200 protein-coding genes and 6 pseudogenes (1 of these 206 only partly in view) are annotated in these 229668 nt (G+C 70.0%); 91 read left to right on the top strand and 115 right to left on the bottom strand.

From position 1 onward, the window contains the following. The 5 genes from PV396_RS08975 to PV396_RS08950 form a co-directional block, all read left to right on the top strand. Positions 1 to 553: the 3' end of a glycoside hydrolase family 3 protein gene (locus PV396_RS08975; protein WP_319202182.1), read on the top strand. The gene continues 1280 nt to the left of window position 1, outside the view; the window shows 553 of its 1833 coding nt (coding positions 1281–1833); the start codon falls outside the window, past its left edge; its stop codon occupies positions 551 to 553. A 26-nt stretch (positions 554 to 579) separates the two neighbouring features. Next, on the top strand, positions 580 to 3021 hold the full coding sequence (locus tag PV396_RS08970) for a glycoside hydrolase family 3 N-terminal domain-containing protein (RefSeq protein ID WP_319202181.1): 2442 nt from the start codon (positions 580 to 582) through the stop codon (positions 3019 to 3021). Between the two features lie 114 nt (positions 3022 to 3135). Next, on the top strand, positions 3136 to 4737 hold the full coding sequence (locus PV396_RS08965; protein WP_319202180.1) for a DUF5597 domain-containing protein: 1602 nt from the start codon (positions 3136 to 3138) through the stop codon (positions 4735 to 4737). 470 nt (positions 4738 to 5207) lie between these two features. Next, positions 5208 to 5600: a VOC family protein gene (locus tag PV396_RS08955; protein WP_319202178.1), complete on the top strand. Its 393-nt coding sequence runs from the start codon at positions 5208 to 5210 to the stop codon at positions 5598 to 5600. Between the two features lie 55 nt (positions 5601 to 5655). Next, positions 5656 to 6405, top strand: a complete 750-nt coding sequence (locus tag PV396_RS08950; protein WP_319202176.1) for an SDR family NAD(P)-dependent oxidoreductase — start codon at positions 5656 to 5658, stop codon at positions 6403 to 6405. Here PV396_RS08950 and PV396_RS08945 read toward each other — a convergent pair. Beyond that, positions 6395 to 6568: a hypothetical protein gene (locus tag PV396_RS08945; protein ID WP_319202173.1), complete on the bottom strand. Its 174-nt coding sequence runs from the start codon at positions 6566 to 6568 to the stop codon at positions 6395 to 6397. The two genes, PV396_RS08950 and PV396_RS08945, sit on opposite strands and share 11 nt — an antisense overlap. Positions 6569 to 6581: 13 nt before the next feature. On the opposite strand from PV396_RS08945, the gene PV396_RS08940 reads away from it, so the two are divergent. The 4 genes from PV396_RS08940 to PV396_RS08925 all read left to right on the top strand — a co-directional run bounded on the left by PV396_RS08940 (position 6582) and on the right by PV396_RS08925 (position 10719). After that, a complete protein-coding gene (locus PV396_RS08940; RefSeq protein ID WP_319202171.1) occupies positions 6582 to 7193 on the top strand; it encodes a GntR family transcriptional regulator in 612 nt (203 codons plus the stop codon). Positions 7194 to 7289: 96 nt separating this feature from the next. Continuing rightward, positions 7290 to 8444 carry an acyl-CoA dehydrogenase family protein gene (locus PV396_RS08935; RefSeq protein WP_319202169.1) on the top strand — a complete coding sequence of 385 codons (1155 nt, stop codon included), beginning with the start codon at positions 7290 to 7292 and terminating at the stop codon, positions 8442 to 8444. Beyond that, on the top strand, positions 8441 to 9505 hold the full coding sequence (locus tag PV396_RS08930; RefSeq protein WP_319202167.1) for an acyl-CoA dehydrogenase family protein: 1065 nt from the start codon (positions 8441 to 8443) through the stop codon (positions 9503 to 9505). Before PV396_RS08935 ends, PV396_RS08930 begins: the two co-directional genes overlap by 4 nt. Beyond that, a complete protein-coding gene (locus tag PV396_RS08925) occupies positions 9505 to 10719 on the top strand; it encodes a CaiB/BaiF CoA-transferase family protein (RefSeq protein ID WP_319202165.1) in 1215 nt (404 codons plus the stop codon). The genes PV396_RS08930 and PV396_RS08925 overlap by 1 nt, the downstream gene beginning before the upstream one ends. A gap of 66 nt (positions 10720 to 10785) precedes the next feature. Here the strand turns inward: PV396_RS08925 and PV396_RS08920 are convergent, their stop codons facing one another. Then, on the bottom strand, positions 10786 to 11412 hold the full coding sequence (locus PV396_RS08920) for a TetR/AcrR family transcriptional regulator (protein ID WP_319202164.1): 627 nt from the start codon (positions 11410 to 11412) through the stop codon (positions 10786 to 10788). A 186-nt stretch (positions 11413 to 11598) separates the two neighbouring features. Between PV396_RS08920 and PV396_RS08915 the strand changes: the two genes are divergently transcribed. From PV396_RS08915 to PV396_RS08905, 3 genes are all read left to right on the top strand, one after another. After that, positions 11599 to 12429 (top strand): IclR family transcriptional regulator, encoded by an 831-nt coding sequence (locus PV396_RS08915; RefSeq protein ID WP_319202162.1) that lies wholly within the window; start codon positions 11599 to 11601, stop codon positions 12427 to 12429. Positions 12430 to 12509: 80 nt separating this feature from the next. Then, positions 12510 to 14483, top strand: coding sequence for an NAD(P)/FAD-dependent oxidoreductase (locus tag PV396_RS08910; RefSeq protein WP_319202161.1), 1974 nt, complete (start codon positions 12510 to 12512; stop codon positions 14481 to 14483). Between the two features lie 84 nt (positions 14484 to 14567). Continuing rightward, on the top strand, positions 14568 to 14831 hold the full coding sequence (locus PV396_RS08905) for an ATP-binding protein (RefSeq protein ID WP_319202160.1): 264 nt from the start codon (positions 14568 to 14570) through the stop codon (positions 14829 to 14831). Between the two features lie 295 nt (positions 14832 to 15126). On the opposite strand, the gene PV396_RS08900 is transcribed toward PV396_RS08905, so the two are convergent. Next, on the bottom strand, positions 15127 to 15306 hold the full coding sequence (locus PV396_RS08900) for a hypothetical protein (RefSeq protein WP_319202159.1): 180 nt from the start codon (positions 15304 to 15306) through the stop codon (positions 15127 to 15129). A 364-nt stretch (positions 15307 to 15670) separates the two neighbouring features. On the opposite strand from PV396_RS08900, the gene PV396_RS08895 reads away from it, so the two are divergent. Both PV396_RS08895 and PV396_RS08890 read left to right on the top strand, forming a co-directional pair. After that, on the top strand, positions 15671 to 16507 hold the full coding sequence (locus PV396_RS08895) for an IS5 family transposase (protein WP_319202158.1): 837 nt from the start codon (positions 15671 to 15673) through the stop codon (positions 16505 to 16507). A gap of 374 nt (positions 16508 to 16881) precedes the next feature. Beyond that, positions 16882 to 17217: pseudogene (locus tag PV396_RS08890) on the top strand (transposase); the annotation flags it as partial. 18 nt (positions 17218 to 17235) lie between these two features. On the opposite strand, the gene PV396_RS08885 reads toward PV396_RS08890, so the two are convergent. Further along, complete coding sequence (locus PV396_RS08885) at positions 17236 to 18288, bottom strand: AraC family transcriptional regulator (RefSeq protein ID WP_319202156.1); 1053 nt, start codon at positions 18286 to 18288, stop codon at positions 17236 to 17238. Positions 18289 to 18392: 104 nt separating this feature from the next. Here PV396_RS08885 and PV396_RS08880 point away from each other — a divergent pair, with 104 nt between their 5' ends. The 7 genes from PV396_RS08880 (at position 18393) to PV396_RS08850 (ending at position 24814) form a co-directional block, all read left to right on the top strand. Continuing rightward, positions 18393 to 19346, top strand: a complete 954-nt coding sequence (locus PV396_RS08880; RefSeq protein ID WP_319202154.1) for a helix-turn-helix domain-containing protein — start codon at positions 18393 to 18395, stop codon at positions 19344 to 19346. A gap of 172 nt (positions 19347 to 19518) precedes the next feature. After that, positions 19519 to 20424 carry an alpha/beta hydrolase gene (locus tag PV396_RS08875; RefSeq protein WP_319202152.1) on the top strand — a complete coding sequence of 302 codons (906 nt, stop codon included), beginning with the start codon at positions 19519 to 19521 and terminating at the stop codon, positions 20422 to 20424. Between the two features lie 51 nt (positions 20425 to 20475). Next, positions 20476 to 20913 (top strand): tautomerase family protein, encoded by a 438-nt coding sequence (locus PV396_RS08870; protein ID WP_319202150.1) that lies wholly within the window; start codon positions 20476 to 20478, stop codon positions 20911 to 20913. 363 nt (positions 20914 to 21276) lie between these two features. Continuing rightward, positions 21277 to 22158, top strand: a complete 882-nt coding sequence (locus PV396_RS08865) for an MBL fold metallo-hydrolase (protein ID WP_319202148.1) — start codon at positions 21277 to 21279, stop codon at positions 22156 to 22158. Positions 22159 to 22233: 75 nt separating this feature from the next. Continuing rightward, a complete protein-coding gene (locus PV396_RS08860; RefSeq protein ID WP_319202146.1) occupies positions 22234 to 22611 on the top strand; it encodes a nuclear transport factor 2 family protein in 378 nt (125 codons plus the stop codon). A 150-nt stretch (positions 22612 to 22761) separates the two neighbouring features. Continuing rightward, the gene (locus tag PV396_RS08855; RefSeq protein WP_319202335.1) at positions 22762 to 23232 is read left to right on the top strand and encodes an AMP-binding enzyme; all 471 of its coding nucleotides are present in this window, start codon (positions 22762 to 22764) and stop codon (positions 23230 to 23232) included. Positions 23233 to 23263: 31 nt separating this feature from the next. Continuing rightward, the gene (locus PV396_RS08850) at positions 23264 to 24814 is read left to right on the top strand and encodes a class I adenylate-forming enzyme family protein (RefSeq protein ID WP_319202144.1); all 1551 of its coding nucleotides are present in this window, start codon (positions 23264 to 23266) and stop codon (positions 24812 to 24814) included. 21 nt (positions 24815 to 24835) lie between these two features. Here the strand turns inward: PV396_RS08850 and PV396_RS08845 are convergent, their stop codons facing one another. Then, a complete protein-coding gene (locus PV396_RS08845; RefSeq protein WP_319202142.1) occupies positions 24836 to 25453 on the bottom strand; it encodes a TetR/AcrR family transcriptional regulator in 618 nt (205 codons plus the stop codon). Between the two features lie 120 nt (positions 25454 to 25573). Here PV396_RS08845 and PV396_RS08840 point away from each other — a divergent pair, with 120 nt between their 5' ends. Next, positions 25574 to 26983, top strand: a complete 1410-nt coding sequence (locus PV396_RS08840; protein ID WP_319202140.1) for an aldehyde dehydrogenase family protein — start codon at positions 25574 to 25576, stop codon at positions 26981 to 26983. Positions 26984 to 27048: 65 nt separating this feature from the next. On the opposite strand, the gene PV396_RS08835 is transcribed toward PV396_RS08840, so the two are convergent. Beyond that, positions 27049 to 28296, bottom strand: coding sequence for a tyrosine-type recombinase/integrase (locus PV396_RS08835; RefSeq protein WP_319202138.1), 1248 nt, complete (start codon positions 28294 to 28296; stop codon positions 27049 to 27051). Positions 28297 to 28483: 187 nt separating this feature from the next. Here PV396_RS08835 and PV396_RS08830 point away from each other — a divergent pair. Continuing rightward, positions 28484 to 28648: pseudogene (locus tag PV396_RS08830) on the top strand (pirin family protein); the annotation flags it as partial. Between the two features lie 263 nt (positions 28649 to 28911). On the opposite strand, the pseudogene PV396_RS08825 reads toward PV396_RS08830, so the two are convergent. Continuing rightward, a pseudogene (locus PV396_RS08825) lies at positions 28912 to 29094 on the bottom strand (IS256 family transposase); the annotation flags it as partial. A 270-nt stretch (positions 29095 to 29364) separates the two neighbouring features. Here PV396_RS08825 and PV396_RS08820 point away from each other — a divergent pair. Both PV396_RS08820 and PV396_RS08815 read left to right on the top strand, forming a co-directional pair. Beyond that, positions 29365 to 30534, top strand: coding sequence for a PP2C family protein-serine/threonine phosphatase (locus PV396_RS08820; protein WP_319202136.1), 1170 nt, complete (start codon positions 29365 to 29367; stop codon positions 30532 to 30534). Positions 30535 to 30723: 189 nt separating this feature from the next. Then, entirely contained in the window at positions 30724 to 31026 is a 303-nt protein-coding gene (locus PV396_RS08815; RefSeq protein ID WP_319202133.1) for a hypothetical protein, read from the top strand. A 755-nt stretch (positions 31027 to 31781) separates the two neighbouring features. Here PV396_RS08815 and PV396_RS08810 read toward each other — a convergent pair. The 5 genes from PV396_RS08810 to PV396_RS08790 form a co-directional block, all read right to left on the bottom strand. Continuing rightward, positions 31782 to 32624 (bottom strand): RNA polymerase sigma factor SigF, encoded by an 843-nt coding sequence (locus tag PV396_RS08810; protein ID WP_319202131.1) that lies wholly within the window; start codon positions 32622 to 32624, stop codon positions 31782 to 31784. Positions 32625 to 32719: 95 nt separating this feature from the next. Continuing rightward, on the bottom strand, positions 32720 to 34492 hold the full coding sequence (locus PV396_RS08805; protein WP_319202129.1) for a thiamine pyrophosphate-dependent enzyme: 1773 nt from the start codon (positions 34490 to 34492) through the stop codon (positions 32720 to 32722). A 15-nt stretch (positions 34493 to 34507) separates the two neighbouring features. Next, positions 34508 to 36091 carry an FMN-binding glutamate synthase family protein gene (locus PV396_RS08800; protein ID WP_319202126.1) on the bottom strand — a complete coding sequence of 528 codons (1584 nt, stop codon included), beginning with the start codon at positions 36089 to 36091 and terminating at the stop codon, positions 34508 to 34510. 475 nt (positions 36092 to 36566) lie between these two features. After that, on the bottom strand, positions 36567 to 37181 hold the full coding sequence (locus PV396_RS08795; RefSeq protein WP_319202124.1) for a hypothetical protein: 615 nt from the start codon (positions 37179 to 37181) through the stop codon (positions 36567 to 36569). A gap of 196 nt (positions 37182 to 37377) precedes the next feature. Beyond that, a complete protein-coding gene (locus tag PV396_RS08790; protein ID WP_319202122.1) occupies positions 37378 to 37800 on the bottom strand; it encodes an ATP-binding protein in 423 nt (140 codons plus the stop codon). A 147-nt stretch (positions 37801 to 37947) separates the two neighbouring features. On the opposite strand from PV396_RS08790, the gene PV396_RS08785 reads away from it, so the two are divergent. Continuing rightward, complete coding sequence (locus PV396_RS08785; protein ID WP_416071357.1) at positions 37948 to 38388, top strand: STAS domain-containing protein; 441 nt, start codon at positions 37948 to 37950, stop codon at positions 38386 to 38388. Here the strand turns inward: PV396_RS08785 and PV396_RS08780 are convergent. Beyond that, positions 38345 to 38743, bottom strand: a complete 399-nt coding sequence (locus PV396_RS08780) for an ANTAR domain-containing protein (protein ID WP_319202120.1) — start codon at positions 38741 to 38743, stop codon at positions 38345 to 38347. The two genes, PV396_RS08785 and PV396_RS08780, sit on opposite strands and share 44 nt — an antisense overlap. 447 nt (positions 38744 to 39190) lie before the next feature. Here PV396_RS08780 and PV396_RS08775 point away from each other — a divergent pair, with 447 nt between their 5' ends. From PV396_RS08775 to PV396_RS08765, 3 genes are all read left to right on the top strand, one after another. Continuing rightward, positions 39191 to 39544: an STAS domain-containing protein gene (locus PV396_RS08775; RefSeq protein ID WP_319202118.1), complete on the top strand. Its 354-nt coding sequence runs from the start codon at positions 39191 to 39193 to the stop codon at positions 39542 to 39544. Further along, a complete protein-coding gene (locus tag PV396_RS08770) occupies positions 39544 to 40476 on the top strand; it encodes an anti-sigma factor RsbA family regulatory protein (RefSeq protein WP_319202115.1) in 933 nt (310 codons plus the stop codon). Before PV396_RS08775 ends, PV396_RS08770 begins: the two co-directional genes overlap by 1 nt. Before the next feature lie 376 nt (positions 40477 to 40852). Then, a complete protein-coding gene (locus PV396_RS08765) occupies positions 40853 to 41614 on the top strand; it encodes a ZIP family zinc transporter (RefSeq protein WP_319202113.1) in 762 nt (253 codons plus the stop codon). 115 nt (positions 41615 to 41729) lie between these two features. On the opposite strand, the gene PV396_RS08760 is transcribed toward PV396_RS08765, so the two are convergent. Next, positions 41730 to 42218 carry an NUDIX hydrolase gene (locus PV396_RS08760; protein WP_319202331.1) on the bottom strand — a complete coding sequence of 163 codons (489 nt, stop codon included), beginning with the start codon at positions 42216 to 42218 and terminating at the stop codon, positions 41730 to 41732. A gap of 850 nt (positions 42219 to 43068) precedes the next feature. Further along, positions 43069 to 43977: a magnesium and cobalt transport protein CorA gene (locus PV396_RS08755; RefSeq protein ID WP_319202111.1), complete on the bottom strand. Its 909-nt coding sequence runs from the start codon at positions 43975 to 43977 to the stop codon at positions 43069 to 43071. 499 nt (positions 43978 to 44476) lie between these two features. On the opposite strand from PV396_RS08755, the gene PV396_RS08750 reads away from it, so the two are divergent. Further along, positions 44477 to 45247 (top strand): flavin reductase family protein, encoded by a 771-nt coding sequence (locus PV396_RS08750; RefSeq protein ID WP_319202109.1) that lies wholly within the window; start codon positions 44477 to 44479, stop codon positions 45245 to 45247. A 16-nt stretch (positions 45248 to 45263) separates the two neighbouring features. On the opposite strand, the gene PV396_RS08745 is transcribed toward PV396_RS08750, so the two are convergent. The 10 genes from PV396_RS08745 to PV396_RS08700 all read right to left on the bottom strand — a co-directional run bounded on the left by PV396_RS08745 (position 45264) and on the right by PV396_RS08700 (position 51800). Then, positions 45264 to 46103, bottom strand: coding sequence for a class III extradiol dioxygenase subunit beta (locus PV396_RS08745; protein WP_319202329.1), 840 nt, complete (start codon positions 46101 to 46103; stop codon positions 45264 to 45266). 1 nt (position 46104) lies between these two features. Beyond that, positions 46105 to 46464: a protocatechuate 3,4-dioxygenase gene (locus PV396_RS08740; RefSeq protein ID WP_319202107.1), complete on the bottom strand. Its 360-nt coding sequence runs from the start codon at positions 46462 to 46464 to the stop codon at positions 46105 to 46107. 29 nt (positions 46465 to 46493) lie between these two features. Further along, positions 46494 to 47228 carry an SDR family NAD(P)-dependent oxidoreductase gene (locus PV396_RS08735; protein WP_319202105.1) on the bottom strand — a complete coding sequence of 245 codons (735 nt, stop codon included), beginning with the start codon at positions 47226 to 47228 and terminating at the stop codon, positions 46494 to 46496. Beyond that, complete coding sequence (locus PV396_RS08730; protein WP_319202103.1) at positions 47225 to 47506, bottom strand: muconolactone Delta-isomerase family protein; 282 nt, start codon at positions 47504 to 47506, stop codon at positions 47225 to 47227. Before PV396_RS08730 ends, PV396_RS08735 begins: the two co-directional genes overlap by 4 nt. Positions 47507 to 47528: 22 nt before the next feature. Then, positions 47529 to 48230, bottom strand: coding sequence for an alpha/beta hydrolase (locus PV396_RS08725; protein WP_319202101.1), 702 nt, complete (start codon positions 48228 to 48230; stop codon positions 47529 to 47531). Then, positions 48227 to 49255: an aromatic ring-hydroxylating dioxygenase subunit alpha gene (locus tag PV396_RS08720; protein ID WP_319202099.1), complete on the bottom strand. Its 1029-nt coding sequence runs from the start codon at positions 49253 to 49255 to the stop codon at positions 48227 to 48229. The genes PV396_RS08725 and PV396_RS08720 overlap by 4 nt, the downstream gene beginning before the upstream one ends. Positions 49256 to 49273: 18 nt before the next feature. Next, positions 49274 to 50308, bottom strand: coding sequence for a PDR/VanB family oxidoreductase (locus PV396_RS08715; protein WP_319202097.1), 1035 nt, complete (start codon positions 50306 to 50308; stop codon positions 49274 to 49276). A gap of 127 nt (positions 50309 to 50435) precedes the next feature. Beyond that, complete coding sequence (locus PV396_RS08710) at positions 50436 to 50738, bottom strand: hypothetical protein (protein WP_319202095.1); 303 nt, start codon at positions 50736 to 50738, stop codon at positions 50436 to 50438. Next, positions 50735 to 51484, bottom strand: coding sequence for a PIG-L deacetylase family protein (locus tag PV396_RS08705; protein ID WP_319202094.1), 750 nt, complete (start codon positions 51482 to 51484; stop codon positions 50735 to 50737). The genes PV396_RS08710 and PV396_RS08705 overlap by 4 nt, the downstream gene beginning before the upstream one ends. A 175-nt stretch (positions 51485 to 51659) precedes the next feature. Beyond that, a complete protein-coding gene (locus PV396_RS08700) occupies positions 51660 to 51800 on the bottom strand; it encodes a hypothetical protein (RefSeq protein ID WP_319202092.1) in 141 nt (46 codons plus the stop codon). A 37-nt stretch (positions 51801 to 51837) separates the two neighbouring features. On the opposite strand from PV396_RS08700, the gene PV396_RS08695 reads away from it, so the two are divergent. Continuing rightward, positions 51838 to 52521 (top strand): 4-carboxy-4-hydroxy-2-oxoadipate aldolase/oxaloacetate decarboxylase, encoded by a 684-nt coding sequence (locus PV396_RS08695; protein WP_319202089.1) that lies wholly within the window; start codon positions 51838 to 51840, stop codon positions 52519 to 52521. 7 nt (positions 52522 to 52528) lie between these two features. Continuing rightward, positions 52529 to 53221 carry a GntR family transcriptional regulator gene (locus PV396_RS08690; protein ID WP_319202087.1) on the top strand — a complete coding sequence of 231 codons (693 nt, stop codon included), beginning with the start codon at positions 52529 to 52531 and terminating at the stop codon, positions 53219 to 53221. A gap of 169 nt (positions 53222 to 53390) precedes the next feature. On the opposite strand, the gene PV396_RS08685 is transcribed toward PV396_RS08690, so the two are convergent. Then, the gene (locus PV396_RS08685) at positions 53391 to 55025 is read right to left on the bottom strand and encodes an AMP-binding protein (protein ID WP_319202085.1); all 1635 of its coding nucleotides are present in this window, start codon (positions 55023 to 55025) and stop codon (positions 53391 to 53393) included. Positions 55026 to 55351: 326 nt separating this feature from the next. On the opposite strand from PV396_RS08685, the gene PV396_RS08680 reads away from it, so the two are divergent. The 4 genes from PV396_RS08680 (at position 55352) to PV396_RS08665 (ending at position 60325) form a co-directional block, all read left to right on the top strand. Then, positions 55352 to 56968, top strand: a complete 1617-nt coding sequence (locus tag PV396_RS08680; protein ID WP_319202083.1) for a GAF domain-containing sensor histidine kinase — start codon at positions 55352 to 55354, stop codon at positions 56966 to 56968. 26 nt (positions 56969 to 56994) lie between these two features. Then, positions 56995 to 57636, top strand: a complete 642-nt coding sequence (locus tag PV396_RS08675; protein WP_319202081.1) for a response regulator transcription factor — start codon at positions 56995 to 56997, stop codon at positions 57634 to 57636. A 145-nt stretch (positions 57637 to 57781) separates the two neighbouring features. Then, positions 57782 to 58774 (top strand): SDR family NAD(P)-dependent oxidoreductase, encoded by a 993-nt coding sequence (locus PV396_RS08670; protein WP_319202079.1) that lies wholly within the window; start codon positions 57782 to 57784, stop codon positions 58772 to 58774. A 66-nt stretch (positions 58775 to 58840) separates the two neighbouring features. After that, positions 58841 to 60325 (top strand): aldehyde dehydrogenase family protein, encoded by a 1485-nt coding sequence (locus PV396_RS08665; protein ID WP_319202077.1) that lies wholly within the window; start codon positions 58841 to 58843, stop codon positions 60323 to 60325. A gap of 98 nt (positions 60326 to 60423) precedes the next feature. Here the strand turns inward: PV396_RS08665 and PV396_RS08660 are convergent, their stop codons facing one another. Further along, complete coding sequence (locus tag PV396_RS08660) at positions 60424 to 61386, bottom strand: superoxide dismutase (protein ID WP_319202075.1); 963 nt, start codon at positions 61384 to 61386, stop codon at positions 60424 to 60426. A gap of 298 nt (positions 61387 to 61684) precedes the next feature. On the opposite strand from PV396_RS08660, the gene PV396_RS08655 reads away from it, so the two are divergent. The 3 genes and pseudogenes from PV396_RS08655 (at position 61685) to PV396_RS08645 (ending at position 65243) form a co-directional block, all read left to right on the top strand. Beyond that, a complete protein-coding gene (locus PV396_RS08655) occupies positions 61685 to 63142 on the top strand; it encodes an aldehyde dehydrogenase family protein (RefSeq protein WP_319202073.1) in 1458 nt (485 codons plus the stop codon). Between the two features lie 96 nt (positions 63143 to 63238). Then, positions 63239 to 63727: pseudogene (locus PV396_RS08650) on the top strand (aldo/keto reductase); the annotation flags it as partial. A 16-nt stretch (positions 63728 to 63743) separates the two neighbouring features. Continuing rightward, entirely contained in the window at positions 63744 to 65243 is a 1500-nt protein-coding gene (locus PV396_RS08645) for a WD40/YVTN/BNR-like repeat-containing protein (protein WP_319202071.1), read from the top strand. Positions 65244 to 65351: 108 nt separating this feature from the next. Here PV396_RS08645 and PV396_RS08640 read toward each other — a convergent pair whose 3' ends face one another. The 5 genes from PV396_RS08640 to PV396_RS08620 form a co-directional block, all read right to left on the bottom strand. Further along, positions 65352 to 65927, bottom strand: coding sequence for a hypothetical protein (locus tag PV396_RS08640; protein ID WP_319202327.1), 576 nt, complete (start codon positions 65925 to 65927; stop codon positions 65352 to 65354). 124 nt (positions 65928 to 66051) lie between these two features. Further along, positions 66052 to 66282, bottom strand: a complete 231-nt coding sequence (locus tag PV396_RS08635; RefSeq protein ID WP_319202069.1) for a hypothetical protein — start codon at positions 66280 to 66282, stop codon at positions 66052 to 66054. A gap of 55 nt (positions 66283 to 66337) precedes the next feature. Next, positions 66338 to 67018 carry an HAD-IA family hydrolase gene (locus PV396_RS08630; protein WP_319202067.1) on the bottom strand — a complete coding sequence of 227 codons (681 nt, stop codon included), beginning with the start codon at positions 67016 to 67018 and terminating at the stop codon, positions 66338 to 66340. A gap of 153 nt (positions 67019 to 67171) precedes the next feature. Then, a complete protein-coding gene (locus PV396_RS08625) occupies positions 67172 to 68221 on the bottom strand; it encodes an NAD(P)-dependent oxidoreductase (protein WP_319202065.1) in 1050 nt (349 codons plus the stop codon). Positions 68222 to 68358: 137 nt separating this feature from the next. Continuing rightward, positions 68359 to 68682: a short-chain dehydrogenase/reductase SDR gene (locus PV396_RS08620; protein ID WP_319202063.1), complete on the bottom strand. Its 324-nt coding sequence runs from the start codon at positions 68680 to 68682 to the stop codon at positions 68359 to 68361. Between the two features lie 183 nt (positions 68683 to 68865). Here PV396_RS08620 and PV396_RS08615 point away from each other — a divergent pair, with 183 nt between their 5' ends. Continuing rightward, positions 68866 to 69741, top strand: coding sequence for a helix-turn-helix transcriptional regulator (locus PV396_RS08615; RefSeq protein ID WP_319202061.1), 876 nt, complete (start codon positions 68866 to 68868; stop codon positions 69739 to 69741). Positions 69742 to 69749: 8 nt separating this feature from the next. Here PV396_RS08615 and PV396_RS08610 read toward each other — a convergent pair whose 3' ends face one another. Next, positions 69750 to 70634 (bottom strand): hypothetical protein, encoded by an 885-nt coding sequence (locus tag PV396_RS08610; RefSeq protein WP_319202059.1) that lies wholly within the window; start codon positions 70632 to 70634, stop codon positions 69750 to 69752. Positions 70635 to 70976: 342 nt separating this feature from the next. Continuing rightward, positions 70977 to 73208 (bottom strand): alpha-L-fucosidase, encoded by a 2232-nt coding sequence (locus PV396_RS08605; RefSeq protein WP_319202057.1) that lies wholly within the window; start codon positions 73206 to 73208, stop codon positions 70977 to 70979. Between the two features lie 391 nt (positions 73209 to 73599). Between PV396_RS08605 and PV396_RS08600 the strand changes: the two genes are divergently transcribed. The 13 genes from PV396_RS08600 (at position 73600) to PV396_RS08540 (ending at position 85832) form a co-directional block, all read left to right on the top strand. Continuing rightward, entirely contained in the window at positions 73600 to 74664 is a 1065-nt protein-coding gene (locus PV396_RS08600; RefSeq protein WP_319202055.1) for a sugar ABC transporter substrate-binding protein, read from the top strand. A 44-nt stretch (positions 74665 to 74708) separates the two neighbouring features. Then, the gene (locus PV396_RS08595) at positions 74709 to 76271 is read left to right on the top strand and encodes a sugar ABC transporter ATP-binding protein (RefSeq protein ID WP_319202053.1); all 1563 of its coding nucleotides are present in this window, start codon (positions 74709 to 74711) and stop codon (positions 76269 to 76271) included. Further along, positions 76264 to 77304, top strand: coding sequence for an ABC transporter permease (locus PV396_RS08590; protein ID WP_319202050.1), 1041 nt, complete (start codon positions 76264 to 76266; stop codon positions 77302 to 77304). The genes PV396_RS08595 and PV396_RS08590 overlap by 8 nt, the downstream gene beginning before the upstream one ends. Before the next feature lie 108 nt (positions 77305 to 77412). Further along, positions 77413 to 78774, top strand: coding sequence for an L-fuconate dehydratase (locus tag PV396_RS08585; protein WP_319202048.1), 1362 nt, complete (start codon positions 77413 to 77415; stop codon positions 78772 to 78774). Continuing rightward, entirely contained in the window at positions 78767 to 79657 is an 891-nt protein-coding gene (locus tag PV396_RS08580) for an amidohydrolase family protein (RefSeq protein WP_319202046.1), read from the top strand. The genes PV396_RS08585 and PV396_RS08580 overlap by 8 nt, the downstream gene beginning before the upstream one ends. A 35-nt stretch (positions 79658 to 79692) precedes the next feature. Then, a complete protein-coding gene (locus tag PV396_RS08575; RefSeq protein ID WP_319202044.1) occupies positions 79693 to 80130 on the top strand; it encodes an RbsD/FucU domain-containing protein in 438 nt (145 codons plus the stop codon). Then, positions 80127 to 81170 carry a zinc-dependent alcohol dehydrogenase gene (locus PV396_RS08570; RefSeq protein WP_319202041.1) on the top strand — a complete coding sequence of 348 codons (1044 nt, stop codon included), beginning with the start codon at positions 80127 to 80129 and terminating at the stop codon, positions 81168 to 81170. Before PV396_RS08575 ends, PV396_RS08570 begins: the two co-directional genes overlap by 4 nt. Continuing rightward, positions 81167 to 81928: an SDR family oxidoreductase gene (locus tag PV396_RS08565; protein ID WP_319202039.1), complete on the top strand. Its 762-nt coding sequence runs from the start codon at positions 81167 to 81169 to the stop codon at positions 81926 to 81928. The genes PV396_RS08570 and PV396_RS08565 overlap by 4 nt, the downstream gene beginning before the upstream one ends. Next, positions 81925 to 82554, top strand: a complete 630-nt coding sequence (locus PV396_RS08560) for a bifunctional 4-hydroxy-2-oxoglutarate aldolase/2-dehydro-3-deoxy-phosphogluconate aldolase (RefSeq protein WP_319202037.1) — start codon at positions 81925 to 81927, stop codon at positions 82552 to 82554. Before PV396_RS08565 ends, PV396_RS08560 begins: the two co-directional genes overlap by 4 nt. Further along, positions 82551 to 83621, top strand: coding sequence for a sugar kinase (locus PV396_RS08555; RefSeq protein ID WP_319202035.1), 1071 nt, complete (start codon positions 82551 to 82553; stop codon positions 83619 to 83621). Before PV396_RS08560 ends, PV396_RS08555 begins: the two co-directional genes overlap by 4 nt. 49 nt (positions 83622 to 83670) lie before the next feature. Then, the gene (locus tag PV396_RS08550; RefSeq protein ID WP_319202033.1) at positions 83671 to 84684 is read left to right on the top strand and encodes an aldo/keto reductase; all 1014 of its coding nucleotides are present in this window, start codon (positions 83671 to 83673) and stop codon (positions 84682 to 84684) included. Continuing rightward, the gene (locus PV396_RS08545) at positions 84675 to 85409 is read left to right on the top strand and encodes a FadR/GntR family transcriptional regulator (protein WP_319202031.1); all 735 of its coding nucleotides are present in this window, start codon (positions 84675 to 84677) and stop codon (positions 85407 to 85409) included. Before PV396_RS08550 ends, PV396_RS08545 begins: the two co-directional genes overlap by 10 nt. 72 nt (positions 85410 to 85481) lie before the next feature. Continuing rightward, on the top strand, positions 85482 to 85832 hold the full coding sequence (locus tag PV396_RS08540; RefSeq protein ID WP_319202030.1) for a tetratricopeptide repeat protein: 351 nt from the start codon (positions 85482 to 85484) through the stop codon (positions 85830 to 85832). Between the two features lie 91 nt (positions 85833 to 85923). Here the strand turns inward: PV396_RS08540 and PV396_RS08535 are convergent, their stop codons facing one another. Beyond that, on the bottom strand, positions 85924 to 87360 hold the full coding sequence (locus tag PV396_RS08535) for a PepSY domain-containing protein (RefSeq protein WP_319202028.1): 1437 nt from the start codon (positions 87358 to 87360) through the stop codon (positions 85924 to 85926). Positions 87361 to 87572: 212 nt separating this feature from the next. Here PV396_RS08535 and PV396_RS08530 point away from each other — a divergent pair, with 212 nt between their 5' ends. Further along, on the top strand, positions 87573 to 88214 hold the full coding sequence (locus PV396_RS08530; protein WP_319202026.1) for a peptide deformylase: 642 nt from the start codon (positions 87573 to 87575) through the stop codon (positions 88212 to 88214). A 30-nt stretch (positions 88215 to 88244) separates the two neighbouring features. On the opposite strand, the gene PV396_RS08525 is transcribed toward PV396_RS08530, so the two are convergent. Further along, a complete protein-coding gene (locus tag PV396_RS08525) occupies positions 88245 to 89681 on the bottom strand; it encodes an NAD(P)/FAD-dependent oxidoreductase (RefSeq protein WP_319202025.1) in 1437 nt (478 codons plus the stop codon). A gap of 125 nt (positions 89682 to 89806) precedes the next feature. Here PV396_RS08525 and trxA point away from each other — a divergent pair, with 125 nt between their 5' ends. After that, positions 89807 to 90184 (top strand): thioredoxin, encoded by a 378-nt coding sequence (trxA, locus tag PV396_RS08520; RefSeq protein ID WP_319202023.1) that lies wholly within the window; start codon positions 89807 to 89809, stop codon positions 90182 to 90184. 108 nt (positions 90185 to 90292) lie between these two features. On the opposite strand, the gene PV396_RS08515 is transcribed toward trxA, so the two are convergent. The 3 genes from PV396_RS08515 to PV396_RS08505 form a co-directional block, all read right to left on the bottom strand. Further along, the gene (locus PV396_RS08515; RefSeq protein ID WP_319202022.1) at positions 90293 to 91738 is read right to left on the bottom strand and encodes a benzaldehyde dehydrogenase; all 1446 of its coding nucleotides are present in this window, start codon (positions 91736 to 91738) and stop codon (positions 90293 to 90295) included. Positions 91739 to 92086: 348 nt separating this feature from the next. Then, complete coding sequence (locus tag PV396_RS08510) at positions 92087 to 93133, bottom strand: LacI family DNA-binding transcriptional regulator (protein WP_319202325.1); 1047 nt, start codon at positions 93131 to 93133, stop codon at positions 92087 to 92089. Between the two features lie 288 nt (positions 93134 to 93421). Further along, positions 93422 to 94102: a helix-turn-helix domain-containing protein gene (locus PV396_RS08505; protein WP_319202021.1), complete on the bottom strand. Its 681-nt coding sequence runs from the start codon at positions 94100 to 94102 to the stop codon at positions 93422 to 93424. Between the two features lie 118 nt (positions 94103 to 94220). Here PV396_RS08505 and PV396_RS08500 point away from each other — a divergent pair, with 118 nt between their 5' ends. Further along, positions 94221 to 94781: an NAD(P)H-dependent oxidoreductase gene (locus PV396_RS08500; protein ID WP_319202018.1), complete on the top strand. Its 561-nt coding sequence runs from the start codon at positions 94221 to 94223 to the stop codon at positions 94779 to 94781. A gap of 100 nt (positions 94782 to 94881) precedes the next feature. Here PV396_RS08500 and PV396_RS08495 read toward each other — a convergent pair whose 3' ends face one another. Together PV396_RS08495 and PV396_RS08490 are read right to left on the bottom strand one after the other, a co-directional pair. After that, entirely contained in the window at positions 94882 to 95763 is an 882-nt protein-coding gene (locus PV396_RS08495; RefSeq protein WP_319202016.1) for an LLM class F420-dependent oxidoreductase, read from the bottom strand. 67 nt (positions 95764 to 95830) lie between these two features. Next, a complete protein-coding gene (locus PV396_RS08490) occupies positions 95831 to 96808 on the bottom strand; it encodes a TerC family protein (RefSeq protein ID WP_319202014.1) in 978 nt (325 codons plus the stop codon). A gap of 261 nt (positions 96809 to 97069) precedes the next feature. Here PV396_RS08490 and PV396_RS08485 point away from each other — a divergent pair, with 261 nt between their 5' ends. Together PV396_RS08485 and PV396_RS08480 are read left to right on the top strand one after the other, a co-directional pair. Continuing rightward, the gene (locus PV396_RS08485) at positions 97070 to 98044 is read left to right on the top strand and encodes an alpha/beta hydrolase (protein WP_319202012.1); all 975 of its coding nucleotides are present in this window, start codon (positions 97070 to 97072) and stop codon (positions 98042 to 98044) included. A gap of 339 nt (positions 98045 to 98383) precedes the next feature. Further along, positions 98384 to 99472 carry a helix-turn-helix domain-containing protein gene (locus tag PV396_RS08480; protein WP_319202010.1) on the top strand — a complete coding sequence of 363 codons (1089 nt, stop codon included), beginning with the start codon at positions 98384 to 98386 and terminating at the stop codon, positions 99470 to 99472. Positions 99473 to 99478: 6 nt separating this feature from the next. Here PV396_RS08480 and PV396_RS08475 read toward each other — a convergent pair whose 3' ends face one another. Beyond that, positions 99479 to 100867: a glycoside hydrolase family 43 protein gene (locus PV396_RS08475; protein ID WP_319202009.1), complete on the bottom strand. Its 1389-nt coding sequence runs from the start codon at positions 100865 to 100867 to the stop codon at positions 99479 to 99481. A 253-nt stretch (positions 100868 to 101120) separates the two neighbouring features. Here PV396_RS08475 and PV396_RS08470 point away from each other — a divergent pair, with 253 nt between their 5' ends. From PV396_RS08470 to PV396_RS08460, 3 genes are all read left to right on the top strand, one after another. Then, complete coding sequence (locus tag PV396_RS08470; RefSeq protein WP_319202007.1) at positions 101121 to 101339, top strand: hypothetical protein; 219 nt, start codon at positions 101121 to 101123, stop codon at positions 101337 to 101339. A 156-nt stretch (positions 101340 to 101495) separates the two neighbouring features. Further along, positions 101496 to 102983 carry a flotillin family protein gene (locus PV396_RS08465; protein WP_319202005.1) on the top strand — a complete coding sequence of 496 codons (1488 nt, stop codon included), beginning with the start codon at positions 101496 to 101498 and terminating at the stop codon, positions 102981 to 102983. 39 nt (positions 102984 to 103022) lie between these two features. After that, entirely contained in the window at positions 103023 to 103469 is a 447-nt protein-coding gene (locus PV396_RS08460; protein WP_319202003.1) for a type II toxin-antitoxin system PemK/MazF family toxin, read from the top strand. 54 nt (positions 103470 to 103523) lie between these two features. Here the strand turns inward: PV396_RS08460 and PV396_RS08455 are convergent, their stop codons facing one another. Then, positions 103524 to 104333, bottom strand: a complete 810-nt coding sequence (locus PV396_RS08455; RefSeq protein WP_319202000.1) for a TIGR02452 family protein — start codon at positions 104331 to 104333, stop codon at positions 103524 to 103526. Between the two features lie 278 nt (positions 104334 to 104611). Between PV396_RS08455 and egtA the strand changes: the two genes are divergently transcribed. The 4 genes from egtA to egtD are packed head-to-tail and all read left to right on the top strand — an operon-like array spanning position 104612 to position 109009. Then, the gene (gene egtA / locus PV396_RS08450) at positions 104612 to 105928 is read left to right on the top strand and encodes an ergothioneine biosynthesis glutamate--cysteine ligase EgtA (RefSeq protein ID WP_319201998.1); all 1317 of its coding nucleotides are present in this window, start codon (positions 104612 to 104614) and stop codon (positions 105926 to 105928) included. Continuing rightward, entirely contained in the window at positions 105925 to 107247 is a 1323-nt protein-coding gene (egtB, locus tag PV396_RS08445; protein WP_319201996.1) for an ergothioneine biosynthesis protein EgtB, read from the top strand. Before egtA ends, egtB begins: the two co-directional genes overlap by 4 nt. Then, positions 107247 to 108032 carry an ergothioneine biosynthesis protein EgtC gene (gene egtC, locus PV396_RS08440; protein ID WP_319201994.1) on the top strand — a complete coding sequence of 262 codons (786 nt, stop codon included), beginning with the start codon at positions 107247 to 107249 and terminating at the stop codon, positions 108030 to 108032. Before egtB ends, egtC begins: the two co-directional genes overlap by 1 nt. After that, on the top strand, positions 108029 to 109009 hold the full coding sequence (gene egtD / locus PV396_RS08435; RefSeq protein ID WP_319201992.1) for an L-histidine N(alpha)-methyltransferase: 981 nt from the start codon (positions 108029 to 108031) through the stop codon (positions 109007 to 109009). The genes egtC and egtD overlap by 4 nt, the downstream gene beginning before the upstream one ends. A gap of 68 nt (positions 109010 to 109077) precedes the next feature. On the opposite strand, the gene PV396_RS08430 is transcribed toward egtD, so the two are convergent. Next, the gene (locus PV396_RS08430) at positions 109078 to 109596 is read right to left on the bottom strand and encodes a hypothetical protein (protein ID WP_319201990.1); all 519 of its coding nucleotides are present in this window, start codon (positions 109594 to 109596) and stop codon (positions 109078 to 109080) included. A 219-nt stretch (positions 109597 to 109815) separates the two neighbouring features. Here PV396_RS08430 and PV396_RS08425 point away from each other — a divergent pair, with 219 nt between their 5' ends. Further along, complete coding sequence (locus tag PV396_RS08425; RefSeq protein ID WP_319201988.1) at positions 109816 to 110193, top strand: hypothetical protein; 378 nt, start codon at positions 109816 to 109818, stop codon at positions 110191 to 110193. 94 nt (positions 110194 to 110287) lie between these two features. Here PV396_RS08425 and hypE read toward each other — a convergent pair whose 3' ends face one another. From hypE to PV396_RS08345, 17 genes are all read right to left on the bottom strand, one after another. Continuing rightward, positions 110288 to 111376 carry a hydrogenase expression/formation protein HypE gene (gene hypE / locus PV396_RS08420; RefSeq protein ID WP_319201986.1) on the bottom strand — a complete coding sequence of 363 codons (1089 nt, stop codon included), beginning with the start codon at positions 111374 to 111376 and terminating at the stop codon, positions 110288 to 110290. Next, positions 111369 to 112499 (bottom strand): hydrogenase formation protein HypD, encoded by a 1131-nt coding sequence (hypD, locus tag PV396_RS08415; protein ID WP_319201984.1) that lies wholly within the window; start codon positions 112497 to 112499, stop codon positions 111369 to 111371. Before hypD ends, hypE begins: the two co-directional genes overlap by 8 nt. After that, entirely contained in the window at positions 112496 to 112801 is a 306-nt protein-coding gene (locus PV396_RS08410; protein WP_319201982.1) for a HypC/HybG/HupF family hydrogenase formation chaperone, read from the bottom strand. The genes hypD and PV396_RS08410 overlap by 4 nt, the downstream gene beginning before the upstream one ends. Before the next feature lie 31 nt (positions 112802 to 112832). Then, positions 112833 to 115223: a carbamoyltransferase HypF gene (gene hypF, locus PV396_RS08405; protein WP_319201980.1), complete on the bottom strand. Its 2391-nt coding sequence runs from the start codon at positions 115221 to 115223 to the stop codon at positions 112833 to 112835. After that, the gene (hypB, locus tag PV396_RS08400) at positions 115220 to 115999 is read right to left on the bottom strand and encodes a hydrogenase nickel incorporation protein HypB (protein ID WP_319201978.1); all 780 of its coding nucleotides are present in this window, start codon (positions 115997 to 115999) and stop codon (positions 115220 to 115222) included. The genes hypF and hypB overlap by 4 nt, the downstream gene beginning before the upstream one ends. A 3-nt stretch (positions 116000 to 116002) precedes the next feature. Next, complete coding sequence (locus tag PV396_RS08395; protein ID WP_319201975.1) at positions 116003 to 116401, bottom strand: hydrogenase maturation nickel metallochaperone HypA; 399 nt, start codon at positions 116399 to 116401, stop codon at positions 116003 to 116005. Positions 116402 to 116545: 144 nt separating this feature from the next. Beyond that, the gene (locus PV396_RS45050; protein ID WP_416071356.1) at positions 116546 to 116650 is read right to left on the bottom strand and encodes a DUF6893 family small protein; all 105 of its coding nucleotides are present in this window, start codon (positions 116648 to 116650) and stop codon (positions 116546 to 116548) included. Between the two features lie 11 nt (positions 116651 to 116661). Then, positions 116662 to 117210, bottom strand: coding sequence for a hydrogenase maturation protease (locus PV396_RS08390; protein WP_319201973.1), 549 nt, complete (start codon positions 117208 to 117210; stop codon positions 116662 to 116664). Beyond that, a complete protein-coding gene (locus tag PV396_RS08385) occupies positions 117207 to 118643 on the bottom strand; it encodes a hypothetical protein (protein ID WP_319201971.1) in 1437 nt (478 codons plus the stop codon). The genes PV396_RS08390 and PV396_RS08385 overlap by 4 nt, the downstream gene beginning before the upstream one ends. Continuing rightward, positions 118640 to 119332, bottom strand: a complete 693-nt coding sequence (locus PV396_RS08380; protein ID WP_319201968.1) for a DUF6084 family protein — start codon at positions 119330 to 119332, stop codon at positions 118640 to 118642. The genes PV396_RS08385 and PV396_RS08380 overlap by 4 nt, the downstream gene beginning before the upstream one ends. Then, positions 119329 to 119970, bottom strand: a complete 642-nt coding sequence (locus PV396_RS08375) for a DUF5947 family protein (RefSeq protein WP_319201966.1) — start codon at positions 119968 to 119970, stop codon at positions 119329 to 119331. Before PV396_RS08375 ends, PV396_RS08380 begins: the two co-directional genes overlap by 4 nt. Next, positions 119967 to 120500, bottom strand: a complete 534-nt coding sequence (locus tag PV396_RS08370; protein ID WP_319201964.1) for a hypothetical protein — start codon at positions 120498 to 120500, stop codon at positions 119967 to 119969. Before PV396_RS08370 ends, PV396_RS08375 begins: the two co-directional genes overlap by 4 nt. Beyond that, positions 120497 to 122281: a nickel-dependent hydrogenase large subunit gene (locus tag PV396_RS08365; protein ID WP_319201962.1), complete on the bottom strand. Its 1785-nt coding sequence runs from the start codon at positions 122279 to 122281 to the stop codon at positions 120497 to 120499. Before PV396_RS08365 ends, PV396_RS08370 begins: the two co-directional genes overlap by 4 nt. 81 nt (positions 122282 to 122362) lie before the next feature. Continuing rightward, a complete protein-coding gene (locus PV396_RS08360) occupies positions 122363 to 123451 on the bottom strand; it encodes a hydrogenase expression protein HypE (protein ID WP_319201960.1) in 1089 nt (362 codons plus the stop codon). Positions 123452 to 123514: 63 nt separating this feature from the next. Beyond that, complete coding sequence (locus PV396_RS08355) at positions 123515 to 125314, bottom strand: enoyl-CoA hydratase-related protein (RefSeq protein WP_319202323.1); 1800 nt, start codon at positions 125312 to 125314, stop codon at positions 123515 to 123517. Positions 125315 to 125513: 199 nt separating this feature from the next. Then, entirely contained in the window at positions 125514 to 125771 is a 258-nt protein-coding gene (locus PV396_RS08350) for a hypothetical protein (protein WP_319201958.1), read from the bottom strand. Next, positions 125758 to 126024: a DUF6400 family protein gene (locus PV396_RS08345; RefSeq protein ID WP_319201956.1), complete on the bottom strand. Its 267-nt coding sequence runs from the start codon at positions 126022 to 126024 to the stop codon at positions 125758 to 125760. The genes PV396_RS08350 and PV396_RS08345 overlap by 14 nt, the downstream gene beginning before the upstream one ends. A 211-nt stretch (positions 126025 to 126235) precedes the next feature. Here PV396_RS08345 and PV396_RS08340 point away from each other — a divergent pair, with 211 nt between their 5' ends. After that, positions 126236 to 126451, top strand: a complete 216-nt coding sequence (locus PV396_RS08340) for a dodecin (protein WP_053744108.1) — start codon at positions 126236 to 126238, stop codon at positions 126449 to 126451. Between the two features lie 18 nt (positions 126452 to 126469). On the opposite strand, the gene PV396_RS08335 is transcribed toward PV396_RS08340, so the two are convergent. Then, complete coding sequence (locus PV396_RS08335; protein ID WP_319201953.1) at positions 126470 to 126973, bottom strand: hypothetical protein; 504 nt, start codon at positions 126971 to 126973, stop codon at positions 126470 to 126472. 94 nt (positions 126974 to 127067) lie between these two features. Here PV396_RS08335 and PV396_RS08330 point away from each other — a divergent pair, with 94 nt between their 5' ends. The 6 genes from PV396_RS08330 (at position 127068) to PV396_RS08305 (ending at position 137247) form a co-directional block, all read left to right on the top strand. Further along, on the top strand, positions 127068 to 128282 hold the full coding sequence (locus PV396_RS08330; protein ID WP_319201951.1) for a right-handed parallel beta-helix repeat-containing protein: 1215 nt from the start codon (positions 127068 to 127070) through the stop codon (positions 128280 to 128282). A 241-nt stretch (positions 128283 to 128523) separates the two neighbouring features. Then, positions 128524 to 129936 (top strand): family 43 glycosylhydrolase, encoded by a 1413-nt coding sequence (locus PV396_RS08325; RefSeq protein WP_319202321.1) that lies wholly within the window; start codon positions 128524 to 128526, stop codon positions 129934 to 129936. A 65-nt stretch (positions 129937 to 130001) separates the two neighbouring features. Next, positions 130002 to 132806, top strand: coding sequence for a beta-L-arabinofuranosidase domain-containing protein (locus PV396_RS08320; protein ID WP_319201949.1), 2805 nt, complete (start codon positions 130002 to 130004; stop codon positions 132804 to 132806). 201 nt (positions 132807 to 133007) lie between these two features. Further along, positions 133008 to 135221 (top strand): MMPL family transporter, encoded by a 2214-nt coding sequence (locus PV396_RS08315; RefSeq protein ID WP_319201948.1) that lies wholly within the window; start codon positions 133008 to 133010, stop codon positions 135219 to 135221. A 125-nt stretch (positions 135222 to 135346) separates the two neighbouring features. Continuing rightward, positions 135347 to 136567 (top strand): sensor histidine kinase, encoded by a 1221-nt coding sequence (locus tag PV396_RS08310; RefSeq protein ID WP_319201946.1) that lies wholly within the window; start codon positions 135347 to 135349, stop codon positions 136565 to 136567. Then, positions 136564 to 137247, top strand: coding sequence for a response regulator transcription factor (locus tag PV396_RS08305; protein ID WP_319201944.1), 684 nt, complete (start codon positions 136564 to 136566; stop codon positions 137245 to 137247). The genes PV396_RS08310 and PV396_RS08305 overlap by 4 nt, the downstream gene beginning before the upstream one ends. Positions 137248 to 137710: 463 nt before the next feature. Here PV396_RS08305 and PV396_RS08300 read toward each other — a convergent pair whose 3' ends face one another. The 3 genes from PV396_RS08300 to PV396_RS08290 all read right to left on the bottom strand — a co-directional run bounded on the left by PV396_RS08300 (position 137711) and on the right by PV396_RS08290 (position 140049). Next, positions 137711 to 138940, bottom strand: coding sequence for a cation:proton antiporter (locus tag PV396_RS08300; protein ID WP_319201942.1), 1230 nt, complete (start codon positions 138938 to 138940; stop codon positions 137711 to 137713). 7 nt (positions 138941 to 138947) lie between these two features. Beyond that, positions 138948 to 139433: a cation:proton antiporter regulatory subunit gene (locus PV396_RS08295; RefSeq protein WP_319201940.1), complete on the bottom strand. Its 486-nt coding sequence runs from the start codon at positions 139431 to 139433 to the stop codon at positions 138948 to 138950. Positions 139434 to 139518: 85 nt separating this feature from the next. Beyond that, on the bottom strand, positions 139519 to 140049 hold the full coding sequence (locus PV396_RS08290; RefSeq protein WP_319201938.1) for a DinB family protein: 531 nt from the start codon (positions 140047 to 140049) through the stop codon (positions 139519 to 139521). A gap of 97 nt (positions 140050 to 140146) precedes the next feature. Here PV396_RS08290 and PV396_RS08285 point away from each other — a divergent pair, with 97 nt between their 5' ends. Then, on the top strand, positions 140147 to 141208 hold the full coding sequence (locus PV396_RS08285; RefSeq protein ID WP_416071355.1) for an LLM class flavin-dependent oxidoreductase: 1062 nt from the start codon (positions 140147 to 140149) through the stop codon (positions 141206 to 141208). Positions 141209 to 141309: 101 nt separating this feature from the next. Here the strand turns inward: PV396_RS08285 and PV396_RS08280 are convergent, their stop codons facing one another. The 7 genes from PV396_RS08280 to PV396_RS08250 all read right to left on the bottom strand — a co-directional run bounded on the left by PV396_RS08280 (position 141310) and on the right by PV396_RS08250 (position 147700). Beyond that, a complete protein-coding gene (locus PV396_RS08280; RefSeq protein WP_319201934.1) occupies positions 141310 to 142101 on the bottom strand; it encodes a lysophospholipid acyltransferase family protein in 792 nt (263 codons plus the stop codon). Beyond that, positions 142101 to 142874, bottom strand: coding sequence for a GNAT family N-acetyltransferase (locus tag PV396_RS08275; protein WP_319201933.1), 774 nt, complete (start codon positions 142872 to 142874; stop codon positions 142101 to 142103). The genes PV396_RS08280 and PV396_RS08275 overlap by 1 nt, the downstream gene beginning before the upstream one ends. Before the next feature lie 175 nt (positions 142875 to 143049). Continuing rightward, positions 143050 to 143592 (bottom strand): hypothetical protein, encoded by a 543-nt coding sequence (locus PV396_RS08270; RefSeq protein WP_319201931.1) that lies wholly within the window; start codon positions 143590 to 143592, stop codon positions 143050 to 143052. 96 nt (positions 143593 to 143688) lie between these two features. Further along, on the bottom strand, positions 143689 to 144249 hold the full coding sequence (locus PV396_RS08265; protein ID WP_319201929.1) for a glycosyltransferase family 39 protein: 561 nt from the start codon (positions 144247 to 144249) through the stop codon (positions 143689 to 143691). Between the two features lie 82 nt (positions 144250 to 144331). Further along, on the bottom strand, positions 144332 to 145078 hold the full coding sequence (locus tag PV396_RS08260; RefSeq protein ID WP_319201927.1) for a succinate dehydrogenase/fumarate reductase iron-sulfur subunit: 747 nt from the start codon (positions 145076 to 145078) through the stop codon (positions 144332 to 144334). After that, positions 145075 to 147027: a fumarate reductase/succinate dehydrogenase flavoprotein subunit gene (locus PV396_RS08255; protein WP_319201925.1), complete on the bottom strand. Its 1953-nt coding sequence runs from the start codon at positions 147025 to 147027 to the stop codon at positions 145075 to 145077. Before PV396_RS08255 ends, PV396_RS08260 begins: the two co-directional genes overlap by 4 nt. Before the next feature lies 1 nt (position 147028). After that, entirely contained in the window at positions 147029 to 147700 is a 672-nt protein-coding gene (locus PV396_RS08250) for a succinate dehydrogenase (RefSeq protein WP_319202319.1), read from the bottom strand. 129 nt (positions 147701 to 147829) lie between these two features. Here PV396_RS08250 and PV396_RS08245 point away from each other — a divergent pair, with 129 nt between their 5' ends. Next, positions 147830 to 148714, top strand: coding sequence for a LysR family transcriptional regulator (locus PV396_RS08245; protein WP_319201923.1), 885 nt, complete (start codon positions 147830 to 147832; stop codon positions 148712 to 148714). 103 nt (positions 148715 to 148817) lie between these two features. Here PV396_RS08245 and PV396_RS08240 read toward each other — a convergent pair whose 3' ends face one another. The 3 genes from PV396_RS08240 to PV396_RS08230 all read right to left on the bottom strand — a co-directional run bounded on the left by PV396_RS08240 (position 148818) and on the right by PV396_RS08230 (position 153161). Next, a complete protein-coding gene (locus tag PV396_RS08240; RefSeq protein WP_319201921.1) occupies positions 148818 to 150962 on the bottom strand; it encodes a putative bifunctional diguanylate cyclase/phosphodiesterase in 2145 nt (714 codons plus the stop codon). Next, positions 150959 to 151771 carry an SAM-dependent methyltransferase gene (locus PV396_RS08235; protein ID WP_319201919.1) on the bottom strand — a complete coding sequence of 271 codons (813 nt, stop codon included), beginning with the start codon at positions 151769 to 151771 and terminating at the stop codon, positions 150959 to 150961. The genes PV396_RS08240 and PV396_RS08235 overlap by 4 nt, the downstream gene beginning before the upstream one ends. A gap of 394 nt (positions 151772 to 152165) precedes the next feature. Continuing rightward, on the bottom strand, positions 152166 to 153161 hold the full coding sequence (locus PV396_RS08230; RefSeq protein WP_319201917.1) for an SCO0930 family lipoprotein: 996 nt from the start codon (positions 153159 to 153161) through the stop codon (positions 152166 to 152168). Positions 153162 to 153435: 274 nt separating this feature from the next. On the opposite strand from PV396_RS08230, the gene PV396_RS08225 reads away from it, so the two are divergent. The 3 genes from PV396_RS08225 (at position 153436) to PV396_RS08215 (ending at position 155775) form a co-directional block, all read left to right on the top strand. After that, on the top strand, positions 153436 to 154206 hold the full coding sequence (locus tag PV396_RS08225) for a hypothetical protein (protein ID WP_319201915.1): 771 nt from the start codon (positions 153436 to 153438) through the stop codon (positions 154204 to 154206). A gap of 18 nt (positions 154207 to 154224) precedes the next feature. Continuing rightward, positions 154225 to 154989, top strand: coding sequence for a hypothetical protein (locus PV396_RS08220; RefSeq protein WP_319201913.1), 765 nt, complete (start codon positions 154225 to 154227; stop codon positions 154987 to 154989). 261 nt (positions 154990 to 155250) lie between these two features. Next, positions 155251 to 155775 carry a hypothetical protein gene (locus PV396_RS08215; RefSeq protein ID WP_319201910.1) on the top strand — a complete coding sequence of 175 codons (525 nt, stop codon included), beginning with the start codon at positions 155251 to 155253 and terminating at the stop codon, positions 155773 to 155775. A 98-nt stretch (positions 155776 to 155873) separates the two neighbouring features. Here the strand turns inward: PV396_RS08215 and PV396_RS08210 are convergent, their stop codons facing one another. Continuing rightward, the gene (locus PV396_RS08210) at positions 155874 to 156362 is read right to left on the bottom strand and encodes a hypothetical protein (protein WP_319201908.1); all 489 of its coding nucleotides are present in this window, start codon (positions 156360 to 156362) and stop codon (positions 155874 to 155876) included. Positions 156363 to 156704: 342 nt separating this feature from the next. Between PV396_RS08210 and PV396_RS08205 the strand changes: the two genes are divergently transcribed. Continuing rightward, entirely contained in the window at positions 156705 to 157367 is a 663-nt protein-coding gene (locus PV396_RS08205) for a class F sortase (RefSeq protein WP_319201906.1), read from the top strand. A 55-nt stretch (positions 157368 to 157422) separates the two neighbouring features. Here the strand turns inward: PV396_RS08205 and PV396_RS08200 are convergent, their stop codons facing one another. Further along, positions 157423 to 158262, bottom strand: coding sequence for a polysaccharide deacetylase family protein (locus PV396_RS08200; RefSeq protein WP_319201904.1), 840 nt, complete (start codon positions 158260 to 158262; stop codon positions 157423 to 157425). A gap of 160 nt (positions 158263 to 158422) precedes the next feature. Between PV396_RS08200 and PV396_RS08195 the strand changes: the two genes are divergently transcribed. The 4 genes from PV396_RS08195 (at position 158423) to PV396_RS08180 (ending at position 161493) form a co-directional block, all read left to right on the top strand. Continuing rightward, positions 158423 to 158899 carry a universal stress protein gene (locus tag PV396_RS08195; protein ID WP_319201902.1) on the top strand — a complete coding sequence of 159 codons (477 nt, stop codon included), beginning with the start codon at positions 158423 to 158425 and terminating at the stop codon, positions 158897 to 158899. Positions 158900 to 159482: 583 nt separating this feature from the next. Further along, positions 159483 to 160031: a sigma-70 family RNA polymerase sigma factor gene (locus PV396_RS08190; RefSeq protein ID WP_319201900.1), complete on the top strand. Its 549-nt coding sequence runs from the start codon at positions 159483 to 159485 to the stop codon at positions 160029 to 160031. 147 nt (positions 160032 to 160178) lie between these two features. Continuing rightward, on the top strand, positions 160179 to 160694 hold the full coding sequence (locus tag PV396_RS08185; RefSeq protein WP_319201898.1) for a hypothetical protein: 516 nt from the start codon (positions 160179 to 160181) through the stop codon (positions 160692 to 160694). A 139-nt stretch (positions 160695 to 160833) separates the two neighbouring features. Next, positions 160834 to 161493, top strand: a complete 660-nt coding sequence (locus tag PV396_RS08180) for a zf-HC2 domain-containing protein (RefSeq protein WP_319201896.1) — start codon at positions 160834 to 160836, stop codon at positions 161491 to 161493. Positions 161494 to 161525: 32 nt separating this feature from the next. Here PV396_RS08180 and PV396_RS08175 read toward each other — a convergent pair whose 3' ends face one another. The 3 genes from PV396_RS08175 to PV396_RS08165 form a co-directional block, all read right to left on the bottom strand. After that, entirely contained in the window at positions 161526 to 162389 is an 864-nt protein-coding gene (locus tag PV396_RS08175) for an Fpg/Nei family DNA glycosylase (protein ID WP_319201894.1), read from the bottom strand. A gap of 31 nt (positions 162390 to 162420) precedes the next feature. Continuing rightward, positions 162421 to 164508: a SpoIIE family protein phosphatase gene (locus PV396_RS08170; RefSeq protein ID WP_319201892.1), complete on the bottom strand. Its 2088-nt coding sequence runs from the start codon at positions 164506 to 164508 to the stop codon at positions 162421 to 162423. Between the two features lie 64 nt (positions 164509 to 164572). After that, positions 164573 to 164845, bottom strand: a complete 273-nt coding sequence (locus PV396_RS08165; protein WP_319201890.1) for a hypothetical protein — start codon at positions 164843 to 164845, stop codon at positions 164573 to 164575. Positions 164846 to 164932: 87 nt separating this feature from the next. Between PV396_RS08165 and PV396_RS08160 the strand changes: the two genes are divergently transcribed. Beyond that, positions 164933 to 166360, top strand: coding sequence for a lipase maturation factor family protein (locus tag PV396_RS08160; protein WP_319201888.1), 1428 nt, complete (start codon positions 164933 to 164935; stop codon positions 166358 to 166360). On the opposite strand, the gene PV396_RS08155 is transcribed toward PV396_RS08160, so the two are convergent. The 8 genes from PV396_RS08155 to PV396_RS08120 form a co-directional block, all read right to left on the bottom strand. Then, positions 166348 to 167184, bottom strand: coding sequence for an amidohydrolase family protein (locus PV396_RS08155; protein WP_319201886.1), 837 nt, complete (start codon positions 167182 to 167184; stop codon positions 166348 to 166350). The genes PV396_RS08160 and PV396_RS08155 overlap by 13 nt on opposite strands. Beyond that, entirely contained in the window at positions 167181 to 167495 is a 315-nt protein-coding gene (locus PV396_RS08150; RefSeq protein WP_319201884.1) for an L-rhamnose mutarotase, read from the bottom strand. The genes PV396_RS08155 and PV396_RS08150 overlap by 4 nt, the downstream gene beginning before the upstream one ends. Further along, entirely contained in the window at positions 167492 to 168463 is a 972-nt protein-coding gene (locus PV396_RS08145) for an aldo/keto reductase (protein WP_319202317.1), read from the bottom strand. Before PV396_RS08145 ends, PV396_RS08150 begins: the two co-directional genes overlap by 4 nt. A gap of 56 nt (positions 168464 to 168519) precedes the next feature. Continuing rightward, complete coding sequence (locus PV396_RS08140; RefSeq protein ID WP_319201882.1) at positions 168520 to 169275, bottom strand: SDR family oxidoreductase; 756 nt, start codon at positions 169273 to 169275, stop codon at positions 168520 to 168522. Next, a complete protein-coding gene (locus PV396_RS08135; RefSeq protein ID WP_319201880.1) occupies positions 169272 to 170612 on the bottom strand; it encodes an L-fuconate dehydratase in 1341 nt (446 codons plus the stop codon). The genes PV396_RS08140 and PV396_RS08135 overlap by 4 nt, the downstream gene beginning before the upstream one ends. A gap of 70 nt (positions 170613 to 170682) precedes the next feature. After that, positions 170683 to 171708 carry an ABC transporter permease gene (locus PV396_RS08130; protein WP_319201878.1) on the bottom strand — a complete coding sequence of 342 codons (1026 nt, stop codon included), beginning with the start codon at positions 171706 to 171708 and terminating at the stop codon, positions 170683 to 170685. Further along, positions 171701 to 173227: a sugar ABC transporter ATP-binding protein gene (locus tag PV396_RS08125; protein WP_319201876.1), complete on the bottom strand. Its 1527-nt coding sequence runs from the start codon at positions 173225 to 173227 to the stop codon at positions 171701 to 171703. The genes PV396_RS08130 and PV396_RS08125 overlap by 8 nt, the downstream gene beginning before the upstream one ends. Beyond that, a complete protein-coding gene (locus PV396_RS08120) occupies positions 173224 to 174306 on the bottom strand; it encodes a sugar ABC transporter substrate-binding protein (protein ID WP_319201874.1) in 1083 nt (360 codons plus the stop codon). The genes PV396_RS08125 and PV396_RS08120 overlap by 4 nt, the downstream gene beginning before the upstream one ends. Positions 174307 to 174473: 167 nt before the next feature. Between PV396_RS08120 and PV396_RS08115 the strand changes: the two genes are divergently transcribed. Continuing rightward, the gene (locus PV396_RS08115) at positions 174474 to 175211 is read left to right on the top strand and encodes a FadR/GntR family transcriptional regulator (protein ID WP_319201872.1); all 738 of its coding nucleotides are present in this window, start codon (positions 174474 to 174476) and stop codon (positions 175209 to 175211) included. A 93-nt stretch (positions 175212 to 175304) separates the two neighbouring features. Here PV396_RS08115 and PV396_RS08110 read toward each other — a convergent pair whose 3' ends face one another. Next, positions 175305 to 176852, bottom strand: a complete 1548-nt coding sequence (locus PV396_RS08110) for an alpha-L-fucosidase (protein WP_319201870.1) — start codon at positions 176850 to 176852, stop codon at positions 175305 to 175307. A 19-nt stretch (positions 176853 to 176871) separates the two neighbouring features. Beyond that, positions 176872 to 178773: a beta-N-acetylhexosaminidase gene (locus PV396_RS08105; protein WP_319201868.1), complete on the bottom strand. Its 1902-nt coding sequence runs from the start codon at positions 178771 to 178773 to the stop codon at positions 176872 to 176874. A 261-nt stretch (positions 178774 to 179034) separates the two neighbouring features. Here PV396_RS08105 and PV396_RS08100 point away from each other — a divergent pair, with 261 nt between their 5' ends. Next, positions 179035 to 180378, top strand: a complete 1344-nt coding sequence (locus PV396_RS08100) for an amidase (RefSeq protein ID WP_319201866.1) — start codon at positions 179035 to 179037, stop codon at positions 180376 to 180378. 16 nt (positions 180379 to 180394) lie between these two features. On the opposite strand, the gene PV396_RS08095 is transcribed toward PV396_RS08100, so the two are convergent. Both PV396_RS08095 and PV396_RS08090 read right to left on the bottom strand, forming a co-directional pair. Beyond that, positions 180395 to 180883 carry an N-acetyltransferase gene (locus PV396_RS08095; protein ID WP_319202314.1) on the bottom strand — a complete coding sequence of 163 codons (489 nt, stop codon included), beginning with the start codon at positions 180881 to 180883 and terminating at the stop codon, positions 180395 to 180397. A 60-nt stretch (positions 180884 to 180943) separates the two neighbouring features. Then, on the bottom strand, positions 180944 to 181117 hold the full coding sequence (locus PV396_RS08090; RefSeq protein WP_319201864.1) for a hypothetical protein: 174 nt from the start codon (positions 181115 to 181117) through the stop codon (positions 180944 to 180946). A 376-nt stretch (positions 181118 to 181493) separates the two neighbouring features. Here PV396_RS08090 and PV396_RS08085 point away from each other — a divergent pair, with 376 nt between their 5' ends. Next, entirely contained in the window at positions 181494 to 182369 is an 876-nt protein-coding gene (locus PV396_RS08085; RefSeq protein ID WP_319201862.1) for an SDR family oxidoreductase, read from the top strand. Here the strand turns inward: PV396_RS08085 and PV396_RS08080 are convergent. From PV396_RS08080 to PV396_RS08055, 6 genes are all read right to left on the bottom strand, one after another. Then, the gene (locus PV396_RS08080) at positions 182348 to 183859 is read right to left on the bottom strand and encodes an SDR family NAD(P)-dependent oxidoreductase (protein ID WP_319201860.1); all 1512 of its coding nucleotides are present in this window, start codon (positions 183857 to 183859) and stop codon (positions 182348 to 182350) included. The two genes, PV396_RS08085 and PV396_RS08080, sit on opposite strands and share 22 nt — an antisense overlap. A gap of 115 nt (positions 183860 to 183974) precedes the next feature. Beyond that, complete coding sequence (locus PV396_RS08075; RefSeq protein ID WP_319201858.1) at positions 183975 to 185321, bottom strand: wax ester/triacylglycerol synthase family O-acyltransferase; 1347 nt, start codon at positions 185319 to 185321, stop codon at positions 183975 to 183977. A gap of 152 nt (positions 185322 to 185473) precedes the next feature. After that, on the bottom strand, positions 185474 to 187792 hold the full coding sequence (locus PV396_RS08070) for a GH92 family glycosyl hydrolase (protein ID WP_319201856.1): 2319 nt from the start codon (positions 187790 to 187792) through the stop codon (positions 185474 to 185476). Between the two features lie 213 nt (positions 187793 to 188005). Continuing rightward, on the bottom strand, positions 188006 to 189226 hold the full coding sequence (glgC, locus tag PV396_RS08065; protein ID WP_319201854.1) for a glucose-1-phosphate adenylyltransferase: 1221 nt from the start codon (positions 189224 to 189226) through the stop codon (positions 188006 to 188008). 53 nt (positions 189227 to 189279) lie between these two features. Then, entirely contained in the window at positions 189280 to 190449 is a 1170-nt protein-coding gene (gene glgA / locus PV396_RS08060) for a glycogen synthase (protein ID WP_319201852.1), read from the bottom strand. 37 nt (positions 190450 to 190486) lie between these two features. Beyond that, positions 190487 to 191221 (bottom strand): (2Fe-2S)-binding protein, encoded by a 735-nt coding sequence (locus PV396_RS08055; RefSeq protein WP_319201850.1) that lies wholly within the window; start codon positions 191219 to 191221, stop codon positions 190487 to 190489. Positions 191222 to 191448: 227 nt separating this feature from the next. Between PV396_RS08055 and PV396_RS08050 the strand changes: the two genes are divergently transcribed. After that, entirely contained in the window at positions 191449 to 192585 is a 1137-nt protein-coding gene (locus PV396_RS08050; protein WP_319201848.1) for a DMT family transporter, read from the top strand. Here PV396_RS08050 and PV396_RS08045 read toward each other — a convergent pair. Next, a complete protein-coding gene (locus PV396_RS08045; RefSeq protein WP_319201846.1) occupies positions 192575 to 193771 on the bottom strand; it encodes a transglycosylase family protein in 1197 nt (398 codons plus the stop codon). The genes PV396_RS08050 and PV396_RS08045 overlap by 11 nt on opposite strands. A gap of 328 nt (positions 193772 to 194099) precedes the next feature. Here PV396_RS08045 and gndA point away from each other — a divergent pair, with 328 nt between their 5' ends. Beyond that, positions 194100 to 195539: an NADP-dependent phosphogluconate dehydrogenase gene (gndA, locus tag PV396_RS08040; protein WP_319201844.1), complete on the top strand. Its 1440-nt coding sequence runs from the start codon at positions 194100 to 194102 to the stop codon at positions 195537 to 195539. Positions 195540 to 196014: 475 nt separating this feature from the next. On the opposite strand, the gene PV396_RS08035 is transcribed toward gndA, so the two are convergent. The 9 genes from PV396_RS08035 to PV396_RS07995 all read right to left on the bottom strand — a co-directional run bounded on the left by PV396_RS08035 (position 196015) and on the right by PV396_RS07995 (position 211575). Beyond that, positions 196015 to 196662, bottom strand: coding sequence for an aspartate/glutamate racemase family protein (locus tag PV396_RS08035; RefSeq protein ID WP_319201842.1), 648 nt, complete (start codon positions 196660 to 196662; stop codon positions 196015 to 196017). Between the two features lie 28 nt (positions 196663 to 196690). Further along, the gene (locus PV396_RS08030; protein WP_319201840.1) at positions 196691 to 197035 is read right to left on the bottom strand and encodes a GNAT family N-acetyltransferase; all 345 of its coding nucleotides are present in this window, start codon (positions 197033 to 197035) and stop codon (positions 196691 to 196693) included. Between the two features lie 74 nt (positions 197036 to 197109). Then, a complete protein-coding gene (gene panD / locus PV396_RS08025; protein ID WP_319202312.1) occupies positions 197110 to 197529 on the bottom strand; it encodes an aspartate 1-decarboxylase in 420 nt (139 codons plus the stop codon). A 456-nt stretch (positions 197530 to 197985) separates the two neighbouring features. After that, complete coding sequence (locus PV396_RS08020) at positions 197986 to 199758, bottom strand: hypothetical protein (RefSeq protein ID WP_319201838.1); 1773 nt, start codon at positions 199756 to 199758, stop codon at positions 197986 to 197988. Continuing rightward, complete coding sequence (locus PV396_RS08015) at positions 199751 to 204115, bottom strand: DUF6603 domain-containing protein (protein WP_319201836.1); 4365 nt, start codon at positions 204113 to 204115, stop codon at positions 199751 to 199753. Before PV396_RS08015 ends, PV396_RS08020 begins: the two co-directional genes overlap by 8 nt. Next, positions 204112 to 205368, bottom strand: a complete 1257-nt coding sequence (locus tag PV396_RS08010; RefSeq protein WP_319201834.1) for a hypothetical protein — start codon at positions 205366 to 205368, stop codon at positions 204112 to 204114. Before PV396_RS08010 ends, PV396_RS08015 begins: the two co-directional genes overlap by 4 nt. A 41-nt stretch (positions 205369 to 205409) precedes the next feature. After that, positions 205410 to 207899 (bottom strand): LamG domain-containing protein, encoded by a 2490-nt coding sequence (locus PV396_RS08005; protein ID WP_319201832.1) that lies wholly within the window; start codon positions 207897 to 207899, stop codon positions 205410 to 205412. Continuing rightward, positions 207896 to 208045, bottom strand: a complete 150-nt coding sequence (locus tag PV396_RS08000) for a hypothetical protein (protein WP_319201830.1) — start codon at positions 208043 to 208045, stop codon at positions 207896 to 207898. The genes PV396_RS08005 and PV396_RS08000 overlap by 4 nt, the downstream gene beginning before the upstream one ends. After that, entirely contained in the window at positions 208042 to 211575 is a 3534-nt protein-coding gene (locus PV396_RS07995) for a hypothetical protein (RefSeq protein WP_319201828.1), read from the bottom strand. Before PV396_RS07995 ends, PV396_RS08000 begins: the two co-directional genes overlap by 4 nt. A 967-nt stretch (positions 211576 to 212542) precedes the next feature. Between PV396_RS07995 and PV396_RS07990 the strand changes: the two genes are divergently transcribed. Next, positions 212543 to 215596 (top strand): ATP-binding protein, encoded by a 3054-nt coding sequence (locus PV396_RS07990; RefSeq protein ID WP_319201826.1) that lies wholly within the window; start codon positions 212543 to 212545, stop codon positions 215594 to 215596. 289 nt (positions 215597 to 215885) lie between these two features. Here the strand turns inward: PV396_RS07990 and PV396_RS07985 are convergent, their stop codons facing one another. Further along, positions 215886 to 217160, bottom strand: a complete 1275-nt coding sequence (locus PV396_RS07985) for an ArgE/DapE family deacylase (RefSeq protein WP_319201824.1) — start codon at positions 217158 to 217160, stop codon at positions 215886 to 215888. A gap of 169 nt (positions 217161 to 217329) precedes the next feature. Here PV396_RS07985 and PV396_RS07980 point away from each other — a divergent pair, with 169 nt between their 5' ends. Next, positions 217330 to 217767, top strand: a complete 438-nt coding sequence (locus tag PV396_RS07980; protein WP_319201822.1) for an Lrp/AsnC family transcriptional regulator — start codon at positions 217330 to 217332, stop codon at positions 217765 to 217767. 4 nt (positions 217768 to 217771) lie between these two features. Here PV396_RS07980 and PV396_RS07975 read toward each other — a convergent pair whose 3' ends face one another. The 6 genes and pseudogenes from PV396_RS07975 to PV396_RS07950 all read right to left on the bottom strand — a co-directional run. Beyond that, positions 217772 to 221164 (bottom strand): S8 family serine peptidase, encoded by a 3393-nt coding sequence (locus tag PV396_RS07975; RefSeq protein WP_319201820.1) that lies wholly within the window; start codon positions 221162 to 221164, stop codon positions 217772 to 217774. 96 nt (positions 221165 to 221260) lie between these two features. After that, on the bottom strand, positions 221261 to 222685 hold the full coding sequence (locus PV396_RS07970) for a polysaccharide deacetylase family protein (RefSeq protein ID WP_319201818.1): 1425 nt from the start codon (positions 222683 to 222685) through the stop codon (positions 221261 to 221263). Positions 222686 to 222829: 144 nt separating this feature from the next. Next, positions 222830 to 226549, bottom strand: coding sequence for a hypothetical protein (locus PV396_RS07965; protein WP_319201816.1), 3720 nt, complete (start codon positions 226547 to 226549; stop codon positions 222830 to 222832). Between the two features lie 160 nt (positions 226550 to 226709). Continuing rightward, a complete protein-coding gene (locus tag PV396_RS07960; RefSeq protein ID WP_319202310.1) occupies positions 226710 to 227912 on the bottom strand; it encodes a sensor histidine kinase in 1203 nt (400 codons plus the stop codon). An 84-nt stretch (positions 227913 to 227996) separates the two neighbouring features. Next, positions 227997 to 228436: pseudogene (locus PV396_RS07955) on the bottom strand (transposase); the annotation flags it as partial. 521 nt (positions 228437 to 228957) lie between these two features. Next, positions 228958 to 229668: pseudogene (locus PV396_RS07950) on the bottom strand (hypothetical protein); the annotation flags it as partial.

Below are 229668 nucleotides of genomic sequence, written 5' to 3'. Positions count from 1 at the left end.
CGCTCTGGAGACGCAGACCCGGTCGGTCACCGTGCTCAAGAACTCCGTCGTCGGTGGTGCGCCACTCCTCCCCCTCAGCCGGAGTGCACGCGTGTACGCGGAAGGCATCGATCCGGACACCCTTGCCCGGGCCGTCACTCCCGCAGCCACACCGCTGGATGCGGACCTGGCCATCGTGCGCATCGAGGCTCCCTTCGAGCCACGGGACGACCTGTTCCTGGAGTCGTACTTCCATCAGGGGTCCCTCGAACTGTCGCCCGGCCTGGTGCACCGCCTGCGCATGATCGCCCAACAGGCCCCGCTCATCGTGGACGTGGCCCTGGACCGCCCGGCAATCCTCACCCCGCTCATCGACGCGCTGGCCGGCCTCACCGTCACCTTCGGCGTCTCGGACGACGCCCTGCTCGCCGCCCTCACCGGCCGCATCGCCCCCGAGGGCAGGCTCCCCGTCGAGCTGCCTCGTTCGATGCAGGCCGTACGCGAGTCCGCGCCCGACGCGCCGGCGAGCACCCTGGCCCCGCTGTTCCCCCTGGGTTCGGGACTGGACATCTGATGCCTTTCACACATAAGGATCACGCCATGAATGACGCGCGTTCCCGCGCCGCCGCGCTGCTCGGTCGGATGACCATGCACGAAAAGGTCGCGCAGCTGACGTCACTCATCCCGACGATGCTCTTCGACGCCAAGGGCATCCGCCCGGACGTCGCCGCGGCCAAGCTTGCACACGGCATCGGCTACGTCGAACCTCACATGGGCGGCTTCCCGGCGAGCGCGGCCGAACTCGCACGCCTCAACAACGCCGTGCAACGGCATCTGGTCGAGAACACCCGCCTGGGCGTTCCGGCGATCATGCACATCGAGGCGCTCAACGGCGTGAACGCGCCAACCTTCACGGCATTTCCCACGGCGATCGCTCTGGCCGCCACCTGGGACACCGCCGCGGTGGGCGAGATGGCCGCGCTCACGCGCCGGCAGATGCGATCCGTGGGACTGCACCACGCCCTGTCGCCGCTGCTCGACGTCGCCCGTGACGCGCGTTGGGGCCGGGTGCACGAGACCTACGGCGAGGATCCGTACCTGGTCAGCGCGCTCGGGGTGTCTTTCGTACGGAATCTCCAGGGCGAGTCGTTCGCGGACGGCGTCGTCGCCACCGGCAAGCACTTCCTCGGGTACGCCATGAGCGAGGCCGGTCTCAACACGGCGACCGTGCAGATGGGAGCACGGGAGCTGCGTGAGGTGTACGCGCGCCCCTTCGCCGCCGCCATCCAGCTCGCAGGGCTCGGCTCGATCATGACCTCGCTCGCCGGCTGGGACGGAGTGCCCGCGGCCGCCGACCCCCGCGTGTTCCGCGAGCTGCTGCGCGAGCAGCTCGGCTTCGACGGGACCGTGGTGTCGGACTGGGGCTCGATCGAGGGCCTCGTGAACCACCAGCGCGCGGCGCGCGACGCACGCGAGGCCGGCGAGCTGGCTCTGCGGGCGGGTATCGACGTGGAGCTGCCCGGGCCGTTCGGCTATGGGGACAGTCTGATCGAGGCCGTCCGCGTCGGCGGCATCCCCGAGACGATGGTCGACGAGTCGGTGCTGCGTGTACTGACGCACAAGTTCCAACTGGGCCTGTTCGAGAACCCGTACGTCGAGGCCGACCCGGTGGAGATCATGTCCGTGGCGCAGGAAGGACACGACCTCTCCCTGCGCCTGGCGCGCGAGTCCGTCACCCTGCTCAAGAACGCCGACGGGGTGCTTCCCCTCAGCGGAGCCCCGCGCATCGCCCTCGTCGGCCCGCACGCCGACCGGGTCGGCGCAGCGTTCGCCCCGTACACCTTCCCCTCCTTCATCGAACTCACCCGAGCCATGCTGAGAGGCAAGACGAGTTCCATGGTCGGCGTCGAGGACCTCGACACCTTCGGCCCTGACGACGCTTACGTGCACCAGGAGATCGGCGACCTCCTCGCCATGGACGAGGACGAGTTCGCCCGCACGCAGTACGGAGCGGTCTCCCTCGCGGACGCGTTGCGGGCCGCGCTGCCCGACGCGCAGATCACCGTCGCCGCGGGATGTGGGATCACCGATGGCGCCGAGGAGATCAATGCCGCTGTTGAGGCCGCGCGTGACGCCGATATCGTCGTCCTGGCACTCGGCGGTCTGGCCCGGTGGTTCTTCGGCGAACGCACAGAGGGCGAGGCCGCGGACACCGTCGATGTGCGACTCCCGGATGTGCAGCGTCGGCTCGTGCACGAGATCGCCGCGCTCGACAAGGCGACCGTCGGCCTGATCTTCTCCGGCCGCCCTCTCGCCCTTGGTGACGTGGAGTCCTCACTGGACGCCATCGTGCTCGGGTACTACGGCGCGCAGTTCGGCGCCCAGGCCGTCGCGGACATCCTGGCCGGCGCGGCCGAGCCGCAAGGACGCCTGCCCTACACGATCCCACGCGCCGGCGGACAGGTCCCGATCCACGCCGGCCAGCGATTCGGCAGCGGCTACCGCCATCGTGAGGGCGACCCGCACGGCGGATACGTGGACGAGACGGCGGCACCGCTCTATCCGTTCGGCCACGGCCTGACGTATACACGCTTCGTCCACTCCGACCTCAAACTGAGCAGCACGTCGGTGGCAACCGACGGCACAGTCGACATCACTGTCACCGTCAAGAACACCGGCGACCGCTCGGGCGTGGAACTCGTCCAGCTCTACGTCGAGGACGATGCCCCCGGCATCTCGCGGCCGGCGCTCCAACTCGCAGGGTTCCATCGTCTCGAACTCCAGCCAGGAGATCAGGCGATGGTGAAGTTCACCTTGGAACTTCCCCTCTTGGCCTACCTCTCTCTTGACGACAGGTGGGTAGTGGACCCGGGACCGATGTGGATCTCGATCGGCTCGTCGTCGGGCGACCTCCCCATGCGCAGCCGCCTGGATGTCGTCGGCGACACCGCAGACGTCACAGACCGGAGGGTCTACCTGACCCATGCCATGCGGAACGTGCCGCACGACGGGGATGAGACGCGGCCCATGACTGCCACGTAGCCGCACTCCAGCAGCCCGTGGAGAGCGGACCTGACACCGCTCCCCACGGGCCCTCGTGCGCAAGGGCAAGCACACCGCTCACACCATGGGAACGCAATGCCGCATTCACGATCCTTGAAAGACCACTTCATCGACCCGGCCACGGGCCAACTGGTCGTCAACGGTCAGCCCTACCTGATCCGCGGCATCGAGGTGCACAACTCCACCTCGTCCGACGCCGACTACCTGCGACCGCTCTGGAAGCGGTGCGCCGACGCGGGCGTCAACACCGTGCTCGCCCCGGTCAGTTGGGAACTCGTGGAGCCGCAAGAGGGAGGGTTCGACTTCCACCTGGTCGACGCCATGCTCGACGGCGCCCGCGAGCACGCGCTCAAGCTGGTGCTTCTCTGGTTCGGCAGCTGGAAGAACGGCTCTTCGAGCTACACGCCGACCTGGGTGAAGCTCGACCCGGTTCGTTTTCCGATACAGATCACCGAGGCCGGCGATCCGGTGGACAACCTCAGCCCGTTCTCCACAGCCAACCGCGACGCCGACGCGGCCGCTTTCGCCGCGCTCATGGAGCACCTCGCGCGGGTCGACAGCCGCGAGAAGACCGTGATCATGGTGCAGGTGGAGAACGAGGTCGGGCTTCTCGGCGCGCCACGCTCCTACGGAGCGGACGCGGTATCCGCCTGGGCGGACCCCGTACCAGCCTCCCTTGCCGAAGCCCTGCGCGGCGGAGCGTCCCCGTACGTGCAAGCCCCGGACGAGGCCCCCGCCCCGACATGGGACCGCTTGACGGGCGAGGCCGACCGCACGGCCGAGTTGTTCATGGCCTGGCACTACGCGTCCTACATCCAGCACGTCGCCGCCGCGGGCCAGGCCCGATACGACATCCCGCTGTTCGCCAACGCGTGGCTGGACTCGATCGTGCCGAGTGAGGCGGAGTCCGCGGACGTGGCTCTCGCCGGCGGCGGCGCGCCCGGGGTGTTCCCCAGTGGCGGGCCGCTTCCGCACGTCAGCGCTGCCTGGAAGCTGGCGGCCCCCTCGATCGCCTTCCTCGCACCGGACGTGTACTTCGGTGACTTCGAGGTGCCGTTCAAGGGCTACGCGGACACCAACACCACCTTGTTCGTGCCCGAGATGCGCGCCGACGGGCACGGGATCTCGCACAGCTTTCTCGCCATCGGAAAGTACGGTGCCATCGGGGTCTCGCCATTCGGCTTCGACTCACTCGACGATGACGCCAGTGTGGATCTGCGCCGCACCTACGCTCAGCTCACGGCACTGGAGAAGGACATCCTCGCCGCCCAGCCCCAGGGTCGCGTGCGCGGCTTCCGGGTGTCGGCCTCCCAGGAGGTGACGCTCACCCTCGGCCGGTACGAGTTCGTCGTCAGGGCCCATTCGGAACGCGGCGACGGAGAGAAGTTCGGCTACGGCCTCTTGCTGCAGAGCGACGGGGACACGTACATCGCGGCCGGAGACAACTTCACGCTCGGATGGCGCTCGCAAGACGGCCAGCCGGTGGCCGTCCTGAAGGCGGACGAGCTCGTGGACAGCAAGGGCGAACTCCGGCCGCGCAGGCGCCTCAACGGCGACGAGACCTTCTCCGGGACTGGCATCAGGATCGCGCAGAACCCGGCTCCGATGCACGGCTTCATGCACACCAGCGGGATCCCGTCCGGTGTGGTGCGCTTTTCGTTGTACTCCCTCGGAAACGGACCAGAACCTTGGTGATGCGGAGAATCCCCGCGACGGAAGAACAACCGTTTCACTGTGATCCCGCAGCCGAGCGCCGGACTGCTGGTGGGCGCCGCCGTCAATGCGGATCTCGGTGCCGGAGATGAAGACGCCGTCGTCGGAGGTGAGCGTCGCCACGACTCCGGCCACTGTCTCCGGCGCCCCGTGGCCCCGCTGAACATGGGGGTGAGCGTGACGAACAGGCTCCAGTCGGTGTTCCCCGGGTACCAGCGAGGGGAAGTTCTCGGGCATACCGCCGGGGCAGATGTTCACCGCGCGACCAACGACCTCAGTGCCTACTCCTGAGTGTGCCCGCCAAGAGGCGGCGAAATTCGGAGCAGTTCCAGTCAGCGGAAGCTTGCGCTCCAGGCGGGTCACCGAGCGGTTGTACTGCGGATGCCGGCGTCGAGCCGCGAGCCGGACGGCCCCAGGCAGGGTCGCCGCAACACTTCACGCTTGGAGAAGCTGTGACCGACGGGCAGCGTTTCGCCTTCACCAAGATCATGGTGGACGATCTTGACGCCGAGTCCGCGTTCTACTCCGCCGTTCTCGGTCTGGTCGAGAAGCAGCGGACGACGGCCGGTAAGGGCGATGCGGCGTACGCGGAAGCCGTCCTGTCCTTCCCCCACGGCGACGAACCCTCACTGCTGCTACTCAAGCGCCTTGGCCACGAGGCCCCCGCGCCCGGCGAAGCGGTGCTCGGATTCGCCGTCGCCGACGTGGACTCGGTGGTACGAGCCGCGAAAACCGCGGGGGGCACGGTCCGCGTCGAGCCCAGATCCATTCCGCAGCACGGTCTACGTGTCGCCCAACTCGCGGATCCCGAGGGGCACTTGCTGGAGCTTGTCCAACAGCTGTAAGCGCGCCGCGTTTCAGCTCCACGCTCTCGATCACCACTGTCCAAGGGAAAGGAACATGATGTTCGATCTGTCGGGCCGCACTGCGCTGGTGACCGGAGCCGGTCAGAACGCCGGAGCGGGAATCGCCCGTGCCCTGGCCGCCCAGGGCGCCGCCGTCGCGGTCAATGATCTGGTCGCCGAGCGAGCCGGAGTCGTCGTCAAGGAGATCACGGCCGCAGGTGGAACGGCCGTCCCGGTCGCCTTCGACGTCACAGACCTGGACGGGGTGCGGGACGGTGTCGCGAGAGCCCGTGCCGGGTTGGGGCGCCATGTGGACATCCTGGTGCACAACGCGGGCATCGCGGCCGACTTCGGTCAGGGACAGTTCCGATCCCTCGATCCGAGCCGGTGGCGGGCGCCCGTCGAGATCAATCTCTTCGGCGCGATGAACTGCGTGTCGACGGTCGCCAACGACATGTGCGAGGCGGGATGGGGCCGGATCGTGCAGATCTCCTCAGGATCCGCGCGTGCTGGATCCGCGCACGGGCTTTCGCTGTACGGGGCGGCCAAGAGCGGTGTCGAGGGCTTTGTCCGGCACATCTCCCAGGAGGTCGCGCCCTTCGGCGTCACGGTCAACACACTGGCGCTCGGGCTGCAGACGAACGCCGCCGGCGACAGCACCGCGGACATCGCCGCGCGTATTCCCACCCGCCGGCTCGGCACCCCCGAGGACGTCGGAGCGGCCGTCGTCTACCTGGTCTCCCCGGAAGCGTCCTGGATGACCGGACAGACCATCAACCTCAACGGAGGCAGCATCACCTGCTGAGGCCGTCGGCGGCACGGTCACAGGTGCGGCCGGTGGCCTCGACCTCGTACGGTGATGCGGACCGTGAGGAGTGCATGCCCATGCCGCCCAGACAGCCGTCCGCTTCCGCGAGCAGCAGCAACCCGCCCGCCAGCCAGGCGGTGACGCGCGTGGCCAACGGCATCAAACAAATGATCATGTCGGGTGATCTGCTGCCGGGCCGGCAGATCCGTCAGGAGCACATGGCAGCCGCCTTCGGCGTGAGCCGTCTGCCGGTGCGCGAGGCGCTGCGTCAACTGGTGGCGGACGGACTCGTCGTCCACGAACACCATGTCGGCTTTGCCGTCGTGCGACTGAGCCGGGCGGAGTTCGATCAGGTGTACCTGATGCGGAGGCTGCTGGAGACGGAGGTGCTCCGCAGCCTGCCGCGGCCCGCAGCTCGCCGGCTGGCGGAGATCGAGGCCCTGGCCGAGAAGATCGAACATGCCGCCACCGCAATCGATCTGCCCCGGATGCGCGCACTCAACAGCCAGTTCCACTTCGCCGTCTTCGACCTGAGCGATCTGAAACTCGTAGTCGGCGAGATCAGGAGGATCTGGACCTGGGCGCTGCCCTACCACTCCGTCTCCCTCTACGACGACGCCGGGCGGGCGCGCATCCTCGAGGAGCACAGGGAGATGGTCACGGCGCTCCGCACCGGCGACACGGAGCGGCTTGTCGATCTCATGGACGCCCATCGCGCGGGCTCAGAGGCGCAGTTGAACCTCCTGCTGGAAGCAGGAGCGGTGGCACACCCGTCCGCGAGCTGACTCGGGCTGACGGTGTTCCGTCCACTGGGCGGAACACCGTCAGCAGTTCTGGATCCCATCTCGTTAGCGTGAGCCGGACACGAAGGAGGAGTCCGGTTGACCGCGACGATCCATCTCTCCCCCACACGTCTCGGCCCCGCTGCGCGGGAACTGCGCGACAAGGTCCGGGACTTTGTCGGCGCCGAGCGGGAAGCAGGCACCTTCACCCCGCGTTGCGACGCGTGGATGTCCGCCCCCGACCCGGCGTTCAGCCGCCGTCTCGGGGCACGCGGCTGGATCGGGATGATGCTCCCGACCTCGTACGGCGGCCACGGCCGGTCAGCGCTCGACCGGTTCATCGTCACGGAGGAACTCCTGGCCGCGGGCGCCCCCGTCGCCGCCCACTGGATCGCCGACCGGCAGATGGCGCCCTCCCTCCTTCGTCACGGCACCGAGGCCCAGAAGCGGCTCTACCTCCCGGCGATCGCCCGCGGCGAGTGCTACTTCGCCATCGGCATGAGCGAACCCGACGCGGGATCCGACCTCGCATCGGTGCGTACCCGGGCGCGGGAAGTCGCCGACGGCTGGGAGATCACCGGGACGAAGATCTGGACCACCGGTGCGCACTACGCCCATGCGATGGTCGTCCTCGCCCGCACGGACGGTTCACCGTCTGACCGGCATTCGGGCCTGTCGCAGTTTCTCGTGGACCTCCCGGCGCCGGGGGTGGAGATCCGCCCTGTGCGCACCATCGACGGAGGGCACCATCTCAATGAGGTCGTCTTCGACTCGGTGGTGGTTCCGCAGGACAGTCTGCTGGGCGAACGCGGGGCCGGCTGGCGTCAGGTGACGGCCGAGCTTGCGCACGAACGGTCCGGGCCCGAGCGCCTTATGAGTACGGTGCCGTTGCTGCGGGCCTGGGCGGACCAGGTGCACGACCGCCCTGGCAACGCCGTCTCGGTGCGCGCGCTGGGCAGGCTCACGGCGCGCGCCTGGACGCTGCGCCAGATGTCGCTGTCGGTGGCGGCCGCTCTGGCCGACGGCCGGCCGACCGAGATCGCCGCCGCGCTGGTCAAGGATCTGGGGTCTCGGTTCGAGGGGGACGTGGTGGAGGCTGTACGGCAGGTCACGGGTTCCGAGCCGCGCCGGGGCGCGGCCGGGCTGGAGGGGCTGCTCGCCGAAGCCGTCCTGCACACCCCGGCGTTCACCCTGCGGGGCGGCACAAACGAGATCCTGCGCTCGGTGGTGGCACGCGGGCTGGGGGTTCGATGACCGACGATGTGCGTGAGGAGATCCGCTCCGCCGTCTCCGCGATCCTGCGCGGCCGGACCACGGGGCGCGGCAAGCCCTCGGACGACTTCGACCATCCGGTGTGGAAGGACCTGAGCGCGGGCGGCTTTCACCTGCTGGGCGTGCCGGAGGGCGCCGGCGGCAGCGGGGGCAGGCTGAGCGATCTCGCCGTGGTCGTCGACCTGATGGCTTTTCACGCCGTGCGTGTACCGGTGGCCGAGGCTGCCGTCCTGGCGGGCTGGATGGCGGCACGTGCGGGGCTCTCCCTGCCCGAGGGGGTCGTGGTCGCGTCCCTTGACGAGGCTCGGGGTCGGCAGCGAAACGGCGCTCTCCGCCTGTCGGGGACCCTGCGGGTGCCGTGGGGACGTCATGCCGACCACGTCGTGACAACCGTTCGGTGCGGCGACGAGACCCTGGTCGCCCTCCTGCCCATGGCGACGCGGGGATCAACGGCCGTGTGTCTCACGACGGCCGAGAACCTCGCCGGTGAACCTCGTGACACCTTGGTCCTCGAGGACATGGAGTTGGTGGATCCTGTGGCCGCCGCAGCGCCGCCCGGCCTCGACTCGTCCGCGATACTGCAGCGGGGCGCGTTGGCACGATGTGTTCAACTCGCTGGCGCCGCCCGCGCCGTGCTCATGTCGGCCCTCCAATACGCCACCGAGCGGGAGCAGTTCGGTCGACCACTGGCCCGTTTTCAGGCAGTACAGCAGCATCTGGCAGCGCTCGCCGCCGAGGTCACGGCTCTTCAGGTGAGTGCGGACGCCGCGCTGCTCGCGACCGAGGCGGAGGACACCGACGCGGGCGTGGCCGTGGCCGCGGCGAAGGCCACCACCTCGGCGGGCGCGCACGTCGTCGCCGCCCTCGGTCACCAACTGCACGGCGCGATCGGGTACTCGCAGGAGCATCACCTCGGCGCCGCGACGACCCGGCTGTGGGCTTGGCGCGAGGAATTCGGCAGTGAAAGCCACTGGCACGACCGGCTCGCCGCCCTGGTGCGCCAGGAAGACTCGTGGTGGCACCTGGTAACAGGGGGTGAGTGATGAGCCGAGCCGGCGCAATCCAAGGGATACAAGTTCTCGATCTGAGCAGGGTCCTCGCCGGGCCGTTCTGCACGCAGATGCTCGCCGACCACGGCGCAGAAGTGATCAAGGTCGAGTCCCCCTCGGGTGACGAGACACGGCGTTGGGGGCCGCCGTTCGTCGACGAGGCCGGGACGATGAGCGCCTACTATCAGGGCCTCAACCGCAGCAAGGCCAACATCGCCCTCGATCTGCGTGTGCAGCGGGCCAGGGACGTGCTGTACGACCTCATCGCCCGAGCAGACGTGGTCGTGGAGAACTTCAAGGCCGGCACGATGGAACGCTGGGGGCTCGGCTACGAGTCCCGCCTGGCGGAGGAGTTCCCCCGGCTCGTCTACTGCCGGATCACCGGCTACGGCGTCGACGGCCCCCTCGGCGGCCTGCCGGGGTACGACGCCCTACTGCAGGCCTACGGCGGGCTCATGAGTGTCAACGGTGAAGCCGACGGTGGACCACTGCGCGTGGGGGTGCCCATCGTGGACATCACCGCCGCGCACCAGGCGTTCGCCGGGGTGCTGCTCGCGCTGCTGGAGCGGACGGTCAGCGGGCACGGTCAGCTCGTCGACGTGACCCTGTTCGACGCGGTCCTGTCCCTCATGCACCCGCACTCAGCGATCCACCTGCAGTCGGGCGAGATCCCCCGGCGCACCGGAGCAGCTCATCCGACCGTGGCTCCCTACCAGGTGTTCCGCACGGCGAGCGGGGGATGCCTGTTCGTCGCCGCCGCCAGTGATGCGCACTTCACGGCGCTCGCGGATGTACTCGGCATCCCTCACCTCTCCCAAGACCCGCGCTTCCTGCGCAATCGGGACCGGATCGTCAACCTTCCCTCTCTGCGGACAGAGTTGGAGCCGGCCTTCCTGACGTGGGAGGCAGAGGATCTCGCGGAGGCCCTGGCGGCGCGGGGAGTTCCCGCCGGCCCGGTCCACAATGTCGCCCGAGCCCTCTCAGCTCCCCATACACGGCACCGTTCGATGGTCGTCGGTGACGGCGGCTACCGCAGCATCGGCGTACCCATCAAGTTGGGCCGGTCCGCACCGACGCCGCCTCGTGCCCCGGCGTCAACGGGGGCCGACACCGTCCGCGTCCTCGCCGAACTCGGCTACAACGCGGACGAGCTCACCAGATTGCGCCGGTCCGGCGCTCTGGGACCTGCGGGCGCCCAGGCCGACTGATCCGTGCGGAGCATCTCGCGGAGCCCGTACGGAACGGCTGCTACGCCGTCCGGTTCACTTCGACGTTCACTTCGACGACGAGTGGGCGGGCCGTGCGGTCCGGATGCCGTCGAAGACCATGTGGAAGGCCTCGCGCAGCAGGCCCGCGATGTCCTCACCCGTCTCCGACGCGATCCAGTGCATGAAGACGTGGCGGGTCGCCTGCACGATGAGGAAGCCCGGCAGAACCGAGTCGAGAGGCCTCTCGCCCACGCCGATGCGGTCCCGGAGAAACCCGCCCATCGCCTCGCACAGTTCGTCGTCGACCTCCATCCACCGCAGGCGGTACTGCGGGCTGGCAGCCATCAGGGTGAGGAAATCGCGGCCGAAGGGACTGAGGTCCGGTCCTGAATCCAGTGGTGACGTCCATGCCGTGACGAGCACCTCCACCACGTCGCCGTCCTCGGGTGTGTTCTCGAGCGCTTCGACGACCTGCTGCGAACTGCGCCGGAACAGCGGCCGCACCACATCCTCCTTGACGGGGAAGTGACGGTAGAACGTGCGCGTCGACATGCCGACCGCGTCGGCAATGCGCTCGACGGTCGCAGAGGTGTCGCCGTCGGCGACGAAGATCTCGGCCGCCTTCTGCGCGATCGTCATGTGCAGTTCTTCTGCCCGCCGCTCGGTGAGCGTCGGACGGCTGCGTCTCACCATGGCTGCACCCTGGCTCTCTTCCCGGCTCTCGAAACTCCGGCCAGCCCTGGGGCAGCCGATGCGTGACCGTATGCGGAATTGGATCCAATCCGTTTACACCGGCACAACCCAGCAGTACGCTCACACCTGTCAGTTTGCGACATGCTGGCGCAATGTGCAATCGGCGAGTGACGCCGGGAGGCGATCATGACCACGGCAATAAGTGACAGCGCCCCGATCACGATGATTGACAGAGTGGCCTCTCTCCTCAAGGTCTTCGACGGCCGCTGCGGACTCACACTGACTGAGATCTCACGCCAGGCCGACCTGCCGCGCTCGTCTACGCACCGGATTCTGCAGCGCCTGGTCGAACTGGGCTGGGTCGAGCGCGAGGGCTACCACTACAGCCTCGGGATCCGGATGTTCGAACTCGGCTCCCAGGTGGTAAGGCGTGACCGGATCCACCAGGCCTCTCTTCCTGTCGTACACACGCTGCACCGCTCGACCGGACTGACCGTGTTCCTGAGCGCGATGGTCTCCTCGGAGGTGCTGCATCTGGAACGCATCGGCCACTGGCCAGAGAAGGGGGACAGCTGGCGCCTGGGCGCGCGGCAGCCCGCCGTGCACTCGGCCGCCGGCCGCGCTCTCCTCGCCCAACTCACCGAGGCGGACTGGCCCGCCCTTGACTTCTCGCCCCCGGCCACCGCGTACGGGATCCGTACGCTGCGGGAGCTGCGGCGTGACCTCGACCGTGTCCGCGACCGAGGCGGCGTCGCCGTCGATGTGCAGGGCTGTTGTGCCGGTGTCACCGTCGTGGCCGCACCGGTCGGTCCGCCCGGCAGCAGCACCCGGGCGGCCCTGTCGCTGTGCGGGCCCGCGGACTCGATGCCCACGCAGGAGGCGGGCGACACCGTACGCATGGCCGCGATGGACATCTGGTACGCCGCCTCCGGTATGCCCCGCCAGTCCCGACGCGCCCGCCCGGTGCTCCCCTCTCTGGCGCGCTCCGGCAGGACGCCCGTGTTGTCCCACGGCTGAGTTGGGCACGGCTGGCCCTTGCCACCTCCCACAGACGCCGTGCGCGTGCGTCCTCAACTCGCCGAGGAACCGGTATACCAATGACCTTGATATCCCCCGACCAGCCCACCTACGTCCTCTCCCCCGTCACCGATGTCGACCGGGAGGCGCTTGACGCCGCCATCGAGGTCGCCGAGCCGGGCGCCCTGCTGATGTCGCTGGTTCATCTGACTGGAGACACGAGCCTCGTCGACGAGTTCCGGAAGAGGCTCGCGGACGAACGCCGCCTCGCCGAGACGGAGGGTCGTCCACCGATGCTGATGGGCCACTACCCGTCGCCGGTTGCGGCGGAGGTCCGCGCCCGCGCTCGGCAACTCCTCGACGGCCGCCCGCTGGCACCGCGCATCGGGGTCCCGGGCGACGCGCTCTTCCGGCGGATGGCCGAAGTCTGTGTCGACGACGAGGTCGGGGAGGAGTACGTCGCGCACCTGCGGGAGCAGGGCGGCTTCGCGGCGGCACGGCGGAGTGTCGCCCGGACCCGCACCCCTCCCGAGGATTTCAGCGTCGCGATCATAGGTTCCGGGATGATCGGCCTGAACGCCGCGATCAAGCTCGGCCAGGCGGGCTTCCGTTACCAGGTCTTCGAGGAACGCGACGGCCTCGGCGGCACGTGGTCGCGCAACACCTATCCTGGAGCCGCGGTCGACACCCCGAGTCACTTCTACTCGTACTCCTTCGAACTCAATCCCCGGTGGTCGAAGTACTATCCGACGGGACCTGAGTACCTCGAGTACCTGCGAGGCGTGGCCGCCAAGTACGGCCTCTACCCGCACATCACCTTCTCCGCCAAGGTCCTTGGCTGCACCTGGCACGAGAACGATCAAACCTGGGAGGTCTCCGTCCGGCACAAGGACGGCACCGTCCGGACGCACCGTGCCAACGCGGTAGTCACCGCCACAGGTGTGCTCAACGGGCCGTCGACCCCCGACGTCGAAGGCGCGAGTTCGTTCGCCGGCACGATGATGCACACCGCCAAGTGGCGCTCCGATGTCGACCTGCGGGGCAAGAGAGTGGTCGTCCTCGGTGCGGGCTGCACGTCCGTACAAGTCGTCGCCGCCGTCGCCGACCAGGTGGAGTGCCTGGACATAGTGGCGCGCCAGCCGCACTGGGTCATTCCTGAAGGGCAAGTCTCCGCCAACGTGCCCGACGGCGTGCGGTGGGCGCTGGAGAACATCCCGTACTTCCACCAGTGGTTCCGGACGAAGACGTACTGGTGGGCCGCGGACAAGGGCTGGCCCGTGCCCCGTATCGACGCGGACTGGTATGCAGCGCACATGTCGGCGTCGCCGGCCAACGACGCGGTGATGCAGATCTGTCTTCGCTATCTCGAGGAGGCGTTCGCCGACCGCCCGGACCTGAAGGAGAAACTGACACCCGACTTCCCGCCGTTCGCCAAGCGAATCGTGAAGGACCCCGGCTTCTTCGAGGCCGTCAAGCGCGACAACGTTACGGTGCACCGGGCCTCCTTCCAGGAGATCCGCCCCGACGGGGTCGTCACGACGGAGGGCAAGTTCCTCGCAGCCGACGTCATCATCTGGGCCACCGGCTTCAAGCTCGAATACCTCGGTTTCCTGGACGTGGTGGGCCGCGGCGGCGTCAGGCTGGCCGACGAGTGGGCGGAGCAGAACCCGCGGGCGTATCTGGGCATCACCGTTCCCGGCTTCCCCAACTTCTTCGTCACGGCGGGTCCGAACGCGGCTCCCAACCATGGCGGAGGCCACAACGTGACCAGTGAGGAGCACGTCCACTACATCGTCGAAAGCCTCCAGTACTTGATCGAGAACGGCCACTCCTCGATGGAGCCGACCTGGGAGGCGACCGATGCCTACAACCAGCGGGTCGACGAGGAACTGGACAAGACCGTCTGGAAGCACGGTGGTTCAGCGGGCGGCTACTACCGCAACAAAGCCGGCCGAGCCTGGGTAAGTTGCCCCTGGCGTCTGGTCGACTACTGGGCCATGCTGCGCGCACCCCGGCCGGAAGACCAGACGTTCACCACACGCCGTACGCACTGACCGACGACAGGGGCCGCCGGGCAGACCGGCGGACCCTGTCGTAGGTCCCCTCGGACTGCACACCCCGTCGGCGCCGTCTGCATCGTGGAACTTCGTCACGCCGACGGCCGCGGCTCGCTCACGATCCAGGACGGCGGACCGGACAATCCACAGCACGCTGTCAATCACGTCTTCGACCGGTTCTACCGGGCCGACGAGGGCCGCAGCCGCGCCCATGGCGGCAGCGGTCTGGGCCTGTCGATCGTCGCGGCGATCGCCGAACTCCATCAGGCCCGCATTCACTTACGGAATCACCGCCGCCACCGACGCCAAGCCCGCGTTTCGGGCACGACTCCCTCAGCGTCCTGAGCAATGCGGCCACCAGCGGACAACTGGTGGAACTGAGGATGCCTCGCGAAGAGCTGACCACCACGACAGCCATGCGCCGGTCATCCGCGCTTACGGCCGTGGGCGAGCTTCAACAGCCGGTATCCGCAACTCGGCGGCGGGCACCTGGCCATCACGGTACGGGGGTCTTGAGAGCGCAGGGAACCGTAGACGTAGTCGCCCAAGCCGAAGGCGGTGGCCACACCATGCGCAGCGGGCCGGCGACCTCGGTGACGTCCGGCCCGCGTCCAGGTGTGGCTCCGCCGTTGGTACGACGTCAGTCCGCCGTCTGAGCCGGGCCTGACGTCACCTTCCGCAGCAGCGGCCTGCTGGCCGCGATCGCGGCCAGCATGGCCAGCGCGCCGACGGCCAGGCAGATCACCAGTTGTACGACACCGGAAGTGTTGACTGTGGTACCGGCCGCCTTGTTGAGCTGCATGGCGCCGCAGGCGCCCATGCCGAGCGAGTTTAACCGACCTGCGTTCCCCTGATTTGGCCTTGAGTCGGTCGAGGTTATCTGGTCGCTGCTGCGACGTGGTTGGTATCCCACGCGGCCTTCATTACATATAAGAATAGAGTAGGCGCTTAGAGGACGTTCGCGTCACTTATGGGCCACTATGCCCCGGTTCGCTGCCTGTCAGCGGTACCTCGGTACAGGGCATTTGCCGAAATCGCCCAGCTTTCAAGAGGGTTCACGTGCCCGCTTCAGCACTGACATACCCGACACCTTCTGTCCGGTTCGAAGATGACCCGGTAGCAACCGCTTTGCCTCGCCCGTTCGAGCGATAGCGGCCGTGCGGACCGCGTGAGTCAGTATCTTCATGGCCCCGCGACTGCCCTATCTCAGTGATCTGTCCGATGCCCGCTGGGCGTTGATGGAACCGATCTTGACCGCCTGGCGGACCGAGCGGCAGAAGAACTCCCTCAACCTCGGCGGCAAGGTCGCCGACCTGCGCGAAGTCATGAACGCGATCCTCTTCCTCAACCGGACCGGCATCCCATGGCGCTACCTGCCCCACGACTTCCCGCCGCACACCACGGTCTTCGGATACTTCAGTGCCTGGACCGCCGACGGCACGATCGAGAAGCTGGGCGTCCACCTGCACGGGATCGTCCGCCAGCAGGAAGGGCGCGCCGCTGAGCCCACCGCGTGCGTCATCGACGCCCAGAGCGTCAAGACAGCACCCAGCGTGCCCGTCGACACCCAGGGCACCGACGCCGGCAAGAAAATCGTGGGCCGAAAACGCAGTATCGTCGTCGACACCCTCGGCCTGTTACTGCTGGTCACGGTGACCGCCGCCAGCGTCTCCGACAACGAGGCCGGCATCCAGCTCCTCAGCCGGATCGCCGCCGACCGCCCCACCATCAGCAAGGCATGGGTCGACACCGGCTACAAGAAGAAGGCGATCGAACACGGCGCCACCCTCGGCATCGACGTCGACGTCGTCCCGCGAAACACCCAGGTCAAAGGATTCTCCGTGACACCGAGAAGGTGGGAGGTGGAGCGGAGTTTCGGTTGGATCATGATGCACCGCCGCCTCGCCCGGGACTACGAGACCAAACCCGCCCATTCCGAGAGCATGATCCGCCTCGCGATGATCTCCAACCTCGCCAAACGAGCCACTGGAGAAACAGTCATAACCTGGCACAAACCATGAACTATCGCTTCTTCAAGCGGAACGTCCTCTTAGAAGGCGCCTGTTGTGTCCACGGTCCACTTGCTTTGACCTGCGGTTTTCTACGTCCCTGACGTGGTGTCAGCCATTTTGTGGGACGTATGTGGGATCAGGCAACCCGTGGGGCTCGTGGGGCGCCTTCGCGTCCCAGTGGCTCGGGCGCAGCCTCTCACACCATCTTCACGTACTCGAAGGCGATCGCGGAAACAATCGCGCCCCTCCCCGGTGTTCTCCATCTTCGAGCCGAGGATCGACGACGAGACCACTACAGACGAAGGCAGCCCCGAATAAGTTCCTGGGTCGGAAGTCGTGGTGCTCTCTGTTGGGTGACTCGCTGATCGTTCCGCTGGGGGGCCATGTGCCACTTCCTCGACCGGCTCGCAGGCCACTTCGACCAGAAGGTGCACCTCGTCGTGGATGGCCACTCCGCCCACCGTTCCCGCAAGGTCCGCGCCTGGTCGCCGGTCACCCCGACCGCGTCGAGTTGCACTTCCTGCCCTCGTACTCACCGGAGTTGAACCCCGACGAGGTCAACGCCGACCTCAAACGGAGCCTACCCATGCACAGCCGGGCCCCGGGACCAGGCCCAACTCGCCGCCGAGACCCGCCGGTTCTTCCACCGCCGCCAACGTCAGCCACACATCGTCCGCGGCTGCTTCGGCGGCCCACACGTCCGCTACACCCTCGAATAGAACCCATTGAGTTTCGGATCAATATGAGTCGATCGAAGCGGAGTGCTTCTTCGGCTCCTGCCCTGCATGCCGTAGTCCGGAAGGCGACGTGTCGAACCACCGACGTACCGCACGCGTGAGACTGGATTGTTCGTGCATTCCCAGTCTGGCCGCGATTTGCGAGAACGACAGGTTGGTCGTCGTGATCAAGTCAAGGGCTTGACTCCTGCGAACGCGATCGACGACGCCGGTGAAGGTCGTGCCCTCCTCGGACAGGGATCGCTGGAGCGAACGTGGGTGGAGACTCAGCAGGCGTGCGACTTTCGAGAGGTCCGGATAGTCGGATCCGTGCTGCTCGCTGAGGATCGCTGCCACCAGGTCCGAGATCGGCAGGTCCTTGTGGCCGAAATGCGTGTCGAGATAGCCGATCGCGATGTCACGAAGCAGGGCGTTGCCGCCACTGACCGGCATCGAGAGCAGTCCGCTCGTGACCCGCAGAACCGCACTCGGACAGTCGAACCGCACCTCCGCTCCGAAGTGCTCCCGGTAGGCGCTCTCGGGGGCCAGACGAGCGTGCGGAAGCTGAACCGAACGGAGTCCGTAGGGCGCGTCGCCGTTGATCAGCGTCAGAAATCGGTGCACGATCGCTATGCCGTAGTCGATCGACTGCGGCGACGTGTCCATCGTCTTGCTCGCGTAACGAAGCCCAATCACCCCGGGACTTCCCAGCGGATCCTTGGTCTCCTCGAGTGAGATAGCCGGGCTGTAGACGAACAGGTACCGGCTCGCACAGCCGAGGGCCTCGCCGATCGTGCCTGAGTTCTCCATGGCGATCGCCAGCGGACCCAGCATGTGCAGATCCTGCTGCGCAGCCATCCTCAGCCCGAGGTCGGGCAGCTCGAACTGGCTTGCCGCTTGCTCAAGAACGCGCTCGACCAGTCGGAGGCTGACAAAAGAGTTGCCCTCGACAATCTCCGCCTCGTCGAAGCCGTACGCCGCGAGAAGTTCGGGTCCCGGGCCGCCGACCGCGCTGACGAGCGTCGTCAACCCCCGCAAGGCAGAGGCCCGAACGGGCAGATCGCTGTCACGCAAGGACAAATCCTTGTCGCTTGAAGACAAGTAGGGGGACGCCCGACGGAGCACACTGCATATTCACGACCACGCCGAGCCGCCGTCGATGAAGCCGGAGCAGACCCGTGCCACTCTCCCGATCAATTCTAAGCCCCACTGACCCACTGACAGCCGAAGAAGTCGACTTCCGCTGGAGACTCGCAGTCCGTGACCGTCTTGCCGGCATGGACCTGCAGCCAAAAGGGCCGGTGGAGGGCTTCGGATCGGTTCGGGAGCTGGACCTCGGAGACCTCCTCATCACCGACTGGGTGTGCCCGCAGGCCGAAGGAATCCGCGGCAGCAATTTCGTGCGGCACGACGATGACGCGCTGGTCCTCCTCACCGCTCACACCGGCCGGCAGATCATCGAAACTTCTGACGAGACCGTCGTCCTCCGGCCAGGGACGCTTCTCCTCATGAGCACCCGCGCCACCGGACGGTTCGTTATCCCGGAGCACCTGACCAAGCGAACGGTCAGGATGCCCATGACCGCCATGTCCGCGTTCGACACGGGGGGCGGTGTGCCCGGCTGCCTGCTCCTGGAGACATCTCAAAGCCCGTTGGCCAGCCTCCTCCAAGACTTCCTCATGAGCATGGACCGTCACGTCGGGCGGATGTCCGCCGCGGAGATCGAGGGCACACGCAACGCCCTCCTCGTCCTCATCGCCGGCGCGATCCGTGGCAGTCGGCCCGACAAGCTTGACAGCGGATTCCTGCAACTGCTCCGACGGCAGATGGAGGCCTGGATCCTCGACCATCTCACCGGTGGAGCGATCAGGGTCGCCGACCTCGCTGCCGCGTACAACGTTGCTCCGAGGACCGTCCACCGGGCTTTCGCATCGACCGGAGACACCGTCCAATCGGTCGTCCGAACACATCGCCTGGCAGCGGCCAGAGGTGACCTGGTGAACACGAACCTCTCCATCGCCGCGATTGCATACCGGTGGGGCTTCTGCGACGCGAGCCACCTCGGACGGGAGTTCCGTCGCGAGTTCTCGTTGTCGCCCAGCGACTACCGCGAAGCCCACGGCTTCGCCTGACCTGCGTGATCACAAGCCGAGGCGCAGCCATACCAGCACGCGGCGCAATCGTTCTATCTGCCGCCAAGCGGCATTCATAGATTGCCTGTGGCCGAAACACAGCTCGAGAGACAGATCACTCCAAGTGAACCACAGCTCGAGAGACGGACCACTCCCAGAATCGGAACATCACATGAATCGCGAAGACATCGAGTTCAAGGGTGAGGGTGGCGTCACCCTCCGCGGCTGGTTCTACCCGGCCAAGAACACCAGTGGCCCCGCACCAGTCGTCGTCCTGGCGCACGGGCTGTCAGCCGTTAAGGAGATGCACCTCGACGACTATGCCGTGGTCTTCGCCGAAGCCGGCCTCAACGCGCTTGTTTACGATCACCAGAACTTCGGGGACAGCGATGGAACTCCCCGCCAAGAGGTTGACCCGGTCCTGCAGTACCGGGACTTCCGGAACGCGATCACCTACGCCACCACCCGCCCGGAGGCCGACGCGTCGAACGTCGGCATCTGGGGCTCCAGCTTCTCTGGCGGACACGTCCTCATGGTCGCGTCGATCGACAAGAGAGTGAAGGCCGTCGTCTCTCAGGTGCCCTTCATCTCTGGATCGCGCATGCTCAGCCGGTCGATCCGGCCGGACTTCATCCCGCACTCCCGTGCGGCACTGCAGGGTGACCGACTCAACCAGTTCACGGGCGGAGAGCCTGCGATGCTCCCGGTCGTCACACCCGACCCGATGGCGCAGGCGGTGATGCCCGCGACCGAGGCCTACGAATGGTTCAGCAAGACATCGGCGGACCGGGCCCCCAACTGGAAGAACGAGATGACGGCTCGGAGCCTTGAGCTGGCGAGCGAATACGAGCCGGGCAGCTACATCAGCCGGATCGCCCCGACCCCACTCCTGATGATCGTGGCCGCCAGCGACACGGTGACACCGTTCGAGCTCGCCCTCGACGCGTACGAGGAGGCCCGAGAGCCGAAGCAGATCATCGTCATCCAGGGCGGCCACTTCGACGCCTACACCGGATCCGGGTTCGACGAGTGCTCCGCAGCCGCACGTGACCACTTCGTCAAGCACCTACACGTCTGAGACGCCCGAACCAAAGCCACATCCACCCGCCGTACATCCAGAGGAGCCGCAATGCCGTACTGGGAAATCTTCGCCCCCGAGAACGCCTACACGCCGGAGGACAGGGAACAGCTGTCCGAGCGCATCACCTCGCTCTACGTGGACTACGCCAACCTGCCCAAGTTCTACGTCGTGATCCTGTTCCAGGACGTTCCGGAGAACACCATGTACGTCGGTGGCAAGGCGGCCACCAACTTCGTGCGGATCCGGGTGAACCACGTCGCCCGGCAGATGGTTGACCCCGAGTTGCGATTCACCTGCATGGAGGTGATCGGGGAGAAGCTCGCGCCGTTCGTGAAGGATCGCGGCTACGACTGGGAGATCCACATCGACGAATCCCCCATGGACCTGTGGCGCACGCAGGGCCTCGTTCCGCCTCCCCCCGAGTCCGACGTGGAGAAGCTCTGGGCAAAGGAGAACAGGGCCATCCCTCACGAGGTAGCGAGCTGACCTGCTGACCGAGGACCCGGCGCACGGTCGGGCGCTGACGGCCAATGCGCCCGGGCCCTCTTCTTCCATCTCTGGCGTCTGAGGTGTGTGCCGTGACCACCCCGCCGGGCCCCGCTCCGGCCATTGCGATCACCCTCGCGTTATGCGCTGCCGCTGCCTCCGGAGTGTTGCTGGTCCTGCGGTGAGAAGGATCAAGGGCTCCGGCGGTCGCGGGGCTGCTCCGGAGGGCCGGGGCGCTCTCGTACCAGCGCTGGGCGCGCTCGTCCTATGAGTCACCGATCGTGCGTTCAAAACTTGACTTCGCCCGCCGCCGACAATTGCCATGCGGCGCCGGCCGGACCACACCGCTACCGGAGATACCTCATGAACTCTGAGAACCGTTCGCCAGCCGCACCCATCCGCGCGACGGTCTTTGTCGGTCGCTGGCCGAACATCCCCGCCGAGGAGGTGCCCGGCGTACCGTCCGGCACCTTCTCGCCGACCACGGCCACCCTCGTGAGCGGAGCCACAGAGGTGGTCCTGATCGACGCGCTCTACCTCAAGAAGGACGTCCAGGACCTCGGTGATCTGATCGAGCGCACCGGCAAGAAGCTCACGACGATCTACATCACCCACGATCACGCTGATCACTACTTGGGCTTCGGACCGTTGCTGGAGCGGTTCCCGGAGGCGAAGTGCGTGGCGATGCCCCACGTCATCGAGTCCATGAAGGCCACCATGCAGACGCAGGCCGACCAGTGGAAGTTGCTGTTCGGCGACACCTGCGTCATGGCGGGGCCGGTTCCGGACCCGCTGGAAGGTAACACCCTGTATGTCGACGGATCTCCCCTGCACATCATCGAGGTGAAGCAGGCCGACATCCATCCCACGTCCATCGTGCATATCCCCGATATCGACGTCGTCGTGGCCGGTGACTCCATCTACAACGAGATCCACCCGATGCTCGGCCTGTCGACGCCCGCGGAGTGGCAGGACTGGCTCGAGACCGTCAATGTCGTGGAGACGCTCCGACCGCGAATGATCGTCGCCGGACACCGCAGGCCCGACGGCGACGATCATGCGGTCGACACCATGATCGCCCAAACCCGCGCCTACATCCAGGACTTCGCAGCCGCCTACGAGGTTGCAAAGGACGCCGAAGAACTGGTGGCCACCATGACGGCTAAGTACCCCCACCACGGCAACCTCTGGACGCTCGAGTTCTCCGCCGTCTTCGCGATCGCGGGACGCGATGCCGCGCAGTGACCGAGCCTTTCACTCGGAGCCAGTACCAGTTGCCATCTACCCCTATTCATCTTGTTGATTATGAGAGGCGGGTTCATGCACCCCTTCTGCAAGGCCGTCGAGAGCGGTGACATGGATGCCGTGACCGCGCTACTGGCCGACGACGTCATCTTCACCAGCCCGGCCGCCTTCAAGCCGTACCCGGGCAAGGCGATCACTGATCAGATCCTGCGCAGCGTGGCCGACGTCTTTAAGGACTTCACCTACACTCGCGAGATCACCAATCCTGACGGCCGTGACCACGCCTTCGTCTTCACCGCCACCGTCTCGGGCAAGAAGGTCCAGGGCTGCGACTTCATTCACTTCGACGAGAACGGCAAGATTGACGACATCACGGTGATGGTGCGCCCTCTTTCCGCCCTTCAGGCCCTGGCCGAGGCAATGGGTCCCCACTTCGAGCAGATCGCCCGGTAGGCCGCGAAGAAGTGAGCGTGGCAATCAACTTCGGGCGCCACCCAGCCCCACCCTCCTCGCTGCCGCGGAGGCACTGCGTATCGACGTCACCCACCTGTACGGACTGACCGAGACATTCGGGCCGGCGGTGCTGTGCGACTGGCACCCCGAATGGAACGGCCTCGATGCCGCGGAACGGTCCAGACTCCGCGCACGCCAGGGCGTATCCAACGTCATCGGCCTCACCGCCCGTGTGGTCGACCGAGGAGGGGGGACGTCCCCGCGGACGGCACCACGGTCGGTGAGATCCGGCGCAAGGACGTCATCATCTCCGGCGGAGAGAACATCACCCCCATCGAGGTCGAGCAGGCTATCGCCTGCCACCCAGCCGTCCTAGAGGTCGCCGTCGTCGGCGCCCCGGACGAGCGTTGGGGTGAGGTGCCGGTCGCGTACGTCGTGCTGTGGCCGGATGCGATCACCACCGAGCGCGACATCGTCGACCACGTCAAATCCCGCATCGCACGCTTTAAGGCGCCCAAGCGGGTCGTCTTCGGGGAACTGCCGCGCACCTCCACCGGGAAGATCCAGAAGTACCTGCTCCGCGAGGGCGAGCGGGTCGTCTCTGGCGATCGATGTTCCTGAAGCAGACCGCACGGGACGGCTGTTTCCGTCCATGCACGCCCCAGCCACGTACGACGCCGACCACTTCGGCTCTTTGACCGAATTGCACTTCACACAGGACAGGTACCTCGTCATGGATTTCGCCTCGCTGCCCGACCGCCGTGCCGAACGCGACCCACAGGGACCCTCGGTCTCCGACGGGCGCCGGTCGCTGACCAACGCTCAGTTCCTGCACCGTGTCCGGGCGGCAGCGCGCCACCTTGAGGACCTCGGGGTCGAGTCCGGTGACGTCGTGGCCCTCAAGCTGACGAACCGTGCCGAGTTCGTCCTGCTGCTGTTCGCGTCCTGGCGGCTCGGCGCCACCGTCACCCCGGTCAACCCGAAGCTGACCGACGTCGAGGTCGCGCGCCAACTGGCAGACTCGGGCGCACGCCTGGTCGTGGTCGAGGACAGTACGAGGGCTGAGGACGGCGTCGTCACGCTCGCCGTCGACGACCTGTACGAAGTCACGGCAGGGGAAGACCGCGCATCGGATCCGGACCCCACCGCGCTGGCCCTGCTCATCTACACCAGCGGCACGACGGGTGTCCCGAAGGGTGTGATGCTCGATCACGCCAACATCGACGCCATGACGGAGATGGCGAGCAAGGCGCTCGAATTGGGGCCGGCCGACCGGAGCCTGCTGATCCTGCCGCTCTTCCACGTCTTCGGCGTGGTGGTCAGTGTGCTCACGCCGCTGGTCGTGGGCGCCTGCGTCGTCATCGCCGACCGGTTCGATCCCCACACCTTCTTCGACATCATCGAGCGCGAACGCCCCACCTTCTTCAGCGCCGTTCCCACGATCTACAACATGCTGGCGGCCCTGCCGGATGCGGTGCGGCCCGACACGTCGTCCGTGCGCTACGGCATCTGTGGCTCGGCACCGGCCCCTGCCGAATTGCTGACCCGCTTCGAGGCCCGCTATGGGTTCCCGCTTCTCGAGGGGTACGGGCTGTCCGAGACTTCCTGTGCCTGCACCGTCAACCCCCTCGCCGGCCCCCGACGTGCGGGGACGGTAGGGCTTCCCTTTCCCGGGCAGGAGATTCGCATCGTCGACGAGAGCGGCAGAGCGCTGGCCCCGGGGGAGAACGGCGAGGTCCTCGTGCGGGGTGCCAACGTCATGCGCGGCTACCTCGGCCGGGCGGACGAAACAGCCACGACCATTGTCGACGGCTGGTTGCACACCGGCGATGTCGGACACCTCGACGCGGACGGCTACCTGACCTTGGCCGGGCGCTCGAAGGACGTGATCATCCGTGGCGGGGAGAACATCTACCCGAAGGAGATCGAGGACGTCCTGGCCGGCGATCCGTCCGTCCTCGAGGTGGCGGTGATCGGCGAACCCAACGAGAAGTGGGGAGAGGTCGTCGTCGCCTACGTACAGCCGGTGTCGGGACGGAGCGTCGATCCGACCGAGCTGGAAGCACTCTGTGCACGCAGCCTCAGCGGCTACAAGCGTCCAACCGCTTACTTTGTCGTGGAGGCCATTCCCACGAACGCGGTCGGCAAGATCGACAAGATCTCCTTGCATGCAGCGCACGCCGCGGCGTCTGCCGGTGCTTGACGGCGCCCCGAGGGGCGGCGCTCATCCGTGTCCTTGCACCCCGACGGCTCGCAGGAGGAAGGGCAGCAGGCGGTCGGCTGTCTCCGCTGCGGACGCCTCGTCGACGTCGTCCGGCATGAGCGGGGTGAGAAAGAACCTGCTCATCATGGGGCCGATCACCAGGTCGCCGAGAAGACCTGCGTCTTCGACCGCCGAGATCTCGCCCCGCGCCGCCGCACTGTGCACGATGTGCTCCATACGTTCGCGTATGGGGAGCACAAAAGTGTTGGTGAGCGCCTCGGCCAGAGCGGCGTGGTGCGCGGCCTCGGCGATCAAGGACCGCAGAACGCCTCCCTCCCTCCCGGTCATGGACGCCGCCTTGGCCCGGAGGAGGGCACGCAGGTCCCCCTCAAGGGTGCCGGTGTCCGCGGGCTCCGTGAGGTCGTGGGCGTAGGCCGCGGCGGCGGCGACGACCATGACCTCTTTGGACGGCCAGCGACGGTACAGGGTGGCGGTGGACACTCCGGCGCGGGCGGCTACGGCGGCGGTGGTGAGTCCGCCGTATCCGCTTTCGCTCAGGACGGCCAGGGTCGCGTCCAGCAACGCTCGGTCCCGGGCGGCATCGCGAGGACGCCCCCGGCGGGCCGCTGACTTGGTCATGCGCCGACTCCGGAGGATGCGCGGAGCTGTTCGCAGAGTTCGGAATGAGTGGGAGGCGTCACACCCAACAGCATACGCTCATGCGAAACGAAATGACTTCGTTTCGTATATGCTCTGGATATGACGCCGAATACTCACGTGGACATCGCCTCCACGGCAGATCACGCGACGGAAACCGTCACCCGGCTGCGTGCCACCTTCCAGACCGGCCGGACCAAGCCTCTGATCTGGCGGAAACAGCAACTGCGAGCGCTCCGCGCCCTGTTGACCGAGCATCAGGACGCCTTCGAGGAGGCGCTGCACACCGACCTCGGCAAGGGCGCGACTGAGTCGCACGTCATGGAGATCGGCTTCCTCGTGCGGGAGATCGACCACACCCTGCGCCATCTCGACCGGTGGGTGCGCCCGAGCCGGGTGTCCGTGCCCCTGTCACTCGTGCCGGCCCGGGCTTGGACCGTGCGGGAGCCGCTGGGCACGGTGCTGATCATCAGCCCCTGGAACTACCCGCTGAATTTGGCGCTGGCGCCCCTCATCGGTGCCCTGGCCGCCGGCAACTGTGTTGTCCTCAAGCCCAGCGAGGTAGCACCCGCGACCTCGTCCGTGCTGGCTCACTGGCTGCCCCGTGTCTTGGACCCGCAGGCCGTGGCCGTCGTCGAGGGAGGCGTTCCCGAGACGACAGCCCTGCTGGAGCAGAGGTTCGACCACATCTTCTATACCGGAAACGGCACGGTCGGACGCATCGTCATGGCCGCCGCGGCCCGTCATCTCACCCCGGTCACCCTGGAGTTGGGCGGGAAGAGCCCCGCTGTGGTCGAACCCGGCACCGACCTCGCGACGGCCGCCCGCCGCATCGCCTGGGGCAAGTTCATGAACGCGGGCCAGACCTGCGTCGCACCCGACTACGTGCTCGCGGTCGGCCGGGCGGGCACCGAGATCGAGGCACACCTCATCGAGGCGATCCGTGAGATGTACGGCCACGATCCGGCCTGCAGCGACGACTACGGCAGCATCGTCAACGAACGCCACTTCGACCGGCTGGCCGGCCTGCTGGCCGACGGCCGGACCGTTGTCGGCGGCGGCCACGACCGCCCCACCCGCTATATCGCCCCGACCGTGCTCGCCGACATGGACCCCGAGTCACCCGTGATGCGCGAGGAGATCTTCGGCCCCATCCTGCCCATCGTCAGCGTCCCCGACCTGGACGCGGCCATCTCCTTCATCACCGGGCGGGACAAGCCGTTGGCCCTGTACGCCTTCACCGCCTCCAATCGCACCAAGCGGCGCCTGATCGCCGAGACCTCCTCCGGTGGCCTGACCTTCGGCGTCCCGACCGCTCAACTCGCTGTGTCCGGCCTCCCTTTCGGCGGCGTCGGCGAGAGCGGTATGGGCCGCTACCACGGCTCCTATTCCCTGGACACCTTCAGCCACACCAAGTCCGTACTCGACAAGCCACTCCAGCCCGACACGCTGCGCGTCACCTACCCGCCCTACACCCGCCGCAAGGACCGCATACTGCGACGGATCACGTGAGCCGGGTGGACAACGAGTCACGACGCAGCCGAGGGCCGCTCGAGGCCCAGAGCCTCACATCCACGTCAACGAACAACCGCCGACCGATGCCGCGGAACACGACGGGCTCCCTCTCGCGTGAGCGGGCCCCGAGGGCCAGCGAAAGGACCATCGATGAAACCTGACCGTGCGGAAGGCTTCCGCGTGGAGCGCTCGGAGTTGCTGCGCTTCTGCGGGGAACTGGACGAGAAGGAATGGGGGCCTTGACCCCTTCGTTCCGCAAGGTTGAGGTTGAGGACTTTGGCCGCCGAGCTGATCGAGCCGGGCATGAGGTGGCGATACACCTTGAAGGTGACGTCGAGGCTCTTGTGGCCCATCCACTCAGCAACATCCGTGATCGGAATTCCGCTGCTCAGGCAGTTCGACGCGAAGAAATGGCGGTTCCCGTAGAGCACCATCCCTTCTGGAATGTGCACGATGCCCGCGGCCTTGATCCGCCGCCACTGATTGTCCATCCCATGATGCGGATACGGCTTGCTGGCATCGGTGGGCTGACGCAGCAGGTAGCCGTCAGTCGTCCCATATTGATGGACATACCACTCGATCGTCTCCCGCACCCGGGCAGGGAGAGGAACGTCACGGTATTCTCCCGGTTTCCGGTGCTTGAGCGGACCGTACTTGCGGGTGGACATGATGGTCTGCTCTGAAACCCGATACACGTCGTCAGCCACGACGCACTTGAGGTTGACGGCCGCCGCCTCGCCGTTCCTCAGGCCGCAGCCGCTCATCAAATCGACGATCAAGGTGAACGCGTCATCACCTGCCACCCGTATCCCCCGCAACTGTTCCGGGGACGGAATTACTGCTTGCGCAGGGTTGTACTGCGGCGGCTTGACGCCGGCCACGGGGTTGTCGGGAAATATTCCGAGCCGATGCGCGTCGAGGAGAACCGCTCGCAGCTTGTCGAAGGCGTTGGACTGGGTTGCCAGGCCAGCGCCCTTGCGCTCCATGGATCGAATGAAGCCGTCAACGACCTTGTGGTCGAAGGAGTTCATCCGCCGACTGCCGAGTGCCGGATAAAGGTGGTGTTTGAGGAGCGAGTCGAGGTGTCCTACCGAGGCGACAGCCAAATGCCTCTGGCCAGCCTTCCACTCCTCCACGTACTCCTGGAACGGCATCGCCCCATACTTACGGATGCGCTCCGCCTTCGACTGAGGCTGTCGGCTCGCCTTCTTCTCGTTGTAGATCTCCACCAAGCGCTCGACAGCCTTGTCCTGGGTCTCGAATCCAGACTCCTCCGCCTGACTACCGGTCGTCGACCGGTAGCGGATCATGTACGGGTGAGGGCACTTCGACCACCTCGACCGCGCATGCCCGCACTCCTTGAAGAAGGATCCCATCCCACGAGCCAATGAATCCCGGGCCACGGTCAACCAGCTCCTCGCGACTGATGCTGACAGTTTGCTGACCGATGACCGTCCACAAGGTCGCTGACCTGCGGAAACAGGGGCGAGGTTCGATATGTGGTGGAACTTCATCGGCCGGTCCCAGGACGAGATCGTGCAGGCCCGCGACGACTGGGCGAAGGGAACCCGCTTCGGCGAGGTGAAGGGCTACGACGGCGCCCCGCTGCACGCACCGGAGCTTCCGGCGACGCCGCTGAAACCAAGGGGAAGGGTGCGCTGACCTGCGAAATTCCGGGTCGCTGGCCCCAGGAATGCGAGGTCATCGATCCGCTCGTCCGCAACGGTGGCGGGGAGGGATCGATCGCACGATGATGGCGACCAGCGCTGATCCCTGAGTCGACTGGCCCACGGACGGGGGCGCAGGGACAGTCACTCCGGCGGTTGTTGGAACCCACAAGCCTGGATGCATTCAGGGGTGGACGCGCACCCCCTTGCGGGTGGGAGTGTCGCGCCGAGGCAGCATCATCAACACCTCGGACATATCGGCGACTTGCGGCACCACGGCGCCAGGATCTTCGAGGAGAACCGCTTGCGCTCGCCGGTGTCGTCGTCGACGCGGCGGTCGTTCACCCGCGGAGCTCTGACCTCGACCGGTCCGGCGGCAGTGACCACGGCCGTCGCCTTGTGGTGGCCGTTGCGGACCACCAGACGCCGCCCGTGCTCGTCAGCACGGGCGCACCTTCCCGGCCATCGCTGTAACGCGAGCCTATTCGGAGACCATCAAAGGATCATTCTCGCCGGCCCCACAAAATGGCCGGGCCGGGCTGGTGCCGGGGGCGACGGCGAAGCCGCGCGTCGATGGTCTGCGGGCGCGACCTTCGCGCCGCGCCGAGGGGCCAGCCCTGAAGGGAGGACGCCGTGGCGGGCGTGATGGACGTCCCAGGTGAGGTCGGCGAAACCCGGGGAATCAGTTGCGACATCGGATGGGAGGTTGTCATGGGTGGCAGGGATCTGGAACTGGGCGAGCTTCTCGCCGCTGCGGAGGCCGCGCCGCCCGGGGAATCCGTCGGCGTCATCGCGCACGACCTGCGCAAGCGTTTCGGGGCGGAGCGTGTGTCGTTCCTGTTCGCCGATCTTGTGGGGCAGCGGTTGCTGCGTCTGACCGCGCCCGCCGAGGGTGACACGGCGGACGATGCCGAGCGGATCGATTTGCGAGGCAGCGTCTACGACACGGTTCTTCGCGGCCAGCGCCAGCATGTGGAACCGGACGGCCAGGGCGGCAGACGCGTGATCTCGCCGGTGACCAACCGCGGCGACTGCATCGGGCTGCTGGAGGTGACGCTGCAGCACACCGACGACACCGTGCTCGGACAGATCAGCGACGCGGCCCACGCGCTTGCCTACATCATCGTCACGGACCGGCGCTTCACCGATCTGTACCACGCGGGCCGACGCACCACCCGGACCAGCCTGGCCGCCGAGATCCAGCACCAGTTGCTTCCTTCGTCCTCCTGCTGTGAGGCCCCCCAGTTCACCCTCGCCGCAGGACTGGTGCCGGCCGACGACATCGGCGGCGACACGTACGACTACACCCTCGATCGGGACACCCTGCACCTGTCCATCACTGATGCCATGGGGCACGACACCGACTCCGCCCTGCTGGCCACATTGCTCATGGGTGCGTTGCGCGGCGCCCGCCGCAGTGGCTGCGACGCGCTCCAGCAGGCCCGGCGTGCCCACGAGGCCCTGCTGGCCCACAGTCGCGGATTGGCCACCGGACAACTGCTGTGCGTCCGCCTCGAGACGGGTATCTGCGAACTGGTCAACGCGGGACATCCCTGGCCTCTGCGTCTGCGCGAGGGCGCCGCCGAGGTCGAGGAGGTAAAGCTCGCCGTCAACCTGCCGTTCGGCGTGGCAGCGCCCACCTCCTACCGGCTCCAGGAGCTTCAGTTGCGCCCCGGTGACCGCCTGATCCTGCTCACTGACGGCATGCAGGAACGCGGTGCCGCGGCTGTCGACCTGGCCTCTCTCGTGCGCGACACTCGCGTCTCACATCCCAGGGAGGCCGTCCGCACCCTGACCACCGCGGTTCTGGACGCCTGCCGGGGCAACCTGAAGGACGACGCCACTGTCCTCGTCCTGGACTGGCACGGTCCCCGGCGATGACCGGCCGGCCATACCGACCCGCCCCGTGAACCTTGCTCTGGATCTGCGGCCTGCCGCCACCGTCTTGCTCCGGCATGGTCGAGTGGCCCGACTCGGTCATCGATGTCGGGCGTTGGCGACTCCTGAGTCGAACAACGTTTCGACCCCTCGGCGGTCAGAGTGCGGGGAGGTCCCGGACGTCGGCGAGGCGTGCCGCGCTTCAGCGAGATCTCCCGCCGCCCGCGCGGGTTGTTCCCGTCGTACGAGGACGAGGAGTTGTTGGCCGATCCGCACTACCTGGGCCGCCGGAAGCGCCTCGTCACGGACGTCGCGTACGAGGAGTTGGTGGAGTCGCTGGTGTCTGCGGTGGAGGCCGAACTGCCCGGCACGCTGCTGCATTGGGAGAACTTCGCGACCGCCCACGCCCGCCCGTTCCTCACCCGCTACCAGGCCCGGCTGCTGCTTCAACGACGACGTCCAGGGCACGGCCGCCGTTCGTTCTCGGGGCGCTGACCACGGCCGCCACGGTTGCGGGTTTTCAACCAGGGGCGCCGGTCCGCTCACAGGAAGCGCCGGACCGGGCAAGTAGATGCCGATGCCTGCTGGGCCCGTCATCCACCCACGAGCGTCTGCGGGCAAGGCAAGAGCGTTGAAGTCCACGTCACTCAGCACGATCAGGCTCTTCACAGCGTCCACGCGGCGAGTCGGAACACGACGACACCGAGGCCGTCGAAGCCCGCATGGGGCCGCCGACCTCGCTGGTCTTGCCACGTCGGTGCTGGGCCTCGCCCAGATCACACGCGCCGACGGCATGATCGCCCAACGCACTCCTCGAGGCCCGGCGCCGGTACGGCACACCCCACCGCGGTCTCCTCCTGCTCCGCCCGCTGCACCCCGGTCGGTCGGCTTCTATGTCGGTGCACAGCAGGCGGGTGCTGCCCGGGGGCAGGGGCCTGCCGGGCGCTGGAGCGTCGGAGTGCGGGTCGGCGCGCGGCGGCAAGCTTGTGCTTCCTGGGTAGTGGTGTCGCCGTCCGCGGTGACCAGCTGCGGCGGCGGACGCCCGGCGCTCACCCGTTCCAGGTGGTGGATTCGACGGCGACGCAGCCCTGCGGTGACGACCTGCGGTGACGACGCACAATGGTGCAGAGCCGGGAGTCCCAGCCCCGACCGACCGACAGGACCTCGCGAAGTGAGGCACTACGCCCGACGTCTCTCCCCCCGCTCTTCGAGGACACCGGGTCGCCGTCCGATGGTCGGGCCGTCGGCCGTCAGGCGGTGCTGAGCATGCCTTCGCGCAGGCGGGCCAGGAGACGGGAGATCAGCCGGGAGACGTGCATCTGGGAGACGCCGAGACGTTCCGCGATCTGGGCTTGGGTGAGTTCCTCCACGAACCGCCAGTGGATGATCTTGCGGTCGCGTTCGCCCAGTTCGGCGATCATGGGTCCAAGGGCGTGAAAGTCCTCGACCAGGCCGAGGGCCGCGTCCTCGTCGCCGATGAAGTCCGCCAGCGCGGCCTCGCCGTCCTCGCTCCCGTTGATCGCCGCGTCCAGGGAGGCCGACTTGTAGCCGTTGGAGGCCAGCTGGGCCTCGACGACCTCGCCCTCCGACAGGCTCATCAGCTCGGAAAGCTCCCTGGTCGTCGGTGTCCGGCCCAGTCGGCTGCGCAGTTCCTCGTTGGCACGGGCGAGTTGGACGCGGGCTTCCTGGAGCCGGCGCGGGACGTGGACGGCCCAGGACGTATCCCGGAAGAACCGCTTGATCTCGCCGACGATGTACGGCACGGCGAAGGAGGTGAACTCGACCTCGCGGGACAGCTCGAACCGGTCGATCGCCTTGATGAGGCCGATCATGCCGACCTGGACGATGTCCTCCATCTCCTCCGGACCGCGACTGCGGAACCGACCGGCCGCGTAGCGGACCAGGGACATGTTCATCTCGATCAGCGTGTTCCGGGCGTACTGGTACTCGGGTGTGCCCTCCTCCACCACCGCCAACTGGTCGAAGAACAGCTTCGACAACTTCCGCGCGTCCTTCGGTGCCACCTTGGCGGGGTCCGCGATCTCCGGAACGTCGACCGTCTGCCCAGCGGTCTGCACGGTCGTCGTCATCATGTGCCCCTCCCCTTCGATCGGCCTTGTCCTGCCGGCCCGTGGTCCGGCAAGCACGCGCATACCCCGGCCGCCGGTCAGCATTCCTCGAACCGCTGTCAGTCCCCGCTCGGCTCACCGTGGCTACGTACGACTTCCTTCATCTTGGCCACCGCGAACCCCCACCCCTGTTCGACGGTCGGCTTGGCCGGCACGGCGATCTCGTCGGGATTGGTGAGGACGTCGAGCAGGACCGGGCCCGGACTGCGCAAAGCGCGTCGCACGGCGCTCTCCACGTCGGCCGGCTCGGTCACGCGGATGCCGGTGATGCCCATGGCTTCGGCTACGGCGGCGAAGTCGGGGTTGTCGAGCACGGTGCCGAACTCGGGCAGCCCGGACTGCTCCTGTTCGAGTTTCACCATGCCCAGCCGTCGGTTGTCGAAGACGACGAGCTTGACGGGAAGGCGGTACGTCTTCAGGGTCATGAGGTCGCCGAGGAGCATGCTCAGTCCGCCGTCGCCGCAGAAGGCCACGACCTGGCGCTCGCGGTCCAGGAACTGGGCGCCCAGAGCCTGAGGCATGGCGTTGGCCATCGAGCCGAGGTTGTAGGAGCCGATGAGGCGTCGCTCGCCACGCATCTCGACGAAGCGCGAAAGCCACACCGTGGCCATGCCCGTGTCGGAGGTGAAGACGGCGTCGTCGGCCGCGATCCGGTCGACGGCCGCGGCCAGCGCTTCGGGGCGGATGTCGTGGGCACGGTTGTCCAGCGCGGAGCGGACACGGCCCACGACGCCCTTGTCGTGCGACGGGTCGGCGAGCCGGGCCTGACCCGTGCGCCACTTGTCGAAGCGTGCACGCGCCTTCTCCAGGTGAGAGCGGTCCCGTGCGCCTCCGGACCCGGCGGGCGCGGCGGGCGCGGCGGCGAGATTGCCCAGGAGGTCGCGTACGGTGGCGCCGGTGTCCCCCACGAGCCCGGCGTCGACCGGAACCCGGCGTCCGATGTGGGTGGCCTCGGTGTCCACCTGGATCACGGTCCGGCCCTCGGGATACCAGTCCCTGTAGGGGAAGTCCGTACCGAGCAGCACAAGGGTGTCCGCGTCCTGGAGGGCCGCCGCGGCGGCGGGGTTGCCGATCAGCCCCGTCTGGCCGACCTGGAAGGGGTTGTCGTCGCCCTCGAAGCCCGCCTTGGCCTTCAGCGTGAGCACCATCGGCGCGGCCAGGCGGTCGGCGAGGGTGAGGACGTCCTCGCGTGCGGTGCGGGCGCCCTCACCCACGAGCAGGGTGACCCGTTCGGAGCGGGCGAGGAGTTCTGCGGCGCGGCGAACGGCCGACTCGTCGGGCCGGCTCACCGGAGGGTTCAGGGAGAACCGGGCCGGCCGGTCGGCGGTCAGTTCCCGTTCGCCCAGGTCGCCCGGCACGGTGAGGACGGCGACGCCCTTGCGACCCAAGGCATGGCGCACCGCCGTTTCCAGCATCCGCGGAAGCTGGTCGGGAGAGGTGAGGGTCGCGCGGAAGACGGCCACGTCGCTGAAGAGGGCGTCGTTGTCGACTTCTTGGAAGTAGTCGCTGCCGAGTTCGGCGAGCGGCACCTGACCGGCGATGACCAGGACCGGGGCGTGACTCTTGGCAGCGTCGTAGAGCCCGTTGAGGAGGTGGACGGAACCGGGTCCGACCGTGCCCATGCACACGCCGAGGGTCTGGGTGAGCTGGGACTGGGCGCTCGCGGCGAACGCCGCCGCCTCCTCGTGCCGGCAGCCCACCCACTCGATGCCCTCGGTGGTGCGGATGACGTCGGTCAGGGGATTGAGGGCGTCTCCCACGACGCCGAACACCTGGCGCACGCCGAGTTCGCTCAGCGCGTCCACGATGACGCGGGCAACAGTACGGGTCATGTCAGTCCTCCGGGGTCACACCGTGAAACGGTCGGGGTCGGCGGCCTGCCAGTCGGCCGCCCAGGAGGCAGGCGGCTCGGCGAGCAACTGCCCCGGCGCAAGCCACTCGTAGAGTTCCTCGTATGAGCGCTCGCTGCTGTGGTCGACGCGCCGACGAAGCATGTGCGGACGCAGCTGGGCGGGATCGGTGACACCCATGGACGCCATGATCTGCAAAGCGCCGGCCACAGTCGCTTCCTGGAAACGCTGGACGCGCGCCGTCTTGTCACGGACGTCGAGGGCGCGGGCACGACGCGGGTCCTGGGTCGTGACACCGGTGGGGCAGGTGTTCGTATGGCACCTCTGTGCCTGGATGCAGCCGACGGCGAACATCATCGCCCGTGCGGCGTTGCCGTAGTCGGCGCCCTGCACCAGGCGTTTGACCAGGTCGGTGCCGGTGGCGATCTTGCCGCTCGCCCCGATCTTGATCCGGTCGCGGAGGCCCGCTCCCACGAGGGCGTTGTGCACGGTGTGCAACCCCTCGGTGAGCGGGGTGCCCACATGGTCGGCGAACTCCAGCGGCGCCGCACCGGTCCCGCCCTCGGCGCCGTCCACCACGATGAAATCAGGTGCCGTGCCCTCCTCAAGCATGGCCTTGCACACGGCCAGGAACTGCCGGCGCGAACCCACACACAGTTTGAACCCGGCAGGCTTGCCACCGGACAACTCGCGCATGCGGGCGATGAAGCGCACAAGTTCACGCGGGGTGGAGAACACCCGGTGGTACGGCGGGGAGACGACCGTCCGCCCCTCGGGCACGTCCCGGACCCGGGCGATCTCGGCGTTCACCTTGGTGCCCGGCAGAACACCGCCGATGCCGGGCTTCGCCCCCTGCGACAGCTTCAGGGACACGCACTTGACGTGATCGTTTGCGGCCTTGTCGGCGAACTCGGCGGCGTCGAAATCGCCTTCCTCGGTGCGGCAGCCGAAGTACCCGGTGCCGATCTCCCACACGAGGTCACCTCCCGGACGGAGGTGATATTCGGACAGCCCGCCCTCACCGGTGTCCTGGGCGAACCCCCCGGCCGCCGCACCTCCGTTGAGCGCGAGGACGGCGTTGGCCGACAGCGAGCCGAAGCTCATCGCCGACACGTTCAGCAGCGCCATGTCGTAAGGACGGCTGCACTCGGGGCCGCCGATCCGCACGCGCGGCGGGTTCTTGGGCACTGGGCACGGTGCCATCGACGGGACCAGGGACTCGTAGCCGGGTTGGTACACGTCCCGTTCGGTGCCGTACGGCTCCTCCGCGTCGGTGCCCTTGGCCCGCTCGTAGACGATGCTGCGCACGTTCCGGTCGAAGGGGCGCCCGTCGTAGTTCCGCTCGATGAAGTACTGCTGCAACTCCGGGCGTATGCGCTCCATGAGGAAGCGGACATGGCCGAGGACGGGATAGTTGCGCAGCACCGAATGCCGACGCTGCGCCAGGTCCCAGGCGCCCAGCACGCCCACGCACGTGAGCGGAAGGGCCGCGAACCACCAGTAGGGCGAGATCCCGACCGCCGCAACCAAGGCACCGAGAGCGGTCACCAGAATCAGGACGACTATTCCAACGCGTGTCACACCTGGCGCATTGCCCGGTTGTCGATTGCCATGCACGACAATCGGTCACGGAACGCTCTGATTCTCCGGGCCCGCCCGGGCGGGGCCCCCGGCCGCGAACGAGGGCGGTTGCCCGGTTCAGCCGCCGCGCCTCGGCGTCGGTGTCGGCGACCACGGCGCTGACGGAGAGAATGCCGGACCTCCGGTCGGCCCGTCGGCCAGGGGTGCGGAGAACGCGCCGTGGCGCAGCAGAGCGCGAGGGGCACCGTCCGGGTTGACGAAACCCGCGAAGGCTTAGCCGAGGCCGAGTTGGCCTGCCATCCGGGCGCTGTTGCCCGAGGAACCGAGAATCCACACGCCGGCTCGCGAGGCGACACCCGCGGCAGGGCTCAGGCGCGCGAAGGGGTGGTCGGCGGGGAAGTGGCCGTTGACGTGGGCGAGTAATTCCTGGACCTGCTCGGCGAAGTCGTCGGCGGGCGGTACGTGCGGGCGCCTGTCATCGAGAGACGCCTGGGTCGAGGCCGTACGGCTCGTGGGCTCCTAGGTTCTCGCGCAGGGTGGGACCTTCGTAGTCGACGTGGAACAGGCCGCGTTCCTGACGGATCGGGACGAACTCGTCGGCGAAGGCGTCGACGCCGTCGTGGTAGCCGTCGATGGCCAGGGAGGAGCCGTCGCAGGCTCCGGCATCGAACCACTGCTGCATATGGTCGGCCACCTCGGTGGCGGGGCCAGCCACGACCGGGTGGTAGTCGATGACTCCGTGCGCGAGCACGTCGCGCAGACTCCACCCTTCCCGGGCCACTTCCAGGGCGCGGGCGGAGCGCGGGTCGTGCGGGCTGGGTGTGGCGTCGGCCAACTGGCTTGTACTCAGCGGTTCGTCGATCTGCCCGTAGTCGAGCGGCAGGCCGATCATGGCGCCGAGGTTGCGCACCCGCTGACGCTGGTCGACGGACTCGTCAGGGAAGGGCCGCCGCTGAAGGGCGGCCTGACGGGAGGCGGCGACGGTCGGCATGAACCCGGCGAACATCTTCACCTCGTCCGGGTCGCGCCCGGCACGCTTGGCGGCATCCCTCAGGGCGTGCCGTTGGGCAACGCCGTCTCCGATCGTCATCGGGTTGGCGTGGCAGGCCGGCCGCCCCGTGGGCATCCAAACCAGCCGGCCCAGGCCAGCGCCTCGGCTGGAGCGGACGGGACGTGCCGTACGTCGGGGTGACGAGTGTGGATGCCACAGGCAGGCATGGACGTCGGGATCCCTGTTCAAGCCCTCTTTGCGGCGGCCGAGAGCCTGCCGTCGCCCCTGGCGGCGGTCACCCCTGGCGGCGGTCAGCAGTGCCAGGCGGGTCGGACAAGGCGATGCGGGCCGTGATGCGTTTGCCGACCGGCTGCTGCTCGATCAACAATTCCGCGGTGATGGCCTTCACGATCTCCAGGCCGTGCTGGCCGATCCGGTCGGGATCGGCGGCCCGGGCCGTCGGCACCACGGGGTCGCTGTCCCACACGACGACGTCCACGACGTGGGCGGTGAGGCGCAGTTCCATCAGAGCCGGGCCGGGAGCGTACTTGAGGGCGTTGGTTATCAGTTCGCTGACGACCAACTGGGTCAGGTCCCGCGCGCGAGCCGACACCATCAGGTGATGGTCCGCGTGGGCCTGCTCGAGGAACGCGACGGCGTGGTGGCGGGCCTCGGCGATGCAGCCGCCGTCGCCGTCGAGGGCGTAGCCGGCGTGCATCAGGTGCTCTTCCGGTTCGGTACAGCCGTCACCGTTGTCATGGGATTCCTCGGGCGTCGACCTCATTCCTGGTTCACGATTGCGCCACTACCCCCGGTTCCCTCATACATGTCAGAGGCATGTGGTTCGGCAGCATCTCCTGGATGTATGGCGTCCGGGCGGTGGGGCAGAATCGTCGTGCACGCCCAGCCCCATGCGGGCCCGAACACAGTCGAGGAGGCGGTGAGCGACATCGGGGACACGGACGGCCCGGACCGGTTCTCCGCCGTCCACCGCATGGTCGACGGCGTGCGGGTCGTGACTGTAGAGGGCGAGATCGACCACCACGTCAGGGAGCTGCTCAGCGCAGTCCTGCTGTCCGGGTACGGTGCGGCGCCTCCGTCGCGGATCGTGGTGGACCTCGGCGGCGTGACCTTCATGGACTCCACCGGCATCAACATCTTCATCACCACTTATCAGGCCGTCAGTGCCAACGGGTGGCTGCGTATCGCCGCCGCGCAACAACCCGTCCTGCACGTCATGCAACTGGTGGGCATCGACACCCTCATCGCCTGCTACCCCAGCGTCGAGCAGGCCCTGACCTCCTGATCCCTCGCTGGTGCGGCTGGTCCGGGTTGTCCCCCTTCCAGGACTGCCGCTGCACGGCCTCGCCCAACTTCTGCTCCACGGGCGCCGGCAGCGGCTGGCCCAGCGCCCAGCCGATCAGTGCCTCGGCAACCGTGTGCAGTTTGATGTTGGTGTGCTGGGAGACCTCGCGCAGCACGTCGAACCCGGCGTCCGGTGGGATCCGGTGGACCGCGATGAGGACACCGAGGGCCTGGTCGACCACCGCGTGGGACTCGATCGCGTGCCGCAGCTGGGTGTTCTCCTGCTCCAGACGGGCCGCCGTGGCATTGTGCGAGCCGTCGGGAAGGGGCCGTGGTACGCGGGAGGAGCTCGTCATCACCAGTCTCCATAAAGGAACGGATGTTTCCAGTTCACCTGCCCTCAACCGCTGCTGCAAGACATCCCACCCCGCCTGGTGGCACGCACCACCACCCTCACCCCGCTTCGCACGGCAGCCGGGCCGGGGTCTGCATCGTCGGCGACCCGGCAGATCCGCTCCACGACCACATGATTTTCACCGGCCCCCACCATCAGCCTCCCGGTTGCAGCACCCGACCTTGCGCCATTCCCATCATGAGATGTTCGAGTCATTGCGCCGTTGGACCGGCCGCGGCCTGCTGGAGAAGCAGTCGCCCGTTGCCCTCAGTGGGGACGAGTCACCACCTGCTTACGGAACAAGGGCGTGGCTGCCCCCTGGATACACTGCGCCGTCGGGAGGAGCTTTTCCCTGCCTCTACCTCTGCCAGGACGGTCGGCAGGCGGCATGATGTGAAGGAGCCCGAGAGTGGAAGCCCCACATGCGGTGGGCGGGCCCGCCCCCGCGGAGCCCGGGAGGGCCGCGTTGGAGTTGAGCCTGTTGCCCGGTCGTTCCGGGATACGAGCCCGCGGTGAGATCAGCGCCCTCACCCGCCCGTGTTGGGAGCAGGCCCTGTCCGAGCTGGCCCGGCGGCACGCGGGCGTGTCGTACGTAGAGCTGTCGGATGTGGTGTTCGTCGACGTGGCCGGGGTGACGGCACTGGCGGTCACCGCCATGAACCTGCCCGACGGGAGGGTCGTGGTCGAAAATCCCCCGCCGCAGCTGCCACGGGTTCTGGCGATGTTCTGGCCGGGCCTGGACCGGATCGAGGTGGCTCTGTGATGAGCACGGTGACCACCCACGAGGCGTTCGTGCACCCTGCCCTTTTCTACCGCAGTGAGCAGGAGTACACGCGACAGACTGTGGCCTTCCTGCGCGAGGGTCTGACCGACGGTGAGCCGATGGCGGTGGCGGTGCCCGGCCCCAACTTGCAGTTGGTCAGGGCAGCTCTGGGCGGGGACGCCGAGGGCATCCTGTTCCTGGACATGACCGAGGCAGGCCGTAACCCGGGGCGGATCATCCCCAAGGTGCTGCGCGGATTCGCCGACGCCCATCCGGAGGGGCGTGTGCGGATCATCGGCGAGCCGATCTGGGCCGGACGCAGCGCGCTGGAGTACCCGGCGTGCGCGCAGCACGAGGCGCTGATCAACGCCGCGTTCGAAGGCCGGGCGGTGACGATCCTGTGCCCCTACGACGAGGTGCGGCTGGACCCGGTGGTGATCGCCGATGCGCGGGTTACCCACCCGACCCTCATCAGCGGGGAGGGCCATGAGTCGGTCAGCGACGTCTACGACTGGCAGGCGGTCGTCGATCGATACAACCAGGAGCTTTCGCCTGCACCGGACGCCGCGGCCTTCTCCTACGGAGGTGAGGACCTTCCGGCGGTCCGCCGGTTCGCTGTCGCTCAGGCGATGCGGCTGGGGATGGCCGGGGAGCGGCTGATGGATGTGGAGCTGGCCGTCGCGGAACTCACGACCAACAGCGTGGTCCACGGCGGAGGCCGCGGGACACTCGCGGTCTGGGCCGAGCAGGGGCAACTGGTGTGCGAGGTCCGCGACGCGGGCAGGCTGACCGATCCGCTGGCCGGCCGGCGCCCGCCGGAGCGCGGCCAGTTGGGCGGCCGGGGCCTGATGCTGGTCCACTACGTGGCCGACCTGGTGCGTGTCCACACCGGCGACGACGGCACGACCTTGCGCTTCTACCTCAGCTTGTGACAGCACGCGGGCGGCCACCTGTCCTGTCCGGGTGACCGCCCGCCCCGCTTCTCTCGCGGGCCCAGAACTTCTGCCAGCCCCGTACCGAGGCCGGTAGGCATCGTCCAGACGCCCCCGATGCCGACCGCCGGCCACGTCAGCCACTCGCACACCATGTCGGCGAAGTGGGCCGGCCATTCGTCTGCGGCCCCACGTGGGTCCCCCAGACCCAGCTCGCCGTTCAGTGCCGGGAGTGCCTGACCCGTGGGCCTGCCGGATCAGTGTCAGTCGCCCGCCCTGTGTCGTTTGCCCTGTACGCGGGTGCTGGCTCATTCCTGTCCGCACGGCCGCGCCAGTAGTCAGTTGATCCACATCGATGGCGGGTAGACGGGACGGCATGGCTGAAGTAGTAGAGGCTGGGCTGTGGGGGTTGGTGGCGGGTTCGGCACTGCTGCTCGGTGCTGCGCTGGGGTACGGGCTGCGCGTGCCGCAGAAGGTGATCGCGACCGTGATGGCCTTCGGGGCCGGGGTGCTGATCTCAGCGGTCTCCTTCGAGCTGATCGGGAAGGCGTACGACCAGGCAGGGCTCGCTCCCGCAGCCGTCGGCACCCTCATCGGCGCCCTGGCCTACACCGCCGGGAACGTGTGGCTGGCCCGCCGGGGCGCCCGGCACCGCAAGCGCTCCGGTCACGAGCAGGCAGAAGCGCAGCCCTCGGAGGCCCAGCAGGGCGGGTCCGGGACGGCGCTCGCGCTCGGCGCGTTGCTCGACGGCGTGCCGGAGTCCGCGGTTATCGGCGTCAGCCTGCTCGACGGGGGCGCGGTCAGCCTGGTGACCGTGGCCGCGGTGTTCATCAGCAACGTGCCTGAGGGGCTGTCCAGTTCGGCAGGGATGAAGAAAGCCGGCCGTACCAAGGGGTATGTCTTCGGTGTCTGGGCGGCGATCGCCGCCGCGAGTACCGTATCGGCTGTCCTTGGCTACACGGTGGTCGGTTCCTTCTCCCCGGCCGTGATCGCCGCAGTGACCGCGGTCGCGGCGGGGGCGATCCTCGCCATGATCGCCGACACGATGATTCCCGAGGCATTCGAGGACACTCACCTGGCCATGGGACTGATCACCGTGTGCGGCTTCCTGGTCTCCTTCGCCCTCTCCCACACCTGACCTCTGAGGTCGGACGCCGGTAAACCATGCGTGGAGCTGGGTGTGGCAGCTGGTACCCGAGTCCCGACCGAAGCTCGGGCCAGGTGTCGACCGGGCCCTGAGACAGTCTTGAGTTTCAACCTCGCCGTGGGTGGTGGGAGTGGTCAGAGCCCGACTCGCGCGTGAGGCCGGCGAGGTAGGCGTCCAAGGGTTGAATGCGTTCCGGGAGGGCTTCTCGGAGGTCCCACCAGCGGATGGCCGCGATCTCTTCGTTGGGCTGGAAGTCCCGGATATCGGGGGTGTGGCCCGCAAACAGGGCCGCGTATTCGGCTCGTTGGTCGGGCGCGAGGGCGAAGCCCGCGTAGCCGACGAACCGTAGCGGCCCGTCGGACTCCTGACCGCTCTCCTCCCACAGCTCGCGTGCGGCTGCCTGGCGAGGAGATTCACCGGCCTCCACGCGACCACCAGGAAGTTCCCAGCCCTGGCGGAATCGGTCGAAGACCATGAGGACACGGTCGGCGTTCCAGATGGCGACCAGGGCCGCTGGCAGTGGCGCGTCACTTGGTGGCGCCCGCTCTGTCCCACGGGTGAACGCAACCAAGGCGTTGCCTCGATCGTCGACCACAAGCGGCAGGACCGTGGAGTCAGGCACCTCGCCATGATTCCCAGTCCGTCGCCGGAAATATCCGATGCAAGCAAGGCGGTGACAACCCGCAACGCGCGCAGGTGGTTGGGGAGCGCCGCTCCTGCAGGGGTCTCATAGCCCGTCGCACCAGCACGGCCGCGTCGGCATTGTCACCCCGGACCGCGATCTGGTCCTGTTGCGGGCTCGGCCTCGCCACCGCCAGAGCCGTGGGGACGGGCGTCGTTGTGGTGCTGGACAGAGTGACGCTCACGATGGTTGTGGTGCTTCCGGCGGTGTTGTTGCATCTACGCCGCCACCGGCGCGCTGTTCGTGCCGGCCAACGAGCAGGTCTCCCCCCACGTAACCCCGGGCGCGGTAGGGGGCCGTCTCGCAGCCCGGCAAGACGTACAACGACGCGCCGGCCGTGCTGGACCGTGTCGCCGTGCACACCGCAGGCGTGACCCGCACCGTGCTGGAGACCGCGAGCCACAACGGGAAAGCAGACCGCCCCAGCCCGCAGATCACCGGCCCCTACGCCGACTTCCTGCGCCACGCCGCGCATGCCATCGGTCTCTACGGCCAGACCAGGCTCAGCGACCGGTACGGGGCAGTCCGCCGACGGAGCGCTGCACGAAGCTGTCGAAGAGCTCAGCCGGAGCCTCGACGAACTCCACTGAAGGCTGCCCGGCTCCGTGAAGGACGATCCCGATGCGTTGGCGACCCACGGCACGCTGCTGGCCCAGGCCCGTCGGCCGGCCAGCCGATCGGCTCGTCCAGGACTGACCCTTTGGAGGGCGGCGCCGGAAGTGGTGTCGCCGCACCGCCGTCGGCCGACAGCGGTGCCTGGGGCTTACAACCAGCCGTTGCGGCGGAAGGTCCGGTGCAGCAGGGCAGCGGCGCCGACCATCACGGTAATGGCGAGCGGGTACCCGTAGGTCCAGGTCAGTTCCGGCATGTGGGCGAAATTCATGCCGTAGATCCCGGCGACGAGGGTCGGGGTGGCCAGGATGGCTGCCCAGGCGGAGATACGGCGCATGTCGTCGTTCTGCCAGGTCCCCACCCGCGCGAGGTGGGCGTCAAGGGCGGAGTTGAGCAGCTCGTCCAGGGAGCGCACCTCGGTGTCGGTGCGGTGCAGGTGGTCGGCGACGTCACGGAAATACGGCAGCATCTCCTCAGGCCACCCGTCATGTGAGCCGGCGAACTCCTGCACCACCGGAACCAGGGGCTGCACGGCGTCGCGGAATTCCAGGACCTCCCGTTTGAGGGAGTAGATCTCCTCGGTCAAATCGTCACGGTCCGACGAGAACACGCGCCGCTCCAGCGCGGTCAGGTCGGTGCGGACCTGGAGAGCGGCCTCGGTGTAGGAGTCGACCACCGTGTCCAGGACGGCGTGCAGCACGGCGACGGGCCCGAACCGCAGCCTTGACGGGTCCTTGTCGAGCCGCTGGGCCGCCTCGACGGTGGGATCGGCCGGGCCATGGCGCACGGTCAGGGCGAAACGCGGGCCCGTGAAGACCATCACCTCACCGGTCTCCACCTCGCAGCCGTCCTTGACGTACCACAGCGTCTTCAGCGCCACCGCGAGAACGTCCCCGTACCGCTCCCGTTTGGGCCGCTGGTGCGCCTCGCCGGCGTCCTCGGCCGCCAGCGGATGCAGTCCCAGCGGCTCCGCCAGTTCTTCCAGATCCCCCGGACCAGGGTCGTCCAGATGCACCCAGCAGAACTCGCCTTCCCTCACCCGCTTCAGACCGTCCAGCATCCCCGCACGGCCACCATCGGCCTGTCGGCAGTCCACTTGCTCCGGCTCGTCCGCTGACTCACGGTAGATGACGCACCTCATAGGTCACGCCTGCACCGCTGCGGCGAATCCATGCCTGCCGGCCATCGACAGCCAGCCGCCCTAAATGCCGTCCACACGTAATGGTCACGCTTCCTCCACGCCGTCCGGTTTTCCGTCCGGCCGGGCGGGGCTACTCGGACGGAAAACCATCTCCGAGAGGAGTTGTCATGATCTTCGCCGCCTTCCTGCTGCCCCCTGGGCTGCTGTGCCTTGTCCTGGCACTGGGCCGCTACGAGGAATGGCTTTCGGGGCGGACCGCGCCCCCGCAGCCGGCGCCGCGGCATGCCAGGGCCAGGGTCAGGCGCCATTTGTCCCTCGTTCCGCGCACGGGCTCCAGGGTGCGTTCAGGCAAGAGCAAGTCTGGGTATCGGGGGGTCGCAGGCGCGGCATAACCGGGTGCTGTGGTGGTTGTGGGGCGATGGCTTTCCACGCCTTCGGCTGCCCGACAGGAGCCCCACAGCGCACCTGGATTGCTGCGCGAGGGGTGACGCTCCTGGACGCGAAGTCCGCCTACAAGCTGCTCATCGGCAGCGTCATCCCCCGCCCCATCGCCTGGGTGAGCACCCTGCCCACCGAAGGCGTGGGCAACCTGGCCCCCATCTCCTTCTTCACCGTCGTCGGGCGCAAGCCGCCCCGGATCTCGCTGTCGATCCAGCCGCGCTCGGACGGCGCCACGCTCAAGGACAGCTTCGTCAACATCCGGGACACCGGCGAGTTCGTCACCAACACGGCCACCCTGCCGCAGATCAACGGGCTCAACCGCAGCGCCTTCGAGTTCGAGCCCGACGTCGACGAGTTCGACGCGGTCGGGCTGGAGAAGGTGCCGTCCGAAGCCATTCGCCCGCCGCGTATCAAGGGGGCGCCCATCGCCTTCGAGTGCACCGTCGAACACATCTTCTCGGCACCCGACGGGCTCAACAACGTCGTCTGGGGCAACGTGGAGCGCTTCTACATCCGAGACGACCTCTATGTGGGCGGCCGGATCGACTTCGGTGCCATCGCTCCGGTGGGACGACTCGCCGCCGAATACACCGTCGTGGACAACGCGTTCGAGACACCGCTCGACGCCGAAGTGGTCCGGGAGCTCGCCGGTCGCCGTATGGTGCGCCTGGACGGCAAGGGCACGTACTACTCGCCGATCGACACGCAGGCCTGGTCGCCGTCGGGCTCCACGACGACACTCGACTGACGTCAGGACGTGACGCTCACTCACTCAGGTTCTCGAACAGCACCATCCCGGCCGCCGTGTTGGACGCGGGTACGTGGTAGGCGTCGTACACGCGGCGGATCCGTGGTCCCAGGGCGCCGCGCATGATCAGCCACATGATGAGCTCGATGCCTTCGGAGCCGGCCTCGCGGATGTACTCCTCACGGGTCAGCGCCGCCAGCTTCTCCGGGTCGTGCTCGATGGCGTCGAGGTACATCCGGTCGAAGTCCTGGTTGATCAGTCCCGCGCGGGCGCCCGCGAGTTGGTGGGACATGCCGCCGGTACCGAAGACAGCGACCTTGAGATCCTCGGGGAAGGAACGGATCGCCTCGCCGAGGGCCCTGCCCAGGGCCAGGCACCGTGCCGCCGTGGGCTGCGGGTACTGGATGACGTTGACCAGAAGGGGGACGACAGCGCACGGCCAGCTCTCCCCGGGGTCGGGGCAGTACACCGACAGCGGCACGGTCAGGCCGTGGTCGACGGCCAGGTCCTGGAACACCGTGATGTCGAAGGAGGAGTCGACCAGGCTTTCGACAAGATGATCGGAGAACTCGGGGGCGCCGGTGACGGCCGGGACCGGGCGGCTGCCCCATCCCTCGTCCGCCACCTCGTACGAGGCCGCCGCGCCGATCGCGAAGGTCGGTGTGACGGACATGTCGACGGCGTTCGCGTGGTCGTTGTAGACGACCACCGCCACGTCCGGCGTGTGCCGGGCCATCCACTCCCGGGCCGGGGTGTACCCGTCGAACAGCGGCTTCCAGTACGGGTCCTGGGTCTTCCCGTGGTCCATCGCCGCGCCGATCGACGGCACGTGCGAGGTGGCCAGTCCCCATATCACCTCAGCCAAAGCTCCGCCCTCCCGCCTTGAGTGCCTGCGTGAACTCCTCGGTGGTCATGCCGGTGAACACACCTCCGAGGTACTGCATCGACTTCTGGTCCAGCACCGCGAGCTTGAAGACGTAGAAGATGGAGCCGCCCAGCTCCAGCATCCGCGTCCAGTCCCGCGTCAGGACGGCCTCCCGCTGCTCGGCCGTGAGCCCGTACTCCTCGCAGTACGCGCCTTCGTCGTCGCTGAACCTCACCCGGTTTCCGGCGTCCTTCAATGATCCGCAGAGCCGGTTCAGCGCCCGGCCCCGACGGCTGTCGGCGGTGTCGAAGACGTAGGTGCCCGTGATGTGGGGTGTGCGGGTGGTGGACATGACTCCTCCTCTCCCTTGTTCTGGTCCGGTCAGTGCAGCAGGCCGCCGCCGTCGCAGACGAGTGTCTGACCGGTGACCATGGCCGCGTCCGGGGAGGCGAGATACGAGACGAGTCCCGCGAAGTGCTCCGGGGTGACGTACTCCTGGATCGCCTGCTGCCGCATGGTCGCGGCGAAGACCTCGTCGCCGGAGTGGGCCCGGGTGCCGGGGGTGGCGACCTGGGCCGGTGCCACCGCGTTGACGGTGATCCGGTGCTCGCCCAGTTCTCGCGCCATCACCCGGGTCATGCCGATCAGCGCGCCCTTGCTCGCGACGTACGCGAGTTGGCCCGGGGCGCCGGTGAAGAAGGTGCGGGAGGCGACATTGACCACCCGTCCGTGGTGGGCGCTCCTGGCCAGCCACGCCACGCACGCCTGCACCATCAGCAGCGGGCCGACGGCGTTGACGTCGAAGAAGCGGTGCAGCTCCTGCGGGGTGGTGTCCAGCAGACTGCTCCGGCCGGACAACAGGCCCGCGTTGTTGACCAGGACGTCCACGCCACCGTAGGTCGCCGCGATCTCCTCGACCGTACGGCGTGTGGCGTCCGGGTCGCTGACGTCACAACGCCAGGTACGTACGCCGGTGTTCTCGTCCCTGTCGCTCGGTTCGGTGATGTCCAGGGCTGCGACGGTGAACCCGTCGGCGGTCAGTCGGCGGACGATGGGCCCGCCGAGTCCACCCACCGCGCCCGTGACCACGGCGACGCGCGCGCCCTGCGCGGTCACGGTGCCTTCTCCTGCGGATGGGTGGCCAGGGCCTCCACGGTGATGTCCATCCACTTCCACATCGGCAGGGACACCAGGGCGTCGTGCAGTTCCGCCGGGTCGGCCGCCTCGTACAGGCCGATGGTCGCGTTGCGGCCGGGCACCCGCCACAGCCGTTTCAGGATCCCGGCCTCGCGGAGTTCCGTCGCCCGTGCCCGCTCCCCCTTGCGCAGGCTGTCGCGGACGTCGCCAGGGGTGTCGGGGGGCAGGGTGTTCTCGGTACGGACGAGGAATTCCATGCGGGTCCTCCCTTTCGAGGCCTCAGGCCAGTTCCAGCAGCAGGTCCGCCAGTTCACCGGGGGCGGTGACCATGGCCTCGTGGCCGGTGGCGATCTCGTGGACCGGCCAGCCGCGGGCGGCGGCGCGCTCGGCGTGCGGGGTGAACACCCGCATCCAGTCCGTGCATTCGACGAAGACCCCGGGAACCTTGTCGCCCTTGCCGGTCAGCCGGAGCGGCTCGGTGTACGTCAGCCAGGGGTGCGGGGTGAGGCGTGCGCCGAGCCAGTCCAGGTCGGCCTGTTCCGTCACGCCCAGGACGCTCAGCGAGCGCACCGGGATGAGCCAGCCGAAGCCGGGGCCGGCCACGGACTCACGGTAGTGCCCGGCGATGGTGTCGGGCAGCAGGTCGATCGCGGCATCGCCGTCGCCGCCGACGAAGGCATCGAGATGGACCCTTGCCGCCAGCCGCTCCGGGACGCGGTCCGCGACCCCGGTGACGACCTGACCGGCGTAGCTGTGCCCGACGAGCACCACCTCCCGCAGGTCGTGAGCCTCGATCAGGGCCACGACGTCCTGGACGTGCGTCGTCAGACCCACGTGGGGACCGAGCAGGTGGGCGCGGTCGCTCACTCCGGTGAGCGTGGGGGCGTACACCTCGTGTCCGGCGGCGCGCAGCCTCGGTGCCACGCGCTGCCACACCCAGCCGCCGTGCCAGGCCCCGTGCAGGAGGACGAAGACGCTCATGCCGGTACGTTCCCTCGCTGTTCGCGGGCCAGCATCTTCGCCAGGGCCCGGCGTCCGCGCAGGGCGGCCAGGTCGGAGCGGATGCTGGACTCGGCGGTGCCGCCCGGATCGGTGGCGTACATCAACTCCTGGGCCTCCAGGGCGTCCACGTCCTCCTGCATCACCGCCAGCTGCTGCTTGTGCTGGAACTCGGTGAGGTCCTCGTCGTCGATGAGGTAGTCGCGGCCCAGGGCGTAGAAGTCGTGGGTCTCGTTGCCGAGCCCGGGTGTCATGCCGTACAGCACCTTCATGTGGAAACCCTCCGGTTCCTCGGTGCCGGTGGCCGCGACGCGGATGTGGAGGACGAAGATGCCGGGCGGGTGGAACTCGCCGTCCTGCCAGCGGTCCACCGGGGTGGTCAGTCCCATGGACTTCTCGTAGAAGGGCGGGGCGTCGATGCCGGTCATGCGCCGGCTGAAGCCGACCCGGTCGCCGTCGACGGTGACATCGATCGGGGTGGCGGCGACGGCGGCGTTGCCGATGCTCGTCGGGTGCAGGAACGTCTCGTGGGTGAGGTCGAGCAGGTTCTCCACGAGCAGCAGATGCCGTGCCTTCAGCGGTACGACGCCGTGTACGTGGGTCCACCGGGGGTCGGTGAGCCACGAGGTGTCGGGCAGGAGGCTCGCGTCGGCCAGGTCGGGCTCGCCGGGCCAGATCCAGATGGCGCCGTCCTTCTCGACCAGGGGAAAGCGGCGCAGGGCGGCCTTGGGACGGTCGGCCTGCTCGGCGACGCCGACGCACACGCCCTGGCGGTCGAAGCGGTAACCGTGGTAGTCGCACTGGAGGGTGCCGTCCTCGTCCAAGTGCCCCAGGGAGAGCGGGTACTTGCGGTGGGGGCAGCGGTCCTCGACGGCGGTGACCGTACCGTCGGGCAGCCGGTAGAAGCAGACCGGGAGGTCCGTGATCCAGCGCCGGGTGAGGCTCCGGCCGATCTCGTCGGACCAGGCTCCCAGGTACCAGCCGTTGCGCACGTGTGCGGAGAGCATGACGGCAACGCCTTTCAGTCAGAGGTCGAGTACGAGGCGGCCGCCGCGGGCGCGGGCGCGGGAGACGCAGATCAGCATGGTGTCGTTGGCGGCCCGCTCGTCGTCGGTGAGCAGGGAGTCCCGGTGGTCGATCTCGCCCGCCAGGACGGCGGTCTCGCAGGAGCCGCAGATGCCCTCCTCGCAGGAGGACAGGACCGGTACGCCCGCCTCCTCCACCGCCCTGAGCACCGACTGTCCGGGCGGCACGGTGAGCGTCACCCCGGACGAGCGCAGCTCCACCTCGAACGGCCCGTCGCCCTCACCGGGCTCCTGTCCCGGGGCCGCGGCGAACCGCTCCACGTTGAGCGATCCCTTCGGCCAGCCGGCGCAGTGGGCCTCGACCGCGTCGATCAGCCCGGCCGGGCCGCAGCAGTACACCAGGGCGGAGGGGTCGGGTTCGCCGAGGTGGCCGGGAAGGTCGAGCAGGCCGTACTCGTCCTGCGGCCGTACGGTCACGTGGTCGCCGTAGTGCTCCAGCTCGGACAGGAACGCCATGGACTCACGGGTCCTGCCGCCGTAGAGCAGGGACCAGTCGGCGTCGGCGGCCTCCGCCTCGGCGATCATCGGCAGCAGCGGGGTGATGCCGATGCCGCCGGCGACGAACAGGTACCGCGCGGCCGGCCGGAGGGGGAAGTTGTTGCGCGGGCCGCGTACCCGCAGTTCGCTTCCGTCACGGATGTTGTCGTGGATCCACTGCGATCCGCCGCGTCCGTCGGGCTCCCGGAGCACCGCGACGCGCCAGCAGTCGGTGACGGTCGTCGGGCCGCACAACGAGTACTGACGGACGGTGCCCGTCGGGAGGACCACGTCGATGTGCGCCCCCGGCTGCCAGGGCGGCAGGGGGACGCCGTCTCGCGGTGCGAGCACCAGGGACGCGACGCCGTCCGCAGCCGTCTGCCGGGAGAGTACGGCGACTGTGCCGTCGTACTCGGCGTCGCGTGGCGCCGGGGCGGTCGCGGCAAGGGCCGTCCTGAGCGGGAGCACCTCCGGGGCGGCGGTCGACGGGCTCGTCATGTGCGTCATCTCCTCGGCGCGGTCGGGGGTGGGGTGGGGTGGCACCTTCGACGCTAGTCGCGGGGAACGCGCAGGTCGTCGCGCTAATGACCGGACCCGGACGGCGGAAGGTCCGGGTCCGGCTACGTCATCCGTCGCGTTCGCCGGTGTCCCGGCCGGGTTCCGGGGCCTGGTCGAGGTGGATGTGCAGCGGTTGGTCCGTGCTCCACAGGGCCTCGACCACGGCGTGCAGATGCTCGGCGTCGACCCGCCACAGGGGTTCGCCGTAACGGTCGTCCCGGGTGACGCCGTCCGAGGGGACGGCGTCGGCCAGCAGTTCGCGTTGACCGAGTTGACCGTGAGCGCTGTTCGCGGCGTCCGTTCCCGGCGGGAACTCCACGAACAGGGCCGTCTCGCGGAAGGGGACCCAGATGTGTGTGGTCGCCGTCATGCCAGCGTCCCGGTCGTCTCGGGGTAGAGCCGCACGTACGCCTCGCCCATGGTCGTGTGCGGAAGGCCCAGGTTGGGACCGGCGTTGCGCTTCAGCTGGACGCCGCGGCGCTTGGCGAGGTCGGTGTAGTAGTCCCACATGTGCTGTTGGGCGGCGAGGCATTCCATGGCCTTGCGCTTCTTGTCGAAGACGGGCGTGATGTCGAGCAGGACGTTCGGTTTGAAGTCGCACTGCTCCGGCTGGTGCGGTTCGAAGAAGAACACCGGGGGCGCGCCGAGCGGTTCACCGGGTGCGTCGTAGCCGGACGCCTGGGCGAGTACCCGGGCCTGGAGCGCCATGCGTGCGGCGGCAGGGTGGTCGCCGTTGTAGGGATCGGTGAGGGTGTGGGTGAGGACGACCGAGGGGTTCACCTCCCGGTACACGTGCACGATGCGGTCCACCAGCTCGGGGGTCTCCGTCAGGGGGTAGTCCCCGGCGTCCAGGAACTCGATCTCCGCGCCCAGTGCGGCGGCGGCGCCGGTGGCCTCCGTACGGCGGAGTTCCTTGATCTCGTCGAGGCGGAGGCCCTCCCGCCAGGCGCGGGCGGACTCGCCGCGTTCGCCGAAGCTCAGGCACAGCACCTTGGCACGCTGACCGCGTTCGGCGGCCAGGGCTATGGCGCCGCCGGCCCGCCAGACGAAGTCGCCGGCGTGCGCGCTGACGACCAGCAGGGCGCCGCCGGAAGGTTGGGAGGACGTGACGGTCATCTGGACTCCTTGGGGTCGGACGGGAGCGGGGTGTGCGCCGGGCGAACTGACGGGCGGCGAGGCGGTGGCGGTCTCGCGGTGCCGGAGGCGGGCCACCGGGTCGCGTGCGCTGCGAACCTGCGGAGAAGGCGGGTTCGGCAGGGGGGTTCGGCAAGAGGTTCGGCTGCGGAAGAGATCACATGCGCGAGGGCGAGCGCCTTACGAAGTCCGGCGCGGCGGCGCGGTGTTGACGCGAGGCGAGCGGGTCGGATCCGACCGGCACGTCGTTCACCATATCGCGAAAGTTTTTGTTGACAATAATGTTGACTTCGAGCAATCTCCTGACACCATTCCTGGAGCAACCCGGAGGAGACATGCCCCACCGCCATGTCGTCGTCAGGAACATCGACCGACCGGCCCCGGACGTCGTCGCCCGGCTCGCCGAGGCCGGGGTGTCCACGGTCCACGAGGCCATCGGCCGTCGTGGTTTCGCGGGGACCGGCTTGCGGCCGAACCAGCGGAACGTGCGGGTGGCGGGCCCGGCGGTGACGGTCAGTTCGCACCCCGGGGACAATTTGATGATCCACGCGGCGGTCGAGGTGTGCCGCCCCGGGGACGTCCTCGTGGTGACCACCACCTCCCCGTCCACGGACGGCATGTTCGGCGAACTGCTGGCGACGTCCCTCGCCGCCCGCGGTGTCATCGGCCTGGTCACGGCGGCCGGAGTGCGCGACACCGCCGAACTTCGGGAGATGGGCTTCCATGTCTGGGCCCGGGCCGTGTCCGCGCAGGGCACGGTGAAGGCGTCCCCCGGCTCGGTCAACGTGCCCGTGACGCTCGGCGGGGTGTCCGTCCGGCCCGGGGACGTGGTGGTCGCCGATGACGACGGTGTGGTCGTCGTGCCCCTCGATGAGGCGGAGGAGGCGGCCGAGTCGGCGGAGAAGCGGATCGCCAAGGAAGCCGTGAACCGGGAGGTGCTGCGTTCGGGGACACTGGGCGTCGACCACTACGGACTGCGCGCCCGGCTCGCCGAACTCGGCGTCACCTACCAGGACTGACTTCACGATGAGCACACCCAGCACCACTTCCGGTACTCCCGTCGGATTCGACGTCACCGGTGCGATCCGGGACGCACTGCTGCGCGGCGAGTACGTGCCACGACAGCGCCTGGTGGAAGCGGACCTCTGCGAACAGTTCGGGGTCAGCCGCGCCAACGTGCGGTCGGCGTTCCAGCAGCTGGCGGCGGAGGGGCTGGTGGAGATCCAGCGCAACCGCGGCGCCCGCGTCCGGGAGATCACCTTCGCCGAGGCCGTCCAGATCACGGAGGCCCGCATGGTCCTGGAAGGGCTGATCGCCGCGCGAGCGGCCGAGCGGATCGGCCCGGACCAGGCCGAGACGTTGCGCGGCATCTGCGCGGACATGGCGAAGGCGGTGGCCGACGGCGAGCTCGCGGAGTACAGCGACCTCAACGCCCGCCTGCACTCCCGCATCCGCGACATCGCGGGCCACGAGACCGCCGACCGGCTCATCGAACAACTGCGGGCCCAGGTGGTCCGGCACCGGTTCATGCTCTCGCGGGTGCCCGGCCGGGCCCGTGCGTCGCTGCCCCAGCATCAGCGGATCGTCGAGGCCATCGCCTCCGGCGATCCGGTGGAGGCCGAAGCCGCCATGAGAGACCACATCGCCAGCGTGGTCGAGGCGCTGAGGGCCCTGGAAGCGAGCGGCACGCGGAGGGTCGAGACCTCCCCGAACCTCTGACGGCACCACGGATCGAGCCGCCGACCGGACCGTGGGGCCGCGAACCGCGCGCCTGTCGGTGGACGACGGACGCGCGGTCGGCACAACGATCGGCAGCCGGTCGAGGCGGCGGTTTCCCGTCATGGGGTCGCAGGTCGGCCCCGGGTCGGCCGTCGTCCTGGGAACGGCGTCAGCCTCCCGCCGCCGCACCGGCGTTCTGGGCCGTTTTCCGGGCCCAGGCGATTTCGAGCTTGCCCGTCGGCGTACGGGGCAGGGCCTCCGTCAGTACGACGGACCGCGGGACCTTGTAACCGGCGAGGCCGCGCCGGACCCAGTCGCGTAGTTCCTCACCGGTGACAGTTGCGGCCGGTCCGACCGCGACGACAGCCGCGACCCGCTCGCCCCACGTCTCGTCGGGGACTCCGACGACCACGCAGTCCGTCACCTCGGGGTGCGTCAGCAGCACGTCCTCCACCTCCTGCGGGTGCACCTTCTCCCCGCCGGTGTTGATCACGCCCGAGCCGCGCCCCAGGAACCTGATCGCGCCGTCGGCCTCGATCTGGGCGAGATCGCCGGGGATGGCGTACCGCACGCCCTCGATGGTGCGGAACGTCCGGGCGCTCTTGCCGGTGTCCTTGTAGTAGCCGAGCGGCATGGGCCCGCAGTAGGCGAGGTTCCCGGTCTCACCACTGCCGGGTTCGACGAAGCGGTCACCCTCGCCGATCACCCTGGCCGCGGGCACCGGACGGAACCGGGTCGGCAACTCCCGTACCGACGAGGTGATCCCCAGGGCGAAGGGACCGCCCTCGCTGGAGGCGATGGCGTCGACGACCGTGACATCGGCGCGTTCGTGCAGCGCCTTCTTCAGCCGGTCGTCGAGCGCGGTGCCGGAGCTGATGACCGTACGCAGGGAGCGCAGGTCGTACGGCTCGCCGCCGCCTTCCGCGCGCATCAGTTCGTCGACGAGCGGACGGCAGACGGCGTTGCCCGCGACGAGCAGGGTGTCGATCGCGCGCTCGGCGAGCGACTGCCAGACGTGGGCCGGATCCAGTCCGCCCTGCCGTGCCATGACCGCCCGGCCGCCCACCAGCAGGGTGCCCATCGTGTTGAACAGACCGGTGGCGTGCATCAGGGGGACGACCGGCATGGTGGTCGGCGCCCTGCCCTCGTGGTGCGCGGCGACCGCGGCCTCCGCGAACTCGTCGAGCGTTTTCGGCAGTTCGGTGACGCCGGCCTGCCGGAGGATCGGGATGGAGTGGAGCAGGTCGCCGAGCTGCCACATCACGCCCTTCGGCTTGCCCGTGGTGCCTCCGGTGTACATGAAGAGCCGGTCCGAGCCGGGCCGGGGCCTGGCCTCGCGGGGCGCGTGCGTCGCGAGCAGCTCCTCCAACTCGGGCACGGCGGGCCCGGTCGGGCCTTCGGCGGGCAGGTCCCCGGCCCTGACGAGCAGTTTCAACGTCCGTACGTGTCCTGCGGCGTGCGTGACCCGGTCCGCCAGGGCGCCGCTGAAGACGACCGCCGCCGCGTCCGCGTCCGTGAGCAGTTCGGACAACTCTTCGCCGGTGTAACGGTAGTTGGCGTTCGCCGGCACGGCCCCGAGCTTGAACGCCGCGAAGACCGTCTCCAGGTACGCGGCGCCGTTGTACAGGTAGCAGGCCACCGTGTCGCCGGCTCGCACCCCGGCGTCCTCCAGCGCGGCGGCCAGCCGCGACGCACGGTCGTCGAACTCCCGGTAGGTCAGCTCGCGACCGGGCTCGACGATGGCGACGGCATCGGGCAGGGCGCGGCAGACCGCCTCCCAGATCGTGCCGATGGACACGTCCATTCCTCAGACCTCCTCGTCCTCGGGCCTCGCCGGATCCCATCCGGGGGAGATCGGGAATCCGGCGAGGTGGATGCCCAGGCTAGGCGTGTGCCGTCGGAGGGGGAACGCGAGCAATGACTGAACCCACCCGGCGCTTTCGACAGGCGATGAACAGGTCAAATGACGTAGCACCGCGGTCGGCGCCCCGGGCTACGATGCTGCCGTCGGTCCTACCCAGCCCCCTGCTCCCGCCCGTACCCGACCCCTCCACCGGTCCCTTCCGCGAGTCCGTGCGCCTACCCCTGTCTCCCGGGGGCCGTCTGGCGCAGCTGATGAGGAGAAAGGCCATGTCCGCTGCACGGCCCGTCGAGTGGGGCGATGTCGCCGCCGCGACCATGGACGGCCTCGCCGTGGTCGACCGCGCGGGCCGCTTCGTCCAGCTGAACCCGGCGGCGGTCGCGCTGTGTGACGCGCGCGCGGAGGCCGATCTCGTAGGGGTCGCCGCTCCGTTCGCTCTCACCAAGGAAGCCCCTGCCTGCCCGGGGCTGCTGGAGGACCAGCCGGACGAGCAGGTGGTCTACTGGGTGACCGGCTCCGGGGCGCGCCGCGAGTTCGCCTACCGGGCCCGCAACCTGCCGGCCGACCCGAGTCTGAAGGTCGTGTCGTTCCGTGACGTGACGGACGAGGGGCACCGCCACCGCAGGGTCGCGGCCATCGCCCGGACCTCCGTCTCCCTGGCCTCCGAGGGATCACTGGGCTCGACCCTGGACGCCGTGGCCCGGCAGATCGTCCGGACCGACGGGCTGGCCGGGGTGCAGATCCTGATCCTGGACAGCACGGGCCGGGAACTGCGGCTGATGGGCTCGGCGGGGCTGCGGCGCTCGGACACGTTCCTCGACCGTCTGCTGGAGTGCCGCGACCGGGGCGCCCGGCTGGTCATGCTGGACACCCTGAGGGAACGCAGACCGATCGTCCTCCCCCACCGATGGGACGAGATCCGCTCGGACCCGGCCTGGGAACCCCTGCACGACTACCTCGGCGAACTGGCCTGGGACTCCTTCGTCAGCGTGCCGTTGACGGTGCGCGGCCGTGCCGAGGGCGTGCTGAACGCGTACTTCGCACCGGGCCAGGAGGTCGGCACACGCACCCTGGAGTTCCTCGTCGCCATGGCCGAACAGGCCGCCCTCGCCGTCGACCACGCCACGCTGCTGCAGCGCGAACGCGACGGGGCCCGGCAGGACGAGCGCCAGCGTCTGGCCCGGGATCTGCACGACTCGATCGTCCAGCACGTGTTCTCGATCGGCATGCAGGCCAACGCGGTGGGAGTACTCGGGACGCGCGGCGTACCGGTGCCCGCCGAGGCCGTCCGGCACTTCGCGGACGAGATCGGGACGCTCGCGCGGACCGTCCTCGCCGACCTGCGGGCGATGGTGCACGAACTGCGCCCCTCCTCCACCGCCGACCTCGGTCTGGAGGAGACGGTGCACACGCTCGTCAGGAGCACCGAGAACCGGACCGGTCTGGACTTCCGGCTGCGGTTCGGGCGGGGGCTGGACTCGATCGACCCCGAACTCGCCGAGGACGCCTACCGGATCATCGCGGAGGCCATCCACAACGTGGTCAAGCACGCGGAGGCCACCTTCGCCACCGTCCGCCTCGGCGTCCACGGCCACACCCTGGCCGCGACGGTGTCCGACAACGGCCGCGGACTGCGGGACGCGATCGGGCGCTCGGTTCCTCCGGAAGGTGACCGGGGCCTCGGTGCGGGGGGAAGCGCGGAGGGTTACGGACTGACGACCATGCGGGAAAGGGCGGAACGATGGGGCGGCACCATGAGGATCAGGTCGCGCGCGCAGACGGGTACGACCGTGCGCGTGGTCATACCCCTGCCGGTACAGGTGCCGGACTCCTCCCCCGAGGGTCCGGACAGCTCCGCGAACACCCCGCTGACGGTGCGGCTCTGAGCGGCGGGGAGCCCCGGCGGACCCGGGTGCTGATCGTGGACGACCACGCCGTCGTACGCCGTGGCATCCGCGCCTACCTGGAAGTCATGGACGACATGGAAGTCGCCGCGGAGGCGGCGGACGGGCAGGAGGCGCTCGCCCGGCTGGACGCGATGGCGGCCCATGGCGAGCTGCCCGACGTGGTGCTGATCGACCTGCTCATGCCCAGGATGGACGGCCCGACCGCGATCGGGCTGATCAGGGAACACCACCCCGGGGTACGGGTCGTGGTGCTCACGAGTTTCGGTGAGATGGAGCGCGTCCACGCCGCCCTCGCACAGGGGGCCGCGGGTTATCTGCTCAAGGACGCGGAGGCCGGCGAGGTGGTCTCCGCGATCCGCGCGGCGGCACGGGGAGAGGTCTTCCTCGACCCCGCGGTGGCCCGGGGGCTCACCCAGGAGATCGTGGCGCCGCCGACCGGCCTCGGTGCGCTCACCGGCCGCGAGCGTGACGTCCTCGTCCTCGTCGCCGAGGGACGGTCCAACCAGCAGATCGCCGACGAACTGGTGATCAGCGAGCGCACGGCCCGCACGCATGTGAGCAATGTGCTGCGCAAGCTGCGCCTCACGTCACGGACCCAGGCGGCGCTGTTCGCCGTACGTCAGGGACTGGTACCGCCACGCAGCTGAGCGATGCCTCCGACCGCGACACATGTCCCGGTCCCGCCGGGACACAGGACGTCCGCGGAAACCGTCATCGGGCAGATCCTTCGAGGCTGGGAGCGTACCTACGCTCGCAGCAACGCCATACCGACTCCCTGCTCAGGAGGACACGATGCTCGACGGCCGAGTCGCGATCGTCACGGGTGCGGGGCGCGGCCTGGGGCGGGCCTACGCCCGCGCTCTGGCGGCAGCGGATGCCGCTGTCGTCGTCAACGACCTCGACGCCGACGTGGCCGCCGAAACCGTCGACGCGATCACCACGGCGGGGGGCGCGGCCGTCGCCCAGGTCGGCGCCGTTGGCAGCTCCGAGTTCGCCGACGCTCTGGTCGAGCGTGCCGTCACCGAGTTCGGCCACCTCGACGTGATGATCACCAACGCCGGAGCGCTGCGGGACAAGACCCTGCGCAATGTCACCGACGAGGACTTCGACGTCGTCGTCACCAGCCATCTGAGGGGCACGTTCACCTGCGGTCGCGCCGCGGCGGCCTGCTTCCGTGAGCAGGGCGGCGGCGGTCGGCTCATTCTCGTGGGCTCGCCGGCGGGCCGGCGGGCCACCTTCGGCCAGACCGCCTATTCGGCCGCCAAGGGCGCGATCGTCGCGCTGACCCGTACCTGGGCTGTCGAGCTCGGGAAGATCGACGTCACCGTCAACGCCGTCGTACCGACCGCCCTGACCCGAATGGTCGCGACCATGCCCCGCATCGGCGACGTCGGGGCGAAGGTGGACGCGGGCGAGCCGGTTCCCGAGGGAGCCCGCCGCCAGGGGCTGGGCTCGCCGGACGATGTCGCCCCGGTGATCGTGTACCTGGCGTCGAAGGAGTCGGGCCATGTCACCGGGCAGGTCATCGCCGCCGGAGGCGACCGGATCGCCCTGTGGACCGCATCCCGGCGAGGTGTCCGAACAGCTCCGCCCCGGCGGCTGGAGCGCCGAGTCGGTGAGCGAACTGTTCGCCGGCGCGTACGCGCAGCAGTTGCAGGACTTCAGGCCCGCCCTGCTCGACCTCGATGCCATCGACGGCATCCGACCTGTGCGCCGCACGGTGCAGTGCCTCGAACTCCCGTCTGCTCGCGCCACGACCGGACCGTGGCCGGGCTGACGGCCTGATCGGATCCCTCCGGGGTCGCGGCTTGCCAGTCGGCCGCGCCTCCATACAACCGCCAGGAGAGCCGCATGTCCCAAGAGGTTGGTACCAGACCAGCGGAACCGCAGACCGCCGCAGTGCGGACCGGGCTGCTCATCGACGGCAAGACCGTCGAGACCGACAGCCACACCGCCGTACACGATCCCGCCGCCCCGGACCGGATCGTCGGGTACGCCGCCTCGGCGACCCGGGAGCAGGCCCGCGCGGCGGTCGCCGCCGCCGACGCCGCCTTCCCCGGCTGGGCCGCCACGCCCGCCCGGCGGCGGGCGGAGATCCTCGAGGAGGCGCTCGGCCTGCTCGACGACAGTGCGGCCGAGCGGGCGGCCCTGATGACCCGCGAGAACGGCAAGATCTCCTTCGAGAGCCAGGTGGAGATGGGGGTCTTCGTCGCGCGCACGCGGGCGGCGATCGAACTGGTCGACACCCTGGACAAGGTGCGGCACCTCGACGGCCCGCCGCTGGACTCGCGGATCCACCGGCTGTCCATGGGCGTGGTCACCGTCATCGTGCCGTTCAACTGGCCGATCGCGATCCTCGGAGCGAGCCTGCCCTACGCGCTGCTCGCCGGGAACACGGCAGTGGTCAAGCCCCCGCCCACCGTGCCGCTGGCGATGGTGCGCACCCTGGAGCTCTTCGCCGCGGGACTTCCGGCCGGCGTGCTCAATGTCGTCACCGGCAGCAACGAAGCCGTGGAGCCGGTGCTCACGGATCCGCGGGTGCGGAAAATAGTGTTCACGGGCAGCACCGCGGCCGGCAGGCACATCATGGCCGCCGCCTCGCAGAGCCTCGCCTCGGTCACCCTGGAACTCGGCGGCAACGACCCCGCGATCGTCCTGGCCGACGCCACGCTGGACGAAGAACACGTCGGCCGCCTGACGCAGGGCGCGTTCCTTACGAGTGGTCAGGTGTGCATGGCGGTCAAACGGGTGTACGTCCACCGGTCGCGCTACGACGAACTCGTCGACAAGCTCACCTCCGCCCTCGCCGCCCACCGTGTGGGCCCGGGCTCCGACTTCGCCTCCACCCTGGGCCCGCTCAACAGCGCGGGCCAGCGCGAGAAGGTGGTCGCCATGCTGGCCGAGGCGGCCGACGCAGGCACCGAGATCCGCGAACTGGGCACGCTGGACGCGGGTGTCGCGTCCTCCGGTGGCCACTTCCTGCGCCCGTCGCTCGTCCTCGACCCCGACCCCGGTCTGCGGATCGTCACCGACGAACAGTTCGGGCCGGCGTTGCCCATCCTGCCGTTCGACGACCTCGATCCCGTGGTGGATCACCTCAACAACGACTGGTCGGGGCTGTGTTCATCGGTGTGGAGCGCCGACCCCGCCCGGGCTTCCGCACTCGCGGAGCGGTTGCGCACCGGCACCACCTGGATCAACCACGCCAACGCGGTCGTGTGCGACGACCGGGCCCCGTTCGGCGGCTTGCGGCAGAGCGGCATCGGACGTGAGATGGGCCCGGACGGCCTGCTCAGCTTCACCGAGGCGCACACCGTCACAGTGCCTCGCGGCTGAGCACTCCTTCCTGTCCGCCACCGACTGTGCCCCGGACCGCTTCGGCGGCCGGGGCACGGTCAGCTCACAGTCGGCGGTGACCAACCGGTGGTCGACCGTCAGGTGGCGGTCGACCGTCGCACGAGCGGCACCGAGACGGCGTCGTACGGGGTGTCGGCGTCCCGGACCGGCGCGGTGAAACGTGAGTTGGGAAGGTACAGACGATCCCGGTACACGGCAGCCGTGGTGGGCAGGTCGAAACGGTCGTCCTTGATCACACGGATCGCGGTGCCATGCGTTCCCGACCGGTTCAGCCGGATCACGTCCACCTGGTTGGGCGTCGGCTGGACCACGTAGAGGGTGCGGCCGACGAGCAACAGCCCGTCGCCGCCGGGCAGGGTCGTCGTACCCAGGTCGACCTGCCGCGCGACCCCGGTACGGGGATCGACGCGCATCAGCGAACCGCCGCCCACGGCCGCGTTGGTGACGAGCAGGGCGCTGCCGTCGGGGGTGCGGGTGATGCCGTTGGCGGTGAAGCCGGACTGCGCCCAGTCACCGCCGAGTTCGAGGGTCTCGGGCTCGCCGGTACGGCCGTGCCGCCCGAGCGGCAGGCGGTAGAGCCGTGCGCCGAGCGACTCGGTGAACCAGGCGGCGTCCTCGGTGAGCGCGACATCGTTGATGAAGCTGCCGGTCCCGCCGACCGCGTGGGATGCGAGCAGTTCGCCGGTACGGGCGTCGACGACGCGGAGTTCGCCGCTGCTGCCACCCGCCAGGAACAGCCGACCCCACGCGTCCAGCTTCAGCCCGATCGTCTGGCGGCCCAGCCCCGTGTGGACCACTTTGCCCTCGCCCGTCGCCAGATCGACCCGGTAGACCCCGCCGTTCGCGATCGAGCCGAAGTAGGCGTACGGCGCGAAGCCGATCGTGACCCCCTCCGGCTCCCAGCCGTTCGGCAGCGCGAACCGGGTCGGCCGGATGCGCGTGTCACGGTCGGCTGCCTGGGCAGTGCCGCCGAGCAGCGCGACGGCGCCCAGAGCGGCGCTCGCGCCGAGTACCTGCCTGCGTGCGTAAGAGCGTTCCACGGAGCATGTCCTTCCTCGGACTAACTGGGGAGTGGACTTATTATTTAAGTTTCAAGATTTTTGGGCCAGCGACGAATGTCCCGACTCTCGAAGAGCGGCCGCTCCTGAATGACCGGCCCCCGAAGGCCGAATGTCGGACCCGCCCTACGTCATCTGTCTCCACTTCCGCCGGTGCGTCTCCTTCCTCTTTCTCCGGCGGCCTGTGCGCCGTCATCATCCGGAAACCTGCCGGTCGCACTGGAGCGACCGGCGTCGGCACGGTGACGGCCGCGGGTCGCACCGAGGAGGCGAGCGGATCATGGGCGCGCAGCGGCCGCACATCGAACCGGGCGGGCTGTTCATCGCCGGAGCGTGGCGGGAGGCGGAGGCCGGGGGGCGGCGTGATGTCGTGGACCCCTCCACCGGCCAGGTCGTCACCACGGTCGCGGAGGCCGACGAGGCGGATCTCGACGCCGCGGTGGCCGCCGCCCGCGAGGCGTTCGACCAAGGGCCGTGGTCCGGGACCCCGGCCCGTGAGCGCGCCCGGGTGCTGAACCGGGTGGCCGGCCTGATCCGTGAGCGGGCCGACGAGATCGCCGCCGTCGAGAGCCTGGATGTCGGCAAACCCGTCACGCTGAGCCGGGCGGTGGATGTGGAGACAGCGGCCGAGACCTACGAGTACTACTCCGCGCTGGCACAGAGCCTGGACGGGTCCACCCGGCAGATCCCACTCCCCGCCCACGCCTACACCCGGCGGGACCCCCTCGGGGTGTGCGGGCTGGTCACCCCGTTCAACTTCCCGTTGATCCTGAGTTCCTCCAAGCTGGCCCCGGCGCTCGCGGCCGGGAACACGGTCGTGCACAAGCCGGCCGAGGACACTCCGCTCAGCGCGCTGCTGATGGCGGACATCCTCACCGCTGCCGGGGTGCCCGCCGGTGTGGTGAACGTGGTCACCGGTGGCGGCGCCCTGGGCGGGGCCCTGGTACGCCACCACTCCGTGGACAAGATCGCCTTCACGGGCTCGACCAGAGTCGGACGCGTCGTGGCGGGCACGGCGGCCGAACAGCTCAAGCCTGTGACCATGGAACTCGGCGGCAACGCCGCCCAGATCGTCTTCGAGGACGCCGACGTGGAGAAGGCGGTCGGCGCGGTCATCAAGGGATTCGTCTACAACACCGGCCAGTTCTGCATGGGCGCCCCTCGGCTGCTCGTCCACCGCTCGCTGCACGACACGGTCGTCGGCATCCTCATGCAGGCTGTGCCCGGGGTACCCGTCGGCGACCCGTTCGACCCGGCCACCGTGGTCGGCCCGATGGCCGGCGAACGGCACCTGGAGAACGTCGAGAGATACGTGGAACTCGCCAGAAAGGACGGCGGACAGGTGGTCGTCGGGGGCGAACGAAGGGAACTCGGCGGCGGCTACTACTACGAGCCCACCGTAGTCACCGGCCTGGACAACGACGCCCGCACCGTCCAGGAGGAGGTCTTCGGCCCCGTCCTGACCGTCCAGGCCTTCGACACGGAGGACGAGGCGGTGGCGCTGGCGAACAGCACGGCGTACGGACTGGCCGGCGGCCTGCACACGTCCGACCTGGCCCGCGCCCACCGTGTCGCCGCGCGCCTGCAGGCCGGCATCGTCTGGGTCAACGACTGGGCCATGCTCGATCCCTCCATGCCCTTCGGGGGCGTCAAGCAGTCCGGCTACGGACGCGAATCCGGCCCGGAGGCACTCCAGGAGTACACGAAGACCAAGTCGGTCGTCATATCCCTGGCCTGAACCGAACCGCCCCGCTCCCTTGCCTGGTTCAAGGCAAGGGAGCAATGGGGGTGAGCCCTTGCCCAGAGCGCACTCCACGCGACCAGCGTGCAGTCCATGAAGTACACGCAGCTCGGACGCACGGGACTCAAGGTCAGTCGGCTCGTCCTCGGCACCATGAACTTCGGTCCGCTGACCGGCGAGGCCGACAGCCACGCGATCATGGACGCGGCGCTTGATGCGGGCATCAACTTCTTCGACACGGCGAACGTCTACGGCCGGGGCGAGGACAGGGGCCGTACCGAAAGCATCATCGGCAACTGGTTCGCGAAGGGCGGCGAGCGGCGTGACAGAGTCGTCCTCGCCACCAAGGTGTACGGCAACATGGGCGCGGACGGCGCGGCGTGGCCCAACCACGACAAGCTGTCGGCGGTGAACATCCGGCGCGCCGTGGACGCGTCGCTCAAGCGACTGAGGACCGACTACATCGACGTCTACCAGCTCCACCACATCGACCGGGACACCCCGTTCGAGGAGATCTGGCAGGCCGTCGACGTACTGGTCCAGCAACGTCCAGTCGCATGTCGAGGTCCGCGCGGGCAGCCTGATCAGCAAGCCGTACGTGTCGGTCTGGCTCAGCTATGAGCCGACCCTCTCCCTCAGCCTGTCCGCCTCCGCCGAGGCGACCTGCTCACTGCCCGCCGTCTGGCAGAACACCCACCGCAAGTTGTTCCTGCTCGGCAACACGGGCGCCACGATCGCGATCGCACCGGACGCGTCGTTCGGCGTCAGCGCCAAGGGCACGGTCGGCTTCCAGCAGCACAGCTACCGGATGCTCGGCTTCCAGTCCAACCCCGACGGCTCGCTGCGCCGCCTCGACGGCAAGTCCTCCGACCCTGCCAAGGTGACCGTCTCCGCGGAGCTGGAGGCCAAGGCGTACGCGGGTGTCCAGGTACAGGTCGGGTTGCTGGACGTGATCGGCGTCGGCATGTCGATCGGCGGCGGTCTCAAGGGCAACGCGTCCGCGGACTGGCCACCGCGGCTGTGCCTGAGTGTCACCCCGTACCTCCAGGGAACCCTTTACGCCTACCTCAACGCGTGGGTGAAGGAGTGGAAGCTCCAGGCCTTCACCGTGGAACTCGACCTCGGCGGTATCAGGACCTGCACCGGCCAGGGCTGGCACGTCACCTGGCAGTCCACCACATACGGGATCTCCGGCCTGGACTGCCCCACCGAGTCCCGCTGCGTCGCCGTCGGCGGCGACTCCAGCCACGGCTACGTCCTGCGCACCGGTGACGGCGGCAACACCTGGACCGGCAGAACGATCACCGCGCAGGAGAGGTTCTTCAGCGTCTCCTGCACCGACGGCACACACTGCGTCGCGGGTGGCTGGGGAAGCAAGGTCTCGGTCACGGCGGACGGTGGAGCGACGTGGTCGCAGGTCGCGCTGCCACTGCCCTACTCCTCACTGGGATCGGTCTACTGGGTCACATGCGTTCCCACCGGCACCTGCTTCGCGCTCGCCACGATGACCCGCTACTCCGGAACGCTCGTCTACGCGTCGCACAACCACGGACGCACCTGGAGCTATCTGACACTCAACAGGGGTTCGCTCGCCGCGATGGCGTGCGTAACGGCCTCGGCGTGCGTGGCCGTGGGACCCAACGTGGAGATCGGCCGGCAGCCGCCACCGGTCGCCGTGTCCACCACCGACGGCTGGGCGTCCACGACCACCGGCAGCCTCCCGAACACCTGGCACGGCATCACCGGCGTGTCGTGCGCCAGTCGCTCCCTGTGCTACGCGGCGGGCATCGGCCCTCAGGGCAAGGCCGCGCGCAGTACCGACTTCGGCAGGACCTGGCGCACGGTCGACGGCGGCGGGCTCACACAGATCGCATGGGACACTGATTGCGTCGCCTCCAGCACGTACTGCGTCCTGGGCGGCGACGCCCAGACCGTCACCGCCACCCGCGACAGCGGCGCCCACTGGTCGCGCACCACGGTCTCCGGCTTCCCGTCGAGCGACGACATGAACCTGTTCAACGTGTCGTGCGCGAGCCGCGGGCACTGCGTGGCGACGGAACACGGCGGGTACGGGAAGACAGCGATCGTGGTGAGCTGAGTGACGCGGGCGGCGGCTGCCGGATCAGCCGCCGCCCGCGTCACCCAGGCACACCGGAGGTGGGCGGTGGGGTCTGCGGGGCGAGCCCGCACAAGGGCTGGCTCTGGGCTAGCTCGTCCAGCTGTGCGCCACGTCGACGACGACCCGGTCGTCCAACTGGAGGACGCGGAACGGCAGTCGGGCGCGGACGCCGAGACCGACCTGCGTCTGGCCCTCGAAGGTGCCGCCGAACTTGGCGTCCCGGAAGGTGCTGTACCCGCTGACGTTCACGCCGGGCAGGGGCTTGCCCACCTTGCCCGGGTAGGTCGGCACACCGGCCTCCAGGTCGTAGCTCCACGCACCCACCGCGATATCGAGGATCGCCCCACCAGTCACCGGAATGTACTGGTTCGAGGGGTCCGCATAGAACCGGTCCACGTACTGGACGTGGTAGCCGACCTGACCACCGCCGGGTACGTCGAACACCATGCGGTCGTAGCACTCGTGCCGTCCGGTCCTGACGTCCGTCAGGTGGTCGGCCCCCATGACGTCACCGCCGGTCTTGGCGCCACTGCCCCAGCCCGTCGGGCAGGCCGCCGCCGCGCGCGGGCTCTCCGCCGGAGCCGCGCCCGCGGTGCCCGCAGCCGTCCCCAGCATGGCGCCCGCGAGCACGAGCGCCGTCCCTGCTGCTCTGATTCCTCGCATCATGTCCCCCTTGGTACGTGACTCCGACGAAAGTTGGACGGCCCGCAATACCGGAAGGTTGTACGGCAGACCGGACAAACAGGGAATCTTGTCGATCGGCACAGGGGCACAGGGCGTTGCGGGGTCAGCCCGCGATGTCCCCGCGTCGAGGTCTGTGCTGCGCCTTCTCGGGATGCAACGGGGCGAACAACCGCGTGAACGCGAAGGGGTACTCCACACAGGTCTCCCCCGCGAAGCACTGGCCGGCGTGTCTGCGCATCCGGGTTCCGTAGGTCGGGCGGTCGATCAGGTCCGAGCCGCCGGGGATCAGGAAGCACTCGGAGAAGCGCGCGGACAACCACGAAGAAGCCGTCATGATCGTGCGCGAGGTCCCGTGGACCGGGCACGGGGCGCAGGGCGGCCGACCGCGGTCAGCGGCCGTGCGCCGGGGCGGATGCCGTGACCGGTCGCAGGCGGTCCCCGGCTGCCAGCAGGCCCCCGCCCGACCAGCGCAGCGACCGCAGGTCGGGGACGACGACGTCCGCGTCCGTCGGCAGCGCCCGTTCGCTGACGCCGACGACGGCTCCCGTACCGGCCCGGCGGGCGGCCTCGACGCCGGATGTGCTGTCCTCCAGGACGACGGTGTGCTCGATCGGGATGCCGAGCGCCGCGGCCGCGGAGAGATACCCCTCGGGATGCGGCTTGCCGTCGGTGACGTCGTCGGCTGTGACCAGTACGGACGGCACCGGCAGCCCCGCGGCTTCGAGGCGCGCGACGGCCAGCGCCCGGGTTGCCGAGGTGACCACCGTCCAGCTGCCGTGCGGCAGTGAGGTGAGGAGTTCGGCGGCTCCGGGGATCGCCGTGACCTGGGCGGCGTCCTCGAGTTCGAAGGCGTCGATGGCGGTCAGCGCCTCGGCGCGCAGGTCCGACGGGATCAACAGCCGCACGGTGTCGGCTGATCGGCGGCCGTGGACGGTCGCGGCCACTTCGTCGGGATCGAGGCTGTAGGCCCGGGCCCAACGGCTCCAGGAGGCGAGGACGCTCGCGTCGGAGTCGACCAGGACCCCGTCGGAGTCGAAGAGCAGGCCGCGGGCGGGAAGGGCGAGAGACATGGCCATCCTTGGTGAGTGCGGTTCATGGCGAGACGGACGAACAGGAGGTCGGGTCGGCTCCGACACGACGTCGGTCACGCGGTGCTGCCCGGCGGCGCGGGCGGCGCTGGAACGCACCCCGGCCATGGAGCCGGCACCGGCGACCTGTAGGCCTCATGTTCTCCTTGTGCCCGCTTCGGTGGTGACCGGACGGCTGCGGTAGCGGTGGACGAGCTCCCGGGCCGCCACCTGCATGCGCACCGGCGGCAGTCCCGCCCGGATCTGCAACAGGTCGTCGAGGACCATCTCCCCGATCTTCTCGAAGGCCGAGGGGATGCCGCCGGCCCGGTGCGCGGACAGGACCAGCCCCTCCACCGCACGGGCGGGGTGATCGGCAGGTACCGGCTCCTCGGGCCACACGTCCAGGGCCGCGAGGAAGCGGCCCGCGCTGACGAGTTCGACCAGGGCACCGAAGTCGGCGACCGCGGCCCGGCTGACCAGGACCAGACGAGCGCCGGGGCGCAGCCGACGCAGCCGTGCCCCACTGAGCAGTTGCTCGCTCTCCTCGGTGATGGTGGCCAGGACGAAAAGGACCTGGCTGCCCTCCAGTACCTCGTCGAGCGAGGCCGGGAGCACGCCGGCCTCCGCCAGGTGACTGTCCGGCAGCCACGGGTCGTAGACCCGGACGGTGGCCCGGAACGGCACGAGCAGTTCGTGCAGCGCGCGGCCGAGGTTGCCGAAGCCGATGAGACCGATCTCGGCGCCACGCAGCAGGATGGAGTCGGCGTTGGCCGCGAAGGTGTACCCCTCGGTACCGGCCCGGAAGGCGCGGTCCTCCCGGGTGATGCCCCGGGCCAGATCGAGCGCGAGACCGAGGGAGTACTCGGCCACGGCCTGCGCGTACGCGGGTCCGCATCCCAGTACGCGGACACCCCGGTCCGCGCAGGCCGCGTAGTCGACGTTGGGGAAGAAGTTGCCCTCGACGTTGCACAGGGCACGCAGCCGCACGGCACGCTCGATGCGTCCGGCGGGGAGGTCGGGCTGGCCGACCACGGCGAAGGCCCGGGGGAGCGCCAGATCAAGCTGCCGTTCGGCGTCGGGGTGGTCCTCGAGGTCGAGGACCTCGAACTCCTCGCACAGCCGGGCCATGGTCTTCGGGCTGAAGATCCGCCCGGTCGACTGAGGCGCGGGGTGCAGGACGACGAGTTCCCTGGGAGGTGTCATCAGCCGGCTTTCTGTGGGCGGAGGCAGGGGCCGGGCGCGCGTACGGGAGACGGGCTCCGGTGCCTTTCGTACACCGGTGCGCCGGTACGCCATGGTAGGAGTCCCGGACGGTTGGGCCCGCCCGGATCCGCAGCGCGTCAGGCGTCGGCGTGGCCGAGGTTGCCGCCGAGTCCGCGGGAGGCTTCGGCCTGGGCGAGGAGTTCGCGGGCCTTGGCCGAGACGCCCTCGATGGCGCCGGCGACGGCGACGAAGCGCAGCGGCGGCTGGTCCTGGCCGGCGAGGGTCAGCAGGGCCTGGGCGAGCTTGGCGGGGTCGCCGGGCTGCTGCCCGTTGATGCTCTTCCAGGCCTCGACCGTGGTGGTGGTGCGCTCGGCGTAGTCGTCGATGGTCGGCTTGGGCCAGGTGGTGGAGGCGTCCCGGAGGCGGCGTACGCGGAGGTGACCCGCTTTCCATGCAACCACCGGCCCCCGCCGCGCAGGCCGCCATAAAAGGCACGGCTCTACCGGGGGGCCGGCAGTACCCCTCACCCTCACGTCCGGCCATACCTTCGCGTGGTGCGTGGTCAGCAGCCGCAACCAGTGCTCCCGCGGCGGTAGGACTGCCAGTACCAGGCACAACGGCTGTCCGGCGGACACAATGGCCGAGTGGACGAGACCCTGGGTACGGCGTTGCGCCGCTGGCGCGACCGGCTTTCTCCCCTCGACGTGGGACGGTCTTCGCGGCCCGGACGACGTGCGGTGGGGCTGCGACGCGAGGAACTGGCGGAGCTCGCGGGGCTGTCGGTCGACTATGTGGTGCGGCTGGAGCAGGGGCGGGCCACGAACCCTTCCGCGCAGGTCGTCGCGAGCCTGGCCAGGGCACTGCAGCTGGAGCCCGTGGAGCGCGACCACGCCTACCGGCTGGCCGGCCTCCTCCCGCCCCAGGAGGGGACGATCTCCACCCATGTGCCGCCCGGGGTCCAGCGGATGCTGGCGCGCCTCGGGGAGTTCCCGGTGGGTGTGTTCAGCGCCGACTGGACCCTGCTGTCCTGGACGCCGGCATGGACGGTGCTGCTGGGCGACCCCAGTGGCCTGACACCTGCCGAACGGAACCTGGTGCGGGCGGTCTTCGCCGCGGGGTCCGGCGGGTTCACGGCCTGGCCCGTGCTGCCCCAGGGCGACGCCCTCAACCCGGCCCTCGTCGCCGATCTGCGCGCAGCTCTCGTCGACTACCCGCGTGACCGTCAGCTGAGCGACCTGGTGGCGGAACTGCGCTCCACGAGTGCGGAGTTCGCCCGGCTGTGGGACGAGGGCGGGGTCGGTGCGCATGTCTCGGCCCGCAAGACCGTCGTACACCCCCAGGTGGGTGAGGTGATCTGCGACTGCGACGTGCTCACCGTCCCGGGCTGCGACATCCGCCTCGTCGTCTACACGGTGGCCGCGGGTTCCGCCGACGCGGAGAAGCTGGAGTTCCTGCGGGTCACGGGCGGCGTCCGCGCCGACGGCTCCTCCTCGGGGCCCGGTCTGTTCTCGGCACCGTGAGGATCGGGTCAGTCGTCGTTCCTGACGTGCTCGCTCGGCAGCAGTGTCTGGCGTGCCCAGAGGCTCAGCAGCGCCGTCCCGCCGAACAACAGCGGCACCAGGACACCGCTGGGAGGGGCCAGCACGTATCCGAGGGCCGTGACCGTGCAGACGGTGAGGGGGACGAACGCCGCCGCACCCTCCATCCCCCACCGCAGCGTCGGCCGGGCAGTGCCCAGGACGCTCGCCCCGCCGGGCACCCAGGGGCCGATGGCGACCACCAGCAGGCCCGCCGTGTCGCAGGCGTCGGCCAGCTGACGGGACATCGTGTCGGGGCTGTGGGGGCCGACCGTCCACAGTCGCAGGGTGTCGCCGGCCAGCATGAGGAACAGCCCGACGATCCCCACCCACACGGTGACTCTCTGGTCGCTGTGCACGAGACGGCGCAGGGCGAACAGGAAACTGAGGAACACGAGTTCCGCGGCCCACAGGACACCGACCAGTCCCGCGCCGAGCCGCCAACCGTCACCGGCTCCCTGCAGCAGCACCCATCCCGTCATGAACACGGCCCCGGCAGTGACGATGCCGTCGAGCACGCGCCGCAGCAGCACGTGCCGGCCCTTGCCGGCGTCGGCCGCGACCACCAGACCGGCCATCCCCAGGCCCACCGCCAGCGTCACGCCGGTGATGACCATCGAGCCGAGCAGTGCGGGCTCGTCCCGTTCCGCGCCCGGAGGCTGGGCCGACAGCACGCTGACCGCCCCCCGGTACACGCCCCCGGCCACCGCCGAGCCCCCCATCAGCAGCAGCCGCGTCCGCACCCGTCCGCTCGTACCCCACGCACGGAGCACGACGGAGGCCGCCAGTACCCAGCAGCCGATGGACGGCCCGTGGGCCAACAGCCGCGCGGCCACTCTCCCGGCAATCCCTGGCCCGCTGAGAGTGACCGCTGTTGCCACGAGGCAAACGACTCCCACCGCGCCCCAGGTCCACGCGCCGGCCCGATGGCGGAGACACGCCCGGACCGTGTGCACTGCCGGTGCCCTCCCCAACCCCGACATCGGGTGCGCCTTCCCGCCGGTCCCCGCCCGCGGGACCTTTCCTGCAGCCCTCGGATCCATTCGCAGACCGTAGAAGACCGGCCACCCGCCCCGAACTGAACAACCGCCTCATTCACTCGTTCTACGTAAAGCGCAGGAGCCGGTCCCGGGTGTCCGGGACCGGCTCCGCCTACCGCTCGTCGCCTCGCGTGTCGACTACTGGGCCGTGAAGGTCCACAGCAGGTTGGTGCTGGTGTCGAACGTCCACTGCTTGGCCACGGAACCCGAGGACACGTTGCCGCCCCCGTCGAGGGCCAGGCCGGTGGTGCGGTTGGTGATCGAGTAGCGGCCGGCGCCCCGGTGGGTGATCGTCCACTGCTGGTTGCTGCCGCCGTTCCAGGCCGCCTGCCGGGCGGGGGAACCGTCGGACGTGGCGCCCCAGCCGTCGGCCACCATGCCGTTGGTGCGGTTGACGAGTCGGTAGTAGCCGTTGCCGACGTCCACCGCCTGCCACTGCAGGTTGGAACTGCCGTCCCACGTCCACTGCTTGAGGTTGGATCCGGAGGCGACGTTGCCACCGCTGTCCAGCGCGAGGCCGTTGGTGACGTTGGAGACCCGGAAGTAGGTCGCGGGGTTGAACTGGACCCTCAGTGAGGCGATCTGGTCGTTGTTGCCGGTGACCCTGAGGTCAGGATTGTCGGCGGTGAAGGTCCACGAGGTGCCGGTGAAGTTGTCGCCGGAGTAGCCGACGAGCCGGTAGCCGGGGGCCAGCCAGAGCGAGGAGATGCTGAGCGACCCCAGGCCGGACTGCTGAAGCTGAGCCGCGGTGTAATCGCCGACGGCGAGCACGGCTCCGGTACCGGAGTAGTTGACGTCCGTGAAGGTGACGGCGCCGGTCTGCGGCCGGAGGCTGGGGATCTGGCCGGAGAAGGTGAGCTTGAGGACGTAGGCGTTGGCGGTGTACGGCGCCGCGGAGGGCAGCGTCACCGTCAGCCCGGAGGAGGTCTGTGCGGGCGTCGCCAGGTTGATGTAGTTGCCCGCCGTCGAGTCGAGCAGTTTGACCGACGTCAGCGACGAGAGGTTGATCTGGCCCGAGGCGAGCGTCTTGATCGTCACTGAACTGCCGGGCCAGCCCAGGACGGTGGCGTACAGGACGTTGTTCGCCTTGTTGCGGGTGAAGCGGATGTCCTGTGCCGTCCCGGCCGTCGGGTTGGTGAAGGAGCCGCCGCCCATCTTGGTCGGGCCTTCGCCGTACACGCTCCAGGCGCGGGTCGAGTACACCGACTCGCCGAAGCGCTTCAGGTAGTCGCCCATGCCGAGCAGGATGTCCTTCTGCGCCTGGGGGATGGTGCCGTCGGCCATCGGCGCGATGTTCAGCAGCACGTTGCCGTTCTTGCTGACCCGGTCGAGGAAGGAGTGCAGCATCTGCTTGGCGCTGTAGTAGCCGATGCCCTGCGTGTAGCACCAGCTGGAGTTGGAGATGCTGTCGTCGGTCAGCCAGTACGGCGTCGTGAGATCGCCCGGCCCGCCCCGCTCGTAGTCGAAGACCTCGCCCTTGCCGTTCATGCCGTCCTTGTACGTGGCGACGACCTCGCGGCCCCAGCTGTTGGCCTGGTTGTAGTAGTACGACAGGAAGTTCAGCCGCTGGGTCTCGTCGACGGCGTCCAGCTTGAAGTCCTGCCAGAGGATGTCGGGCTTGGCCCGGTCGATGACCTCCTTCAGCTTGTCGTACCAGAGCTGGTTCTCTGCCGCCGCGCCGAGCTGCCCGTAGAGCTTCTTCAGGCTGGGGTCGGTCTGCGCGGGCGCGAACTCGTAGAAGCCGTTGTAGTTGTACGCGTGGTGCATGGCGACCAGCAGCTTGAGACCCTTGGCGCGGATGGCCGTGGTGAACAGGTTCAGCAGGTCCAGCTTCGGCCCCTTGGCGACCGAGTTCCACTCGTTGACCTGGCTGTCCCACATGGAGAAGCCGTCGTGGTGCTCGGCGACCGGCCCGGCGTACTTCGCGCCGGCGTCGACGAACAGCTGCACCCATTCGTCGGGGTCGAAGTTGCCGCCCGCCGACTTCAGCTTCGGGGCGAACTGGACGGTGTTGCCTGCCAGGTCCTTCGCGCCGTTGATGAAGTTGTGGTACGGCCAGGCGGAGGGCTGGCCGTAGGTCGCGATGTGGTGCTTGTTGGCGTTGCTGCCGCTCGCGTACATGTTGCGCGGGTACCACTCGTTGTCGTACGCGGGAACGCTGAAGACACCCCAGTGGAAGTAGATGCCGAACTTGGCGTCCTGGAACCACTCCGGAGCCGGCGGGTGCTGGTCGACCGAGTTCCAGTCGGGTGTGTACGTGCTGGGCGCCGCCTGCGCGCCACCGGCGCCGAACAGGCCGCCGGCGACCGTCGCCGCGGCCACGAAGGTGGCGCTCGCGAGGAGCTGGCGCCTGTTGATCGAACTCGACATGGGGACATCCCTGATGCGGAGGGGACGAGGGAGAGGGCGTGTTACGGACGAAGGTCACCCATGCGTCCCGGAGATGTCAACGGCTGTGCAGGGATGAAAAGCATCACTTGACCAGGCATTTCGCCGCTTGTGTCATATTTTTTCACACTTGAGCACCCTCAAGACATGGCATGTCTACCCGATTGATTAATGGGATGACTCTGACCTTCACCTCGCACTTTCGGCCGTCGACCAACCCCACAAACAGGGATTTCACGGCAAAACGACCGAAGGACTAGACAGACCCTCGATCATCGGCCTATACATACATCCCATCTCTCCGGAGCGATGACATGCGGTTGTCGCCCATGCGAAACATCTCCCGCTACGGGACCAGCGTGAGGAAGTACCGATGAAGGTCAGAACCACCCTCTGTTCCGCCGCCTCCGTCCTGTCCGCACTGGCTCTGCTCACCGCCTGCGGCGGCTCCGGCAGCAGCAGCGCGTCGAGCGACGGCACCCCGCTGGTCGGTGTCGACTACCCGCGTTCCGACACCGACTTCTGGAACTCGTACATCAAGTACACGCCGGAGTACGCCAAGCAGCTCGGCCTCTCCCTGAAGACCACCAACTCGCAGAACGACGTCGCCAAGCTGACCGCCAACGCGCAGACGTTCATCAGCCAGGGCGTCAAGGGCCTGGCGATGGCCCCGCAGGACACCGCCGCCATCGCGCCGACGCTGGCGCAGCTGGAGGCGAAGAAGATCCCGGTCGTCACCGTCGACACCCGCCCCGACAGCGGCAAGGTCTTCATGGTGGTACGCGCCGACAACCGGGCGTACGGCGAGAAGGCGTGCCAGTACCTGGGCGCCAAGCTCGGCGGCAAGGGCAAGGTCGTCATGCTCCAGGGCGGCCTGGACTCCATCAACGGCCGTGACCGCACAGAGGCGTTCAACGACTGCATGAAGAAGAGCTTCCCCGGCATCAAGGTGTTCGGCGAGGCCACCAACTGGGACGGCGCTGTCGCGGCACAGAAGCTGCAGACCGACCTGACCGCGAACCCGGACATCAAGGGCGTCTACATGCAGTCCAGTTTCGCGCTGGCCGGCACCCTCCAGGTCCTCAAGCAGAAGGGTCTGCTGGTCGACCCGTCGGACAAGAAGCACGTGTTCGTGGTCTCCAACGACGGTATCCCCGAGGAGCTCAAGTCCATCGCCGAGGGAAAGATCGACGCCACCGTCTCGCAGCCGGCCGACCTGTACGCCAAGTACGCCCTGTACTACCTGAAGGCCGCGATCGACGGGAAGACGTTCGAGCCCGGCAAGACGGACCACGACAGCAACATCATCCAGGTCCGTGAAGGCCTCCTGGAGGACCAGCTCTCCGCCCCGCTCGTCACCGCCGATGGCGGCACCTACGGCGGTGTCCCCAGCATCAAGAGCGACGACAAGTCCCTCTGGGGCAACAACCTCGGCTGACGGACCGCCAGGACTCTTGGACCAACGAACACAAGGCGGTTGAGATGAGCGACGGGGAGCGAGCAGTCACCCCCGCGCCCGCCCCGGCGGACGACGGACGGGCCCCGGCGGGCCCGCCCGTCGTCGAGGCGACGGGCATAGTCAAACGATTCGGTCCGACGGTGGCGCTGAACGGCGCCCGGATCACCATCAGGCCCGGCGAGACCCACGCGCTCGTCGGCCGCAACGGCGCCGGCAAGTCGACCCTGGTGTCCGTCCTCACCGGGCTGCAGGCCCCGGACGAGGGCACGGTCACCTTCGGCGGCGCCCCGGCGCCCCGGCTCGCGGACCGTGACGCCTGGCGCAGCCAGGTGGCCTGCGTCTACCAGAAGTCGACGATCATCCCCACGCTGACCGTCGCGGAGAACCTCTTCCTGAACCGGCACGAGCACGGCCGGGGCCGGCTCATCACCTGGCAGGGCGTGCGGCACCGGGCACAGGAACTGCTGTCGACCTGGTCGGTGGACGTGGACCCGCAGACCCCGGCCGGTGAACTGGACGTGGAACAGCGGCAGTTCGTCGAGATCGCCCGCGCACTGTCCTTCGGCGCCCGGTTCATCATCCTCGACGAACCGACCGCCCAGCTGGACGGCGCGGCGATCAACCGGCTCTTCGACCGCATCCGCGACCTGCAACGCCAGGGCGTGACCTTCCTGTTCATCAGTCACCACCTCCAGGAGGTCTACGAGATCTGCGACATGGTGACGGTGTTCCGGGACGCCCGGCACATCCTGACCGCGCCGGTCACCGAACTCCCCCGCACCGAACTCGTCGCCGCCATGACCGGCGAGGCGGCCGGCGACCGGCGCGCGGAGCGGGCGAGCAGCCTGGACACCGCTGCGACGGCGGCGCTGAGCGTCAGCGAACTGAGCGGCGACAGCTACGAGGACGTCACCTTCCGGGTGGGCGCCGGCGAGATCGTCGGGCTCGCGGGAGCCGCCGGCAGCGGTCGTACCGAGGTCGCCGAGACCGTCGTGGGCCTCAGGGCCGCGGACGGCGGCCAGGTCGCGATCGCCGGGCAGCGGCCCCGGCCGGGCAGCGTGCCCGCCGCGCTCGCCGCGGGCGCCGGTTTCGTCCCGCAGGACCGCCACCACCAGGGCTTCGTCCCTGACATGTCGATCGCGGACAACGCCACCCTGTCCGTGCCCCACCGGCTCGGCAGGAACGGGTTCGTCAGCAGCCGCACCCGCGACGAGCTCGCCGAGGGGATGATCGAGAACCTGGCGATCAAGACGCCGGGGCCCGAGCTGCCCGTGTCGGCGCTGTCCGGGGGCAATCAGCAGAAGGTCGTCATGGCCCGCGCCCTGGCCGACGCCCCCCGGCTGCTGGTGCTGATCAACCCGACCGCGGGCGTGGACGTGCGCTCCAAGGAGTTCCTCCTCGGCAAGGTCGAGGAGACCGCGGAGGCCGGGACCGGAGTGCTCATCGCCTCCGACGAACTCGACGACCTGCGGATGTGCGACCGGGTCCTGGTGATGTTCCAGGGCCGAGTGACTTCAGAGATCCCCCGCGGCTGGCACGACCACGACCTCGTGGCCGCGATGGAAGGAGTGGACCTTCATGCCTGAAACCGTTCTCGCCGAGACGCCCGCGTCGAAGGCCGCCGAGCCCGGGGCCCGTCGCACCGCGCTGTTCGGCGGCCGGATACCGGTGGCCAGACTGCGCGACCTCGCGCTCGTCCCTGCGATCGTGGTGATCGCGATCGTCGGACAGATCGTCAACCCGGTCTTTCTGCAGACCGACAACCTGATCAACGTTCTGCAGACGATGTCCGAGATCGCGCTGCTGGTCCTCGCCCAGACGATGATCCTGATCGTCAAGAAGATGGACCTCTCCCTGGAGTCGACCATGGGCCTCGCGCCCGGTGTCGCGGCCTGGCTGACCATCGGCAGCGCGGGACACGGCCTCGGGATCCTCCCCGGCGCCTGGGCGATCCCGGTCACCCTCGCCGTGGGCGTGCTGATCGGCGTGGTCAACTCCCTGCTGATCATCCGGTTCGGCCTCAACGGCTTCATCGTGACCCTCGGCATGCTGATCGTCCTGCGCGGTGTCCTGACCGGCATCTCGGGCGGCCAGACCTTCTTCCAGCTGCCGGAGTCGATGCTCTACCTGGGCACGGCGCAGTGGTTCGGGATGCCGGCGTCCATCTGGCTCTGCCTGGCACTGTTCGCCGTCGCCATCGTGGTCCTCGGCTGGACCAGTTTCGGCCGCTCCCTGTACGCCATCGGCGGCAACGTCGACGCCGCGAAGGCCGCCGGTATCCGTACCGACCGGGTGCTGTGGATCGTCCTGGTGACCGGCAGTGTGCTGGCCGCCCTCGCCGGTCTGCTGCTGTCCGGGCGGCTGGCCTCGGTGGCCTCCGCGCAGGGCAACGGCTACATCTTCACCGTCTTCGCCGCCGCCGTCATCGGCGGGATCAGCCTCAACGGCGGCAAGGGCACCATGTTCGGGGCCTTCAGCGGCATCCTGCTGCTCTTCATGATCCAGAACGTGCTCACCCTGGGCGGCGTCCCCGCACAGTGGATCGGCGCCCTCAACGGCCTGATCATCCTGGTCGCGCTGATGATCTCGCGCATCACGGGCGGCAAGGTCCAGGACTGAACAGGCGGCCGTCGCCTGCTCCACCGGGCCCGCACGGCCGCCGAAACCCCCCACCGCCCCTCCCCCCTCTCGTCGCAGGGCCCACGCCCCTGCCCCCTAGGAGTTGCCATGTCCTCCGCCGAGTCCCCCGTGTCCTCCGCGTCCTCCGTTTCTCCCACGCCGGCAGCCGCCCGCATCATCGCCCTGGACGTTCTCGACGTCCGCTTCCCGACGTCCGAGCATCTGGACGGCTCGGACGCGATGAACCCCGAACCCGACTACTCGGCGGCGTACGTCGTCCTGCGCACCGACGCCGGCGACGGACTGGAGGGCCACGCGCTCGCGTTCACCACGGGCCGCGGCAACGACGTCCAGGCCGCCGCCATCGCGGCCCTCGCACCGCATGTGGTGGGCCTGTCGGTCGCCGAGGTCTGCGCCGACCTCGGCGCGTTCTCCCGCTCCCTGGTCCACGATCCCCAACTGCGCTGGCTGGGCCCGGAGAAGGGCGCCATCCACATGGCGACCGGCGCGGTCGTCAACGCGGCCTGGGACCTCGCGGCCAAGCGTGCCGGAAAGCCCGTCTGGCGTTTCCTCGGCGAGATGTCGCCCGAGGAACTGGTCGCGCAGGTCGACTTCCGCTGGCTCAGCGACGCGCTCACCCCGGACGAGGCGCTGGAGATCCTCAAGCGTGCCGAACCCGGCCGCGAGGAGCGCATCGCCCGCCTCGTGGAGCGCGGTTACCCCGCCTACACCACCACCCCCGGCTGGCTCGGCTACTCGGACGAGAAGCTCGCCCGCCTCGCCCGCGAGGCCGTCGCGGACGGCTTCACCCAGATCAAGCTGAAGGTCGGCGCGTCCCTGGAGGACGACGTACGGCGCATGCGCGCGGCCCGTGAGGCGGTCGGCGACGGTATCCGCATCGCCGTCGACGCCAACCAGAGGTGGGACGTCCAGCCCGCGATCGACTGGATGCGCGAACTGGCCCCCTACGACCCGTACTGGATCGAGGAGCCCACCTCCCCCGACGACATCCTCGGCCACGCCGCCGTCCGCGCGGCCCTCAGCCCCATCAAGGTCGCCACCGGCGAGCACATCGCCAACCGGGTCGTCTTCAAGCAGCTCCTCCAGGCGGGCGCCGTGGACATCGTCCAGATCGACTCCGCCCGGGTCGGCGGCGTCAACGAGAATCTCGCGATCCTGCTGCTCGCGGCGAAGTTCGGCGTGCCGGTCTGCCCGCACGCCGGCGGGGTCGGCCTGTGCGAGATGGTCCAGCACCTGTCGATGTTCGACTACGTCGCCGTCTCCGGCACGCTCGAGGACCGCGTCATCGAGTACGTCGACCACCTGCACGAGCACTTCGTCGACCCGGTGCGCATCGCCGACGGCCACTATCTCGCCCCCGCCCTTCCCGGGCTGAGCGCGCAGATGCACCAGGACTCCCTCAAGGAGTACACGTATCCCGACGGGCCGGTCTGGGCCTCGCGTGTCTGACGCACGAGGACTGGTGGACGCCCACCATCACCTGTGGGACCTCGACCGCCGGCCACAGGCCTGGCTGGACGAACCCGGCCATGAACCCATCCGCCGTACGTTCGGTGCGGACGACCTGCGATCGGCCGCGACCCGGCCGATCGCCGGCCGGGAACTGCGGAGCACGGTGGTCGTCCAGTGCGTGACCTCGGTGTCCGAGACCCAGGAGCTGCTCGCCCTGGCAGGCACCGACCCGCTGATCGGCGCGGTCGTCGGCTGGGTGGACCTGACCGCACCGGCGGTCGCGGACACGCTCGACGAGCTGCTCGCCGGTCCCGGTGGCCCGTACCTCCGCGCCCTGCGACACCTCGTCCAGGGCGAGTCCGACCCGGAATGGCTGCAACGGCCGTCCGTGGAAAGGGGGTTGCGGGCGGCGGGCGAGCACGGACTGGCGTACGACGTGCTGATACGCAGCCACCAGTTCGACCAGGCCGTCCGGCTCGCCGACCGCTTTCCCGATCTGCCGCTCGTGCTCGACCATGCGGGCAAGCCGCCCATCGAACAGGGCGAACTGAGCGGCTGGGAACGGGAGTTGCGGAGGCTGGCCGCGCGTCCACAGGTGCGCTGCAAGGTCTCCGGCCTCGTCACGGAGGCGGACCGGCAGCGGTGGACGACCGCCGACATCCGCCCGGTGTGGGAGGTACTGCTGTCCGCCTTTGGCCCCGAACGGCTGATGTTCGGCTCGGACTGGCCGGTGGCGAACCTCGCGGGCGGCTGGAACCGCTGGGCCGCGACCGTCGAGGAACTGCTCGCCGACTGCTCCCCCGACGAGACATCGGCGATCCTCACCGACACCGCGACCGCCTTCTACCACCTGAACTCCCTTACTCCGAAGCCTCTTTGAAAGAGCCGACGCCTCTTGAGAAAGGAGGGCACCTCGTGCTCCTGACCGACCTGCTGCACCCCGGGATCCTCGAAGCACTGGCTGGCGCCGGCCACGGCGCCCGCGTACTGCTCGCCGACGGCCACTACCCGGCGAGCACCGCGACCGGGGAACGCGCCCGGACCGTCCACCTCAACCTGGCCCCCGGCCTGCTGGACGTCACCACCGTGCTGGACGTCCTCCTGCGGGCCGTACCCGTCGAGTCCGCCCATGTGATGGTGCCGCCCGAGGGCGAACCGGAGCCTCCGGCCATCGCCGAGTACCGCGCCCGCCTGGCGCCCGTGCCGGTCGAGACGCTCGGCCGCTTCGAGTTCTACGACGCCGCCCGCTCCCCCGACCTGGCGCTGGCAATCGTCACCGCCGACACCCGCACCTACGCCAACCTGCTGCTGACCATCGGCGTCCGCGCTGAAGGGACCCTGACCTCACGATGACGCTCGCTGTTCGATACACATCCGCCCGCACACTCGACACGGCACCGGCCGACATCTCGCCTCCCGGCCCCGGTGAGGTGGAACTCGCCCCCGCCTATGTCGGGATCTGCGGCACCGACCTGCACATCTTCCACGGTGACATGGACGCCCGTGTCGCCACGCCTGCCGTGCTGGGACATGAGATGTCCGGCCGGATCGTCCGTGTCGGCCCGGACGTGGAGGGCTGGGCTCCCGGGGACGCGGTCACGGTGATGCCGCTGCGCTGGGACAACACCTGCCCTGCCTGCCAGGCCGGACACCAGCACATCTGCCAGCACCTGGACTTCATCGGCATCGACTCCCCCGGCGCCATGCAACAGCGCTGGACCGTCCCCGCCACCACTCTCATACGGCTGCCCGACACCCTCCCGCTGGACCGGGCCGCCCTCGTCGAGCCGACCGCCGTCGCCGTCCACGACGTCGGCCGCGCCGCAGTAAAGGAGGGCGAGAAGGTCGTCGTGGTCGGCGGCGGACCCGTCGGCATCCTCATCGCCCTGGTCGCACGATCCGCCGGAGCCGACGTCCGCGTGGTGGAACTCAGCGCCCACCGCCGCGCACTCGCCGAACAGGCCGGCCTCACCACCTGGGACCCGGCCACCACCGACGTACCCGAGCTGGTGCGTGAGTGGACCGGGGACGCGGGCACGGACGTCGCCTTCGAGGTGTCCGGCGCGGCAGGCGGCGTGGACACGGCCGTCGACGTCCTCGGCGTACGCGGCCGGCTGTGCCTGGTGGCGATCCATCCCCGGCCCCGGGAGATCAACCTGCACCGCTTCTTCTGGCGCGAACTCACCCTGGTCGGCGCCCGCTTGTACGACCGTACCGACTTCGAGCAGGCCGTCGCCCTGGTCGCCGACGGCACGATTCCCGCAGACCTGCTGATCAGCAAGGTCGTCCCGCTCACCGAGGCACCGGCCGCGTTCGAGGCCCTCGAGTCGGGCGGCGACGTCATGAAGATCCTCGTGGACTGCACCGACGACACCCAGGGAGCCGCCGTATGAGCGCCTTCGACCTCACCGGAAAGCTCGCCGTCGTCACCGGTGCCCGGCGCGGTATCGGCCGGGCCATGGCCCGCGCGCTCGCCGAGGCCGGCGCGGACGTCATCGGCGTCAGCGCCAACCTGGAGGAGTCCGGCAGTGACGTGGAGAAGGACGTCACCGCAGCGGGCCGTAGCTTCGAGGCCATCCGCACCGACTTCGCCGACCCCGAGGCTGTCCGGGCGCTCGGCGAAGACCTCGCCGGACGTGCACGCCCGGTGGACATCCTGGTCAACAACGCAGGCACCATCCGTCGCGCCCCGGCCGCCGAACACACCGACGCCGACTGGGAGTTGGTCCTCCAGGTCAACCTCACCGCCCAGTTCACCCTCACCCGCGCCATCGGCAGGTCGATGGTCACCCGGGGCCAGGGCAAGGTCATCTTCACCGCCTCGCTGCTCAGCTACCAGGGCGGCATCACCGTCCCCGGCTACACCGCCGCCAAACACGGCATCACCGGACTCACCAAAGCCCTCGCCAACGAATGGGCCCCCCACGGCGTCAACGTCAACGCCATCGCCCCCGGCTACATCGCCACCGACAACACCCAAGCCCTCCAGGACGACCCCGCTCGCAGCCGCGCGATCCTCGACCGCATCCCCGCCGGCCGCTGGGGCACCGCCGACGACCTCGCCGGAGCCACCGTCTTCCTCGCCTCCCCTGCCGCCGCCTACATCCATGGCACCACCCTCCCCATCGACGGCGGATGGCTCGGCCGATGAACACCAGCCTCACCGACGTACTGGCAGGCGCGCGCCTGATGCCCGTACTGACCGTGCCCGACCCGGCCACCGCCGCCCCGCTCGCCGAGGCACTCGCGGCGGGCGGCGCCCGATGCGCCGAGGTCACCTTCCGTACGCCGGACGCCGAACAGGTCGTGAAGACCATGGCCGCCCACGGTCACCTGACCGTCGGTGCCGGGACGATCCTCACCGCCGAACAGGCGGAACGTGCCGTGGCTGCCGGTGCCCGCTTCCTCGTCTCCCCCGGCCTCGACGACGAAGTCATCGCCAAATGCCGGGAGTTGGGCGTCCCGGTGGTCCCCGGCATCGCCACCCCCACCGAACTCATGCGCGCCCTGAAAGCCGGCCTCGACACGGTCAAACTGTTCCCCGCCGAAGCGATCGGCGGCACCAGCACCCTCCGAGCCCTGGCGGCACCCTTCCCCCAGATGCGGTTCGTGCCCACCGGCGGGATCAGGGCCGAGGGCCTGGCCGCCTACCTGGCCGAGCCCTCGGTTCTCGCGGTCGGCGGCAGCTGGCTGGCCACCCCCGCCCACCTCGAACACGGCCAGTACACCGAGATCTGCCGCCTGACCGCCGACGCCGTGGCAAGGAGCACGCCATGACAGCCGCCGTGGTCGCCCTCGGCGAGGTCATGCTCCGCCTCGACCCCGGCGAGGGCCGCATCCGCACCGCCCGCACCTTCCAGGTCTGGGAAGGCGGCGGCGAATACAACGTCGTACGCGGTCTGCGCCGCTGCTTCGGACACCGCACCGCCGTTGTCACCGCTCTCGCCGACAACGCCGTGGGCCGGCTCGTCGAGGACCTGGTCCTCCAGGGCGGGGTCGACGCCTCGATGATCTGCTGGATACCGGACGACGGCATCGGCCGCAGCGCCCGCAACGGCCTCAACTTCGTCGAACGCGGCTACGGCATCCGCGGCGCCCTCGGCGTCAGCGACCGCGCGCACACCGCCACCTCCCACCTCCGCAAGGGTGACGTGGACTGGGACACGGTGTTCTCCGCCGGGGCGCGCTGGTTCCACACCGGCGGCATCTTCGCGGGCCTGTCGGACACCACGGTCGACGTGGCCGACGAGGCGATGGCGGCCGCGCGCCGCCACGGCGTCACCGTCTCCTACGACCCCAACTACCGCCCCAGCCTCTGGACCGGCCGAGGCGGGCCCGCCGCCGCCCGCGAAGTCGACCTGCGACTCGCCCGCCACGCCGATGTCGTCGTCGGCGCGCTCGGCCTCGCCGGGAGACACCCAGGGGCCACGCGCATCGCCCCCGACGAAGTGCCCGACGCACTCGCCGGGATCGCGAGCCGACTGCCCACCGCCAAAGTGCTGGCCACCACCCTGCGTGAGGTGCCCTCAGCAGGCGTGAACGACTGGTCGTCGGCGGCCTGGTCCGCCAGGACCGGTCACGTCGCCGGCCCCCGCATGCCCGGCCTGCACGTCCTGGACCGCATCGGATCCGGCGACGCCTTCGCCTCAGGCCTGATCCACGGACTGCTGGCCGAGGACGGGGTGGCGTCCGGCGCGCCCACCCTCTCCTGCCTGGAACGCGCCCTCGCCTACGGCACCGCCCACGGCGCCCTCACCATGACCACCCCCGGCGATGTCTCCATGGCGTCGCTCGCCGAGGTCGAAGCGCTCATGGCGGGCGGCTCGGCAGCGGTCAGCCGCTGACAGCGCCGACCGACAACCCCACGACAGACGCTTCCAAGGAGCGCATCCCGTGCGACACCGAAAGATCACCAACACGCCGGTCGAGCTGACCGAACTGGGCTTCGGCGCCTCCGTCATCGGCAACCTGTACCGGGTGACCCCGGCCGCCGACGCCGCCGCCGCGGTCGACGCGGCCTGGGACGCGGGCATCCGGTACTTCGACACGGCCCCGCACTATGGCCTGGGCCTGTCCGAACGCCGCCTCGGCGCGGCCCTGCGCCAACGCCCCCGGGACGAGTACGTGATCTCCTCCAAGGTCGGCCGCCTCCTCGTCCCCAACGAACACCCCACCGGCGTCGACACCGAAGGCTTCGTCGTCCGCGACGACCTGCGCCGCCAATGGGACTTCAGCCGCGACGGCATCCTGCGCTCCCTCCACGACACCCTCGAACGCACCGGCCTCGACCGCCTCGACATCGTCTACCTCCACGACCCCGACGACCACTGGCAACAAGCCGCCGACGAAGCCATGCCCACCCTCGCCGACCTCCGCGACCAAGGCATCATCGGCGCCATCGGCGCCGGCATGAACCAGACCGCCATGCTCACCCGCTTCCTGCGCGAAACCCCCGCCGATGTCGTCATGCTCGCCGGCCGCTACACCCTGCTCGACCAAAGCGCCCTCGACGACGTCCTCCCCGCCGCAGCCGAACACGGCAAAAGCGTCGTCGCCGTCGGCGTCTTCAACTCCGGCCTCCTCTCCCGCGACCGGCCCACCGACGGCATGAAGTACGACTACCAGGACGCCCCACCCGAACTCGTCACCCGCGCACGAGCCATCGCCGACCTCTGCGAACACCACGGCACCACCCTCCCCGCCGCCGCGGTGGCCTTCCCTTTCAGCCACCCCAGTATCATCAACGTCACCCTCGGCATGCGGAGCCCCGAGCAGGTGGCACGTAACGCGGAACCAGGCCGTCGGCGCATCCCCGAAGGTCTCTGGGACGATCTTCGTACGCGGGGACTGATCAGGTCGGACGTGCCCGCGGCGAGCGGTCATGGAAGGAGTTCGCGTTGTCACTGACGGACAGGGCCATCGAGCAGATCCGTGAGCTGATCCGCACCGGCGCGCTGCCCCCGGGATCGAAGCTCCCGCCGGAACCGGATCTGGCCGCACAGCTCGGGCTGTCGCGCAACCTCGCCCGCGAGGCGGTGAAGGCCCTCGCCGTCGCGCGGATCCTGGAGGTCCGCCGGGGCGACGGCACGTATGTGACCAGCCTGGAGCCGAGGTTGCTCTTCGAGGGCCTCGGCGGAGCGGTGGAGCTGCTCCAGGGGGACTCGGCGGCCCTGCAGGACCTCATGGAGGTGCGCAGGCTTCTCGAACCGATGGCCACCGCGCTGGCCGCGACCCGGATCACCGACGAGCAGCTCGCCGAGGTCAAGGAGCACCTGGACGCCATGCGCGAGGCGCGCGACGACGTCGAGCGGCTCAACGCCCACGACGCGGCCTTCCACCGCGCCGTCGTCTCGGCGACGGGCAACGACACGCTGCTCACGCTCCTGGAGGCGATCTCCGGCCGTACGCTGCGCGCCCGTATCTGGCGCGGTCTGGTCGACACCCAGGCCGCCGGCCGTACTCTCGCCGAACACGAGGCGATCTACCGGGCGCTGAGCACCCGGGACGCCTCCCTCAGCCAGGCCGCCGCGCTGCTGCACGTGAGCAGCACCGAGCAGGGGCTCAGAGACCACCTGGCCTCGGCCGACGCGCTCCCCTACGCGCTGCCGACGACGGACGCCGTCAGGACCTGACCTGACCACGCGGAACACACCCGTGGAATGAACAACCGCTCGGTCCGGTTACCGCCTCCGAAGGAGGCACGAGTGGAGACCACGACGCACACGTACTACGACCACGGGACGGCTTCGGAGCGCTGGGAGAGGGCCGGACTGTTCTTCGACGCCAAGGACTACGCCGGTGCGGCGCGTGTTCTGAGCGGGTTGGTCGAGGAGGTCCCGGAGCAGACCGCGCCCCGGCTGTTGTTGGCCCGCGCCTACTACCACTCGGCCCAACTGCGGCGCGCGGAGGCCGAGTTGCGTGTCCTCGTCGAGCGCGACCCGGTGGAGCAGTACGCCCGGCTGCTGCTCGGCCGCACCCTCCAGCGCCAAGGACGCCACGAGGAGGCCGCGCCGCACCTGAAACTCGCCTCGGCCCTCGCGGGCGACTTCGAGTAGATCCGCGAGACACGGACAACCAGGCACGGACAGCAGACGGCCCGGCTCCCCATCTCAAGGGGGAGCCGGGCCGTTTCTCTCGTACCGGCGCCTACTTCGCGCCGACCCGTTCGCCGTACGTACGGTTGCCCCGCCGGTGGTCGATCTCGCCCAGGATCACGTCGACGGCGATGAAGGCCGCCAGCGGAATGCCCAGCAGCGGGACGAAGTAGCCCACGACGGCCACGCCCGCCAGCAGCGTCACCAGGAGCAGCGGGGGCACCTGCTGCCAGGCGCCGCGCGGAATCGGACGGCCGAAGGCGGAGGCCCGGCCGCGCAGCCACCACATGCGGTAGCCCCACAGGATGAGCAGGACCAGGGAGAGTGCGAGGGCCATCAGCGCGAGCTGGTTGACGAACCCGAACAGGAGCCCGGTGTGGGCGTCGATGCCCCAGCGGGTCAGCTTCGCGAGCACCGGGAAGTCCGCGAACCGCAGGGTGTCGAGGACCTCCCCGGTCGACGGGTCCACGGCGACCGCGTCCTGCTTCTCGGGCCAGCTGCGCTGCGTCTGCTTCACGACGTACGCGGAGGAGTCGTCGGCGGGCGGGACGATCTCGACGGGGTCGCTCAGGCCCTCGGCGCGGGCCGCGGCCAGCACCTTGTCGAGGCCGACACCGTGTTCGGCGGTGATCCCGGTACCGGACGCAGCGCCATGGCCGGAGTGTTCGCCGCCCGCCGCGGCCGAGACCGAAGGGGTCGACTGGCCGAGCTCGGTGCGCAGGACGTCGATGTTGGCACCCGCGTACGTCGACCAGGTCAGACCGGTGGCGGAGAGGAAGATGAAGCCGGCCGAGGCCCAGACGCCGACCGTGCCGTGCAGACCGAGGGTGCGGCGCCGGCCGCTGGTGCCGCGTACCTTGCGCTGGGTGCGGCGGCGGGCGAACCACAGCACCAGGCCGCCGCCCGCTATCACCCACAGCCAGCTTGCGGCGAGTTCGCTGTAGAGGCGGCCGCTCTCGCCGAGGTGCAGATTGCGGTGGAACTCGCTGATCCAGGTGCGCACCGGGAGCGCGCCCGAGGACCCGTACTGTTCGAGCGCGCCCTCCACCTTCGCGGTGTACGGGTCGACGAACACGGCGAGCGTGTGTCCCTCACCGACACCGGGTACGCCGGACAGCATGACCCTCGTCGTGGCGTCGTCCTCGGGCGAGGGGCGTACGGCCGCGACGGTGCCCTCGGGGTGGGCCTTGCGGGCGGCGGCGACCTGCTCGGAGATCGGCAGCTTGGTGTCTCCTACGGATGACACGGTGAGCTCGTCGGCGTAGATGATCTTCTCGGCCTGGAACGAGGCCGCGTACAGAAAGCCGGTCAGCGCCGCGACCAGCAGGAACGGGGCGACGAGGATGCCCGCGTAGAAGTGCAGCCGCAGGACGAGCGGGCGGAGCGTGGCGCCCGCGGACGGCTTCGCCGGGGCGGAGGGCTTCGACGCGTCCGGTGAATCCGGTGACTCCGGGGATTCGTCCGTCGTGGCGGTGGGAGCGGTGGACATCGGCGGCTTCTCCGGTGGGCAGGGGACGGTGAGCGGGGAAGCCGGCGGTGGGGGCGACCGGCTGCGGGTGAGTGCGGCTGTTGAGCGGTCCGGCTTGGCTGTGGGGACGGTTCAGTAGTCGGACCGCGGGCCGGTCGAGTTCCCGGCCTTCCTAGTGGCGTACGTCACACATGGGGACGGCGGTTGTCGGCGGTGCGTGGCATCCTGGCGCCATGGCAACTCCCCTTGATCCGAACGCCCTTGCCGACCATGTCGAGCGACTCCTCGCCGTCGGCGGTCCGTTGCCGATCGTCGCCGCCGGTGATCCGGTGCTGCGCCGCGCCGCCGTGCCCTTCGAGGGGCAGCTCGGCCCGGAGCTGCTGGCCCGCTTCGTCGAGGCGCTGCGCGAGACGATGCACGCGGCCCCGGGCGTCGGTCTGGCGGCCCCGCAGGTCGGGGTGGGACTGCGGATCGCGGTCATCGAGGACCCGGCGCCGGTTCCGGAGGAGGTACGGGTGGCGCGCGGGCGCGTGCCACTGCCGTTCCGGGTGCTGGTGAATCCGTCGTACGAAGCGGGCGGCGCCGGGCGTGCCGCCTTCTTCGAGGGCTGTCTGAGCGTGCCGGGCTGGCAGGCGGTGGTGTCCCGGCCCGCGACGGTACGGCTCACGGGCCAGGACGAGTACGGGCGGGCGCTGGACGAGGAGTTCACGGGGTGGCCGGCCCGGATCGTCCAGCACGAGACCGACCATCTGGACGGCACCCTCTATCTCGACCGCGCCGAGCTGCGCTCGCTGTCCTCCGGCGCGGCCATGGCGGAGCGGTGGGCCCAGCCCACGCCGGCCGAGGCGGCCAGGGAGCTGGGTTTCCCCCTCTGACCGCCCCGGCCAACCGGGCCTGCCCGGCCCCTACTTACCGTCCCGGTAGGCCTCGAGGAGCCGCAGCCAGACCTCGCTGATCGTCGGATACGAGGGCACCGCGTGCCACAGCCGCCCGAGCGGCACCTCCCCGGCGACGGCGATCGTCGCCGAGTGGATCAGTTCGCCCACGCCGGGGCCCACGAAGGTCACGCCGAGCAGGGTCTCGAGGTCCAGGTCGACGACCATCCGGGCGCGACCCCGGTAGCCGTCGGCGTACAGACCGGCGCCCGCCACCGAGGAGAACTCCACGTCGACGGCGCGCACCCGGCGGCCGGCCTGTTCGGCCTCGGCGAGGGAGAGGCCGACGGCCGCCGCCTCCGGGTCGGTGAAGACGACCTGCGGGACGGCGCCGTGGTCGGCCGTGGCCGAGTGGGCGCCCCAGGGATCGGTCTCCAGCAGCGGTACGCCGGCCGCGCGGGCGGCGATGGCGGCGCCCGCGATCCGGGCCTGGTACTTGCCCTGGTGGGTGAGGAGGGCCCGGTGGTTGGCGTCGCCGACCGCGTAGAGCCAGTCGCTGCCGGTGACCCGGAGGCTGTCGTCGACGGGCAGCCAGGAGCCCGGTTCCAGGCCGACCGTGTCGAGGCCGATGTCGTCGGTACGCGGGGCGCGTCCGGTGGCGAAGAGGATCTCGTCGGCCTCGATGCGGTCGCCGGTGTCCGTGACCGCCACGACGGTGCCGTTCTCCCTGGTCACCGACTGGACTGACGTACCTGTACGGACGTCGGTGCCGGCCTCGGCCAGTGCCTCGGCGACCAGTTCGCCCGCGAAGGGCTCCATGCGGGGCAGCAGGCCCTTGCCGCGGACCAGCAGGGTGACCCGGGAGCCGAGTGCCTGCCAGGCGGTGGCCATCTCGACGGCGACGACACCGCCGCCGACCACGATCAGGCTGCCGGGCACCGACTTGGCGCTGGTCGCCTCCCGGCTCGTCCAGGGGCGGACCTCGGCGAGCCCCGGCAGGTCGGGCAGCTGGGCGCTGGTGCCCGTGCACACGGCGACGGCGTGCCGGGCGGTCAGCGTGCGGGTCGAGCCGTCCTGGCCCGTCACCGTCACCGTGCGGGGTCCGGTCAGGCGTCCCTGGCCCCGGTAGAAGTCGGCGCCGATACTCTCCAGCCAGCCGAGTTGGCCGTCGTCCTGCCAGTTCGAGGTCTCGTAGTCGCGGTGGGCGAGGACCGCTTCGGCGTCCAGGGGGCCCTGGACGAGGTGGCGCAGGCCCGGCACCCGGCGGGCGTCGGCGCGGGCGATGACCGGGCGCAGCAGGGCCTTGCTGGGCATGCAGGCCCAGTAGGAACACTCCCCGCCGACCAGTTCGCTCTCCACGATCGCGGTGGAGAGGCCGGCCGCGCGGGTGCGGTCGGCCACGTTCTCCCCCACGGGTCCGGCACCGAGCACCACGACGTCGTACACGTTGGTTTCCGTTTCCGTCATGGGGCCAGTCTGGTAGGTGGTGTGGCCCGTGGCGACATGGGTACGTGGCCGGAATAGGCGGTGACCGGGTCGTGTTGTGCGAGCGCCACCGGTAAGGACCCGACAGCAGGAAGAGGAACCAGGTCATGAGCAGCACCGTGGAGCTCACCAAGGAGAACTTCGACCAGACGGTCACGGAGAACGAGTTCGTGCTGATCGACTTCTGGGCGTCCTGGTGCGGGCCGTGCCGTCAGTTCGCCCCGGTGTACGAGAAGGCCGCCGAGGACAACCCCGATCTGGTGTTCGGCAAGATCGACACGGAGGCGCAGCCGGAGCTGGCGCAGGCCTTCGGGATCCAGTCGATCCCGACACTGATGATCGTCCGGGACCAGGTCGCCGTGTTCGCGCAGCCGGGCGCCCTGCCCGAGGCCGCCCTCACGGACGTCATCGGGCAGGCCCGCAAGCTGGACATGGACGAGGTCCGCAAGTCGGTCGCCGCCCAGCAGGCCCAGCAGGGCGAGTAGGAATCGACCCCTGAAGGGAGGCGCAGCCTCCCTTCAGGGGCGCGGGGAACTGCGCGACCAGCCACAACGGCCCCGCAGGCAACACCGCACCGGACTTACCAGGACCCTCTAGAAGGGGTACGGGGCGACATCCCCCCGTACCGTCGTCCAGCGCACGTCCGTGAACGCCTCCAGGTTGGACTCCCCACCGAACCGCGCCCCGGTGCCGGACGCGGCAACCCCGCCAAAGGGAGCGACGGCCTCGTCATTGACCGTCTGGTCGTTGATGTGGACGATCCCCGTCGGTATCCGTTCGGCGAGTTCGAGCCCGCGCGCGGTGTCACGGGTGACGATGCCGAGGGACAGCCCGTACGGCCCGGCCGCGGCGAGCGCGGCGGCCTCGTCGGCCGTGGTGAAGGGGCGTACGGGCGCGACCGGCCCGAACACCTCCTCCGCGTACGCCGGGCTCCGGTCGTCGACATCGGCGAGAACCGTCGGCCGGTAGAAGAGCTCCTCGTGCGTGCCGCCGGCCGCGAGTCTGGCGCCGCTCGCCGTGCTGGACTCCACCAGGCCGTGGATCTTGGCGAGTTGGGAGCCGTCGATGATCGGGCCGAGGTGGACCTGCTCGCGGTACGGGTCGCCGACGGCGAGGGAGTCGGCCTTGGCGGCGAGCCGCTCGACGTACTCCCCGTAGAGCGACTGGTGGACCAGGTGGCGGCCGGTCGTCATGCAGATCTGGCCCTGGTGGAAGAAGGAGCCCCAGGCGGCGGTCGAGATGACCGCGTCGAGGTCGGCGTCCTCAAGGACGATCATGGCGGAGTTGCCGCCGAGTTCGAGGTGCACGCGCTTGAGGTGGCGGCCGGCCGCCTCACCGACGGCCCGGCCGGCCGTCGTGGAGCCGGTGAAGGAGATGAGCGGCACCAGCGGGTCGGCGACCAGTGCCTGACCCGCGTCGGGGCCGCCCGGCAGGATGTGCAGCAGGTCCTCGGGCAGACCCGCCTCGGCGAAGACGGCGGCCAGGGAGAGCCCGCCGCAGACCGCCGTACGGGGGTCCGGCTTGAGGACGACCGCGTTGCCGAGCGCGAGGGCCGGCGCGACGGACCGGATGGAGAGGATCAGCGGGGCGTTGAACGGCGAGATGACGCCGACCACCCCGACGGGCACCCGCCGCGTGTAGGACAGCCGGGGCGCCTCGGAGGGCAGCACCTGCCCGGCCGGGCGGGAGGCGAGAGCGGCTGCCTCGTAGCACTCCTGGGCGGCGACGTGCAGTTCGAACTCGGCCTTGCCGGGTATGGAACCGGACTCGCGGACGATCCAGTCGCGCAGTTCCTCGGCGTGCGCGGCGAAGAGGTCCCCCGCCCTGCGGAGCACTCCGGCACGGACGAAGTGCGGGGTGCGCGCCCAGGCGACCTGGGCGGTACGGGCGGTCTGCGCGGCGGGTCCGACGTCCTCGCCGGTGGCCAGCACGACCGTGCCGAGCACATCGCCGGTGGCGGGCTCGGTGACGGCGTACTCGGGGCCCGACAGGGGACGGGCGGCCTGGGACTGCCAGGTCTTGGGGTCGAGCAACGGCATTGCGGCTCTCCGATCAGTCACCGGCGGGACGCGCGGAACGGCCGCGAGTCCCGTGTGGTTCGCGGCGTTCGTCAGCCGCGGAGCGGGATGCGGTGATCCGGCGCGCGGCCGAGCAGCACGCGGCGTCCGGTGGTCGACGGCATCCCCACTGGTTGAGCGTGCAACATCCTAGTCACGCCGTACGGGAACCGTCCTGCCGAAGACACCACGTGCGAGCGGCAGTTCAGCGGCCGGAACGACAACAGGCGCCGGAACGCACCACACCAAATGGGCACCACAACACACGAAGCAGACACACTTTCGACACACGCGAACATGCCGCCGAAGTCCCACGCGGGCACGGCGGGTTCAGCTGGAGTCGCGGTGGACGAGCGTCGCTCCGTGGACATGGTGGGCCTCGGCATCGGTACCGGGGTTGCGGACCGCGCGGTCGACGAGTTCCGCGAGATCCCGTCCGGCCGGGAGTTCGATGTGCACCGTGCTCAGGCTGGGCCGCAGCAGCCGGCCGAGGAGCAGATCGTCGGCGCCGACCAGCGCCGTGTCGTCCGGGACGGTGATGCCGGCGTCCTGCAGGGCCCGCATCAGCAGCATCGCGTACTCGTCGTTGAACGCGAAGACGCCGTCCAGGCCGAGTTCGGGCCAGCGCGCGGCGAGGCGGGCGGCGGACTCCTCCTCGTACGCGAGCGGCAGCACGGTCACCGACGCGTCCGTGCCCTCCACCGCGCTGCGCACCCCGTCGAGGCGGGGTTTGGAGAAGACCCTGAGACCGTGCTCGTCCGGCACGACGACACCGATCCGGCGACGGCCACGGGCGTACAGGTGCGCGCCCGCCGCACGGCCGACGCCGGCGTGGTCGATGAGCAGGTTGTGCGCGCCCTCGATGCGCTCCGTGCCGAGCGTGACGACCGCGCGGGCGCCGGAGCGCTTGAGGACGGCCACCCCCTCGGGTCCGATCCCGCCGGTGGGCACGATGACGGCCGCCGGCCGCAGTTCGGCCCAGGCGCGGGCGGCCTCGTCACCACGCAGCCCGACGGACGCGTACTGGACGACGGTGTAGTCGAGGCGGCTGAGCGCCCACTGGAGCTCGTTGATGAACTGGCTGTAGAGCGGGCCGATCGGCACGCTCGGCGAGGGCATCAGGACCATGCGGCTGTGTCCGGCCCGCAGACTGCGGGCCGCCGCGTGCGGAACGTACCCGAGCTCCTTCGCCGCCTCGTGGACGCGCCGGCGGGTGGGCTCGCTGATCCGGACGGCACTGGTGTTGTTGAGGACGTAGGAGACGGTTGCGCGGGAGACGCCGGCCAGGCGTGCCACATCCGCGCTCGTGGGCACGGAGCGCGGCTGGGGTACCGCCGGGGCGGCCGAATTCGGTATCTGCACCATGACGTACGGCATCTTTGCAGAAGCTCGGGGCATGGTTTGGTCCGGGGGACTTCGCAATCGACCCGATAGCAAAGGACGGTTGACGAAAGCGCTTCGAGAAAGCGCTCTACTGAAACGCTTCACAAAGATCATTTCCGGTGGCTCCGACGTGCCGGACGACCTGTTTCAGGGCCGCCCCGCGCACCACTGCGCACCGAACGCGCTTTCCGGACAGGCGGAGTCAAGTCCCGGACGGGTTCCCCGGGTTGACTACCTTCAGGCACCGGAGTGCGACCCGCGCAATTGGCCGAAACTCGCGCTTCAATACGAAGCCGTACCGCCGGCGATCCGATCGACCAGGTCGATCCAGCCCGCCTCCAGCCGGGCCGGCGTCATCCCGCACTGCTTGGTCAAGTGATGGATCAGGGCCGGGTCCAGATATCCCATCAGCGTTTTCGCGAGGAGTTCGCAGTCGGCGTCCGGAATCGCCAGTCGCAGCAGCATGGTGATGTGACCGGACCGGACCAGGTGAGGTGCGGATGCGAAGCGGCGGCCCGGTTCACCCTCGGCGGCCAGCTGCAGTTCGAGCTCGTCGAAGGACCGGCGCAGCACGGCCACCCCGAACGCACGCAGCCGCTCCACCGGCGGCGCCCCCGGTCCGAGCGGCGGCGGACCTGCCAGGAAGGCGGTCTGGAGCTTCTTCTCCGAGTGGTCGAGCAGGGCCATCAGCAGGCCGGTGCGGTCGCCGAAGCGCCGGAACACGGTCCCCTTGCCCACCTGCGCCGCGGCGGCCACCGCCTCCATGGTCACGCCGGCCGCGCCGTGCTCCGCCACCAGTCGCGCGGCGGCCTCCAGCAGTCGGGCCCGGTTGCGCGCGGCATCGGCGCGCAGGCACGGCTCGTCCGCCTGCACACCGGCGCCGAGGCCGGGACCCAGTTCCAGGAACAGGGGCCCGTCGGTCTGTCGCTGGGGCTTCGGGAGAGGCGGCAGGGTGTCGGACATGAATGCAGCGTAACGCGTGAGGAAGAAAACTGGACCACGGTCCGTTTAACTGGTACAACTCTAAACGGACCCCGGTCCGGATGTCCCCGCCCAGTTTCACCCCCCTGTGGAGCCTCAAATGTCTGTTCGCATTCTCGCCCTCGTCGGCAGCCTCCGCGCCGGTTCGCACAACCGTCAGCTCGCAGAGGCGGCCGCGAAGCACGCCCCGGAGGGCGCCGAGGTAGTGCTGTTCGAAGGCCTTGCCGACGTCCCGTTCTACAACGAGGACATCGACGTGGAGGGCAGCGTCCCGGCAGCCGCCGCCGCGCTGCGCGAGGCCGCCGCCTCCGCCGACGCCCTGCTGCTCTTCTCCCCCGAGTACAACGGCACGGTCACCGCCGTACTGAAGAACGCCATCGACTGGCTGTCCCGCCCCTACGGCGCCGGTGCCCTCACCGACAAGCCGGTCGCCGTGGTCGGCACCGCCTACGGCCAGTTCGGCGGCGTCTGGGCGCAGGACGAGACCCGCAAGGCCGTCGGCATCGCCGGCGCCAAGGTCCTGGAGGATGTCAAGCTCTCCATCCCCGGCTCCGTGATCCGCTTCGCCGAGACCCACCCCGCCGACGACGCCGAGGTCTCCGCGCAGCTGACCGAGATCGTCGGCCTCATCCACGGCGAGGCCGCGCCCGCCGTCGCCTGATCGACGTACGCATGACGGAGGGCCGCAGCCGCACAGGCTCCGGCCCTCCGTCATGTCCTGGGTCATGCCCCGGCCTGTTCGCCGGCTTGCTCCCCGGGCGTCAGCCCAGATCGGCCGCGCGCCGCGCCGCCGGGGCCACGAACTGTTCGATCCAGGCGGCCGGCTCGTCCGTACTCGGCCCCAGCATCACCGTCTCGATGCCGAACTTCGCGTAGCCCTCGATGTCCCGGAGGAACCCGTCGACGTCGTTCTGGGCCATCGGATCGCCCATATAGAGAAGCGTCCTGGTGATGTCGTCGTACGGGCGTCCTACGCTCTCGCAGTGACCGCGCAGGACGTCGAGCTTGTGCCCGACCTCCTCCGGGGTGGTGGCGAACAGGTTGCAGGCGTCCGCGTACTGGGCGACCAGGCGCAGGGTCTTCCGCTCCCCACCGCCGCCGATCATGATCTCCGGGTGCGGTGCGCTGACGGGCGCCGGGACGCAGAGCGTCTCCGCGAGCCGGTAGTGGGTGCCCTCGAAGGGCCCGTTGGCGTCCGGGTCCCACATCTGGAGGCAGATCCGCAGGGTCTCCTCCAGCCGCTCGAACCGCTCGGCCGTCGACGGGTACGGCACCCCGAGACCCTCGTGCTCCCGGTCGTACCAGGCCGCCCCGATACCGAGGGTGGCCCGGCCGCCGGAGAGGACGTCGAGCGTGGTGGCGATCTTGGCGAGAAGTCCGGGGTGGCGGTATGTGACACCGGTCACGAGCGCGCCGAGGCGGACCGTCGAGGTGTGGGCGGCGAGGAAACCGAGGGTCGTGTAGGCCTCCAGCATGGGGTCCTCGGCGCCGCCGTTGAACTCCATCTGGAAGTAGTGGTCCATGACCGTGAGCCGGTGGACGCCCGCCGCCTCGGCCGCGGCTCCGACCGCCGCCAGTTCGGGGCCGAGCCCGGCGCCTCCCGCGGAGTGATTGAACCGATTGATGTGCACGCCCAGCCGCATGTCCGTCTCCGTTCGCCTTCGTCCAGCGGTGTTCGCAGCGACGCTAGTTCCTGGAGCGCACACGAAGTCAAGCCTGGGACCGGGCCGCCGCCGCTTCGGCCTCCTCCTGCTTCTTCGAGGCCCGCAGGCTCGTCACGGTCGTGACGGCCAGTACGAGGACGATGAAGCCGAGCGAGAAGGGGATGGAGATCTCCGGGACGTGGACGCCCGACTCGTGCAGGGCGTGCAGTACCAGCTTCACGCCGATGAAGCCGAGGATGATCGACAGGCCGTACGAGAGATGCACCAGCTTCTTCAGCAGGCCGCCGATGAGGAAGTACAGCTGGCGCAGGCCCATCAGCGCGAAGGCGTTGGCGGTGAAGACGATGTACGGGTCCTGGGTCAGGCCGTAGATGGCGGGGATGGAGTCGAGCGCGAAGAGCACGTCCGTCGAGCCGATCGCGAGCATGACGACCATCATCGGCGTCATGATCCGCTTGCCGTTCTCCACGATGAACAGCTTGGTGCCGTGGTACCGGTCCGCGACTCCGAACCTCTCCTCGGCCATCTTCAGCAGCTTGTTCTCCTCGTACTCCTCCTCGTGCGAACCCGCCTTGGCGTCCTGGACGAGCTTCCAGGCGGTCCAGATGAGGAAGGCGCCGAAGATGTAGAAGACCCACGAGAAGGTGGTGATGATCGCCGCGCCCGCCGCGATGAACCCGGCACGCAGCACGAGGGCGACCAGGACACCGACCATCAGCACCCGCTGCTGGTACTGGGTGGGCACCGCGAACTTGCTCATGATGAGTACGAAGACGAAGAGGTTGTCGACGCTCAGCGACTTCTCGGTGATGTACCCCGCGAAGAACTCACCTGTGGGCCTGGTCCCGCCGTAGATCAGCAGCCCGATCCCGAACAGACAGGCCAGGACGACCCACACCACGGTCCAGATGCCGGCCTCCTTCAGGGACACGTCGTGGGGCTTGCGGCCGATGAAGAAGTCGATGGCGACGAGGACACACAGGGCGACGACCGTCAGGGTCCAGACGGTGAATGAGACGTTCACAGGTACTCCAGGGAAAGGGTGGTCAGTGGCAGCGTTGTCAGCCCCCTTGATCGCCACCACCCCAAAGCAGTGAACAACGGGTCATCACCTGGCAAAATACCGAGGTCAAGGCTACTGGCCGACCGGGCGGCCGGGTCGAGCGGGGCGGGCTACCCGCCGAATGGCGGACAAATCCCGCCGGACGGCGGCGTGCCGGACCCGGCGGACGCGCGGACCATCATCGCGTACGATCCGCCGCACACAGCATGAGGAGCAGCAGCAATGACGCTTACGCCGCCCCCGTTCGACCCGGAACTCACCGCCGTCCTGGAGATGATCAAGGACATGCTGCCGCCCCAACTGACCATGGACGGCATCGAGGACGCACGCAACGGGGTCGGCATCGAGATGCTGGCCGACCTGGACCTGACGCTGGGGGGCGCCTTCGAGGTCGAGGACCGTGTCGTGCCGGGCCCCGAGAACGCGCCCGACATCTCGCTGCTGATCTGTCGCCCGGCCGCTCCGGCGACGGACGGTCCGTTGCCCGTGATCTACCACGTCCACGGCGGAGGCATGATCCTCGGCGACAACCGCGTCGGCGTGGAGGCCCCGCTGCGCTGGGCCAAGGAGCTGGGCGCGGTCGTGGTCTCCGTGGAGTACCGCTTGGCGCCGGAGCACCCTCACCCTGCGCCTGTCGACGACGTGTACGCCGGTTTGCTGTGGACCGCCGAGCATGCCAAGGAGATCGGCGGCGACGCCGAGCGGATCGTCATCGCGGGGGCCAGCGCGGGTGGCGGCCTGACGGCCGCGCTGGCGCTGCTCCTCAGGGACCGCAAGGGTCCGCGGCCCATCGGCCAGCTGCTGATGTGCCCGATGCTCGACGACCGCAACGACACGCCCTCCTCGTACCAGATGGCGAACCTGGGCGTGTGGGACCGCACGGCCAACGACACCGGCTGGACGGCGTTGCTCGGCGCGGAGCGCGGCGGCCCGAACGTCTCCCCGTACGCCGCCCCGGCCCGCGCGGAGGACCTGTCCGGCCTCCCCCCGGCCTTCCTCGACGTCGGCTCCGCCGAGACGTTCCGCGACGAGGTAGTCACCTACGCCACCCGCCTGTGGCAGGCCGGCGGAATCGCCGAACTACACGTCTGGCCAGGCGGCTTCCACGGCTTCGACGGCTTCGCCCCCCAAGCCTCCCTCTCCCAAACCGCCCAATCAGCCCAACTGACCTGGCTCCACCGCCTACTCGCGGAGTAACCCCCCGGGAGGCCTGCCAGGCGGGGGCACAGCCCCCACCGAACCCGCACCAGAAAGCCGGAGGCCGGGGCCGGGGGCACAGCCCCCGCCAGGGGCGCGGGGAACTGCGCGACCAGCCCCCACCGAACCCGCACCAGAGAACCGGAGGCCGGGGCCGGGGGCACAGCCCCCGCCAGGGGCGCGGGGAACTGCGCGACCAGCCCCCACCGAACCCGCACCAGAAAGCCGGGGGCCGGGGGCGCAGCCCCCAGGGAGCCAAGGGGGGCCGGGGGCCCAGCCCCCACCGAACCCGCAGACAGACCCCGCCCAACCTGCGGAGCAACTGGCACGATGGGGGACATGAAAGAGCTGGCAGGCCGCCTGACCGCGGTCGACCCCGACGCCGGCGCCGCCGTCCGGGTCATCGCCTACTTCGACCGCCTGGCCGAACACCGCGCCGGCCTCGAGGCGCTGGTGCGCGGCGCCGCCGTACTCGCCGGCTGCCCGGCCCGCCTAACCGACGCCGGACGGCGCGTGCATCTGCGGGTCGAGACCGACGGACGCCGCCGGGACACGGACCAGCCACCGGACCCCGCCTGGCCGTCCGCCGCGCTGTCCCCGGACGGCGCCCCGGCGCTGTGGCTGGAGCGGACGGGGGCACCCAGCGTCGTCGACGCGGTGATCCTGGAACGGGCGGCGGCCGTCATCCGCGTCGTCCTCGACCGCACCCGGGGCCGCGCTCCAACCGCCTCGGCCGAGGATCCCGCGCTCGTCGAGACCCTTCTCGACGCCACCGCACCCGAGCAGGCCCGGCTGCACGCGGCCCGGCGTCTGGGCCTGGACCCTGCCGCCCCGGCCCACGCGGTCGCCCCGCTCGAGGGCCCGCCCCGTGTCGTGGCCGCCTCCGCCCTGCGCGGGCCGGTCCCCGCCGAGGGCAGGCTGTCGGGCCCAGAGGAGTCCGCCCGCGCCAGACCGGCCGCCGCCACCGCCGGTGCCGACTCCGCGCTCCCGGCCGGCCGGGTCGGTGTCGGCCCCGCCGTGCCCGTACTCGAACTGCCGCGTTCCTGGGCCGCCGCCCGTACCGCGCTCCGTTTCACCGCCGAAGGCACCCCGCACGCCCCGGGACCGCGGGTCGTGTACGCCGACGAGCTCGGCGGCATCGGTCTGCTCGCCGAGCTCGTCGTGCCGGGGGCCGATCCCCCGCCCGATGTGCTGGCCCTGGAGGCCGCGGTCGCGGACGCCCCCTGGATGCTGGCGACGCTGCACGCCGTCGCCTCGACGGCGAGCCTGCGGGGAGCCGCCGTCGAGGTCAACGTCCACCACTCCACGCTCCAGGACCGGTTGGGCCACGCCGAGTCGCTCCTCGGGTGGCCCGTCCGTACCCCGCAGGGCCGGCTCAGACTGCAACTGGCCCTGACCATGCGGCATTTGGGGCGTGCACAGCCGTAGGAGCCACTACGCCCAGGCCGTCACCGGGACGAAGGAGCTGTCCTGGCGGAAGGTGTCCGTGCCGTCCGTCACGTCCACGCGCAGCTGGTAGTTGTAGTGGCGCAGGAAGTAACCGGGGTAGTTGTACGACTCGAAGCGCACCGACCCCGACGCCGTGCCCGTCCGAGCGATGAACGTGGCGTCCTTCGCGAAGGTCGACGTGCCGTCGTTGGCGTCGAAGCGGGCCCGGAAGTCCCAGTGGCGGAGGTAGTTGCCGGAGCTGTCGCGGAACGAGTAGCCGCCCGAGTCGGCCAGCCCCGCGACGACGGTGAAGGTGGACGCCTGCTTGAGCGCGGTGGTGCTGGAGCTGCTGACGACGGGGAGGTTGAGCAGCGAGGACTGCACCTGCCAGTACCGCGTCGGGTAGTTGACCGACTGGAAGGAACGCGTGACGTTCTTCGCCAGGGTCGGCCCGCCGCTGACCGTCTCCTTGACCACCGTGAAGTGACGGGCCGTGCCGGAGATCGCGGGCAGCGCCTTCGCGGCGGTCCAGGTGGCGAAGGTGTCGTAGCTGTCGCTGTAGTAGTACTTCTTGTCGCCGTAGCCGTCGAAGAAGATCCGCCAGCCGCCGTTGTCGAGCTGGATCACGGACGGGCCTTCGCGGTAGCTGCCCCAGCCGGCCCAGTCGCCGGTCTTCTTGATGGTGTACGGGCCGGCCAGACTGGTGGCGGTGGCGTACTCGATGTACTTCGTCGTCTCGTTCTTCGGGAAGGCGTGGTAGGTGGAACCGATCTTCACGATGCAGGTGTCGATGTGGTTCGCTCCGATGCCCGACAGCGCCACCGGTGAACTCCACGTTGTCAGCGCGGAGTTGGTGGCCTTGAGCAGATACGGCGTGAAGATCCACTCGTCGCTGGTGACCGAGCAGGACACGATGATGTTCACGCTGCCGTCGCTGTCGACGAACCACTCGGGCGCCCACGCGCGGGACAGGTTGGCGATCGGGACCGTGTAGTCGTACAGGAAGGTCCAGTTGACGCGGTCCGAGCTGCGGGCGAAGCCGATGGTGGTGCTGGCGTCCTGCCAGGTGTGGGTGGTGTAGGTGACGTAGTAGTAGCCGTTGGTGTGCTTGAAGACGCTCGCGTCGCGGATGCGGTTGCTGGGCGGGGTGTAGGCCGAGGACTTCACGAGGCGGAAGTCGGTGGCGTCGTCGGACTGGTAGACGTTCACCGTTCCGTCGTTGCTGTCGAGGAACGGCACGATGGTGTAGCGCGTGGCGGAGCCGCTGGGCGGGGCCGCGGCGGCTGCGGTGCCGAGCAGTCCGGGCAGTTCGCCCAGGACGAGCCCCGAGGCGGGGAGGGCGGCCAGCGCGCGCAGCAGACTGCGACGGGAGGGCGTGGGGCGGGGACTGGTCACGTGCGGCTCCTTGGTGATCCAACCGACGGCTCTCCGCGTTCGACATTGCGAACGCAGTTCGGTAAATCGGTCAGACGGTAAGTCCGAGTCGTGCGCACGTCAATAGTTCGGACATGCGCCGGACCTGTGAACTTCCGCCTGGTCACGGCGCATTCGACATCTCGCACAAGACCGCCCCGCCGGCCCTCCCGGTGCGGTCGTGAAGCTGTGGAATCCCTATGGGGAATATCCATTCGGCCCGTACGCTGTGACCATGGACGACGCGCCGATGGTCGGCTTGATGGGGCGGGTGACGGGCACGATCGGGCCGGGGCTGGTCGGCGAGGTGATCGTCCGCGTGCGCGGTGGCGCCGAGCACTTCCTGGCGTACCCCGCTTCACCACAGGACCGTATCGAGCGCGGAACGGTGGTCATGGTCGTCGAGTACCTGCCGCCGCGCACCGTGTACGTCACCAACGCGTACGACGGTTGAGCCCGCCGGGCGCGCGGCCACGGCGGCCGTACGTCTGCGGATGATCACGTGTGCGTCAAGCTTGCAACAAGGATTCCGCAGCCGCTGTACCCAGGCCCCGCACAGGAGCACCCTTGCGTCGTTCGGTGCCGAAAGGGCACCAGGCCAAGGGGGCGTATGCCGATGTTCATCGGCGTCGTTGCGGGGGTCGCGGTAGTTGCCGTCCTCGCACTCATCGGTGTGTTCAAGATGATGTGGCGGGTCGCTGAACCCAACGAGGCACTCATCATCTCCGGTTCCAACCACAGGACCGAGGGTCTTACGGAAGGCATGGGGTTCCGTATCGTCACCGGGCGGGGCACGCTCGTGCTGCCCGGGGTGCAGGCGGTGCGCAAGATCTCGCTCGACCTGAACGAGACCGAGCTGCACGTGGACTGCGTGACCACCCAGGGCATTCCGCTCAAGGTGCGGGGCGTGGTCATCTTCAAGGTGGGCGACGACTTCGTGTCGATCGCGAACGCGGGCCGCCGGTTCCTCGACCAGCAGAAGATGATGTCGGAGCGGGTGCACAACGTGTTCGCCGGTCATCTGCGGTCCATCGTCGGCGGGTTGACCGTCGAGGAGATGATCCGCGACCGCGAGAAGCTCACCGGACAGACCCGTGCCGCGTGCGGCACGGAGATGGAGAAGCTCGGGCTGATCGTCGACTCGCTCCAGATCCACGAGATCGAGGACCCGACCGGGTACATCAAGAACCTCGCCATGCCGCACGCCGCCGCCGTCCAGCGGGACGCGCGGATCGCGCAGGCCGAGGCCAACCGTCTCGCCACCGAGGCCGAGCAGAAGGCCGCGGCGCGGATGTCGGAGGCCACCAGGGACAGCGAGATCCTGCAGGCCGGCTACCAGGCCGAGCGCGACAAGGCGGCGGCGAAGGCCCGTCAGGCCGGACCGCTCGCCGACGCGGCCGCCCGGCAGGACGTCGTCGTCCAGGAGACGCGCATCGCCGAACTCGACGCCCTGCGCCGGGAGCAGCAGCTCCAGGCGGACGTCCGCAAGCCGGCCGACGCGCAGGCCTACGAGACGCGGGCGCGGGCCGAGGCCGAGCGTGACGCGCGTATCTCGGCGGCACAGGCCAAGGCCAAGGAGACGGAGCTCGCCGCCCTGGCCGAGGCGAACCGGGTCAAGACGGCCGCGACCGCCGAGGCCGAGGCGACCAAGGCACGCGGAGCGGCCGCCGCCATGGCCACCCGGGCCACCGGTGAGGCCGAGGCGGCCGCGTCGCAGGCCAAGGGGCTCGCCGCCGCCGAGGCGACGAGGGCGAAGGGGCTCGCGGAGGCGGAGGCCATCAAGGCGCGGGCCGCCGCGCTCGCGGAGAACCAGGAGGCGGTGGTCGCCCAGCAACTCGCCGAGAACTGGCCGGAGATCGTCAAGGCCGGCGCGTCCGCGTTCGGCAGCGTCGACAACATGGTGGTGCTCAACGGCGCGGACGGCATGGCGGAGATGCTCGCCAAGGCGCTCACCATGGGCGGCACGGGACTGGGGCTGGCACGACAGCTGCTGGCGTCCATGAACCAGAACGGGCAGGCGCCGAACGGGACTTCGGCCCTGAACGGACTGGCCGCGCCCGGAGTGCAGAAGGTGACCGTGGAGAAGGACGAGGGGTGATGCGGTGAGGCGGTCCACGCAGGCTCTAACGTGAGCCTCGTGACTGCCTTCACCGATGCCGATGTCCCGGGCCGCTACGGCCCCTCCGCCACCACCGAGGCCGATCCTCGCGACGTCGGGCGGGTGCGTACGGAGTACTCGCCCGCCCACGACGGCGATCCCGATCCCGGGGAGATCGTGTGGACCTGGGTGCCGTTCGAGGAGAACGACGGCAGGGGGAAGGACCGGCCCGTCCTGGTGGTCGCGCGCGAGGCCGGGGGGACGTTTCTCGCCGTGCAGTTGTCCAGCAAACGGCATGACGGCGACCGCGAGTGGGTGGCCATCGGAAGCGGGCCGTGGGATCGGACCGGGCGGGACTCGTGGGTGGATGTGGATCGGGTGCTGCGGCTTTTCGAGGACGGGATGCGGCGGGAGGCCTGCGCGTTGGACCGGATGCGGTTCAACTCCGTTGTGCGGCGGTTGCGGGAGCGGTACGGGTGGGAGTGAGGTCGTCTTCACAGCGCCGGTGCGTGGGGGCTTGTCGCGCAGTTCCCCGCGCCCCTAAGTAGCGAACGTACGCTCGAAAGGTGTCCTCGTTGTCGTGCCGCTCGTCTTGTCCAGGACCGCGAAGACGACCCGTTCGAATCTGCCCTCGAAACGGCCGCCCACCAGCAGGTTGCTGAAGGCGCCCGCCACCACGGCCGGGTCGTTCTGGAAGACGCCGCAGCCCCAGGCGCCCAGCACCAGGCGGCGATAGCCCTCCGCCGTGGCCGTTTCCAGGACCCGTTCCGCGCGGGACGCCAGGGCCTGGGGCAGGTCCGGCGCCCGTTCGGGGGAAGTCCGGCGTACGACCCCCGCGTTCGGGGCCGCCGAGGTGAGGAAGCCCACCGTGTACGGGGCGTCCAGGAGGCGGCCGCGGTCGTCGCGGAAGACCGGCACCCCGGGTGAGTGGATGACGCGGTCCGTGTAGAACGGGTCGCGGTGGGCGCGGTGGTGGTCGTAGAACTCGCGCACCGTGGTCAGGCAGGTGTACAGCGCCGAGGCCCGGCACAGGGCCTCTTCCTGGGCCTGCGCGCCGTTCAGGTAGCCGCCGCCCGGGTTGCGGGCCGAGGAGAAGTTCAGGACCGCCACCGGGCCGGGCAGACGGCGCGCGGCCTCCAGGCTGCTTTCGCCGGTGACCTCGAAGACGGTGTCCAGGCGTGCAGCCGCCGGGGGTACGTCCAGCGGGCCCGGGCCGTAGAGGCGCGTGCCCGCTCGGGCGGCCTCGATCGCCGCGGCGAGTGCCACCTCGCGTCCGTCGGACGCGCGATAGGAACCGGCCGCGACGATCTCCTCCGTTCCACGCGCGAGGTCGCGCAGGCGAGCGCTCATGGCGCCACCCCCGTGTGCGCCATGACCGTGCCCGGTCCTCGCTCCCCCGTCGTGCTCATGCAGGCATCGTGGGCGATGCTGGACCTGCCGTGCAACAGAGTTTCCCGGGCGGGCGAACGGTCCGAAAACACCATGGAAACGGAGATCCATTGTCCTGAAAGCGCTCATGTGCACCCTTGTGCGATTCGGCGCGAGGGGTTTGGGTGGGACGAGTGATGCCTGTCCGGCCCACCAGATGCCGGCCCGGCGGCATGCTGGAATCTCAGGAGGAAACCGACATGTCCGATTCGGTGAGTGACTGTACGACACCACGCACCGCCCTGTCCGAGGCCGAGGTCGAGGCCCTGGTCCGGGGAATCTGCTTCAAGACGGGACCGCCCCGCACCCTCGGTGTCGAGGTGGAATGGTTCGTCCACGAGCTGCGGCAGCCGCGGCTCCCCGTGTCACCCGAACGACTCGAAGCGGCCTACGCCGCACTGCGGACCCTGCCTCTCAGCTCGGCGCTCACCGTCGAACCGGGCGGTCAGCTGGAGCTCAGCTCCGCTCCCGCCGACTCCCTGATGGAGTGCGTCAGGTCCGTCTCCGCCGACCTGGACGCCGTCCGCGCGGTACTGCGCGAGGACGGTCTCGGTCTCGTCGGCGTCGGCCAGGACCCCTGGCACCCGCCCCGCCGCTTCCTGCACGAGCCCCGTTACGACGCCCTGGAGCGGTGCCTCGACCTCACGGGCCCGGCCGGCCGCGCCATGATGTGCACCTCGGCCTCCGTGCAGGTGTGTCTCGACGCCGGTCACGAGGAGCCGGGCCCCCTCGGGCACGTACGGCGCTGGTGGCTGGCGAACCAGCTCGGCCCGGTCCTCGTCGCCGCCTTCGCCAACTCCCCGCTCACCGAGCGCGGCCCCACCGGCTGGCGTTCCCACCGGCAGTCGCTGTGGATGGACATCGGCGCCGGCAGAGCGGGCGCCCCGCCGCTGGACGCCGAGCCGCGCCACGCGTGGGCCCGGCATGCGCTCGACGCCCCGGTGATGTGCGTACGCCGGGAGAGCGGGCCGTGGGACGTGCCGGAGGACGGGCTGACGTTCCGGGAGTGGATCCGCAGCGGAGTGCCCCGGCCGCCGACGCGCGAGGATCTCGACTACCACCTGACCACCCTGTTCCCGCCGGTCCGCCCGCGCGGCCATCTCGAACTGCGCATGATCGACGCCCAGCCGGGCGACGACGGCTGGATCGTCCCGCTCGCCGTCACGGCGGCCCTCTTCGACGACCCCGAGGCCGCCGAGCGGGCCTACCGGGCGGTCAAACCGCTCGCCGAGCGGGCCCTGTCGCTGCCCGCCCCGAACAATCCGCTGTGGACCGACGCGGCGCGTCACGCGCTGGCCGACCCGGAACTGCGGGAGGTGGCCCACGTCTGTTTCTCGGCCGCCCTGGAGGCCCTGCCCCGGCTCGGCGCGAGCCGGGAGGTCGTCGACGCGGTCTCCGCCTACCTCGACCGCTATGTCGGCCAAGGCCGTTGCCCCGCCGACGACCTGCTCGACCAGTTGCGCGACACGGACCGGCGCGCGCACGCGACCTCGTACGGGAAGGACCTCAGCACATGACCGAGCCCGCCCTGGATCCGGAGACGCTCCGGGAGCGCGCGCTCGCCGCGCTCACCACCGCGCGGGAGCGGACCGCGCTCCTCACCTCCGTCGAGGATCCCGAACTCACCGCGCAGCACTCGCCGTTGATGTCCCCGCTGGTGTGGGACCTGGCCCATATCGGCAACCAGGAGGAGATGTGGCTGCTGCGGGCCGTCGCCGGGCGGGAGGCGATGCGGCCCGAGATCGACGGCCTGTACGACGCCTTCGAGCATTCGCGCGCCGAACGGCCCTCGCTGCCGCTGCTGCCGCCCGACGAGGCCCGTAAGTACGCGGCGGAGGTACGCGGCCGGGCCCTGGACGTGCTGGAGAGCGCCTCGTTCGACGGTACAGGTACGCCGCTGACCGAGGCGGGGTTCGCCTTCGGGATGATCGCCCAGCACGAACAGCAGCACGACGAGACGATGCTGATCACCCATCAGCTGCGCAAGGGACCGGCGGTCCTGCACGCGCCCGACCCCGAGCCCGCTCCCCCGTTCACCGGTCCGGCCGAAGTCCTGGTCCCCGGCGGCCCGTTCACCATGGGCACCTCCACCGAGCCGTGGTCCCTGGACAACGAACGGCCCGCGCACCGGCGCGAGGTGGCGCCCTTCTTCATCGACACCACACCGGTGACGAACGCCGCCTACCAGGCGTTCATCGCGGACGGCGGCTACGACGACCCGCGCTGGTGGACAACGGACGGCTGGGCGCATGTCCGCCAACACTCCTTGTTCTCCCCGCTGTTCTGGTTCCGGGACGGCGGCCAGTGGCTGCGACGCCGCTTCGGGGTCACCGAGGTGGTGCCGCCCGACGAGCCCGTCGTACACGTCTGCTGGTACGAGGCGGACGCGTACGCCCGCTGGGCCGGGCGCCGACTGCCCACCGAGGCGGAGTGGGAGAAGGCCGCCCGGCACGACCCGGCGACCGACCGCTCGAGGCGCTACCCGTGGGGCGACGCCGACCCCGCCCCCCAGCACGCCAACCTCGGTCAGCGGCATCTGCGTCCGGCGCCCGCCGGAAGCTATCCGGCCGGGGAATCGCCGCTCGGCGTACGGCAGTTGATCGGTGACGTGTGGGAGTGGACGTCGAGCGACTTCCTGCCGTACCCGGGGTTCAGCATGTTCCCGTACAAGGAGTACTCCGAGGTGTTCTTCGGACCCGAGTACAAGGTGCTGCGCGGTGGTTCGTTCGCCGTGGACGCGGTGGCCTGCCGGGGCACCTTCCGCAACTGGGACTATCCGATCCGGCGGCAGATCTTCTCCGGGTTCCGCACCGCCCGTACCCCGGAGGCCGGCTGATGTGCCGTCAACTGGCCTTCCTGGGGCCCCCGGAGGCGATGGGCAGTGTGGTGGTGGAGCCGCCGCACGGGCTGTACCGGCAGTCGTGGGCACCCCGGCATCAGCGGTACGGGAACGTCAACGCCGATGGTTTCGGGGTCGGTTGGTACGCGGAGGGCGATCCCGTACCGGCCCGCTACCGGCGGGCGGGGCCCATCTGGGCGGACCAGTCCTTCGCCGACCTCGCCCGGGTCGTACGGACCACCGCGCTGCTCGCCGCCGTGCGGGACGCGACACTCGCCGGCGCCGACGCGGAGGCCGCTGCGGCGCCCTTCGCCGCCGGTGCCTGGCTGTTCGGGCACAACGGGGCGGTCATCGGCTGGCCGGGGTCCCTCGCGCCCCTCGTACGGTCCCTGCCCGGTGAGGAGTTGCTGTCGATGGAGGCGCGCTCCGACTCGGCGTTTCTGTGGGCGCTGGTGCTGCACCGGCTGCACGCCGGTGACGACGTGGGGCGGGCGCTGGCCCGCACCGTCCTCGAGGTCGACGCGGCGGCCCCCGGCTCCCGCCTCAACCTGCTGCTCACGGACGGCACGACGATCGCCGCGACCACCTGGGGCGACACCCTCTTCCACCTCACCGGACCCGGCCCCCGCACGGTGGTGGCGTCCGAACCGTACGACGACGATCCCCGCTGGCAGGAGGTGCCCGACCGCACCCTCGTCATCGCGAGCCGCACCGAGGTCCGGCTCAGCCCGCTCCAGGATTTGAGCGGCGACCTGGCATCCCTTGAAATGAGGCAGTCATGACCGGCCCCCGCTCCTACGGATACACCGACACCCTTGACGCCGAGCACTACGCCAAGGTACTGCGCGCCGACATCAGCGGCGGGCTGACCAGCACCCCCAAGTCCACGGCACCCACCTGGTTCTACGACGCCCGGGGCAGCGAACTCTTCGAGGAGATCACCCAGCTCCCGGAATACCCCCTGTGGCGGGCGGAACTGGGGTTGCTCCAGCTCCACGCCCAGGACATCGCCGTGCGGACCGGAGCCCGCAGCCTGGTCGAGCTCGGGTCCGGGAGCTCGACGAAGACCAAGCTGATCATCGAGGCACTGGATCCCAGCGGCCTTCACTACATCCCGGTCGACGTCAGTGCCGACGCCCTCCATCAGGCCGGCGCCCACCTCGTCCAGGACTACCCGGGAATCCGCCTGCACGCCCTCCGGGCCGACTTCACGGCTCCCTTCGTCCTGCCGACACTGCCCGATGACGGCTCTCGACTCATCGCCTTCCTCGGCAGCACGCTGGGGAATTTCCGACGTCCCGCCCGTGGCCCGTTCCTCCGCGGGCTCCGAGACACCCTGCGTCCCCAGGACTTCCTTCTTCTCGGCGCCGACCTGGTCAAGACCGAGGAGGAAATGACTGCCGCCTACGATGACGCGCAAGGCGTCACAGCCGAGTTCGACAAGAACCTGCTGCACGTCCTGAACCGCGAACTGAACGCCGACTTCGACCCGGACGCCTTCGATCACGTATCGGTGTGGAACGGCACGGAAAGTCACATAGAAATGAGGCTACGCAGCCGAGTCGAGCAGCTTGTCAAGGTCCGCGACCTAGACCTGGCGGTCAACTTCGCGCGCGGAGAAGAATGGATCACCGAGCGGAGTGCGAAATTCACTCTCGCCGGGCTCCAGGAAGAAATGACTGCCGCGGGCCTCCGTACCCATCAGATCTGGGCCGACAAGAACGCCGGCTTCGCACTCATCCTCGCCACCGCTCACTGAACACACCGGTGCGCGATCTCCGATGAATCCGTTTCGCTGCTCTGCCGACGGCCGGCAGGGCAGCGAACTCATCCGGGCGACGGGTTTCGCGGCGAGGAGTACAGGAACTGGCCCTTTCCCAGAGGTTGTTCCGCGATCCTGCCGCGCCACAGGAGTACGCCGTGGCGTCGCTCCCAGAAGGACGCGTACACGCCCTTGACGATCCGCTCCGGTATCGATACGACCACCCAAATGTTGACCCAGGGTCCCCAGAGCAGGCCGAAAACCAGGGAAAACATCGCGGTGAAGACAATGAAGGATCCGTCGAAGCTGCCGCGTATGGACTCACGCGGGGCGGGGAGTATCGTCTCGGGGTCGGCCAAGGCAGCCGCGTTCTCGAATTCGCGTTTCTCGCCGCCCAGCCAGTGCGACCGGACCGACACCGCCAGCAGGCCGAAGAACGCCCCTAAAAAGCCGAGAAGGAGAATCACGCTCCCGCCTCCGGCATGCGGCAGCCCGCGCACGCCGAAGATCACAGGCATGGTGACTGCCATGGCGATCACCATCTCAACGGCAGCCGCCAATTGATGATGAACGTAGCGCACCACGGCTTCCCCCCTCCGCATGCGCCTGCCAGGGCGCACGCAGGACTCACTATGTACACCGTACGCCTCTCGGTAAACCCTCCGGTCAGCGTTCCGCGGTCGGAGGGAACCTGAAGCATCGACTGCCTGAAGATGCGCAAAATACCGTAAGGCGGAATGATTTCCCCATCATGGGTGCGCGTGACCGGCTCCCCCAGTGACCATGAAAAGGCAGATCGAACCATGCCGAAGAAACCACGTCCGTCCGAGCCACCGCACGGGAAGGGCCCCAGCCGTCACCAGGGCACCGGGCAGCACGGCTGGTCGCCGGATGCCGATGAGACACGTCAGCAGGACAACCCGAGCGCTCACCGCTCCTTCCATCCGGCTGAGCACGCCGACGAAAGAGGCCGGGGCCGGACCAAGTCCCCGGAGGAGAAGAAGTCCGTTCCCGGCGACACGGCCAAGAGCGTCGGTGCGAGGGGCGAGGAGTACGGCGACGCGGACGAGAAGGGCAGACACGACACCGGCCGCAAGGGCCGCTCCCAGCGCCCGAGCGGCACCAGGGACGCTTCTGCCAAAACCGGCGTCGACCCACAGGACCCGCCGCCCGGTCGCTGACCCGGCCAGGGCCGATCAGGGCCTGTCCGGCAGAGAGGCACCGCGGTTCTCCTCCGCCCTGCTCCGCCGGACAGCCCCTGACGCGAGGCCCGTATCAGCAGATTCGCGGCAGTTGCTCACCGATCGGCAGATCGACCACCCGCGTTCCCCCCAGGCCGGTCCGGGACACGACCATGCCGGGATGCGCCTCGACGGCCTCACCGATGATCACGGAGTCCGCCCCCAGAGGGTGGGCTCGCATCGCTTCCAGGACGGTGTCGGCGTGCTCGCGGGGGACGAAGGCCACCAGTTTGCCCTCGTTGGCGATGTACATGGGATCCAGGCCGAGAATGGCGCAGGCATTGGCCACGGCCGGCGGAACCGGCACGTCGCGTTCCCGGATGACCACCCCTGTGCCGGAGGCCTGCGCGATCTCGTTGAGTGTGGCCGCCAGGCCGCCCCGGGTCGGATCGCGCAGTACGTGCAGATCCGGGGTGACGGCGAGCATGGCCTCGACCAGCCCGCCGAGCGCCGCACAGTCGCTCTTGATCTCCACTCCGAATTCCAGGCCCTCGCGCACGCTCATGACCGCCACCCCGTGGACACCGATCGCGCCGCTGACGATCACGACGTCCCCGGGGACGACCCGCTGAGGACGCAGATCGACGCCCGCGGGGACGAGCCCGATGCCCGCGGTGTTGATGTAGATCCCGTCGCCGTGGCCGGCCTCCACCACCTTGGTGTCGCCGGTGGCCACCTCCACACCGGCGCTGCGCGCGGCCGCCCCCAGCGCCTCGGACACCCGTGTGACCAGGTCCAGCTCGACGCCCTCCTCGAGGATGAATCCGCAGGAGAGGTAGGCGGCGCGGGCGCCGCTCATGGCGAGGTCGTTGACAGTCCCGTTGACCGCCAGATCACCGATGCTGCCGCCGGGAAAGAACAACGGACGCACCACGTAGGAGTCGGTGGAGAACGCGAGCCGTGCTCCGCCGAGGCGGACAACGGCGGCATCACCCATCTGGGCGAGCACCTCGCCCCCGAACGCGGGCGCGAAGACCTGCTGCACCAGTTCGGCGGAGAGGACGCCACCACCACCGTGGCCCATGACGACGCGAGGCAGGTCGCGTACCGGTGCCGGGCACGTCCACCCTTCGAGGTCCAGGGCGGGTACGGGAAGATCAGTGAGGTCGGTGGTGTCAGACAACGGGGGTCGCCTCCCGGGCCGTCGTGGTGGTGGGGATGTCCAGACGCCGGTAGAGGTAGTACGCCGCGCAGGCGCCCTCGCTGGAGACCATGGTGGCGCCCAGCGGAGTGCGGGGGGTGCACCGGGTGCCGAAGGCCTCGCACTCGTGCGGCTTGAGCAGGCCCTGCAGGACCTCTCCGGCGCGGCATTCCGCGGGTTCGGCCGTCCGGATCCCGCCGACCGGGAAGCGGTGCTCGGCATCGTGGTCGCGGTACTTCGGGGACAGCCTCCAGCCGCTGTCGGGGATCACCCCGATGCCGCGCCAGGCGCGGTCGGTGACCTCGAAGACGTCCTCCAGCATGGCCCGGGCAGCCGCGTTGCCCTCCGGGCGTACGGCACGGGCGTAGGCGTTGTCGACGGCGTACTCACCGCGTTCCAGCCGGCGGACGGCCCTGCGCACGCCTTCGAGGATGTCCAGCGGCTCGAAGCCGGTCACGACGATCGGGACACGGAAGCGTTCCGCCAGTTCCGGGTACTCCCCCACGCCCATCACGCTGCAGACGTGCCCGGCCGCGAGGAAGCCCTGCACCCGGCAGCTCGGCGACGACATGATCGCCTCGATGGCCGGGGGTACCCGGACATGGGACACCAGCATGCTGAAGTTCCGGATGCCCAACTTCCGGGCCTGATGAACCGTCATGGCGTTGGGGGGTGCCGTCGTCTCGAAGCCGATGCCGAAGAACACCACCTCGCGGTCCGGGTTCTGGCGCGCGATCCGCAGCGCGTCGAGCGGCGAGTAGACGACGCGGACGTCACCGCCTTCCGCACGGACCTGGAACAGGTCCCGTCCCGTGCCCGGCACGCGCAGCATGTCACCGAAGGAGCAGAAGATCACCTCGGGTCGGGAGGCGATCTCCAGAGCCTTGTCGATGACCTCCAACGGGGTCACACACACGGGACAACCCGGCCCGTGGATCAACTCGACCTCCTCCGGCAGGAGTTGGTCGATACCGTGCCGGATGATGCTGTGCGTCTGCCCTCCGCACACCTCCATCAGGGCCCACGGCCTGGTCACCGTGGCGTGGATGTCGTCGAGGAGCCGACGCGCCAGCTCCGGGTCCTGGAACTCGTCGATGTACTTCACTGGTTGCGCACCTCTTCCACCGGGTCCATGCCCGCCTCTGCCGCCGCCGTCTCCCAGGGGTCACCGAACTCCTCCTGCAACAGGCCGAGTTCGGCGAAGAGCTCAAGCGTCTGCCGTGCCGACTCCTCGTCCAGCCGTTGCAGGGCGAACCCGACGTGGACGATGGCGTACTCCCCCACCCGCAGGTCGGGCAGGTATTCCAGGCACACCTCCTTGACCACTCCGCCGAAGTCGACGGTGGCCATCCGGGTGCCGTCCCGTTCCTCGATGTCCAGCACTCTGCCGGGTACCGCCAGGCACATGAGCCTCTCCTCGCTGTGGATCGCGCGTTGCTCAGTCGGCGGAAGTGACGCGTGCCGCCACCATCAGCTGGCCCAGCGCCAGTCCGCCGTCGTTGGGCGGCACCAGGTTGTGCCGCAGGACCGTGAAGCCGTCCGCGCCCAGGGCGGCGGCGCAGGCCGAGGAGAGCAGCGTGTTGGCGAAAACGCCTCCCGTCAGGGCGACCATGTCCAGCCCGTGCCGCTCACGCGCCCGCACGCAGATCCGGTGCACCAGCTCGGTCACACCCCGGTGGAAGCGGGCCGCGACCAGGTCCGGCCCGATGCCCGCGCGCACATCGCCGACGATCGCCGCGAGTACGGGTGCCGGATCGGCCCGTACGACGCCGCCTCCGCTCCCGTTCTCCTCCGCCGCGTGGAGGGCGAAGGCGTAGGCGGTGGTGTCCCCGGCGGGTGCGTGCAGAGCCGCCCCCTCCAGTTCGACGGCGGCCTGCGCCTCGTATCCGGCTCGGTGGCACACCCCGGCGAGCGAGGACACGGCGTCGAAGAGCCGGCCCATGCTGGACGTGGGGACACAGTTCAGATCGCGCTCCAACTGCTGTCGTAGCAGGCGGAGTTCGTCGGGTGGGCAGGCGGCCGTGCAGGCGAGGTCGGCGGACCAGTCGATCCCGGCCGCCCTCAGCTGGGCCAGCGCCATGCGGTACGGCCGGCGCACCGCCGCGTCGCCCCCGGGCAGCGGAACGTAGGCGAGGTGCCCGAAACGGGTGAATCCGTCGTAGTCCGCGAGCAGGAACTCCCCGCCCCACACGGCGCCGTCGTCGCCGTGGCCGGTGCCGTCGAAGGCGACGCCGATCACCGGCCTGGTGCCGTCCAGTCCGTGCTCGGCCATCGCGGCGGCCACGTGCGCGTGATGGTGCTGGACGCGCACGACGGGCCGGTGCCCCGCGTTCCGGTCGGCCCAGCGGGCGGAGCGGTAGCCGGGATGCCGGTCGGACACCAGGGCCTCGGGCCCCACCCCCGTGATGGACTCCAACTGCGTCACCGCGCGCTCGAAGGCCCGCTGCGTGCCGACGTCGTCCATGTCGCCGATGTGCGCCGACAGCCAGGCGCGGCGACCCGACCCCAGGCAGAAGGCGTTCTTCAGGTCTCCGCCGACCGCGAGGGCCGGACGTACGGGCAGCGGGAGGGACACCGGCAACGGGGCGTAGCCACGTGAGCGGCGGACAACCAGCGGCTCCCCGTCGCAGACGCGGACCACTGAGTCGTCGCACGGCACGTGGATGGGCCGGTCGTGCGTGAGCCAGGCGTCGGCCAGGTGCGCGAGCCGCTCCAGCGCCTCGGTGTCGTCGGTGACGATCGGCTCACCGGACACGTTGCCACTGGTCATGACGAGCAGCCGGGGGCCGTCCACGTCCCCGGGCAGGCCGAGCAGCAGATGGTGCAGGGGCGTGTACGGCAGCAGCACACCGAGGTCGGGGCTGCCGGGCGCGACGGCCGCGGCGGGCCGGGGATCCCCGGCGGCGCAGGCCGGGTGCGGACGCCGTCTCAGCAGTACGACCGGCCTTGTCGGGCCTTCGAGGAGGCTCTGCTCCTGAGGGCCGAGCCGGACGAGGTGCCGGACGTCGTCCGAGGTCCTGGCCATGACGGCGAACGGCTTGTCGCCGCGCGCCTTCCGGCGTCGCAGGAGGGCGACCGCCGTCTGGTTCGTGGCATCGCAGGCCAGGTGGTAGCCGCCGAGGCCCTTCACCGCGAGGATCGCGCCCCGCATCAGCAGGGCGCGCGCCTCGGTGACCGGGTCCGCCCCCTCCGCAGTTGCGCGTCCTGACTCCGGTCCGGCGACGAGCCGCAGACGCGGCCCGCAGGCCGGACAGGCCACCGGCTGCGCGTGGAAACGACGGTCGGCGGGATCGGCGTACTCCCGGGCGCAGTCGCGGCACATCGCGAAGCCGGCCATGGTGGTGCCCGCCCGGTCGTACGGCACCCCGGTGATGATCGTGAAGCGGGGGCCGCAGTGGGTGCAGTTGACGAACGGGTGGCGGTACCGGCGGTCCGCCGGGTCTGCCAGCTCGGTGAGGCAGTCGGCACAGGTGGCGGAGTCCGGCGAGACCAGGGTGCGGGCCGGGCCGTCCACGCGGGAGGGCAGGATGGTGAACGCGATGCCGCCGGCGAGAGGCATCTCCCGGTGGTGAACGGACTCGACGCGGGCCAGCGGGGGTGCCTGGGCGGCGATCCGGTCGCAGAAACGGGCCACGGCCGAGGCGGTGCCCTCGACCTCCACGACGACGCCCTCCGGAGTGTTGGTCACATGTCCGGCCAGGGCGAGTTCGGTGGCGAGGCCGTACAGATAGGGCCGGAAGCCCACACCCTGCACCACTCCCCGGACGGTGACCCGGCGGCGTCGTGGAGTGTCCTCGGTGACGGCGGTCGGCACCTGCGCACCGCTCACGGGTGAGTGTGGGCCATGGTGCCGGTGGCCTCCGGGTGCGCGTGGGTGTGGACGGTGTCCGCGTGCGGGTGACTGTGGTGATGGTGCTGTGGCCGGGCCATGACCGGCGCGTGGACGGGTGCGCCGTCTGCGGCTGCCGTCGCCCGGTCGAGCAGTACGCCGACTCCCTCCCCCCGGCGTGCCGAGGTCAGGACCACCTCGACTCCCGGGTTGACCTGCTCCACATTCGCGCGGAACGCGGCCTCGTCGAACTCGACGGCCTGAGCGAGGTCCGTCTTGGTGACCACGACCAGGTGTGCGAGGCCGAAGGCGGTGGGGTACTTGAGCGGCTTGTCCTCGCCCTCCGTCACGGAGGCGAGGGTGACCCTCAGTGTCTCCCCCAGGTCGTAGGAGGCCGGGCAGACCAGGTTGCCGACGTTCTCCACGAACAGCAGCCGGGTGTCGTCGGGCAGCCACCCGTCCAGGTGGGCGGCGAGCATCCCCGATTCGAGATGGCACAGTCCGTCGGTGAGCACCTGCTTGACCGGGACGCCCGAACGCGCAAGGCGTGCCGCGTCGTTCTCGGTGGCCAGGTCGGCGGTCAGCGCCGCGACGGGAACAGACCGCTCCCGTGCCTCCAGCAGTTCGCGCTCCAGCAGCGCGGTCTTGCCACTGCCCGGACTGGACAGCAGGTTGACGACGGCGGTGCCTCGCGCCGCGAGGTGTGCGCGCAGTTCATGAGCGCTCGCGTCGTTCTTCGCGAGTACGGCCTGGCGCAGGTCGACGACACGGCACATGATTCAGCGCTCCTCGGAGATCGGTTCGCGGGTCGGCGCGGGCAGGGGACCGCCGTCCTCCCAGTGCACGTCGAGGATCTGCAGCTCCCGGCCCGCGAGCAGGTCGGTACACGCCCTGCCGCACTCGGGGCAGGTCAGCCGGGGTGGCATGCCGACGGCCCAGTCGAGTGCGCAGGGTGTGCAGCGGGCTTTTCCCGGCACCGCTTCGGTGATCAGTTCGGCGCCTTCCAGCAGGGTTCCGGCGCAGGCCAGTTCGAAGCAGAAGGCGAGGGAATCGGGTACGACACCGGCCAGTTCGCCCACCTGGAGCCGTACCGATCGCACCGCCGTGACGTCACCGGCCCGGTTGGCGGCCTCTGCGACCTGGTCGACGACGGCCAGCGCGACGGACATCTCGTGCATGGGGCTCCGTCCTTTTGCGGCCTGCCTCCGGTCGGCCTTCATTAGAGGTGCGCGCACCCGGGTCTCGCGGCCCGGCACGCCGTCACGGGCCGGCGGGTACGCCGTTCGACGCAACCGCACGGCCCGCCGAGTGGGGGCCTCGGTTCACATCCGTCGGATCCGCAGATAGCGCCTGACGTCGGGAAACACCCCGGCGACGAGCGCGCCCAGGGCGGCCAGGGCCGTTGTGCCGATGACGATCTTCTTCATCCCGTGTCTCCTCATGTCGAGATGCCACGGGCCGTGGCCCGCGGCGCGGACTCTCCCGGCTCTCCGTGGTGCAACAGCTCTTCGATCAGCCGGACGGCCTCCGGTACGGCGTCGGAGACCGGCTCGCTGAGACCGATGCCCTCGTCCACCGAGGCCGGTTCGCACCCTACGACCAGGACGCGGCGTGGTGGCTCGCCGCCGGTCCCGGCGCAGAGGGTGTCCAGCAGCGCCAGGACGGCGTCGGGGGTCATCCGGTGGCCGTCCAGGGCGGGCGTGCCGGGCGGACGGCTCCCGTCGGCGTCGTGTTCGATCACGTACAGCGTGCCGGGGGCTTCGCCGCGTGCCGTGGCGTCCACGAGGACGAGCGTGTCGTAGCCGTCCAGGAGCTGGTAGGCGAGGTGGACGCCCCGTACGCCGATGTCCACCACTTCGACGTGTTCCGGCAGTTGGCGTTCGGTGAGCCGGCGCGCGGTCTCCACGCCGAAGCCGTCGTCGCCGAGGAAGATGTTGCCGATGCCGGCCACGAGCGTCCGTGGACCTGCCGGTGGGGGTTGGTTCATGCGTCGTCCTCGAGCGGTGTGATCTCGTCGGGCTGGAAGTACAGGAACCGTCCCTGTTCGCGGCGGATGTCGGCGCCCGGGTCGCCCTCGACCGTGACCGCCAGGTGCACCCCGCCGTCGACGTCGTGCAGCACCGCCTCGACCTCCGCGGTGCGGCCCCGCAGAAAGATGTCCTGCGCGTCGGTGCGCCGCAGCCCGGGGTGCAGTTCGACGCGGCTGCCTTTGCCCACCGACCGGCCGTCCACGACGACACGGTCCCGCGCCGGGTCGAAGCCCGCGTCGCTCGCGGGGTCCCACCACGGTGTGTCGGGCCGCCGCACTCCGTGCTCGTCGGGGAAGCCCCCGTCCGGAGACGGAGCGGCAGGGCTCGGCCCGGTGACCTCACGCAGGCTCCGTACCGCCCCGTGCAGGCGCTCCAGCACCTCGGCGGGCATCGAGTCCGCCAGCTCGATCACGGCGGCCGCCCGCTCGTCGGTGCCCCGGGCCTCGCGTTTCTCCTCGTCGGTGAGGGCCGCAGTCCGCAGTGCGAGGATCTCGTCGATCTCCGTGGCGTCGTAGAGCGCGCCGGGGCTCTCCGGCGCGATGGCCGGATGGTCCTCCAGGATGATCGGCGAGGACAGCACGAGGTCGGCGCTGCCGGGTTCGCCGGCGAGTACGGGCCAGGTGTGCAGGTTGCGGCAGGCGGCGACCGCGCCTTTCGCCCACTCCGGGGGATCGGTCATCGACAGGAACGATCCGGCGCTGAGGGCCATGAGGAGGTGGGTCGCCACCAGGGAGTACGGCAGCGCCGCGTCCCGGTCGGCGGCCTGGCCCTCGGACGGTGTCCAGTCGCTGGTGTTCTCGACGACGGCGGTCAGGCGCATGGCCCGGTAGGGACCGTCGAGCTCGCGGGCGGACAGCCGGACCGTACCGCTGATCTCCGCACACCGCCGGACCAGCCGGCCGACGGTCCGGCCGGCCGCGTCCAGGACCGGTGCCGTGTCCTCCCGGGCGGGGAGCCGGAAGGGACGGGTGATGCCGTCACCGAGGAGTTCGTCAACCGAGGCGACCACCTCGACCCGCTCCTCGCCGCCCTCGTCCCAGGGGACCAGTACCCGGTCGTCGAGGGGGAGTTCGGAGACCGTCTCGAAGTCGCCGTCCGGGCGGGCCTGTTGCACCGTGCGCCGTCTGGCGCGCAGGAAGCGCATCTCGGCCGAGAGAGTCGCGCCCGCCTTCGGTTCCATCAGGCATTCGGTGTGCTGGAAGTCGTGCTCCTCGCACTCGGCGCCCCAGCCCGGCGGCACGAGCACCCCGAACTGCCAGCGCAGCCGGTTCTTGGCCGCCGAGGCGCGGTACGGGTAGAGCACGTAGCCCTCGAAGAGGACGGCGTCGGCCACCTGCCGGGCGTGGGCGAACCGCTCCTCCGTCTCGGGGACGAACGAGGTCACGGTCACGGATCCGTCCTTCCGGTGGTGCCGGTGAGCGCGCGCAGCGGGTCGCGCCGGTGCGGGTCCGCGGCGCCGTCGGCGTCGAGCAGCGCCTTGAGGGTCGCCTCCCAGGAGGGCAGCGCGCGCCGGGAGCGGTAGGCGAGGAGGGCGTCCATGGTGTCGCCCGGCAGCCGGATCCAGCCGCACCCGGGGAAGTGCTGCTCGACCATCTCCCGCCAGGTGGCGACGGGCATCCGGAACGCCGCCTCCTGGTCCCACGGGACCGGCTCGACCTGGAAACCGCCGGCGCCGGTGAACGCCGTACCGGAGAAGAGCATCAGCAGCGGAACCTCGCCGTCGGTCAGGGCGGCGAGGTAGCGGGGGGCGGCGATCTCCATGTCGTAGGTGCAGGGCACCACGAGGTCGGTCTCGATCTCTCCGGTGAAGCTCGGGACCATCACCGCGACCTGGGCGAACTGCACCGGCTGAAGCGTGCTGCCCCAGCGGGAACGCTCGCCGAAGAGGTCCGCCAGCCCGTCCGCCTCGGCGGTCCCGTAACTGCGGCGGGCGGGTTCGATACGGATCTGGCAGCGCAGCGCGAGGGCGTGCACGCGTGCGTTGCCGGCGGCGGTGACGCGCAGGCGGAAGACGAGGGTGGGTCCGGCGGCGTACCGGTCGGCCCGGACGCCGGTGCAGGCGAAGGAGAACTCCGTCATGGCCGCACCGCCTCGCCCACGGGCCGCGCACGTCGGGAGACCTCCGCGAAGAACGCGTCCAGCGCGGCCCGGGCCTCGGCTCCGCCGTCGAAGCCCTGCCACAACAGGCGCATCCGGCCGACGAGTTCGTAGCAGATGTCGATCGGTACCAGGTGGCAGTCGCCGCGTCCCTCGGTGCGGCGCAGCAGCAGCGCCTCCACGTCGGGCTCCAGCAGTTCGGCGAGGCGGCTGCCGCCGAGGACGTCCGTCCACGTGGCCGGGTCGAGTTCGCTCTCGGTGGCTCCGGCCGGGCTCGGATAGAGGGCGACCAGCCGGTCGAGCGCCGCGTTGCGGAAGAGGAAGGCGACGCCGACCGGGATCTGCAACGCGTCCCACGCGCTCTCGTCGAGGCGGTGTCCGGGGTCGGTGAGGTAGCGAGCGGGGACCGTGCGGAAGCGGCCCGCGCCGGCGCCCGGCTGTGCCATCAGCAGAGCGCAGGGAGTGCAGGCACAGACGAGGGCGCGTTTCTCGGTGTCGACGAGATGACGGTGGTCCGTCTCCACCGTCACGGCGCACAGTTCGCACCGTTCGGGCTGCGGAGGCCTCTCGGTGAGAAACCTCCGCAGGCCGGGCGTGCCCGTCGCCGACGACGCCGTCATCGGGCCCCCGTCGGTGCCGTGCTGATCTGGAGGAGCGTGGGCCCGGCGGGCGCGGTCCGTACGTCGACGGCCCTGACCTCCGGTGCGAAGCAGGCGAGCGCCGCCTCCGCGGCCTCTCGGGCGCCCTCGCCGGATCCGCAGCCGCAGCCACCGGCCTCCCTGGCGCGCAAGGTGAGGGTGCCGCTCTCCTCCTCGAAGCCGACGACATCCAGGGCGTGTTCCGGTACGGCGTCGAGGGCGCGGGCGATGCGGGTGTCGCGGTCCTCTGGGTGCAGCTCGTGCAGAACGAGCAGGCTCGCGACCAGTTCGTCTCCGAGCAGTACCGCCGTCGCCTCGCCGGGAGCGGAGGACAGCAGGTGGAGGATGCGGGCCAGGCCGGCTCCGTAGAAGTCCATGAGGGACCGGACGAGTTCCTCCGCTGCCGCGGCTGCGGCCGGGTCGCTGCTCGCGGTGAGTCGCTCCAGTACCTCCTCGACCCGGCGTCCGGTCTGTTCGGCGTTGGCGGGTCGGACCGCCGTCGGCGCGCTCATCCGCCCAGTCCGCTCAGGCCGGTGGGCACGTGCATCGACTTCACCGTCTTGCCGCCGCCGACGTACATGTGGACGCCGCAGGGCAGACAGGGGTCGAAGCTGCGGACGGCGCGCATGATGTCGATGCCCTTGAAGTTCTCCGGGGTGTTCTCCTCGAAGATGGGCGTGTTCTGTACGGCGTCCTCGTAGGGGCCCGGCGTGCCGAAGGTGTCTCTGGTGCTGGCGTTCCAGGGGGTGGGTGGGTACGGGTGGTAGTTGGCGATCTTGCCGTCGCGGATCACCATGTGGTGGGAGAGGACGCCTCGGACCGCCTCGGTGAAGCCGACGCCGATGGCCTCGTCCGGGACCTCGAACTTCTCCCAGGTCTGGGTGCGTCCGGCGCGGACCTCCGCCAGGCCCTTCTCCGCGCAGTGCAGGGCAACGGCGGCGGCGTACGCCTGGAAGTAGGTGCGGGCGCGGTTGCGTTCCAGCGCGTTGGACCACTTCGGGATCTGCCACTCGAAGGTGGTCTCCGGCTTGGTCATGGTGCGGGGCAGATTGATGACCACGCTGTGGCCGGTGGCCTTGACGTACCCGATGTCGACGAGGCCGGAGAGGGCGGTCGACCAGAGGCGGGCGATGGGGCCGCCGCCGGTGTCGAGGGCCAGGTGGTCCTTGCCGTCGAACCAGCGCGGGGACATGACCCAGCTGTACTTGTCGTCGAAGTTCCGCTTCTGCGGGGCCGGGATGGTGTGCTGGTTCCACGGATGGCGCGGGTCCACCGGGTTGCCGAGCGGGTCGTGGGTGACGAACTGCTCCTGGCCCTGCCAGTCCTCGTAGTAGGAGCTGCCCAGCAGGATGCGCATACCGAGGTTGATCTCGGTGAGGTCGTTGGTGACGAGCTTGCCGTCGACGACGACACCGGGGGTGACGAACATCCGCCGGCCCCAGTCCGTCATGTTGGCGTAGGTGAAGTCGCAGTACTCGGGGTCGTTGAGCGCGCCCCAGCAGCCGAGCATGACCCGGCGGCGGCCCACTTCCTCGTACCCGGGCAGCGCCTCGTAGAAGAAGTCGAACAGGTCGTCGTGGAGGGGAACGACGCGCTTCATGAACTCCACGTAGCGCATCAGACGGCTGAGGTAGTCCGTGAAGAGCTGTACGGAGGCGATGGTGCCGACGCCGCCCGGGTAGAGCGTGGAGGGGTGCACATGGCGGCCCTCCATCAGGCAGAACATCTCGCGTGTGTAGCGGCTGACCTGGAGGGCTTCGCGGTAGAACTCCCCTTCCAGGGGGTTCAGCGAGCGCATGATGTCGGCGATGGTGCGATAGCCGTGCTCGGCCGCGTGCGGGGCCTCGGTGCGTTCGGCGAGTTCGAGGACACCGGGGTTGGTCTCCTTGACCATCTTCTCGCAGTAGTCGACCCCGACCAGGTTCTCCTGGAAGATGTTGTGGTCGAACATGTACTCCGCGGACTCGCCGAGGTTGATGATCCACTCGGCGAGGTGCGGGGGTTTCACGCCGTACGCCATGTTCTGCGCGTACACCGAGCAGGTGGCGTGGTTGTCGCCGCAGATGCCGCAGATGCGGCTGGTGATGAAGTGGGCGTCGCGGGGGTCCTTGCCGCGCATGAAGACGCTGTAGCCCCGGAAGACCGACGACGTGCTGTAGCACTCGGCGACCCGCTTCTGCTTGAAGTCGATCTTCGTGTGGATGCCCAGGGAGCCCACGATCCGGGTGATCGGGTCCCAGGCCATCTCCACCAGGCCGTTGCCGTCGCCGGCCGCCTTCGTCTTCGGTGCCATCTGTGTGCCGTGCCCTTCGTTGCGCGGGAGGTTGGTGTGGGGGGTGCACGAAGCGGGGAGCGGACTACTCGTTGCGGGGCCTCACCACGGGGGCCGGTAACCGGTGGTGATCTTCTCTCCGGTGCGGCGCCACTTGGGCTCCTTGTCCACGGTCCTGGCGGTGATCGACCGCAGCTTGCGGACCACGGCGCCGTACGCTCCGCTGGCGTTGCTGGACAGCTTGGCGCCGGGGGGTTCGTCCATGAACGGCATGAACTTGTCGGGGAATCCGGGCATGGTGCAGGCGATGCAGATGCCGCCGACGTTGGGGCAGCCGCCGATCCCGTTCATCCAGCCGCGCTTGGGCACGTTGCACTTGACGACCGGGCCCCAGCAGCCGAGCTTGACCAGGCACGTCGGCGAGTCGTACGACAGGGCGAACTGGCCCTGTTCGTAGTACCCCGCGCGGTCGCAGCCCTCGTGCACGGTGGCCCCGAACAGCCAGGTGGGGCGCAGTTTGTCGTCCAGCGGGATCATCGGGGCGGAGCCCGCCGCCTGGTAGAGCAGATAGGTGAGCGTCTCGGAGAAGTTGTCGGGCTGGATCGGGCAGCCCGGGACGCACACGATGGGGATGCCGGCGTGGGACTTCCAGTCCCAGCCGAGGTAGTCGGGCACGCCCATCGCGCCGGTCGGGTTGCCCGCCATGGCGTGGATGCCGCCGTAGGTGGCGCATGTGCCGATGGCGACGACCGCGAGCGCCTTCGGGGCGAGCCGGTCGATCCACTCGCTGGTGGTGATCGGCTGGCCCGTCTCCGGGTTGTCGCCGAAGCCGCACCAGTACCCCTCGGGCTTGATCGCCTCGTTGGGGATGGAACCCTCGACGACCAGCACGAACGGGTCGATCTCGCCGCGCTCCCCCTTGAAGAACCACTCGATGAACGTGTCCGAGCCGCCGACCGGACCGCACTCGAAGTCGATGAGCGGCCAGTGGACGGCGATCTTCGGAAGGCCCGGCAGCACACCGAGCACGATCTCCTCGATGCTGGGCTGCATGGCCGCCGTCAACGAGACCGAGTCGCCGTCGCAGCTCAGGCCCGCGTTGATCCAGAGGATGTGGATCGTGGGTGTCTCGTCGGCGGACGCCGCGTTCGCGTCCGCAGCGACGACCGTGCCCGGCGTCGCCTCAGTCATGGGACCGCCTCCTGGGGAGGTAAGGGATGAAGGCCTGCATTTCGGCCGTCGCTCTTCTTCGTATCAGCCGTTCGGTCGAGATGAGATGCCATCGAGGGCCGTTCCGGTGACAGCCGAGGCAGAGGGCATCGGGCCGGTTTGCGCAACCGCGGGCGGACCGAGGTGCGGCGGGGTGCACTCCGGCCGCACCTTGTGGACGAAGGAACGCCGCATCGCGTGATACGGGGCGTCCCGGTCGTCGAAGGTCCGGCGCATCCGGGCCAGCTCCCGCTCACGGAAGCCGGCCAACGGGGTCGTGCTCTCCAGCAGGTCCAGCTCCGTCTTCTTCGCGGTGATCCGTGACGCCGTCGCCGGCAGTGACGCAAGGCGCGCCGCCAGTCCGCGGACCTCCCGCGCGAACTCGTCAGGACCGCAGTCGACCACCCGGTCGACGAGCCCGAGGCGCAGTGCGCCCGCCGAGCTGACCGGCAGAGCCTCACCCATGAGCCGTTCGGCCGTCGCGGGTCCCACCCGGCGCGGGAGGGTGTGCGTCCAGTACTCCGAGCCGTACAGGCCCATCAGACGGTAGTGGGGGTTCAGCACGGCACCCGAGCGGCACCACACCTCGTCGGCCGCCAGGGCGAGCATCACTCCGCCCGCCGCGGCGTTGCCCGCGACCGCCGCGACCACCAGCCGGTCCGTCGTCGTCAGGACCGCTTCGACCAGATCGTCGATGGCGTTGATGTTCGCCCAGGACTCGGCAGCGGGATCGTTCGCGGCCTCGATGACGTTGAGGTGGATCCCGTTGGCGAAGAAGTCCCGTTCGCCGCCCAGCACCAGCACGGCCGTGGGCCGCGCACACGCTTCCCGGTAGGCGTCCAGCAGACGTCGGCACTGCTCCGTACTCATGGCGCCGCCGGGGAAGGAGAACGAGAGGAACCCCACGTTCCCGTCCTCCCGGTAGCGGATGTCCGTCCAGGTACCGTGCCGCGCCTCGGGCAACCGGGGCAGGGCATCCTCGGGCAGCGGCGGCAGCAGGTCGCCCAGTGCCCGTACGGCGGGCAGTCTGAAGGTGGGCGGCTGCCCGGGCAGGCGCCGGGGCCGCAGTTCGGGGATCCACACGGCGCCATCGCTGGTGGCCCGGCAGATGGCCCCGGCCCGGGTGGCCAGCAGCTCGCCCGGGCGGCCGCGCAACACGCTCTCGGGATGGCCGCCGTGCAGATACCACTCACCGCCGAGCAGCACGTCCAGCACACCGGGCTGCGAGTCCGCCGCTCTCAGCTTGCGCAGGACGTCCTGTGTGGAGTCCTCGGCCCAGTCGATCCGCCGGACGCTCTGGTCGAGGTACGGCCGCGGGCGCGGGCCCACGCCGACCGTGCCTGCCCTGTCTGCCGTACCTGCTGTGTCCTGCTTGCGCGGTACGTGGGTTCCCGAGGCGAAGCGCTCCACCGCGAGCATGACGGCCTCCAGCGCCGCGTCGGCGATCTCGCCCCGGTACAGCTCGCTCTTGGAGACGGGAGGAACCCGGCACGGAACGGAGGCCCACACGTCACCGGCGTCCATCTCCTCGGCTGCCTGCAGGACGGTGACGCCCCACTGGTCGACGCCCTCGTGAATCGCCCAGTCCAGGGAGGACGGTCCCCGGTCGCCCACGGGCCCCGGATGGACGACGAGGCAGGTGTACGCCGTCCACACCTCCTCGGGAATCGCCGTCTTCAGCATCGGCGCCACGACGAGATCCGGTGCGTGCCGCCGCACGGCTTCCGGCAACGGGCTTGTGGGCAGGGCGAGTTCGACCGCGACGGTGTGGCCCCGGTCGCGCAGTTCGGCGTGGGTGCGCTGGCTGAGGCTGTTGAACGCGCTGGCCAGGATCAGGATGTGCACGGCTGCCTCCGGGCGGACGGGCGGCAGGCAGGGATGGCCGCCGACCGTGATCCTCGGCCACGGCGGACCGCCGTTCCCGACACCGGACCGTGAGGTCATCCGAAAGCGGGTGCCGATCCGCCGTCCGGCCTCACCGGCCGTCGCCGGCGGTCGAGGCGGGCGTCGGCACCCGGTCCGCCGGGTCAGCCCTGGTGAACCGTCACGGCCGCCGCAGGCCGCTGGTGATGCGCTCCCATGGGGAGCGGGTGGCACCGAAACGGGTCTCGTGCGTCCAGATGTGGGTGCACGAGCGGCATTGCAGATGGAGCAGGCTGCCAAGGTTGGAGAGCAGGTAGCGCCAGTGCTCGGAGCAGGTCCGCCCCTGCTCGCAGGTGGCGCACCCGCGACGGTCGTCACAGTTCGGGCAGGCCACCCAGGCGCGACGCCCGATGTCGGCCTGGGGGTCAAGAGGCAGCATGGCCGTCCCCCCTCCGCGGCAGCACTCCGGCCGAGACCAGCTCGTCGTACACACGCTGCTGCTCCGCGCTGAGACCGGAATAGAGCAGCTCATAAGCCGCTTCCTCGCCGCGCAGTACGGCGACGGGGTCCCAGTCGGAGCCGAGCGCGTCCAGCACATGAGCGCGCCGGAGAAGTTCGTGTGAGCTCAGGTCGATGTGCAGGTCCACCAGGGCGTCCGGTTCGCCAGGAGGAATGCGGCCATGGGAGGACATGCGACCGAACGTAGGTAAACGTTCGTCCCCCCGACAAGAGCAGGTGGGAGAAGTCACAGCAGTTCCATGGTCCCGATGCGGAGGCAGGCGCCCGTCGCGACCCCTCGCGAACCACCGCCGGATGGGGCACCGTGGAGCTTGGACTGCCGTCAGGAGGGTCCAGCGCGTCCAGTTCTCCAGTACGTCCCGTACCGCGAAGAGGAGCACCCGCATGTCGAACCACACCTATCGGGTCACCGAGATCGTCGGCACCTCGCACGAAGGCGTCGACCAGGCCGTCCGCAACGGCATCAGCCGCGCCTCGCAGACCCTGCGCAACCTGGACTGGTTCGAGATCACGCAGGTCAGGGGGCAGATCGTGGACGGGCAGATCGAGCACTACCAGGTCGGCCTGAAGGTCGGTTTCCGGCTGGAGGACGGGGAGTAATCGGACAGCGTCCCTCGCTCAGGTCCGGCCCTCGGTCTCCTGCGCCTCCTTCAGGGCGCTCGAGCCGGCCGCCCAGCGGGCCCGTACGACGGTGAAGCCGGCGCGTTCCGCGTCCTGGCAGACGAGTTCGTCGTCGTCGACCAGGACGCGGATCTCGCGGCTCTGGGCCAGGCGGCGCAGGATCTCCAGTTTGGTGCCCCGCGCGGGCCTGCGGTCGTCGTCGCGTCGCATCCAGACGCGGCCCTCGGGCAGTCCGTGGGCGGCGAGCCAGGCGACCGTGTCCCGGCGACAGCGCTCGGGCCGCCCGGTGAGGTAGACGACCTCGCACTCCCGCGCGCTCTCCAGGGCCAGCGTCACGCCCTCGGTCAGTGGTGGGTCGTGCGGGGCGGCGGCGAAGAAGGCCGCCCAGTCGCGGGGCCTGCGCTCCAGGTACCGCTGCCGGTGCGCGGTGTCGGCGAGTGTGTTGTCGAGGTCGAACACGGCGAGCGGCCGGCCGCTGTTCGAGCTGCTGTTCTGCTTCACGGTTCCCGACCATAGTCAGCCGGACCCGGCAACCTCCAGGGCTCCGGCGGCCACTGCTGTGCGACAACAGCCGAGGCAGAGGCGGGAGCCGTACATGCGCGACGCAGCGATCCGGACGGGAACGGCGGTACTGGGTACCGCGTTATTGGCGGCGGGGATGCTCGTGGGGGCCGCCGGGGGTGCGAGCGCCGCGACGACGCTCGTCGTGGCGACCAATGGCGACGACTCGGCGCCGGGCACGCTCGCGCGCCCCCTGAAGACCATGCAGAAGGCCGTCGACCTGGCGAAGCCGGGCGACACGATCACCGTGCGCGGGGGCACGTACGCCCTCACCGACAACATCACCATCACCGGCTCCGGAACCGCGTCCCAGCCCATCACCCTGATCGGCTACTCGGGCGAGCGCGTCGTCGTGGACGGGGAGCGGCTGCCCGCCAGTCACACGCCGGTCGGCGGCAGCATCCCGCGCGCCGAGCGGGGTGCGATCCACCAGGAGGCCTCGTACTGGCGGATCTCGGGGCTGGAGATCGTGAACGGGCCGTACGGCGTCTACTGCGACGGCTGCAACAACAACGTCTTCGCCCGTCTGGTCACCCACGACAACTACGAGTCCGGTTTCCAGCTCCAGGGTGCCTCGAGCAACAACCAGATCCTGGACCTGGACAGTTACGGCAACCGCGACCCGCGCAAGAACGGTGAGAGCGCGGACGGCCTCGCCATCAAGGAGGGCGGCGGGACCGGCAACGTCGTGCGGGGCGCGCGGCTGTGGAACAACGTCGACGACGGCTTCGACGCCTGGAAGTTCACCTCGCCGATCACGATCGAGAACAGCATCGCGTACGGCAACGGCTTCAATCGCTGGAACTTCCCCGACTTCGCGGGCGACGGCAACGGGTTCAAGCTGGGCGGCGGCACCCCGGCGCCCGCCACGGCGCACGTCCTGCGGAACACGGCCGCGTTCAAGAACGCGGCGCACGGCTTCACGGACAACGGCAACCCCGGTGCCCTCGGCATCAACCGCAGTACGGCGTACGGGAACGCGGGCACCGGCTTCGACGTGGACGTCTCCGGTGGACGTGCCACCCTCACGGGCAACCTGTCGGTCGCCGACGGAAGGGCGGTCGCCCTCGGCTCCGCCACCGTGTCGACCGGCAACTCCTGGGATCTTGGCGGCACTTGGAACGCCGCATCGGTACTGAGCACCGACCCGGCGCCCCTCACGGGCGCGCGCCGCCCGGACGGTTCACTGCCCTCGGCCCCCAGCTTCCTCGTTCCACGCGCCGGAACGGCCGTCGGAGGCCGCTTCTAGGCGATCTTCCAGGGCCGTTACGAAAGTATTTCGTGGGGCGTGGGCGATCAACCGGAATTGAACCTGTCGGAAACATTGACTCACTCACGCCCCATATCTATCTTTCGGTCGAACCTCCGTACGTCGTTCCAAATATCGAACAATAGCGGCCCGTGCAACAGGCCGCCGAAGGAGACTCGCCGTGGACCGCACCCGCAGCAGCTCGACCAGCCGACGCACGCTCCTCAAGGCCTGCACGGCCCTGGTCGTCGCCGTGACCGTGCCCGCCGTCGTCGGCACTCCGGCGTTCGCCGCCGTCCCGGCCTCCCCGGCGGTCACCTTCACCAACCCGATCGCCGCGCAGCGCGCCGACCCGCACATCTACAAGCACACCGACGGCTACTACTACTTCACCGCCACGGTCCCCGCGTACGACCGGATCGTGCTGCGCCGGGCCACCACGCTCCAGGGCCTCGCGAGCGCCGCGGAGACGACCATCTGGACCAAGCACGCCAGCGGTGAGATGGGCGCCCACATCTGGGCTCCGGAGATCCACTTCATCGACGGCAAGTGGTACATCTACTTCACGGCCGGCTCCTCGAACGACATCTGGAAGATCCGCCCGTACGTCCTGGAGTCCTCGTCCGCCAACCCCATCACCGGGACCTGGACCGAGAAGGGCCGGATCGCGCTGCCGCTGGACACCTTCTCGCTGGACGCGACGACCTTCGTGGTGAACGGCACCCGCTATCTGAGCTGGGCGCAGAACGACCCGGCCGTCGGCGACGGCACCAACATCTACCTCGCGAAAATGTCCAACCCCTGGACCATCAGCGGCACCCCGGCGATGATCTCCCGGCCCACGCTGTCCTGGGAGACCATCGGGCACACGGTGAACGAGGGGCCGTCCATCATCGAGCGCAACGGGAAGATCTTCATGGCCTTCTCGGCCAGCGCCACCGACGCCAACTACTGTCTGGGCCTGCTGACCGCGTCCGCCTCCGCCGATCTGCTCAACCCGGCCTCCTGGACGAAGAACCCGCAGCCGGTGTTCACGTCCAACGCCGCGACCGGGCAGTACGGACCGGGCCACAACACCTTCACGGTCTCCGAGGACGGCAAGTCCGACATCCTCGTCTACCACGACCGCAACTACAAGGACATCAGCGGCGACCCGCTCAACGACCCGAACCGGCGCACCCGTTACCAGAAGCTGTACTGGAACACCGACGGCACCCCGAACTTCGGCATCCCGGTCTCCGACGGTCTCACCCCGGTCCGCTTCTCGTCGTTCAACTTCCCGGACCGGTACATCCGGCACTGGGAGTTCCGGGCGAAGATCGAGGCGAACGTCACCAACCTCGCCGACTCGCAGTTCCGGATCGTGCCGGGGCTGACCGGCTCCGGCACCGTCTCGCTGGAGTCGGCTAACTTCCCCGGCTACTACCTCCGGCACAAGAACTACGAGCTGTGGGTGGAGAAGAACACCGGCACGGCCACCTTCCTGGCCGACGCCTCCTTCACCCAGCGGGCGGGCCTCGCCGACTCGGCCGGGGTGTCCTTCGAGTCGTACAACTTCCCGGGCCGGTACATCCGGCACTACAACAACCTGCTCCAGCTCCAGCCCCTCAGCACCTCGCTCGACCAGCAGGACGCGACGTACTACGCCGAGTAGAGCCGAGTGCCCAGCAAGGCCGAGTCGGACCCAGACATGTCAGTCACCTCAGAGACGAGGCACATGTGACACCCCCCTTGTCCAGGCGGTTCATCCTCCAGAGCGCGGCCCTCGCGGCGGCGACACCCGCGTTCGCCTACGCCGCCTCCGGCCGGGCCGCCGCCGCTGCCCTGCCCGCGCCCTCCGCCTGGACGCTCCGCCCGTTCGAGCTGAAGGACGTCAAGCTCGGCCAGGGCGTCTTCGCGAGCAAGCGCCAGCTGATGCTGGACCACGGTCGCGGCTACGACGTGAACCGGCTGCTCCAGGTGTTCCGCGCCAACGCGGGCCTCTCCACCGGCGGGGCGGTCGCCCCGGGCGGCTGGGAGGGCCTGGACGGCGAGGCCAACGGCAACCTGCGCGGCCACTACACCGGGCACTTCCTGAGCATGCTGTCGCAGGCGTACGCGAGCACCGGCGACCAGGCCTACGCCGACAAGATCGCGACCATGGTCGGCGCGCTGACCGACGTACGCGCGGCCCTGCGCACCGACCCGCGCATGCTCGTCGTCACCGGGAAGTGGGGCGGCGCGCACGAGAACGTGCGGGGTTCCTACCAGTACGTGGACCTCCCGGCCGCCGTGCCGGGCGGTGCCGCGGCGATCACCCTGTCGATCTGGGTCAAGCCCACGCACAACGCCAACTGGCAGCGCGTCTTCGACTTCGGCAACGACACCACCCGGTACATGTACCTGGCGTCCCGCAACGGGAGCGGCGTGCCGCGCTTCGCCATCACCACCAGCGGTGCCGGCGGCGAACAGGGCCTCAACGGCACGGCCGCGCTGCCGCTGAACCAGTGGAGCCATCTGGCGGTGACCATCTCGGGCACCACGGGCACCCTCTACGTCAACGGCACCGCCGTCGCCACGAACACCGCCATGTCGCTCAACCCGTCCGCCCTGGGCACCCTGACGAACAACTGGCTGGGCCGCTCGAACTACTCCGGGGACCCGATCTACGCGGGCGCCTTCGACGAGTTCAACGTCTACTCGCGCGCCCTGACCGCCGCCGAGATCACCTCCTTCCAGAGCACCGAGGCCAAGAACTCCGCAGCGGGACTCGGCAACCTCGCCTCGTACTACTTCTCCGCCACCTCCGGCGGTACGTTCGGCGACGCCTCCGGGCGCGGACTGACCGCCACCCTGCGCCGCACCTGGGGCGGCCCGAGCCACCCGGGCTTCCTCGCGGCCTACCCGGAGACGCAGTTCATCGCCCTGGAGTCGGCGACGAGCGCCGACTACACCAAGATCTGGGCGCCCTACTACACGGCGCACAAGATTCTCAAGGGGCTGCTGGACGCCTATCTCGCCACGGACGACGCGCGTGCGCTGGACCTCGCGTCCGGGATGTGCGACTGGATGTACTCCCGGCTGTCCAAGCTGCCGGACGCCACCCTGCAGCGGATGTGGGGGATCTTCTCCAGCGGTGAGTTCGGCGGCATCGTCGAGACCATCGTCGACCTGTACACGATCACCGGCAAGGCCGACCACCTCGCCCTGGCCAAGCTGTTCGACCTCGACACGCTCATCGACGCGTGCGCGGCGAACACGGACACGCTGAACGGCCTGCACGCCAACCAGCACATCCCGATCTTCACCGGCTACGTACGGCTGTACGACGCGACGGGCGAGACGCGCTATCTCACCGCCGCGAAGAACTTCTGGGGCATGGTGATCCCGCAGCGCATGTACGGGATCGGCGGCACCAGCACCGGCGAGTTCTGGAAGGCGCGCGGGGTGATCGCGGGGTCGATCACCGACACCAACGCCGAGACCTGCTGTGCGTACAACCTGCTCAAGCTGAGCCGGACCCTGTTCTTCCACGAGCAGGACCCGAAGTACATGGACTACTACGAGCGGGCACTCTACAACCAGGTGCTCGGCTCGAAGCAGGACAAGGCCGACGCCGAGAAGCCCCTCGTCACGTACTTCATCGGGCTCAACCCCGGGCATGTGCGCGACTACACGCCCAAGCAGGGCACCACGTGCTGCGAGGGCACGGGTATGGAGAGCGCCACCAAGTACCAGGACTCGGTGTACTTCAAGGCGGCCGACGGCAACTCCCTCTACGTCAACCTTTACAGCCCCTCCACGCTGACCTGGGCCGAGAAGGGCGTCACCGTCACCCAGACCACCTCGTACCCGCAGGAGCAGGGCACCACGCTCACGATCGGGGGCGGCAGCGCGGCCTTCGCGCTGCGGCTGCGGGTGCCCCTCTGGGCGACGGCCGGGTTCCAGGTCACGGTCAACGGGCAGACGGTGAGCGGGACTCCGGTCGCCGGGAGCTACTTCGCGGTGTCGCGGACCTGGCAGAGCGGGGATGTCGTACGGATCAGTGTGCCGTTCCGGCTGCGCGTCGAGAAGGCGCTCGACGACCCGTCGCTGCAGACCCTGTTCTACGGGCCGGTGAACCTGGTCGCACGCAGTGCGAGCACCAGCTACCTGTCCGTCGGGCTGTACCGCAACGCGGCGCTCTCCGGCGATCTGCTGCCCTCCCTCACCCCGGTCAGCGGCAAGCCGCTGCACTACACGCTGAACGGCACCGAGTTCGCCCCCTTCTCCGAGGGGACCGAGGATCCGACGCACGCCTATGTACGGCGTGCCGAACCCACGGTCGTGTTCGGGACCGTCAGCTCGGGGGTCGCCAACCCGGCGAAGTCCGACGGCACCACGCTCCTCGACGAGATCTGGGCGGGGGCGCCCTTCGCGAGCAAGGCGGCGCTGGTCACCCGGGTCCAGTCGACGACGGCGGCCTGGGTGTCGGCGGGGCTCCTCACCCAGGCGGCGGCCGACACGGTGGTGAGCACCGCGCAGGGAGCGTCGTACGTGTCCTGACCGTCGTACACCTCGTGATCGCCGCGGGCGGTACCCCTACGTGGGGGGTACCGCCCGTCGGTCGTAGGAAGGACCGGCGAGGGCGGCTGTACTGCGTTCTCAGTAGTCGCGATTGTCGACACCTGTACGACGACGGGAGGGGGTCGGTCCCGGGAGCCTTGGCAGGTACCCGAGATCCGATGATGTGGAGACCTCCCCCTCGTGGCCACCTTCCTGTACAAGCTGGGCCGACTGGCCTTCCGGCGGCGCTGGTACGTCGCCCTGATGTGGGTCGCGGTGCTCGCCGCCGTCGGTGCCGGCGCCGCGACCGCACCCGCCGCCCCCGACGCGGACAACTCGATGCCGGGAATCGAGTCCCAGAAGGCCTTCGACCTGATGGACCAGCGCTTCCCCGGTTCCAACGCGCACGGCGCGAACGCCCGGGTGGTGTTCGTGGCGCCGAGCGGCGAGAAGGTCACCGCCACCGAGAACCGGGCGGTGATCGAGAAGTTCGTGGGCGAGGTGGCCGACGGTTCACAGGTCGCGTCCGTCGCGGACCCCTTCCAGGCGAAGGCGGTCAGCGAGGACACGTCGACGGCGTACGCCACCGTCAACTACAAGGCGAAGCCCGACGATCTCACCGACGCCACCAAGAACCACCTCCGGGACAGCATCAAGGAAGCCCAGGGTTCGGGGCTGACCGTCGAGGTCGGCGGTACGGCGCTGGCGACGACGCCCTCGGCGGGCGGCGCGGCCGAGGCGATCGGTATCGCCATCGCGGCCCTCGTCCTGGTGGTCACCTTCGGTTCGCTGGCCGCCGCCGGGCTGCCGCTGCTGACCGCGGTCATCGGGGTGGGCGTCAGCATGGCGTCGATCCTCGCGCTGAGCAGCGCGCTCGGGCTGTCCCCGACGACCGGGACGCTCGCCAGCATGCTGGGCCTGGCCTGCGGTATCGACTACGCGGTGTTCATCGTCTCCCGCTACCGGGAGGAACGCGGCAAGGGGCACGACCCGCAGGAGGCGGCCGCGCTCGCGGCCGGTACCGCCGGCTCGGCCGTCGTCTTCGCCGGTCTGACCGTGATCATCGCCCTGGCCGGGCTCATGGTGGTCGGGGTGCCGATGCTGACCAAGATGGGGCTCGCGGCGGCCGGCGCGGTCGGTGTCGGGGTGCTCGTGGCGCTGACCCTGGTCCCGGCCCTGGTGGGGTTCTGGCCGAACGCCCTGCTCTCGCGCTCCGCCCGGAAGTCCGGACGGGTCGAGGAGGCCGCCGGGCACAACGGCGGCACCCGCTGGGCCCGGTTCGTGCTGCGCCGTCCCGTCCCGGTGCTGATCGCCTCGGTGGCCGGGCTCGGCGCCCTCGCGATACCCGTGATGGACCTCCAGCTGGGCACGTCCGGCGACGAGGCCAAGTCGACGTCGACCACCGAGCGTCGCGCCTACGACGACCTCGCGAAGGCCTTCGGCCCCGGCTTCAACGGTCCCCTGACGATCGTCGTGGACGCAAAGGGCGCTGCCGACGCCAAGGGGGCGGTGACGACGATCTCCGAGAAGATCGCCGCCACGAAGGGGGTCGTGTCGGTCTCCCCGGCCCGCTTCAACCCCGCCGGTGACACGGCGGTCTTCTCCGCCGTGCCGGCCGACGCGCCGACCAGCACGAAGACGCAGGACCTCGTCAAGACCATCCGGTCCGAGCGGCAGGCCGCGGTGGCCGGCACGGACGCGGAGTTCAGCGTCACCGGCACCACGGCGGCGAACATCGACGTCGCCCAGAAGATGCAGGACGCGCTGGTCCCGTATCTGATCGTGGTCGTCGGGCTGGCCGTCGTGCTGCTCCTGCTGGTCTTCCGGTCGATCCTGGTACCGGTGAAGGCGGCCCTCGGCTTCCTTCTGTCGGTACTGGCCGCCCTCGGCTCCGTGATCGCGGTGTTCCAGTGGGGCTGGGGCGCCTCGCTGCTGGGCGTGGAGACGACCGGGCCGATCATGAGCATGATGCCGATCTTCCTGGTGGGTATCGTCTTCGGTCTCGCGATGGACTACGAGGTCTTCCTGGTCGCCCGGATGCGGGAGGCGTACGTCCACGGGGACGGGCCCGGGCAGGCGGTCGTGACCGGGTTCCGGTACAGCGCGCGGGTGGTGGTCGCCGCCGCGCTGATCATGATCGCCGTCTTCTCCGGCTTCGTCGGGGCCGGCGAGTCCATGATCAAGATGATCGGCTTCGGGCTGGCGGTGGCCGTCCTGTTCGACGCCTTCGTGGTCCGCATGACCCTCGTGCCCGCCGTGCTGGCCCTGCTCGGCAAGGCCGCCTGGTGGATACCCGGATGGCTGGACAGGGTGCTGCCGCGGGTCGACGTGGAGGGCGAGGCGCTCGCCCACCGGACGGCCACACCCGAGGACGGGGCGGACGGAACGGCGGACCGGGAGGCGGTCCGGGTCTGACCCCCCTGCCGTACGCCCCGGGGGCCGCCCGTGCCGGACACACGGGCGGCCCCCGCCTGACGTCCTGACGTGTTGTCGTGGACCATGGGTCCACCGCCCCCGACCGGAGTGAACAGAGTGAACCGATGAACACCGCCATCGAGCGTTATCTCGCGGACCACCCCCGTGTCGTCGACACGGTGACCGTCGTGACGCTGTTCGTTCTCTTCATCGTGGGCGCCCGGATCACCCTGCCCGGCGCCACCCGGCACGAGGACCTGTGGCCCGCCGCGATCATCGCCGTCAGCGCGTGCGCGGGCGTGCTGCTGAGCCGCAGCCGTCCACGGACGGCCGTGGTGGTGACCACGGTCTGCGCCCTGACCGCGAGCGCCCTGGGCTATCTGGTCACCGCGCTGATCCTGGCGCCCGCCATGGTCGCGATCTACTGGCTGGCCATCCTCACCGACCGGCGGACCACCCGCGTCTACTGCCTCGGCATGATCGCCACGCTGGTGACCACGACCACCTTCCTCGACCCCCTCGACCATCCGCTCCTCCTGAAGACGGTCGCCCCCATCGCGTACGTGCTCGTCCCGGTCGCCAGCGGCAGCGCGCGCCGGATGCGGCGCGCCTATCTGGACGCCGTGCACGCGCGTGCCGAGTTCGCCGAGCGGACCCGGGAGGAGGAGGCCCGGCACCGGGTGACCGAGGAGCGGATGCGCATCGCCCGGGAGCTCCACGATGTCGTCGCCCACCATCTGGCCCTGGCCAACGCGCAGGCGACCACCGCCGCGCACCTCGCGCGCAGCAACCCCGAGCAGACCCGCAGGATGCTGACCGACCTCACCGACACCACATCCTCGGCGCTGCGTGAACTCAAGGCCACCGTCGGGCTGTTGCGCCACGCCGACGACGTCGACGCCCCGCTGGAACCGGCCCCCGGGCTCTCCCGGCTCCCCGAGCTGATCGACGCGGTCCGGTCCGCCGGGGTCGAGGTCGTCCTCACCACCACGGGCAGGGAGCGTCCGCTGTCGCCCGGGGTGGACCTGACGGCGTACCGGATCGTGCAGGAGGCGCTCACCAACATCACCAAGCACGCGGTGGGCGCGACGGCCTCCGTGCTGCTCGCTTACTCGGCGGACCGGCTGACCATCACGGTCACCAACAACGCCGGCGTCGCGGCCCTCGCCGGTCCGCCCGCGCACACGCCCGCGCCCGCGCCCGGGTTCGGTCTCATCGGGATGCGGGAGCGCGCCCAGTCCGTCGGCGGCAACCTGGAGGCAGGACACCGTCCGGAGGGCGGGTTCGAGGTCTCCACCGCCCTGCCCCTCTACCCCCACACCCCGGAAGAAGAGCGCACCCCATGACCATTCGCGTCCTGCTCGCCGACGACCAGGCCCTGCTCCGGGCGACGTTCCGGATCCTGATCGACTCCGAGACCGACATGACGGTGATCGGCGAGGCCACCGACGGCCGGGAGGCGGTCGAGCTGACCCGCGGCCACCTCCCCGACGTGGTCCTCATGGACATCCGGATGCCCGGCACCGACGGTCTGGCCGCCACCACCGCGATCTGTGCCGACCCGGAGCTGGCCGCGACACGGGTGCTGATCCTGACCACGTTCGAGACGGACGAGTACGTGGCCCAGGCGCTGCGAGCGGGCGCCAGCGGCTTCCTCGGCAAGGACGTCACCGCCGAGGCACTGCTCGCCGGCATCCGCACGGTGGCCTCCGGCGAGGCCCTCCTCTCCCCTGGCGCCACCCGCACCCTCATCACCCGCTTCCTCAACTCCCCTGCCCCGGGAGCCCAGTTGGCGACACCCGAGTCACTCGCGGCGCTCACCGCCCGGGAACGGGAGGTGATGTGCCTGGCGGCCGAGGGCAGATCCAACGACGAGATCGCGGACAAGCTGTACGTCAGCCCGCTGACGGTACGCACCCATGTACACCGAGCGATGACCAAGCTGGGCGCCCGCGACCGGGCCCAACTGGTCGTCGTCGCCTACCAGTCGGGCCTGGTACGGGCCATGCCTCCGCAGGGCTCCTGAGCCCGTGGGCCGACGGGCCCCGCCGTTCCGGTCCACTCGGTCCGCCGGGGCGGGGCCGGGGCACGGGGCGGGCCGGGGCGGGGCCTGCCGGGGCACTGGGCGGGCCGGGGCGCTACGCGAGCCGGAGCGTTGGGCGAGCCCGAGCGTTGGGCGAGCCCGAGGCGCCACCCGAGCCCGGAGCAGGGGGCAAGCCCGAGGCGCCGCGCGAGCCAGGGGCGGCTGGCGTCATGCGGTGTCGACGTCGTCGGAGGCGAGTCGCCGCCGGTGCTGCCGGCCAACCCGCCGGCCGCCGGTGGGGGCGGCTTCGCCGGGACGCGCGTCAGGCGCCGATCATCGTGTGCGGCACGCGGACAGCAGCGAGGCCGCCGCCCATAACCTCCCCTCCCACGTCATCGCCGGTGCCGCCCCGGCGGACCGCGATGCGGCGAAGCCGCTCACTACGTGCGGCTTCGCCGGAGCCTCCTCAGTCGCCGACTGTCGTGGGCTGGACCGTTTCGTCCGTCGGGGCCGGGGTGGTCGTGGGGCGAGTGCGGGAAGCTCGTCGGGCCGTGGCGCGGGCCGCCAGGGGCTCCGTCCAGCGGGCGGTGAGGGGGCCGGCGACGACCAGGATCAGGACGTACGCCGTGGCCAGCGGGCCGAGGTCGGACTCGATGCCGGCGGTGACCGCGAGGCCCGCGATCACGATGGAGAACTCGCCGCGGGCGACCAGCGCGCCGCCCGCGCGCCAGCGGCCCCTGAGGGAGATCCCGGCGCGGCGGGCCGCCCAGTAGCCGGTGGCGATCTTCGTGCCCGTCGTGACGACGGCCAGGGCGAGGGCGGGCAGCAGTACGGGCGGGATGCTCGCCGGGTCGGTGTGCAGCCCGAAGAAGACGAAGAAGATGGCCGCGAACAGGTCCCTGAGCGGGCTGAGCAGGGTGTGCGCGCCCTCCGCGACCTCCCCCGACAACGCGATCCCGACGAGGAACGCACCCACGGCGGCGGAGACCTGGAGCTTCTGCGCGATACCCGCGACAAGGATGGTCAGCCCGAGGACGACCAGCAGCAGCTTCTCGGGGTCGTCGCTGGAGACGAAGCGGGAGATGACCCGGCCGAAGCGGACGGCGACGAACAGGACGAGTCCGGCGGCCCCGAGCGCGATCGCCAGGGTGACGCTGCCGGCGGCGAGCGAGACCCCCGCCACCAGCGCGGTGACGATGGGCAGGTACACCGCCATCGCCAGGTCCTCCAGAACCAGGATGCTGAGGATCACCGGGGTCTCCCGGTTACCGACCCGGCCCAGGTCGCCCAGCACCTTCGCGATGACACCGGAGGACGAGATCCAGGTGACCCCGGCGAGCACGACGGCCGCGACCGGGCCCCAGCCGAGCAGCAGCGCGGCGGCGGCGCCGGGCAGCGCGTTCAGGCTGAAGTCGACCAGCCCGGCCGGGTAGTGGGACTTGAGGTTGGAGACGAGATCGCTGGCCGTGTACTCGAGGCCGAGCATCAACAGCAGCAGGATGACGCCGATCTCGGCGCCGGTGGCGATGAACTCCTCGCTCGCGCCGAGCGGCAGCAGCCCGCCTTCGCCGAAGGCGAGACCGGCGAGCAGATAGAGAGGTATCGGGGAGAAGCTGAGCCGCGCGGCCACCCGGCCGAGCAGCCCGAGCGCCAGGATGATGGCGCCGAACTCGATCAGCAGTACCTGGGAGTGCATGGCGGTGTCACTCCCGTCCGAGTATCGCCGCGGCGGCGTCGACACCCTCGCGCGTACCGATCACGATGATGACGTCCCCGCCGGCCAGCCGGAAGGAGGGCGTCGGGGAGGGTATGGCCTCGGCGCGCCGCAGCACGGCGACGACGGACGCACCGGTCTCCGTCCGCATGCGCGTCTCCCCGAGCACCCGCCCGTTCCAGCGCGACCCGGCGGCCACCTCCACGCGCTCCGCCACCAGCCCCAGCGGTGTCGTCGACAGCAGACTGGAGCTGTGGTGCGAGGGGCTCAGCGCGTCGATCAGCGAGGCGGCCTCCGGCGCGGTCAGCCGCAGCGACTGGGCGCACGAGTCCGGATCGTCCTCCCGGTACAGGTTCACGGTGCGGCCGCCGTCGCGGTGGGCGACGACCGACAGATGCCGTTGCTCACGCGTGATGAGGTCGTACTGGACCCCGATGCCCGGCAACGGGGTCGCCCGCAGGCGTGGCGCAGACACGTTGGTTCTCCTTGCTGGTGGGGGGGGTTGGTGTGGTTGCTGTTGTTTTGCTCGCGGAGCCCCTGCCGGAGCCCCGGCCGGGACCTCAGGCCCCCGTGGTCCCGTCGGCGAGTTCACGCAGGAGGTCGGCGTGGCCGTTGTGCCGGGCGTACTCCTCGATCATGTGCACCATGATCCAGCGCAGGGAGAGCCCCTGCGTGCCGGCCAGGGCGGCCTCCCTGTCCGACAGCCGCCCGGACTCGTCCAGCGAGGCAGCGGCTGCGACCAGTTTCCGGCTCTGCTCGACCTCCGCCCGCCAGACGGTGAGCGCCTCGTCGAGACCGCGCTCGGGGACGAGGGTGAAGCCGTCGCCCTTGCCCTCCGGGTGGACGAGTGGCGCGTCGAGGCCCGCGAACACCCGCTGGAACCAGTTCCGTTCGACCTCGGCCAGATGCTGGACGAGCCCGAGCAGGGTCAGCTGCGAGGGAGCGGCCGACGCGAGGCGTACCTGACGATCGTCGAGGCCCTGGCACTTGAGGGCGAGTGTCGCGCGATGGAAGTCGAGCCAGGCGCTCAGCATGGCGCGTTCGTCGGCATGGGCGGGAGGTATCGGGCGGCCGTCCGGTGTAGTCGACATGTCCTGCACCCTCGCACAGGTGCCCGCTCAGCCGCGAGGAATACCGGCGGCGGGGAGATCGCTGACACGGACACACCCGAGGACGTCCGGAGCCGTGATGCAGAACCCAGCAGATCAACCGGAGCAGCCTGAGCGACCGGGACGACCCGGGCGACCGGTGCCGGGGTCGGTGCTGTCCGCGACCCGGCTCTCCCTGCTCGACCGGTCCCGTACCCGGGAGGGGCACCCGGACGCCGAGGCCCTGCGGGACACGGTCGCGCTGGCCCGGGAGGCGGAACGGCTCGGCTTCCACCGGTTCTGGGTCTCCGAGCACCACGGCGTGCCCGGTGTCGCCGGTTCCGCGCCCACGGTGCTGGCGGCGGCCGTGGCGGCCGCGACCAGCACGATCCGGGTCGGCACGGGTGGCGTCATGCTGCCGAATCACCAACCGCTGGTCGTGGCCGAGCAGTTCGGTGTCCTGGAGTCCCTGTTCCCGGGCCGGATCGACATGGGGCTCGGCCGCTCGGTCGGCTTCACGGACGGCGTACGCAGGGCGCTGGGCCGCGACAAGGACATGGCCGACGACTTCTCGGCCCAGCTCGACGAACTGCTCGGCTGGTTCGACGGCACCTCCCCGACCGGGGTGCACGCCCGCCCCTCCGAAGGGCTGGCCGTACCGCCGTACGTGCTCGCCATGGGCGAGGGCGCCGCGATCGCCGCCCGGTCGGGCCTGCCGATGGTGATCGGCGACCTGCGCTCCCGCGAGCGGATGCTGCGCGGCATCGACACCTACCGTGCCGAATTCCGGCCCTCGGCCTGGGCGGACGAGCCGTACGTCGTCATCTCGGGCACGGTCGCGGTGGCCGCCACCCCCGAGGATGCCCGTCGACTGCTCATCCCCGAGGCCTGGTCGATGGCGTACTCCCGCACCCACGGCACGTTCCCAGCACTGCCGCCCGCCGACCAGGTCGCGTCCCGCACGATGACCGCCAAGGAGCGCGGCTTCTACGAGTCGGGGCTCGTCGGCCAGCTCGCCGGTACGGCGGACGAGGTGGCCCACGAACTGGAGACGGTCCTGAAGGAGACAGGCGCGCAGGAACTACTGGTCACGACCAGCACATACGACCGAACGGCCCTCCTGGACTCCTACCAAAGGCTGGCCGCCCTGTTCCGCCCCTGAAAGAAGAGGCGGCAAAGCCGCCCTTCTTTCAGGGGCGCAGGGAACTGCGCGACCAGCCCCAACGCACCCGCACCCCTACACGCACAGCCGACCGGAAGCCCTCACCCCGGCCGATGCGCCCCAACCCGCCCCGGCTGGGCCGCCCTCGCCAGGGACCGCCGGTCCGGGTGGCTCCCCGGCGCTATCGCGTCCCGTACCTCCACCTCCGCGACCAGGCCGCGAGCGGACACCACCCGCCACACCGACGTGAGCAGGGAGTCCTCGCCGACGAAGGCGGGCACCGTGCTGGCCGCTCCCCCGGTGAGCCGGTAGTGCAGCCGCACCGGCTGGACGGGAACCCCGGCGTCCAGTGCGGCCTGGAACACCGCCCGCCGGAAATGGCCCTGGGTCTTGCCGCACCATGTGCTGCCTTCCGGGAAGGCGACGACCGCCCTGCCCTCCCGCAGTGCGTCGGCGATCTTCGCGACGGTCTGCGGCAGCGCCCGCAGTCGGTCCCGCTCGATGAACAGCGCGCCGCTGCTCGCGGTCAGCGTGCCCGCCACCGGCCACTGCCGGATCTCGGCCTTGGCGAGCATCCTGGCCGGTCGTACGGCGGCCAGCAGGGGGATGTCCAGCCACGAGATGTGGTTGGCGACCAGCAGGAGGCCCCCGGTGGGGGCGCCCGGGCCGGACACCCGGAGGCGGACGCCCGCCGCCCGCACGATGGTGCGGGCCCAGCGCCGTACCCACCCGGCGGGGATCCACCTGCCGAACGGGGTCAGTGTGATTCCCGCGAGCAGGACGGCCAGCACGGTCACCAGTCGCAGCACGGCCAGGGGCAGGGCCGTCGTGGACCCCGTCGTCTCCACGCACGCCCTGGGGGTGCAGGGCGCGCTGGGCAGCCAGACGCTCATCAGGCCGGGACGAGGGAGAGGAAGTGCCGCAGATAGCGCTGGTTGATCCGGCGCATCGACATCAGCACGTACAGGTCGGCGACCCCGAAGTCCGGGTCGTGGGCGGGCTCCCCGCAGACCCAGGCGCCGAGCCGGATGTATCCGCGCAGCAGCGGGGGCAGTTCGGTGCGGCCGGCGGGACGGGTCACGCCCTCGGCGGACCAGGGCAGCAGCGGGCGTACCCGGAACTCCTCCGGGGCGAGGTGCCCCGCCCGGACCCGGTCCCAGGTGCCGGCGGCGAGGGTGCCGCCGTCGGAGAGCGGGATGGAGCAGCAGCCGGCCAGCCAGTCGTGGCCACGGTCGACCATGTAGTGGGCGATCCCGGCCCAGATGAGGCCGATGACGGCGCCGTCGCGGTGGTCGGGGTGGACGCAGGAGCGGCCGACCTCGACGAGTCCGGGGCGGATCGCGTCGAGCGGGGTGATGTCGAACTCGCCCTCGGAGTACAGGCGTCCGGCGATCGCGGCCCGCTCCGGGGGCAGTAGCCGGTAGGTGCCGACGACCTGGCCGGTGAACGTGTCACGGACGAGCAGGTGGTCGCAGTACGCGTCGAAGGGGTCGATGTCGAGGCCGGGCTGCGGGGAGGACAGCAGGGCGCCGAGCTCACCGGCGAAGACGTCGTGCCGCAGGCGCTGCGCGGCTCGTACGTCGTCCTCGTCGCGGGCGAGGGTGACGGTGTAGCGGCTGGGTGTGGCAGGGAGCGGGGGACGTTCGATGGTGGAAACGCCGGTCATGGCTCTCTCCTGGTCACGGGCCGGGTCGGCGGAGCGGCGGCGGACCGATGCGTACGGTCCGTGCGCTCCTGTTCTTCCGATGCCGGTTGGCCTGTGCGTGTCCGGGGGCAGGAGAGGGGATGTGGGGATGTTGAATGCCCGGGGATCGGGCGCCTGGAGCGGGTCGAAGGGCGCGCTATCCGGCGCGCCTCAGCAGGGCCACCGTCAGACCGCCGGGCCGTTCCGTGCCGGACACGGTGTAGTGCGCGCGCAGGGCCGAGGCCTGGTCCGGCGGCAGTCCGTTCAGCGGGTCCGGTTCGTTTCCCATGACCACCAGCCAGATCCGTTTCTCGGTCCCGAGGCACCGTTCCGGGCGCGGACAGTCGGTCGACAGCAGGTCGTTGCGGTCGGCGGCCGACCGTGCGAGGAAGACGTCCCGCATCCCCGCCTCGCGTGGCAGGTAGTAGCGCACGCCCAGGGCGAACATGCCCGCTTCTTCGTTCCGGTCGTAGACGATCGCGTCGCCGGGAGCGTAGTACTTCTGGATGACCGCCGCGGCTGCCGCGTAGTCGGGGCCGCCGGCCCAGTAGTGGGCCAGTGGTTCCCGCAGTGCTTTCTGCTCGGGCACCGTGAGCAGCGCGAGGACCGCGAGAACCGGCGCGAGCAGCCACCGGGAGCGGGCCCCGGCGGCGAGTGAGGCCCCGGCGAGTACGGCGAACGCCAGCAGGGTGAAGAGCATGAAGCCCTACACCTCCACCCTGAAGGGTGGAGCACTGGGCAAGCGTTCGGCAGCGGAATTGGAAGTACGAGATCTCCCCATGGGACAGCGTGCAGATCACGAGAGGAGGGCACCGCGCCGGACACTGCGCAGAAGACGACGGCGGTACGCGGGGCACAGCGACGGCCAGATCACCAGGGCGTAGGGGCGGGCTTCGTGGGCGAACCGGCTCACCCCCGGGATCAGCGCGAACAGCAGTCCGCCGGCCAGTCCGGCCCGGCGGCCGAACAGCCGGTTGCCGATCAGTGCCACGCAGGCGGCCGTACCGGCCATGGCCAGCGCGGAGGGCAGCCGTACGGCCACCGGTGTGTTACCGAAGACCCCCGTCCGCTCGTGGAGGAGCAGGTAGTAGGTGCCCACCACGGCGTCCACGCTCCGCAGTGTGGCCAGCACCTGACCCGTGCCGCGGCCGGCCATGTCCCAGCTGGTCAACTCGTCGCGTCCGAGCAGCGGTTCGCCGATCCGGTACAGCGCCAGGAGCAGGGTGACCGCCGTGGGCCACAGCCACAGCCGACCGGGGCGGCGAGCCGGTCGTGCCGTGCCGGGGAGGGGTGGGGAACGGTGTCCAGGGCGGGAGCGGTGACGAGTGCCATGCCGACAGCCATAGCCGCGCGGCATCGGGAGCGTCCGCCAGACCCGCTCGGGGCCCGCGGTTTTCCCCTGTTCGGCCCAGGTAGGGCGGCGAAGGCCCCAGGTCGCCCTACCGCTGGACCTTGCGGGTCGCCCGCAGCCACTCCTTGTTCATCCCGGTGATGGAGACGAGGGGGATCCCCTTCGGGCAGGCGGTGGCGCACTCCCCGGCGAGGGTGCAGCCGCCGAAGCCCTCCTCGTCCATCTGGGCCACCATGTCGAGGACCCGGGTCTCCCGCTCCGGCGCCCCCTGTGGCAGCACGTTGAGGTGGTTGACCTTCGCGGACGTGAAGAGCATCGCCGCGCCGTTGGGGCAGGCGGCCACGCAGGCGCCGCAGCCGATGCACTCGGCGTGCTCGAAGGCGAAGTCGGCGTCCGGTTTGGGTACGGGGGTGGCGTGGGCCTCGGGGGCGGCGCCGGTGGGGGCGGTGACGTAGCCGCCGGCCTGGATGATCCGGTCGAAGGCGGACCGGTCGACGACCAGGTCCTTCACCACCGGGAAGGCGGCGGCGCGCCACGGTTCGACGTCGATGGTGTCGCCGTCCGCGAAGGCCCGCATGTGGAGCTGGCAGGTGGTGGTGCGTTCGGGCCCGTGGGCGTCGCCGTTGATGACGAGCGAACACGCGCCGCAGATGCCCTCACGGCAGTCGTGGTCGAACGCGACCGGGTCGTCGCCCTTGAGGATGAGTTCCTCGTTGAGGGTGTCGAGCATCTCCAGGAAGGACATGTCGGCCGAGATGCCGTCCACCTCGTACGTGGACATGGCGCCGTCGGCATCGGCGTTGCGCTGCCGCCAGACGCGCAGGGTCAGCTTCATGCGTAGCTCCGCTGGGTGGGGTGGACGTACTCGAAGACGAGGTCTTCCTTGTGCAGGACGGGAGGTGTGCCCGTGCCGGTGAACTCCCAGGCGGCGGCGTACGAGAACTCGTCGTCCCGGCGCTCCGCCTCGCCGTCGGGGGTCTGGGACTCCTCGCGGAAGTGGCCGCCGCAGGACTCGGCGCGGTTCAGGGCGTCGAGGCACATCAGCTCGGCGAGTTCGAGGTAGTCGACGACCCGGTTGGCCTTCTCCAGCGACTGGTTGAACTCCTCGCCGGTGCCGGGGACCTTGATCCGGCGCCAGAACTCCTCACGGATCTGCGGGATGCGCTCCAGGGCCTTGCGCAGCCCGCTGTCGCTGCGGGCCATACCGCACAACTCCCACATCAGTTCGCCGAGTTCACGGTGGAAGGAGTCGGGAGTGCGGTCGCCGTCGACGGACAGGAGGAGGTTCAGCCGGTCCTCGGTCTCCGCCAACACCTCCTGTACAGCCGGGTGTTGGGCGTCGACGGGGGCCTGGGCGGGGTTGCGTGCCAGGTAGTCGTTGATGGTGGCCGGGAGGACGAAGTAGCCGTCCGCGAGGCCCTGCATCAGCGCGGAGGCGCCGAGCCGGTTGGCGCCGTGGTCGGAGAAGTTGGCCTCGCCGATCGCGAACAGGCCGGGGACGGTGGTCTGGAGGTCGTAGTCGACCCAGAGGCCGCCCATCGTGTAGTGCACGGCGGGATAGATGCGCATGGGGACGGTGTACGGGTCCTCGGCGGTGATCCGCGCGTACATGTCGAAGAGGTTGCCGTACTTCTCCTCGACCGCCTTGCGTCCCATCCGCCGGACGGCGTCGGCGAAGTCGAGGTAGACGCCCTGTCCGCCGGGTCCGACGCCCCGCCCCTCGTCGCAGACGTTCTTGGCGGCGCGGGAGGCGATGTCACGCGGTACCAGGTTGCCGAAGGAGGGGTAGATGCGCTCCAGGTAGTAGTCGCGCTCGTCCTCGGGGATCTCGTTCGCGGGCCGTGTGTCTCCCTTGGCCTTCGGGACCCAGATCCGGCCGTCGTTGCGCAGCGACTCGCTCATCAGGGTGAGCTTGGACTGGTGGTCGCCGGTGCGTGGGATGCAGGTCGGATGGATCTGGGTGAAGCAGGGGTTGGCGAAGTGGGCGCCGCGCCGGTGCGCCCGCCAGATCGCGGTGGCGTTGGAGTTCATGGCGTTCGTGGAGAGGTAGAAGACGTTGCCGTAGCCGCCGGAGGCGAGGACGACGGCGTCCGCGAAGTGGCTGGAGATCTCCCCGGTGATCAGGTCCCGGGCGACGATCCCCCGGGCCCGTCCGTCGATGACGATCAGGTCGAGCATCTCGGTGCGGGCGTGCATCTCGATGTTCCCGGCGGCGATCTGGCGGCTGAGGGCCTGGTAGGCGCCGAGCAGCAGCTGCTGGCCGGTCTGGCCGCGCGCGTAGAAGGTGCGCGAGACCTGGACACCGCCGAAGGAGCGGGTGTCGAGCAGTCCGCCGTACTCGCGGGCGAAGGGAACGCCCTGGGCGACACACTGGTCGATGATCTCGACGGAGATCTGCGCCAGCCGGTGGACGTTCGACTCGCGGGCGCGGAAGTCGCCGCCCTTCACGGTGTCGTAGAACAGCCGGTGGACGGAGTCGCCGTCGTTGCGGTAGTTCTTCGCCGCGTTGATGCCGCCCTGGGCGGCGATCGAGTGGGCGCGCCGTGGGGAGTCCTGGTAGCAGAACTGGACGACGTGGTACCCCTGTTCGGCGAGCGTGGCCCCCGCCGAGCCGCCGGCCAGCCCGGTGCCGACGACGATGACGGTGTGCTTGCGCCGGTTGGCGGGGTTGACCAACTTGGCCTCGAAACGGCGCGTGTCCCAGCGCTCGTTGACGGGTCCGGCGGGTGCCTTGTGGTCGACGAGGGGCTCGCCGGTCGTGAACTCGGTGTATTCGGAGGTCATTTCAGCTCACCACTCCGGTCATGACGCCCACGGGTACGGCGAGAAAGCCGGCCGTGAGCAGCAGCGCGAGGACGCCTGCGACGGTCTTGAGGGCGCGGTCGCGGGTGCGGTTGCCGACGCCGAGGGTCTGGGCGGCGCTCCAGAAGCCGTGCCGGATGTGCAGGCCGAGGGCCAGCATCGCGACGATGTAGATGACGTTGCCGTACCAGGTGGAGAAGGTGTCGACGACGTTCTGGTAGGGGTGGCCCGGCTGGAAGCCGCCCGAGTGGACGGTGCCGGTGGTCAGGTCGAGGACGTGCCACACGATGAAGAGGCCGAGGATGATCCCGCCCCAGCGCATGGTGCGGGTCGCGTAGCTCGCCCGCGCCTTCTTGTGAACGTACTTGCTGGGCCGGGCCCGCAGGTCGCGGCGGCTGAGCTGGTAGGCGGAGGTGGCGTGGGCGACGACCGCGGCCACGAGCACGACCCGGATGATCCAGAGCGTCCACTCGTAGTGCATGAACGGTTCGCCGACCGTGCGCAGCCAGTGGGCGTAGTGGTTGAACTCGCCGGGCCCGAAGAAGATCTTCAGGTTGCCGATCATGTGGACAACGAGATACAGCAGCATGATCAGGCCGCTCACGGCCATCACGGTCTTCTTGCCGACGGTGCTGTCCCACACGGTGCGTGCCATGGACGGCCGTCGGTCCGTCCGCGTTGCCAGAGCCATGGCTCAGACGCTAGGCCGAGAGTCCCTCATCGGTCCAAGACATGGTCCGGCTCGTTTCCATAGACAGAGCCTATGCAGACCTATGCTGAACCCATGCAGTTCCAGCAGCTCCAGTACTTCGTGGCGGTCGCCGAGACCCGCCACTTCACCCGCGCCGCCGACCTCGTCCATGTCGCGCAGCCGTCGCTGTCGCAGCAGATCAAGTCGCTGGAGAGGGAGTTGGGGGCCGAGCTGTTCCTGCGGGCGCGCGGCAACATCACGCTCACGGATGCCGGCGAGGCACTCCTGCCGCTGGCCCGGCGCATCCTGGCCGACGCGGACACGGCCCGCCACGAGGTGCAGGAACTGGTCCACCTCCGGTCCGGCCGCATTCGCCTGGGCGCCACGCCGAGCGTGTGCACGGGGCTGTTGCCGGACGTGCTGCGCGCCTTCCACGACCGCTATCCCGGCATCCGGCTGCTGATCGAGGAGGGCGGCTCGCACGACCTCGTACGGGAGCTGGCGCGCGGCGCCCTGGACCTCGCCCTGGTCGTCCTTCCGCTGCCGACGCCGTCGCCGGCGCTGACCACGCTGGAGGTCCTGCGCGAGGACCTGGTGGTGGTGTCGTCCCCGGACGCGCCCGCACCCGGCGGGGGCCGGCGGACCGTCCGCGTCGCCGATCTGGAAGGCGAGCGTCTGGTGATGTTCCGGCACGGCTACGACCTGCGTGAGCTGACCGTCGCCGCGTGTCGCTCCGCCGGGTTCGAGCCGGACTTCGCGGTGGAGGGCGGGGAGATGGACGCGGTGCTGGGGTTTGTGCGGGCGGGGCTGGGGGTGGCTGTCGTACCGCGCATGGTGGCCAGCCGGGCGGGGCGTGGGCTGCGGGTCACTCCGTTGGCTGGGCCGGGGTTGTTCCGGGCTATTGCCCTGGCCCATCGGAGTGATGTGGCTCCGCCTCGGGCGGCTCGGGAGTTGCAGCGGATGCTTCTGGAGCGGTGAGGGGGGTGGGGGCGGGGTTTGTGGACACAGCTCAGGTTGTGTGTGGCTGGTCGCGCCCACGCGGCGGAGCCGCAAATGTCACAGCCCCGCGCCCCTGGCTCGGTCACCCTGTCGCGTCCACCAAAGCCAGGTCGTGCAGGCGTTCCGGGGGGCCCGGGCGGGCGTAGTACCAGCCCTGGGCCGTGTCGCAGCCCAGTATGCGGAGTTGCTCCGCCTGGGCGCCCGTCTCCACGCCCTCGACCGTGACCGTGAGGTCCAGGCTGTGGGCAAGGGAGACGATCCCCTCGACGATCTTGAGGTCGACGGGGTCCGCCGGGAACTGCTGCATCCCCTGGGTGAAGGAGCGGTCGAGCTTGAGGATGCTCACCGGCAGGCGGCGCAGGTTGGCGAGGTTCGAGTAGCCGGTGCCGAAGTCGTCCAGGGCGATGTCGACACCCATCTCGGCGAGGCGGCGCAGCGGCTTGAGGAGGTCGTCGTCGGCGCCGATCAACGCCGACTCCGTCACCTCCAGGCACAGCGCCTCGGGTTCCAGTCCCGCGCGTTCCAGGATGTCGACGGTGTCCTGCACCAGACCGGGGTGGGTGAGCTGACACGGGGACAGGTTGACGTTGATGCGCAGCGGGCCGCCCGCCGGATGTCCGCCGTACTGTTCCTGCCAGTCGCGGGCCTGGCGCACCGACTCCTCCAGGACCCAGCGGCCGAGCGGGACGATCAGGCCGGTGTGCTCGGCGAGCGGGATGAAGCGGTCGGGGCCGAGGACGCCGTGCTGCGGATGCAGCCAGCGCACCAGTGCCTCGGCGCCGCGGACGCTTCCGTCGCCGAGGTGGACCAGCGGCTGGTACTCGATGAAGAACTCGCCGCGGTCCAGGGCCGCCGGTAGTGCCGTGGTGAGCCCGTGACGGGTGATCGCCTTCAAGTCGGCCTCGGGGTCGGCCAGTTCGAAGCGGTTGCCGCCCGCCGACTTCGCCCGGTACATGGTGATGTCGGCACTGCGCAGCACCTCCGCCGGTCCGCGCTCCCCCGCCGGGCCCTCGACGATGCCGATGCTGCCGCGCACGGTCAGCTCGCGGCCGTCGACGCTGACCGGGGCGATCAGCGCGTGCATGATGCGTGCCGCGAGCTCGTCGACCTCGGCCTCGGTGTCGGGGCCGGTGGTCAGCGCCACGAACTCGTCGCCGCCGAGCCTGGCCACCATCTCGCCCGGCGCGGTCGCGCAGGACTGCAGCCGGTCGGCGACCTCGACGAGCAGTCGGTCGCCGGCCGCGTGTCCGAGGCTGTCGTTGATGGTCTTGAAGCCGTCGAGGTCGAGATAGCACAGGCCGAAGCGCTGGCCCTCGCCCGCTGTCACCGCCTTCTCGAGGCGTTCGAAGAACAGGGTGCGGTTGGGCAGTCCGGTGAGCGCGTCGTGCGTGGCCTCGTACCGCAGCCGCAGGTTGAGGAGCCGGCGCTCGGTGGTGTCCTCCATCAGGGCGAGCTGGTACTGCGGCCGGCCGTCCGCGTCACGCAGGAGGGAGACGGTGAGGTTGGTCCACAGGACCGTTCCGTCAGGGCGGTAGAACGCCTTCTCGACGTGGTAGTGCTCGCGTTCGCCGGAGACGAGTTCCTCGTACAGCTTCCAGACCTGCGGGGCGTCGTCCGGGTGCGTCCAGTCGGTGACCCTGCGGCCCCGTACGGTCTGCTCCGAGCCGCCGAACATGCGTTGCAGCGCGCCGTTTATCTGCAGGATGTTCCCGTCGAGGTCGGCGATGCCGATGCCTATGGCCGCGCCCTCGAAGACCGCGCGGAAGCGGGCCTCGCTGTCGTGCAGGGCCTCGGCGACCGCGCTGCGGGCGCTCTGCGCGGCCCACGCGATCGCCTCCTGCTCGGCCAGCGTCCGGTCCCGCAGCGCGCCGGCGTAACCGGCGGCCATGGCGTGCTGGAGGCGCGACGAACGGGCGCGCAGATCCTCCTGCGGGCCGTCCTCACCGCAGTACAGGACCAGGTAGGCATCCACGCAGTCGAGGGAGCGGCTGAGCGACTCGGGGTCGGTGCAGTGCGCGGCGACCAGCGCCGCGCCGACCGCCCGGCCCTCCTCGGCGTCGAACGTCCTGGCCCGTAGCGCCTTGCTCAACCGCCCGGCGAGCGGCAGGAGTTGCTCCTCGAACTCCACCCGGGTGAGCGATGTGGACGTCACCTGGTAGACCGCCCGGCTCCAGATGGTGGCGAACCTGCGGAGTCTGTCCTGGGGGCCGTCCGGCTCGGCGGTCACGCCTTGCGTCCCACGCCGGCGAATCCGGAGAAGGAGTACGCGTCCTCGTCCTCCGGTGCCGTCTCCGGCCGCCAGTGCGGCATCGCCACCAGTCCCGGTTCCACCATGTCGTACCCCTCGAAGAACCGCGCGATCGCCTCGCGCGATCGCATGACCAGCGGATTGCGAATGCCCTTGTATACGTCGACCGCGCCCTCGGCCCGCTCCGGCGGCACCGGGATTCCCTCGTACGAGGCATGCGTCAGGACGAGCAGGCTGCCGGGCGCGAGCGCGTCGCGCAGCTCGGCGACCGCCGCGTACGGATCGTCCATGTCTTCCACGAAGTGCAGTATGGCAACGAGAAGCAGGGCCACTGGCCGGTTCCGGTCGATCAGGCCCTGCACCTGGGGGCTGTCGAGGATCTCCCGGGGCTTGCGCAGATCGGCGGCGAGGACGTCCGCGTGCTCGTCGCCGGCCAGGACCGCCTGGCTGTGTGCGACGGCGACCGGGTCGTGGTCGACGTACATCACCCGCGCCTCGGGGCTGACCGCCCGCGCCACTTCGTGGACGCTGCCGAAGGTGGGAATGCCGGAGCCGATGTCGAGGAACTGCGTGATGCCTTCAGCGGCGGCGAAGCGTACCGCCCGGCGCATGAAAGCGCGGTTCGCCTGCATGATCTTCGGAAGTCCCGGCATGAACTCCATGGCCCTGCGGGCGGCTTCCCGGTCGACCTCGAAGTTGTGCGAACCGCCCAGATAGAAGTCGTAGATCCGGGAAACGCTCGGCACCGAGATGTCGATGCCCCGGGGGGCCCAGGCGGGACGCTCCATCTGTCTCTCTCCAGGCGTTGGCAGGCGTTGGCGCTCCAGTGTTCGAGCTGAGGTTACTGATCGCCTGCCAAAGGAGCGAGCGGAAACGGAAATTGACCATCCGTTCCCGGTCACTGCCTGCGGCACGTGCCGAATTGACGTACCGCGAACTCTCTACGAAAAGTATCCGGAGCGTTCCAAAGAGTTCCCAAAGTTACGAAGTGGAGTTGCCGACTCCCGGTGAAATACGGCGAGTCGGGGACGATTCACCGGCAAATCGCCCTGCGTGTCGTCGCGTTGCGGACATGCCGAAGCGGCCTGCTCCCGCCGTGCCGCACGAAGAGTGCGGGACACGGAGGGAACAGGCCCGGAGAAGTCGAAGTCGGTTTCCCCTGCTGTCGGTTACTGCCTGGCCTTACTGCTTCGGCGCGCCGACCAGGCTGCCGTCGGGGGCCACGGCGTACCAAGTGCCGCCGACGCCCTGGCCGTTGGTGTCACCGGGCTTCTTGTCGTTGATGAAGGTGTAGATGGGCGAGCAGTTGAGCGTCTGCTGCTCGGCGCCGTTGTCGGGCCGGGTGAAGTCCATGTAGCCCTTCTCCTTGATGCCCTTGGTGTCCTTGAAGGCGACCGGCGAGACGACCGGCCACTTGTCCAGGCAGGCGCCGACACAGGCGGACACCGGCTTCGGCCACGCCTGGTCCTTCAGGAAGCGGTAGACCGTCATGCCGTTCTTGTCGACGACGATCGTGCCGAGCTTGGGGTCATTGCGGGTGGACAGGCCGGGCTGCGCGGCGAGCGTCGCCTTCTTGCCGTCGGGGGCGAGGCCGTACCACTTGCCGCCCACACCCTGGCCCTTGATGTCGCCGGGCGCGGCGTCCTTGGCGTAGTAGTAGGCGGCCCAGCCGCCGACCGTGAGCTGCTTGGTGCCGTCGGCGCGCGTCACCTCGCCGAGCAGTCCGGCGTCGACACCGACACCGGCCGAGACGTCGTCCGCCGGGACCGGCGGCCAGGCGGCGGCGCAGTCGCCGTCACAGTTGGACTTCGGCGGTTCGGCCGTGTCCTGGTCGAAGCGGTACATCGTGCGTCCGCTGCTGCTGGCCAGCACCTTGCCGATCTGGGCGTTGGTGACCACGTTCAACTGGCCCGCAGCGGCGGAGTTGCCCGCGGCGGCCTGCTCACCATTGGCGTCCGAACCGGTGTCGGTACCCGTGCCCGTACCGGTGCCCGCACCCGCGCCGGCACCCGCCGTGCTCGTGCCGGCCACGGATCCGTAACCACCGGCGGCCGGGGCCGCCGCGCCGACGTTCTGGCTGCTCGTGTCGGTGGCCTTGTCCTGACCGCACGCCGTCGTCAGCGCCAGCACGGCCGCAGCTGAGGCTACGAGTGAGGCGCTCCGCCAGGAGGTCTTCATAGGGAAACTCCCCGTAATCGTTAGGGTGTTGCGACGCCCCGCTTGGCCGCCGCACGGTCCTAGGTACGGGCGGGGGTGGTCACTGCGTTCAACCAACGCACAAATTTCTTTCCGAACCCTGTGGTCCCACCCGCCGCACCTCGCACCCGAGGACGATCACGGCCCGCACCTAGAACACGCGATCTAAACCGCCGCACGACATATGTCACTCGTTCGGGGCAATCTCCTCGCGCTCCCGCGCGCGCGAGAGCGCCCAGCGCACATGATCTTCGTCGTGTATGGACCCACACGGACCCGATTCGCCCTCGCCATACGGGTATTGGCGCTGCTGGCCCTGACCTGGCTGCTCATCGGCGTGCCGGTCGGCACGGCCGACGCGAGGACCTGCGTCTCCGTCTCCACCGGCGCGGGCAGCGGCACCTCGGTGTCGGTCAGCGGGAACGGTGCCTCGGTCACGGTCGGCACGGGTGTCCCGGTCGCCGCCCAGGACGGCTGGTCGGTGGGCGTGGGCAACGGTGGAGCCGTCGTCACCGGAAACGGCACCGAGGTCGTCGTCGGCACCGGCACCTGGTGTCCGAGCCCGACCCCGACACCACCTCCGCCCTGCCCCACACCGACGCCCACACCCACACCCACTCCGACCCCGACTCCCCCACCGACGCCCACCCCCACGCCGGAACCTCCGCCGCCACCCAAGCCGAGCCCCGAACCCACCCCGACCCCGAAGCCCACTCCCCCGCGGAAGCCGGCGCCGGAGCCGAAGCCACCGGCCGCGCCGCCCGCCCCCGCGCCCCGGCCGACCCCGAGTCCGCCGCCGCCACCTCCCGCCCCTGCTCCCGCACCCAGCCCCGCGCCCACACCGATGCGCACCGAGAAGCCGAGCCCGAGCCCGACCGCGTCACCGATGCCCGCCCGGGTCAGTTATCCGCCGTACCGCGTGTCCGCCCACAAGCGGACCGTCCGTGGCGGCCCCTCGCTGGTCTCGTTCACCCTGCTCGTCACCCTGCCCGCCGTGATCGCCGTCATCGCACTGCGTCCGCGCTGACCCCTTGGAGGCATCCTCTTGTCGGAATGGCTTGTTCTCGCCGTCGCGATCGCGGCCGCGTGCGCGGTCGTCATCCTCATCACCTTCGTACGGGACCGCAGGGCCCCGGACGACGAGGACCCGTCCGACACCCCGGACGTGATCGAGTACATGACGATGTGGATCGGCGTCGTGTACGCCATCGTGCTGGGCCTGGCCATCGCCGGCGTCTGGGAGGCGCGCGGTGTCGCCCAGGACCATGTCTCGACCGAGGCCCACGCACTGCACGAGATCTCCGAGCGCGTCCGGGTCTATCCGCCCGACGTGCGTGACCGCATTCGGGACGACGTCAACGCCTATGTCGGACACGTCGTCAAGACCGAGTGGCAGGAGATGAGCGACAACGGCCAGGTCACCAAGCGCGGCGACCAGCTGATGCAGCGCATTCGCGTCGACGTCACCGACTACGAACCGAAGACGGACTTCCAGGCGCAGGCCTACCAGCCGCTCCTGGACCAGGTGACCATGGCGGACCAGGCCCGCACGGCCCGCGCCGACTCGACCGGGCCGACCATGCCCGGCGTCGTGTGGTTCGGACTGATCGCGGGGGCCCTGATCACGGTGGGGATGATCTTCGCCCTCCAGATCCGGCGCACACCCCGCGAACTGGTCCTCGCCGGGCTGTTCTCCACCCTGATCGCCTTCCTGCTCTTCCTGATCTGGGACTTCGACGCGCCCTACAGCCGTGGCATCACGGCCACGGCCGATCCGTTCCTGACGCTCTTCCCGGGCGCGGGCCGCTGACCGCCCGCGAACGGGTGGGGACCGGCTGACGGCTCCTCGCCCCACGCGTCCCCGGGGACACCTGCCACGCGCGGGTGTCCCCCGACTCGCTCGGCGGGGTCCCCCGACCGGCCCACATCCATGACCCGTTCGCCCGACACCGATCGCGCATACGCACAGGCGTTCCTAGCGTTTCGGTCATCGAGGTGCATTTCTGGCGCGAACGGTACGGCGCGAGCGGAAAAGGTCCGCAGCTGCTCCTCGGGGACCCGGAGGATTCACATGCGCGCGATACGCGTCGCCTCGGCCGCACTGCTGGGCGTCACCGCCCTCACCCTCACCGCACCCGCCGCCCAGGCCGTCGTCGCGGACAACAGCGTCACGTCGTTCGGGTTCAGTGTCGTGCCCTCGACCGTCGCGGCGGGCGGAGAGGTCACGCTGCGCGTGGACAACTGCAACGACGACACCCGGGTGTCCTCCGGCGTCTTCGACACGGTCACCATCCCGAAGGGTCACTCGTCGAGGACGACGAAGGTCGACTGGGACGCCAAACCGGGGGCGGCGTACCGGGTGACGTTCACCTGTGGCGGCGAGAGCGGCCACACCGACCTCACCATCGCGGGCGGACACCCCAGCGACCCCACGCACTACCCGCTGCCCGTCCAACGGGGTGTGCACGCGGGTGAGGGCGGCACCGTCGCCGGTTTCGACCTCGGGGAGATCGGCCTCGGCGCGGCGCTCATCGCGGGGTCGCTGACCGTGGCGTACCACTTCTCCCGGCGTCGACCGAGCGACGACAACGCCTGACGTGGCGGCACCCGTACAGCCTTTCGCCCCGGACCCTGACGGGTTCCGGGGCGAAAGGCTGTCGGCGTGCGGTCGGCACTCCGAGGGGGAGACGGCCGTCAGATCCGGTTCTCGGAGCGGCGGCGCATCCAGAACACGCCACCGCCGACGAGGGCGGCGGCCACCAGCCCGCCTCCGATCGCCATGTCGGCCGGGGTGGCCCCGGAGGAGCTGCTGCCGCCGAGACCGCCTCGGACACCGCCGATGACCGTGAAGACCCCCGAGAAGGTCCGGGGCCTGCCCTCGCAGTTGGTGGTGACGCTGTACGAGCCCGCGGTGGCGTTCGTGTTGACGGTCACCTTCGCCGTCGCCGAGTTCGTCCCCATAGGGGAGAGCGTCGCGCTCGGGAAGGCGTTCGACGAGATGGTGCTGTTCGAACGGGTGCACGCCGAGCCGTCGACCGTGAGCACCAGTTGGCCGCCCGGGGCGATCACGCTCGGGGCGGCGGTGACGCCGGACGGCTGGTCCCAGGCCGAGGCCGTCGGGGCGGCGAGCCCCACCGCGGCAGCCGTGGCGGCAGCCACCACCAGGGCACGAGTAGTACGCATGTGAACCTCCGCGGAAGGCGCCCCGGGACCCGTCCCCGGTCGATCGGCGAGAAAACGCCTCCCAGACGAACCCTCAGATGCCGTGCGCGCAGCCGCATTTCGGGAATGGTCCGTACTGGTGAGAGGACACGCCGAAGGAATACCGCACAATCGGATATTGTCGCAGGTCACGGACCGTCAGAAAAAATACTTTCCCATCGACCCGGATGGCGCCCGGACGAATGACGCACCCCACGTCCGCCACCCGTTCGCTGCTGCCCCGTCGCCGGTTTTCCGCCGGGCACTTAGCGTTGTCGTATGCGCGATTGACACGGCGACGGCCGGGTCGAGAGGGGATGGCGAATGTCTGCGTCCGAGCTGGCGGAAGAGGAGGAGCGGCGGAAGAAGCGCGCTCCGTGGGGCGTGATAGCGCTTGTTCTGCTGACCGGCCTCGCTCTCATTCGAAATGGTTCGGGAGAGTTCGACGTCGGTCCGCCACAGCCCGCGTCGGCGGCGGCGGCGGACAGCCGCCTCCCCGGCGGCACCTTCTCCGGCGTGCCGGCCGCGCTGCCGTTCTCGGTGGCCGACCGGGTGCGGATCCCGGCGATCTCGGTCGACGCGCCGGTGCTGCCGGTGGGCCTGGACGCGGCCGGCTGGGTGGACGCCCCGCCGCCCGAGGACCCGAATCTGGCGGGCTGGTTCACCGGTGCCGTGTCGCCCGGCGAGAAGGGCACCGCGGTGGTCGTCGGACACGTGGACAACAAACTGGGCCCCGCCGTTTTCTACGGACTCGGGGCCCTCAAGAAGGGACATCGCGTCGAGGTCCAGCGCCAGGACGGAAAGGTGGCCGTTTTCGAGATCTACGGCATTGAGGTCTTCGACAAGAACAACTTCCCCGGTGACCGTGTCTACGGCAGCAGGAACACCCCCGAACTGCGGGTCATCACCTGCGGGGGCGGTTTCTCCAAGCAGAACGGCTACAACGGGAATGTCGTGGTGTTCGCCCGCCTGGTCGAGGTTCGCTGAGCGTTCCCCGGCCGGGCGGCCGAATGCCCGTGACCGGCGATCAGGCCACCCGCGACTACGTGTAGTGCCGGGTCGGTACGGTGATGTGGTAGCCGGAATCCAGCAGGTGCGGCAGATAGTCGCGCAGCGCCCGGACGCTCTGGGAGCGGTCGCCGCCCGCGTCGTGCGAGAGGACCACGACACCCGGGGCGGCACCGCGCTCGACCCGGTCGACGATCTTGCGGGTGCCCGGGGCCATCCAGTCGAGGGTGTCGACGCTCCAGGCGAGCGGTTCCATGCCGAGGTCGGCGCCGATCTGGAAGGCGGCCCGGTTCCAGGCGCCGTAGGGGGCGCGGAACCAGGCGGGGGCTTCGCCGCAGCCGTCCTCGATGACCTCGCAGGTGCGTTCCATCTGGGAGCGGATCTCGGAGCGCGTCAGGCGCGTCAGCAACGGGTGGGACCAGGTGTGGTTGCCGACGACGTGCCCGTCCTCGGCCATCTCGGCGAGCAGGTCCTGGTTGTTGACCGCCATCTCCCCGCACACGAAGAACATCGCGCGGACGTCGTGCTCCCGCAGGGTCCGCAGGATGTCCGGGGTGTAGCGGGGGTCCGGTCCGTCGTCGAAGGTCAGCACCATGGTGCGACCACGTCCGGACACCCGCAGCAGCGGCTCGTGGCGGACCAGGGTGCGTCCGTGGGCGGTGGCGGCCTGCGGCGGGCCGTAGCCGGTGAGGGGTTCGAGGCGGTACGCGGAGGGCTTGAGCGCACGGTGTGCCGAGGGGCCCGCGGCGGACCGGGCATTCGCGGTGTTTTCCGGGCCGGCGGTGAGCAGCGCGGCCGTACCGGCCGCTCCCACGGCGGCGGCTCCGCCGATCATCAACACCCGGCGCCGTGTGAGCAACTGATCCTTCGTCATGACTCATCAGTCGCCCGGTACGGTCCTGACGCCCCGCATCGGCACCGGTGCGGCGGTACGAAAGCACCCGTTGGGCCCAGCGGGACAGGCACAGCTGAACCGGGTTCCCGGGACCTCCCCGCGTGCCCGGCGGGCCCCCGGCTGCCGATAGCCTCGGAGTGTGACGGAACAGCAGCACTCATCGCGGGGCGAGCACCAGTTCGAGCGGGGCACGGACGGGCCGAAGGTCATCGTGGCCGGCGTCGACGGCTCCGAGTCCTCGCTCCGCGCCGCGTCCTACGCCGCGGGCCTGGCGCGGCGCCAGAACGCGCTGCTCGCCCTGGTGTACGTACAGCCGGTGATGGCGGCGGGCGCCGCGTTCGGGGCGCCCGTGGCTGAGGCGACGGGCAGCGTGGCCGAGGATCTCATCGCGCAGATCCGGGAGGCGACCGAGCAGGTCAAGGGGATATTCGATATCCGGTGGGAGTTCCACACCTTCCGCGGGGACCCGTACACGGGCATGGTGAAGGCCGCCGACGACCTGAAGGCGGACGCGGTGGTCGTCGGCGCGTCCGAGCAGGCGGGACACCGGATCATCGGCTCGGTGGCGATCCGCCTGGTGAAGTCGGGCCGCTGGCCGGTCACGGTCGTACCGTAACCACGACACCGACGCCGCTGCCCCGTCGTCAGACACGGCCCACGCCCCGCCTCAGGGCCCACGTCCCGGACGGGGTCACACACCCGGCGCCCGCGCCCCGCAACCGTCGAGCCCGGTCGTGGCCCAGGCGCCACACCGACGCCACGCAACCATCGGCCCCGCCGTGACCCAGGCGCCACACCGACGCCCGGCAGCTGTCGGCCCCGCCGTCAGCCCGTTCGGACGCGCGCCCCGCAACCATGGGGCCCGGTAGTGGCCCAGGCACCCCACCGGCACCCCGCAACCGCCAGCCCCGCCGTCAGCCCGTTCGGGCACGCGCCCCCGCTCAGGAGCCACGTCACAGACGGGGACGCGCGCCCGGCGCCCGCGCCGGCGTTTCGCTCGTGCGCCTCGCGGGTGCGCTCGGGCAAGTCACCTCGCCATCGCCGCCCTCCGGGCCGACGGCGGGGCGGGGTGGCGTGTGTGGAGGGGGAACCTCCCGTTCAGACCGTTCGTCGCACCGTTCGTCGACGCGTCCGACCGTCCGCCGCAGACTCCGGTCCGCGCTCTGTCCCGAATCGGGACCTTGCGATGCCATACGGCCATGACGGCCGGAACCACCATCACCCACGGGACGACGACCGCCGAGCACGAGCTGGCCGCGCTGCAGCGCGAGCACGGCCGACCGCTCTTCGCCCTGCTGCTGCGCCTGTGCGACGGCGACCGGCAGCGCGCCGAGGACCTGGTGCAGGAGACCCTCGTACGCGCCTGGCAGCATCCGGAGGCGCTGCGGGCCGACGCCTTCGAGTCGGTACGGCCCTGGCTGCTGACCGTGGGACGGCGGCTCGCCATCGACGCGCGCCGGGCCCGGCAGGCGCGCCCCGCCGAGGTCGGGGACGCGATCCTGGAGAACGCGCGGGTGTGCGCCGATCACGCGGAACGGTCCGCGGCGACGCTCGATGTGCGGGAGGCTGTGAAGACACTCACTCCCGAGCACCGTGAAGTCCTGGTGCTGGTGTATTTCCAGGGGGCGAGTGTGGCGGAGGCCGCGACGGCGCTGGGTATCCCGCCCGGTACGGTGAAGTCCCGCGCGTATTACGCGCTGCGCGCCCTGCGGCGAGTCCTTCCGGGTTATGCGGCCGACCTGCGCTGAAACCAATGGTCGGGTCAAACCTCGGTAAAGCGCCTTGCTGAGGACCATGGTTGAGCCATGAGCTGTCTTCATCCGTGTCCGCACCGGGCGTCTGCCCGGAGGCCCGGGGTCGGGCGACGCGCACGCACCGGAGGAAGGCAGGAAGGGATGCTGCACCGAGGTCAAGAGGGCACGGACGGCACCGGCGGGGGCGAACTCACCGTCCCCATGGCCTGGTTGTACGCCGAGTACATCGCCGACGAGCTGTTGCGAACGGGCGATCTGATGCCGCCCACGTCCTTCGAGTTCCGCGCGGGTCGGGACGCGCTGGCGCTCACCATCTTCCTGTCCGACACCAGCGGTGAGCTCTCGGGAATCCGGGTCATCACTCAACTGGAGAAGTGGCTTTCGCTGACGGCGTACGACCAGCCCTGGCAGGACTGGGTCCGGACACGTATTTCCAGGTTGGCGGCCGACGCACTCGAATCGAGAGCGCCGGCACCCGACTTGGACCTGGCCGCCGCCGCCTGGCGCTGGCTGGAGGAGACCGAGCTGCTCGCCCCGGACCTGGACGCCGTTCCGGGTGGCGGGCCCGTGCTCGGTGAGGACGACGGACCGAAGGTCTGGACCCCCGCCTGGCGGCTGGGACTGCCCCTCGGTCATCTGGCGATCCATCTTTTTTAGAATCCGACCAATCCGCGGTCCCGTCCGCTCCGAACACCTTAGGTCTCGATTCGGTATGGGGCTTGAGTGATTCCGCGATCCGGTGCGTACCGGTGGGAGCAACACCACCCCACCATCACCATCGGCACGAGGATTCGGCATGAGGTCCCTGGAACGGCATCGCGACGTCGGCGCATACGCGCTCGGCGTGCTCGACGAGGCGGACGCCTTCCGCTTCGAGGACCACCTCATGGAGTGCCCTCAGTGCGCGGCCCATGTGACTGAATTCGGTCCCGCCACACGGCAGTTGCTGCTGTACCGGCGGGCCACGCCGCGCTCCGTGCACCCCATGGCTCAACCCGGTCCCAGTCTTCTGGACCGGCTGCTCGGCGAAGTGGCGAACCGGCGGCGCGCCGACCGGCGGCGTTGGCTGTACGCCGTGGCCGCCGCCGTGGTCTTCGCGGTCGCCGGGCCCGGCATCGCGATCATGGCGAGCGGCGGCGACGACGCCGACCGGACCCAGCAGGTCGCCGCGACCGACGAGCGGTCGGGCGTCTGGGCGCAGGTCACCAGTGAGGACACGGTCTGGGGCAGCCAGATCGAACTGAAGGTCAAGGACGGCGCGGGCCCCCGTGCCTGTCATCTCGTCGCCATCGCGGACGACGGCACGGAAGAGACGCTGACCAACTGGAACGTGCCCGAGCACGACGCCCGCGCGAGCACGATGATGGGCGCCTCGACCCTGCACTCGGACCAGATCGACAAGTACGAACTGCGTACCACCGACGGCCTGCGCCTGGTGACGCTCGACGCCCCCTGACCCGAACCGCCGTTCGGGGGGCGCCTGTCGGGCTACTTCAGCAGGCGTGACATACGGCGGTCGGCGAGCGGCTTGCCACCCGTCTGGCAGGTCGGGCAGTACTGGAGCGAGGAATCACTGAAGGAGACCTCGCGGACGGTGTCACCGCACACCGGACAGGGCTCGCCGGTGCGGCCGTGCACCCGCAGCCCGCTCTTCTTCTCAGCCTTCAGGCGGCCGGCCGCCAGTCCCCGGGAGCGCGCGACCGCCTCGGTGAGCGTCGAGCGCAGCGCCTCGTACAGCCGCGAGTTCTCCTCGGGCGTGAGCGAGGCGGCGAGCTTGAACGGGGACATCCGCGCGGCGTGCAGGATCTCGTCGCTATAGGCGTTCCCCACCCCCGCGATCAGGCTCTGGTCGCGCAGCGCCCCCTTAAGTTGGCGCCGCTCCCCCGCCAGCAGAGCGGTCAGGCGGGCCTCGTCGAAGTCGTCGGCGAGCGGGTCGGGACCGAGGCGGGCCACGCCGGGCACCTCCTGCGGATCATGGACGACGTACACCGCGAGCCGCTTCTGGGTGCCCGCCTCAGTGAGGTCGAAGCCCTCGCCCGTCTCCAGGGCGACCCGCAGTGCGAGCGGGCCTTTTCCGGGTTTCGGCGGGCCGTCGGGGAGGCGGTCGCGCCAGTGCAGCCAGCCCGCGCGGGCCAGATGGGTGACGAGGTGCGGGCCGCCGTCCGCCGTCAGGTCGAGGAACTTGCCGTACCGGTGCACGGCGGTGATCTCGCGGCCCTCGAGGGCGGTGACCGGTGGGTCGTACGTCTTCAGGACACTGATCGCGACGGGCAGCACCCGGACGACCTCATGGCCCACCAGCCGTTCGGTGAGGAAGTCCCTGAGCGCCTCGACCTCGGGAAGTTCCGGCATAGGTCCAGAGTGCCACCGCCCGCGCCGGTGCTCAGCTCGTGGGCGGCACCACGAACTCGCACCACACGACCTTGCCGCCGCCCCGCGCCTCCACGCCCCAGGCGTCGGCGAGGAGGTCGACCAGGAGCAGACCGCGCCCGGAGACCCCGGACTCCCCCGCCTCCCGGCGGCGCGGCAGGGCGCTGGAGGAGTCCTCGACCTCGACGCGCAGCCGGCGTTCGGGGCCGCTCAGCACGCGCAGGGTGACGACCGCCGCGCCCTCGGTGTGCATCAGGGCGTTGGTGATCAGCTCGTCGGCCACCAGTTCGACCTCGTCGGCGCGCGCGTGGGCGCCCCAGGCCCGGACCGCGGCCCCGATCATGTGCCGGGCCTCGCTCAGCGCGTCGGGGTCGGCAGGAGGGACGTGCTGCTGAAGCCGCCCGCCGGACTGGACGGCGGCCAGTCCCCGGCGGCGCAGGAGCAGCAGGGCCACGTCGTCGTCCCCGCTGCGCTCGTCGGCCACCTCGATCAGCCGGTCGGCGAGCTCCCAGACGCTCTCCGGGCCGGCGGCGATGAGCGCCCTGAGCGTGCGCAGTCCGTCGGCCAGGTCGGCGCCGGGCTGCTCGATGAGCCCGTCGGTGCACAGCACCAGGGTCTCGCCGGGTTCCAGCTCGAGGGTGGCCACCGGGTATTCGAGGCGGCCGAACTCGGCGGAGAGGCCGAGCGGCAGCCCGCCGTCGACGTGGGCGCGGCGGCAGCTGCCGTCGGCGTGTCGTACCAGCGGGTCGAGGTGGCCGGCGCGGACCACCTGGACCACGCCGGTGGACATGTCGGCCTCCGCGTACAGGCAGGTCGCGAAGCGGCCGGTGTCGAGTTCGCGCAGGAAGACGGAGGCCCGGGCCATCACCGTCGCGGGCGGGTGGCCCTCGGCCGCGTAGGCCTTCAGGACGATCCGGAGCTGGCCCATGACGGCCGCCGCGTGCGTGTCGTGGCCCTGGACGTCGCCGATGACCGCGCCGACCCGGCCGCCCGGCAGCGGGATCACGTCGTACCAGTCGCCGCCGATGTCCCGGCCGAGCTGGCCGCCGGAGGAGGCGGCGCGGTAGCGGACGGCGATGTCGGCACCGGGCACGTTGGGGATGGAACGCGGCAGCATGGCCTGCTGGAGGCCCTGGGCGAGGTCCTTCTCCTGCTCGAAGAGCATGGCGCGCTGGAGGCTCTGCGCGATGCTGCTGCCGAGTGCGACGAGCACGGCGCGGTCCTCCGCCGAGAAGCCGTACCGGTCGTTGTAGAGCAGGCCCATCGCGCCGATCGGCCGGGCCTGCGCGATGAGCGGCAGATAGGCGGCCGAGGTGATCTTCAGGTCGGTGAGATGCGGCCACAGGACCGGATATCCGGCCGCGAACTCCTCCGGCGACTCGATGAACCGCGGGCCGAGGGTCCGTACGACGTCGCCCATCGGGTAGGGCTCGTCGATACGGGTGATGCGCGTGCCCGGCACGGAGGCACCCGCCGGGCCCTCGGCGACCAGCCGGATGCGGCCGGCCTCCACCAGGCCCATGACCAGACTGGCCGCCCCGAGGTGGGGGACGCCGTGGGAGTTGGTGAGGACGTCGATGACGTCCTCGACGGTGCGGGCGTGCGCGAGGGCGGCGGTGATGACCTGGACGACATTGGTCTGGCGGCGCCGGACCTCGTCCTGGGCGGCCTGTTCGGTACGGGCCTGGCTGTCCCGCAGCTCCTGCGTGGCGTCGCGGACGATGCCGATGACCCGGCGCGGGCGGCCGGTCTCGTCTCGGCGGATGTAGCCCTGGGTGTGGGTCCACTGCAGGGCGCCGTCCCGGCGGCGGAGGCGGAAGTAGGTGCCGTAGTTCTCGCTGCCGTCCTTCATGGCCTCGGCGACGACCGAATCGAGCCGGCGGCCCTCCATCGGGGGCACCCTGACGGCCAGGCTCTCGGGGTGGCCGTCGTATTCGTCGGGGCGCAGATCGAAGATCTCGTACGCCAGCGCGTCCATGTGGAACAGGCCTGCGTCCAGGTCCCAGTCGAACGTCCCCATGCGGTTGAGCGCCAGAACCGGGTCCGGGTGGGCGGGCCAGTCGTCCGGGAGTGGCAGGGCGCTCGCTCCCCGATCAGCCATGCGCCCACCCTGCCAGTTTTTGGCTGATTCTTCGACTTGTCCGACGTCTTTCGCCGGACTTCGCTCACTCGCCGACGCCCTCACAGGGATCGGACGGGGCAAAGGCGTCGTAGGGGGTGTTGTCGTCGGGGATCCGGCCGCCGCCGTCGGGGAGGTCGGGGATCTCTGGGACGGTGTCGGGGCCGATCTCGTCGCAGGGATCCTGGACCGCGCCGATGCCGATACCGGTACCGAAGGCGTCGGGGATCAGTACCTCCTCGCCGGTCGGGTCGCCGTCCCAGCCCCCGACCAGCAGGGCTGCGGAGAGTGCGCAGGTGGTGACAAGGGTCCGGTGCATTCCCCATTGTCTGCGTCACCCGCTCGGCGCACGCAAGCCGAGAAGGTCACCGAGCGTCACACTGGGGGGGAGGAAGGAGCGCGTGACATGGAGTGGTTCGACGCACCCGGCTTCTGGCTGAGCCGACTGGTCTTCCAGCGGGGCCTGGCCTGTGTCTACCTGGTCGCGTTCCTGGGCGCGGCCCTCCAGTTCCGGGCGCTCATCGGCGAGCGGGGCATGCTCCCGGTCCCCCGTCTGGTCGCCCGGGTCGGCTTCCGGCAGGCACCGAGCGTGTTCCAACTCCACTACTCCGACCGCTTCTTCGCCGTCTGGTCCTGGACCGGCTGTGCGGTGTCGGTGGCGCTGCTCGCCGGACTGGACTCCCGACTCCCGTTGTGGGCGGGGATGTTGCTGTGGCTGCTGCCCTGGGTGATGTATCTGTCGATCGTCAACGTCGGCCAGACCTGGTACGGCTTCGGCTGGGAGTCACTGCTTCTGGAGGTGGGCTTCCTCGCCGTCTTCCTGGGCAACGACGAGGTCGCGCCGCCGGTCGTGGTGCTGTTCCTGCTGCGCTGGATCCTGTTCCGGGTCGAGTTCGGGGCGGGGCTGATCAAGATGCGCGGCGACGTCTGCTGGCGGAACCTGACCTGCCTCGACTTCCACCACGAGACTCAGCCGATGCCGGGTCCGCTGAGCTGGTACTTCCACCGTCTCCCGAGGCCGGTGCACCGGGTCGAGACGGCCGCCAACCATCTCACCCAACTCGCCGTCCCCGTGCTGCTGTTCACCCCGCAGCCGGTGGCGACGGGCGCCGCGTCCCTGATGATCGTCACCCAGCTGTGGCTGGTCCTGTCGGGCAACTTCGCCTGGCTGAACTGGCTCACGATCGTGCTGGCACTGTCGGCGGTGCGTCTCCCGGACACGGCGCCGAGTCCCGTCCCGGACACCCCGCTCTGGTACGAGATCGTGGTCCTGGCGGTCGCCGGGGGCCTGGTGGCCCTCAGCTGTCGTCCGGTCCGCAACATGCTCTCGCCCCGCCAGGTGATGAACCGCTCCTTCGACCCGCTTCATCTGGTCAACAGCTACGGCGCCTTCGGCAGCGTCAGCCGGGTCCGGTACGAGGTGATCGTCGAGGGCACGGCCGACGACGTTCCGCGCGAGGACTCCGACTGGCGGGAGTACGAGTTCAAGGGGAAACCCGGCCAACCGGCGCGCAGGCCACGCCAGTTCGCGCCCTACCATCTGCGGCTCGACTGGATGATGTGGTTCGCCGCACTGTCGCCCGCGTACGCCGGGTCGTGGTTCGGCGCGATGGTCGAACGGCTATTGGACAACGACCGCGACACGCTCCGGCTGCTGCGCCGCTCCCCGTTCCCGCCGGACGCGCCCCCGCGCTACGTCCGCGCCCGCCTCTTCCGGTACCGGTACACGACCTGGCGGGAGCGGCGGGCGACGGGGGCGTACTGGGAGCGGGTGTACGTACGGGAGTTCATGCCGCCGACGCGGCTGGCCCGCGTCTCGGCTCAGAGGCCGTAGACGCGGGTCGCGGTGCCCGCGAAGACCTCCTCGCGTTCACTCGCGTCGAGGGAGGCGGTCAACTCCTCGGCCAGGGACACCACTTGGCCGTACGACGCGGCGAGCGTACACACCGGCCAGTCCGAGCCGAACATCAGCCGGCCGGGACCGAAGGCGTCCAGGGCGGTGTCCGCGTACGGGCGCAGCTCGCCGGTCGTCCAGGAGGCGTGGTCCGCCTCGGTGACCAGGCCGGAGAGCTTTGCGACCGTGTTGGGCAGTGCGGCCAGGGAGCGGAGGGCCGAGGCCCAGGGTTCCAGTGCGCCTGAGGCGATCGGCGGTTTGCCCAAGTGGTCCAGGACGAACGTGAGTTGCGGCAGTGACTCGGCCGCCCTGACACACGCGGTCAGCTGGCGCGGGAGCACGACAAGGTCGTACACCAGGCCGGCGTCGGCGACCGCGGCAAGGCCACGGCGTACGTCCGGGCGCAGCAGCCACTCCGGGTCCGGCTCGCCCTGGACCTGGTGGCGGATGCCCTTCAGGTACTCGCCGCCGGGGAGTTCGCGCAGTCTGGCCAGCTCGTCGCCGATGTCGGCTCGGGTCAGGTCCGTCCAGCCGACGACGCCCGCGATCGGCTCGTGCCGGGCCGCGAGCGCCAGGAACTCCGGGGTCTCCTCGGGCACGGTGATCGTCTGGACGAGGATCGTGCGGTCGACGCCCGCCGCGCGGGCCTGCGGCGCGAGGTCGTCCATGGTGAAGTCCCGGCGCAGCGGGCTGTCCTCGGCGATCCAGTCCTGGTCGCGGACCGACAGGTCCCACACATGGTGGTGCGCGTCGACCACCGTCACGGCAGCTCCCACACGACGGGCAGGCCCGCCTCGGAGCCCTCGGCGGAGTAGTCGTGCGCCACGTCGAGGAGTTCGGCCATCCGGGCCTGCCAGGCCACGTTGACCGGCAGCTTCTCCAGCTCGGCGAGGAGGCGTCCGTAGTCCTCGCACTCCAGGACGTGGAAGAGGTCGGTGCCGCTGCGCCAGATCGTCCAGGAGGTGGCGCCGGCGGCGCGGATCGCGTCGGTCAGCTCGACGGGGACCTCGCGGTGGGCGGCGTCGTACTCGGCGACGCGGTCGGCGCGGACCTTTGTGTGCAAGGCGACTCTCATGACGGCTCCTCGGTGGACAGCAGGCCGGTGTCCCTCAGTTCCTGCCAGAAGGCCTCGGGCACGGGCACCGCGAACTGGTCGGCGCAGTCGCGGACTTCGGCGGCCGAACGGGTGCCGACGAGGACCCCGGCGACGGCCGGGTGGGCCGCGCAGAAGGCGAGCGCGGCTGCCCGCAGGGTGATGCCGTGCCGGTCGGCGACGGACTTCATGCGCAGGGCGCGGTCCAGCAACTCGCCTGATGCCGCCGCGTAGTTGTAGGTCGCCCCGGGTCTCGGGTCCGCCAGCAGACCGGAGTTGAAGGCGCCGCCGATCACCACGGACACAGCGCGTTCGACGGCGGCCGGCAGCAGTTCGGTGAGGGCGCTCCGGTCGAGGAGCGTGTAGCGGCCGGCGCACAGGACCACGTCGACGTCGGTGTGCCGGACGAAGCGGGTGAGCATCTCCGTCTGGTTCATGCCCGCGCCGATCGCCCGTACGACGCCCTCGGAGCGGAGCCTCTCCAGCGCCGGGTAGGCCTCGCGGAAGGCGTCCTCGGCGTGGTCGTCGGGGTCGTGCAGGTAGACGACGTCGACGTGGTCGAGGCCGAGCCGCTCCAGGCTCGCCTCCAGTGTGCGGCGTACGCCGTCGGCGCTGAAGTCCCAGACGCGGGTGTGGGTGGCGGGGACCGCGAAGCCGTTGGCCAGGTCGTCGCCAGTGGGGTCGCCTGCGGGCTCCAGACGGCGGCCGACCTTCGTGGAGATCGTGTACGCCGAGCGCGGGTGCTCACGCAGGGCCGCGCCGAGGCGGCGTTCGGAGAGGCCGATGCCGTAGTGCGGGGCGGTGTCGAAGTAGCGGATGCCCGCGTCCCAGGCGGCGGACACCGCGTCGTGCGCCTGTTCGTCGGTGACCTCGGTGAAGAGGTTGCCGATGGCGGCGGCACCGAAGGCGAGGCCCGTGACCTCGACGCCGGTGCGGCCGAGCGTGTGCACCGGCAGGGGCCCGGGTGCGGACCCGGGCTCGCTTCCTGGGGTGTGGTTCGGCAGGTTCACCGGGCCGCCGGACGCAGTCGCAGGCCCTGCATACCGCCGTCGACGGCGAGTGAGGTGCCGGTGGTGGCGCCGGACAGGGGGCTCGCCAAGTAGGCGATGGCGCCCGCCACTTCGTCGGCCGAGACCAGGCGGCCGGTGGGCTGGCGGGCCTCCAGCGCGGCGCGTTCGGCGACGGGGTCGGAGGCCGAGTCGAGGAGCCGGCCGACCCACGGGGTGTCGGCCGTGCCCGGGTTGACGCAGTTCACGCGGATGCCCTCGGCGATGTGGTCCGCGGCCATGGCCAGGGTCAGGGAGTACACGGCGCCCTTGGTGGCGCAGTACAGGGCGCGCTGCGGCAGGCCGGCCGTGGCGCCGATCGAGCAGGTGTTCACGATGGCGGCGTGCGCCGAGTCGCGCAGGTGGGGCAGCGCGGCGCGGGAGACACGGACCATGCCGACCACGTTGACGTCGTAGACGCGGTGCCATTCCTCGTCGTCGTTGTCCTCGACGGTGCCCAGGGCGCCGATGCCGGCGTTGTTGACGACGATGTCGAGGCCGCCGAGGTCGGCGACAGCGGCGGCCACCGCCTCCCGCACGGACGTGTCGTCGGAGACGTCGGTCCGGTAGCCGAGCAGTGGTTTCTCGACCGACGACGGGTCGAGGTCGAGGACGGCGACCTGTGCGCCGCGCGCGGCCAGCAGTTGCGCGGTGGCCCGGCCGATGCCGGACGCACCCCCTGTGACCAGCGCCTTGAGACCCTCGAAGTCGGTCATGCGGCCTGCCCCTTCTCCTTCGCCAGGTCGGCGGCCCAGAAGGTGCCGCCGGGGAACGTGTACTGCGCGATGGACTCCGGCCGCATCGCCGCGGAGAAGCCCGGCGCCGTAGGTGCCTGGTAATGACCTTGCCTGATCACCACGGGGTCGAGGAAGTGACCGTGCAGATGATCGACGTATTCGATGACCCGGTTCTCGGTCGTGCCGGCCAGGGCGACGTAGTCGAACATCGACAGGTGCTGGACGAGTTCGCACAGGCCGACACCGCCCGCGTGCGGGCAGACGGGGACGCCGAACTTGGCCGCGAGCAGCAGGATGGCGAGGTTCTCGTTGACGCCGCCGACGCGGGCCGCGTCGATCTGCACGACGTCGAGGGCGTCGGCCTGGAGAAGCTGCTTGAACACGACGCGGTTCTGGACGTGTTCGCCGGTGGCGACCTTGACGGGGGCGACGGCCCGGCGGATCGCCGCGTGGCCGAGGATGTCGTCGGGGCTGGTGGGTTCCTCGATCCAGTAGGGGTCGAACTCGGCGAGCGCCTTGGTCCAGCGGATCGCCTCCTCGACGTCCCAGCGCTGGTTGGCGTCGATCGCCATCCGGATGTCGGGGCCGACCACGCTGCGGGCGACCCGGCAGCGGCGTACGTCGTCCTCGAGGTCCGATCCGACCTTGAGCTTGATCTGGGTGAAGCCGTCGGCGACGGCCTCGGTGGCGAGCCGGGTGAGCTTCTCGTCGTCGTAGCCGAGCCAGCCCGCGGAGGTGGTGTAGGCGGGGAAGCCCTTCGCCAGCAGGTCGGCCGTCCGTTCGGCTGCGCCCTCCCGGCCCCGGCGCAGCAGGTCGAGGGCCTCGTCGGGGGTGAGCGCGTCGGTGAGGTAGCGGAAGTCGATCTGCTGGACGAGCCACTCGGGTTCGGCCTCGGCGAGCAGCTGCCACAGGGGCAGACCCGCCCGTTTGGCGGCGAGGTCCCATACGGCGTTGACGACGGCGCCGATCGCCATGTGCATCACGCCCTTCTCGGGTCCGAGCCAGCGCAGCTGGCTGTCGCCGATCAGGTCTCGGTTCAGGGTGCCGGGGTCCGCGCACAGCTCGTCGACGGACCGGCCGACCACATGCCCGCGCAGCGCGTCGATCGCGGCGACCTGGACCTCGTTGCCCCGCCCGATGGTGAAGGTGAAGCCGTGCCCCTCGTGCCCGTCGCCCGCGTCGGTACGCAGCACGACGTAGGCCGCCGAGTAGTCGGGGTCGGGATTCATCGCGTCGGAGCCGTCGAGCTCCCGCGAGGTCGGAAACCGGATGTCGTAGGTGTCGACCGCGATGACGCGGGCGGGGGTCGGGGACACGGGATGCCTTTCGGTCAGTGGCAGGGGTTCCACCGGGGAACCTCAGGGGTACGTCAGGGGTGGCTCGGGATCAGTCCTGCGCACGTCCCGTCGTCACGCGAGCGATCATGAGCGCAACCAGGATGATTCCGCCGTAGATCGCCTGAATCCAGAACGACGGCACCTGGGCGAGAGTCAGCAGGTTCTGCACAACACCCAGCAGAAGTACGCCGGTCAGCGCACCGAACATCGTGCCCTTGCCGCCGTCGAGGCTGATGCCGCCGATGACGGCCGCCGCGAACACGGTGAAGATCATGTTGTTGCCCTGGTTGGCGCTGATCGCGCCCACGTAACCGGTCTGCATGATCCCGCCGACGGAGGCGAGCGCCCCGGCGACGACGAACACGCCGAGCATCACCCGTTCGACCCGGATGCCGGCGGCCCGGGCCGCGTCGGCGTTGCCGCCGATCGCGTACAGGGCCCGGCCGACGCGGTGGTACTTGAGGACGAGCCCGGCGACGGCGAAGCAGGCCCCGGCCACCCATACCGACATGGGCACGGTGAGGAAGGTGGTGGTGGCGAGGGAGTAGAAGGAGTCGGGCATGCCGAACAGGGTCTTGCCCTTGGTCGCGCCGACCAGCAGGCCGCGCAGCACGATCAGCATCGCGAGCGTCACGATGAACGCGTTGAGCTTGAACTTGACGACCAGGATGCCGTTGAACGCGCCGACCGCTCCGCCGACGGCGATGATCGCCAACAGGGCGAGCACGGCCGGGAGTTCGGTTCCCCACCCGGACTGCGCGGCCGGCAGCACGAGCAGCGCGCCGACGGCCGGGGCGATGCCGACGACCGACTCCAGGGAGAGGTCGAACTTGCCGGTGATGAGGACGAGCGACTCGGCGAGCACCACCATCGCGAGGGCGGCGGAGGCACCGAGGATCGAGATCAGGTTGCGTTCGGTGAGGAACGAGTCGTTGACGAACGTACCGAGCACCATGAGCAGCAACAGGGCTGGTACGAGGGCGAGTTCGCGGGCGCGGCGGAGCAGTACGGTCTTGGCCGAACGCGGGTCCGGGGCCCTGAGGGGGACGAGGGGCGGGGCCTTTGTGTCAGCCATGGTCCACTCCTTCTATGGAGGCGATCAGCTCGTGGTCGCGCCAGCCCGCCGGGTGTTCGGCGGCGACATGGCCGTGGAAGAGGACGAGGACGCGGTCGCAGCGTCTCAGGTCGTCGAGTTCGTCCGACACGACGAGAACCGCGGTGCCGTCCTCGCGGGCGCTGTCCATGCGCGCGAGGAGGGATTCCTTGGACTTCACGTCGACGCCCGCGGTGGGGTTGATCAGGACGAGCAGTTTGGGGTCGGAGGCGAGGGCGCGGGCCATGACGACCTTCTGGGCGTTGCCGCCGGACAGGTCGGAGACGGGCTGCTCGGGGCCCTCGGTGTGGATGTCGAGGCGGTCGATGAGGGCGGTGGCGAAGCCACGTTTGCGGCTCTCGGAGACGAACCCGTACCGGCCGAGACGGCGCAGGACGCTCATGGTGGAGTTGTCGCCGACGGTCATGCCGGAGACCAGCCCCTGTTCGTGCCGGTCACGGGGCACACAGCCGACGCCCGCCGTCAGGGCCGCCTGTACGTCCCCGAACGGCAGCCGCGCGCCGTCCAGCCGGGCACTTCCGCCGGTCGGTGTGTGGAGCCCGGCGAAGGACTCGGCCAGCTCGATCTTGCCGCTGCCACTGGACCCGGCGAGCCCCACGACCTCACCGCGGCGCACGGTCAGGTCGATGTTCTCGTACGCCGGTGAGGTGAGCCCCTCGGCTGCCAGCAGCACCGGCGCCCCGGGCTCGACTCCCCTGACGGTGACGGCCTGTTCGGCGATGGACTCGCCGGCCATGGCCTCCACCAGGGCCTGACGCGGCAGGTCGGCGACCGGGGCGGTGGTGATCCAGCGCGCGTCGCGCAGGACGGTGACCGTCTGGCACACCTCGTACACCTCCTGGAGGTGGTGCGAGATGAACAGGAAGGTGACGCCGGATTCCTGGAGTGCGCGCATCCGGGTGAAGAGCCGGTCGATCTCGCGGCTGTCGAGCTGGGCGGTCGGTTCGTCGAGGACGATGAACCGGGCGCCGAAGCTCAACGCCCGCGCGATCTCCACCATTTGACGGTCCTCGACCTTGAGGTCCGCGGTGCGGGCCTCCGGGTCGACGTGCACGTCCCAGGTGTCGAGGAGTTCGGCTGCCTCGGTGCGCAGCCGCCGCCAGTTGATGGCTCCGCCGCGCCCGGTGGGCTGCCGGTTGATGAAGAGGTTCTCGGCGACCGTCAACTCCGGTACGACGGTGGGCTTCTGGTAGACGCAGGCCACCTTGGAGCGCCACGCGTCGCGGTCGGCGATCGGGGGCGCGGGCCGGCCGTCGAAGCTGACCGTGCCCTCGTCGGGGGCCTGGAGGCCCGTGAGGATGCTGACGAGGGTGGACTTTCCGGCGCCGTTGCGGCCCACGAGGGCGTGCGACTCACCCGGCAGGACGGTGAGCCGCCCGTCCTGCAGGGCGGTGGTGGGACCGTACCGCTTGGTGATGCCGCGCGCCTCGACGAGCGGTACGGCAGGGGTGTCCGGGTTCTCCGGTGGCTGGCTGTTCATCCGACCGTGTTGCCCCAGAGCGCGGTGTCGTCGACGTTGTCCTTGGTGACCAGGGGCGCGGGGAGCTGGTCCTCGAGGATGCCGCTGGGCAGCTTGACGATCGTGGAGCCGTGGTCGGTCGGGCCCGGCTTGAAGGTCTTCCCCTCCATCGCGGCCTTGATGTAGTACATGCCGTACTTGGCGTAGAGGTCGGCGGGCTGGGAGACGGTCGCGTCGATCTCGCCCTTGCGGATGGCGTCGAACTCCTGCGGGATGCCGTCGTTCGAGACGATCGCGATGTGGCCGGCCTCGCCCGCCTTCTTCAGCATCCCCTTGGACTTCAGGGTCTGCAGGGTGGGCGCGAGGTAGACGCCGCCGGCCTGCATGTAGATGCCCTTGATGTCGGGGTTGGCGTTGAGCAGCGTGTCGAGCTTGGAGGCCGCGGTGTCGGACTCCCACTTGGCCGGTATCTCGAGGACCTTGAGCTTCGGGAACTTGGCCTTCACACAGGCCCGGAACGCCTCGGACCGGTCGCGGCCGTTCACCGACGCGAGATCGCCCATGATCTGGACGACCTTCCCCGAGGTGATGTGCTTGCCGAGGTAGTCGCAGGCCTGCTCGCCGTACGCGACGTTGTTCGCGCGGACGACCATGGCGACCTTGCCCTTCTCGGGCGCCACGTCGACGGCCACCACGGGCACGCCCTTGCGCTCGGCCTGGTCGAGGCCCGCCTCGATGGCGGCGCTGTCCAGCGGCGCGACCACCAGGCCCTTCACGCCCTGGTTGAGCTGGTTGTTGATGTCCGTGATCTGCTGCGAGGGATCACTGTTGGAGTTGACCGTCTTCAGCGCGTCGACGCCCTCGGACTTGGCCATCTTCGGCACGTAGTCGTTGTACGACTGCCAGAACGGCGACGTCAGCAGCGGCAGGATCACTCCGACCTTGCCGGTTCCGTCACCGCTGTCGCCCCCTGAGGCGACGGTGTCCTTGGTGCTGCCACAGGCGCTGAGCACCAGGCCGGCACAGGCGGCCACGGCCACCGCGCCGAGGCTGCGAGCCCTGACTCGCCTCTTCGGTTCTCCCACGGTTCTTTCGAACATCTGATGGCTCCTCGTTGAGCGTGATCGAGCGGATGCCCCGCATATTTATCAGACCACTTCGGGGTTAGAACACCCCACAGGGCCAAATTTTCCCGGAATCCGACCGTAGTGGTCCGACCAACTTGCTGGTTAGACTGCGGCGGCACCCGGCGACAGGAGGACACGGCGTGGACGAGATCCCGGCCGACAGCACAGAGGCCGCCCCACAGAAGGGCACCGTGACGCAGCGCGCCATCGAGCAGATCAAGGCGATGATCGGCGAGGGCCGCCTGGAACCGGGCCAGCGGCTGCCCACCGAGCGCGACCTCGCGGCTCGGCTGGGCATCTCCCGCAGTTCGATGCGGGAGGCGATCCGGGCGCTCACCGTGATGGGCGTACTGGAGGCCAGGCACGGTTCGGGCATCTACGTGACCCAGCTGGAGGCCGGCGACCTGCTGGAGACCTTCGGTGTGGTCGCCGACCTCTCGCGGGGACCTCGGCTGGCCGAGCTGCTGGAGGTCCGGCGCATCCTCGAGTCGACGGCGACCGCGCTGGCCGCGGCGCGGATCACCCCGGACCAGCTCGCGGAGGTGGAGAAACACCTCACGGCGATGAACGCCACCGACGATCCCGAGGAGATCCTCGCCCACGACCTCGCTTTCCATCGCGCGATCACCGCCGCGGCGGGCAACGACAGCATGGCGGCGATCCTGGAGGGCCTGTCCTCCCGCACGTTCCGCGCCCGCGTGTGGCGTGCCTACCAGGAGGAGGGTGCGTTCACGCGCACGCGGCGGGAGCATGCGGCGATTCACCGTGCGCTTGTCGCCCACGATCCGGAGGCGGCGCGGGCGGCGGCTGCGGCGCATGTGGGGGAGGTGGAGCAATGGTTGCGGGGGCAGCATGACGCTCCGCGTGGAGGGGCGTGATTTGGCTGTCCCCCCGGTGGGGGCTTGTCGCGCAGTTCCCCGCGCCCCTGGGCAGGGGGCGCTGTGCGCCCCCTGCCCCCCCGCCTTCGACCCTCAGGGCTCCGTTGATCTGTACAGGCCGAACTGGGCGATCCTCGGCTCCGCTCGTGACTTTGTCACCCGGATCCGCCAGCGCCTTGCTCTGAGCGGGGTCGGCAGTAGCAGGATTCGGCTTGCGCCGATCGTGCCCGCGCCTGTCACCCTGGTCCAGCGGCCGTTGATGTGCGCCTCGACGGTGAAGGTCTCGACCTGTTGTCCGTGCTGGATGTCCTCCGCGAGCCGTATCCGGTTCACCTCCACCTCCCTGCCTAGGTCGACAGTGACGGTCGTCGGAGTCCGGGTGACCGGGGCCCCGAGCGTCAGGTCGGCCGGCAGTTCCCGGTCGACGCGCTCCCGGAACTCCCGCAGCCGGGTGACGTCGGAGGCGGCGAGGCGTCCGTCCGTGTCCGGCGGGACGTTGAGCAGGAGTACGGCGTTGCGGCCGACCGAGCCGAAGTAGATCTCGGTCAACTGGTCCACGGATTTGGGCTGTTGGTCGGCGTGGTAGAACCAGCCGTCCCTGATCGACACATCGCACTCGGCCGGCCACCACTGGACGTAGTCGGCGACCCCCCGAGCCGCGACCAGCGCGTCCCGGCCTCCCATGTCCGCCGCGTCGTAGGAGAGCGCGAAGTCGGTCCGGCCGTAGTCCTTCTCGGTGACCGGTACGACACTCCACTCGTTCTCGCGTGCCAGCCCGCCCTCGTTGCCGACCCAGCGGACATCCGGCCCGGAGACAGCGATCGTGGCGTCCGGGGCGAGGGTGCGGACGAGGGTGTACCAGCTGTCCCAGTCGTACTTCTCGACCTTGTCCGGCGGGATGCGCCCCTGGGCGCCGTCGAACCAGACCTCGTCGACGGGCCCGTACTCGGTGAGGACCTCGTAGAGCTGGTCGAGCATATGGGCGCCGTAGTCGGTGGCGGGGAGCGTGAACGTCGGGCCGTCCGGACGGTCGTCGTTGTCGACCGGGGTGGGGATGGTGTGCTCGGTGCGCGCGCTGCCGTTGGCGTAGACGCCGTGCAGGTACTGGTTCTCGTCGGCAGGGGAGATGTACACCCCGACCTTCAGCCCGTACCGCCGCATGGAGTCGGCGAACGAGCGCAGCACATCGCCCTGCCCACCGCGCCAACTGCTCGACGCCACCGAGTGGTTGGTGTACCGGGACGGGTAGAGGACGAAGCCGTCGTGGTGCTTGACGGTGAGGATGGCGAGCTTGAACCCACCGTCGCGCAGTGCCCGCGCCCACTGGTCGGTGTCGAGGCCGGTCGGCTGGAAGACATTCGGGTCCTCGTCGCCCGTGCCCCATTCGAGGCCGGTGAAGGTGTTCACCCCGAAGTGCAGGAACGCGGTCCGCTCCAGCCGCTGCCAGGCGATCTGCCGTGCCGTGGGCCGGACTTGGGATGCCTTGCGGACGAGGGTGTCGGCGGAGTCGGCGGAGCTGACGGGGATACGGAAGACCGGCTCCTCCGTCGGCGCGGCCGGAGCGGCCAGGGCCGGTGAGGTGCCCCGGGAGGCGACGATTGCGGCGGCTGCCGTGACGAAGAGACGTCTGGAGACTGTCATGGGGAACGGGCTCCTCGGGTCAGTGGATGGTGGTCAAGTGCCATACGGCAGGCGTACGTTGGTCTGGCGGGTACTGCATGAGACGACCGTCGTCGGTCAGGTGCACCGCCATCCGTGTGATCGCATTGAGGAGTCGGTAGCCGCCCTCGGACTGCTCCAGCTCCCAGCGCTGCAGCGTGTTCGCGGTGTCGCAGGTCTGCTCGGTGAGTTCGACGCCGGGCTGGAGCGGGGTGTTGAGCGTGAGTTTCCCGCCGCGCACCTCCAGGCAGCCGATCCCGGTCTTCAAGGTGATGTATCCGTCGGGTGTGCGTCGCAGTTCGACGGCCAGTGAGACGGTGCCCGACCGCAGGGTGTACGTGCCGTCCGCGATCGGCGCCTGAACCGGATCCCGCCGGCCGGGGGCATGCCCGACGGCCGTCCCCCGCGCGGTGAACTGGGCATACGTGGCGTCAGGATGCGGATCACCCCAGGTGGCCTGCGCGAGATGCCGCAGCGCCGGGCCGGTGTCGACGGCGACCTCGTTCTCGGTCTCACCCCGTCCGTTGTCCGGCCAGAGGCTGATCTTCGCGCCCACGATGCCCTGGCTGGAGGCGAGTTTCTCGCCCTCGAAGCTGCGCGGGTCCCAACTCTGGTCGTACAGACCCTTGGTGTCGGTGTGGAAGCCGCCCCGGACTAGGTACAGGGCGTAGGCCGCGTTCATCAACGGGTAGCCCTGGGCGCGGAGTTGGCTCGGTTTCACGGCCACGTTCAGCCAGTGCTCCACCGTGGTGCCCGCGGTCACCGGCACGGTGTTGGCTCCGGTGAGCCCGTCGTTCCAGATACGCAGTTTCTTGCCCTTGGCCGCCAGATAGGTCCGGATGCGGTTGACGAAGTCGATGAACGCGTCCTGGGGTGTGGCGTTCGCCCCGTACTTCTCCCTGGCGTAGCGGAGCATCTGCGGGTACTTGGCGAAGTCCGAGCCGAGCATGTACTCGTCGGCGCCCATGTGCCAGGAGGCACCGGTGAACACCTGCGCGTACTCGTCGATCAGGCTCGTGTAGTAGTCGAAGGCGGCCGGCTGGGTGATGTCGAGCCTGCTGGGCTGCTTGTTGCCGTCGGAGTCCGTGAGCTGGAGATCCGGGCGGTTCTCGATCCACGGGTCCATGTGGCCCGGGGAGTTGATCTCCGGAATGATCTCGACGTGGTACTTGTCGCCGAGGGCGACGAGCCGCCGTATCTCGTCCTTGGTGTAGTAGCCCCAGGTGTTGGCCTCGGGGTGGGTGTCGCTCTTCACCTTGAGTTCCAGGAGCAGTTGGTTGAGTTTGGCGTACGCCATGTCGCGTACGAGGTTCTCCAGCCACCGCGTCGAGATGTGGATGTAGCAGGCGCACACGCCGACGCCGCGTTCCGCGTACCGGGGTACGTCGACCGTGCGTCCGGCGGGGATCCGGTCGCCCTGGGCGAGCAGTTGGAGGAGGGTGCGGGTGCCGTAGAAGGCGCCGCTCTCGGTCGCGCCGGTCACCGACAGCCTTGCACCGGCGCGGAGTTCGTACCCTTCGGCGCCGAGGGCGGTCCGTGCCGGGGTCACGTCGATAACGATGTCACCGGCTCGCGCGCCACCGCTCACGACGGGTACCACGCCATGGCCGGCCGCCCTCAGGTCGTCGGCGAGGGTGTCCGCGACCCTGCGCTCGGGCGCGGTGTCGGCGACGAGTCGGGCGGCAGGACCGAACCGGTAACTCCCGCTCTCCGGGGTCCAGTTGGCGAGCGCCGGCACCGTCACGGGAGCCGTGGCCACTCCCCCGGCTCCTACCCCCGCCCCCGCCCCCGCCGCGCCCGTCCGTGCGGACGCCTGGACCGGCACGGCGAGCAACAGGAGGGCCACCACGGCACCCAGGAGCCGGCCTCTTCGCTTCGTACCCATCTGTCTCATCTGGCTCATCTGGAAGCTCCCATTCATCGGAGGTGTGATGATTGAGCGCGCCCCAGGGGGTGTCAATGGGGCCTCGCGCCAGGCAGGTTCGACCAGTGATCGGATGACCAGCGAGTCTGCGACGAGGGCCGGATGGGTCACCGTCAGAAAAGTCCAAGAGACGTGGTCCGAATGTCCAAGCCCGACGAGTCTCGACGCCCTCCGTACTCACGAGTAGCCTCATCGCCGCACGCGTAGCACGATGTGTTGTATCCACCCCGAGGAGCCCCCGTGACCAGCTGGGTCGGCCGTACCGCCACCGAGATCGCCGCCGCCGTACACGAGAAGCGCGTGACGCCCCGTGAAGTCGTGGCCGAACATCTCGCGCGCATCGAACTGCTGGACGCCCGCGTCGGAGCGTTCCGCCGGCTGCGGGCCCAGGAGGCGCTGGCCGAGGCGGACGAGGTGGCCGACCGCGCGGACCTGGCGGACCTTCCGCTCGCGGGCGTACCCATCGCGGTCAAGGACAACCTGGGTGTACGCGGTGAGCCGACCCGGCACGGTTCCACCGCGACGCCGGACACCCCCGCCGACCACGACCATGTCACCGTGGCCCGGCTGCGCGCGGCGGGCGCGATCGTCGTCGGGGTCACCAATGTGCCCGAGCTCTGTATCTGGGGCACTACGGAGGGGCCCCTCGGCACGGCCCGCAACCCCTGGGACACCACCCGCACGGCAGGCGGTTCGTCGGGCGGCAGCGCGGCGGCCGTCGGCGCCGGAATGGTGCCGATCGCGCTGGGCAACGACGGGATGGGTTCGCTGCGCATCCCCGCCGCCAACTGCGGTGTCGTCACCATCAAGCCGGGTCTCGGGGTCGTCCCGGCGGGCATCGGCAACGGCGACTGGTTCGGCATGTCGGAGAACGGTCCACTGGCGACGACGGTCGAGGACGCCCGGCTGATGCTGTCGGTCCTCGCGGACACCCGGTTCGTACGGTCAAACGCGCACGCCGGCCGCAGGGTCGCCCTCTCCGTCCGCAGCCCCATCACCGGCGTCACCATCGCCAGGCCCTACGTCTCCGCCGCGCGTGAGGCCGCCGCGCTGCTGGACAGCGCCGGTCACGAGGTGCGGCCCGCCGACCCGCCGTACCCGCTGTCGATCGGCGTGACCTCCTTCACGCACTGGACGGCGGGCACGGCACGGGACGCGGAGGGCTTCGACCGGAGCGGACTGAGCCGGCGGACCCGGGTCCACGCGGCCGTCGGGCGCCGGTTCGTCGGGTATGTCGAGCGGGGGCAGCACAAGGAACAGCTGCGCCGGCGCCTCGAGCCGTTCTTCGCCGAGCACGACGTGCTGCTCACCCCGGCCCTCGCCCGGCGCTCACCCGTCGCCGCGGCCTGGCACGAGCGGGGCTGGCTGCGCAACGTCCTCGCCAACACCAACTACTCGCCGATGACGCCCCCGTGGAACCTGACGGGCTGGCCGGCGATGGCGGTCCCGTTCGGCACCCTGCCCTCGGGCGCGCCCTGCGCGGTCCAACTGGTGGGCCGTCCGGGCTCGGAGGCCGTACTCCTCGACGTGGCCCAGCAGTTGGAGGAGCTGCACCCCTGGCAGCGGACGGCTCCGCTCGCCTGATCAGTACTGCGTGCTGTCAGTCGCCGAGTGCCTTGTACATGATGTGCAGGCCGACCCGGCCGTCCCGGGGATGCTCGAACGCGTCCGGGACCGTGCCGAGGATCGTGAAGCCCAGCGAAGTCCACAGCCCGACCGCCGGGTTGGTCTCGACGACGGCGTTGAAGACCATGCCCCGATAGCCATGGGCCTCGGCCTCGCCCAGGACGTGTTCGGCGAGGGCGCGGCCGATGCCACGTCCGCCGCGGTCGGGGTCGACCATGAAGCCGGCGTTGGCGATCCGGGCGGCGGGGCCGGCGTAGTTGGGGGTGAGGTAGGCGGAGCCGACGACGGCTCCGGCACCGTCCTCGGCGACGTACACGCGCTTGGCCGGGCTCATCCACAATGCGCGGGCCGCTTCCTCGGAGGTGTCCGGGTCCCAGGTGTAGGTCTCGGCGGCGGCGACGATGCGGTGCCAGAACGGCCAGATCCGCGGCCAGTCGTCGGCCGCGGCTCCTCTGATGATCAGCATGGGCGCGAGTCTGGCACGCCCATGCCGACGGCGATCTCGACGGGTCCTGTGGGTGCGTCAGTCGACGCTGGGCAGGATGTGGGGCTCGGCGAGGTCGTCCTCGTAGCCCGCCAGGCGGATCGGGGCCGACCTGGCCCACACGTCGAGGCTGCCGAGCCGCTCGCTCCGGTCGCCGGGGGCCGCCGTGCGTTCCTCAGGGCCTTGTTCGAGATTCGTCTTCTCCGGTGTCACCGCGCACTCCTTATGTGTCGGGTCACCCTCAGGGCATTCGGGACCAGTCTGGTGCCGGCCGCTCCATGTCCCTTCGGGCGTGGGTCAAGAACAGTCAGGACGCGGTGGCGCCGGTGACGGACCGTGGGTGTGGGTGGAACCCGTCGTGCTGCCCGTCCGGGACCAGTATTAACCAAATGAGCGGGCGCCCGCTCGATGGGGCTGAAAACAAGGGGTAAAGAACTCAAGTCACCCAGTGTTCATTCAGCCATAATCTGCGGTTGTTTGTTACCTGGAGGGGGGTTTGACCATCACCCGTACGGCCCAACCGACGTACCCGTGTACCCCGTACGTCCAGAGTCTGTCGGCTGACGGTCCGTCATGAGACGGTACGCGGATGACGTCACCGTACGGACTCGAGGGGCGCGTCGCCCTGGTCACCGGGGGCACCCGCGGGATCGGTCTGGCCGTCACCGCGGCGCTGGTGCGGGCGGGGGCCCGGGTGTGCGTGACGGCCCGGGATCCGGACGGGGTACGACGGGCCGCCGAGGAACTCAGCGGGATCGGACTGGCGGGCGATGTCGCCGACCCGGCCCACCTGCTGGCGTTGACCGAGTTCACACTCGACGCGTTCGGGCGGCTCGACATCCTTGTGAACAACGCGGCGACCAACCAGCCCTACGGCCAACTCATGGACGCCGACCCGGACCTCTGGCGCGAGGCGTTCACACTCAACGTCGAGGCTCCGCTGCGGCTGACCCAGTGCGCATGGCGGGCCTGGATGCGCGAACACGGCGGCACCGTGATCAACATCTGCACGGAGGGCGCCACGCATGTCGGCCCCAACGTGGGCGCGTACGGCACCAGCAAGGCGGCCCTCCTGCACCTCACCCAGCAACTCGCAGGCGAACTGGCCCCGAGGGTACGAGTGAACTCGGTCTCCCCCGGCCTGGTAAGAACGGAAATGGCCCGCTTCGTCTGGGAACACACCGAGAACCCCGGCCTACCGCTCGGCCGCATCGGCGAACCCGAGGACATCGCCAACGCAGTACTCTGGCTGGCCTCGGACGCAGCCAACTGGGTAACAGGAACAGACCTCCTGGTGGACGGAGGAACCCGGGTACGCCCTGCACTTAGGGCAGAGACATCCCCGGTTCATGAACACCTACGGCGACACGAACCCACCGAGGGGCGCGGGGAACTGCGCGACCAGCCCCCACCGGGCCCGCAGCCGCATCACCGAACCCCCGACTACCACTTACCGGGCGCGTAGTCCTTCATAAAGACCCCGTACAGATCCTCCCCCGCCTCACCCCGCACGATCGGGTCATAGACCCGAGCCGCCCCGTCGACAAGATCGAGCGGCGCATGAAACCCCTCGTCCGCCAACCGCAGCTTGTCGTAATGGGGACGCTCGTCGGTGATCCACCCCGTGTCGACCGAGGTCATCAGAATCCCGTCCGCCTCGAACATCTCCTGCGCACTGGTCCGCGTCACCATGTTCATCGCGGCCTTCGCCGCGTTCGTGTTCGGATGCCCCGCACCCTTGTACCCACGCCCGAACACCCCTTCCATCGCCGACACGTTGACGACATACGCGCGCCCGCTCTCCGCCGCGCTCGCCGCCCCCGCCATCACCGGCCGCAACTTGCTGATCAGGATGAACGGCGCCGTGTAGTTGCACAGCTGGGTCTCGAGGAGCTCCACCGGGGAGATCTGCTCGATGGTCTGCACCCACGTGTTGGTGTCGACGACGTCGGGGACCAGGCCGCCCGCGTCGATGGCGGTGCCGTCGAGGTGCCGGGCGACGCTGGCGTTGCCCGCGACCAGGGCGAGATCGGCGACCTGCTGGGCGTCGATGCCGCTTATCCCGACGGGCAGCGCGGCAAGGCCGTCGACCGCGCCGGAGTTGAAGGCCCCGATGACGTGGTGGGCGGGCAGCTCACCGGCCGGCAGCGGGGCGCTCTCGGCCTCGACCAGCGCGGCGTAGGCGGAGGGCAGCCGGCGTACCGTCTGGGTCGCGTTGTTGATCAGGATGTCGAGGGTGCCCTGTTCGGCGATCCGGTCGGCGAGGGCCACGACCTGCGCGGGGTCACGCAGGTCGGTGCCGACGATCTCCAGGCGGTGCAGCCAGTCCGCCGAGTCGTCCATGGCCTTGAAGCGGCGGATGGCGTCCTTGGGGAACCGCGTGGTGATCGTGGTGTGCGCGCCGTCGCGCAACAGCCGCAGCGCGATGTACATGCCGATCTTGGCCCGGCCTCCGGTGAGGAGCGCGCGCTTGCCGGTGAGGTCGGTGCGGGCATCGCGGCGGGAGCGGTTCTCGGCGGCGCAGTTCTGGCAGAGCTGGTGGTAGAAGTAGTCGACCTCGACGTAGCGGGTCTTGCAGGTGTAGCAGGAGCGGGGGCGCTGGAGTATCCCCGCGATCTGCCCCTCCCGGGTCACCGACGACGGCAGGATGCCCTCGGTCTCGTCGTCGATGCGCTGGGCGGAGCCGGTGGCCGTGGCCTCGGTGACGGCCTTGTCGTGGGCGGTCTTGGAGGCCCGGCGTTCCTGTCGGCGCCGCTGCTTGACCGTGCGGTAGACACCGGCGGTGGCGCGGCGCACGGCGATGGCGTCGGGGTGGTCGACGTCCAGCTTGTCGAGTTCCTCGAGCACGCTGAGGCAGACGGCCATGCGCTCGGGGTCGATGCCGGGACCGTAGGAGACGTCCGCCACGTCGTCCATGCCGTCCACGGCCGTCGGGCCGTCCTCTGTCACCGTCATCGCGCTGCCGTTCCCTGGGTCGCCTTCGCGGCGCTCGGACCGCGCCAGCTCTCGAACAGGCGATTTTACGGAAGCCCCGGCCCAGGAACCAAACCCGCGACGATCATGACGCGGGTCACAGGGTGCAGGCGGTGACCAGCGTCTCCACCTCCGCGGACAGCGCGGCGGCGAACCGGTCGAGGTCGGGGACGGCCTCGGCGTCCGCGACGAGCCCGAAGTGGACCTGTCCCCGGTAGGTCGAGATGGCGACGGCCAGTGACTGGCCCTGGGCGAGCGGGGCGAAGGGGTAGACCTCGGTGAGCGGGTTGCCGCCGAGCCGCAGGCCGAGGCTGGGCAGGGGCACGCTGGTGACGAGGATGTCGAACCAGAGCCGTGCGGCCTGTTTGACCAGCGGCCCGCCGAGCCGGTGTGCGAGCGGCGGCACATGGTCGGCGAGCAGCGCGACCGCGCCGGCACCCCTCCCCGGTCCGGCGTCCTTGTTGCGGTCCATGGCCCTGCGTACGGAGGCGAGGCGCCCGAGCGGGTCCGGATCGTCGACGGGCAGGCGCATCAGGTATCCGGAGAGCCGGTTGCCCTGCGGATGCGCGGTGCGCGGACGCCGTTTGGAGACGGGGATGAGCGCGCGCGGGGCGACGCCCTCGCTGCCGTCGCCGCGTTCGTCGAGCCAGCGCCGCAGGGCTCCGGCGACAACGGCGATGAGTACGTCGTTCACGGTCCCGCCGACGGTCTTGCGCACCTGGTGGACGTCGTCGAGGTCGACGGCGACCCCGGCGGTGCGGCGGGTGCCGGTCGATTCCGCGACGAGCGCCGCCGACGAGCGCGTACCCAGACTGTGCAGGCCGGAGCGGGCGACCGAGGCGCCGATGTCCAGGGCGCGGCCCACGTCGGAGAAGGCGTCGCGGACCAGGTCGGGCAGCTTGCGCACGTCCGGGAAGGGCCCGGTGACCGGCGGTTCGGGACGGGGGCGGGGCGCCGGCAGGTCGAGGGGGTCCATGACGCCGGCGGCGAGGGTCAGTGCGCGCAGGCCGTCGGCGAGGGCGTGGTGGAACTTGAAGAGCACGGCGAAGGAGGTGCCGTCCTCGGCGGGCAGCACATGCGCTTCCCAGGGCGGCCGGCCGCGCATCAGGGAGCGTTGCATGAGCCGTCCGGCCTCGGCGTGGAAGTCGGCGGTGGGGGCGTGCAGCCGGACGTGGTCGAGCGGGTCGAAGTTCGGTGCGGGTTCGCGGGTGGCGCCGCCGAAGGCCAGCGGGAGCCGGGGCTGCCAGACGTCCCGGATGCGCATGCGCAGTCCGGGTACGGCGGGGGCGCGGGCGGCGAGCAGGTCGGCCGCGTGTGCTCCGGCGGTGGGCGAGCTCGCGGGGAAGACGCCGAGTGCGCCCAGGTGCATGGGGTGGAGGTCGGAGTCGAGGTGCCAGAACGCCAGGTCGAGGGGGGTGAGCAGGTCCGAGGTCTCAGAGGTCAAGGGATCACTCTCGCGTCGACGACGGGTAGGTCAGTAGTCAATCGCTCACGAGCGATTACGGTCAAGTACGATCAAGCTACGCTCAGTTAACAACGGATTACGTCCCGCCGCTTCGAGAGCGGCGGGACGCCGCTGACGTACGGGGTTACTCCCTACCGCATGAGGCCTTGATTCAGGGCCGACGGCGCCGCATCCGCGTCCGTTCCCCACCCGGACGGCTCCGAGCCGACCGTGAACTCGAGCGAGCGCGCGCCCTTCAGCATCCCGCTCGTCACATACGTACGGCTGTACGAGGATCCGTCGACGGCCACCGACTGGACGTACCGTCGGCTGTCCGACGTACCCGGCGCGGTGACCGTGAGGGCGCCGAGCGGGTAGTAGCGGGGGTCGAGGGTGAGGTCGACCCGGTCGAAGACCGGAGTGGACAGGCCCCAGGTGTCGTAGCCGGGCTGCACCGGGAAGATCCCGATCGCGGACAGGACGTGCCAGGCGGACATGGTGCCCATGTCGTCGTTCCCGGTCATCCCCGTCGGGCCGTCCGTGTAGAGAGTCAGCGCGGCGTGCACGACCTCGGTCGTCTTCCAGGGCTGCCCGGTGGAGAGGTAGGTGTAGGGGGCGGTGAGGTCGACCTCGTTCTGCGGGTTGTACTTGTCCGCGTTGTAGTAGGCGTACGGGCCGTTCACCCACACGTCGCGGGCCGTCCCGGCCGGGTCCGCCTTCAGCCTGTCGTACGCGAAGAAGGCGTCGAGCCGGTCGTTGGCCGCCTGCCTGCCGCCGAGCAGGTCCACCAGGCCCGGCAGGTCCTGCGGAACGAGCCACTGGTACTGCCAGGCCGTGCCCTCGTGGAACCCCTCGCCCCTGGCCGGATCGGGGTCACCGGTGAAGGCGCCCGAGCCGTCCCGGGGCCGGAAGAACCCGGTCGAGGGGTCGAAGACCTGACGGTAGCTCCGCGCCCGCTCCGCGTAGCGGTCGGCGTCGGCCTCGTGGCCCAGTTCGCGTGCCATCTGCGCCAGCATCGCGTCGGAGAGGGCGTACTCGAGGGTGGCGGACGCGCCCCAGTGGTAGTCAGAGTCACCGGGCTTGGTGCGCGGGCGGCCCTTGAGATAGGGGGCGAAACCGTTCTCGATGTACTCGCGGTTCGCCTCGCGCCCCAGCATGGGCACAGCGGTCGGGGGCACGCCGTCGGCGTTCTTCCTCAGGGCGCGGTAGGCCCGCTCCTCGTGGCCGTGCAGCAGGCCCTGCTGGTAGGCGTGGGTGAGGAAGGGGGTGACCGGGTCGCCGGTCATGATGTTGGTCTCGACCGTGCCGTAACCCCACTTGGGCAGCCAGCCGCCCTCCTCATCGATCTTCAGCACGGAGAGCGCCATGTCCCGGGCCTCACGCGGCGCGAGCAGCGACAGGAGCTGTGCCTGGGTGCGGTAGGTGTCCCACAGGGACCAGTTCTGGTAGTACGTGAAGTCCCGCGCGCGGTGGACCTTCAGATCCCAGCCGATGTAGCGGCCGTCGGCGTCGCTGCCGATGTTGGGGGCGAGGAAGCTGCGGTACAGGGACGAGTAGAAGGTCCGGCGCAGCGTGTCCGAGCCGCCGGTCACGCCCACGTCGTCCAGGCGTGCCTCCCAGGCTTCCCGGGCCGCCTCCCGCACCTCGTCGAACGGGCGTCCGCCCTCGGCGCGCAGGTTGCCGGCCGCCCCGGCCGCGTCGACGTACGACAGTGCGGTGGTCGCCTCGACGGTGCGGTCCCCGTCCGTCGTGTCGAAGCGGACGTAGGCGCCGTCGCCCCCGGTCCGGGAGCCGCCGGTGACCGTCGTGCCGTCCCAGGTGCCGTACGCGGTGAAGGGGCGGTCGAAGCGGGTGATGGTGTGGACGGTGTACGGGTTGGTGCCCCGGCAGAAGCCGGAGCCGGTGATCGTTGTGCGCACGGTCCGGTCGTCGAGGATCTCGACCCGGCTCGCCACCTTCGTGTGCAGCGACTGGCCCGCGTTGAGCAGCACGTTGGCCTGCGCGGTCGCCGGGAAGGTGTAGCGCTGGACGCCGGTGCGCGCGGTCGCCGTCAGCTCGGCGTCGATGCCCGACTTCAGGCCGACCCGGTAGTGGCCGGGGCCCGCCGACTCGCCCTCGTGGCCGTACTCGGCGGCGTAGGCCGCGTAGTCGGTGCTCGTGATGTCGCCGGTCGTCGGCAGCACGGGCAGGTCGCCGCCGATGCGGCAGCCGACGCCGGAGAGGTGGACCAGGGAGAAGCCCCGGATACGGGTCTGGGAGTGGCGGTAGCCCGTCTTGTGCCCGGTGTCGGGCGACAGTTGCACCATGCCGAAGGGCACGGTCGCGCCGGGGAAGGTGTTGCCCTCGTTCTCCGTGCCGATGAACGGGTTGACGAGATCGGTGAGCCGACCGTCACGGGCATGGGCGGCAGGGGTGGCGAGCACGCCCGCGAACAGTGCGGCGGCCGTCACCGCCCCGGCGGTTCGCAGCATCCATCTCACAGCAAGGACCTCCGTGCGGGTCGGGCCGGTGGGCCGGGTCCCGGATCCGTTCCTCGCCGGACGCTCCGTTCCGCGCGACGGCCCGTACGGTCACCTCGCGGCCGTACGGCAACAGCCCGTTCGGCTCACACGGCGGCCCCGGACACGCCGACGGCCCCGGCGAGTACGGACTCACCGGGGCCGTCGGCGTGGAGACACCTGTGCCTACGACACGTGCTGGCCCTTCCCCAGGCCGATCACCCCGCCCTTGGACACGGTGTACAGGTCGGCGTCCCGCTCCGGGTTGACGCCGATCGTCGCGCCCGGGGGGACCTCGACGTTCTTGTCCAGGACGGCTCCGCGCACGATCGCGCCCCGCCCGATGCGCACGTTGTCGTGCAGGATCGACCCCTGCACCACGGCACCCGGATCGACGCGCACCCCGGGCGAGAGGACCGAGCGCGTGACCTGGCCCCGGATCAGACAGCCCGCGCTGATGATCGACTCGCTGGCGATGCCGCCGGCGTTGAAGCGGGCGGGCGACAACTGGCCGGAGTGTGTGTAGACGGGCCAGCTGCGGTTGTAGAGGTTGAAGGCGGGACGCTCGGCGATCAGGTCCATATGGGCGTCGTAGTACGCGTCGAGCGTGCCGACGTCCCGCCAGTAGCCCTGGTCGCGGGTGGTCTCCCCGGGGACGTGGTTCTCGCTGAAGTCGTACAGCTGGGCCTCGCCCCGGTCCGTGAGCGCGGGCAGTATCGAACCGCCCATGTCGTGGACGGAGTCACCGTCCTCGGCGTCCCGCTGGAGGGCTTCTATCAGTGCCTTGGTCGTGAAGATGTAGTTGCCCATCGAGGCGAACACGGACGCCGGGTCGTCGGGCAGGCCGGGCGGGTCGGCGGGCTTCTCCAGGAAGCCCTCCACGGTCTGGCCGTCCGTGCCGGGACTGATCACGCCGAAGGACGACGACTCGGCGCGCGGCACCCGTATGCCCGCGACGGTGACCCCGGCGCCGCTCTCGATGTGCTGGCTGAGCATCTGGCGCGGGTCCATGCGGTACACGTGGTCGGCGCCGAACACCGCGACGTAGTCGGGCTGTTCGTCGTGGACCAGGTTGAGGGACTGCAGGATGGCGTCGGCACTGCCCAGGTACCAGCGCGGGCCGAGGCGCTGCTGGGCGGGGACCGGGGTGACGTAGTTGCCGAGCAGACTGGACATCCGCCATGTGGTGGTGATGTGCCGGTCCAGCGAGTGCGACTTGTACTGCGTGAGCACGCAGATGCGCATGATGTCGGCATTGACGAGATTGGACAGGACGAAGTCGACCAGGCGATACGTTCCGCCAAAGGTCACCGCTGGTTTGGCCCGGTCAGCGGTCAGCGGCATCAGGCGTTTGCCCTCTCCGCCCGCCAGCACGATCCCGAGCACAGACGGCCCACCACGACGCATCGCCGCTCCCCTCACCGTGGTTGTGCACGATGCCTTCCCGTACGCCGGTCGGGCTAAGCCTGTTGACCATGTTTGAGGATCTCTTCATAGAGCCGTACCGTCCGCCGGGCCACCGCGTCCCAGCCGAACTCGCCCACCGCGCGCTCCCGTCCGGCGTCCCCCATGCGGCGCGCGGCCTCCGGATCACCGAGGACGGAGTCGAGGGCCCGTGCGAGGTCCGCCTCGAAGACTCCGGGGTCGTCGTCGAGGGACACCAGGACCCCGGTCTTCCCGTCCTCGACCACCTCGGGGATGCCCCCGACCCGCGAGGCCACGACGGGAGTCCCGCAGGCCATCGCCTCCAGGTTGACGATGCCCAGCGGCTCGTACACCGAAGGGCAGACGAACACGGCGGCGTGGGTGAGGAGTTGGATGACGTCCGGGCGCGGCAGCATCTGCGGGATCCAGAAGACGCCCTCGCGTACGGCGCTCAGCTCCTGGAAGAGTTCGCGGAACTCCCGGTCGATCTCCGGGGTGTCGGGAGCGCCCGCGCACAGCACGACCTGGGCAGCCGGGTCGATGTCCCGTACCGCGCGCAGCAGATGGGGCACGCCCTTCTGGCGGGTGATGCGGCCGACGAACAGGACGTAGGGCCGGGCCGGGTCGACGCCGATCCGGGTGAGGGCGTCCGTGCCGTGGTCGGGCTGGTAGAGGGTGGTGTCGATGCCGTTGTGCACGACGTGGACGGTGTCCGGGTCGAGGGCCGGGTAGCAGGCGAGGATGTCCTCGCGCATGGCCCCGGACACGGCGACCACGGCGTCGGCGGCCTCGATCGCGGTGCGCTCGGCCCAGCTCGACAGGGCGTATCCACCGCCGAGTTGCTCGGCCTTCCAGGGGCGCAGGGGCTCGAGCGAGTGCGCGGTCATGACGTGCGGGACGCCGTACAGGAGCTTGGCGAAGTGGCCGGCGAGATTGGCGTACCAGGTGTGGGAGTGGACGAGTTCGCGGCCTTCGAGGGCGGCGGCGATGGACAGGTCCGTGGAGAAGGTGCGCAGGGCGTCGTTGCTCCCGTCGAGCGCCGACCAGGGCCGGTGGCGGATGACGCCGACGCCGCGGCCCTCGCCCCAGCAGTGCACCTCCAGGTCGGTGAGGGCGCCCAACTCCCGGGCCAGGAACTCGACATGAACGCCCGCGCCGCCGTACACATCCGGCGGGTACTCCCGGGTCAGCAGGCCCACTCGCACCCAAAACTCCCTGTCTCGGCGGTTGGTTCCCACATGGTCACCCAGATGTGGCGTCCGGGGAAGACCATGGGGTGCTGGTGAAGCAGCAGTCGCCGCACACACCGCCGCCGGGCACCCGGTAGTAGAGGCAGCAACTGCGCCGCCGGAAGGCGGTGCCGATGAGGGTGCCCGTCGGGGCGAGGCGCGGGTGGGTGAACAGTTCGGCGGCGAGGGCGTGGGCGCGCGCACCGGCGTCGGTGCCCGCGCCGCGCGAGAGGCGATCGAGTTCACGGGCCGCGCCGGCCAGGGCAGAGCCCGCGTTGCCCCACAGCAGGCCCTCGGCGACGCCGTACCGGGCGTGCAGGGCGGCGTTGAGAGGCTCCAGGTGCCCTCGCACGACGAGATCCGCGACCGTCGCCGCGTCGGCCGCCCGGGGCCGTACGTCCGCGAGCCACAGGTCGTCGGGGGCACTCGACGCGGCGTCCCAGTGGAGCAGTCGGGGGTCGAGGTCGGGGACGCGGTCGTACAGGACGGCGCAGCCGAGCGCGATGGACCACAGCCTGGCCGCGAGCGCCTGTTGGGCGATCGACGCGGAAACCCGCAGCTCGGACGTGCGGAGATGGTCCGCTACGGTTCGGACACGGAAAGTTATGGAATCCGGGTAGATGTCCTCTTCGCGACGGGCGTACGCCTGCGCGAGCGTCGGCGTGGGGTCGAGAGAGTCTCCGGCCGTGTGTAGTACGAAGAAGCCGCCGAGCTCTCGCAGCGCCGTGAGATGGGGGTCGAGGTCCACGACAGGCAGTAGTACCAGGTCGGGCGGTGGCCGAGAGCAGCAGCGTCATCCTCGCGTCACCCACCCTGGGGAGGACGTGCGGACCGGCGTACTCCATCGGTAGTAGGACCCATTGAGTGCTCTGGTACGACGCGCCGACGCGCGCGAGGGGGGATCGTAGTGACTATGGAAGCCGACCGTTCGCCGCGCCGGGTCACTGGCCCGCGCCGCACGCAGAGGAGTTGCTCATGAGCGCCCTCGCGTTGTCCATCCTGCTGTCGCTCGTCTCCGCCGTCGCCTACGCCGGCGGGGCGATCGTGCAGGAGCGGGTCGCGGACTCCGAACACGGCACGTCCTACGCGCCGATGCGGAGGCCGGTGTGGTGGGCCGCCGTGGCGCTGAACGGCTTCGGCGGAGTGCTGCACGTCGTGGCACTCGCGTACGGGCCGCTGAGTGTCGTCCAGCCGATGGGCGCCCTGACCATTGTGTTCGCGCTGCCGATGGCGGCCCTGTTCGTGCGCCGCAAGGCCGGGGCGACCGCCTGGCGTGGCGCGATCATGGCGACGATCGGTCTCGCGGGTCTGCTGTCCCTGGTGGGTACGTCCGAGGCGCAGTCGCTCGGCACCACCCAGCGCGTACTGCTGGCCGTGGTGAGCGGCGCCGCGGTGGTGACGCTGATGGTGGCGGGCCGCGCCGCGCACCGGCATCCGGCGGTGCGCAGCACGCTGCTCGCGGTCGCGTCCGGTATCGCCTTCGGTATGTCGTCGGTGTTCACGAAGGTGGTCGCCGTGGACTGGTCCGGGGGTCTCTCGGCCGCGGACCTGCCCACGCTGGCGCTGATCGCCGTCATGGGTGCTTCCGGTCTGCTGCTCTCGCAGGCGGCCTACCGGGGCGGCGGCCTCGCGGCTCCGCTGGCGACACTGACGGTCGTCAACCCCGTGGTGGCGGCGGCGGTCGGCATCACGATGTTCGGGGAAACGTTCCGGTACGGCACCACGGGCACCATCCTGGCGCTGAGCTGCGGCGTGGTCGCGGCCGGCGGCCTGATCCTGCTCACCACGGAGCGGCTGCAGCACGCCCCGCACACCGACGCACCCCCGTCCGCCTTTCCTTCCCCTGCTGCACCTGCTTCACCTGTTTCCGCTGTTCCGGCACTCGCGGTACCGGAACAGGCCGAGGCCGGGCGCGAGGAGAAGGCAGCGGTGAGCGCGGGGCCCACCCAGTCGGTCCCCACCAAGCCTGTCCCCGCCCCGGCGGCGGCGCTGACGCCCCCGCAGGACACACTCGTGGAAGCCCCCATCCCCTACGGGGCCTTCTACGGCATCCCCTACGTGCCGATCCCGGTACCCGCCCGGGAACGGCACCGTATGCGGGTCAAATCCTGACGCCGCCGGCCCTGAGATAGGCCACCGGGTCGATGTCACTGCCGAAGCCGGGCCCCGTCCGCACCTCGAAGTGCAGATGCGGGCCCGTGCTGTTGCCGGTGGAGCCGGAGCGCCCGATGCGCTGTCCGGCGGACACCGACCCGCCGGCCCGCACGGAGATCGCGGACAGATGCGCGTACTGCGAGTAGCGCCCGTCGGCGTGCCGGATCACCACCTGGTAGCCGAACGACCCGCCCCACCCGGCCTCGACGACCTCGCCCGCCCCGATCGCCTTCACGGAGGTCCCGGTGGGCACCGGGAAGTCGACGCCCGTGTGGTAGCCCTTCGACCAGGAGGAACCCGACTTGTGGTACGGCGTCCCGGTCCCGGCGCTGACGGGCGCGGTGAGCGTGGCGTCGGTCCTGGGGGCCTTGGGCGCGGCGGCCTTCTCGACCGGGCGCGAAGGGGCCCTCTCCGGCCTGGGCTTGGTCTTGGCCTTCGGCTTGGACTCGGTCTTCGACTTGCGCGCGGGCTCCGTGTGGGCGGGCGCGTGCGGTGCGGCCTTCGTACGGAGGCTGAGTCGCTGGCCGGGGACGATCAGGTCGGGGTCGGCGCCGACCGTCGTGCGGTTGGCGGCGTACAGCCGCCGCCAGCCGCCCCGGACGTCCCGCTCGTCGGCGATGCCGGAGAGGGTGTCGCCGTGCACGACGGTGTACATCTCGGCGGTGCCCGCCCGGGACTGGGGCGTGGTCTGCGGCTGCACATCGCGTACGGTCCGCTGGGGCTTGTGCCCGGCGCCGCCCGACGGTCTGATGTCGGGGGTGTCGCCGCCCCGGGTGAGACCGGCGCGGACCGAGCAGGCGGGCCAGGCGCCGGGGCCCTGTCCCTCGAGCACCTTCTCGGCCACCGCTATCTGCTGGTCCCTGGTGGCCAGATCCGCGCGTCCCGCGTAGACCGTGCCGCCGTACGCCTCCCAGGTGGACTGGGTGAACTGGAGCCCGCCGTAGTACCCGTTGCCGGTGTTGATGTGCCAGTTGTTCGTGGACTCGCAGGCGGCGACCTTGTTCCAGGTCGCCGCGTCCGCCGCGTCCGCCACTCCGGCGCCGACGAACGGGAGCGCGATACCCGCGCTGCCCGCGGTGACCGTGAGAGAGGCCCGGTTGATTCTGTTCGGCTGGTACCGGCGGTGCTTGCCGCGTACGGCCATGGAAAAGCCCCCTCACCTTTGCCAGAAGTCGCAAAAGTATGTGCTGGGAACAGGCCATGACAAGACGGCAAATCAGCCTCCGCACGGCCGAAGAGCACCTGCGGGCGCACCGAAGTGGCCTGGAATACGGGCCGGTTGTGTGAACGCTGAGGCAGGTGGGGGTCCTGGTCCGTATCTGCGTACGCAGGAACGGTGGACCCGGATGTGCGGTCGACGTACCGGCACGTCAGGATGGCCCGAAGGGCAATACTGGCGAGCAGTAACGGCACCACCGATTCCAGGACCCACCGGCACCACCGTTTTCCAGGACCCACTAGGAGTCATCCGCATGAGCAACTCAGCCCAGATCGGCGTCACGGGACTCGCGGTGATGGGCCGCAACCTCGCCCGCAACTTCGCGCGCAACGGCTACACGGTCGCGCTGCACAACCGGACGGCGGCGCGTACGCACGCTCTGGTCGAGGAGTTCGGGACCGAGGGCGACTTCATCGCGGCCGACACCGCCAAGGAGTTCGTGGCGGCGCTGGAGCGGCCGCGGCGTCTGGTCGTCATGGTGAAGGCCGGTGAGCCGACCGACGCGGTGATCCAGGAGTTCGCCCCGCTCCTGGAACCCGGCGACATGATCATCGACGGCGGCAACGCGCACTTCGCGGACACCCGGCGCCGCGAGCGCGACCTGCGCGAGCAGGGCATCCACTTCGTCGGCATGGGTGTCTCGGGCGGCGAGGAGGGCGCGCTGCTCGGCCCGAGCATCATGCCGGGCGGCCCGGTCGAGTCGTACGACTCCCTCGGTCCGATGCTGGAGAAGATCTCCGCGAAGGCGGCGGACGGCACCCCCTGTGTGTCGCACGTGGGTCCCGACGGCGCCGGGCACTTCGTGAAGATGGTGCACAACGGCATCGAGTACGCCGACATGCAGCTGATCGGCGAGGCGTACCAGCTGCTGCGCGATGTCGCCGGGTACTCCCCCGCGCAGATCGCCGACATCTTCCGCACCTGGAACACGGGCCGGCTCGACTCCTACCTGATCGAGATCACCGCCGAGGTGCTGTCGCACGTGGACGCGGCGACGGGCAAGCCGTTCGTGGACGTGGTGGTGGACCAGGCCGAGCAGAAGGGCACCGGCCGCTGGACGGTCCAGATCGCCCTCGACCTCGGCGTCCCGGTGTCGGGTATCGCCGAGGCGGTCTTCGCCCGCTCGCTCTCCGGCCACGCGGCGCTGCGCGAGGCCTCGCGCGGACTGGCCGGCCCGAAGGCGACCCCGCTGAGCGAGTCGGAGGCGGCGGCCTTCGCCGACCGCGTCGAGCAGGCGCTGTACGCGTCGAAGATCGTGTCGTACACGCAGGGCTTCCACGAGATCGCGGCGGGCGGCGCCGAGTACGACTGGAACATCGACCTCGGTGCGGTCTCCGCGCTCTGGCGCGGCGGCTGCATCATCCGGGCGGCCTTCCTGGACCGGATCCGCGCCGCGTACGACGCGCGGGCCGACCTGCCGAGCCTGCTGTCCGACGAGACGTTCGCGAGGGAGATCGCGGGGGCGCAGGACGACTGGCGCGAGGTGCTGGTCGCCGCGACCCGCCAGGGCGTCCCGACGCCGGGGTTCGCGGCGGCACTCGCGTACTACGACGCGCTGCGCGCGGAGCGGTTGCCTGCGGCGCTCACGCAGGGGCAGCGGGACTTCTTCGGGGCGCACACCTACCGGCGTACGGATCGTGAGGGCGCGTTCCACACGCTGTGGGGTGGGGATCGGTCGGAGGTCGCGGGCTGAGGGCTCCGCGGGTTGGGCGGTTGATTCGTTGATTCGCTGAGGGTCGGTCAGCGGTTGCCCCCGACCCGGCCGCCTCGCCCCCCTCGCGGGGGCGCGGCGGCCGGGTCGGGGGTATCGGTTTTTTGCTGCTGGTCGGTGGGGGCTGGTCGCGCAGTTCCCCGCGCCCCTCAGGGGGTGGCGGCCTGGTGGCGTTGGTTGGTCCCCGTCAGGACAGTGGAGGGCCCGGTTCCGGGTCGGGGGTCGGTTCGGGGCCCGGGGGTTGTGGGATGGGGGATGGGGAGGGGTCCGGGGGGAGCGGGGGTTCTGGGGATGGGGGTGTCGGGGCGGGGCCCGGGGTTGGGTCCGGGAAGGGACCCGGGGTGGGGCTTGGGGGTACGGGGTGTGGGTCCGGTTGGGTCACGGTGTCCTCCAGCCAGGGGATGCGTCGGCTCTGGACTACTCCCCCGCGTACCCGGCGTACGCGCTCCCCACTCGCCTACGTGGCCGTACGGGTCGCCGTCGCGCCCGCCGCCAGCCCCGGCCGGGGGCTGGACAGCACCGGCACGGCGGTCGTCGTCAGCAGCTGCGCGGGGGACATGGAGGCCTGGGCGAGGATGATCGCGTCGGTCTTGTCGCCGGGGAGGGAATCCACCGCGTCGGCCACCGATCGGACGTAGCCGTCCATGTCGCCCTCCTGGAAGAGGGCCCAGGCGCCCTCCACGAACCGTTGCCGTACGTCGACGGGGAGCCCGGCGTGGCGCGCCTCCTCCTCGACCAACGCCACCGTGGGCCCGAACGTGCTCTCCGAGGTCGCGACGACGACCACCTTCGGGCCGATGGCCACGGCCGCCGCGGCCATCGGACGGTCCACCCGCAGCACGGGCACCCCGACCTCCTCGGCGGCGGCCTCGGCGACACCGCCGATGGAGGAGCAGGTGCAAAGCACGGCGGCGGCGCCGGCTGCGACAGCCTGGTCCAGTACGGCCCGGACGTCGTCGGACACCGCGTCGGGACCCTCGGCGCGGGCCCGGGCCAGCAGGTCCTCGTGCACCAGGTGGGCGAGTTCCAGGCCCGGGTGGTCCTCGTCGCGCAGGGCGTCGAACACCGGGATGTGCAGGGGCGAGGTGTGCAGTAGGGCTAGCACAGGACGGAGGGCCCCTTCGTTCTGGACGTCAGAAGCGGTCGGGGTGCGCTGCGAGCCACTCCTTGGCGGCGCGGAGCAGGTCGGGGTCCGCGACCGGGGCCTCGGCGGGGTGACGCTCGGCCCACTTCACGACGTACGGGCAGAGCGGGGCCACGTCGATGCCCTCGCGGGCGGCCATGGCGTAGAGCTCACGGGCCAGTGAGCCCGCGATGCCCTTTCCCTCGTGCGCCGGTTCGACGATCGTGTGGACCGGGACCAGTGCGCGTCCGCGCGCGGCCAGCACGAAGTACTCGATGCGGCCCACGACTTCGCCCGCAGCCACCGCCTCCAGGCGGCCCGCCGGTCGGTCGTCGCGGATCTCGATGTCGCTCATCGACACACACTCCTCATCGAAACTCGGGTCCATCGGGTCCATCGGGTCGCCGGACGCGCCGACTCACCGGACGCTCAGACCCTGACCGCCTGCGGACTGCGCTCCTGGTCCGAACCCGGTACCGGCTCGGCCGGGTCGGCGCCCAGTGCGACGATGCGGTTGCCCTGGTCCACATGGACCACCTTCGGCCGCAGCGCCCGCGCCTCGGCGTCGGTCACTTGAGCGTAACTGATGATGATCACCAGATCTCCGGGATGGACAAGGTGGGCCGCAGCCCCGTTGATCCCGACGACACCGGACCCCCGCTGGCCCTCGATGACGTACGTCTCCAGCCGGGCACCGTTGGTGATGTCGACGATGTGCACGAGCTCGCCGGGCAACAGGTCGGCGGCGTCGAGGAGATCGGCGTCGATGGTCACGGAGCCGACGTAGTGCAGGTCGGCCTGGGTGACGGTGGCGCGGTGGATCTTGGACTTGAACATGGTGCGCAGCACTGTGGACTCCTGGAAGTCGGCTCCCTGCCTGCTTTTGCAGGTCAAGGGCGGTCCTCACTCTACCGAGGGCGCGTGTCGGACTCGAAGATTGTGAGGAACATCGCCTCAGTCCGGGGAGAAGGCTCTCTGCACGTCCGCCTCCGTCCACTCAATGGTTCCCCTGTCGTCGGAGCGGGGTTTGCCCTGCCCGGCACGATCTCGATGTCCAGGGCCCCCGGTCCCCTGCGGGATGCCGTGCGCGCGCATCACGGCGAGCAGCCTCTGGAAGTTCGGCCGGAGCCGGCCAGGGACTCGGTGGTGGGCCACACGGCCCACGGCGGCTCGAGCGGAGTGTCTCCATCGCTCCTCCGGTGCGCTGTGCGCCGAGCCGGGTCGCACCCTCGATGTACGCCGGGCCCGAGGCCGCATACGGCACATCGCCCAGTGTGCGGATGTCGCTGCTCAGGACCGAATCGGTCAGGAGCTCAGGAAGGTCACCCGCTCGGCCGTCTCGATCATCTGCCGGGCGAAATCGCCTGAGCCGAGCGTGTCGACGCCCAGCGTCGCGGCGATGGCGCCGGCGAGATCGCCGATGGGCAGCCGGCCCCCCGGTCCCAGGGGCAGCGGTGCCAGAACCGGGCCGCTTTTCCCGTCGGGGTTGCGCAGTGACTTGCCGAACTGTCCGGCGGCCGGGAGTTCCACCGCGAAGTGCACCGCCTCGGGACGCTGTCGGACGTCCAGCCGGTTCAGTGTGCCGGCGAAGAGGCAGAGCATGAGGTCCGGGGTGAGACGGATCGTCCCCACCTCCTCCAGGGGACTGTCACGCCCCTCGGTGAACGCCTCGACGACCAGCCCGGGATAGCCGGACACGACGCCGGATCTGATCAACGCTCCGGTCACCACCGCCGCCAGGTCCACCGGCGGTCCTTCCCGGTCGAGTTCGGCGTCCGCCGCGGTCAGTCTGCCGATGCTGAAGGCGCCGTCCAGCAGATGGCGCATCCACTGCTGGTCGAGGCTGACGAACCGGATGCTCTCCACCGGCAGCAGCCGCTCGTCGGGCACGAGGTACATCAGCGGGACCCCCGCCAGACCGGCCAGGCCCGTCAGCCAGGTCCGTACCGTCTCCGGCAGCGTGTCATCGATGTCCGGGACGGCAAGCGGATAGCCCGAGGCGGGTTCCAGGGCCGCCCGCAGCCGCTTCTGACTGCGGCGCCGCTTCCAGTCGTACAACGCGGTGGCGTAGTCGGTGCTCTGCAACGCGAGCAGTCTGCCCAGTTCCCAGGCGGCGGCGTAACCGGCCTCGAACATGCCGATGTCCGGGTGGAAGCGCAGCAGCCCGTCGGCGCTGCGGGTCGCCGGGAGCGGCGACACCGCCACCGGGCCGGTGGTCAAGGGGCCCCGGTACCACGACACGGTGCTCCCGCCCTGCCGCAGGGTGTGCCGCACCGGCACCTGCCCCTGGCGCAGCAGGCCGTCCGCGGCGGCGTTGCCGCTGTCGGCCAGCCGCAGTGGGCTGCCGTGCTGAGCCAGGTCCCGGACGAGGGCGGCGAAGTTCTGGTTCTCGGCCACGCAGGCGAACCGCCAGGAGGCCAGGCTCACCAGACGTACGAGCGAGTCGGGCCCACCGGAGCCCAGGTCGAACCCGTCGGCCCGGTAACGCCCTTCCACCGACACCAGGTGCACGGTGCTCGGCTCGTCCGACGACGGCAGCCTGTTCCCCAGGACCACCGCGACGTCCGGGGCGCCCTCGGTCCGCCGGAGGTGCGCCAGGTAGGGCAGTTCCGCCGCCGACGGCAGGATCTTCTCCAGCACTTGTCTGGGGACGTCGATGACGGTGGCCTGGTCCTCGGGTGACTGGTGTGTCTCCAGCGGGGTGGCGGGAAAGTACGCCGGCCCGGCGCCGAGGTCGGCGAGCCGGACCACCTTCGGATCGGGCAGCTGCGACTGGGTGAACAGCAGCAGCGCCAGCCAGGGGCCGTCGACGCCGGACGAGCGTTCCCAGGGCAGCGTCGGCCGGTCCAGCATGACGTGCGGCAGTACGTTGCGATGGTCGCCGAGGCTGCCGTCCGGTGGGAAGACCGCCGTCACCCGGGCCGCCGGAAGGGAGAACCGGTCCGCGCTGACGGTGAACTGACGGGTCGCCGGAAACGGCTCCGGGCTTTCGGTGATCGTCTGGGTGGTGGTGATCACGTACTGCCCGGGCGGCAGGACCGGCTGGGAGTGATCGACGAACGTGATGGTGTCAGCCATGAGTGACCACCTGCGGTACCTCCAGGAACTGGTCGGCGCCGAATCCGGCGAGGTCGATCGGAACGTCGCCGAGTACCGCGTCGACCAGGGCCGCGCGGGCCTCGGCGACAGCGGGGTCCCGCAGCGCGGCGGTGATCGCGCCGACGTCCTGCGCGGTGCGGCGGACCGGCTCGGCGGCCGCCCAGCGGATCGCGTCCGGTTCGGTGAACAGCGGGGTCGCGCTCTGTAGTACGGCGCTCGGGAGGGTCGCCGAGACGGCCGGTTCCTTCGGCGGCAACGGCCGCACCGTATACCCGGTGAGCAGCTCTCCCACCAGCTGCGGCCGGTTGAGCGAGGTGCCGAACTCGCTTCCCCAGAGCGCTGACGGGAGTTGCTTGCCGACCGGCGTGAAGTCGAACAGCCGGTCGACATGTTTGCCGTCCTTGGTGATCTCGATCCGGTGCGTCGAGGTCGCGGACGCCACGTCCATCGGGCTCACCCCGAAGGTCGTACCGGCGGTGCCCGTCGACAGCTCCCTCTCGTTCCCGTCCGGGCCGCGCACCGCCCTGGTGCTCGGGATGACCGAGTCGGTGACCAGCACCAGGCCGTGCGGGTCGACCACGCCGAGGTCCGTGCCAGCGCCTGGGGCCAGCGCTCCGCCGGCCAGCGAGACGGTGGTGATCTCCTCGTGGGGCGGGAGCAGGGTCGCCTGGAACGTGCTCCACGGGATCGGGGCGGGTCCGGCGGAGCCCGACGCGCCGAAGGAGATGGTGAAGGAGATGATGCTCAGGTCGATGTGCGCGCGACCGCCGAAGTCCGGACCCCAGAACTCCACATCCGCGCCCACATGGGCGCTGATGGTGTGGCTGCCGAAGAACGAGAACGTGTACGAGGCGCCGATCGCGATGTGTACGGATGCCTCGTAGTGATACGGCTGCCACGCGATGAGGAAGTCCATCGAGGCGTCGAACCAGGCCTGTAGCGAGCCGTCGTGCCAGGTCGCGCTGAGGCTGCCGCCGGCCATCAGTGCCGAGGGGGTCAGCGCGTAGTAGGCGCTGCCGGTGAGTTGCAGGTGGGAGTTGACCTGCCAGTTGAAGCCGAGCCGCGGCACCGCCGGGTAGTGCGCGGGCACGGCGAAGTGCGGGTGGTAGCCGCCGACGCTCAGGACGAAGTCGCCGCTGTTCGGGCCGGCGAACCAGGTGCTGAACGCGAAGCCGCCGGTCAGCCGGCAGTCCCGGGAGAGCACGTAGGAGTTCGGGGTGAGTTGGGCGGCGATTGAGAAGACCCCGGCGTCGGGGGCGAAGGTGCCGCGCAGCGCCAGTTGCACCTCGGCGATCGGTGTGACGTCGGCCGCGCCCGCTTCCGGGGCCGGCAGCACGAGCGTGGACAGCCCCAGCAGGTTCATCTCGAACCCGTGCCCGAAGCCGGCCGTCAGCAGCAGGAAGGAGTCGACCATCCCGAACGAGGTGAACCTGATCCCGAACACCAGGAAGAGGTCACCGGGCGACGGCGGCAGCGCGGGGTTCAGCCGTGCCAGCTGCCCGCCCACGTCGGCGGCGGGCGAACTGCCCTTGACCACGTCGGCGATCAGCGGGAAGTCGGCGAGCTGGTCCAGCGCAGGAGGTATCAGCCTGCGGTTGTACCCGAAGCCCGCGGCCAGCCCGCGGACGAAGAAGAACGCCGGTCCGCCGATCGGCTTGTCGAGGAACGCGTACACGAACAGGGAGGGGCCCTGCGGGAGTTGGAGGTAGGAGCCGATGGCGCCAATGGACAGGTCGGCGGTGCGGATGGTCGCCGCCCCGCCGTACGCCGGATAGGTCGCGCCCTCGAACTCGACGGTGTTCTTCAGGAACGAGCCGCCGATCTCGACCGGCCCCGAGGCGTAGGCGAGGTCGAGTCCCGCCAGCCCGAAGGTCGGCATCGCGGTCGGGTCGGACAGTGCGACCCCGGCCTCCAGGCCGGTCAGGGTGAGGGTCAGTCCGGCCGCCGAGATCGAGGCGTCCAGCAGTACGGCGAGTTCGGCGCCCTCGCCGGGCGGGTGGTCGTACCGCATGCCCACCCGCTGGATGTGGATCGGCCCGAAGGACCGCTGCACCTTGTACCAGAGGGCGTCGTCGGTGGTCTGCGGCGGGTTGTCGGTGGCCGACACGTCCGGTGCGGCGGGCTGGGCGCCCGCGACCGGCAGGGTCAGGCCCTGTTCCAGGGGGCCGAGCTTCAGCAGTCCGCTGACCAGGAAGCCGGCGGGCAGGTCTCCGTCGGGCAGCTTGGCCACCTGGTCCGGCAGCATTCCGTTGACGGCGGTGACCTCGGCTGCGGCCAGGGCGGCGGAGGCCGCGACCAGCCGGAGCGGGTCGAAGCCCATCTCGCCCGCGCCGAGATGATCGCCGACGACCGGCAGGTGCGACAGGTCGACCGTGACCGCCAGGTCGGCGCCGAACAGGTACGTCGGCCCGTCGACGGCGAGGAAGGCGTCCTTCAGGTCCACGGTCAGCCCGTCCGGGACGAAGGCGGCGGCGGACGGCAGCAGGGCGGCGACCAGGTCCTTCAGCGCTGGAACGGGGTCACCGGCCGCATGGCTGTAGGCGGCGGTGAACAGGGTCGCCGTCGGCTGTTGCGCGAACCTCAGGTCGAACCGGGGAGTGAAGGGCCCGTGAGCCGTCGGTACCGTCGCGACGAGCGCGCCGGTGAGACTCCGCTTCTCGGTGTCGAGCGCGAGGGTCACGTCCACCTCGGCGGTGTCGAGGGGGAACAGCGCCTCGCCTGTGAGGAAGAGGCGGCGTGGGGTACCGGTGGACACCTCCATGCCGAGGTTCTCGATGACGAGTTGGGCGATCGGCGCGGGCAGGGCGATCGCGCCGAACCGGTCGGCGAGATCCTGGAACAGCCTGCCGATCGGGAGCTGCTGGCCGGGGCCAGTCTCGCCGGTGAACTGCCACTGCCGTTTTTCGGGCGCGGGATCGTACGCCGCGGTGACCTTGACCGCGACTCCGCCGATGCCGAACAGCGCCAGCGCCTCGAACGTGGTGCCCTGGTCGTGCCTGACGGAGACCAACACGTCGGTGAAGGAGAGCGAGTCCGTCAGATGCCAGTCACCGGCCAGCCCCACGAAAGCGTGGTAGACGGCGGCGCTTTCCTTGGTGGGTATCGTCAGGCCGAGGTCGAACTTGTACACCGACAGGTCCGGGAACGAGCTGGGGTCGGCGCCGGTGAGGCCGGTGTAGACCTCGCGCATGCTCAGCGGGCCGTCGCCCTCGCGCAGCGCGCCACCCAGCGTGCCGGTGAGAGTGTCGGCGGTGATCTCCAGGGTGCCGTCCTTGCCGATGCCGAACAGCGCGGTGAGGAGGGCGGACGGACGCGGGGAGGACAGGGGGCTGTCGATCCGGAAGGTCAGGTCGATCGCCTGCAGATCCAGCAGTCCCGGGACGACCGTCCACTCCTCCTGGGTCTCCAGAGTCAGGCTGATGGAGTCGATCGACAGGGCGGCCGGGGTCACCTGCATCGAGACCTTGGTGAGCCGCACCGGGCTGGTGACGTCGAGGCCGAACGGGACCGGCAGGGCGGACTGACCGGCGAATCCGGCGGCGTCCGCGAGGCTGATGTCACCGAGCGCCCTGAAGTCCCCGGTGAACAGCAGGCTGCCGCCCCACCCGAAGATCCGCGTGTCGATGAGGACGTCGTGCCGTGTTCCGGCCACCGTGATCGGGACGGCCGCGGTCACCGTGATCGAGCAGCGCGCCGACCAATCGATCTGGTGGTAGTTGAAGACGGGGTCCGCGGTGATCTCGTACCGCAGCTCGGTGAGGGTGAACAGGCCCAGGTCGAGGGTCAGCTTCTCGGGCCCGAACAGCAGGATGTCCGGCACGGGAGTCGTCGGGAAGCCCAGCTTCTCCCGGCCGCTCACCATGGTGATCTTCCCGGTGAGGGTGTGGGTGACGCCCGGCATCAGCAGGTCCAGCGGCACCATCGGCGTGGTGATGACCAGGACGCCGCCGAACGTCATGGCGGTGGCCGTCGAGTCCAGGACCAGCACCGGCGACCCGAACCGCAGGGTGTCGAAGATCGAGCCGCGAAGGGCCGGGAACGCCCGCGAGAACGTCCAGTCCGCGGCGCCGGCGGCCCGCACCACGACGTGCACGGAGCCGGGTGCGGCGCTGAAGGTGACGTCCAGAGCCATACCGGTGAACGGGCCTGACGCACCGGTGCCTGTCACCCTGACCCCGTCGGCGGTCTCCGTCCGGGCCGTCACCGGGTCGATGACGAAGCGTCCGTCGGGGAAGAACGAGGCGAAGAGGCCGCCCACGCCGGTCAGCGCGCCGATCGCCACATCGATCCTGGTGCCGGTCTGCCGCACCACGGTCCGGATCTCGTCAGGAGTCATCGGCTCGCCTTGAATTCACGGGTGATGGTGCCCCGGGACCCGGTGGAGAACACGTTCTTGGTGCCCTCGTAGGCGTGGACATTTTCGTCTCCTTTGGGCGGCCAGGCGTACGTGACGTGTTTGGTGATGTCGGGGCGCTCCTTGAGCTTCTCCACGTAACGCAAGATCACCTCTTTGCTCGGGTGACGGTGCTTCTTGATGTTCCGTGGGGCACTCGCGATGGCCTCGACCGGGTTCACCGCGTTGACGAAACCCTGGAGGGACGAGGTCGTGACGCTGCCGTGGTGACCCATTTGCAAGATGTCCAGCCCCGTGATCCGCTTCTTGGCCGTGTTCAGCAGGAACTGCTCGGTGTTCTTGGTCGCGTCACCCATCATCAGCAATTTCTTGCCATGGGCCTGGACGAGTGTGACGATGCTTCCCCGGTTTGCGTCGTCACTGCTGTCTGCCATGTATTTATGCTCGACGCCGGCGGCGATGATCGATATCTGGCAGTCGGTCCCTTCGTCCAGGATCAGGATGCCGCCGCAGTCGTCCTGCCGGTCGATGGTGATGTTGTCCTTGGTGTCCTTTTTCTGGACAGGTTTTCCTTGGAGGGTGACCTCCCCGTCCTCCACCTCGCCCGGGTCATCGTTCTTGACGACCTTTTGAGTGAGCCTGATGCGGGGGCGCAGGAATTCGCTTGTCTTGGCCGAAGTGTAACTACTGAAATCGTCGCTGTGGTAACACTTGTCGATAGTGTAATCGTTGCCCAGTACTTCTCTGAGCTTGTTGTAGTGGTCGCCGTCCGGGTGGGTGAGGATCAGGATGTCGATCACGTTCTTCTGGCCGAGATACTTCGTGTCGGCCAGGACATCGCGCATCCGCTTGATGAGATCGGCGTCGCTGTTGGGGAGTTTGTTTCCCTCGATGGACTCGTGGTCCGTTCCCAGTGAGCCGCCATCGAAGAGGATGACCTTTCCGCCCGGTGTGCACATCACGGCGAAGTCACCTTGACCGACTTCGACGAAGGAGACATACAGATTACCGTCGCCTCTGTTGCCCTTCGGGTCCGGTTTGCGCTTGCTTATCTCGGACCGTAGATTCTCCAGAAATTCCAGGCGCTTCGCCTCGGCATCTTGCTCCTCCTTCTCTTTCCGCTCTTTCCGTGCTTGCTCCGCCGACTTCCTCGTGCTGCGCCTCACGGGCGGGGCGGGATCGGGATCGTCATCGGGGCGTTTCCGTTTTTTATCGGTGGGCATCGGTGTGGACATCGGTCACCTCATCCCGGCTCTTCGGCCGTACGTCCGTCCGGTCATTTCGAGAAGAAGGTGATCCGCCAGCCGGCCCCGTAGTCGTGTTGGGCAGACCGGGTGTGGATGTGTCGCCGAGTGCCGTCGAAGGGCTGCTGGTCGGCGTAGAAGTATCCGTTCACGACTTCGTTCTCCAGGGAGCACCACACCCCTCCTTGGGTCAGGCTCTGCAGCAGCTGAAGTTCGTCGGCGCCGATCGTGAAATTGCCGATCCTCAGGGCGTTCACCACGGCGGTGTTCGCGTACACGTCGGAGAGAGCGTCGCTGTTGAGGTCGCCGGTCTTGAACATGAGCCCTTCGGTCCTGGCCTCGATGCGGTGCCAGAACCGGTTGCCGTGATGGAACCGCAGCGAGGGGTAGGTCGGTTCCGCGCTGGTCTCCTGGTACAGCTCCAGGTAGACCTTCTTGCCGCCGGCCGCGTTGGACTCCCTGCGCAGTTCCAGGTGGGAGGAGTCGGCACTGACCGTGAGCCTGGCGCCGGGCGTCGTGGTGCCGATGCCGACGTTGTTGCCGATCGGGTTGATGGCCAGCGGTTTCGCGCCGTGCGACTGCACCCAGCTGTAGTTCTGGTGGTAACCGAGCCGCAGGTGCGGCTGCGTGGTGGGACCGAGGACCAGGGTGCCTCCGTTCGCGTCCTGGTTGGCGCTGACGATGTGCAGCTTCGCCTGGGGGGCGACGGTGCCGACACCGACGTTGCTGGCGATCGGGTTGATGGCCAGCGGTTTCAAGCCGTGCGACTGCACCCAGCTGTAGTCCTGGTGGTAGCCGAGCCGCAGGTGCGGCTGCGTGGTGGGACCGAGGATGAGGGTGTTTCCGTTCGCGTCCTGGTTGGTGTGGACGATGTGCAGCTTCGCCTGGGGGGCGACGGTGCCGACACCGGTCGCCTGGGGGCCGAACATCAGCGGCGACTTCTCGGCGAGCAGGGTCACCGAGCCGTCCTGGTATCCCGGTATGTTCCGGTAGCCGATGACGACAGATGCCTGGCCGAGTGAATCCAGCGCGACCACGTTGGACAGGGTGACCACCAGCGTCCCGTTCGGCCCCAACGCCGTGTTCGCCGGAGGGGTCAGTGTCCACTGGACCCGCTGGCCGAGTTTCTCCGAGGTGATCGGCCAGTCGGCACTCACACCGTTCACCTTCAGACCGCCCAGCGACGCACCGGTTGTCGCGTCCGCTTTCGCCAGCGCCCACTCGTGGGTCTCGCCGGCCACCTGAAGGTCGTACGAGAGGGTGAACGAGGCACCGGCCAGGGAGAGCGCGGTGTCCCTCGACCGGTTGGTGATCCGGAAGTTCAGGGTGTTCTGCGTGACGCCGTCGCTGAGCACCCGGTTTCCGCCGACGAACCCGATCGCGAGCGGGATGTCACGGCGGCCCCGCCGGTTGACGATGTCGAGGAACGCGGTTCGCTGCCCGGTCAGTTCGCTCTGCTCGCCCGCGTACCGCATCCGCTGGTGCGTCAGCTCCACCCGGGTGCCACGGGTCCCGCGGCTCCCGTCCGCTGTCAGCCCTCGCAGCGACAGGTCGAAGGACGTGCCTCGTGCGATGACCATGGACTTGGACGCCCCCAGGTACAGCACCGTTCCGCCGGTCGCCGGGTCCGGGGCCCGCAGCAGCGTCCACCCGGAAGTGGCGACGGCCGGTTCGGGCGGGACCGTGATGGTTCCCTGGCGCAGCCGCAGCGCGACGTGGTGCTCGGTGGCCGACACGGGGCCCGTCAGGGTCCGGAGTTCGATGTCCTGGCGGGAGGTGTTGGTGAGCCGCAGGGTCATCGGCTGCCCCGCGGGGGCGTCGTCGATGAACAGCACCGGCTGCTGGTCCACGTCGAGCAGGGCGAAGTCCAGCGGATGCGCCCGTACGAACGCCGCCAGCGCCGCCTCGTCGTCGGCCATGTCCCGCTGGATCTCGGCCTGGCTGAGCGCGTTGTCGTAGATCCGTACGTGGGCCAGCAGCCCTGTGTACCGGCCCGTCCCGTCCGTGCCGACCAGCAACGGGCTCTGGGTGGCGGCCCGGTCGCCGGCGAACGCGTACTCGCTCGCCTTGACCCCGTCGACGTAGATACGGGCGGTGCGCCCGTCGTTGACGCATGCCACGTGGTGCCACGTGTCCGTCGGTACGGCCCCGGGCGCGGTGGCGTGACCGTCGCCGGCCTTCGCCGTGGTGTCGAACCGGTGCCTGAGTGTGCCGTCCGCGTCGAGTACGACGGCGAAGTCGCCCTTCGCCTTCGCCACGACGCCCACCCGTGTGGCCCTCTTGGCCGACGGGTTGACCCATGCCTCGACCGTGTACGAGCCGAGTCGCAGCAGTGGTGTCTCGGCGCCGGTGACCTGGACGGTGGTGCCGTCGAACGCCAGCACGCTGCCGAACCGGTCGTCGGGACGTGTCCCCGGTTGCCCGGAGACGGTACCGGCCAGATGGTTGTCGGAGCTGTCCGTGACCTGGTTGTTCGAGGTCAGGGCGTCCAGGTGCCAGTGCAGCACCAGGTTGGCCGTCATTCCGCGGTTCCGTCCTGGGCCTCGGCGGACTGCTCCGCCTGCTGGTGGATCTTGGTTATCAGTTCGTACACCTGCGCGTACGGCCGGGTGCCGAGCGCCTCCAGAAGGAGGTTCGTCTCGGCGAGCGTCAGCTCCAGGTTGATCATCGTGCTCCTTGTTCGGACTGCGGGTCGGACACTGGACGGAGGGTCAGCCAGCCTTCGCGCAGGGTCGCCCGGGCCGGGAACCGCGCGTCGGGGCGTGGCGGGTCGGCCTGTTCCACCGCGCCGGTCTGCCCCTGCTCCTGCCAGGACCAGGCGTAGCCGGGCTCGTCGGGCAGCGGTACGGCGATCCGGTCCGCGTCGGTGAGGACCGGCGCGGCACGGAAACTGACGGCCATGCCCTCCAGCGCGTCCCGGAACATCCCGGACGGGATCCGCAGCGAGTGGGTCGGCAGGATCCCCGCCGTCGCGTGCACGGTGCCCCGCGGGTCGATGAGCATGGTCAGGTACTGCGGAGGCGCGTCGAGCGCCTGGACCAGTGGGTCCTCGGGAGAGCGGACGTCGTGCCAGTGGGGGCCGAGTCGCTGCGCCGAGTCCTCCAGCCAGAAGCCGAGGACCCCGTCGTCGAGGAGCTGATGCTCGCCGATCCTGACCGGGAAGCGGACCGACGGGAAGTCGTTGGTCTCCCGGTGAGTGCGGCCCATGTCCTGCCGGAAGACATTCCAGTCCTGGTGGTTGGCAGGACGGCCCATCAGCTCCAGCGACACGCGCGCGCGGACCACCGCCAGCGGCCGGCCCATCAGCACGGCCCGGCCCCGGTGCTGGGCGTAGTCCTCCGGCTCGATGTACTGAAGGGTGGTGTCCAGATCCTCCAGGAACGTGCCCAGGACGGCCGGCCCGGTGTCGTGCAGACGTTGCGCCACCGCCCGCAGACGGGAGTTGGCGATGGCCTCGATCGGGCCGGAGGTGCCTCCGGGCAGTTCCCGCCACTGGGCGAACTTCGGCTGTGCGGCGTCCGGCAGGGCGTGCAGTTTGCCGAGTGCCGAACCGTCGGCGGCGTACACCGCGAGACCGGCGTCGAGGTGGTCGGGTATCAGCCAGCCGCAGATCGGGGAGGTGTCCGGCAGACCATTGGTCTGCCGGATGTCGTCCTCCGCGTCGAGCCACTCGAACGACAGCCGTGCGGGCTGGGCCAGCCGGGGCGGCATCGCCACCCAGTCCGGCTGCTCGGGCATCCGCAACTGTGTGGTGGTCCGGATCCCGCTGACATCGACCTCCCGGGCGGTGCCGAAGTTGTCCAGCATCCGCAGCCTCAGCACCCGCAGCGCACCGGCGCGGATCGGGTTGAAGCCGCTGAGCGGCTGAGGCGCGTGCCGGGTCTCCGCCCCCACCGCCTGCGCGAGGTCGGCGGCGAACCGCTGGTGGTCGGGGAAGCCGAGCGGGTCGGCCACGGGTAGCTGCCGGGTGAGCTTGCGCATCAGCAGGGCGTCGTTGAACCCGCTCAGGACCGCTGACAGATTGCTGTCCTCGTGCGCCGCGAGATGCCGGTATATACGGACCAGCAGGGCCAGCCGCCGGTCCGTGTCCTGGGAGTCGGACCAGTCGAGCACGGGGGCAGGGTCGGAAAGGAACGCCTCCCGGGTCACCTCCGGCTGCCCCGACGCGTTGTACAGCGGCAGCAGGGCGCCCTGGAGGTAGCGCAGCACCCGGGAGGACAGCAGGGGCCGGGCGCCCGGTGAGAGGATCGTCGTACCGGTGTAGACGTTGGCGCCCTTGTCCGGTATCTGCTGGATCGGCTGGAGTTCCACGTCACGGGGCGGCAGGACGTAGTTGCCGGTGACGAAGTCCTCGCTGTACCCGCGGTCACGCGGGTCGTTGTTGTTGCCGATCGTCGCGGGGAAGAACTCCACTTCCCATTCCAGCACCGTGGGATGCCAGGGCGCGCCGGTCCACTCGGTGACCGCGAAGTTGGGCACCGGCAGCTTCGCCACCGCGGCGACGGCAGCCACCCGTAGAGCCCGTACGGATTTCGGAACGCTCAGGTCCATGTGATCCCCGGCGACCGGGGCACAGTCCAGCAGTCCTTGCGGATGCAGCGCGCCGTCCTGGCCGTGGCGGTCGCCGGGGGTGGCCGCCTTCCCGGTCATCAGCACCACGGGATCGTTGGGAAGTCGGTACGCCGGGGCGGGGATCTCGTGCAGGACGAAGGTGCTGCGGGCGAGCCGGGCCTCTGCGTTGAACTCCTTCAACGAGTCCTCGACGGCCGCCCGCGCGTCCCTCAGCCGCTGAGCCAGGAGTTCGACCCTGCCGGAGTCCTCGGCGAGCAGCCTCATCGAACGCCGGATGAAGAACTGCGTCTCGTCCTGGTCCGGATAGGAGTCCCGCAGGGCGTCGTACGGGTAGGCGCAGAGCTGGTACTTGTACCAGTCCGCGAACAACTGCTCGCGTGCCGAGGTCAGTTGATGGCGCGCCCGGTCCACATCGGCCTGGGCGACGTTCAGCAGATTCAACCGGTCGCCCAACACGTGCGGCACGGTGAGCCGTTCACGTGCCTGCTTGTCCTCGGCGCTGATCTTGTCGGTGTCGTCCTGCCGCCGGAGTGTCCACAGGATGCCGGAGGGAACGTCGTGGAAGGTGGCGGAGTGCCGGGCCTCGCTCAGGCCGAAGCCGAGGTCCAGCGGCTTCGACTCCAGTTCGTCAGCGAAGGCCAGCGCCTCCAGGAGTTCTTCCACCTGGTCGGCAGGCACAGCGGGCAGGACGCTTCCGAGGTGCGCGGCCAGTGCCTCGGTGGCCGTGTTCCCGACGCACACGCCGGTCTCGTCGTCCGGATCGGACAGCAGTGGACTCGGCTCGATGCCGGTGGCCGCGAAGGTCAGCTGTGCGTAGCAGACCACCCGGCCCGGCGGCGGAGCCTCGGGGCCGACCGTGGACGCCGTCCAGCCGAACCGCAGCCGGGCAGCCTCCTGCCAGCTCTGCCCGCCCGGCGCCGCCGAGCCGTCGCTCAGCGCGGCGGCGGGATCCTGGCCGTGGTCGTCGAACCAGCCGAGCACCTCGTAGCGCAGCCCCTTCGGCGGAGCGCCCACGTAGTCCGGGTCGTGGAAGCCGAAGACGCTGTGGCAGTTGGCGTACTGCGCCGCGAAGGTCGGTTCCCCGTAGCCGACCGCGGTCAGCTCGGGGAGGTACCGCGAGCGGTCGGCGGAGCGGCTCCAGACGTCGAGCGGCAGTTTCCGGCCGAGCCGCCGGTACGGCCGACCCGCTCCGGGTACCGGGTAGCGGATCGCGGCGGGATTGTCGTCGGACAGGTAGTCGCTCTCGACGACCCACTCCTCCTCCACCCGCCCGTCCCTGCTCCGGGTCACCAGCCAGCGGTTCGGCACCACCGGAACGGCGGTGGTGCCGTCCGCGCGCTGGACCATCCGGGTCAGGCCGTCGGGCAGCGCCCAGTGGAGATGGATCCCGGCCCTGAGCCGGAAGTCGTCGTCCTGGAAGGGGGTCCGCGCCATGATCTCGCTGACGTACGGGAGATCCTCGTTCTGGTCCAGACCGGTGGTCGCGTCGCGGTAGGGGAGCCGGCTGAAGTCGTTGTCCGGTCCCCGCACGTCAAGATCGTCGGTCAGGCACAGCGCGTCCAGGTGGACCGGTACGACCAACGGTGAGCCGATGCTCACCGGTCTTCCGCCGTTGAGGTCGGACATGCGACGGCTATCCCTTGCAACACGGTTCTCCCAAAGTCCGGCTGCTGGTCGAACGGTGTCTCTCCCAGTTCAGCGAGCGCCACCGTATTCGGCAAGTACCGGTGTGGAGAGCGCAGTTGAGGGAAAGCGGCAGTACTGGCGACGGCGTGGTCGGGAGCTCTCCAAGCGACCTCGGGCCAACGCGTTCCTTCGCGATTGTGCGACCGCAACGACCGTAGGGACGGGGCTGTCCGGCCCGCCGGAGGCTGCTGTCGGTTCAGGAGCCTCCAGCGAGCCGCAGCTGCTCCTGCAGGGGGCTCACCACGTGAGATTCCCGTGAACGCCGACGTGATCGAGCGCGACGAGAGCCTTGGACAGGGTCTTGGGCGGGCTCATGGGCAGGGCCATCGTTCTGGCGCGGTGAAGTTCCCCCTTCGCACAACGAGGGCGGCCCGATCCCTGTCCCTCGGGCGGGCCGCCGCCTCCGGTCCGGCCGGCGTGGGCGATGGGACCGGCTCCGGCACCGGAAGGTTCTCCCACGGTTCTTCCGGTGGTCCGTCCCGTTGTCCTTCCTGGTGCCCCTGTCCGCACCCGTGCTCTTCGGTACGCGGTCAGGCAGTCGCCGCTCCTCATCGGGTACAGGTGTCCTCCGTGAACAGCCTCGGATCGAGGTCGACGGAGCCAGGCGCGGAAGGTGGGCCGTCAGCGTGCCCGGCGACCCCTCGGAGCAGGGGACCGACCGCTGGGCCGAGGGGAGTTGGTCCGCCGCCTCATGCGCGAACTGGGCCTGGCGCCCTGCGTGCCACGGCCGGGTACCGACCCGCCTGGTCGAAAGCGAGGCTGATCGGCAAACAGTGATCGCCGGTGAGTACCATCCGCTGAAGGGCGAGGCGTCGGAGCCTCGCCCGGATGCTTCGGGCAGGACTCGAAGGCGATCGTCCCGTGCGGCGGGGCGGTGGGGGGCGGGGAGTTGGCGACGTTCGGTGAGATGCTGTTGGACTTTCGCCGGGCCGCGGGGTTGACACAGGAGGAGCTGGCCGAGGCCGCCGGAATGGCGGCCCGGTCCATCCGGGATCTGGAACGCGGCCGACGGGCGCGCCCGCAGCGCCGCACGGCGCAGTTACTGGTGTCTGCGCTGGGGCTGGGTGACGCCGACGCCGCCGCGCTGCTCGCGGCGGGCCGCCCCGGCCGGCAGCCGATTCCTCCTGCCGCCGACGGCACGGCGCCGGCCGGCCTGCTCGGTCGTCAGGGCCAGCTGGCGGACCTGGAGCGCGCGGCGGACGAGGCACGGGCGGGCCGGGGCGGCGTGGTGCTGGTACGGGCGGGCGCGGGGATGGGGAAGACCGCGCTGCTGGACACGTGGGCGGGCGTCCAGCAGTCGCGGGAGATCCTGGTGCTGTCCGCGAGCGGGGCGGAGCTGGAGCAGGGCTTCGCCTTCGGGCTGCTGCGTCAGCTGGTCGAGCCTTTGCTGGCCCGAGCCGAGGACGAGAAGCGGGCGCGGTTGTTGTCGGGTCCGGCCCAGTTGGCGTCGCACGCGCTGCGTGTGGAGGGGACCGGCGAGTTGTCGCCCGAGGCGTCCGAGGGCCTTCTGCACAGTCTGTACTGGCTGATGGTGCATGTCGCCGACGAGGGGCCCGTCGCCCTGGTGGTCGATGACGTGCACTGGGCGGATGTCCCGTCGGTGCGCTGGCTCGAGTACCTGGCGCGACGGCTGCGGGGTCTGCCCCTGCTGCTGGTGCTGGCGGGGCGGCCGGACAACGGGGCCGGGGTCGAGCCGATGCTGGAGCGGATCGCCGGACTGCCGTACTGCCGTACGGTCGGCCTGCCCGGGTTGGACATCGACAGTGTGACCCACCTGGTGCGGGCGAGCCTGGGGCCCGGCGAACCACGGTTCGTCGCCGCGTGTGCCTCGGCCACCGAGAGCAACCCGCTGCTGCTGCACGAGTTGCTGCGGACCCTGGCCGACAACCAGGTCGGGGCCACCGACGATCAGGCCCATCTGGTGGAGGAGTTCCGGGGCCGGATCCTGGCCAGAACCGTGGTCATGCGGCTGGCCGACGAGCCGGAGCCGGTTCTCCGCCTGGCGCGGGCCCTGGTGGTGCTGGGGGACGAGGCCCCCTGGAAGGTCACGGCCGAGCTGGCGGAGCTGGGCGAGTCGACGGCACGGGAGCTCGGCGGCAGGCTGCGCCAGATCGGTGTGCTGGCGCCGGGTGATCCGGTGCGGTTCGGGCATGCGCTGGTCCGCACCGCTGTCGCCGAAGGCGTCCTGGGGCCGGTGGAACTGGCCGCCGGTCACGCGCGGGCAGCCGAACTGCTACGAAGCGACGGCGCGGCCGACGATCTGGTGGCGGCCCATCTGCTGCTGGCCGAACCGGGCGGTGAGAGCTGGTGGGTGGACGTGCTGCGGGAGGCGGCGCGGGCCACTCGTGGCCGAGGGGCTCCGGAGGTCACCTCCGCCTATCTGCGCCGGGCTCTGCGCGAGCCGGTGTCCGCCGAAGAGCGTGGCCCCTTGCTGCTGGAGTTGGGCAAGGACGAGATACAGATCGATGTCGGCGCGGCCAGGCACCACCTGACGCAGGCCTCGAAGGCGTTGGCCGACCCGTATGCGCTGGCCGAGGCGGCCTCTCTGCTGGCCAGCGCGCTGTTCCTCAGCCATGAGCACGAGCGCGCCGTCGACGTCCTCGCCCGTGCGGTGGACGATCTGGGGCAGACCGACGACGGCATCGGCCTCGCTCGTGAGGTGTCGTGGTTCCTTCAGGCACAGATGCTGTTGATCGGTTACGACCAGCTGTCCACGCTCCCCGCCGCACGCCGGCACGCGCGACAGCTGTGGGACCACAAGCTGGCCGGTGACACCCCTGGCGAGTGCATGGTCCTGGCCGCGCTGTCCGCCCCGGCCACCACAGGGGAGGCCAATGCCCAGGTGGCCAACGACCTCCTGGACCGGGCCCTGCGAGGCGGCCTGGTCACCGCGGACACGTCCCACATGCTGGTGACCCTCGCCGGGCTGGCGTTCGTGGCCACCGACCGGCTCGACGACGCGGTCGCGCGATTCGACCGCGTCGGCGAAACGGGCGGCCGATGGGGCTCGTTCCTGATGGTCTCGTCCGCGATGACCTGGCAGTTACTCGTCCAGGCCCGCCGTGGTCGGCAGCTCCCGCTCACCGCTGACTTCGGACACCCCGCCACCACGGCCGACCAGGGCCTGGAGCCTCGGGTCAGGCTGTCGATGACAACCCAGGTGGGCGAGTCGCTGATCGAGCGGTGCGACCTGGCCTCGGCGACGGAAGTGCTCACCGCGGACGCCGACTTCGACCGGGTGGGCTGGACCTGGCAGGGCCCGGCGCTCCTCGCCCGCAGTCGCCTGCACGCGGCGCGGGGCAACCCGGCCGCCGCCCTCGCCATCCTGCATGAGTACGGCGCGGAGGAGAACCGGGCCCGAGTCATGCACGCCGGGGCGCCATGGCGGTCGCGGGCGGCCTTGTTGCACCTCTCCCTCGGACAGCGGACGGACGCGCTCCAACTGGCCACCGAGGAACTGGAGCTGGCCCACCAGTGGGGCACCGAGCGAGCCATCGGATTGGCCTCACGCTGTCTGGGCGTCATCCACGGCGGGCCCAAAGGGCTGGCCCTCCTGCGCGAGGCCGTGGCCGTGCTGAAGCGGTCCCCCGCCCGACTGGAACTGGCCCGCGCCCACTACGGGCTGGGCACCGCCCTCCTGCGCGGCCGCGAGGTCGACGAGGCCCGCCAGGCCCTCACCCAGGCGCTCCACCTCGCGGACACCTGCGGCAGCGTCCTGCTGGCCGGCAAGGTACGCGGAGCGCTCGCCACGGCAGGAGTACGCCCGAAACCGGCGCCACCGGCGGCCCCGAGCCTCTCCCCCACCGAACACCGGCTGGTCGACCTGCTCCGCGCGGGTCACAGTGACCGTCAGATCGCCCAGTCCCTGCTCCTGACCCCGCACGACGTGACCGGACTGATCGAGCAGGCAGCCCGCAGACTGGGGGTGACCAGCAGGGCGGAGCTGGCCTCCCCGGCCTAGTGTGATGCGCCGGAAATTGCAGGCGCAGGCGCGTCATGGAAGGTCATCTGCGGGGTGCGAAGGCTCACCCGATGCTGGGTGGTACTAGGGCCTGTCCGGCCGATCAAGTCGCAGGAAAGCAGCGGCTCCTGTCTGATCCCGGTGAGCGGGGTGTGGTGCGTGCAGCTGCCAGGCGGAGGAGGGCGTCGACGCGGAGAGTCGGCAACCGACGACAACGCGGCTGGGGGTCCCCCCTCTGGGGGAGTGCGTGCCACACCCCGCGTCTGCGACATGATCGGCCGGACAGGTCCTAGTCGGTGCCGACCGCACGCAACGTGGCGAGGACCAGTGCCCGCGTGACGGTGACAATCTCGCTGACCCGGACCTGTTCCTGCGGGCCGTGTGCGAGGCGTACGTCGCCGGGGCCGTACTGCAGCGTGGGGATGCCCGCCCCTGCGTACAACCGCAGGTCGCTGCCGTAGGGAGCGCCTCGCTCCGGCGGTCGTGGGCCACCGGTGACGTCGGCGTGCGCGTCGCCGACCAGGGCTGCCAGCGGGTGCCCGACGGGCAGCCGTCCGCTGGCGAACTGGCCTCCGGGCCACGTCACCGTGGCGGGGTGGGAGCGCAGCCACGGATCGGCCGCGCAGGCTTCGGCCACGCACGACTCCAGTTCGGTGCGTGCCTGGGCCGGATCCTCGCCCAGTCGGACGCCCAGTCTTCCTTCGGCCACCAGCAGGTCGGGCACGCTGCTGGCCCAGTCGCCGGAGTGGACGGTGCCGACAGACAGGGGGTAGGGGACGGGGTATTCGGACATGAGCGGGTCGGCGCCGGTGTTGCGGCGGGCTTCGAGACGGGCGAGCGCGAGGTGGATGGGCAGGTAGGCGTCGACGGCGCTCACTCCCACGTATCTGGTGCTGCCGTGGGTGGCGCGGCCGGGTACCTCGATGCGGAAGGTCAGGGCGCCGGCGTTCGCGGTCATGAGCGCGCCGCTGGTCGGTTCCGTGATGATGCAGGCGTCACCGGTGTGGCCGCGTTGCAGGGTGCCGAACGCTCCGAGTCCGCCGTCCTCCTCGCTGACCACGAAGTGCGCGGACACTTGGCCGCGCAGCCTTGCGCCCGCCTCCCGTATCGCGGCCAGGGCGGCGAGTATCGCCACCACACCCCCCTTCATGTCGCACGCTCCTCGTGCGTGCACCACGTCCCCGGTGGCCCGGGGGCGGAAGGGGTCGCCCTCCCACTGCGCCAGGTCCCCGGAAGGGACGACGTCGACATGTCCCTGGAGGACGAGGGTCGGCCCGTCGCCCTGGGGCCGTGTGCCGCCCACCAGGCCCCACGACTCCGTGCGCGGGGCCTCGCTGCCGGGAAAGCGGGGATGGGCGCGTAGCTCGGGCAGGTTCATGGACCACAGGTCGACATCGAGGTCCATCCGCTCCAGATGCCGGGCCAGGACGTGCTGAAGCTCGGACTCCGCGGCGCTCCCCGTCACGCTCGGAACAAGGAGAAGTTCCATCAGCAACCGGCCGATGGCCGCCTCGTCCACCGCGGCCACTGCCGAGGCTTCCACATCGGTCAGGCTCGCTGTCATCTCAACACTGCTTCCGGCACGTGACATCAGGACAAGCCGGAGACTATGTTCGGGCAAACAGCGCAAGCAATCGCCATTTGCTGCTGCCTACTGTCGATTTATTGCAATCTCAGCGGCCTCATGGCTGATGCTTGCGCCGGGCCTCAGGTTCTGACGTCTGGAGTGGGTCATGGACGCCATCGATGAAGCGATCATCCGCCACGTGCTGCACAACGCACGTGCCACGTACGCCCAGATCGGCAAGGCGGCGGGGCTGTCCGCGCCCGCCGCCAAGCGACGTCTCAACCGTTTGGAGGCCACGGGCGCGATCCGCGGTTACAGCGCTCTCATCGACCCTCAGGCGTTGGCCTGGCACACCGAGGCTTTCGTCGAGGTCTTCTGCACCGGCAATCCCACCCCCGCCGAACTGCGCCAAGCCCTGGAGGCCATCCCCGAGGTCGTCGAAGCCTGTACCGTCTCCGGCGCGGCCGACGCGGTCCTCCATATGCTCGCCAGAGACATCCACCACCTGGAACAGGCCATCCAACGCGTGCGCGCCACAGCTCCCATCGAACGGACCGAGAGCGCCATCGTGCTCTCCCGGCTGTTGAACCGGCCTCGCGTGTGACGGGTCAGTGAACTGTGGCGATCCGGTACGCCCGTACGACGGTCTGGGTGACGGTGTTGCCTGCCCTGTCCGCTGCGCTGATCCGCAGTGAGGCATAACCGGTGCGACTCTGGTGGTGGAGCAGAGCGCTGCCGGAGGTGCCTCGGCGGGTGACGGGGACCGTCTTCCATGTGCGGCCGTCGTCGTAGGAGACCTGGAGGGAAAGCCGGGTCACCGCCGACCGTTCCGCACCCGTGGGGCGCTGCACAGTGAGCGGGACGCGGAAGGGACGGCCGGCCGGGGCGGTGCTCTTGAGGTCGACGGCTCCGCCGGTGCGTACGGTCAGCAGCGGCAGCGCCGAGGTCGTCGAGCCGCGGGGTCGTGCCGAGGTGAAGCCCCAGGTCAGCGTGGAGCGAGTGCCGAGCGCCGTCCAGTCGACCGTGCGCGTGGTGCGGGTGGTCAGGGTGTAGCGGCGCTTGGCGGCGCTGGGGACGGTGAAGCCGATGTTCGAGAGGTCGCCCGTCCGGCCGACGACCCGTCCACCGGAGGACAGCACGACCTCGCCGTCCACCGCGAAGTCGGAGGAGCCGTCGAGGCGCTGCCCGGTGCCGGTGGCGGCGTACGGCGCCAGGTCCAGGGACAGGTAGTCGCCCTCGCGGGTGGAGCTGTAGACGGCCGGGCCGACGGGGGCCCGGTTCCAGTCGACGGTGTACGTGCGTCCGGCCTGGTAGCGACGGACCGCGGTCGTCTCGTCATGGTCCGGGAGAGAGCCGTCGGGCCTGTTCTCCGTCGTCCCGAAGAGGTCGAGGTAGTGCGTCCAGGTGAGTCCGGGGGCGACCGAGTAGTACTCGGTCATTCGGCTCGGCAGTGCGGTGGGCAGCGTCGGGATGAACGGCATCAACTCCGTCTCGTTGGTCGGCTGATCGGAGCGCACGGCTGCTACCCGCCTGCCGCCCTGGGAGGCGTAACCGGCACGCACGGTGGCCAGTTGCCGGTCGTGGACGACGGGGTTGGTGTCGGCGGGGATGCCGCCGTTGTGTGTCTGCCGCAGGGAGTAGCGGTAAGCGCCGCCCGAGTCCTTGCCCGTGAGGGTGGTGGAGGCGGCGTAGCGGACGGCGGGGGCCTGTGCGGTGGGTGTGGCGTACAGCGTGGCCTTGCCGCCGACGACGGCGGTGAGTGAGTAGCTGTCGATTGACTGCCCGCCGGGCAGCGCGAGGGTCGCCGAGGTGGAGATCGCTGTGGCGCCGCGGTGGTCGACGCGGGCCGAGACCTTGCCGGCCTTGCGGCCGTCGAGAGTCACGGTGCGATCCCGGTCGGTGCGGATGCCGGTGGCGGCGAGCAGGGTCCGGGTGCCGGTCCGGGTGCCCGAAGCGTCGAACTCGGCCAGGCTGTCGTCGATGCCGAGGACGGTGTAGTCGTCCTTCGGCAGGCGCAGCCGGAACGTGCCGTCACTCCCCAGCCGGATGTCCTGCTGGATGCCGGTGTGGGGGCCGACGACTGTCAGCGGTGCGCCCGCGGCCGGCTTGCCCGCACGGTTGAGGCCCGTGACGGTCAGTGTGTGGCGTTCCGGTTCGGCGAACAGGCCGACCGCGGTACGCACCGTCGTGTCTGTGGCGGTGGCGAGGACCGCGCCGCCGTAGCGGCCGACCTGGGCCTTGGTGGTACGGCCGCTGACGTTCGCGGTGGCGGTGCCGTGCGCGGGGACGGTCACGCTGGTGGCGTCCACGGAGAACATGCCGACCGGGGCCCGCCTACCGCCAGGGCCGTACGTGTCCAGGGCGAGCTTGAGCGTGACCGCCTGGTCGCCGTCGTTGCGGTACGTGATCTGCCGAGTGGCGGTGGTGTCGGCGTGCGGCCAGGCGAACAGGCCCAGGTTGGCGGCGCCGGAGGTGACGTAGACCTGCTGCTTCAGGGCGCGCACGATGTCGAGGCGGCCGGAGCCCTGCTGGAAGGCGGTCAGGTTCTTCAGGCCGTGCGCGGAGGAGGTCAGGGCCCGCTTGAAGTCCGCGGCCTTCCAGGTGGGGTGGGCCTGGGCCAGCAGGGCCACGGCACCGGTGACGTGCGGGGTGGCCATGGAGGTGCCGGACGCCTGCTCGTAGCGCGGGTTGGGCACGGGCGTGTCCATGTTGGTGCCGTCGGCGCGGGCGCCGATGATGTCCTCGCCGGGTGCCACCAGGTCGGGCTTGACGGCGTCGTCGCCGAGGCGGGGGCCCTGGCTGGAGAAGTCGCTGAGGGTGTCGCGCTTGGTGGTGCTGCCGACGGTGAGCGCGGCGTCCGCGCTGCCGGGGCTCTCCACGGTGCCGTCCACGCCGTTGCCCGTCGGCGCGCCCTCGTTGCCGGCGGCCACCACGAACAGGGTGCCGGTCTGTGCGGTGATCCGGTTCAGGGCGGTGGCCACCGGGTCGGTTCCGTCGGTGACGGTGTCGCCGAGGCTCAGGTTGACGGCGACCGCGTGCTGGGCCGCGGCCCACTCCATGCCGGCGATGATCGCGCTGTCGGGGCAGCCGCCGTTGTCGTCGCAGACCTTGCCGATGAGCAGTCTGGCACCCGGCGCGACGCCCGCGTACTTGCCTCGGGACGCCGCGCCCGTGCCGGCGATGGTCGAGGCGGTGTGGGTGCCGTGCCCGAATCCGTCCTTGAGGCTGGTGCCGGTGAAGACCTTCGAGGCGGCGATGCGGCCCCGGAAGTCGGGGTGGTTGGCGTCGATGCCGGTGTCCAGATCGGCGATCAGCACGTTCTTGCCGGTGATGCCGGACTTCCAGGTGGCGGGGGCGCCGATGATCTTGTTGCTCTCGTCGTCCAGGACCTTCGCCTTGCCGTCCAGCCAGAGCTTGCTGACACGGCTGGACAACGGTCCCTCGAGCAGTGACTGCCACAGACCACTGGTGCTCTTCTTGGGCTGGGCGAGAGTGCCGCCGTTAAGAGCGCGCAGGGTGCGGCCCAGGTCGGCTCCGTGTGCGGTGAGGGCGGACCGGGCTGACCGCTGGCCGGCCCGTTCCATGACGATCAACGGCAGTGAGCGCGAGCGCGCGTCGTCCCGACCGATGCGGATCAGCTCCGTGACGTCGAACAGCCGCGCGTCCAACTTCCCGGTCGACAGGAGGCGCTCGGCGTCATTGGGGAACACGCTGATGTGCTGTGTCCCGGCTCGGAGGGAGCGTACGAGGCGGAAGCCCATGTCCTCCCGGCCCTTGCCGGGCAGCACGGACACGGCGGGGGCCTTGGCGCCGAGCTGGGGGCGCAGAACGACCCGGTCGCCGGTGATGAGGGTGACGGTTCTGGCTGTCCCCGTGTGCTGCCCCACCGACGCCGCATCGGGGGCGACGGCCTGCGCGACCGGTCCCGGCACGGCGACCAGGACGGTCACCACACCTGCGAGGGCGGGGAGCGTCCCCCACCTGACTGATTTGGGCAGCAATGCGTACTCCTTCGGTGTCCGGCTCCACGCCGGAATCTGATGGTTCGACAACTGGGTGGTCGACAAGCGGACTCAGGCCGCTGGGTCAGGCGGTGCTCAGAGGCTGGCGCGCAGGTGGCTGACCGTGACGAAGTGGTAGCCGCGGGCGGTGAGGATGCGCAGGATCTGCGGGACCGCGGCGACGGAGGTGGGGTGGATGTCGTGCATCAGGACGACGCTGTTGCGCTGCGCCTTGTCGATGACGGTCTGGGCGACCTTGGCGGCGTCGGGATACCTCCAGTCCTCGGTGTCCACGTCCCAGAGCACCGGGGAGAGGCTGGTGGCCGACCGGACCGTGGAGTTGAGGGCGCCGTAGGGCGGGCGGAAGAGGGTGGGCTCCTTGCCGGTGGCGGCCTTGATGGCGGCGCTGGTGCGGTTGAGCTGGGAGGCGATCTGCTCGGGGGTGAGCTTGGTGAGGTCGGGGTGGTTCCAGGAGTGGTTGCCGACCTCGTGTCCGGCGCGGGCCTCGGCGCGTACCAGGTCGGGGTGGGCGGCGACGTTCTGGCCGACGGTGAAGAAGGTGGCGCGCGCCTTGTACTGGGCCAGATGGTTCAGCAGGGTCGCGGTCTCGGGTGCCGCAGGTCCGTCGTCGAAGGTGAGCGCGATGCAGGTGACCTGCTCGCAGTCGGTGTCGTCGTCCCCGGAGGCGGTGTGGGTGGGGACGACCGGGCTGGGAGTGTTCCTCGCGCCCAGGTCGAGGGAACGGCTGGGGGTCATGGTCTGCCGCTGGGCGCGCTTGCCGAACGCGGACAGCCAGGGGGTGACCGTCTCCTCGGAGAGGGTCACCGGGAAGGTCCCGGCGGGCGGCGGGCCCACCTCGCCGCTGTCGAAGCTCACCTGCAGTCCGCCGTCAGCGGTGAAGGCCATGTTGTCCAGAGCCGTGACGCGGGAAACAGGGTCGGAGAGCGTGGCGTCGAAGGTGGTCGTGTCGAAGCCTTCGCGCCCCTTGAGCCCGTCCTTCAAGGCGGAGATGAAGGAGTCACGGGAGTCGTCGGCGATGAGTTCGAGAGCAGGGCCGTAGTCGCCCGCGTCACCGTCGTACCAGTACGTCTTGGTCGACAGCCCGGACCCGGCGCCGCTGCCGTCCTGTGTGGTGAGCCGGACGCCGAGTACATCGCCGGAAGCCACCAGGAACCTGTGGCTGACGTTGAGCTCGCCGACCGAGCCGTTGCCGCACGCCCCCTCGCGGAATGTGGCCAGGCGCTGATCCACCTCCTCCTTCATCGCGGCCGTCATCGCCTCCGCGCCGGGCACGTCCGGGTAGCTCGTGGCGAAGGGACAGGAACGCTCCTCGCTGCTGTTGCTGACGATCCGCAGACCCTTGATCTTCGACGGGTCGACGCTGTGGACGGGTGAGGGGGATTCGGCGGCGGCACGCGGAGGGCCGGCGGATGCCGGCTCCGAGGAATCGGGGGAACAGGCCGTGGTGATCGAGAGAGTGCCGAGCAGCAGAAGCGAGGGCAGCAGGGTGTGAGTGCGCATGGGTGACCAGAACCTGAGGGAGGGGAGGGCGGACGCCGTCGGCGGGCGCCGCGGTCGTTCTGGTCACGAGCGTCCAGGTCAGAGGCGTTTTTCAGCGACCCTCGACGCCACTCTGAAAAATCCGGTCCCTGGTGAACGACCGCGTCAGCCGCTGCTGGAGCAGACACTCTCGTACGGCGCGTCGGGAACGTAGGTCCGCCATTGCGCCGCGGTCAGCCCGCCACCGGCGCGCGCGCAGACGGTGTCCGCGACCTGGTCCGGGGCGACACGGAAACGCAGGAGCGGCACGTGGGGGCTGCTGACGTAGACCGTGCCGCCGTCCTCGGCGAAGGCAAGGGAGTCGATCTCGTCGCCGGGCGTGGGCAGGTCCGTCCCGAGAGGCTGATGCCCCTCGGTGTCCCACAGCCTCAGCGTCCCGCTCGCGCCGCCCACGGCGAGTGTGCCGCCGTCGGAGGAGAAGGCGAGTGCCCCCACTGCCTCCGGTTCGCCCTGGGTGACCGTGTCGGAGGTGCCGGTCAGCGCGCCGGTGCGGTCGCGGATCGCGCCGTCCCACAGGGTGACGTGCCCGGTGGAATCGCCCACGGCGAGCTGGGTGCCGTCGGGGCTGAAAGCGAGCGCGGTGACCTGGCGGCCGTCGGCGAGCGCGCGTCCACTGACCCTGCCGGCCCCTGGATCGACGTACTGATCGTCGGAGCTCACGAGCAGACCCCCGTCCGGTCGCCCGGCCAGTGCCTCCCCGGAGAAGCCACGCACGATCCCTGATCGCCGGTGGTCGCGGGTGTTCCAGACCTCCGTCGTGGAGGTGCCGTCGGCGGAGCGGACGGCCAGCAGGGTGCGGCCGCCGGGTCCCAGGGCGAGGGCCGTGGCAGGGCGGTCGGCCGCGCCGGAGGTGTCGAAGGCCGTACGGATCCGGTGTGTCCGTACGTCCCACACGGTGAAGCGCAGCCGCGATGAGCCGTGGGAGGACGCGGTGTCGGCGAGGGCCAGGGCGCGGCCGTCCGGGCTGAAGGCCGGCAGGGGAACGTCCTCGTCGGAGGTGCTCGGCAGCGGGCCGAGCATCGCGCGCGCGAGGACCGTGCCCGTGCGCGTGGCTCGCAGCTCGAAGCGGTAGTCGGCGCCGGACCGGGTGACGGTGGCCAGGGTGGCGCCGTCCGGGCTGAGCACGCTCGCGTCGGTCGGTGTGCTGTGCCACCGAGGGGTGAGACGGGCGGTCAGGTCAAGGGTGTGAACCGTGGCACCGTCGAGGTAGCGCAGGAGGTCGGGCTTTCCCCGGTCCCACGTCAGCCAGGCGGCCTCGTCCTTGGACATCGGCCGGTCGAAGACCTGGGTCCCGCCGGTGGCCAGTCGCCAGACGGCGAGTTCGTGGTCGTCCGCCGTGGCCACGAACTCGCCGTCGGCGGAGAGGGCCGCCTGCGTGAAGCCGGTGCTCCCGGCACTGGCGAAGTCGGCGAGCGTGCGTCCGCTGCGGACGTCCCAGACAAGGGCCCGCGTGCCGTAGACGGCTGCCAGCCGCCTGCCGTCCGCGCTGAACCGCAGCAGGCGGGAGCCGCCGTCCGCACCGGAGCCGGTTCCGCAGACGGTCCCGTCCGCCTTCTCCCAGGCTCCCGGCAGCCGTTTGCGGCCGGCGGTGTCCCACAGCTGAAGTGGCCCGTCGGCGGGACAGAGGGCGAGCAGACGTCCGCCGGGGCCGACCGCCTCCGAGGAGAGCGTGCGCGCGAGGCCGGTGGTGAACAGGACCTGGCCGTCGTCCGTCCGGTGCAGGGCGGCTGCGCCCGGGCCGTCCGGTGGTCCGGTGAGGTAGGTCTTCCCGTCCGGCGAGCTGTCCCGCAATGACGCATCGCCCAGCTCGGCCTCGGATCTGCCCGCCGGAAGGTTCCACAGCCTGCCTCCCCCGTCCGGCCCGATGACGTCGAGGAACCGGGAGTCGGGCCCGACATCGCCCACCTCCGTACCGCTCGGCAGGCGGTAGGTCGCGGTGACCTTGTGGTCGGTCACATTCCGGGCGGTCACCGTGGTGCCCTCCACGCTCAGCAGCGTCCGGCCGCTGTCGGCAAGGAAGCGTCGGACGTCCCTTCCGGCCAGCGGGTCGGTGAAAGCGTCGCGTTCCGGCTGTGTCAGCGACCCCAGGAGCGCCGAGCGGGACTCGGTGAGCGGGGCCATCCTCCATGCCGCCACCCCGAGCAGGGCGGCGGTGCGCGGATCGGTGGAGCGCAGACCGCCGGCCACGGTGGCCAGGCGGCGAGCGGTGGCCTTGGCGGATTCCTCCCGGCTCACCTCGTTGCGCTGCCAGGCGACCAGGCCGGCGGTCAGCGCCAGGACGAGGAACACGGACAAGGCGATGGTCAGAGAACGCGTTCGACGTGCGGTGCGTGTCTCGGCCTCCCGCTCGGCGTCCTGAGCGGCGAGGGAGGCCGCGAGGAAGTCCCTTTCCAGCGGGGTGACGTCGTCGTTCGACTGGCTGGCGAACAGTTCCGCGGCCCGAGCCAGCCTCGTGCCCCGGTACAAGGCTCCGGGATCACGCGCCAACTCCTCCCAGCCGCGAGCCGCCTCACCGAGTCGGCGCTGTGCGCGCAGCCTTTCCCGGCTCTCCTCGATCCAACCGGCCAGACGCGGCCAGCCGGTGATCAGCGCCTCGTGCGACAGCTCCACCGTGTCGCCGTCCAAGGTGACCAGACGGGCGGCGACGAGACGCTCCAGCACGCCTTGCGCACCGCTGCCGAGCTCGGCGCGCGACGCCGGGCGGCGGGTGTCGGCGGTGCCGTCGCCAGGAGCGATCAGCCTCAGCAGGATGCGCCGGGCGATACGACTCTGCTCCGCCGGCACCTGGCTGTACACCTCTTCGGCGGTGGCGGCGATCGCGCCCCGTACTCCGCCCGCCTCCTCGTACGCCGCCAGGGTCAGCAGGCGGCCACGCCGACGGCGCCAGGTCTCCAGCAAGGCATGGGAGAGCATGGGCAACGCGCCCGGCTGGTCCACGACCTCGTCGATGATCCGGGCAGTGAGGATGCGCTCCACGTTCAGTCCGGCGGCGGCGGCCGGGCCGGTGATAGCCTCGCGCAGCTCGTCCCGGCTCATCGGCCCGACCAGCAGGTTGGCCCGGCTGACGGCGGAGGCCAGCTCACGGTGTGCGGAGCAGTGGCCGTAGAAGTCGCCGCGGACCGCGACCACCACCCGCAGTCCGCTCTCCGGCCGCCGGGCCGCGAGCAGCAGGTCGAGGAACCGATCGCGCTCCGCCCGGTCGTGGCACAGCGTGAACAGTTCCTCGAACTGGTCGACGATCACCCAGGTCTCCTGGCCACCGCCGCGCGGCACCAGCGCCTCCGCGTGCGTGCGCGCGGGCAGTTCCCCCGGGGCGAGCACGCGGATCACCGCGGGCCGCTCCGCACCCGCCGCCTGCCGCAACCGCGGAATCAGTCCCGCTCGCAGCAGGGACGACTTGCCGCTGCCGGACGGCCCGAACACGGCGGCGAACCGGTGCTCGCGCACCAACTCCACCAGTTCGGCAACGAGAGTCCCCCGGCCGAAGAACAGCTCGCTGTCGTGCGGCTCAAACCGCGCCAGCCCCCGGTACGGCGGCTTCTCGTCCGGTACGGAGGTGCGGACCTCGGCGTCCGCCTCCCGCCAGTGGCGCTCCCATTCGTCCGGGTCCGCGTCCAGCGCTTCGGCGTACGCCCGCACCACCGCCAGGGAGGGCAGCTGATCGCCGGCTGCGGCCTGGGACATCGCGGTGATGGAGTAGCCCGCCCGTGCGGCCATCTCCCGGTACGGGGGCTTTCCCGCCTTCTCCCGGAGAAGCCGCAGTTCGTGCGCGAGGCGCTGCACGGCACCGGCGTCGGGATCGACCGGCTTCTCACGTCGTCCCACCGGGAGCACCTTTCACACACGTCAGGCGTTCAAGCTACTTTTTTCACCCGACCCCTCGCAAACCTGTCCGATCTGTGACGCTGCCCACGGGACGCTCGTGTGCTCGGGGACGACTGGACCGGGGCTCCAGGTCCATGCGGCATGCAGACAGTGACCGGCGTCAGGTTGAGGCAACCGGCAGGGGAAGAGCTGCCTCGACGGTCCAGCCTCCCTCTGGGCGAACCCCCATGGTGGCCTGGCCGCCGCACAGTGCCGCGCGTTCGCGCATCCCGATGATGCCGTGGCCGGGCAGCGCGTCCGGTACCGCGTGCCGGCCTTCGTCATCGACACGGAGGTGCACACCGTCAGGCCGGTAGCCGACCGTCACGGTCGCGCAGGGCGGCCGGGCATGGCGGCTGACGTTGGCGAGTGCCTCCTGAAGGATGCGGTAGGCCGTCAGGTCCAGCATGCTCGGCAGCGGCACCGGGGTTCCGTTGATGACGATCTTCACCTCGGCACCGGCCCGGCGCGCACTGTCAGCCAGTTCCTCGACGTTCTCCAGCGAGGGTGGGGCCGCGGTGTCCGCGCCGCCCCGATCGCTGCGCAGAGTGCCCAGCATGCTGCGCAGTTCGCCGAGCGCCCTGTCGATCTCCTCTCCGATCTCGTCGAGAACATCGCTCTCGGATGTCGCGGGCAGCCTTCGGACGTGCCCGGCGGCGGTGATCCGCATGGCCACCGCACTCAGCCTGTTGGCAACGACATCGTGCAACTCCCGTGCGAGACGCAGCCGTTCGTTGTGTGCTGCGGTGCGTGCGTCCAGTTCGCGCAGCCGCTCAGCCTGCGCCGCCTGTGTGGTGGCCAGTTGGATCCGGCCTCGTACGGTGTCGGCGACAGCGCAGAGAACGAGCGGGACGAAAGTGAAGGTCATGGCGTCGTAGAGGGCCATCACGGGTGGTGTGTTGTTCTCGTCCATCATCTGGATGTGCTGCTGAGCGTCCAGTGCGACAGAGACACCGAGCAGGGCGATGGCGCTGTGCCGCATACGGGGGGTGCCCTCGGCGATCTGGCTGAACACCACCACCCACACCGCGGCCTGGGCCATGGTGGGCACCAGCCCGCTGTCGGGAAGGCAAACGACTCCGACCCATGCGACCAGGTAGCCCGACCCGGCGGCGACCAGTGCCGCCACCGGGCGCGCACGGCGCCACATCACGGACATGACCAAGGAGGCCCCGGCGACGATGCTGGCCGCGGGCGCGTACATCGTCACGCCGAACCAGTAGAGGTCGCCCAGGTCCAGCCCGGCTGCCACGGCGACCAAGGCGATGACCGTCGCACGGTGCGAGCGGGGTGCGTCGGGCGAACTGCTCAACGTGCCGGGCATGAGTACTCCGTTACGGCGCCCGTCGGGGCGTTGTTGTCTGGGCCGCGGCCCGAGTATCCCATTGATCACCGACCAGAAGAGGGGTGTTCTGGTGGCTGAGACACCGACGACCAAGCGCAGTCCGGCTTTGTCCGACAGAACATGCATCCCGGGATTCGATCTGCCTCTGCCCATGCCTCTCGGACCTCGATGTTGACCCCCTTTTCGGTCCGAGCGTGGGCCGAGTCCAGGACTCTTCGAGAGAACGCGATCAGATCTTTTTCCTCACGCCTCCGCAGAAGCGCTGTATGCAGCTGCTGCCACATGCCGGCCTTGGTCCACATCAGAAAGCGGCGATGGGCAGTTGACTTGGACACCCCGAAGCACGGTGGGAGGGACCGCCAGGCGCAGCCACTGACCAACACGTAAAGGATGGCCGCGAACAGCGTTTCATCGCAGGTATTCGCCGTGCCGCCGCCCTGCTTGCGCGCTTGGTGTTCCGGGATCAAAGGCTTCGCCGTCTCCCACAGTCCGTGAGGCACGATCCAGCTCCATGCGGCATCAGAGGGGGATGTTCTCTTGTTCTTCCTGAAGTCCTTCGAAGCTACGGTGGATTCCGGAAAAACAGCCACCTTGAGCTGACGACCGACCAACAGGCCATTGTTCAAGTCGGCCATGGCGAGCCGATTTTCTTTCGCAGAGGTGCGCACGTTTCGTCCAGCTCCATTCAGGGTCGAAGGGGCTAGGCAAAACTATGGGTTGAGCGGGGTCCAAACGGTGCGCTGGCTGGAGGACTGCACCAAGTGCTGGGACGGTTGAGGGGGCAGCCCCGCCAAAAGGAGGGGAACGAGCGCCTTGACGACCAGCGCAGCCCGAGACGGGCATCGGCGGGTCGCTGCCGATCCGGTGATCAGGCGCGAAGCCTTGCGGAACTGGGTCCGGGCAGCCGGCGTGAGTCGGCAGGTGTGCACTCGGCTCGCGACGCCCACACTGAGGCAGAACAGTGAGGTGGCCGCTCGGGCTGGTGCCCGGGCGGCCACGTCGATGTCGGACTGTCTTCCAACGGCTATCGGTTCACGGTGCAGGTGGCGAGAGCGTCGACATGCTGCTTCGCGGCGTTGCCGCCGATGGCCTGGACGATGCGGTTGATGGTTGCGACGCGCTTGTCCTTCAGCGGGCCGAGGACGGCATTGTCAACGAAGTTGGCCCCGCCCTGACCAGCCGAATCGGCGAGGCGGTTGTTGGCGTCCTCGATCTGGGTGTTCAGGAGGCCAAGGTTGCGATTTACCTTGGCTTGCGCGTCGGCGGGGACGGCAGAGAGGCGGGACGCGATGTCCGGACAGTTGACTGTGTTCGCGGCGCCTGCACCGGCGCCTGCTTCATTGCCCGCTCCGATGTTGCCGGCGTTGCCCGCCTGGTCGTTACCGCCGACGTTGTTTCCGCAGTCGCCACCCGTGTTGTTCGCCCCGTTGTTGCCCTGACCGTCGTCGGCCTGACCGTTGTCGGCCTGGCCATTTCCCGCCTGACCCTCGCCCCCCTGGCCGTTGTTGCCCTGCCCGTTGTCGGCCTGGCCGTCGCCCGCCTGACCGTAGTTGCCCTGCCCGCCGTCGGCCTGACCGTTACCCGCCTGACCGTTGCCGCCCTGACCATTACCGGCCTGGCCGTCGTTGCCCTGGCCGTTGTCGGCCTGGCCGTCGCCCGCCTGACCGTAGTTGCCCTGCCCGCCGTCGGCCTGACCGTTACCCGCCTGACCGTTGCCGCCCTGACCATTACCGTC

This window comes from Streptomyces sp. ME02-8801-2C (genome assembly GCF_033793965.1).
In the GTDB taxonomy this organism is placed as follows: Bacteria; Actinomycetota; Actinomycetes; order Streptomycetales; family Streptomycetaceae; genus Streptomyces.
The sequence above is the reverse complement of the archived record's forward strand: the minus strand, read 5'-3'. Positions and strand labels throughout refer to the sequence as shown.

Coding starts and splice junctions, on each gene's coding strand:
- PV396_RS08190 (WP_319201900.1), top strand. CDS start 159,483: ATGACGGCCGGAACCACCATCACCCACGGGACGACGACCGCCGAGCAC.
- PV396_RS08920 (WP_319202164.1), bottom strand. CDS start 11,412: ATGGTGAGACGCAGCCGTCCGACGCTCACCGAGCGGCGGGCAGAAGAA.
- PV396_RS08515 (WP_319202022.1), bottom strand. CDS start 91,738: ATGCCGTTGCTCGACCCCAAGACCTGGCAGTCCCAGGCCGCCCGTCCC.
- PV396_RS08625 (WP_319202065.1), bottom strand. CDS start 68,221: ATGACACCTCCCAGGGAACTCGTCGTCCTGCACCCCGCGCCTCAGTCG.
- PV396_RS08370 (WP_319201964.1), bottom strand. CDS start 120,500: ATGAGCGCGCCGACGGCGGTCCGACCCGCCAACGCCGAACAGACCGGA.
- PV396_RS08560 (WP_319202037.1), top strand. CDS start 81,925: ATGAACACCAGCCTCACCGACGTACTGGCAGGCGCGCGCCTGATGCCC.
- PV396_RS08280 (WP_319201934.1), bottom strand. CDS start 142,101: ATGAGCGTCTGGCTGCCCAGCGCGCCCTGCACCCCCAGGGCGTGCGTG.
- PV396_RS08670 (WP_319202079.1), top strand. CDS start 57,782: ATGCTCGACGGCCGAGTCGCGATCGTCACGGGTGCGGGGCGCGGCCTG.
- PV396_RS08330 (WP_319201951.1), top strand. CDS start 127,068: ATGCGCGACGCAGCGATCCGGACGGGAACGGCGGTACTGGGTACCGCG.
- PV396_RS08485 (WP_319202012.1), top strand. CDS start 97,070: ATGACGCTTACGCCGCCCCCGTTCGACCCGGAACTCACCGCCGTCCTG.
- PV396_RS08605 (WP_319202057.1), bottom strand. CDS start 73,208: ATGTCGAGTTCGATCAACAGGCGCCAGCTCCTCGCGAGCGCCACCTTC.
- PV396_RS08795 (WP_319202124.1), bottom strand. CDS start 37,181: ATGACGATCGGAGACGGCGTTGCCCAACGGCACGCCCTGAGGGATGCC.
- PV396_RS08915 (WP_319202162.1), top strand. CDS start 11,599: ATGACCACGGCAATAAGTGACAGCGCCCCGATCACGATGATTGACAGA.
- PV396_RS08505 (WP_319202021.1), bottom strand. CDS start 94,102: ATGTCCGACACCCTGCCGCCTCTCCCGAAGCCCCAGCGACAGACCGAC.
- PV396_RS08020 (WP_319201838.1), bottom strand. CDS start 199,758: ATGGCTGACACCATCACGTTCGTCGATCACTCCCAGCCGGTCCTGCCG.
- PV396_RS08300 (WP_319201942.1), bottom strand. CDS start 138,940: ATGCACTCCCAGGTACTGCTGATCGAGTTCGGCGCCATCATCCTGGCG.
- PV396_RS08875 (WP_319202152.1), top strand. CDS start 19,519: ATGAATCGCGAAGACATCGAGTTCAAGGGTGAGGGTGGCGTCACCCTC.
- PV396_RS08850 (WP_319202144.1), top strand. CDS start 23,264: ATGCACGCCCCAGCCACGTACGACGCCGACCACTTCGGCTCTTTGACC.
- PV396_RS08720 (WP_319202099.1), bottom strand. CDS start 49,255: ATGCTCTCCGCACACGTGCGCAACGGCTGGTACCTGGGAGCCTGGTCC.
- PV396_RS08530 (WP_319202026.1), top strand. CDS start 87,573: ATGGCAACTCCCCTTGATCCGAACGCCCTTGCCGACCATGTCGAGCGA.
- PV396_RS08535 (WP_319202028.1), bottom strand. CDS start 87,360: ATGTCCACCGCTCCCACCGCCACGACGGACGAATCCCCGGAGTCACCG.
- egtD (WP_319201992.1), top strand. CDS start 108,029: ATGACCGGCCCCCGCTCCTACGGATACACCGACACCCTTGACGCCGAG.
- PV396_RS08690 (WP_319202087.1), top strand. CDS start 52,529: ATGAGCACACCCAGCACCACTTCCGGTACTCCCGTCGGATTCGACGTC.
- PV396_RS08655 (WP_319202073.1), top strand. CDS start 61,685: ATGGGCGCGCAGCGGCCGCACATCGAACCGGGCGGGCTGTTCATCGCC.
- PV396_RS08570 (WP_319202041.1), top strand. CDS start 80,127: ATGACGCTCGCTGTTCGATACACATCCGCCCGCACACTCGACACGGCA.
- PV396_RS08160 (WP_319201888.1), top strand. CDS start 164,933: ATGGAGTGGTTCGACGCACCCGGCTTCTGGCTGAGCCGACTGGTCTTC.
- egtC (WP_319201994.1), top strand. CDS start 107,247: ATGTGCCGTCAACTGGCCTTCCTGGGGCCCCCGGAGGCGATGGGCAGT.
- PV396_RS08045 (WP_319201846.1), bottom strand. CDS start 193,771: ATGGCCGTACGCGGCAAGCACCGCCGGTACCAGCCGAACAGAATCAAC.
- PV396_RS08715 (WP_319202097.1), bottom strand. CDS start 50,308: ATGACGAGCCCGTCGACCGCCGCCCCGGAGGTGCTCCCGCTCAGGACG.
- PV396_RS08000 (WP_319201830.1), bottom strand. CDS start 208,045: ATGATCAACCTGGAGCTGACGCTCGCCGAGACGAACCTCCTTCTGGAG.
- PV396_RS08290 (WP_319201938.1), bottom strand. CDS start 140,049: ATGTCGACTACACCGGACGGCCGCCCGATACCTCCCGCCCATGCCGAC.
- PV396_RS08010 (WP_319201834.1), bottom strand. CDS start 205,368: ATGTCCACACCGATGCCCACCGATAAAAAACGGAAACGCCCCGATGAC.
- PV396_RS08345 (WP_319201956.1), bottom strand. CDS start 126,024: ATGTCCTCCCATGGCCGCATTCCTCCTGGCGAACCGGACGCCCTGGTG.
- PV396_RS08150 (WP_319201884.1), bottom strand. CDS start 167,495: ATGAGAGTCGCCTTGCACACAAAGGTCCGCGCCGACCGCGTCGCCGAG.
- PV396_RS08770 (WP_319202115.1), top strand. CDS start 39,544: ATGAGCACGGTGACCACCCACGAGGCGTTCGTGCACCCTGCCCTTTTC.
- PV396_RS08175 (WP_319201894.1), bottom strand. CDS start 162,389: ATGCCGGAACTTCCCGAGGTCGAGGCGCTCAGGGACTTCCTCACCGAA.
- PV396_RS08555 (WP_319202035.1), top strand. CDS start 82,551: ATGACAGCCGCCGTGGTCGCCCTCGGCGAGGTCATGCTCCGCCTCGAC.
- PV396_RS08950 (WP_319202176.1), top strand. CDS start 5,656: ATGATGTTCGATCTGTCGGGCCGCACTGCGCTGGTGACCGGAGCCGGT.
- PV396_RS08360 (WP_319201960.1), bottom strand. CDS start 123,451: ATGACTGAGGCGACGCCGGGCACGGTCGTCGCTGCGGACGCGAACGCG.
- PV396_RS08970 (WP_319202181.1), top strand. CDS start 580: ATGAATGACGCGCGTTCCCGCGCCGCCGCGCTGCTCGGTCGGATGACC.
- PV396_RS08180 (WP_319201896.1), top strand. CDS start 160,834: ATGAGGTCCCTGGAACGGCATCGCGACGTCGGCGCATACGCGCTCGGC.
- PV396_RS08750 (WP_319202109.1), top strand. CDS start 44,477: ATGGCTTTCCACGCCTTCGGCTGCCCGACAGGAGCCCCACAGCGCACC.
- PV396_RS08510 (WP_319202325.1), bottom strand. CDS start 93,133: ATGCCGTACGTCATGGTGCAGATACCGAATTCGGCCGCCCCGGCGGTA.
- PV396_RS08265 (WP_319201929.1), bottom strand. CDS start 144,249: ATGCCGCGCGGCTATGGCTGTCGGCATGGCACTCGTCACCGCTCCCGC.
- PV396_RS08855 (WP_319202335.1), top strand. CDS start 22,762: ATGGAACGGCCTCGATGCCGCGGAACGGTCCAGACTCCGCGCACGCCA.
- PV396_RS08680 (WP_319202083.1), top strand. CDS start 55,352: ATGTCCGCTGCACGGCCCGTCGAGTGGGGCGATGTCGCCGCCGCGACC.
- PV396_RS08725 (WP_319202101.1), bottom strand. CDS start 48,230: ATGAGCGTCTTCGTCCTCCTGCACGGGGCCTGGCACGGCGGCTGGGTG.
- PV396_RS08590 (WP_319202050.1), top strand. CDS start 76,264: ATGCCTGAAACCGTTCTCGCCGAGACGCCCGCGTCGAAGGCCGCCGAG.
- PV396_RS08860 (WP_319202146.1), top strand. CDS start 22,234: ATGCACCCCTTCTGCAAGGCCGTCGAGAGCGGTGACATGGATGCCGTG.
- PV396_RS08005 (WP_319201832.1), bottom strand. CDS start 207,899: ATGACGGCCAACCTGGTGCTGCACTGGCACCTGGACGCCCTGACCTCG.
- trxA (WP_319202023.1), top strand. CDS start 89,807: ATGAGCAGCACCGTGGAGCTCACCAAGGAGAACTTCGACCAGACGGTC.
- PV396_RS08185 (WP_319201898.1), top strand. CDS start 160,179: ATGCTGCACCGAGGTCAAGAGGGCACGGACGGCACCGGCGGGGGCGAA.
- PV396_RS08245 (WP_319201923.1), top strand. CDS start 147,830: ATGCAGTTCCAGCAGCTCCAGTACTTCGTGGCGGTCGCCGAGACCCGC.
- PV396_RS08395 (WP_319201975.1), bottom strand. CDS start 116,401: ATGCACGAGATGTCCGTCGCGCTGGCCGTCGTCGACCAGGTCGCAGAG.
- PV396_RS07985 (WP_319201824.1), bottom strand. CDS start 217,160: ATGACAGCGAGCCTGACCGATGTGGAAGCCTCGGCAGTGGCCGCGGTG.
- PV396_RS08730 (WP_319202103.1), bottom strand. CDS start 47,506: ATGGAATTCCTCGTCCGTACCGAGAACACCCTGCCCCCCGACACCCCT.
- PV396_RS08410 (WP_319201982.1), bottom strand. CDS start 112,801: ATGTGCCTGGCGGTACCCGGCAGAGTGCTGGACATCGAGGAACGGGAC.
- PV396_RS07960 (WP_319202310.1), bottom strand. CDS start 227,912: ATGCCCGGCACGTTGAGCAGTTCGCCCGACGCACCCCGCTCGCACCGT.
- PV396_RS08525 (WP_319202025.1), bottom strand. CDS start 89,681: ATGACGGAAACGGAAACCAACGTGTACGACGTCGTGGTGCTCGGTGCC.
- PV396_RS08845 (WP_319202142.1), bottom strand. CDS start 25,453: ATGACCAAGTCAGCGGCCCGCCGGGGGCGTCCTCGCGATGCCGCCCGG.
- gndA (WP_319201844.1), top strand. CDS start 194,100: ATGAGCAACTCAGCCCAGATCGGCGTCACGGGACTCGCGGTGATGGGC.
- PV396_RS08785 (WP_416071357.1), top strand. CDS start 37,948: ATGGCGTCCGGGCGGTGGGGCAGAATCGTCGTGCACGCCCAGCCCCAT.
- PV396_RS08705 (WP_319202094.1), bottom strand. CDS start 51,484: ATGACCGTCACGTCCTCCCAACCTTCCGGCGGCGCCCTGCTGGTCGTC.
- PV396_RS07970 (WP_319201818.1), bottom strand. CDS start 222,685: ATGCGCACTCACACCCTGCTGCCCTCGCTTCTGCTGCTCGGCACTCTC.
- PV396_RS08250 (WP_319202319.1), bottom strand. CDS start 147,700: ATGGCACGCACCGTGTGGGACAGCACCGTCGGCAAGAAGACCGTGATG.
- PV396_RS08200 (WP_319201904.1), bottom strand. CDS start 158,262: ATGACGAAGGATCAGTTGCTCACACGGCGCCGGGTGTTGATGATCGGC.
- PV396_RS08470 (WP_319202007.1), top strand. CDS start 101,121: ATGGACGACGCGCCGATGGTCGGCTTGATGGGGCGGGTGACGGGCACG.
- PV396_RS08285 (WP_416071355.1), top strand. CDS start 140,147: ATGCAGAACCCAGCAGATCAACCGGAGCAGCCTGAGCGACCGGGACGA.
- PV396_RS08895 (WP_319202158.1), top strand. CDS start 15,671: ATGGCCCCGCGACTGCCCTATCTCAGTGATCTGTCCGATGCCCGCTGG.
- PV396_RS08030 (WP_319201840.1), bottom strand. CDS start 197,035: ATGAGCGACATCGAGATCCGCGACGACCGACCGGCGGGCCGCCTGGAG.
- PV396_RS08105 (WP_319201868.1), bottom strand. CDS start 178,773: ATGAGCCAGATGAGACAGATGGGTACGAAGCGAAGAGGCCGGCTCCTG.
- PV396_RS08870 (WP_319202150.1), top strand. CDS start 20,476: ATGCCGTACTGGGAAATCTTCGCCCCCGAGAACGCCTACACGCCGGAG.
- PV396_RS07995 (WP_319201828.1), bottom strand. CDS start 211,575: ATGTCCGACCTCAACGGCGGAAGACCGGTGAGCATCGGCTCACCGTTG.
- PV396_RS08945 (WP_319202173.1), bottom strand. CDS start 6,568: ATGCCGTTGGCCACGCGCGTCACCGCCTGGCTGGCGGGCGGGTTGCTG.
- PV396_RS08080 (WP_319201860.1), bottom strand. CDS start 183,859: ATGACGGTGACAGAGGACGGCCCGACGGCCGTGGACGGCATGGACGAC.
- PV396_RS08210 (WP_319201908.1), bottom strand. CDS start 156,362: ATGCGTACTACTCGTGCCCTGGTGGTGGCTGCCGCCACGGCTGCCGCG.
- PV396_RS08840 (WP_319202140.1), top strand. CDS start 25,574: ATGACGCCGAATACTCACGTGGACATCGCCTCCACGGCAGATCACGCG.
- PV396_RS08270 (WP_319201931.1), bottom strand. CDS start 143,592: ATGCTCTTCACCCTGCTGGCGTTCGCCGTACTCGCCGGGGCCTCACTC.
- PV396_RS08495 (WP_319202016.1), bottom strand. CDS start 95,763: ATGCGGCTGGGCGTGCACATCAATCGGTTCAATCACTCCGCGGGAGGC.
- PV396_RS08665 (WP_319202077.1), top strand. CDS start 58,841: ATGTCCCAAGAGGTTGGTACCAGACCAGCGGAACCGCAGACCGCCGCA.
- PV396_RS08565 (WP_319202039.1), top strand. CDS start 81,167: ATGAGCGCCTTCGACCTCACCGGAAAGCTCGCCGTCGTCACCGGTGCC.
- PV396_RS08350 (WP_319201958.1), bottom strand. CDS start 125,771: ATGCTGCCTCTTGACCCCCAGGCCGACATCGGGCGTCGCGCCTGGGTG.
- PV396_RS08170 (WP_319201892.1), bottom strand. CDS start 164,508: ATGGCTGATCGGGGAGCGAGCGCCCTGCCACTCCCGGACGACTGGCCC.
- PV396_RS08255 (WP_319201925.1), bottom strand. CDS start 147,027: ATGACCTCCGAATACACCGAGTTCACGACCGGCGAGCCCCTCGTCGAC.
- glgC (WP_319201854.1), bottom strand. CDS start 189,226: ATGCGTCGTGGTGGGCCGTCTGTGCTCGGGATCGTGCTGGCGGGCGGA.
- PV396_RS08050 (WP_319201848.1), top strand. CDS start 191,449: ATGAGCGCCCTCGCGTTGTCCATCCTGCTGTCGCTCGTCTCCGCCGTC.
- PV396_RS08310 (WP_319201946.1), top strand. CDS start 135,347: ATGAACACCGCCATCGAGCGTTATCTCGCGGACCACCCCCGTGTCGTC.
- PV396_RS08900 (WP_319202159.1), bottom strand. CDS start 15,306: ATGGGCGCCTGCGGCGCCATGCAGCTCAACAAGGCGGCCGGTACCACA.
- PV396_RS08685 (WP_319202085.1), bottom strand. CDS start 55,025: ATGGACGTGTCCATCGGCACGATCTGGGAGGCGGTCTGCCGCGCCCTG.
- PV396_RS08695 (WP_319202089.1), top strand. CDS start 51,838: ATGCCCCACCGCCATGTCGTCGTCAGGAACATCGACCGACCGGCCCCG.
- PV396_RS08640 (WP_319202327.1), bottom strand. CDS start 65,927: ATGCGAGGAATCAGAGCAGCAGGGACGGCGCTCGTGCTCGCGGGCGCC.
- PV396_RS08120 (WP_319201874.1), bottom strand. CDS start 174,306: ATGTTCGAAAGAACCGTGGGAGAACCGAAGAGGCGAGTCAGGGCTCGC.
- PV396_RS08425 (WP_319201988.1), top strand. CDS start 109,816: ATGCCGAAGAAACCACGTCCGTCCGAGCCACCGCACGGGAAGGGCCCC.
- PV396_RS08260 (WP_319201927.1), bottom strand. CDS start 145,078: ATGAAGCTGACCCTGCGCGTCTGGCGGCAGCGCAACGCCGATGCCGAC.
- PV396_RS07990 (WP_319201826.1), top strand. CDS start 212,543: ATGCTGTTGGACTTTCGCCGGGCCGCGGGGTTGACACAGGAGGAGCTG.
- PV396_RS08375 (WP_319201966.1), bottom strand. CDS start 119,970: ATGACGGCGTCGTCGGCGACGGGCACGCCCGGCCTGCGGAGGTTTCTC.
- PV396_RS08130 (WP_319201878.1), bottom strand. CDS start 171,708: ATGGCTGACACAAAGGCCCCGCCCCTCGTCCCCCTCAGGGCCCCGGAC.
- PV396_RS08790 (WP_319202122.1), bottom strand. CDS start 37,800: ATGCACGCCGGCTACGCCCTCGACGGCGACGGCGGCTGCATCGCCGAG.
- PV396_RS08630 (WP_319202067.1), bottom strand. CDS start 67,018: ATGTCTCTCGCCCTTCCCGCCCGCGGCCTGCTCTTCGACTCCGACGGG.
- PV396_RS08765 (WP_319202113.1), top strand. CDS start 40,853: ATGGCTGAAGTAGTAGAGGCTGGGCTGTGGGGGTTGGTGGCGGGTTCG.
- PV396_RS08390 (WP_319201973.1), bottom strand. CDS start 117,210: ATGAACCAACCCCCACCGGCAGGTCCACGGACGCTCGTGGCCGGCATC.
- PV396_RS08865 (WP_319202148.1), top strand. CDS start 21,277: ATGAACTCTGAGAACCGTTCGCCAGCCGCACCCATCCGCGCGACGGTC.
- PV396_RS08015 (WP_319201836.1), bottom strand. CDS start 204,115: ATGACTCCTGACGAGATCCGGACCGTGGTGCGGCAGACCGGCACCAGG.
- PV396_RS08125 (WP_319201876.1), bottom strand. CDS start 173,227: ATGAACAGCCAGCCACCGGAGAACCCGGACACCCCTGCCGTACCGCTC.
- PV396_RS08755 (WP_319202111.1), bottom strand. CDS start 43,977: ATGCTGGACGGTCTGAAGCGGGTGAGGGAAGGCGAGTTCTGCTGGGTG.
- PV396_RS08740 (WP_319202107.1), bottom strand. CDS start 46,464: ATGTCCACCACCCGCACACCCCACATCACGGGCACCTACGTCTTCGAC.
- PV396_RS08140 (WP_319201882.1), bottom strand. CDS start 169,275: ATGACCGACTTCGAGGGTCTCAAGGCGCTGGTCACAGGGGGTGCGTCC.
- PV396_RS08230 (WP_319201917.1), bottom strand. CDS start 153,161: ATGAAGACCTCCTGGCGGAGCGCCTCACTCGTAGCCTCAGCTGCGGCC.
- egtA (WP_319201998.1), top strand. CDS start 104,612: ATGTCCGATTCGGTGAGTGACTGTACGACACCACGCACCGCCCTGTCC.
- PV396_RS08805 (WP_319202129.1), bottom strand. CDS start 34,492: ATGACCCGTACTGTTGCCCGCGTCATCGTGGACGCGCTGAGCGAACTC.
- hypB (WP_319201978.1), bottom strand. CDS start 115,999: ATGTGCCGTGTCGTCGACCTGCGCCAGGCCGTACTCGCGAAGAACGAC.
- PV396_RS08465 (WP_319202005.1), top strand. CDS start 101,496: ATGCCGATGTTCATCGGCGTCGTTGCGGGGGTCGCGGTAGTTGCCGTC.
- PV396_RS08780 (WP_319202120.1), bottom strand. CDS start 38,743: ATGACGAGCTCCTCCCGCGTACCACGGCCCCTTCCCGACGGCTCGCAC.
- PV396_RS08235 (WP_319201919.1), bottom strand. CDS start 151,771: ATGGAGCGTCCCGCCTGGGCCCCCCGGGGCATCGACATCTCGGTGCCG.
- PV396_RS08305 (WP_319201944.1), top strand. CDS start 136,564: ATGACCATTCGCGTCCTGCTCGCCGACGACCAGGCCCTGCTCCGGGCG.
- PV396_RS08635 (WP_319202069.1), bottom strand. CDS start 66,282: ATGACGGCTTCTTCGTGGTTGTCCGCGCGCTTCTCCGAGTGCTTCCTG.
- PV396_RS08085 (WP_319201862.1), top strand. CDS start 181,494: ATGACGTCACCGTACGGACTCGAGGGGCGCGTCGCCCTGGTCACCGGG.
- PV396_RS08110 (WP_319201870.1), bottom strand. CDS start 176,852: ATGACAGTCTCCAGACGTCTCTTCGTCACGGCAGCCGCCGCAATCGTC.
- PV396_RS08380 (WP_319201968.1), bottom strand. CDS start 119,332: ATGACGGAGTTCTCCTTCGCCTGCACCGGCGTCCGGGCCGACCGGTAC.
- PV396_RS08835 (WP_319202138.1), bottom strand. CDS start 28,296: ATGATCCGCTACCGGTCGACGACCGGTAGTCAGGCGGAGGAGTCTGGA.
- PV396_RS08940 (WP_319202171.1), top strand. CDS start 6,582: ATGTCGGGTGATCTGCTGCCGGGCCGGCAGATCCGTCAGGAGCACATG.
- PV396_RS08340 (WP_053744108.1), top strand. CDS start 126,236: ATGTCGAACCACACCTATCGGGTCACCGAGATCGTCGGCACCTCGCAC.
- PV396_RS08810 (WP_319202131.1), bottom strand. CDS start 32,624: ATGATGACGACGACCGTGCAGACCGCTGGGCAGACGGTCGACGTTCCG.
- PV396_RS08710 (WP_319202095.1), bottom strand. CDS start 50,738: ATGACGGCGACCACACACATCTGGGTCCCCTTCCGCGAGACGGCCCTG.
- PV396_RS07980 (WP_319201822.1), top strand. CDS start 217,330: ATGGACGCCATCGATGAAGCGATCATCCGCCACGTGCTGCACAACGCA.
- PV396_RS08595 (WP_319202053.1), top strand. CDS start 74,709: ATGAGCGACGGGGAGCGAGCAGTCACCCCCGCGCCCGCCCCGGCGGAC.
- PV396_RS08275 (WP_319201933.1), bottom strand. CDS start 142,874: ATGACCGGCGTTTCCACCATCGAACGTCCCCCGCTCCCTGCCACACCC.
- PV396_RS08930 (WP_319202167.1), top strand. CDS start 8,441: ATGACCGACGATGTGCGTGAGGAGATCCGCTCCGCCGTCTCCGCGATC.
- PV396_RS08910 (WP_319202161.1), top strand. CDS start 12,510: ATGACCTTGATATCCCCCGACCAGCCCACCTACGTCCTCTCCCCCGTC.
- PV396_RS08215 (WP_319201910.1), top strand. CDS start 155,251: ATGCGCGCGATACGCGTCGCCTCGGCCGCACTGCTGGGCGTCACCGCC.
- PV396_RS08070 (WP_319201856.1), bottom strand. CDS start 187,792: ATGCTGCGAACCGCCGGGGCGGTGACGGCCGCCGCACTGTTCGCGGGC.
- PV396_RS08165 (WP_319201890.1), bottom strand. CDS start 164,845: ATGCACCGGACCCTTGTCACCACCTGCGCACTCTCCGCAGCCCTGCTG.
- PV396_RS08205 (WP_319201906.1), top strand. CDS start 156,705: ATGTCTGCGTCCGAGCTGGCGGAAGAGGAGGAGCGGCGGAAGAAGCGC.
- PV396_RS45050 (WP_416071356.1), bottom strand. CDS start 116,650: ATGAAGAAGATCGTCATCGGCACAACGGCCCTGGCCGCCCTGGGCGCG.
- PV396_RS08365 (WP_319201962.1), bottom strand. CDS start 122,281: ATGGCACCGAAGACGAAGGCGGCCGGCGACGGCAACGGCCTGGTGGAG.
- PV396_RS08455 (WP_319202000.1), bottom strand. CDS start 104,333: ATGAGCGCTCGCCTGCGCGACCTCGCGCGTGGAACGGAGGAGATCGTC.
- PV396_RS08925 (WP_319202165.1), top strand. CDS start 9,505: ATGAGCCGAGCCGGCGCAATCCAAGGGATACAAGTTCTCGATCTGAGC.
- egtB (WP_319201996.1), top strand. CDS start 105,925: ATGACCGAGCCCGCCCTGGATCCGGAGACGCTCCGGGAGCGCGCGCTC.
- PV396_RS08820 (WP_319202136.1), top strand. CDS start 29,365: ATGGGTGGCAGGGATCTGGAACTGGGCGAGCTTCTCGCCGCTGCGGAG.
- PV396_RS08480 (WP_319202010.1), top strand. CDS start 98,384: ATGAAAGAGCTGGCAGGCCGCCTGACCGCGGTCGACCCCGACGCCGGC.
- PV396_RS08600 (WP_319202055.1), top strand. CDS start 73,600: ATGAAGGTCAGAACCACCCTCTGTTCCGCCGCCTCCGTCCTGTCCGCA.
- PV396_RS08585 (WP_319202048.1), top strand. CDS start 77,413: ATGTCCTCCGCCGAGTCCCCCGTGTCCTCCGCGTCCTCCGTTTCTCCC.
- PV396_RS08500 (WP_319202018.1), top strand. CDS start 94,221: ATGTCTGTTCGCATTCTCGCCCTCGTCGGCAGCCTCCGCGCCGGTTCG.